At 63.3% G+C, this 230,686-nt stretch carries 186 protein-coding genes, 1 tRNA gene, 4 pseudogenes and 1 riboswitch (2 of these 192 only partly in view); of the genes and pseudogenes, 109 read left to right on the top strand and 82 right to left on the bottom strand.

The window, feature by feature from the left end; translation table 11 throughout:
* The 5 genes from nodI to FJ425_RS08035 all read left to right on the top strand — a co-directional run.
* Nucleotides 1–351 carry the 3' end of a nodulation factor ABC transporter ATP-binding protein NodI gene (gene nodI / locus FJ425_RS08055; protein ID WP_064993563.1) on the top strand. It extends 564 nt beyond the left edge of the window, so the window shows 351 of its 915 coding nt (coding positions 565–915); the start codon falls outside the window, past its left edge; its stop codon occupies nt 349–351.
* 3 nt (nt 352–354) lie between these two features.
* Nucleotides 355–1,143: an ABC transporter permease gene (locus FJ425_RS08050; RefSeq protein WP_064993578.1), complete on the top strand. Its 789-nt coding sequence runs from the start codon at nt 355–357 to the stop codon at nt 1,141–1,143.
* A gap of 116 nt (nt 1,144–1,259) precedes the next feature.
* A complete protein-coding gene (locus FJ425_RS08045; RefSeq protein ID WP_064993564.1) occupies nt 1,260–1,997 on the top strand; it encodes a sulfotransferase in 738 nt (245 codons plus the stop codon).
* Between the two features lie 138 nt (nt 1,998–2,135).
* Nucleotides 2,136–3,311: an efflux RND transporter periplasmic adaptor subunit gene (locus tag FJ425_RS08040; protein WP_086081372.1), complete on the top strand. Its 1,176-nt coding sequence runs from the start codon at nt 2,136–2,138 to the stop codon at nt 3,309–3,311.
* 80 nt (nt 3,312–3,391) lie between these two features.
* Nucleotides 3,392–6,568, top strand: a complete 3,177-nt coding sequence (locus tag FJ425_RS08035; RefSeq protein WP_095790674.1) for an efflux RND transporter permease subunit — start codon at nt 3,392–3,394, stop codon at nt 6,566–6,568.
* A 209-nt stretch (nt 6,569–6,777) separates the two neighbouring features.
* Here FJ425_RS08035 and FJ425_RS08030 read toward each other — a convergent pair whose 3' ends face one another.
* From FJ425_RS08030 to FJ425_RS08005, 5 genes are all read right to left on the bottom strand, one after another.
* A complete protein-coding gene (locus FJ425_RS08030; RefSeq protein ID WP_224655970.1) occupies nt 6,778–7,452 on the bottom strand; it encodes a transposase in 675 nt (224 codons plus the stop codon).
* Nucleotides 7,453–8,273: 821 nt separating this feature from the next.
* Nucleotides 8,274–9,116, bottom strand: a complete 843-nt coding sequence (locus FJ425_RS08020; protein ID WP_064994854.1) for a TIM barrel protein — start codon at nt 9,114–9,116, stop codon at nt 8,274–8,276.
* Between the two features lie 565 nt (nt 9,117–9,681).
* Nucleotides 9,682–10,302: an FMN-binding negative transcriptional regulator gene (locus FJ425_RS08015; RefSeq protein ID WP_064994855.1), complete on the bottom strand. Its 621-nt coding sequence runs from the start codon at nt 10,300–10,302 to the stop codon at nt 9,682–9,684.
* A gap of 478 nt (nt 10,303–10,780) precedes the next feature.
* On the bottom strand, nt 10,781–11,503 hold the full coding sequence (locus tag FJ425_RS08010; RefSeq protein WP_176479568.1) for a B3/4 domain-containing protein: 723 nt from the start codon (nt 11,501–11,503) through the stop codon (nt 10,781–10,783).
* 215 nt (nt 11,504–11,718) lie between these two features.
* Complete coding sequence (locus FJ425_RS08005; RefSeq protein ID WP_064994856.1) at nt 11,719–13,224, bottom strand: PLP-dependent aminotransferase family protein; 1,506 nt, start codon at nt 13,222–13,224, stop codon at nt 11,719–11,721.
* A 68-nt stretch (nt 13,225–13,292) separates the two neighbouring features.
* Between FJ425_RS08005 and FJ425_RS32465 the strand changes: the two genes are divergently transcribed.
* The 3 genes and pseudogenes from FJ425_RS32465 (at nt 13,293) to FJ425_RS32455 (ending at nt 14,427) form a co-directional block, all read left to right on the top strand.
* Nucleotides 13,293–13,451, top strand: coding sequence for a hypothetical protein (locus FJ425_RS32465; protein WP_348642808.1), 159 nt, complete (start codon nt 13,293–13,295; stop codon nt 13,449–13,451).
* 2 nt (nt 13,452–13,453) lie between these two features.
* Nucleotides 13,454–13,720 carry a PLP-dependent transferase gene (locus FJ425_RS32460; protein ID WP_064994857.1) on the top strand — a complete coding sequence of 89 codons (267 nt, stop codon included), beginning with the start codon at nt 13,454–13,456 and terminating at the stop codon, nt 13,718–13,720.
* 5 nt (nt 13,721–13,725) lie between these two features.
* Nucleotides 13,726–14,427: pseudogene (locus FJ425_RS32455) on the top strand (PLP-dependent transferase).
* On the opposite strand, the gene FJ425_RS32450 reads toward FJ425_RS32455, so the two are convergent.
* A complete protein-coding gene (locus FJ425_RS32450) occupies nt 14,399–14,623 on the bottom strand; it encodes a hypothetical protein (RefSeq protein WP_348642809.1) in 225 nt (74 codons plus the stop codon). The pseudogene FJ425_RS32455 and the gene FJ425_RS32450 sit on opposite strands and share 29 nt — an antisense overlap.
* Here FJ425_RS32450 and FJ425_RS07995 point away from each other — a divergent pair.
* Entirely contained in the window at nt 14,613–14,924 is a 312-nt protein-coding gene (locus FJ425_RS07995; RefSeq protein ID WP_140688030.1) for a dihydrodipicolinate synthase family protein, read from the top strand. The two genes, FJ425_RS32450 and FJ425_RS07995, sit on opposite strands and share 11 nt — an antisense overlap.
* 712 nt (nt 14,925–15,636) lie before the next feature.
* Nucleotides 15,637–15,828 carry a hypothetical protein gene (locus FJ425_RS07990; RefSeq protein ID WP_013533545.1) on the top strand — a complete coding sequence of 64 codons (192 nt, stop codon included), beginning with the start codon at nt 15,637–15,639 and terminating at the stop codon, nt 15,826–15,828.
* A 643-nt stretch (nt 15,829–16,471) separates the two neighbouring features.
* On the opposite strand, the gene FJ425_RS07985 is transcribed toward FJ425_RS07990, so the two are convergent.
* Nucleotides 16,472–17,185 (bottom strand): GntR family transcriptional regulator, encoded by a 714-nt coding sequence (locus FJ425_RS07985; RefSeq protein ID WP_064994861.1) that lies wholly within the window; start codon nt 17,183–17,185, stop codon nt 16,472–16,474.
* A gap of 326 nt (nt 17,186–17,511) precedes the next feature.
* Here FJ425_RS07985 and FJ425_RS07975 point away from each other — a divergent pair, with 326 nt between their 5' ends.
* A complete protein-coding gene (locus FJ425_RS07975; protein WP_280952669.1) occupies nt 17,512–17,757 on the top strand; it encodes an ATP-binding protein in 246 nt (81 codons plus the stop codon).
* 869 nt (nt 17,758–18,626) lie between these two features.
* On the opposite strand, the gene FJ425_RS07970 is transcribed toward FJ425_RS07975, so the two are convergent.
* The gene (locus FJ425_RS07970; protein ID WP_224655973.1) at nt 18,627–18,827 is read right to left on the bottom strand and encodes an IS110 family transposase; all 201 of its coding nucleotides are present in this window, start codon (nt 18,825–18,827) and stop codon (nt 18,627–18,629) included.
* 1,022 nt (nt 18,828–19,849) lie between these two features.
* Here FJ425_RS07970 and FJ425_RS07965 point away from each other — a divergent pair.
* The gene (locus FJ425_RS07965) at nt 19,850–20,422 is read left to right on the top strand and encodes a periplasmic heavy metal sensor (protein ID WP_064994874.1); all 573 of its coding nucleotides are present in this window, start codon (nt 19,850–19,852) and stop codon (nt 20,420–20,422) included.
* A 203-nt stretch (nt 20,423–20,625) separates the two neighbouring features.
* A pseudogene (locus FJ425_RS07960) lies at nt 20,626–21,232 on the top strand (carbamoyltransferase C-terminal domain-containing protein); the annotation flags it as partial.
* A gap of 882 nt (nt 21,233–22,114) precedes the next feature.
* On the opposite strand, the gene FJ425_RS07955 reads toward FJ425_RS07960, so the two are convergent.
* Nucleotides 22,115–23,086: a CHAT domain-containing protein gene (locus FJ425_RS07955; protein ID WP_064994875.1), complete on the bottom strand. Its 972-nt coding sequence runs from the start codon at nt 23,084–23,086 to the stop codon at nt 22,115–22,117.
* A gap of 512 nt (nt 23,087–23,598) precedes the next feature.
* On the opposite strand from FJ425_RS07955, the gene FJ425_RS07950 reads away from it, so the two are divergent.
* From FJ425_RS07950 to FJ425_RS07940, 3 genes are read left to right on the top strand one after another with little or no spacing between them, the layout of a single operon-like run.
* Nucleotides 23,599–24,696, top strand: coding sequence for a CHAT domain-containing protein (locus FJ425_RS07950; RefSeq protein WP_064994865.1), 1,098 nt, complete (start codon nt 23,599–23,601; stop codon nt 24,694–24,696).
* 51 nt (nt 24,697–24,747) lie between these two features.
* Entirely contained in the window at nt 24,748–27,171 is a 2,424-nt protein-coding gene (locus FJ425_RS07945) for a caspase family protein (RefSeq protein WP_064994866.1), read from the top strand.
* Nucleotides 27,172–27,180: 9 nt separating this feature from the next.
* Nucleotides 27,181–28,260, top strand: coding sequence for a hypothetical protein (locus tag FJ425_RS07940; protein ID WP_064994867.1), 1,080 nt, complete (start codon nt 27,181–27,183; stop codon nt 28,258–28,260).
* 178 nt (nt 28,261–28,438) lie between these two features.
* On the opposite strand, the gene FJ425_RS07935 is transcribed toward FJ425_RS07940, so the two are convergent.
* From FJ425_RS07935 to FJ425_RS07920, 4 genes are all read right to left on the bottom strand, one after another.
* Complete coding sequence (locus tag FJ425_RS07935) at nt 28,439–31,450, bottom strand: DEAD/DEAH box helicase (RefSeq protein ID WP_064994868.1); 3,012 nt, start codon at nt 31,448–31,450, stop codon at nt 28,439–28,441.
* 2 nt (nt 31,451–31,452) lie between these two features.
* Nucleotides 31,453–31,680, bottom strand: coding sequence for a DUF2158 domain-containing protein (locus FJ425_RS07930; RefSeq protein ID WP_084016088.1), 228 nt, complete (start codon nt 31,678–31,680; stop codon nt 31,453–31,455).
* A 295-nt stretch (nt 31,681–31,975) separates the two neighbouring features.
* Complete coding sequence (locus FJ425_RS31970; protein WP_318013086.1) at nt 31,976–32,197, bottom strand: hypothetical protein; 222 nt, start codon at nt 32,195–32,197, stop codon at nt 31,976–31,978.
* 635 nt (nt 32,198–32,832) lie between these two features.
* Nucleotides 32,833–33,126: a calcium-binding protein gene (locus tag FJ425_RS07920; protein ID WP_224655969.1), complete on the bottom strand. Its 294-nt coding sequence runs from the start codon at nt 33,124–33,126 to the stop codon at nt 32,833–32,835.
* A 415-nt stretch (nt 33,127–33,541) separates the two neighbouring features.
* On the opposite strand from FJ425_RS07920, the gene FJ425_RS07915 reads away from it, so the two are divergent.
* Nucleotides 33,542–33,850, top strand: coding sequence for a hypothetical protein (locus FJ425_RS07915; protein WP_064994870.1), 309 nt, complete (start codon nt 33,542–33,544; stop codon nt 33,848–33,850).
* Between the two features lie 1,037 nt (nt 33,851–34,887).
* Here the strand turns inward: FJ425_RS07915 and FJ425_RS07910 are convergent.
* Complete coding sequence (locus FJ425_RS07910) at nt 34,888–35,133, bottom strand: DUF982 domain-containing protein (RefSeq protein WP_041163934.1); 246 nt, start codon at nt 35,131–35,133, stop codon at nt 34,888–34,890.
* 1,240 nt (nt 35,134–36,373) lie between these two features.
* On the opposite strand from FJ425_RS07910, the gene FJ425_RS07905 reads away from it, so the two are divergent.
* From FJ425_RS07905 to groL, 3 genes are all read left to right on the top strand, one after another.
* On the top strand, nt 36,374–37,096 hold the full coding sequence (locus FJ425_RS07905) for a Crp/Fnr family transcriptional regulator (protein WP_064994871.1): 723 nt from the start codon (nt 36,374–36,376) through the stop codon (nt 37,094–37,096).
* A gap of 1,671 nt (nt 37,097–38,767) precedes the next feature.
* Nucleotides 38,768–39,064: a co-chaperone GroES gene (groES, locus tag FJ425_RS07895; protein WP_064994876.1), complete on the top strand. Its 297-nt coding sequence runs from the start codon at nt 38,768–38,770 to the stop codon at nt 39,062–39,064.
* Between the two features lie 61 nt (nt 39,065–39,125).
* Nucleotides 39,126–40,790 carry a chaperonin GroEL gene (gene groL / locus FJ425_RS07890; protein ID WP_086081374.1) on the top strand — a complete coding sequence of 555 codons (1,665 nt, stop codon included), beginning with the start codon at nt 39,126–39,128 and terminating at the stop codon, nt 40,788–40,790.
* A 583-nt stretch (nt 40,791–41,373) separates the two neighbouring features.
* On the opposite strand, the gene FJ425_RS07880 is transcribed toward groL, so the two are convergent.
* The 7 genes from FJ425_RS07880 to FJ425_RS07845 form a co-directional block, all read right to left on the bottom strand.
* Nucleotides 41,374–46,251 carry a shikimate kinase gene (locus tag FJ425_RS07880; protein WP_140688026.1) on the bottom strand — a complete coding sequence of 1,626 codons (4,878 nt, stop codon included), beginning with the start codon at nt 46,249–46,251 and terminating at the stop codon, nt 41,374–41,376.
* Between the two features lie 278 nt (nt 46,252–46,529).
* Nucleotides 46,530–46,850, bottom strand: a complete 321-nt coding sequence (gene trxA, locus FJ425_RS07875) for a thioredoxin (RefSeq protein ID WP_064995677.1) — start codon at nt 46,848–46,850, stop codon at nt 46,530–46,532.
* Nucleotides 46,851–48,793: 1,943 nt separating this feature from the next.
* The gene (locus tag FJ425_RS07865) at nt 48,794–49,993 is read right to left on the bottom strand and encodes a mandelate racemase/muconate lactonizing enzyme family protein (RefSeq protein ID WP_140636286.1); all 1,200 of its coding nucleotides are present in this window, start codon (nt 49,991–49,993) and stop codon (nt 48,794–48,796) included.
* 9 nt (nt 49,994–50,002) lie between these two features.
* Nucleotides 50,003–50,329: an NIPSNAP family protein gene (locus FJ425_RS07860; protein ID WP_095486584.1), complete on the bottom strand. Its 327-nt coding sequence runs from the start codon at nt 50,327–50,329 to the stop codon at nt 50,003–50,005.
* A 102-nt stretch (nt 50,330–50,431) separates the two neighbouring features.
* Complete coding sequence (locus FJ425_RS07855) at nt 50,432–51,790, bottom strand: mandelate racemase/muconate lactonizing enzyme family protein (RefSeq protein WP_140636288.1); 1,359 nt, start codon at nt 51,788–51,790, stop codon at nt 50,432–50,434.
* Between the two features lie 58 nt (nt 51,791–51,848).
* The gene (locus FJ425_RS07850) at nt 51,849–53,015 is read right to left on the bottom strand and encodes a mandelate racemase/muconate lactonizing enzyme family protein (RefSeq protein WP_140636290.1); all 1,167 of its coding nucleotides are present in this window, start codon (nt 53,013–53,015) and stop codon (nt 51,849–51,851) included.
* A 46-nt stretch (nt 53,016–53,061) separates the two neighbouring features.
* The gene (locus FJ425_RS07845; protein WP_140636360.1) at nt 53,062–53,772 is read right to left on the bottom strand and encodes a GntR family transcriptional regulator; all 711 of its coding nucleotides are present in this window, start codon (nt 53,770–53,772) and stop codon (nt 53,062–53,064) included.
* A gap of 220 nt (nt 53,773–53,992) precedes the next feature.
* Between FJ425_RS07845 and FJ425_RS07840 the strand changes: the two genes are divergently transcribed.
* The 6 genes from FJ425_RS07840 to FJ425_RS07815 all read left to right on the top strand — a co-directional run bounded on the left by FJ425_RS07840 (nt 53,993) and on the right by FJ425_RS07815 (nt 60,463).
* Nucleotides 53,993–55,474 carry a sugar ABC transporter substrate-binding protein gene (locus tag FJ425_RS07840; protein WP_140636292.1) on the top strand — a complete coding sequence of 494 codons (1,482 nt, stop codon included), beginning with the start codon at nt 53,993–53,995 and terminating at the stop codon, nt 55,472–55,474.
* A 77-nt stretch (nt 55,475–55,551) separates the two neighbouring features.
* On the top strand, nt 55,552–56,511 hold the full coding sequence (locus FJ425_RS07835) for a sugar ABC transporter permease (protein ID WP_140636293.1): 960 nt from the start codon (nt 55,552–55,554) through the stop codon (nt 56,509–56,511).
* The gene (locus FJ425_RS07830) at nt 56,508–57,398 is read left to right on the top strand and encodes a carbohydrate ABC transporter permease (protein ID WP_140636295.1); all 891 of its coding nucleotides are present in this window, start codon (nt 56,508–56,510) and stop codon (nt 57,396–57,398) included. The genes FJ425_RS07835 and FJ425_RS07830 overlap by 4 nt, the downstream gene beginning before the upstream one ends.
* A gap of 12 nt (nt 57,399–57,410) precedes the next feature.
* Nucleotides 57,411–58,508, top strand: a complete 1,098-nt coding sequence (locus tag FJ425_RS07825; RefSeq protein WP_140636297.1) for an ABC transporter ATP-binding protein — start codon at nt 57,411–57,413, stop codon at nt 58,506–58,508.
* A gap of 29 nt (nt 58,509–58,537) precedes the next feature.
* Nucleotides 58,538–59,701, top strand: coding sequence for a mandelate racemase/muconate lactonizing enzyme family protein (locus FJ425_RS07820; protein ID WP_140722719.1), 1,164 nt, complete (start codon nt 58,538–58,540; stop codon nt 59,699–59,701).
* Between the two features lie 24 nt (nt 59,702–59,725).
* Nucleotides 59,726–60,463 (top strand): ribonuclease activity regulator RraA, encoded by a 738-nt coding sequence (locus FJ425_RS07815; RefSeq protein WP_140636299.1) that lies wholly within the window; start codon nt 59,726–59,728, stop codon nt 60,461–60,463.
* A gap of 82 nt (nt 60,464–60,545) precedes the next feature.
* Here FJ425_RS07815 and tssH read toward each other — a convergent pair whose 3' ends face one another.
* Nucleotides 60,546–63,368, bottom strand: coding sequence for a type VI secretion system ATPase TssH (tssH, locus tag FJ425_RS07810; RefSeq protein ID WP_140636301.1), 2,823 nt, complete (start codon nt 63,366–63,368; stop codon nt 60,546–60,548).
* A 335-nt stretch (nt 63,369–63,703) separates the two neighbouring features.
* Between tssH and tssA the strand changes: the two genes are divergently transcribed.
* The 18 genes from tssA (at nt 63,704) to FJ425_RS07720 (ending at nt 83,682) form a co-directional block, all read left to right on the top strand.
* A complete protein-coding gene (tssA, locus tag FJ425_RS07805) occupies nt 63,704–64,879 on the top strand; it encodes a type VI secretion system protein TssA (protein ID WP_140542129.1) in 1,176 nt (391 codons plus the stop codon).
* Between the two features lie 6 nt (nt 64,880–64,885).
* Nucleotides 64,886–65,422 carry a type VI secretion system contractile sheath small subunit gene (gene tssB, locus FJ425_RS07800; protein WP_140542130.1) on the top strand — a complete coding sequence of 179 codons (537 nt, stop codon included), beginning with the start codon at nt 64,886–64,888 and terminating at the stop codon, nt 65,420–65,422.
* Nucleotides 65,423–65,425: 3 nt separating this feature from the next.
* Nucleotides 65,426–66,931 carry a type VI secretion system contractile sheath large subunit gene (tssC, locus tag FJ425_RS07795; RefSeq protein ID WP_140636303.1) on the top strand — a complete coding sequence of 502 codons (1,506 nt, stop codon included), beginning with the start codon at nt 65,426–65,428 and terminating at the stop codon, nt 66,929–66,931.
* A 72-nt stretch (nt 66,932–67,003) separates the two neighbouring features.
* Nucleotides 67,004–67,453, top strand: coding sequence for an Hcp family type VI secretion system effector (locus FJ425_RS07790; protein ID WP_164772067.1), 450 nt, complete (start codon nt 67,004–67,006; stop codon nt 67,451–67,453).
* Nucleotides 67,440–68,192, top strand: a complete 753-nt coding sequence (tssE, locus tag FJ425_RS07785; protein ID WP_140636305.1) for a type VI secretion system baseplate subunit TssE — start codon at nt 67,440–67,442, stop codon at nt 68,190–68,192. Before FJ425_RS07790 ends, tssE begins: the two co-directional genes overlap by 14 nt.
* A gap of 1 nt (nt 68,193) precedes the next feature.
* Complete coding sequence (tssF, locus tag FJ425_RS07780; RefSeq protein WP_140636307.1) at nt 68,194–70,068, top strand: type VI secretion system baseplate subunit TssF; 1,875 nt, start codon at nt 68,194–68,196, stop codon at nt 70,066–70,068.
* Nucleotides 70,032–71,096, top strand: coding sequence for a type VI secretion system baseplate subunit TssG (gene tssG / locus FJ425_RS07775; protein ID WP_140636309.1), 1,065 nt, complete (start codon nt 70,032–70,034; stop codon nt 71,094–71,096). Before tssF ends, tssG begins: the two co-directional genes overlap by 37 nt.
* Nucleotides 71,096–72,538, top strand: a complete 1,443-nt coding sequence (gene tagH / locus FJ425_RS07770) for a type VI secretion system-associated FHA domain protein TagH (protein ID WP_140636311.1) — start codon at nt 71,096–71,098, stop codon at nt 72,536–72,538. Before tssG ends, tagH (FJ425_RS07770) begins: the two co-directional genes overlap by 1 nt.
* 4 nt (nt 72,539–72,542) lie before the next feature.
* Nucleotides 72,543–72,995: a type VI secretion system lipoprotein TssJ gene (gene tssJ, locus FJ425_RS07765; RefSeq protein ID WP_140636313.1), complete on the top strand. Its 453-nt coding sequence runs from the start codon at nt 72,543–72,545 to the stop codon at nt 72,993–72,995.
* 36 nt (nt 72,996–73,031) lie between these two features.
* The gene (gene tssK, locus FJ425_RS07760; protein WP_140636315.1) at nt 73,032–74,366 is read left to right on the top strand and encodes a type VI secretion system baseplate subunit TssK; all 1,335 of its coding nucleotides are present in this window, start codon (nt 73,032–73,034) and stop codon (nt 74,364–74,366) included.
* A gap of 4 nt (nt 74,367–74,370) precedes the next feature.
* Complete coding sequence (gene icmH, locus FJ425_RS07755) at nt 74,371–75,696, top strand: type IVB secretion system protein IcmH/DotU (RefSeq protein WP_140636317.1); 1,326 nt, start codon at nt 74,371–74,373, stop codon at nt 75,694–75,696.
* Nucleotide 75,697: 1 nt separating this feature from the next.
* Nucleotides 75,698–79,240: a type VI secretion system membrane subunit TssM gene (gene tssM / locus FJ425_RS07750; RefSeq protein WP_140636319.1), complete on the top strand. Its 3,543-nt coding sequence runs from the start codon at nt 75,698–75,700 to the stop codon at nt 79,238–79,240.
* The gene (gene tagF, locus FJ425_RS07745) at nt 79,222–79,761 is read left to right on the top strand and encodes a type VI secretion system-associated protein TagF (RefSeq protein ID WP_140636321.1); all 540 of its coding nucleotides are present in this window, start codon (nt 79,222–79,224) and stop codon (nt 79,759–79,761) included. The genes tssM (FJ425_RS07750) and tagF overlap by 19 nt, the downstream gene beginning before the upstream one ends.
* Nucleotides 79,758–80,639, top strand: a complete 882-nt coding sequence (locus FJ425_RS07740; protein WP_140636323.1) for a PAAR-like domain-containing protein — start codon at nt 79,758–79,760, stop codon at nt 80,637–80,639. The genes tagF and FJ425_RS07740 overlap by 4 nt, the downstream gene beginning before the upstream one ends.
* A complete protein-coding gene (locus tag FJ425_RS07735; protein ID WP_140636324.1) occupies nt 80,636–81,055 on the top strand; it encodes a hypothetical protein in 420 nt (139 codons plus the stop codon). The genes FJ425_RS07740 and FJ425_RS07735 overlap by 4 nt, the downstream gene beginning before the upstream one ends.
* Before the next feature lie 3 nt (nt 81,056–81,058).
* Entirely contained in the window at nt 81,059–81,556 is a 498-nt protein-coding gene (locus FJ425_RS07730; protein WP_140722716.1) for a hypothetical protein, read from the top strand.
* 3 nt (nt 81,557–81,559) lie between these two features.
* On the top strand, nt 81,560–82,645 hold the full coding sequence (locus FJ425_RS07725) for a DUF2169 domain-containing protein (protein WP_140636328.1): 1,086 nt from the start codon (nt 81,560–81,562) through the stop codon (nt 82,643–82,645).
* Nucleotides 82,633–83,682 (top strand): hypothetical protein, encoded by a 1,050-nt coding sequence (locus FJ425_RS07720; RefSeq protein WP_140636330.1) that lies wholly within the window; start codon nt 82,633–82,635, stop codon nt 83,680–83,682. Before FJ425_RS07725 ends, FJ425_RS07720 begins: the two co-directional genes overlap by 13 nt.
* Here the strand turns inward: FJ425_RS07720 and FJ425_RS07715 are convergent, their stop codons facing one another.
* From FJ425_RS07715 to tssI, 3 genes are read right to left on the bottom strand one after another with little or no spacing between them, the layout of a single operon-like run.
* Entirely contained in the window at nt 83,683–84,837 is a 1,155-nt protein-coding gene (locus FJ425_RS07715; RefSeq protein WP_140636332.1) for a hypothetical protein, read from the bottom strand.
* A 14-nt stretch (nt 84,838–84,851) separates the two neighbouring features.
* On the bottom strand, nt 84,852–85,274 hold the full coding sequence (locus tag FJ425_RS07710) for a DUF6484 domain-containing protein (RefSeq protein ID WP_140636333.1): 423 nt from the start codon (nt 85,272–85,274) through the stop codon (nt 84,852–84,854).
* A gap of 10 nt (nt 85,275–85,284) precedes the next feature.
* Nucleotides 85,285–87,609: a type VI secretion system tip protein VgrG gene (gene tssI, locus FJ425_RS07705; RefSeq protein WP_140636335.1), complete on the bottom strand. Its 2,325-nt coding sequence runs from the start codon at nt 87,607–87,609 to the stop codon at nt 85,285–85,287.
* Between the two features lie 306 nt (nt 87,610–87,915).
* On the opposite strand from tssI, the gene tagH (FJ425_RS07700) reads away from it, so the two are divergent.
* The 7 genes from tagH (FJ425_RS07700) to FJ425_RS07670 all read left to right on the top strand — a co-directional run bounded on the left by tagH (FJ425_RS07700) (nt 87,916) and on the right by FJ425_RS07670 (nt 100,705).
* Complete coding sequence (gene tagH, locus FJ425_RS07700; RefSeq protein ID WP_140636337.1) at nt 87,916–88,995, top strand: type VI secretion system-associated FHA domain protein TagH; 1,080 nt, start codon at nt 87,916–87,918, stop codon at nt 88,993–88,995.
* A 536-nt stretch (nt 88,996–89,531) separates the two neighbouring features.
* On the top strand, nt 89,532–90,827 hold the full coding sequence (gene tssL / locus FJ425_RS07695) for a type VI secretion system protein TssL, long form (protein WP_348639834.1): 1,296 nt from the start codon (nt 89,532–89,534) through the stop codon (nt 90,825–90,827).
* Complete coding sequence (gene tssM, locus FJ425_RS07690) at nt 90,827–94,354, top strand: type VI secretion system membrane subunit TssM (protein WP_181175838.1); 3,528 nt, start codon at nt 90,827–90,829, stop codon at nt 94,352–94,354. Before tssL ends, tssM (FJ425_RS07690) begins: the two co-directional genes overlap by 1 nt.
* Before the next feature lie 117 nt (nt 94,355–94,471).
* On the top strand, nt 94,472–95,251 hold the full coding sequence (locus tag FJ425_RS07685) for a PP2C family serine/threonine-protein phosphatase (RefSeq protein WP_140722710.1): 780 nt from the start codon (nt 94,472–94,474) through the stop codon (nt 95,249–95,251).
* Nucleotides 95,248–97,761, top strand: a complete 2,514-nt coding sequence (locus tag FJ425_RS07680) for a serine/threonine-protein kinase (RefSeq protein WP_140722707.1) — start codon at nt 95,248–95,250, stop codon at nt 97,759–97,761. Before FJ425_RS07685 ends, FJ425_RS07680 begins: the two co-directional genes overlap by 4 nt.
* Nucleotides 97,762–97,772: 11 nt before the next feature.
* Nucleotides 97,773–98,267 carry a DUF1036 domain-containing protein gene (locus FJ425_RS07675; RefSeq protein WP_181175836.1) on the top strand — a complete coding sequence of 165 codons (495 nt, stop codon included), beginning with the start codon at nt 97,773–97,775 and terminating at the stop codon, nt 98,265–98,267.
* Complete coding sequence (locus FJ425_RS07670) at nt 98,264–100,705, top strand: M23 family metallopeptidase (protein ID WP_140722704.1); 2,442 nt, start codon at nt 98,264–98,266, stop codon at nt 100,703–100,705. The genes FJ425_RS07675 and FJ425_RS07670 overlap by 4 nt, the downstream gene beginning before the upstream one ends.
* A gap of 457 nt (nt 100,706–101,162) precedes the next feature.
* Here FJ425_RS07670 and FJ425_RS07665 read toward each other — a convergent pair whose 3' ends face one another.
* Nucleotides 101,163–101,696, bottom strand: coding sequence for an OmpA family protein (locus FJ425_RS07665; protein WP_181165059.1), 534 nt, complete (start codon nt 101,694–101,696; stop codon nt 101,163–101,165).
* 328 nt (nt 101,697–102,024) lie between these two features.
* Between FJ425_RS07665 and FJ425_RS07660 the strand changes: the two genes are divergently transcribed.
* Entirely contained in the window at nt 102,025–102,516 is a 492-nt protein-coding gene (locus FJ425_RS07660; RefSeq protein ID WP_246673623.1) for a hypothetical protein, read from the top strand.
* Between the two features lie 40 nt (nt 102,517–102,556).
* Here FJ425_RS07660 and FJ425_RS07655 read toward each other — a convergent pair whose 3' ends face one another.
* Both FJ425_RS07655 and FJ425_RS07650 read right to left on the bottom strand, forming a co-directional pair.
* Nucleotides 102,557–103,717, bottom strand: coding sequence for a caspase domain-containing protein (locus FJ425_RS07655; RefSeq protein WP_246677901.1), 1,161 nt, complete (start codon nt 103,715–103,717; stop codon nt 102,557–102,559).
* Nucleotides 103,718–103,802: 85 nt separating this feature from the next.
* Nucleotides 103,803–104,894 (bottom strand): OmpA family protein, encoded by a 1,092-nt coding sequence (locus FJ425_RS07650; RefSeq protein ID WP_140722698.1) that lies wholly within the window; start codon nt 104,892–104,894, stop codon nt 103,803–103,805.
* Nucleotides 104,895–105,129: 235 nt separating this feature from the next.
* Between FJ425_RS07650 and FJ425_RS07645 the strand changes: the two genes are divergently transcribed.
* Nucleotides 105,130–105,342: a hypothetical protein gene (locus tag FJ425_RS07645; protein WP_140722695.1), complete on the top strand. Its 213-nt coding sequence runs from the start codon at nt 105,130–105,132 to the stop codon at nt 105,340–105,342.
* Here the strand turns inward: FJ425_RS07645 and FJ425_RS07640 are convergent, their stop codons facing one another.
* The 5 genes from FJ425_RS07640 to FJ425_RS07620 form a co-directional block, all read right to left on the bottom strand.
* Nucleotides 105,343–107,853: a caspase family protein gene (locus tag FJ425_RS07640; protein ID WP_246677902.1), complete on the bottom strand. Its 2,511-nt coding sequence runs from the start codon at nt 107,851–107,853 to the stop codon at nt 105,343–105,345.
* Nucleotides 107,854–108,256: 403 nt separating this feature from the next.
* The gene (locus FJ425_RS07635; RefSeq protein WP_140722688.1) at nt 108,257–109,357 is read right to left on the bottom strand and encodes an alcohol dehydrogenase family protein; all 1,101 of its coding nucleotides are present in this window, start codon (nt 109,355–109,357) and stop codon (nt 108,257–108,259) included.
* 22 nt (nt 109,358–109,379) lie between these two features.
* On the bottom strand, nt 109,380–110,759 hold the full coding sequence (locus FJ425_RS07630) for an aspartate aminotransferase family protein (RefSeq protein ID WP_140629691.1): 1,380 nt from the start codon (nt 110,757–110,759) through the stop codon (nt 109,380–109,382).
* 34 nt (nt 110,760–110,793) lie between these two features.
* On the bottom strand, nt 110,794–112,287 hold the full coding sequence (locus FJ425_RS07625; RefSeq protein WP_140629688.1) for an NAD-dependent succinate-semialdehyde dehydrogenase: 1,494 nt from the start codon (nt 112,285–112,287) through the stop codon (nt 110,794–110,796).
* Nucleotides 112,288–112,704: 417 nt separating this feature from the next.
* Nucleotides 112,705–113,190, bottom strand: coding sequence for an Lrp/AsnC family transcriptional regulator (locus tag FJ425_RS07620; RefSeq protein WP_140629686.1), 486 nt, complete (start codon nt 113,188–113,190; stop codon nt 112,705–112,707).
* Nucleotides 113,191–113,272: 82 nt separating this feature from the next.
* On the opposite strand from FJ425_RS07620, the gene FJ425_RS07615 reads away from it, so the two are divergent.
* The 10 genes from FJ425_RS07615 to doeB all read left to right on the top strand — a co-directional run bounded on the left by FJ425_RS07615 (nt 113,273) and on the right by doeB (nt 123,056).
* Complete coding sequence (locus tag FJ425_RS07615) at nt 113,273–114,658, top strand: PLP-dependent aminotransferase family protein (RefSeq protein ID WP_140722685.1); 1,386 nt, start codon at nt 113,273–113,275, stop codon at nt 114,656–114,658.
* A gap of 136 nt (nt 114,659–114,794) precedes the next feature.
* Entirely contained in the window at nt 114,795–115,580 is a 786-nt protein-coding gene (gene ehuA / locus FJ425_RS07610; protein WP_140547092.1) for an ectoine/hydroxyectoine ABC transporter ATP-binding protein EhuA, read from the top strand.
* 96 nt (nt 115,581–115,676) lie between these two features.
* Nucleotides 115,677–116,528 carry an ectoine/hydroxyectoine ABC transporter substrate-binding protein EhuB gene (ehuB, locus tag FJ425_RS07605; RefSeq protein ID WP_140547093.1) on the top strand — a complete coding sequence of 284 codons (852 nt, stop codon included), beginning with the start codon at nt 115,677–115,679 and terminating at the stop codon, nt 116,526–116,528.
* A gap of 210 nt (nt 116,529–116,738) precedes the next feature.
* Nucleotides 116,739–117,398, top strand: coding sequence for an ectoine/hydroxyectoine ABC transporter permease subunit EhuC (gene ehuC, locus FJ425_RS07600; RefSeq protein ID WP_140629680.1), 660 nt, complete (start codon nt 116,739–116,741; stop codon nt 117,396–117,398).
* Nucleotides 117,398–118,057 (top strand): ectoine/hydroxyectoine ABC transporter permease subunit EhuD, encoded by a 660-nt coding sequence (ehuD, locus tag FJ425_RS07595; protein ID WP_140629677.1) that lies wholly within the window; start codon nt 117,398–117,400, stop codon nt 118,055–118,057. The genes ehuC and ehuD overlap by 1 nt, the downstream gene beginning before the upstream one ends.
* Before the next feature lie 5 nt (nt 118,058–118,062).
* Complete coding sequence (gene eutA, locus FJ425_RS07590) at nt 118,063–118,839, top strand: ectoine utilization protein EutA (protein ID WP_140629789.1); 777 nt, start codon at nt 118,063–118,065, stop codon at nt 118,837–118,839.
* Nucleotides 118,840–118,859: 20 nt separating this feature from the next.
* The gene (gene eutB / locus FJ425_RS07585) at nt 118,860–119,843 is read left to right on the top strand and encodes a hydroxyectoine utilization dehydratase EutB (protein WP_140629786.1); all 984 of its coding nucleotides are present in this window, start codon (nt 118,860–118,862) and stop codon (nt 119,841–119,843) included.
* Nucleotides 119,840–120,832, top strand: coding sequence for a cyclodeaminase (locus FJ425_RS07580; RefSeq protein ID WP_140629674.1), 993 nt, complete (start codon nt 119,840–119,842; stop codon nt 120,830–120,832). The genes eutB and FJ425_RS07580 overlap by 4 nt, the downstream gene beginning before the upstream one ends.
* Nucleotides 120,833–120,868: 36 nt before the next feature.
* Nucleotides 120,869–122,047 carry an ectoine hydrolase DoeA gene (gene doeA / locus FJ425_RS07575; protein WP_140543807.1) on the top strand — a complete coding sequence of 393 codons (1,179 nt, stop codon included), beginning with the start codon at nt 120,869–120,871 and terminating at the stop codon, nt 122,045–122,047.
* 4 nt (nt 122,048–122,051) lie between these two features.
* Entirely contained in the window at nt 122,052–123,056 is a 1,005-nt protein-coding gene (doeB, locus tag FJ425_RS07570; protein WP_140629671.1) for a N(2)-acetyl-L-2,4-diaminobutanoate deacetylase DoeB, read from the top strand.
* A gap of 15 nt (nt 123,057–123,071) precedes the next feature.
* Here the strand turns inward: doeB and FJ425_RS07565 are convergent, their stop codons facing one another.
* The 7 genes from FJ425_RS07565 to cyoA are packed head-to-tail and all read right to left on the bottom strand — an operon-like array spanning nt 123,072 to nt 129,940.
* On the bottom strand, nt 123,072–123,605 hold the full coding sequence (locus tag FJ425_RS07565; protein WP_210239087.1) for a response regulator transcription factor: 534 nt from the start codon (nt 123,603–123,605) through the stop codon (nt 123,072–123,074).
* Complete coding sequence (locus tag FJ425_RS07560; RefSeq protein ID WP_140629666.1) at nt 123,595–124,941, bottom strand: ATP-binding protein; 1,347 nt, start codon at nt 124,939–124,941, stop codon at nt 123,595–123,597. Before FJ425_RS07560 ends, FJ425_RS07565 begins: the two co-directional genes overlap by 11 nt.
* On the bottom strand, nt 124,941–125,684 hold the full coding sequence (locus tag FJ425_RS07555) for an SURF1 family protein (protein WP_140629783.1): 744 nt from the start codon (nt 125,682–125,684) through the stop codon (nt 124,941–124,943). Before FJ425_RS07555 ends, FJ425_RS07560 begins: the two co-directional genes overlap by 1 nt.
* A 59-nt stretch (nt 125,685–125,743) precedes the next feature.
* Nucleotides 125,744–126,118: a cytochrome o ubiquinol oxidase subunit IV gene (gene cyoD, locus FJ425_RS07550; RefSeq protein WP_140543801.1), complete on the bottom strand. Its 375-nt coding sequence runs from the start codon at nt 126,116–126,118 to the stop codon at nt 125,744–125,746.
* The gene (cyoC, locus tag FJ425_RS07545) at nt 126,115–126,741 is read right to left on the bottom strand and encodes a cytochrome o ubiquinol oxidase subunit III (protein ID WP_140629663.1); all 627 of its coding nucleotides are present in this window, start codon (nt 126,739–126,741) and stop codon (nt 126,115–126,117) included. Before cyoC ends, cyoD begins: the two co-directional genes overlap by 4 nt.
* Before the next feature lie 9 nt (nt 126,742–126,750).
* A complete protein-coding gene (cyoB, locus tag FJ425_RS07540; protein ID WP_140722682.1) occupies nt 126,751–128,748 on the bottom strand; it encodes a cytochrome o ubiquinol oxidase subunit I in 1,998 nt (665 codons plus the stop codon).
* Between the two features lie 10 nt (nt 128,749–128,758).
* Nucleotides 128,759–129,940, bottom strand: a complete 1,182-nt coding sequence (cyoA, locus tag FJ425_RS07535) for a ubiquinol oxidase subunit II (protein ID WP_140722680.1) — start codon at nt 129,938–129,940, stop codon at nt 128,759–128,761.
* A gap of 261 nt (nt 129,941–130,201) precedes the next feature.
* Here cyoA and FJ425_RS07530 point away from each other — a divergent pair, with 261 nt between their 5' ends.
* Entirely contained in the window at nt 130,202–131,512 is a 1,311-nt protein-coding gene (locus FJ425_RS07530) for an MFS transporter (RefSeq protein ID WP_140722678.1), read from the top strand.
* A gap of 127 nt (nt 131,513–131,639) precedes the next feature.
* Here FJ425_RS07530 and FJ425_RS07525 read toward each other — a convergent pair whose 3' ends face one another.
* Nucleotides 131,640–132,659 (bottom strand): NAD-dependent epimerase, encoded by a 1,020-nt coding sequence (locus FJ425_RS07525; RefSeq protein ID WP_181175834.1) that lies wholly within the window; start codon nt 132,657–132,659, stop codon nt 131,640–131,642.
* Nucleotides 132,660–132,996: 337 nt separating this feature from the next.
* Here FJ425_RS07525 and FJ425_RS07520 point away from each other — a divergent pair, with 337 nt between their 5' ends.
* Nucleotides 132,997–133,437: a hypothetical protein gene (locus FJ425_RS07520; protein WP_140722675.1), complete on the top strand. Its 441-nt coding sequence runs from the start codon at nt 132,997–132,999 to the stop codon at nt 133,435–133,437.
* 86 nt (nt 133,438–133,523) lie between these two features.
* Here the strand turns inward: FJ425_RS07520 and FJ425_RS07515 are convergent, their stop codons facing one another.
* Both FJ425_RS07515 and FJ425_RS07510 read right to left on the bottom strand, forming a co-directional pair.
* Nucleotides 133,524–134,666, bottom strand: a complete 1,143-nt coding sequence (locus FJ425_RS07515) for an FAD/NAD(P)-binding oxidoreductase (RefSeq protein WP_140722672.1) — start codon at nt 134,664–134,666, stop codon at nt 133,524–133,526.
* Between the two features lie 141 nt (nt 134,667–134,807).
* On the bottom strand, nt 134,808–135,473 hold the full coding sequence (locus FJ425_RS07510; RefSeq protein WP_140722669.1) for a peroxiredoxin: 666 nt from the start codon (nt 135,471–135,473) through the stop codon (nt 134,808–134,810).
* Nucleotides 135,474–135,604: 131 nt separating this feature from the next.
* Between FJ425_RS07510 and FJ425_RS07505 the strand changes: the two genes are divergently transcribed.
* The 3 genes from FJ425_RS07505 to FJ425_RS07495 all read left to right on the top strand — a co-directional run bounded on the left by FJ425_RS07505 (nt 135,605) and on the right by FJ425_RS07495 (nt 138,721).
* Entirely contained in the window at nt 135,605–137,308 is a 1,704-nt protein-coding gene (locus tag FJ425_RS07505; protein WP_140722667.1) for a BTAD domain-containing putative transcriptional regulator, read from the top strand.
* 89 nt (nt 137,309–137,397) lie between these two features.
* A complete protein-coding gene (locus tag FJ425_RS07500; RefSeq protein WP_246677900.1) occupies nt 137,398–137,880 on the top strand; it encodes a hypothetical protein in 483 nt (160 codons plus the stop codon).
* Nucleotides 137,881–137,977: 97 nt separating this feature from the next.
* Nucleotides 137,978–138,721: a pseudouridine synthase gene (locus FJ425_RS07495; RefSeq protein WP_246677899.1), complete on the top strand. Its 744-nt coding sequence runs from the start codon at nt 137,978–137,980 to the stop codon at nt 138,719–138,721.
* Nucleotides 138,722–138,998: 277 nt separating this feature from the next.
* Here the strand turns inward: FJ425_RS07495 and FJ425_RS07490 are convergent, their stop codons facing one another.
* Nucleotides 138,999–139,580: a histidine phosphatase family protein gene (locus FJ425_RS07490; protein ID WP_140722664.1), complete on the bottom strand. Its 582-nt coding sequence runs from the start codon at nt 139,578–139,580 to the stop codon at nt 138,999–139,001.
* A 132-nt stretch (nt 139,581–139,712) separates the two neighbouring features.
* Entirely contained in the window at nt 139,713–141,047 is a 1,335-nt protein-coding gene (locus FJ425_RS07485) for a dicarboxylate/amino acid:cation symporter (protein ID WP_140722661.1), read from the bottom strand.
* Nucleotides 141,048–141,284: 237 nt separating this feature from the next.
* Between FJ425_RS07485 and FJ425_RS07480 the strand changes: the two genes are divergently transcribed.
* The 3 genes from FJ425_RS07480 (at nt 141,285) to FJ425_RS07470 (ending at nt 145,060) form a co-directional block, all read left to right on the top strand.
* Nucleotides 141,285–143,147, top strand: a complete 1,863-nt coding sequence (locus FJ425_RS07480) for a sensor histidine kinase (protein WP_140722658.1) — start codon at nt 141,285–141,287, stop codon at nt 143,145–143,147.
* Nucleotides 143,144–144,499 carry a sigma-54 dependent transcriptional regulator gene (locus FJ425_RS07475; RefSeq protein WP_140722655.1) on the top strand — a complete coding sequence of 452 codons (1,356 nt, stop codon included), beginning with the start codon at nt 143,144–143,146 and terminating at the stop codon, nt 144,497–144,499. The genes FJ425_RS07480 and FJ425_RS07475 overlap by 4 nt, the downstream gene beginning before the upstream one ends.
* 213 nt (nt 144,500–144,712) lie before the next feature.
* Nucleotides 144,713–145,060 (top strand): hypothetical protein, encoded by a 348-nt coding sequence (locus FJ425_RS07470; RefSeq protein WP_224608676.1) that lies wholly within the window; start codon nt 144,713–144,715, stop codon nt 145,058–145,060.
* Between the two features lie 4 nt (nt 145,061–145,064).
* On the opposite strand, the gene ggt is transcribed toward FJ425_RS07470, so the two are convergent.
* The 3 genes from ggt to FJ425_RS07455 all read right to left on the bottom strand — a co-directional run bounded on the left by ggt (nt 145,065) and on the right by FJ425_RS07455 (nt 150,529).
* Nucleotides 145,065–146,801: a gamma-glutamyltransferase gene (ggt, locus tag FJ425_RS07465; RefSeq protein ID WP_140629644.1), complete on the bottom strand. Its 1,737-nt coding sequence runs from the start codon at nt 146,799–146,801 to the stop codon at nt 145,065–145,067.
* A 238-nt stretch (nt 146,802–147,039) separates the two neighbouring features.
* A complete protein-coding gene (gene rhaI, locus FJ425_RS07460) occupies nt 147,040–148,374 on the bottom strand; it encodes an L-rhamnose catabolism isomerase (protein ID WP_140629641.1) in 1,335 nt (444 codons plus the stop codon).
* A gap of 52 nt (nt 148,375–148,426) precedes the next feature.
* On the bottom strand, nt 148,427–150,529 hold the full coding sequence (locus FJ425_RS07455; RefSeq protein ID WP_140629638.1) for a bifunctional rhamnulose-1-phosphate aldolase/short-chain dehydrogenase: 2,103 nt from the start codon (nt 150,527–150,529) through the stop codon (nt 148,427–148,429).
* Between the two features lie 188 nt (nt 150,530–150,717).
* On the opposite strand from FJ425_RS07455, the gene FJ425_RS07450 reads away from it, so the two are divergent.
* The 7 genes from FJ425_RS07450 to FJ425_RS07420 all read left to right on the top strand — a co-directional run bounded on the left by FJ425_RS07450 (nt 150,718) and on the right by FJ425_RS07420 (nt 157,938).
* On the top strand, nt 150,718–151,527 hold the full coding sequence (locus FJ425_RS07450; protein ID WP_128259638.1) for a DeoR/GlpR family DNA-binding transcription regulator: 810 nt from the start codon (nt 150,718–150,720) through the stop codon (nt 151,525–151,527).
* A 55-nt stretch (nt 151,528–151,582) separates the two neighbouring features.
* The gene (gene rhaS / locus FJ425_RS07445) at nt 151,583–152,578 is read left to right on the top strand and encodes a rhamnose ABC transporter substrate-binding protein (protein ID WP_140629635.1); all 996 of its coding nucleotides are present in this window, start codon (nt 151,583–151,585) and stop codon (nt 152,576–152,578) included.
* Between the two features lie 186 nt (nt 152,579–152,764).
* Complete coding sequence (locus tag FJ425_RS07440) at nt 152,765–154,303, top strand: sugar ABC transporter ATP-binding protein (RefSeq protein ID WP_140629632.1); 1,539 nt, start codon at nt 152,765–152,767, stop codon at nt 154,301–154,303.
* A complete protein-coding gene (locus FJ425_RS07435; protein ID WP_140629630.1) occupies nt 154,300–155,277 on the top strand; it encodes an ABC transporter permease in 978 nt (325 codons plus the stop codon). The genes FJ425_RS07440 and FJ425_RS07435 overlap by 4 nt, the downstream gene beginning before the upstream one ends.
* On the top strand, nt 155,274–156,275 hold the full coding sequence (locus tag FJ425_RS07430) for an ABC transporter permease (RefSeq protein ID WP_140629627.1): 1,002 nt from the start codon (nt 155,274–155,276) through the stop codon (nt 156,273–156,275). Before FJ425_RS07435 ends, FJ425_RS07430 begins: the two co-directional genes overlap by 4 nt.
* Nucleotides 156,275–156,589, top strand: coding sequence for an L-rhamnose mutarotase (rhaM, locus tag FJ425_RS07425; protein WP_181164863.1), 315 nt, complete (start codon nt 156,275–156,277; stop codon nt 156,587–156,589). Before FJ425_RS07430 ends, rhaM begins: the two co-directional genes overlap by 1 nt.
* Complete coding sequence (locus tag FJ425_RS07420) at nt 156,586–157,938, top strand: FGGY-family carbohydrate kinase (RefSeq protein WP_140722653.1); 1,353 nt, start codon at nt 156,586–156,588, stop codon at nt 157,936–157,938. The genes rhaM and FJ425_RS07420 overlap by 4 nt, the downstream gene beginning before the upstream one ends.
* A 131-nt stretch (nt 157,939–158,069) precedes the next feature.
* Here the strand turns inward: FJ425_RS07420 and FJ425_RS07415 are convergent, their stop codons facing one another.
* Nucleotides 158,070–159,326 (bottom strand): D-amino acid dehydrogenase, encoded by a 1,257-nt coding sequence (locus tag FJ425_RS07415; protein ID WP_140722650.1) that lies wholly within the window; start codon nt 159,324–159,326, stop codon nt 158,070–158,072.
* A gap of 95 nt (nt 159,327–159,421) precedes the next feature.
* Nucleotides 159,422–160,417: a UDP-glucose 4-epimerase GalE gene (gene galE / locus FJ425_RS07410; protein WP_140722722.1), complete on the bottom strand. Its 996-nt coding sequence runs from the start codon at nt 160,415–160,417 to the stop codon at nt 159,422–159,424.
* Between the two features lie 276 nt (nt 160,418–160,693).
* On the opposite strand from galE, the gene hemA reads away from it, so the two are divergent.
* Nucleotides 160,694–161,971, top strand: a complete 1,278-nt coding sequence (hemA, locus tag FJ425_RS07405) for a 5-aminolevulinate synthase (RefSeq protein WP_140722648.1) — start codon at nt 160,694–160,696, stop codon at nt 161,969–161,971.
* A gap of 11 nt (nt 161,972–161,982) precedes the next feature.
* Here the strand turns inward: hemA and FJ425_RS07400 are convergent, their stop codons facing one another.
* Together FJ425_RS07400 and mscL are read right to left on the bottom strand one after the other, a co-directional pair.
* Complete coding sequence (locus FJ425_RS07400; RefSeq protein WP_140722645.1) at nt 161,983–163,149, bottom strand: pyridoxal phosphate-dependent aminotransferase; 1,167 nt, start codon at nt 163,147–163,149, stop codon at nt 161,983–161,985.
* 111 nt (nt 163,150–163,260) lie between these two features.
* Nucleotides 163,261–163,683 carry a large conductance mechanosensitive channel protein MscL gene (gene mscL, locus FJ425_RS07395; RefSeq protein ID WP_095766185.1) on the bottom strand — a complete coding sequence of 141 codons (423 nt, stop codon included), beginning with the start codon at nt 163,681–163,683 and terminating at the stop codon, nt 163,261–163,263.
* Nucleotides 163,684–163,919: 236 nt separating this feature from the next.
* Here mscL and FJ425_RS07390 point away from each other — a divergent pair, with 236 nt between their 5' ends.
* Nucleotides 163,920–167,402: a PAS-domain containing protein gene (locus FJ425_RS07390; RefSeq protein WP_181175830.1), complete on the top strand. Its 3,483-nt coding sequence runs from the start codon at nt 163,920–163,922 to the stop codon at nt 167,400–167,402.
* Between the two features lie 16 nt (nt 167,403–167,418).
* On the opposite strand, the gene FJ425_RS07385 is transcribed toward FJ425_RS07390, so the two are convergent.
* On the bottom strand, nt 167,419–168,054 hold the full coding sequence (locus tag FJ425_RS07385) for a TetR family transcriptional regulator (protein ID WP_140629610.1): 636 nt from the start codon (nt 168,052–168,054) through the stop codon (nt 167,419–167,421).
* Between the two features lie 83 nt (nt 168,055–168,137).
* On the opposite strand from FJ425_RS07385, the gene FJ425_RS07380 reads away from it, so the two are divergent.
* Together FJ425_RS07380 and FJ425_RS07375 are read left to right on the top strand one after the other, a co-directional pair.
* Nucleotides 168,138–168,794: an O-methyltransferase gene (locus FJ425_RS07380; RefSeq protein WP_140629607.1), complete on the top strand. Its 657-nt coding sequence runs from the start codon at nt 168,138–168,140 to the stop codon at nt 168,792–168,794.
* Between the two features lie 116 nt (nt 168,795–168,910).
* Complete coding sequence (locus FJ425_RS07375; RefSeq protein ID WP_140722639.1) at nt 168,911–170,164, top strand: MFS transporter; 1,254 nt, start codon at nt 168,911–168,913, stop codon at nt 170,162–170,164.
* Nucleotides 170,165–170,204: 40 nt separating this feature from the next.
* Here FJ425_RS07375 and FJ425_RS07370 read toward each other — a convergent pair whose 3' ends face one another.
* Complete coding sequence (locus FJ425_RS07370) at nt 170,205–171,107, bottom strand: LysR substrate-binding domain-containing protein (RefSeq protein ID WP_140722636.1); 903 nt, start codon at nt 171,105–171,107, stop codon at nt 170,205–170,207.
* 142 nt (nt 171,108–171,249) lie between these two features.
* On the opposite strand from FJ425_RS07370, the gene FJ425_RS07365 reads away from it, so the two are divergent.
* On the top strand, nt 171,250–172,761 hold the full coding sequence (locus tag FJ425_RS07365) for an MFS transporter (RefSeq protein ID WP_140722633.1): 1,512 nt from the start codon (nt 171,250–171,252) through the stop codon (nt 172,759–172,761).
* Between the two features lie 12 nt (nt 172,762–172,773).
* On the opposite strand, the gene FJ425_RS07360 is transcribed toward FJ425_RS07365, so the two are convergent.
* A complete protein-coding gene (locus FJ425_RS07360) occupies nt 172,774–173,433 on the bottom strand; it encodes a response regulator transcription factor (RefSeq protein WP_095766186.1) in 660 nt (219 codons plus the stop codon).
* 127 nt (nt 173,434–173,560) lie between these two features.
* Complete coding sequence (locus FJ425_RS07355) at nt 173,561–173,992, bottom strand: hypothetical protein (protein WP_095765880.1); 432 nt, start codon at nt 173,990–173,992, stop codon at nt 173,561–173,563.
* A gap of 112 nt (nt 173,993–174,104) precedes the next feature.
* Between FJ425_RS07355 and FJ425_RS07350 the strand changes: the two genes are divergently transcribed.
* On the top strand, nt 174,105–174,452 hold the full coding sequence (locus FJ425_RS07350; protein ID WP_181164861.1) for a DUF952 domain-containing protein: 348 nt from the start codon (nt 174,105–174,107) through the stop codon (nt 174,450–174,452).
* Nucleotides 174,449–175,540: a quinone-dependent dihydroorotate dehydrogenase gene (locus FJ425_RS07345; protein WP_140629597.1), complete on the top strand. Its 1,092-nt coding sequence runs from the start codon at nt 174,449–174,451 to the stop codon at nt 175,538–175,540. Before FJ425_RS07350 ends, FJ425_RS07345 begins: the two co-directional genes overlap by 4 nt.
* Here the strand turns inward: FJ425_RS07345 and FJ425_RS07340 are convergent.
* On the bottom strand, nt 175,533–176,873 hold the full coding sequence (locus FJ425_RS07340) for an MATE family efflux transporter (RefSeq protein ID WP_181164875.1): 1,341 nt from the start codon (nt 176,871–176,873) through the stop codon (nt 175,533–175,535). The genes FJ425_RS07345 and FJ425_RS07340 overlap by 8 nt on opposite strands.
* Before the next feature lie 118 nt (nt 176,874–176,991).
* On the opposite strand from FJ425_RS07340, the gene FJ425_RS07335 reads away from it, so the two are divergent.
* The gene (locus tag FJ425_RS07335) at nt 176,992–177,894 is read left to right on the top strand and encodes a histone deacetylase (protein ID WP_140629592.1); all 903 of its coding nucleotides are present in this window, start codon (nt 176,992–176,994) and stop codon (nt 177,892–177,894) included.
* A 12-nt stretch (nt 177,895–177,906) separates the two neighbouring features.
* Here the strand turns inward: FJ425_RS07335 and FJ425_RS07330 are convergent, their stop codons facing one another.
* A complete protein-coding gene (locus FJ425_RS07330; protein ID WP_140629588.1) occupies nt 177,907–178,170 on the bottom strand; it encodes a DUF6460 domain-containing protein in 264 nt (87 codons plus the stop codon).
* A gap of 391 nt (nt 178,171–178,561) precedes the next feature.
* On the opposite strand from FJ425_RS07330, the gene FJ425_RS07325 reads away from it, so the two are divergent.
* The 7 genes from FJ425_RS07325 to FJ425_RS07295 all read left to right on the top strand — a co-directional run bounded on the left by FJ425_RS07325 (nt 178,562) and on the right by FJ425_RS07295 (nt 183,860).
* The gene (locus tag FJ425_RS07325; RefSeq protein ID WP_140629585.1) at nt 178,562–179,176 is read left to right on the top strand and encodes an outer membrane protein; all 615 of its coding nucleotides are present in this window, start codon (nt 178,562–178,564) and stop codon (nt 179,174–179,176) included.
* Nucleotides 179,177–179,331: 155 nt separating this feature from the next.
* Nucleotides 179,332–179,721, top strand: a complete 390-nt coding sequence (locus FJ425_RS07320) for a hypothetical protein (RefSeq protein ID WP_140629583.1) — start codon at nt 179,332–179,334, stop codon at nt 179,719–179,721.
* A gap of 101 nt (nt 179,722–179,822) precedes the next feature.
* Nucleotides 179,823–180,497, top strand: coding sequence for a response regulator transcription factor (locus FJ425_RS07315; protein ID WP_140629579.1), 675 nt, complete (start codon nt 179,823–179,825; stop codon nt 180,495–180,497).
* On the top strand, nt 180,494–181,927 hold the full coding sequence (locus FJ425_RS07310; protein ID WP_140629576.1) for a HAMP domain-containing sensor histidine kinase: 1,434 nt from the start codon (nt 180,494–180,496) through the stop codon (nt 181,925–181,927). Before FJ425_RS07315 ends, FJ425_RS07310 begins: the two co-directional genes overlap by 4 nt.
* Nucleotides 181,928–182,005: 78 nt before the next feature.
* A tRNA-Gly gene (locus tag FJ425_RS07305) sits at nt 182,006–182,079 on the top strand.
* Nucleotides 182,080–182,150: 71 nt separating this feature from the next.
* Complete coding sequence (locus tag FJ425_RS07300; protein WP_140629573.1) at nt 182,151–183,035, top strand: hypothetical protein; 885 nt, start codon at nt 182,151–182,153, stop codon at nt 183,033–183,035.
* Between the two features lie 81 nt (nt 183,036–183,116).
* Nucleotides 183,117–183,860, top strand: a complete 744-nt coding sequence (locus FJ425_RS07295; protein ID WP_140629571.1) for a methyltransferase domain-containing protein — start codon at nt 183,117–183,119, stop codon at nt 183,858–183,860.
* A gap of 149 nt (nt 183,861–184,009) precedes the next feature.
* Here the strand turns inward: FJ425_RS07295 and FJ425_RS07290 are convergent, their stop codons facing one another.
* Nucleotides 184,010–184,345 (bottom strand): protamine-2 (modular protein), encoded by a 336-nt coding sequence (locus FJ425_RS07290; RefSeq protein WP_140629568.1) that lies wholly within the window; start codon nt 184,343–184,345, stop codon nt 184,010–184,012.
* A 102-nt stretch (nt 184,346–184,447) separates the two neighbouring features.
* Nucleotides 184,448–185,437, bottom strand: a complete 990-nt coding sequence (locus FJ425_RS07285) for a LysR family transcriptional regulator (RefSeq protein ID WP_140629565.1) — start codon at nt 185,435–185,437, stop codon at nt 184,448–184,450.
* A 294-nt stretch (nt 185,438–185,731) separates the two neighbouring features.
* On the opposite strand from FJ425_RS07285, the gene chvE reads away from it, so the two are divergent.
* The 4 genes from chvE (at nt 185,732) to araD1 (ending at nt 191,008) form a co-directional block, all read left to right on the top strand.
* Nucleotides 185,732–186,802 carry a multiple monosaccharide ABC transporter substrate-binding protein gene (chvE, locus tag FJ425_RS07280; RefSeq protein WP_140629562.1) on the top strand — a complete coding sequence of 357 codons (1,071 nt, stop codon included), beginning with the start codon at nt 185,732–185,734 and terminating at the stop codon, nt 186,800–186,802.
* Nucleotides 186,803–186,988: 186 nt separating this feature from the next.
* On the top strand, nt 186,989–188,521 hold the full coding sequence (gene mmsA, locus FJ425_RS07275; protein ID WP_140629559.1) for a multiple monosaccharide ABC transporter ATP-binding protein: 1,533 nt from the start codon (nt 186,989–186,991) through the stop codon (nt 188,519–188,521).
* Nucleotides 188,518–189,813 carry a multiple monosaccharide ABC transporter permease gene (gene mmsB / locus FJ425_RS07270; RefSeq protein ID WP_140542062.1) on the top strand — a complete coding sequence of 432 codons (1,296 nt, stop codon included), beginning with the start codon at nt 188,518–188,520 and terminating at the stop codon, nt 189,811–189,813. The genes mmsA and mmsB overlap by 4 nt, the downstream gene beginning before the upstream one ends.
* Before the next feature lie 202 nt (nt 189,814–190,015).
* On the top strand, nt 190,016–191,008 hold the full coding sequence (gene araD1, locus FJ425_RS07265; RefSeq protein WP_140542061.1) for an AraD1 family protein: 993 nt from the start codon (nt 190,016–190,018) through the stop codon (nt 191,006–191,008).
* 38 nt (nt 191,009–191,046) lie between these two features.
* Here the strand turns inward: araD1 and FJ425_RS07260 are convergent, their stop codons facing one another.
* Nucleotides 191,047–192,141 carry a 2'-deoxycytidine 5'-triphosphate deaminase gene (locus tag FJ425_RS07260; protein WP_140542060.1) on the bottom strand — a complete coding sequence of 365 codons (1,095 nt, stop codon included), beginning with the start codon at nt 192,139–192,141 and terminating at the stop codon, nt 191,047–191,049.
* Between the two features lie 116 nt (nt 192,142–192,257).
* Nucleotides 192,258–192,335: riboswitch (SAM riboswitch) on the top strand.
* Between the two features lie 56 nt (nt 192,336–192,391).
* On the opposite strand from FJ425_RS07260, the gene FJ425_RS07255 reads away from it, so the two are divergent.
* Nucleotides 192,392–193,591, top strand: a complete 1,200-nt coding sequence (locus tag FJ425_RS07255; protein WP_140722630.1) for an O-succinylhomoserine sulfhydrylase — start codon at nt 192,392–192,394, stop codon at nt 193,589–193,591.
* 74 nt (nt 193,592–193,665) lie between these two features.
* Here FJ425_RS07255 and FJ425_RS07250 read toward each other — a convergent pair whose 3' ends face one another.
* A complete protein-coding gene (locus tag FJ425_RS07250) occupies nt 193,666–194,811 on the bottom strand; it encodes a ceramide glucosyltransferase (protein ID WP_140722627.1) in 1,146 nt (381 codons plus the stop codon).
* Between the two features lie 344 nt (nt 194,812–195,155).
* On the opposite strand from FJ425_RS07250, the gene apaG reads away from it, so the two are divergent.
* On the top strand, nt 195,156–195,548 hold the full coding sequence (apaG, locus tag FJ425_RS07245) for a Co2+/Mg2+ efflux protein ApaG (RefSeq protein WP_095765893.1): 393 nt from the start codon (nt 195,156–195,158) through the stop codon (nt 195,546–195,548).
* 204 nt (nt 195,549–195,752) lie between these two features.
* Here apaG and FJ425_RS07240 read toward each other — a convergent pair whose 3' ends face one another.
* The 3 genes from FJ425_RS07240 to FJ425_RS07230 form a co-directional block, all read right to left on the bottom strand.
* Nucleotides 195,753–196,781 (bottom strand): Hsp33 family molecular chaperone, encoded by a 1,029-nt coding sequence (locus FJ425_RS07240; protein WP_140722624.1) that lies wholly within the window; start codon nt 196,779–196,781, stop codon nt 195,753–195,755.
* A gap of 124 nt (nt 196,782–196,905) precedes the next feature.
* The gene (gene argF / locus FJ425_RS07235; protein ID WP_140629548.1) at nt 196,906–197,817 is read right to left on the bottom strand and encodes an ornithine carbamoyltransferase; all 912 of its coding nucleotides are present in this window, start codon (nt 197,815–197,817) and stop codon (nt 196,906–196,908) included.
* Nucleotides 197,818–197,833: 16 nt separating this feature from the next.
* Nucleotides 197,834–199,033 carry an aspartate aminotransferase family protein gene (locus FJ425_RS07230; protein WP_140722621.1) on the bottom strand — a complete coding sequence of 400 codons (1,200 nt, stop codon included), beginning with the start codon at nt 199,031–199,033 and terminating at the stop codon, nt 197,834–197,836.
* A 357-nt stretch (nt 199,034–199,390) separates the two neighbouring features.
* On the opposite strand from FJ425_RS07230, the gene FJ425_RS07225 reads away from it, so the two are divergent.
* Nucleotides 199,391–199,909, top strand: a complete 519-nt coding sequence (locus FJ425_RS07225; protein ID WP_095765897.1) for a GcrA family cell cycle regulator — start codon at nt 199,391–199,393, stop codon at nt 199,907–199,909.
* A gap of 142 nt (nt 199,910–200,051) precedes the next feature.
* Here FJ425_RS07225 and FJ425_RS07220 read toward each other — a convergent pair whose 3' ends face one another.
* From FJ425_RS07220 to FJ425_RS07210, 3 genes are all read right to left on the bottom strand, one after another.
* A complete protein-coding gene (locus FJ425_RS07220) occupies nt 200,052–201,056 on the bottom strand; it encodes a magnesium and cobalt transport protein CorA (RefSeq protein ID WP_140542054.1) in 1,005 nt (334 codons plus the stop codon).
* 86 nt (nt 201,057–201,142) lie between these two features.
* The gene (gene phoU / locus FJ425_RS07215) at nt 201,143–201,865 is read right to left on the bottom strand and encodes a phosphate signaling complex protein PhoU (protein WP_140542053.1); all 723 of its coding nucleotides are present in this window, start codon (nt 201,863–201,865) and stop codon (nt 201,143–201,145) included.
* Nucleotides 201,866–201,973: 108 nt separating this feature from the next.
* Nucleotides 201,974–203,239: an ATP-binding protein gene (locus tag FJ425_RS07210; RefSeq protein WP_140722618.1), complete on the bottom strand. Its 1,266-nt coding sequence runs from the start codon at nt 203,237–203,239 to the stop codon at nt 201,974–201,976.
* Between the two features lie 202 nt (nt 203,240–203,441).
* Between FJ425_RS07210 and ppk2 the strand changes: the two genes are divergently transcribed.
* Entirely contained in the window at nt 203,442–204,347 is a 906-nt protein-coding gene (gene ppk2, locus FJ425_RS07205; RefSeq protein ID WP_140722615.1) for a polyphosphate kinase 2, read from the top strand.
* Between the two features lie 119 nt (nt 204,348–204,466).
* On the opposite strand, the gene FJ425_RS07200 is transcribed toward ppk2, so the two are convergent.
* The 3 genes from FJ425_RS07200 to FJ425_RS07190 form a co-directional block, all read right to left on the bottom strand.
* A complete protein-coding gene (locus FJ425_RS07200; RefSeq protein ID WP_140722613.1) occupies nt 204,467–205,216 on the bottom strand; it encodes an enoyl-CoA hydratase-related protein in 750 nt (249 codons plus the stop codon).
* 11 nt (nt 205,217–205,227) lie between these two features.
* Complete coding sequence (locus FJ425_RS07195; protein ID WP_140722610.1) at nt 205,228–205,866, bottom strand: acyl-homoserine-lactone synthase; 639 nt, start codon at nt 205,864–205,866, stop codon at nt 205,228–205,230.
* A 98-nt stretch (nt 205,867–205,964) separates the two neighbouring features.
* On the bottom strand, nt 205,965–206,696 hold the full coding sequence (locus FJ425_RS07190) for a LuxR family transcriptional regulator (protein WP_140542048.1): 732 nt from the start codon (nt 206,694–206,696) through the stop codon (nt 205,965–205,967).
* Nucleotides 206,697–206,973: 277 nt separating this feature from the next.
* On the opposite strand from FJ425_RS07190, the gene FJ425_RS07185 reads away from it, so the two are divergent.
* Nucleotides 206,974–207,795, top strand: a complete 822-nt coding sequence (locus FJ425_RS07185; protein WP_246677898.1) for a transporter substrate-binding domain-containing protein — start codon at nt 206,974–206,976, stop codon at nt 207,793–207,795.
* A gap of 78 nt (nt 207,796–207,873) precedes the next feature.
* Here FJ425_RS07185 and FJ425_RS07180 read toward each other — a convergent pair whose 3' ends face one another.
* Nucleotides 207,874–208,287 (bottom strand): tellurite resistance TerB family protein, encoded by a 414-nt coding sequence (locus tag FJ425_RS07180; RefSeq protein WP_140542047.1) that lies wholly within the window; start codon nt 208,285–208,287, stop codon nt 207,874–207,876.
* A gap of 213 nt (nt 208,288–208,500) precedes the next feature.
* On the opposite strand from FJ425_RS07180, the gene FJ425_RS07175 reads away from it, so the two are divergent.
* Nucleotides 208,501–210,150 (top strand): lysine--tRNA ligase, encoded by a 1,650-nt coding sequence (locus FJ425_RS07175; RefSeq protein WP_140722605.1) that lies wholly within the window; start codon nt 208,501–208,503, stop codon nt 210,148–210,150.
* Here FJ425_RS07175 and FJ425_RS07170 read toward each other — a convergent pair.
* Both FJ425_RS07170 and FJ425_RS07165 read right to left on the bottom strand, forming a co-directional pair.
* Nucleotides 210,113–210,979, bottom strand: a complete 867-nt coding sequence (locus FJ425_RS07170) for a thermonuclease family protein (protein ID WP_140722602.1) — start codon at nt 210,977–210,979, stop codon at nt 210,113–210,115. The genes FJ425_RS07175 and FJ425_RS07170 overlap by 38 nt on opposite strands.
* A gap of 9 nt (nt 210,980–210,988) precedes the next feature.
* Complete coding sequence (locus tag FJ425_RS07165; protein ID WP_140542045.1) at nt 210,989–211,630, bottom strand: helix-turn-helix transcriptional regulator; 642 nt, start codon at nt 211,628–211,630, stop codon at nt 210,989–210,991.
* Between the two features lie 298 nt (nt 211,631–211,928).
* Between FJ425_RS07165 and FJ425_RS07160 the strand changes: the two genes are divergently transcribed.
* Nucleotides 211,929–213,578: a hypothetical protein gene (locus FJ425_RS07160; RefSeq protein WP_140722599.1), complete on the top strand. Its 1,650-nt coding sequence runs from the start codon at nt 211,929–211,931 to the stop codon at nt 213,576–213,578.
* Between the two features lie 12 nt (nt 213,579–213,590).
* Here FJ425_RS07160 and FJ425_RS07155 read toward each other — a convergent pair.
* The 6 genes and pseudogenes from FJ425_RS07155 to FJ425_RS07130 all read right to left on the bottom strand — a co-directional run.
* Nucleotides 213,591–213,956, bottom strand: a pseudogene (locus tag FJ425_RS07155) (thioesterase family protein); the annotation flags it as partial.
* A gap of 116 nt (nt 213,957–214,072) precedes the next feature.
* A pseudogene (locus FJ425_RS07150) lies at nt 214,073–214,234 on the bottom strand (thioesterase); the annotation flags it as partial.
* A 9-nt stretch (nt 214,235–214,243) separates the two neighbouring features.
* Nucleotides 214,244–216,463: a 3-hydroxyacyl-CoA dehydrogenase NAD-binding domain-containing protein gene (locus tag FJ425_RS07145; RefSeq protein WP_140722593.1), complete on the bottom strand. Its 2,220-nt coding sequence runs from the start codon at nt 216,461–216,463 to the stop codon at nt 214,244–214,246.
* Between the two features lie 12 nt (nt 216,464–216,475).
* Entirely contained in the window at nt 216,476–217,684 is a 1,209-nt protein-coding gene (locus FJ425_RS07140; RefSeq protein WP_140722590.1) for an acetyl-CoA C-acetyltransferase, read from the bottom strand.
* Between the two features lie 33 nt (nt 217,685–217,717).
* Nucleotides 217,718–218,890, bottom strand: coding sequence for an acyl-CoA dehydrogenase family protein (locus FJ425_RS07135; protein WP_140722587.1), 1,173 nt, complete (start codon nt 218,888–218,890; stop codon nt 217,718–217,720).
* A 52-nt stretch (nt 218,891–218,942) separates the two neighbouring features.
* Nucleotides 218,943–220,739, bottom strand: a complete 1,797-nt coding sequence (locus tag FJ425_RS07130) for an acyl-CoA dehydrogenase (RefSeq protein WP_140722584.1) — start codon at nt 220,737–220,739, stop codon at nt 218,943–218,945.
* A 210-nt stretch (nt 220,740–220,949) separates the two neighbouring features.
* Here FJ425_RS07130 and FJ425_RS07125 point away from each other — a divergent pair, with 210 nt between their 5' ends.
* Nucleotides 220,950–221,501 carry a hypothetical protein gene (locus FJ425_RS07125; RefSeq protein ID WP_140687767.1) on the top strand — a complete coding sequence of 184 codons (552 nt, stop codon included), beginning with the start codon at nt 220,950–220,952 and terminating at the stop codon, nt 221,499–221,501.
* A 69-nt stretch (nt 221,502–221,570) separates the two neighbouring features.
* Here the strand turns inward: FJ425_RS07125 and FJ425_RS07120 are convergent, their stop codons facing one another.
* Nucleotides 221,571–222,032, bottom strand: a complete 462-nt coding sequence (locus FJ425_RS07120; protein WP_140542085.1) for a MerR family DNA-binding transcriptional regulator — start codon at nt 222,030–222,032, stop codon at nt 221,571–221,573.
* 450 nt (nt 222,033–222,482) lie between these two features.
* Here FJ425_RS07120 and FJ425_RS07115 point away from each other — a divergent pair, with 450 nt between their 5' ends.
* The 4 genes from FJ425_RS07115 to FJ425_RS07100 all read left to right on the top strand — a co-directional run bounded on the left by FJ425_RS07115 (nt 222,483) and on the right by FJ425_RS07100 (nt 229,924).
* Nucleotides 222,483–226,562 (top strand): SEL1-like repeat protein, encoded by a 4,080-nt coding sequence (locus FJ425_RS07115; protein ID WP_140722581.1) that lies wholly within the window; start codon nt 222,483–222,485, stop codon nt 226,560–226,562.
* 192 nt (nt 226,563–226,754) lie between these two features.
* Complete coding sequence (locus FJ425_RS07110) at nt 226,755–227,678, top strand: sulfite exporter TauE/SafE family protein (RefSeq protein ID WP_140629510.1); 924 nt, start codon at nt 226,755–226,757, stop codon at nt 227,676–227,678.
* The gene (locus FJ425_RS07105; RefSeq protein ID WP_140542036.1) at nt 227,678–228,466 is read left to right on the top strand and encodes a TIGR02186 family protein; all 789 of its coding nucleotides are present in this window, start codon (nt 227,678–227,680) and stop codon (nt 228,464–228,466) included. Before FJ425_RS07110 ends, FJ425_RS07105 begins: the two co-directional genes overlap by 1 nt.
* A gap of 201 nt (nt 228,467–228,667) precedes the next feature.
* Nucleotides 228,668–229,924, top strand: coding sequence for an Hsp70 family protein (locus FJ425_RS07100; protein ID WP_140629508.1), 1,257 nt, complete (start codon nt 228,668–228,670; stop codon nt 229,922–229,924).
* A 335-nt stretch (nt 229,925–230,259) separates the two neighbouring features.
* Here the strand turns inward: FJ425_RS07100 and FJ425_RS07095 are convergent, their stop codons facing one another.
* Nucleotides 230,260–230,686: the end of a LysR family transcriptional regulator gene (locus tag FJ425_RS07095; RefSeq protein ID WP_140629506.1), read on the bottom strand. Its footprint extends 461 nt past the window's final position; 427 of the gene's 888 nt are visible here — the last part of the coding sequence; its start codon lies off the right edge, out of view; its stop codon occupies nt 230,260–230,262.

The following is a 230,686-nucleotide window of genomic DNA, read 5'->3' as shown; positions in this document are numbered from 1 at the left end:
ATCATTTTGACCACCCACTTCATGGAAGAGGCTGAGCGGCTATGCGATCGGCTGTGTGTACTGGAGCGGGGACGCAAGATTGCCGAGGGCAGCCCTCATGCGTTGATAGACGAACATATTGGATGCAATGTGATCGAGATCTTTGGCGGCAATCCGCAGGAGCTGACTTCGCTAATCAAGCCGTACGTTCAGCGCATTGAGGTAAGCGGCGAGACACTCTTTTGCTATGCGCCCGATCCAGAGCAGGTGCGTGGCCAGCTTCGCGGGCGCGCAGGTCTGCGGATTCTGGAGCGCCCACCAAGTCTGGAGGACGTCTTCTTGCGGCTAACCGGACGCGAGATGGAGAAGTGAATGATGCGTGAAGATCTTGCGGCGGCACTGCCCGCCAACGCGTGGAACTGGATTGCGGTGTGGCGCCGCAACTATCTGGCGTGGAAGAAGGTCGCATTTGCGTCTCTTCTCGGTACTCTCGCCGATCCTTTAATTTACCTTTTCGGGCTCGGTACTGGTCTTGGCCTAATGGTGGGTCAGGTTGAAGGCGCCTCGTATATTGCCTTCTTGGCAGCCGGGATGGTCGCGACAGGCGCGATGACCGCATCGACCTTCGAAACAATATACGCGGTTTTCAGTCGCATGCGCGACCTGGGCACCTGGGAAGCAATCCTGCATACACAACTCACGCTGGGCGACATCGTTCTCGGTGAATTGGCGTGGGCAGCCACCAAGGCCTTTCTCGCAGGCACGGCAATTACCATTGTTGCTGCTACGCTGGGCTATGCGGCGTGGACGTCCGTGCCCTATGTGCTGCCGGTGGTCGCTCTCACCGGCTTTGCCTTTGCCAGCCTCGCAATGGTCGTCATCGCGCTCGCGCCCAGCTACCACTATTTTATATTCTATCAGACGCTCGTCATCACACCCATGCTGTTCCTGTCTGGTGCGGTCTTTCCAGTCGGCCAACTGCCAGGCGCCTTTCAGCGCGTCGCGGCCTTCTCCCCGCTGGCGAACTCTATCGACCTGATCCGTCCGGTAATGCTCGGCCATTTGGCAGACAACGTCGGGCTGCATATCGGCGCACTTTGTATGTACGCCGTATTGCCGTTTTTCCTCTCTGCTGCGCTGTTTCGTCGACGTCTGATGCGTTGATGCTGCTGCGACCGGCACGAGAGGATTGAGTCCAGTTCAAGACATAGCAGCCGAGCTTGTTGTGCCCTGGTCTGCCCTAAACCCTCGCGACCGCTACTAGCTGGAAACACATAGCAATGACTCACCCCACGCCTACGCCTCAGCCTTTTGTGATCCTTGCGATGCCAAGGACTGGCACACACTATCTCGAGGAATTGCTAAACGAGCATCCGACGGTACTAAGCAACGGTGAGCTGCTCAATGAGTATGATGCCAATTGGCCCGGGAAGGATCGCCTGCTACGCACCGATCGTGAGCTCCTCGAACAAGCCTACTTGCGCTATCCCACGCCAGACTACAAGAAAGTGACGCATGTCGGCTGCAAGATCAATGAACCCCAATTTCGCGAACGCCCAGCTTTTTTTGCCGAACTGACTCGTTGGCCAGCCCTCAAAGTCATTCTCGTAACTCGAAATATATTAGAATCGCTACGGTCCTTTGCACAGGCAAGACAAAGCGGGCAATGGCTGAAATTCAGTTCGGACGCCGCTCGGCCACCGCGCGTCCGATTGTCAATCGCTGACTGTGAGGCTTACTTCAAAGCCGCGGACGATTTCCACGCGCGCATTGAGCACTCCTTCACGTCGAGCCAGCTGCTCGTAGTGGAATACGAGAGCCTCCTTCACGAGCCCGCTGCTTGCTTAGGAAAGGTTTGGGATTTCCTGGGCGCGCCGACCATCGAGCTATCTGATCCAGCCAACCTTCAGCGCCAGGAAACGCGAGCGCTAGACCAGACCGTGCAGAATTTTGATGAGTTGCAGCTCCACTTCGCGGATGGACCTTACGCCCGGTTCTTTGAAGCGGGGACTCTCTGACTGGCGCCGTTCTCGGTTCACGGTCGCAGCCTAGCTTCTGTGCCATCTGATCGTGGTCGCTTCCCTGGGTTGGCTTCTCCGGCATCAACGAGGACCGCTTGCCTCATACAGAGGTGAACCCGCGGTGGAAAAATGACGATGCCCAACATCAGGTTTCACAAGCTTGCAGCCATTGTTGTGCTCATTGGTTTCGCGGCGTGGATGGCGACAGGCGAGTTTTCGTCGGTCGGCAGCGTAGCCGCCAACAAAGCCAAGGCAGCCGAAGCCGAACAGGCCAAGGCGCCGGACGCGGCCAAGCCGAAGACGGCTGAAGCCGAGCCGAAGGCACCGCTGCGCACCGTTGCGGTGGTGACGCCGCCACGCAAGACCTATGCACGCGCCATCCGCATTTCCGGGCTGACCGAAGCCGACAAGCGGGCGGTGCTGGCGACGCGCGTCGCCGGTGTCATCGACAAGCTGCCTGTCAAGCAAGGCGATCACGTCAAGACGGGGGATCTGGTGCTGATGCTTGCGGCGGAAGAAAAGATCTCGATGGTCGACAATGCAAAGCAGTTGGTGGTGCAGCGCCAGGCCGAGTTGGACGCAGCCTTGCGGCTGATGAAGACCGGCAATCTGCCGAAGCTGCAGCTCGACACCGCGCGCTCGAACCTGACCTCGGCGCAGTCGCAACTGGAAACGGCACAGGCCGAACTTGACCGCAACGAGGTGAAGGCGCCCTTCGACGGCGTTATCGACCGGGTGCCGGTGGAACTTGGCAGTTCCATCATGCAGGGCGGCGAGGTGGCAACCATCCTCAAGCTCGATCCGGTGATTGCCCGCGGCGAAGTCAGCGAGCGCGATCTCGGCTACCTGAAACTCGGGGACAAGGCCACCATACGGCTGGTCAGCGGCCAGACCGTCGAAGGCACCGTGCGCTACATCAGCCGCGACGCCTCTTCGGCGACCCGCACCTTCCGCGTCGAGGTTGCCGTCCCCAATGCCGACGGCTCCGTGCCGGCCGGCATGACGGCGGAAATCGCACTCAGCGCGCTGCCGACCGATGCGGTGCTGCTGCCGCGCTCGGTGGTGACGCTCGGCGACAAGGGCGACCTCGGCATCCGTGCCGTCGGCAAGGACAACAAGGTTGCGTTCTTCCCCATCGACCTCGTCGACGACACGCCGACCGGCTTGGTGCTTGGCGGCATCCCTGCCGATGCGCGCATCATCGTTGCCGGCCAGGAACTGGTGAAGGAAGGCGATGAGGTCAAGCCGGTCGAAGCCGACCAGGCAACCATCCAGAAACTGCTGGGCGAAGCGACCGCCGGCACGCAGTAGCATGGGGTACGGCGGACAGACCCCGGGCGGGGACACTTGGCTGCGACGCAGCTCGTGAAATTCAAGAACAGGCGTTAGCCATGGATATCGTCAGACTCGCAATCAACAATGCCCGCCTGACCATTTCGGTCCTCGTCTTCCTTCTGCTCGCCGGCTGGGTCGCCTATCAGTCGACGCCGAAGGAAGCCGAGCCCGACGTTCCGATTCCGATGATGTATATCAGCCTGATCTATCAGGGCATTTCGCCGGAGGATTCGGAGCGCCTTCTGCTGCGGCCGATGGAAAGCAAGCTGAAGAGCCTGAAAGGCCTCAAGGAAATGCGCTCGGCCGCCTTCCAGGGCGGCGGCTATGTGCTGGTCGAGTTCCAGCCGCAGACAAATCTGGCGACGGCCTTGCAGGACACGCGCTCCAAGGTCCAGGACGGCAAGGCCGACCTGCCGCAGGCGGCCGAAGAGCCGGTCGTTACCGAAGTCAACATCTCCGAATTCCCCGTCCTCGTCGTCACCCTGTCGGGCGAATTGCCCGAACGCGTGCTAGCCGCCGCGGCGCGCGAGTTGCGCGACCGCATCGAGGAAGTGCCAGGCGTCCTGGAGGGCTCGTTGCAGGGTTCGCGCGACGATCTTGTCGAAGTCGTCATCGATCCGATGAAACTGTCGTCCTACGGGTTGCAACTCGATCAGCTGATCGGCGCTGTCGGTGCCTCCAACAGTCTGGTCGCCGCCGGCAATATCGAAGGCTCGGAAGGCAAATACGCCGTCAAGGTGCCGTCACTGATCGAGACGCCCGAGGACGTGGCGGCCTTGCCCGTGGTCGCCGGCCCCAATGCCGTGGTGCAGGCCAAGGACATCGCGACGATCCGCTCGACCTTCGCCGATGCCACGACGATCACGCGCCTCAATGGCAAGCCGGCCATCGCCATCGAAGTCAAGAAGCGCATCGGCGCCAATCTGATCGACACGCTCGCCAAGGTCAGGGAGGTGTCCGACGCCTACGTCAAGACGATGCCGCAAGGCATGAACGTCACCTACACGCAGGACAAGTCGGTCTTCGTCAACCAGTTGCTCGGCGATCTGCAGAACCACGTCATGATCGCCGTCATCCTGGTGTTCATCGTCATCCTCTACGCGCTGTCGGGTCGTGCCTCGCTGCTGATCGGATTGGCCATCCCCTCATCCTTCCTGATCGGCATCCTGTTGCTGGCGATGATGGGCTACACGATCAACATGATCGTGCTGTTCAGCCTCATCCTGGCTGTCGGCATGCTGGTCGACGATGCCATCATCGTCACCGAGTTCGCCGAGCGACGCATGAGCGAGGGCATGCCGAAGGAGCAAGCGTTCGCGCTTGCCGCCAAGCGCATGGCTGGCCCGGTCATCGCGGCGACGATGACGCGCATTGCCGCCTTCTCACCGCTGTTGTTCTGGCCGGGCATCATCGGCGACTTCATGAAATATATGCCGATCACGCTGATCGTGACGCTCTCGGCCTCGATGCTCTATGCGCTGGTCTTCGCACCGACGCTGGGCGCCATATTCGCCAAGGCGCCCGCCCATCACCCCGACGACAATCGCGACGGCTGGTACATGGCCGTGGTCAAGCAGGCGGTGCATTATCCCATCACCGTGCTTGTCCTCACCGTGGCGCTGTTGTTTGGCGTGGGCTACGCCTATTCGAAATTCGGCGCCGGCGTCGAATTCTTCCCGAATGTCGAGCCTGACTACGGCCTGCTCTATGTCCACGCCCGCGGCAATCTTTCGCTTGCCGAAATGGACGCGGCCACCAAGACGGCGGAAAACCGGCTGCTCGGCTGGCCGGGCGTGAAGTCTGTCTATACCCGTGTCGGCAAGACGCAGGGCGGCGGCCAGGATGTGTCCGAGGACGTCGTCGGCGTCATCCAGTATGAATTCATCGACTGGCGCGAGCGCAAATCGGCCAACGATATCCTGAACGATTTGCGTGGCGTCATGGCCGGCATTCCAGGCGTCGACGTCGAGGTTCGCGTTCCGGAAGCCGGCCCGCAGACGGGCAAGCCGATCCAGATCAGGCTTTCGGCCGTCGACCCCAAGGGGCTCGACGACAAAGCGCGCGCGGTTGCGGCACGCATCGGCAAGGTGCCTGGCGTCATCGACATTTCCGACGGCCTCCCGCCGCCCGGCGTCGACTGGGCGCTCGAGGTCGACCGTGCCAAGGCAGCGCAATATGGCATCAGCCCAACCGCTGTCGGCACAGTGGTGCAACTGGTGACCAACGGGCTGAAGCTTTCGGAATACCGGCCTGCCGGCGCCGACGACGCCGTCGACATCAGGCTGCGTCTGCCGGAAGACCGGCGCACGCTGTCGACGCTCGACGAGCTCAGGGTGCAGACCTCGCAAGGCTCGGTGCCGATCTCGAATTTCGTCGTGCGCAAGCCGGAGCCGACGGTCGGTATCCTCAACCGTATCGACGGCGCGCGCACGGTGGTCGTCCAGGCAAACGTTGCCGCAGGCGCCCAGGTCGCGGCCGTGCAGGCGGAGGTCACCAAGGCCGTCTCCGGGATGGATCTCGGCAGCGGCATACGTTGGAAGCTGGCCGGCTCGAACGAAGACAGCGCCGAGGCCAGCGCCTTCCTTGGCAAGGCCTTCGGGGCGGCGATCTTCCTGATCTTCCTGGTGCTGCTGATGCAGTTCAACAAATTCACCAGCGTCTGGCTGGTGCTGTCCTGCGTGGTCATGGCGACGATCGGCGTGTTCCTCGGACTGCTGATAACAGGCGAGACGTTCGGCATCGTCATGTCGGGCATCGGCGTCATCGCTCTGGCCGGCGTGGTGGTGAACAACAACATCGTGCTGATCGACACCTATGACCGGCTGCGCGAAGAGGGCTGGGACAAGATGGAGGCCGTGCTGCAGACCTGCCGCGAGCGCGCGCGCCCGGTGGTGCTGACGGCGGTATCGGCCATTCTCGGCGTGCTGCCGATCGCCTTTGGCCTTGGGCTGGAAATCTTCCACCACGAGACGACGATCAACGCGCCGTCGACGCAATGGTGGATTTCGCTGTCCTCGGCGATCGTCTTCGGCCTGTCCTTCGCGACGGTGCTGACGCTGGTGGTGACACCCTCGATGCTGATGGTGTTCACCCGCGCCAAGATCAAGCCGGGCGCACGGCGCGGCTTGTTCAGCCGGCTGTACCGGCGCGGCAAGGGTGAGATCTCGTCGGATGCGCAAAAAGCGGATGCCGGTCCGGAACCAGCGATCGCCTTCCCGAAAGCCGCCGAATAGGCACGCTGCATGATTTGAATGGCAAAGGCCGCCCGGAACAACGGGCGGCCTTTTGCTTGTTTGCCCCGCAATACGGTGGGCAGTGCCTGACGCAAATGCTCTTCGACTTGCGTTCAGGTCCTTGGGAAGCGCAGACGCGTAAACTACGACCTCTCGGATAGCGGGCGTCGGACAAGAATTCTGGCGCTCCGATCCGCGATTCAGGATTACTAAAGCCCGAGCTTCCTCTTCAGTTCCGCGTTCTCCTTGCGCAGGCGTTCCGCGAGCAGGCTCTTCAGTCGCTTGTTTTCTTCCTCAAGCGCGACGAGGTCCTTCAGATCGTCACCAACCGGCGCCGGCGGCGTAGCTTTCTTCCATTGATAGTAGGTCTGTTCCGAGATGCCGGCCTGCTTTACGGCGCTCTTGTGGGTGGCGCCGCCACTGATAGACTTTTGTATGAGGGCGAGCATCTCGGCGCGCTCCTTTTCAGAGTAGGTCTTACGTCCGGTCGTCGCTGCTGGTGCTTCCTCCGCCTTAGACGCCGCGCTGGCATTCTTCCGAGCAGCTGGCCTAGGCTCAGCCTTCGCCTTCGGCGACCGTTTGGCCTTCTTCTTTTCAGGCATCTCCACTTTGGCTGCCGGTTGGGTTGTAGTTGTTACTGGTTCAGCGTCCAGGGAATTTGCCATGAGATGCTCCGCTCGCGGTTTGTGCCTGTGTTCAGCATCAAGCGCTACGACGCTTGAGTCAACAAGTCGATGATTTGGCAGATCCATCTCCTCGAGTTCTCTTCTTGTCTCGGCCGTTGCTGCGGTAAGATCGACACCGCTCCAGATGGAACCACTTCGCTTTTGAGAACTGCGCTTCTGTCTTATCTCGACCGTGAATGCCGGGGGCTGCCGCCTCATAGGTAGTTCCTTGTTGAAAACGAATTGCGCTGGAAGTCGCGGCAGGCGACGGGTGAAGGTCCGGCCGATTCTTCTGCAGTCGAGCTATATGCATCCGACCGCCCGAGCAAGACCTGTTGGTGACGTACACCGCGGACCATAACGATTCCTGCGAGTACCTAGAAGCAAGTAGGCACTATGCCATCTCTCGATATCGACCAGGTGGCGGAGTCCGCAGCATGCAAAAACTATCTATCGTGTCTTTGATTGTGCATCGACGGCAGGGGTACGAACTGAAAGGAACTGCTCAAGAGCCGATCCAATCTGTCTGTCAGTTCTGCGGGTCACGTGCCGGGACGGTGTAACTCGACGGGAGAAGCCGCTCGCGAGCGCGCGCTCAACAGCGCGGCAGTGAGCGAGCGGCGTAGGGGGGGGTTGGCGTGAAAGGGATTGAAGCGTCGGGCTCGAGGCCTTTATCGAGCGGGGGTTACATTCGCTTCGGCAGCGTGGAACGACACACGATCGATGTCTTTGAGCTGAACCCCGGACGTTGCGAGGCAGTGCTGAAGAAACCCCAAATCGGCTGGGCGCAAGCTCGCTTGACTTAGATCGGGCTACGCTAATGTTCGCCCCTCAATCAGACATGGTCTAACACAAAAGTTTCGATAGCCCGCCCCCTCAGCACCAGATCCAAGGTTTCGCCTTGCCGACCCATCTACTTGGCAGGGCCGCCCAAGGCGGTCCATGGCCAGTCTTGAAACAATGGCGACCCGCAAAGCACCTGCATGATCAGGGCACAGGAGCGATCTCCAATGACTTCTCCGCTCAATTGCCTCCGCGCCTCAAACCGGAACTCGCCTGAGAAGCCCGCGTCGGATGAGATCGATGCTGGCGGCAAATGCGCCTGCAAAGTCATTTAACGCATGGACCTCCTCCACAAGCTCAAAGGAGAAGGGGCCCGAATAGCCGCCATCGAGTAGCGTCCGGATTTGGCTGCAATTGTCCGAGCCGCCCAGGATGCGATCCGGGCGAATCCAGAAGGTTGGATCGTTTATGCTCGAAATGTGCACGAGACCGGTCAAGTCGCAGAAGAAGGACGTCTCGCTGGCAAGCGTGTGGTGGAATGTATCGTGGACAAGCCGGAAGGCGGACTGGCCATCAACCGAGGCAATGGCGCTAGCCGCTTCTTTTTTCGACCGAAGTGAGGAGGTCTGGAACCCAAGCGGCTCGATATACCCAACGAGACCCCGCGACTGAAGTATTGGCTTTAGCGCCTTTAAGGCGACGCGGAGATTGCCTTGGCGCTCGGCATTGGCGGACCGCGAACCGTCGTTCACCGGCACCAGCATGAGCGCCTGGGCGCCGCAGGCGGCCGCATAATCGGCGAGCTTGCTGGCCTCGGCTTTGCGGGCGGGAGTCCACTCGTCGAATCGCTGCAAGGCGTTGACTGAGATAATCGTGACTCCCGCTTCGGCAGCGGCAGCCCGGATATCCGCCGACGGCTTGCCGCGCACAACAGCCTTGCTGCAAGGATTAGTCCGGACTTGCACGTCGGTCAGACCGAGATCGCGGGCGAGTGCGAGGAACGTCATGACGTCAAGCCCAGGTGTCGCCATATGGTCGAGCGCAAACCGAAGCGGCGCCAGGCGCACGGAGTGGCGTTCTTTCATCAAGGCGGCCGCCATTCGCGGCTCACTGGCCGTTTCTCGATTTTCAAGGCCGAAATGTTCGGCATAGGGAGGCGAGCCGGTCGAAGTCACCCGCTCTCTATTCATAGGATTGTCTATCATTGTGAGCCGACTTTCACGCAACGGGTACCACCGCGCCTCTTGAGACATTCATCTGCTAAGCGAAATGACCGAAGATGGATCCAGCCTACCCAGCCGCTTCTGCAGAGTGAGTACCAGGCCGCAAGGATGCTGAACCGCTCCGGAGCCAAACTGATGTGGCCGGCTGCTCCGCCGTAGCGAGGTGGACGGCCAGTGCAATCATAGGGCCTCCCCGACCTCTCCCTCAGGCTCTGATTCAATCCAGGACGCGCTGCTGTGCGGCCTTTAATGGCTCTGGGCACAAGGCCAACGCGTCGGCGAGCGTATTGAACGCAATCGGGGCGACCGCCGGCGAGACTGCGGGCGACAACATAGAGTCGCCGAGCACCAGGCGTTATCGCCAGCACAAAAGCCGCGGCAAGGCGTGGGGCGAGTTGCGTCAAATTTGTCATGGTGGTCGATACCAACGAAGTTTATGTTGCTAAGGGATGAAGGAGGCGACCTCACGGTCAGATGCCCGCTCGCTCGCTGCGAGGCCCGCAGCCACTCCGGCACGGTCGGCCGCGTTCCGATTCTGGCTCATCTTGCGCTTGCCCTCGATCCTCGTGATCGACATGCGCAGACCCACAATTCCGCGGAGTTGGGCCTGCACGAAATCCGACGGCGCATCCGACACCGCCCAGGGCGAGACGCGCTCACCCTCTTGGTGGTCGGTCAGGCGATTCACGGCCTCCAGCAGCCTCCCGGTGTCCTCGAAGAACTCGACCGGGCCATAGGCGTGGACGGTGACGTAATTCCAGGTAGGCACAACCTTCCCGGTTTCCTGTTTGGTCGCATACCACGCCGGGGTCACGTAAGCTTCCGGCCCCATGAAGATGGCCAGACCGTCGCCCAGCGGGGGAACACGGCACTGTGGATTGGCCTTGGCGAGATGGCCGTAGATCACGCCGTGCTCGCCCTCGCTTTCATCAAGCAAGAGGGGCAGCGGCGAGGCGAAGAGTCCCTCGGCCGTCGCGGTGACGAAGTTCGCCAGAGGAGATGCGCGGACGCTCGCCCGCAGGAAATCCATATCATCATCGCGGAAGGCGGGAGGGGTGTACATCGGGGGAACTCCGTGTGTGCGCTGCAGGTCGGGATACCGGCAATCTGACCCTCAGGAAACAGCCAGTTAATTACAAATGAAGTCGTCCAGTTGGTGAAGTGACCTGGCGAGCCCAGATCATCGGGCCAACTATCTTAGTGGCCCAACAGTCGTAGAGGGCCGTGTGTCCAGCTTGCGTAGCCCAGCAGGACCTGTGTGACGCCGAGCTGGCGCCGTCCTCCCGGGTTGGCAAAATTAATTAGGACACAGCATGTGCCGCCGAGCCGCTGGCGGTGTCGGCGGCAAGCTCGCGACCCGCAGATATGGCTGCGTACCGATCTGCTCGGGAAGTTAGCCTTCGAAGGAGGCGGAGAGCTCCCCCGACGGGTGAGCATACGCCTCTCGATCGACATCTCTGATAGGCTTCCGTGCTGCCGGCCTGCCTATCAGGCCGCGCATGCAGGCCAGCTCAGCCGCGATGACAGGGATGGCACGTTCCTCAACCGACCCGCCTGGCGGAACTGGCGACCGAGGCTTTTGCGGTGGTGATTTCCTGTTCGTAAACCTTACACCCTGGTGCAAGCTCTCTCAGACCGCTCACGAGCATCTTAGCTGCGTCCTCGAGCGCTCCCTCCGGCATCGCTGCTAAGCTTTCCAAAATAAACCACATGCGGCCGCCCACCGTCTCCAACCGGGTGCGCGTGCCCTGCCGCCAGTTCCAGCGGCGACATGTAACTGCCAGATCGTCGCGCCAGATGACCTCCCCCTTGGAAGGCTGTTCGACGACCGCTTCGCCATTCAAAACAGTGTGGAAGCACTCCGTTCCTTCCGCAATTGTCAGCCGTGGTTTACCGACGTATGCATCGAAATTTTCGCCGCCGACGGGTATTGCGAAACGCAGGCTCACTGCATTGTAGAGGTCAACGACAGGATTTATCGATGGGATGCGGCCGTCCCTCTCCACCCGTTTTTTCAATGCGTGCGCCGAGCACGGCGTCCGGTTTGGTTTTGCTCCGAATCGGACGTATGCCTCCGCCCAATTGGCTAAGTGCGCTTCTCCCCAGGCGGGTCCTCCCGCTCGGACGAAATCGCAAGCCTCTCCCAACACGTCTCGAGCCATGACGCCTCGCGCACTGTCCTGTGCATCAACAAGAATGCTGATAGCGCGAAAGTCAGGTGCGATCTCTGCCATTTCCTCGTCGATCAGCGGAAAATCCATCAACGCTTTCTCCTTTAAGCCGGCCGCACGGCGCCTTGCTTCCACTGGATGTAGGAGTCTCGTCGAGAACTCTCTTCGCCAGGTCGCAGGGTCAGAGTACTGCCCTGGACCCTGACTGGGCGACAGGGCCAGTCATGGCAAGTCTTGCTGATCCAGTCTGCGATCGCTGCCGGCGTGACTCTGGGGTCACGAGCCAGGCCTGTGCACCGTCAGGCCGGTTATTGAGGATGTTGCCGAGTGCTCGCAAGGCTTTTTACCCGTTGAACAGCGCCAGTAAGGAGCCGAACGCCATTCTCGATCTGCCGAATGGTCAGGGCGGAATAGCCCATCACCAGTCCAATCCGGTCAGCACGGCCTTCATCTCGAATGTATAGTGATGAAATCGGATGGATGCCCACCCCGACCCGCCGCGCCTCTTCAACCAGGATGTCCTCCAGCGAGCGAGAAAGATCCTTGAACCAGACGACGACATGCAGCCCTGCATCAGCACCCTCGATGACAATACTGTCTGCGAACGCGCGTTGAAGGACGGCAAGCAGCGCCTCTCGACGCTCGCCGTTGAGACGGCGGACGCGTCGCACATGGCTTTCATAACCACCGCTCTCGATAAGTGAGGCCAGGGCCTCCTGTTCGGCAACCGGAGAATGCCTGTCGAGAAGCTGCTTGGCCGTCGCAAAGACATCTTGCAACTCGGCCGGAACCACCAGGTAGCCGATGCGCAGCATCGGCGACAGTGTCTTGGAGATCGTCCCAACATAGATCACGGAACTGCGGTCTTCCAGCTTGTGCAACGGGGGCACCGGACGAATGTCGTACCGGTACTCGCCATCGTAATCGTCCTCGATGATATAGGCGTCGTTGCGCCGAGCCCATTCGAGAAGCTGATAGCGCCGCGAAATCGACAAGACGCCGCCGAGCGGGAACTGGTGCGACGGGGTGACATAGGCCAGCCGCGCCGGAATTTCCTGCAGCAGCTCCGTCTTCATGCCCTCGCTATCGACGGCGACGGCCACTGGAGTGGCTCCTGTGCTGGCAAAGACCAGGCGCGCCATTCTATAGCAGGGATCCTCGATCACGAAGCTGTCAGCAGGATCCAGCAGCAGACGCGCGCAAAGGTCCAGGCACTGTTGTGATCCACTCACGACGAGGATCTGCTCGACCCGGCAGCTAAGCGTTCGGGCGCGCCACAAATATCCCTGCAACGCCTGGCGCAAGCGATGCGAGCCGCGTGGATCGTGATAGGCCAGCCTTCCGGTACTTTGTGACATCGCCGCGTTCATCGCGCGCTTCCACGTCAGTGCAGGGAAATCAGATGGTGCGAGGTCGCCGTAGCGGAAATCGACCTTGAGACGGTTGGGGAGGTAGTCGGACCGTGGCGGACTGGCGCGCAGTCGCTCGCCGTAACTGGAAAGGTGAATCGGGCCAGTCCGTTTCGGCACCGCGCTGGTCGCTTTACTCCCGACTAGCGAAGCTGCAACGCGAGGTCTTGCGCCTTGGATGACCTCAATGAAACCCTCGGCGACCAGCTGGTCATATGCCACCGTCACCGTGGTTCGCGACACACCGAGTTCATTTGCGAGGCCCCGGGACGACGGCAGTTGGCTGCCCGTTTCATAGATGCCGCCCAGGATCTGCTCGCGAAGAGCTTCGCAGATCTGGCGCGCGCCCAGACCTTGAGGGCGAGCTGTCGAAGCGGCAGGAGAAGGCTGGACCATTTCTTTCATCGCCAACTGAACGTTCCATCTGAGTTAGTGTGACGGCATTGTCCCCGAAATCAAGAGGGCTAAAGCCGATGGCCAGCGCCGAAGATCCGCTTGAAAACGAGGCAATATCAATGCCATTCCGGAACGAGGTCGACCTCGCATTTGCCACCCGGGTCATCCATCACGGCTACGATCCGGCCGGCTTTTCCAATTCCGTTCAGACGCCTGTGTTTCTTACATCGACCTAGATTTGAAGGCGTGGCAGCAAACGAAGCCGCCGCAGCCCTTGGCGGAAGACTTCTACGCACGCGAATACAACCCGACGACTGGGGTCCTCGAAAAGCGGCTCGCCAATCTCGAAGGAGCCGATGCTGGGCTGGTACTCGCCTCGGGGATGGCGGCCTTCGGCACGCTGATCCTTTCGCTGCTTTCGCAAGGTGACGAACTCATCGTCCACAACACCGTTTATGCCAATGCACTCGCCATGGTCGAACAGGGCCTGCCGCATTTTGACTAAGGTCGTTGCCCTCGACCTGTCAAATCCCAGTAATCTCAAGGGGGCCATCACCGAAAAGGACTCGGCTCGTTTTCTTCGAGACGCCGATCAACCCGTTGAGCCGTATCCTCGACATCGCTGCCATTGCCAAACACGCCCACTCTCGCGGCGTGAAGGTCGCGGTCGACAGCACCTTCGCCTCGCCCGCCCTCCAGCGTCCGCTGGAACTCGGAGCTGACATCGTGATCCATTCGCTGACCAAGTACATCAACGGACATGGCGATGCGCGGGGCGGTGTCATACTCGGCGATGCGAAGACATTGCACCTGTTGCGCGAAACTGGCCTGCGCTATCCGACCCGGGCAGCGCTCTCGCCCATGTCCGCGTTCCTGATCTTGCGCGGGCTGAAGACACTCACGCTGCGTATGGAGCGTCACAGTGCCTCTGGGCTCGCGGTCGCCCAGGCGCTCGACGCACCGGGCTGTGGCTTGGGTTAGCTATCCGTTTCTCCGCTCTCATCCCGACCATGAGATCGCGCGCAGACAGATGTCGAACGGCTCAGGCATGTTGGCTCTCCAAACGGGGTTCGAGGGCGCGCGCCGTATGATGGACGGTCTCACGTTGATCACCAGGGCAGTCAGCCTTGGCGATGCTGACCGTCTCATTTATCATCCGGCAAGCCTGACCCGCTCGCGCAAGTTAATCTGCAAGGACGCGCATTTGCCTGAAGCAGTCGGCGACGACCTCATGCGCCTGTGGGTAGGACTTGAAGACGCCGTCGCTGCCGTCACTATCGCTTGGCGTAAACCGCGAGCGGGACTCGTCCACCCGTTTCGTCCAGCGCCTCGGAAAAGCCCGACGGCGTTCCTCGCGTGACAGATACATGTAAGTGCCGGTGCTGCCGAGCAGGCCGATGGAATCCACCTTTGCTGCACAGGGCGCCGATTTGATCACCGATCTCAAGCAGGCGAACGTGGGCGCTTTGCGCACCGATGAAGCGGTAAAATATGCAAGTGATGCGAAGGCCCTCGGCGCAGCCGCGGGATTTTCGCCGCTTTGTCCTACAGTCCGCTCACTGAGGACGAGGTTTTCGAGCATTTTTACGACAGTGGCGCGCGAAAGTGGCCTTCCGATCGTGATCTACGACGATCCTGCAAACACGCATTTTCGCTTCACGCCAGCACTCATCCGCGTCTGGGACAGCTGCCTGAGATCCTCGCTATGAAAAACTCAGCGGACCGGGGCGATGCTATCGAAGGCCAACTTGCGTACCAGAAAGAAATATTGCCGAAAGAATTCTCAATCGGCTACAGCGGCGACTGGAACGTCACGGCGGCCCTGATCGCGGGCGCCGATGCATGGTACAGCGTCCTCGGTGGCATCTTGCCGGAGCCCTGCCTGGGGATCGTCAGAGCGGCTCGGCACGGCGACCACACAGAAGTACACGGGTTAGACGCTACGCTGGCCCGGTGTGGGAGCTTTTTAAAACGTTCTCGAGCCTTCGCATTGTCTACGCTATCGCAGAGCTCCTCGAAATCTGTTCCGCCCAGCCCCCACGGCCAATCAAGCCGGTTTCCGCTGCCGCGAAGTACCAGGTCGCCGAAGTCCCGGCCCGTTTAGGATCAGGTGCCCCAATCGTAAGCCCCGCTTTCGAGTGGTGTGCTGACCACCGACGGATTACAGCTCTCGACCCCTACCCAGCGAGCTCACCGTGTGTGCCGAGGGAGCGCAGCACCTCCCGTCCCTCGGGACCACATCCTTGCTCAGCGGCTTGCGAGGCCAGCTCTCACTGCGGCACAGTTCTGGCAAAATGTCATCGTCCGAGCATGCTACTCCTCCTGATTGTGTCAAGTTTAAATCAAATTGTCCTATGTATGTTCACCGTTGCGCGACACTGACCTCGTAGAGGGCTGACGCGGCGGCTACTGAGAGGTTAAATGAAGAGCGATTTTTCCGCGGCCCGGGTGCATTTAGATCGGGCGTACCACTATCTTGGTGGTGATGACCCGATGAGCCAGACGGGGCGTGAAGCCTTGGACGCTATAATTGAGGCGGTCGCCTTCGAAGAATTCAAACAGCCCCGCCAACAGGCGGAGGTGCTACCATTTCCGGATGTGCGTCGCTTCTGAGACGATCGCCCTAGCTATTGACCTGTGGAGCAAATCCTCCCTGCTCCCCAGGCATAACCGGATGGGTAATAGCCATGAAGGCCTGGGGCGCGCATCCACGATGCCGGGCAGGTAGCGAACCCCATGGCCGGGGACCACGCGGTCGATTGGGCCAAGGTCCTGTCCGAAGCGCTGAGGAGAGTTTCCTTTCGGGCGAGACCGTGACGTCTGTCGCCAGACGAGGGGGCGTGCGCCGGCGAGCCTCGGCGTGGCGCGCCGAAGCGGTGCCGTACGCCGTTCGGCGGCCTTGTTTGTTGAGAATGCCGGCGATGACGGCGTCGGGTATGCGGTGCAAGCCCCCGCAGCAGCACCAGCGTGTGCTCGTCCGTACGACGAGGAGCGGGCCAGCGGGCCGACGCACATATCTACTTTGAACGCTCCGGCTGGCCCCCGTCTGGAAAAATTCCCGAAAATTGGCGCGATCGAAGCTTTTGAGCGGTGTTCGCTATAACCTTCACATCAATCACCGCGCCAATCCGTCAGGCGCGAGGCTCGCGCGGGCAAGTCGATGTTGCATTAGTTAATCCTCCGGGGAATCCGCAAAAGCGCCGGCAGCAACAGCAGCAAAAGTGAGCCAGAGCCACATCTCAGTGGAAACCGCCGGTCAGCTCTCGTCGAAATTCGACTGCAATGTCTTCAACCAGCTCTCTTTCGTATCCCCGGCACGAAGATTACCCTCCAGCACAAGCTCGGGGACGGTTTCAATTGTCGCACTGAATTGCCGACCAATATTTGCGATCGCCCCATTTTTGTCTTGCTTGTCAAGAAGCTCTACAAGCTGTCTCATATCAGTTATAATACATGATAGACGCTCCGGCCGTTGCAAATCCAAAAGACGTACATATCTCGTTCGGATGTTGAACTCATGAACGAGATCCAGCATTTTTCCATTGTTTCCACCCTCTGCGATCTTCTCATAAAATACCTCGAGGAACTCCCCAAACAAAATACAGTCGTTAGAGCTGGGGATCGTAGGAAGCGTCGACCACGGCTTGGAATGCTCATCTGGGCCTTCCCTGAAAACACCCTGAAGTATTGCGTTGGCAACACCATACTCATCTGATAATTGCTTTGTATCCAGCTTTCTTGTGTAGTAGCCATTGCGAGGAGATCCGACGATGTACTTTTCGGTTTCGATCTGAATCAATGCCTCGCGTAACGGGGTAACGCTCGTTTTCAGGGTAACGCTGATTAGACGTGGGTCGAGTCGCGTATCGGGGGGCACCTTAAAATCGACGATAAGTTTCTTCAATGCTTTATAGAGTCGATTGGCCTTGGACCGATCCCATCCTGGTGTATCTTCGTGCTGCCTATACATGCCTTCTCCTGGGAGAATGGTTTCTGCTATTCAAAGAAGCTTGGGCTGCAGCCCCACTCCTGGTGTCCCTCGCCCGCCCGATCTGCCCTTACAACCCGGGGGAGCCGGTTAGATGGGGCTGATCCTCGTGCGCGCAAGTGACATTTTTGCCCCACGGGGACATTTGAACCTCGCCGCCACATCAAACGGTGAGCCAAAGCGGCCGCTTTGAAGCTGGCCTCAGCGAGCTTCGCCATGCCATCGGTATCGTTCTTGTTTCGTTAAGTTTCGCTTAAGGCGCACCAGAACCTGGTCGTCGCCGGCCAGACCGGGATCGAAAGTCATGGCTGGCCTGCGCCTTCGACCGTCAGGCGGCACGGCTCGATCATTCCGTGCTCTACCTGCGCGTTTTACGGCTCTCCGAGGGATTTGCGTTCGCCCGCATTGATGGCCGCTGCCGCCGCCTCATCTACAAGCTCACGCGCGTGCGGCTCCTCATCCTCGACGACTTCGGAACGCACTCCCTCATTGAGGAGCAGCACTTCCATCTGTTCGAAATCGTCGAGAAACGCTATCGACGCAAACCACCCTGATCACCGCCTGTTGCCAGATGGCATCATCGCCGAGCTAAATATCAGGGGCCGCCGCCATTCTCGACAGGCTCGCTCACCGCAGCGCTCCAGTGCGAAAGCAAAGCCGCTGCGTCTCCTATGAAGTCAGTGCGTGTCGCAGCCTCACTTTGCCAGAGCGCCGCCTCTATTCACTTCCCATGGTATATTAGTGAACAAATGTCCGCGTACTTAGCATCACGTCGTTCGCTGCCTGCAGTGCCTGCCCCCGTCACCTTCCGCCCTTCCATTGTGGAGAATCTGATCCAAGTGGCCAGCCGAGGTGTTCATGGGGCGCGCGATTGCGGGTAATCCTCTACGCTCCACTCGTCATTATTGCACGTCCGATAGCCAAGGCAATTCTGGGCAGCGCTGACATTTCCGCAAACACGCGCCGCACGATTTCCTCGGCGATCCGCTCCGGGGTCGACGTGGGCTCGTCTTCGGCCGGGACGAACGATGCCATGCCGGCGAGGCATTCGCGCAGCATGCGCCACGACCTTCGCCGCAGCGGGAACTGGCTTCATGTACATGCGCAAATTAGTCCTAAAGAAGATCGAGTGCGCGATCAAAATCATCGTCGACACCAGACGCGGGCACCAAGCGCTAGATTCCTTCCACCGTCATGATTGCTGACAACGGCCTTTGGCGTAGAAATTGGCCCGCCACTCGATCGGCGATCGAGGCACTTGGACTGCGGATATCAGGTGCAAGAGGCGGACTTGACGCCCTGACGGGCCGCATTTTTGCCTGGACGCGCCGGCGCGTCTGGAACGACCCGATCGCGAACGACGTGTGGCAGCGCTTCGATCGGGTCGACCTTGCGCCGGCCGATGCGGTCTGATCCTGTAAGCTCAGGCGCCCTCGACCAGCGCGCGCCGGGCATGGGTGTTGCCGGCCGTTGCGATGCGGCCCGCGCCAGACGGTCTCGCCACTCGATTGCTCGCCGGGACCAGGCCGAAGTAGGCCATGAGCCGGCGTGGATTGAAGAAGCGGGTGAAGTCGCCGACTTCCGCAACCAGCACCACGGCATTGGCTGACGCGATACCGCGTATTGCCTGCAGGCATCACCCACCGAGCGCCGGTTCATTCCGGGATCGGCTGAGTATCTGTTACTGGACCTGCTGCAGGCGCCGTTCCGCATCATGACGGCATCGACGTAGTCCTGAATCCGACCTGCTGAGCGGGATGTTCGAAGGCCAATGTCAAAAGCAATCGGCAGCAAGCCATTCGCCAGGCCGCCCCACGCTCTTGCTTATGCCCGTGACGCAGCAGAAATCGCGAAGACGTTCATGCGCTCGCGTCAATATCTGTCGCACGACGGGGCTACACAGGCGATCAGGTCGCGAATGGCTTCGTGATCGTTATGGGCACCCAGACGGGGGTCAACTCTCCGGCCCGATTGCGGCGGGCGAGCATGGTGGCATCCCGACGGTTTATCTTCACCCGATCGCCGGCCGCCTCGGAATCAGCGATGACGCCACCACGTCGCAGCGATGACTCAGGCTTGTGAGTTGGCGATAACGGCCATAACCGCACGCGCCGGTCTCCTAGCCAAACGCTAGCGGCTTGCCGGAATGCCCAGACGGTTGCAGAGCTTTTTGATGGCATCAGTGTCATTGGGAATCTCGCCGAAATATTCCAGCGATCCGCCGCGTCAGCTCGCTGCCACCGCGATCGAAATCCGCTCCTTGTGAATATCCACATATGGCCCGCCTCTTGTGCATGAGGCACTGCGCCGGCCAGCTGGCTTAACCCTCGGCCGTTGCTTATCGGATGACGGGCCACCCTCAGGCCCAGCAGTCATAAGGGGTACGTGGAGTCGCCGCGGCTCCTGACGCTATCACATCAATCCAGAAGTTGAACAATAAGTCAGACTATCTTATCAATAGGCTCTTATGCCTCTTCAACTGTAGGCGACATGCCCGATTGCATCGTTTCGCGCAAAAATAGTCGGATATATTTAGAAATATACTTATATTCTCTTGCCTTCTAACTGGCACAAACCTATCTGCTGCAAATGCCGGTTCTACTGATCCAGGCATTCCACTCGACCAACATTCAAAGGAATATGTTCATGCCCCAAACTGAACCCTCTGCGTGGCAGAAACTTCGTCAACATTTCTCCCGCACTCCGAAGTCGAAGAACTGGGGCAAGCGCATCGCAATCGGCGGCATTGCGGTCGTCACGCTTGCCAGCGTCGGCGTCTCTGGCGCGCTCAGCCAGGGTTACGGAGGCGTGCAGCGCTTCGACGTCGGCGGCGGCCACGGCGGACCCGACATGCACATGCAGACCGGCCTCCGCCATGGGACGGGCTACTGCGCGCATGACTTAGGGTCCAAGCTCGTTGATCTTGACATCACGCCCGAGCAGGAAGAAGAGTTGGCGGCGATCACCGACCAGGTCCATAACCATATTCGCCTCATCAAGCAGGGCTTAATCCAGGCGCACAATGATCTCGCCGAGCTGCTCAGCGCGTCAACCCTCGATCCCGACGCAGTGGAGGAGGTGCGCGCCGAGATTGTCGAGTGGGCCGGCGAGGCTTTGCGCGCGCTGACGACCGATCTGCTGGATGCCACCGAGGTGTTGACGGCCGAGCAGCTTGAGCAGTTGCTCGACGATTTCGGGGATCTCGAAGATCGCGGATAAGCTCTGTACGAGCACAGGTTCGAACGGAGCGGACAAACGAGCATGGCGGACCAGGTCCTCATCGTCGATGAAGACAGGCGGCTGTCCGCCATGCTCGCGGAATATCTGACGGGTTACGGGTTTCGTGTGCTAACGGCGGACACGGGGGGGGGCATTGCCGACATCGCGCGGCAGTACCCCCCAAGCCGTAATTCTCGATGTCAGACTGGTCAGTCTACAGCGGGCCGAATGTGGGCCGTGGCAAGATTCCCCCCGGTTGGCAATCTGCTGCTTTCAGTCTGAAAGATCTTGCCCGTTTGCTCGCCGACAACAAGCCTGTGGTGTTCCTTGCAGGCCGCGCAGAGCTTGGTCCGCGTGCCTTGGGAGGCAGAAGCATTCTGGCGGCTGCGACTTCGCCGGAAATGAAGGACCATCTCAACAAGATCAAAGTGCGAGAGCACTTCCGGCCGGTAGCGCCAATATGCTTGGAGGATCGTGCACCTGACATGTTTGACCCCGGCACGCCGGATCCTTACATGCTGTTCGACCACCGAACCCGTTCAGAGTGGAAAGAAATAATCCCGGCGGTCGTCCATCTCGACGGAACTGCGCGACTTCAGACGGTTTCAAGAGCTTCCGAACACCCAATTTGCAGAACTTCTCATAGAGTACGAGAAACTCACGGGCATTTCGCTGCTCTGCAACACGAGTGCAAATCTCAATGGACGTGGTTTTTTTCCGGATGCTGCTGCCGCCTGTGAGTGGGGCTGCGTAGACCACGTTTGGTGCGATGGGTTGCTTTTGACCAAGACAAGTCAATTCGAGGGCTGACCGAGCCGCAGCCAAGGTTCCTGCATCGCCGGCGTTGAGCGCGGCTGCGACAATCATCGGGTCGCACATCCATGGAGCTGTTCCTTGGCTGGCGTCGATCACCACATAAGGTCACGTGGGCACACAGGCTAGCGTGCCGTCTCCTTCCTGAGCCGCCGGGGTGACATGCGACCGATCATTTCAACGTCGTAGTTGGCGTCATCGCAAGAGTATCCGGCGGCCTGAATGGTCTAGATCACAGCCTCATCGAGGAACGGTTCGTTGCACGAAATCGCTCGTAGGAAAATGGCGACAGGTCCAGTGTCTGAAACCCGCCGCGGATGCATCAATAACGTTCAATGGAAGAACTGACCGGTCAGGTTCGTTGCCCGCCATACCTCAGGGGTGAGCATCCGACGCCTCCCGATGCGCCGAAGGCCGACGTAAGCCACTTTAGCAACGTTGGACGGATGAACGAGGTTCGATATCCCGAAGCTTGCGCTTCCTCTTGGTTTCCGCAATCCTGACAGGATGCGACTTTCGCGTATTGCTTTGCGCTGGCAACAGTTCGGTTGGGCCAAAAGCCCGCCGCTGCGGTTGACTGAAAGCCGCCATTGACTGTCGCTGCGCCGCGACCGTCCTCGAGATGCGTGAGAACACTAGGCGCGCGATAGACACGCTACACCCTTCATCGCCGCTGAGTTGGAGAGAGCAAAACTGCGCAGAGAACGGCTCCAAACCCGACAGTGACGCGCAAATCCTTTGCTGAAGAGCTAGAAAGCGCCTCGCAACTGAGGATGCGCTCATCAGCATTGCTGCAGAGATGAAAGTGGGCGGTCGGAGGTCATTCAAATCGTGTTGCGCAAGTGGGAGCTCAAGCGGCTTGTAGAAGCGAACACCCGGCTAAGGACACTGCACGATAACAGGCGTTTCGTGCTCCGCGATGCCAAACAGTTTCAATTCGACAATCCCCAATTCGAATGCGACCGGGACGCCCTTTCCGGCACCAAGTGCTCGGTAGAAACCGGTGGCGAACGCGATCGCCGCCTCGTCACTGATTGTCGTGCGCATGCCGATGACGAAGGGGACATGCCGGGCAATCGCAAGAGCCTGGTTTTCAGAAAAGCAAGCGTTGAGCAGGACACACCGGACTTTCTCGCCCGCCGCCGCGAACAGCGCGGCCAACGCGTCGGGGTCGATTTCGTGGCTCGTGCCATCGGATGCTTCCACACAGATTGCACCATCAGCAGTACCGTGGCCGGAGAAGTGCACATAGGCCGGTTCGAGCTCAAGCAGTGCCCGCACCATGTCCTTGGCACGGACTGCTCCGCGTGCTTGGAGGTCAAACCGCTCGCGGTATCCTGCCGTTGCCAGCTCTTCTCGAATGTCCCGCAATTCCCTGTCGAGCCGCAACCGAGTTCTGTCCGAGGGATTGGCCGCTAGAAAGAGTATCCGGAGCTTCGTAGCCGTCTCGACAGCTAGTGCGCTCAGATAGGTCACATAGTCCATTGTACTGTCGGCCCAGAGCGCGATACCATCGAAGAAATCGGCTTCTGCGCGTTCGTAGCGACGCTGCGCTTCCTCCGTCCCGAAATGTTCACGCGAGACAGTTGGGTTGCGCGAATCTCTGATCGCCTGCGCGAACTCACGGCACCCCTTCCACTGCTGGCTGGAATCCCCTCCGGTCACCCGTCTGGCCTTCTCCCGCACAAGGCTTTCAATCAGCTCGACCTCCGCGTCCCTGGGCCATTCTTCGGGCGTGATACCCGTGTCTTCCTTACGGTAGTGTCCAGCGGTACGCTTCGCCCTGGCCTTGAGCGAGCCAATAAGGCTTTTTAGCCCACTTCCGTTCGCGTCGATTTCCGTCTTAGCCACGCTAATCCCCAATGCAGCGCATGCCGAGCAATGTACCCGTCGTGAGGCGCGAGCTTAACCTTAAAGCGAGCTGTGTTCGCCTGAACCGATTCGAGCCGACGTCTCTTGCGATCCGCTGCCGCCACCACCTGCCGATGGGATCGCTGGGATCTTCTCGGCGGAGCTGCGCTTCCTAGCGCCAATGCCGCGGCCCGCTCGAACGCTGTTCGGTCGCCACGAACTTTCAGCAGAATACCCCGTCGCCTTGATCGACCATACGTCGCCTCGTGGGTCGACAATTGGTAGGCAAGTTCATACGGTTTAGCTTCCAGTTCAAGAGCAGTGATGGAGAATTGCATGAACCAGCCAACTCTGCCGCCTTCTGAGCGGAATTACTTGAACTTTGTCCTCAGAAACGCGAGCCAGGGAAGCGAGGAGGCCTAGGTCCGATGTTTCAGGCGCCACGGTTTGATTGCCCCCGGCCAGCCCTTGCTCTTGGCTCGACCGCACCCATTCTGATTTCGGAGTAGACAATGTCGCGCATCGATAGCCTGCGCAGCGAACTCGCTCGGCTTAAGCAATCGGAAGGGCGGCTTCGGAAGGAACTCGCCGGGCACGAGGCAACAGTTGCTTTGGCGCGGAAAGATGCCGGTTCGAAGCGTCAGTCGGCGGCGCGGTCCCGCAATGCGTCGTCGATCAATTCCTATCTCCGCTCGGCTGTGTCACTCGACCACAAGGCCACCGAAACCGGTAAGAAGGCTGCCGCGGTCGCCGAGAAAATCGGTCGCAACGCCAAGGACCAAGCGAGGAAGCAGGCAGCGATCGCTAGCGCGGAAGAAGACCTGCGCAAGGAACGCGAGCGCGCCGACAAGAAGCGCCGACGTGAGGAACTCACTCACGCGCGTCAGGTTCACGGGCTCCTGCAGTCGGCCCCGCATCTCGCGCGTATCCCCGAGCCCAAACCCGAACGGCTCCGAGTCCTCTACGTCACAGCCAATCCCGAAGCGACCGAACGCATCTACCAGCGCGACGACGGGTCAGTCGTCGAGGAGGGCCGCTGGCTCCAGACCGACCGTGAGGTGCGGGACGTTCTCAAGGCACTCAAGAGTGCGCTGCATCGCGATCTCATCGATCTCGAGCATCTTCCGGCAGCGACGTTCGCCGATCTGATCGATGGGACAAACGAACGACGTCCGCATGTTATCCATTTTTCGGGTCATGCCGCCGAGGGCGCCTTGCTATTTGACGACGGGCTTGTCCACAGTACTCAAGCACGACCGATACCGCTGCAGTGGATTGCCGATCTGCTGGCGGCAACGACAACGCCACCGATTCTCGTTGTCCTCAATGCGTGCGACAGTCTCGTCGGCGCCGAAGCGCTGCTCGAAACGGTCCCTGTTATTATCGGAATGCGTGGTGAAGTCGGGGATATTGGCGCCAGGGTATTCGCAGTGCGTTTTTATGCAGCGATCGCTGAGGGACAGCCGGCGGGGATGGCTTTGCAGCAGGCCAGACTTGGCCTCAAGGACGCCTTGCTGCTGGACGACGCCTCCTTGCTCGAGTCGTTGTCACGATCGGGGATAGACCTTGATCAGGTTGTGTTGGTGAAGGGGCAAACGCCAGCCGCCTGAGACTGATAGTTCGTGCCGGCGCGTCCGGACCAAAATGGAACTGGGGGACTGATGAGTAGCGACGACAACGCTGAACGCGACAAGGGTCTCGTCTTTGTGGATACCGCTTTCGACCGACGGCCCGCGACCCATGTGATGATCATTGGCGTCGGCGCGTTTCAGAGCAAGAAGCTGAAGCCGGTTACTTCACCGCCGATCTCGGCACGCGCTATCGCCGACTGGTTTCTCGATCAGAAGGCCGGATTCACCAACCCGGAGCGGCCGCTCGGGAGCCTTGCACTGGCCCTCTCTGAAACGCCCCCTGGGCAGGCTGGCGCCCAATATGCAAGCGTAACCGTGCCACGAGCGACGTTTGCCGAGGTGAAGGCTGCAGTGAAGGACTGGGTCAAGCGGGCCAATACGCACAAGGACAACGTGATGGTGCTGTTCCTTTCAAGCCACGGCGAGAGCTTCGGTCGGAGGACAGCCTTCTTACTTGAAGACTACGACACAGACCCGCTTGAGCAGACCGCCGGAATGACCGAGATCGAGCAGTTCATTACAGCGCTCGAGAACGCTGTGCCGACGTCGCAGCTGTTATTGTTCGATTGCTGCCGTTTGAAGACCTCGTTGGGGCTGCCTGCCGAAGAGGAGTTCGGCACCAAGCTGATCTCGCTTTCACGAGCGCGGGACGACCACGGTGGAACGCGCCACCAATGGGCGCTCTGCTCAACTAGCCTCTATGAGGAGGCCGACGGTCGGCGCGATAAGACAACTGTCTTCACCGACAGTTTGCTCCGAGCGCTCAACGGTGCCGCGGCCGACGTGTCGGGGGCACGCTGGCCGGTTCGACCCGGCATTCTCGTTGACCGGCTCACTCAGTTTCTAAGGCTCTTTGCTCGACCAGACGGGTCGTTGCAGACGCCGGCGGGCCGAGCCGCTGGAAGCTTTGCGATCACCTATCCTGGCGGCCTTGATCGGGTGAAAACCTATGTCAGTCTTTCCGATCGAGCCCGATGGCCACGCTGTCGCACCGTCATCTCAGACCATCGGGAGGTCGTGTCTACGAAAACTGCGGGCGAGGCCGCGCCCTTCTTCGCGGAGTTTGACCTCGAAGAACTGAAGACAGTGACGATTTCAATTGATCGGGACGGCAAGGCTCTTGGGTCAGAGATACTTACCCCTCGCGCTCCCGTGGCATTCGTCGAAATCGGAGCGGTACCGACCGTCGAAACCGCCTCGCCAGTCCCGCGTCGCGGCCCCGGCGCCGAATTGGTTTTTGAGTTTACTGCCGCAGCGGAGGTAGGGGCCGGCTTCGTCGTCGCATTGTCGCGGCGCGACGGCAACAACCCCGGTCCACTGAAACCAGTAGTCGGCGGCACTCGCGAAAAGCTGCGCCTTGACGTCGAGCCGGGTGCCTACAGCGCCGTCATTACGCTTCCCGACGGGACGAGCGTCAGCAGGGAACTCCAAGCCGAGCAAGGCGCGAGTGTCCATAGCCTGATTGTCAGCGGCCCTTCCCTGCATGAATGGCTGGGGTATGCGACCTTAGCCGGCGCGCTTCTTGCCAGCACCTCAATATCCCAGGGGCCAGACGCGGTCAGCGCACCTCGATTTCCACAGCAGCCTCTCAACCCTAGGGGACCGACGGTCACCAGTGTCGCCCGTTCAATGCCGGCCCCCTCGTTCTCCGAACTCGTCGGGGTAATGGCCAAGCCGCGCGACGCAGCCCGCCTAGGTGCGGCAGGCCCGCGAACACCCGCCTTGCGGGAGGCAGCGGGCGATCGGGACTTTCTTCGCTTTGATGTGCCCGAGCACAATCCTCTGGTCTTCGAGGACGCCTACACGCAGCGCAGCGGGCCGCTCTGGGCCGTCCTTGGATTCGGTACCCGCATCGAAGCGGCCTTTCTGCCGCAGTTGGGCCGGCCGAGCGACCCAAACGAATGGTCCGCTCACCTAATCGTCGCCGCCGCTCCAGCAGAAGGGCGAGCCGCGACGTCGGGCATCGTCGAGTCATACCGATGGTCCGGCCTGCTGGCGTTCCTCGCTTCGCGCGACTTCGAGCGTGGCTCCGAGGTTCTCAAGGTCATGCAAGGAGAGGTCCGCGAGGCCGTCCGCAGCAAGATGACCAACCCGCTTGCGGCCGTGGCGGGTGCTCTAATCGCAGTGGGAGCCGGAGCATCGGAGCTTGTGCCACGGCAATGGCTCGAGAACATCACCAACCGGTTTCCGCAAATCCCCGACGGGCCTATTATCCTGGCGCGTCGCCTGATGACCGAGAGGTCGCCCGACTTCGATCGTATCTCCGAATTGCTCGAACAAGGGTTCAGCCGCGGCGTGCCATTTTTCTCGCTCACCTGCGACTGGCTGGCCCGCGGTCTTGAATCGGTTCCTGGGTCGCAGGAGGAGTCTTCAGAGGAGCGAGGGCTGGTCCGGCGGGTCGCGGCTCGCGTCGATCCGCAACAGGCCTTCACAGTGGTCAAGCTTACTCCATGAGGTAGCTCAATGTTCACACTCACCATGAATCCGGCGTCTGAGGGCGATGCGCTTGTCCTCGCCTGGGGCGATGAGGACCATTCGTATCACGCCCTGGTCGATCTCGGCCGCACAAAGGACTACGGCACTGCCCGGCCTGCGCTAAAGGAGATGAGCAACTGCGAACTCTTCGTAATCAGCCACATCGATGCCGATCACATCGAAGGAGCCATGCCTTTGGTGCGCGAGGCGGCGGCGCCGTTCAATCCCAAAGAGGTGTGGTTCAATGCCTACCATCAGCTTGTCGAAGCGCGTGACCGCATTACAGCGGGTCTCGAAACCGAGCCACTCAACGCCGAGCAGGGCGAAAAGCTTTCGTCCGGCATCGATAAGTTCAATTGGAAATGGAACTCCCGCTTCGCCAGCCGCATAGCCTCACGTGGGAGCCCGGAGGCAAGTGGCGAAATTAGCTTCGCCGGGCTCGCGATTCGCCTACTCTCGCCCAACGATGCAGATCTTGCCGCGCTGATCCCGCGTTGGATGGACGAACTTGAAGCCAATGGACTCCGCCCATTCGACCCTGACCACGGAATGGGCGAACCTGGCTCAGGCCGCGAGCCCTTGTCCGGGCTGGACGTCGAGCAACTCGCCTCCAAACGCTTCAAGGAAGACACCGCCGCGCCTAATCGCAGCAGCATCGCCTTCATTGCCGAGTTCGGCGGTCGCCGCGTCCTTTTGGGCGCCGATGCCCATCCGGGCATCATGGAGCGCGCTTTGCGGGAGCTCGGAGCGAGCGAGGCCGAACCCTATCCCCTCGCTTGCTTCAAAGTCTCCCATCACGGCAGCAAGGCCAATACCTCGCCAGAGATTCTTAGGATTCTCGATTGCACGGCATTCGCCTTTTCGACGGATGGCTCGCGCCACAACCACCCCGATCCCGAAACTATCGCAAGAATCCTTGTGAATGACCCGGTGCGTCAAAAGGTTCTCTATTTCAATTATGCGCAAGAGAACACCACGATCTGGAACGACCCCGAGACAATGCGCCGCTTCAATTACCACTGCGTGTTTCCTGCCCAAGGCGAGCAGGGCTTGGTCATTTCTATCTGAGGGGAGTGGTCGCGTTCTCTTCCTCAGGGCAAAATCTGGGCACGGTCATCGGTCTTGTGATGATCATTACATGCCATGTTGCCGCATCGCGATCTGTTGGCCAAATGAGGTTGGAGCGGGCGTGAAAAAGCCATCGCAACCCCTGCCTTCCTATCGACCGCAGCCATACGAAGGCTGTTCAGGACCCAGTGATAGCAAGTTCCTCGTGCAATGCGGCGTACAACATATTCCCTCTCGCGTTCAACAAGGATACGAGTTCGGCTTCGGTTGCATGTTCGACTTGCTCTCGACTTCCATATCCGTTTTTCCACAACTCGAGGATTTCGCCGCGCGCTAAGACGATAGGTAATTCAGTCAAGGAGAAGGCTGCGCCGGGTATTCCAAGGTCAAGGCGTTTAAGCAAAGTACTCACCTCATCGGGATCATCAGCTCGACCAAGAACGATCGCAGCTATTCGGAGCACCGAGTCCAACAGGAAGCGGGTACCGTCAGCAAAACCCCTTATGTCGCCATGACGAATGGGCGAAAACGGATTGGTGGTGTAGCCAGTCTCAATATCCGTGATTGTAACGCCTTCGATCCAGTCCGAAACGATGAGCGCACGTTTGCAGCGACCGTAATATTTCACATCGCTTTCCGCACGATGCCATAGGGCACGCGCCACATGTTGGCCAAAGCGTTGCGAAACTTGTTGCTGCCGTTGCGGCTCACCGCGTCTTGTTTGAGGCGTGTAGTCTTCATCGCGTTCGGGCAGCGCTTCCAATAAAACGAGAACCGTCTCTAGTCCTATCGAATCCGGCGGCAATTGGCGTAGCAGCTCAACAGCCTGCATACTGGATTCCAAGCTGAGGGGTGACTCGCCGCAGGCGCGCCCTAGAGGCGTTAGCCTCAGCCTTCCATCGCGCTCATCAATCAACCCATCGTGCTGCATCCTCGTCATCAAATTGAGGAGCCGGGTTGACATGCTGCCGCGCCAGGCGGGATCTCTCAGCGAGGCAAGAAATCCTCCATAGGTGTTTGCCACCAGATCGACAACTGCATTGCTTGGAATATCCTTTACCTGCGCCAGAAGTCTAACGACCCACGTGCCCGGGCTTCTTTCGTCGAAGGAAGACTGGATGCGTTCGGGACGTCCCTGAACGTAGCGCCGGAAGAGATTCTCTCGCTCCATGCCGGTGTCGGCGAGAACTATGGCTTTGCCTTCTGTCTCGTAGCCCAGGCGACCTGCACGGCCCGCCATGTTCTTATACTGAGCGACAGTGTAAGGCTGCGGCTCCACTCCGCGAAATTCCGTTTCCGCCACGATGACGGTCGAAGCCGGCGTGTTTACGCCGGCAGCTACGGTGCTTGTCGCCACCAAAACCTGAATCCCACCGTTTGGGTCGCGAAAGCCTCTCTCCACGATCATGCGTTCTTCGCGATTAAGATCACCGTTGTGAAAGGCAACGCCGCCGTTGAGCGCGCGGCGAAGGCGTTCGGACATATCCGAACGATCCATTCCCGGCAGCATGTCCGCGATTGTTTGTGCTGGCGGCAAACCCAACTCGGCCGCGAGATATTCCGCGCAACCGGCGGATGGTCCTCTCGCGTTACGAAAGACGATGACCTTTTCGCCCTGACCGGCGAGATGCCGAACCAGCGGTACGAGAACGTCTTGGGAAGATGGCTTATCCCGGCGCTGCCGTATCTCGCAGCGTGCGAACAACTGCGCGACCTCCACCTCACCATTAGGACGCTGCAACTTCCACACGCCGCTCCGATCAATGACACCTTCTGTCAAGGGAACCGGACGCTCGGTCGTAAGGAGAAGTTCACAATCAAGCCAGCGCTCAAAGTTGTTTGTGTCGCCGATTACCGCACTCAGGGTCACCAACTGAGGTGCAATCCCCCGCTCGCGTGCGCTCAAAAGATTGGTGAGGATTAGCTCCACAACCATCCCACGACCCGGCTCTGTGATAAACTGTCCTTCGTCAATCACCACCAGACCGATTTGGTGAAGGATGTGCGGAGAGGAAACTGACAGAGCCAAAAACTTCTCATAAGTGAAGAAGGCTATGTCGTACTTGCCCCTTAGAACGTCGCCAACCTGATCTTGCCAATCGCCGCTGCATCGGGCGATGCGCAGATTCAAAAGGTCGCCATAGAGCGCAGAGAAATCTTCGAATTTTTCATTGACCAGCGCTTTGTAAGGGAGGAGGAAAACCGCCTTCTTTCCCTCGCCGATTGCTTTCAGTGCTGCCATCTCGCCGACAAACGTTTTGCCGGCACTTGTCGGCGCTACGACGAGAAGAGATTTTCCATCGAGCACGCCATGGCTATTCACAGTGGCGATCTGCAATGAATTCAGACCGGCGGGGAAACGATCGCTCCAAGCGTTCAGCGCATTCTGAGGAATTCCGTAGGCCGAAAGCTCCCCAATTGGACCTGAAACAGTGACCGTGCCCCTTTCGGGATAGAGCGCGCGGTAGCATTTACCGCGCATACCTTTCGGCAGGGTTAGCTCTCCTTCGACATGACCGAACATCACCGGAGTCTGTTCGTAACCGAATCGGGCTGCGTTGGCGCGGACCATTTGCACAACGCGGTCCACCATCGCAACCACGCTCACCGGCCCATCACTCTCCAGTATGCAATCCAAAATCGCCTTCGTAAAAAGACCGTGGCGTGTTTGGGGGTCTTCGAGGGCCTCCTCGTTTGGATTGCATGCAGCGAAAAGAATACGGCCCTGTCCACCAACTTCGGCGAGCGGCATCCCCGCTGCGCGCGGAATGTATCCGACATCCAGAACGCGTGCCGGCGCGCCACCGCTAAAGCAGCAATCTAGCAAAAGCAGGACAGCGCGCGCTCGCGAAGTCCGAAACTTCGCGGCAATCTCCGTCATGTCTATTGTCGTTCCCGGAACGTCGTCAGAGCGCGTATCCGTTAAAACTAATCGGTGGTCTTGCGTGCCGTGGCCGGCAAAAAACAGGATGACGACGTCATCTTCTGATGCACCGTCGAGCACATCGTCAAAGATGGCCGAAACCCTCGCATAAGTCGCGTCGTGGTCAGTGATAAGCGTTGGCTGAAACCGGTCAATAGAATCCGACAGCACCGCGCACATAGTCGAAGCATCACCCACAGCGCCGCTCAGTTCCCGCGCAAGCGGATCAAGATGTTTGTTGATTCCGATAAACGCTGCGCGGATCATGGTTAGGCTCTGTGCACCGCAATCGATCCGGTGGCGGGGCGTTCGTATTTTTTCAGCGCCACGGGCGGAAAAGTTTCTCTTTGAACGACTTGCTTGTTTCCGATTTTTTCAAACCACACGCACCACACGCCGTCCTCGTCCGTCATGCTCGTCTTGCCTACTTGCTCAACAGTCATTTGAGGACCCCCGGATTTCAGTTGAACAACATCACCCGCTGCAAATTCAGACATTTTCATCTCCTTGTTCGTGATTTGTCCCATCGTAACATTTTTTTGCGGTAGGCACTCCAGCGACTCGTTTTTGGAGCAATTATCAACAGGTGATGCACCAAGGCTTTACGGATTGAGTGTATTCGGTCGCGAGGGCGAACTTGCATAGACAGCGGTGCCGCCCATCAAACAAGCGGCAATCATATGCGTCAGCGAGTGCAGTCCACAAATAGGTCTGCAACATAGACGTTTCCGCCGTTCCGTCGAGACGCCAACCAAATCAGTCAAACGAACGGAATATGCTTCCGCAAACCGATCAGCGCTTCGATCGCCGCCAGCCCGCTGTCATGGCCTCCGCTTCTGAACAGAACCATCTTTCGCCTTTGGCTTCGGTGATTTTGGTGACGTTGTAGTACTTCTGTCCAGGCACGTGATAGATGCGCCGCCGTTTGCTGATATGTTGCCTTTGATATTGCAGCCGGAGTTGCCGTTGCCAATCGCAAAAGCGGTGCCGGCGGCGCTTGCGCATCGTCGCCATGCTGCGCCCGCCAGTCCCATGGCGGCAGAAGCGTTCCGACCCAAAGACCGGTCTTCGACGCCTTCGCTTTGGTCTGTTGTTTTGCATAGGCGCCATCGCTGTATTTTGGCCAATCGAGCGCTTGGCCGTGCTCGAGCATCCAGGCGGCGACGCTCGACCGTCGGCGCGCCTGCAGTCACCAACAAACCGGCCGTAGCGACCAAGTCCCGAACGTACACTTGACCGGCCTCGAGGCTGCTAGGAAGCCGTCCAGCGCTTCGGCGGAACGGCGCCCGCATGGATATTCGAATCCCTTGGCGTCGTCGCAGTATTGCCGGCTCTCGGGCGCGTCGATGCCATTGAAGCGGACACGCTGCCCATGGATCTCGATCGTGTCGCCATCGATGATGGAGGCGACACCGGCAATCGGCGCTGGAGCCGGCTTGGTCAGATTCAGTAGGTGACCTCGGGCAATGAGCCGCTGTGTTGCATGAAGAACTGCGCCACCAAAGCCGAAGCCGCGGCTACCGTCACGTAGATCACTCGCAAAGGCATGCCAGCCCACCGGCGCGGGCGATATTGCTTGGCTCCGGTGCGTTTCAGCCACTTGTCGGACCGATTGTCGTAGCGAGATCGTTCCACCGTCCTGGCCGCTTTCACTCGCACCCGATGCCGTCGCGATCGCGATCTAGTCCGTTAGGATCACCGTTGGTGATTTTCACCCCATGGGGTGCGACCGGATTGTTTCCCTTGCCGCCTGCGCAGTCCAAATCAGCACCGCCAGATGGCACAGCTGCGGCAGTTGCGGCCACGCCTCGATACCTGTTGACGATTGCTGCGGCGCGTACGCCGTCGCCCTCGATATGGGTGTTGTTGCTGTTGGGATTGAATGGATCGACCGTCTGCAAAAGCATGTTGGCGTGGTACGCATCGCCAGCGGCGAGCGTCACCGAAATCGTAATTGTTCAAATAGTCGGCTGCGCAGCCCGAGATAAGTACCACGGACAACACGCACGAAAATTCGTGCACATGCATGAATGAATTCCCCAACCCAAGAAGGATCATGCGCTATTTGTCTCTTGCTGTCGAATCCAGAAGAGGTTTCGGCCTTCCGTGAAGGCACCATTGTCGTCATTGCCGTGTCGTCTCAGCGATGTTGGCTCTGGGGAGGAATACATGCGTGGCGCGCTCGTCTTTGGTTCCGTTCTTTCATTGATCCTATCATCGGCTCCCGCCTTGGCCTGGTGGGACGGCGGCCCCATGCAGATCGCCGCCGTGGCCTAATCAAAGCTGAGCGCACAGGCGAAGGCCAAGGCCGGTGCCCCGATCAAACTGAACCCCGACTATCAGAGCTGGGTCGCCGGCGTGCCGGACGACAAGAAGGCGCAGTATGCTTTCGTTCATGCGGCGGTTTGGGCTGATGACATCAAAGACCCTGCCCACGGCTACACCAAGGACGACGACACGCCAACGGGGCAGAACATCGGCTATGCCGACAAGAACATGCATCGCTACTGGCACTTCAAGGACATCAGCTTTTCGACCGACGGGACGCAATTCTCCGACGCCGATCCGATCAACGCGGTCTCGCAGATGAAACTCTTCGTCGCCGCGCTGCCGGCGTCAGCCGCTACCGACGACGTGCGCCCTTTTCTTTTGCTTTCAGCGCTTTAAGGGCGGCGTCCGTCAGCAGCCCAATGGTCTCCTGAAAAAGTACCGTCAGTACAATTTCAAGGCTCGGCAGCAGGAAATCCCTTTTTCCAGTGCCTTAAAGGGCAAAAAAGTACCGTCACGAGCCTCTTTGGTTGTGACTGTACTCAGAAAAATCCTGGCTCAGCCAATACGCCATCGGCGAGCCGACTACCGCGCCACCAATGATCACGATATCATAGGCATTGCGCGAAGGGGCTGTGTAAGGAGGGATTGCCACGACTGCTCTCCGTTTTCGAGGTTGAAGACGGCGATCAGACCGTCCGGGGCCCGCGCCAGCAGGCTGACATCAGGATCCATCCGAAGAAGGCGCACGAAGGCGCGTGACGCTCCGTCGGTGGCCACGCGTGTCCAGCGTTCGACTTCCTAGCAGCAGTCTGGCCGTCTACTTATCTGGGGTGGCGGTGGATCACCCTGCCCTGGATCAGTTCGCGACCCGCCTTGCCCGTCTATCGTTCGCCGCTTAAGCAGGGACGGTACTTTCTTCCACAGATAGCCAGTGACATGACAGTGGCTCAGGAAGAGAAATTCAAGGCCGCTCAGCTCCCGTCATTCGCTTCGAGGATGGGGAGCAGGTCGTGCGTCACGCCAAATTGCACGATTTACGGGGTTGCCGCCCAAGAACCGTATCTGTCCTGTGGCGGAAGCTTTGGAACAAGGGAAGTTGGGATCAACACCGAGCGAATGCTTCAAAGCAACTCCGTTGGTGGTATGAAGCAGGCGGTGTCGGGCGCGAGGGTGTCCACCATGCGTCCAGGTGATCCTCAAATGAACCCTCTGCACCGCTCGAGGCGCCCTTCGGGAGTTCCAGGCGGCATTTCTGTTCAATAGCTGAGCCAAGTCTGCGGGCGTTGGAAGCTGTTAAACCTAGATCACCGGAGGCATGCTCCGCGCCACCCTGCTTGGTCGCGCCATGATCACGCAGAGGGACTTCCCATTCTATGCTTCGATCGGGAGGAGGATTGAACCTGAATGGATATCCGGCCGACCTTCGCGCTGGTCTAATCGCCGCGTAGAATCTTCGCCTCGAGCGCGGCCGCAACGAATGCCCGCCTTGCAGTTGGCGGATGAGCCTCACCACGCAACACGTGCAGACAGGCATCCATCGCTGCATTCCGCTTCTTGGTCTGAGAACGAAGATCCCGCATCAAAATAGTTGCCGCGTCATTCACCTCAAGCACGATGCGTTCAGAGCTGTTACGGTTGACCTGAACGACGACTGGTCTCTCAAATCTGCTTAAGCCCATCGCCACGCTCCCCTCCACCCGGCGACGACAGGCCGCACTGTTTTCCTCAACCGAAATCCGCCTGAATCACCGCAGCTAATTTTCGGTCCCAGGCGACCCCCTGCCTGGCCGTAAAGTCTCGAGAATGGTCGGTTCGCGCTGAATAAAATAGAGTGGGATAACCAAGCCGAATGCAGCGACACTATTGAGAAACAGGTATATGGTCATATAGCCCCCCGGCCATTTTCATAAACCATACAGCCATGCAAGTTCGCTAAAAGCAAGCGACCCCGGCGCGCGCACCTGCGTATACACGGCAATGTCATGTCGCCTCGTTCACAGCCGGGCGCGGCATGCTAGCCAGTGCCTACAGCACTCGTGATCTCGGACCGTGCCCATGCGTCGCGGACGCCCGATAACCACGGAAGTGCGGTGCGGCACATTGAGGCCGAGCCTGCACAACAGTCTCGCGGCAGCGCGAATGTAGATTGGCCGGGAGAATTCGCCAAAGTACCTCATGCTCCGTCATCAGCGGAACCTGAGCTCGAACAAAGGCAAGTCCGAACGGCCGCCCATCCTGCAGGATGTGGTGACGGCCAGTCACCACAACATGATCATCGACGAGTTGGGAATCGGCGCTATCCGCGCGACATTGGACCAGACGGCCCCGGGCTGACATCAGTCGATCCTCAAACGTGTCCCCGTACAGAATAAATCCGACAGCCGCCACTAGGGCATTTCGATCGGACACGCTGAGTGTTGCTGACGTCCCGCCGACGCAACTTTCCGAGCAATCGTAGATCCGAGCGATCGGCGAAGGACAACAAAAATCCTCCGCCCCCCACCGCGGCCGACCGGACGCGCTGCGGCATTGGGGAGCGGTTACATCTAGCGGCATCCCCGAGCGCGAGGTGTCGTTCTCAGTGAACAGTTACGATTTGAAAGCGCGCCGGCTCTAAATCAGGAGTTCGTGCGATTCTCACGAAGCTCAAGGGAATCGGCGCGCTAGGACGACAGGTAACGGGAAAGAGCTGGGACCTCAGAATGTCGGTTTCGTACAAAGCTGAGTTTGGTACGTTTCCCACTCTGACATACTTTTCGCGTCTTTTGTAATCACGCGGCGGGGGCTCGCCGTGCATCGATTCGCATTCCGCTGTCATTGTCGTACCAAGGGGCGTATTGTCACGAGATCGTCTGCACGTTTTTACGGGCGCGGACGGCAAGGAGATTGGAATGCTCTTGCCCCAAGTGGGATTGAGCCATGACCAATCCAGTGAATGCTTCCTACAAAAATGAATTGCTGCGACGGCTTAGCGCGGATGACCTCGCGCGTTTGGAGCCGCATTTTGAGCGACGTGCCCTTGATCTGAGAATGCCGTTGGAGACTGCCGGTTCAAGGATAGAGGCCGTTTACTTCCTTGAGGAAGGCATCGGCTCTGTTGTCGCGATGACTCCGGACGGCAAGGATGCCGAAGTTGGCCTCATTGGCTTAGAGGGAATGACTGGTCCCGCGCTGGTGATGGGTGCCGACTATGCCGCGCACGATTGTTACGTGCAATTGGCAGGCAATGCAGTGCGAATCGGAGTTCAGCCATTCAAGGCGGCTCTAGTGGACAGCCCTACGTTGCATCCCTTCCTTTTGCGCTATGTCCACTATCTCCACATTCAGGCTACGTATACGGCCCTAATGAACGCACGAGCGAGCCTTGAAGAGCGTCTGGCGCGATGGCTGTTGATGTGTGACGACCGGATGCACGACAAACGCATTACGATCACTCACGAGTTTTTGTCTGTTATGCTCGGCGTAAGGCGGCCGGGGGTCACCGTTGGGCTCCAAGTGCTCGAGGGCCGTGGCCTCATCCGTTCGCGACGAGGTGAAATCGTCATTCGAGACCGCCAAGGCCTCGTTGCCCAAGCAGCTGGTATCTATGGGCAACCAGAAGGCGAATATGTTCGGCTGATTGGGGAAATCGCCCGACGCTGACCATGGGGTCTGTGGGGTCCGCAAGCTCGGTCCTCGCTAGCAGCTAAGCAGAATCTTGCTTCGCGCGCGGTCAGATGGTGTAGAGATCCCTGGCTTGGACGAGCGGGCGACGGTTTTTGCAAATCCCAAGAATGGCTTGCATACAGGAGAGCAGCCCTCCATCATAGCCGGATTCGCAGTTCCATTTTTTGCCAGCGCACCTTGCGATTGGCAGCACGAATCGGGACGCCGCCCCCTAGGAGGGGGAGAAACCATGCCTTCCGTATCTACTGGACGGGCCAACTTATTGGACGCAGAAACGGGCGCCCGTTTCATTCACGCGCTACTCGATGAACTCTCTGGCGGGAAAGCGCCCACGCCCGACTTCGTCAAACAAAGCGCGGCGACAGTGCTTGCCAACGAAATGAATGTGGCGAGCCGGCCGGCATAGTCGTACTGAATGAGTGCACGGCGATCTATGCAGGAGGCAAGTCCGGCCAGATTTCGGAGCTGTATGTTCGACCCGAGATGCGCTCCAATGATTGCCCCTTGTCTGCTCGAGGTCGCTGTGCGGGAAAGCCGCGCTCGTGGTTGGAAGCGACTTGAGGTTGGAGCACCCGCGCAACCAAAATGGAAACGCACGTCGATTTCTACTCGGACGGGTTCGAGGAAGTCGGCCCTCGGCCCCGCAGGACTATTTAGACAATCTGTCCCCAACCTATGCCAAGCTACACAGGTGTAATGCAGGGTCACTTCGCCAGCAACGGTTATTCTCGCTTCGACGAACTTCAAAGCCGGCATGTGGCAGATCAAGTTCGGCTGCGAGCATCTTCACCCTTGGAGGAGGCGCGCTGCCTCGCGTACGGATGTCACTCGCGACCCACTCCCAGACCTGTTCCTGGCGCCCCTGATTGGTTGGAGTTTAGAGGCGCCCCTGATTGGTTGGAGTTTAGAAAAGTCAGCCACCGTCTGGTCTGACCGACGGAGCCGATCCTACCGGGGCGGCTCTGGTGTGGATCAAACGCGCCATAGTCCATTGTGAGACGGGGGGTGCCGCGGCGGATTGAGCGCACCTGATGAGCTTGGCAGCAACAAAACCACTTGCCGACTACCAGCACTCCGAGTGGGTTTGTTCCCGAATGAACTTCCTCGCGAGGCGCACCCGTGTGCAGGTGCGGTGATGCGGCGACAGCCGTAGCGGGCTGGCCGACAAAATGTAAGTAAGCGGCAGCAACCCCTGCGTCCTGGGTTTGAGCAAACCACAAGCGAGATACGGCCTTCAATCCGAATGCCTCCTGGCACAAGAAGTTCGCAAGTCTCGCTGCCTGATCAGCACTCCCCGCAGCGCGCAGGCGTTGCAACGGATCTTCAAAGAAATTCACAGGCTCTTAGCACTCCAAAGCCGCTGGGAATGGTAGGCGAACATAAATTGTCGAAACGCGCTGCCGAGAATGCCAAATGACGAAGTCAGCAGGAGTGTTCAAAGTGGTCGCCTTGCCTGAGAGCTTTGGATCAAGATTTTGCTCATGCGCCTGCCCTTTCGTCTTGACTATCTCCGGCTTACCCCTTAATCCTCCCGTTGTTAGCACTCGCTCGCGGTGAGTGCTAACAACGGTCCGGCAAAGCCGGGCTTTGCAGTTTGTCCGGCGTGGCCGGACGGTGTTTCTCACCGCTCTCACCGAGGAAGAAAAAATGGCAAAGTCGAAGTTCCGCCCGCTTCATGACCGCGTGGTCGTTCGGCGGGTCGAATCCGAATCCAAGACCGCGGGCGGGATCATCATCCCGGATACGGCAAAGGAAAAGCCGCAGGAAGGCGAGATCATCGCTGTCGGCTCCGGTGCTCGTGACGAAACCGGCAAGCTGGTCCCGCTGGACGTCAAGGCTGGCGACCGCATCCTGTTCGGCAAGTGGTCGGGCACCGAAGTCAAGCTCAATGGCGAAGACCTTCTGATCATGAAGGAATCCGACGTGATGGGCATCATCGGCTGACCGCCGTCGCCTTTCATCACATCCAATCTGAATTTAGGCCGAATTGCCCAGGAGCAAAAAAATGGCTGTGAAGCTCGTCAAATTCTCCCGTGATGCCCGCGAACGCATGCTGCGCGGCGTCAACATCCTCGCCGACGCGGTGAAGGTCACGCTCGGCCCGAAGGGCCGCAACGTCGTCATCGACAAGTCGTTCGGCGCCCCGCGCATCACCAAGGACGGCGTCACCGTCGCCAAGGAAATCGAGCTTGAAGACAAGTTCGAGAACATGGGCGCGCAGATGGTCCGCGAAGTCGCTTCGAAGACCAACGACATCGCCGGCGACGGCACCACGACCGCGACGGTTCTGGCGCAGTCGATCGTCCAGGAAGGCCACAAGGCCGTTGCCGCCGGCATGAACCCGATGGACCTGAAGCGCGGCATCGATCTGGCTGTGACCGAAGTCGTCGCGACGCTGATCAAGAACGCCAAGAAGATCAAGACCTCCGAGGAAGTTGCTCAGGTCGGCACGATCGCCGGTAATGGCGACGAGTCGGTCGGCAAGATGATCGCGGAAGCGATGCAGAAGGTCGGCAACGAAGGCGTCATCACGGTTGAAGAAGCCAAGACCGCCGAGACCGAACTCGAAGTCGTCGAAGGCATGCAGTTCGACCGCGGCTATCTCTCGCCCTACTTCGTCACCAACGCCGACAAGATGGTTGCCGAGCTCGAGGACGTCTACATCCTGCTCCACGAGAAGAAGCTCTCCAACCTGCAGGCCATGCTGCCGGTTCTCGAAGCCGTCGTGCAGACCTCCAAGCCGCTGCTCATCATCTCGGAAGACGTCGAAGGCGAGGCCCTGGCCACGCTGGTCGTCAACAAGCTGCGTGGCGGCCTGAAGATCGCTGCCGTCAAGGCGCCGGGCTTTGGTGATCGCCGCAAGGCCATGCTGGAAGACATCGCCATCCTCACCGGTGGCCAGGTCATCTCGGAAGACCTCGGCATCAAGCTCGAGAACGTCGGCCTCAACATGCTCGGCCGCGCCAAGAAGGTGTCGATCTCCAAGGAGAACACCACCATCGTCGACGGCGCCGGCAAGAAGGCCGAGATCCAGGGCCGCGTTGCCCAGATCAAGCAGCAGATCGAAGAGACCACTTCGGACTACGACAAGGAGAAGCTGCAGGAACGTCTGGCGAAGCTCGCCGGCGGCGTTGCGGTGATCCGCGTCGGCGGTGCGACGGAAGTCGAAGTCAAGGAAAAGAAGGACCGCGTCGATGACGCCCTCAACGCGACCCGCGCGGCCGTCGAAGAAGGCATCGTTGCTGGTGGTGGCGTCGCGCTGCTGCGCGCTTCGCTGAGCATCAACGCTGTCGGCGTCAACTCCGACCAGGCCGCCGGCATCAACATCGTTCGTCGCGCGCTGCAGGCTCCGGCCCGCCAGATCGCGGCCAACGCCGGTGCGGAAGCCTCGATCGTTGCCGGCAAGATCCTTGAGAACAAGGGCGCGACCTTCGGCTACAACGCCCAGACGGGCGAATATGGCGACATGATCGCCATGGGTATCGTCGATCCGGTCAAGGTTGTCCGTACGGCTCTTCAGGACGCGGCCTCGGTCGCCGGCCTGCTGGTCACCACCGAAGCCATGATCGCGGAGGCTCCCAAGAAGGAGTCGGCTGGCGGCGGCATGCCTGGCGGCATGGGCGGCGGCGGCATGGGCGGCATGGGCGGCATGGGCGGCATGGATTTCTAATCCACGCTACCTGCGCAATACGGAAAGGGCGGCAGCGATGCCGCCCTTTTTTTGCACAACTTCGCGGAACCACAGCTACATCGTCGTACTGGCCGCTTGATACCGCCTATTACCTCATGTCCATTTCCAGCACCCATCTCGTCCTTTGACGCTCTTCTTGATGCAGTCAGCAACAGCTGGTACCGGTCACAACTCTTTCGCGTACTCTTTTACTGCAAATTCAAGTGATTGGGGCATAGGGACAGGAAGCCCTGAGCGGTTCTGCAGCCAAGCTGTGCAGAATTTGTCGGTCTGCCTCTGTCTCCACGCCCTCGGCCATGACCTCGATCCCAAGCACAAGCAGCCTGTCATCTCGAGACCTTGCCAGACCGCGAACGAAGCCCTGCTGCCGCATCACTGCTGTGAAGGGCGGGCCATTGGGCGGTCAACGAATCTCCTGTGTCATCTAGGACCAGATCGACTCGGCCAGAGGCTTCTGACGACTTTATGCATGCGATTCCCACTTTTGTTAGCATTCGGCGCGAACCCGCCCCCTGCACCAAACCTGCGAAAGGACCTGATCGTTGTCGCCTAAAGCTTGTTGTCATCGACTTGAGCGTTCTCTGCTTCTCATGGAAGATGCTAAATCCGCTCGTGCGTTATTGCCGGCCAGCAAAGGCTGCGGGTCGGCGGTGAGGGTGTCGAGAGGCGGCAGTTCACCTTGACTCATTGGTGCCGCCGGCGCCTGGATGGTTTCCACGACTGTGCCGGAAGCACCGGAGACATGTGACATCTCGGCAGCGGGCGTCAGGGCGGCTTCTCTCTCCCTGCTGCACAGAAAATCGTGGAGCGCCTCCACGCAAATGCCGGCGTTCTTCTTGTCTTTTCTAAAGGTCGGGACCACCTTGATATCGGCCTGTTGGTAGTCTGGCCCGCGCTTTTCTAACATGTTTTCGAGCTGCTGCTTGATGTCGGGGCCTTGCAGCAGCGGCCGGCCGGTGTCGCCCGTGGAGCGCTGCTGCAGGTGGAGGCGCCTGCCGATCTCATCCAGGTCGGTGTTGAGCCAGATTGACACCGCCTTCTCGCGGATCAGGTCTCGATTGGGCTGCTTGACAAAGCCGCCGCCGCCGGTTGCGATGACCATGGGGCCTTTCTTCAACTGCTCGGCGAGCTCTCTAGTCTCCAGCTCCCTGAAGTAGGGCTCGCCACGGCGCTCGAATATATCCTTAATATCGCCGTGCCCTTTGATGATAAGTTTATCGATGTCGACAAACTCCACCCCCAGCTCCCTGGCAAGGCGGGGGCCGATGCTCGACTTGCCGCTCGCCGGCATGCCGACGAGCACGACCGGCCTCGTACCGAGGGCCGCGACGATCTTGCCGGCATGCGGCGAGAGAATGACCGCACTCTGTTGTCTTGCGACGGTGGGCGACCTGGAGGTCCCTGCCGCCCTCGACCTGCTTTCTCCTGACGAGCCCCAGTGTAATATGTCCCAGGCACCACGGGGAATGGGGACCAGCTCGCATTCGCTCTGCGCGCGCTGCGCGAGCTCGGCCCGGTAACTGGCCGGCGTATGGAACTCGACCTCGAAGCGATAGTTCTGTGCGGTTCTGAACGCCGTGTGAACGCCGCGTAACCCCTGCGTGTCCATCCTGATGAACCAGTTGGTGGTCTCGACCTCGCTGCAGTCACGCTCCTCGAAGGCCAGTGCCGCCTTCCTGAAGGCGCGCGTAAAAGCCTCGTCCGGGATCTCAAAGACATGGCGCACTGCACTGGTGACCAGTTGGGCATCCGGCGCCGCGCTCACGCCCTGGCCGGTCAACTCGTTGGCTGTCCCGATCTGCCCACGCGACCGTTGATCAAGATGCGGCACCTGCACCTCGATGCCGTCCTGCCGCAAAAGCTCGGCAACCGCATGCACAGTTTCGGTAATCGCGCTTTCTTGCGCTTGGGCGAGGGCGGCTTCGAGCCTGGCGCGCTCCAGGGCCTGTTCGCTGTTCGGCGCTATCCTGCTGGCGGGGTCGTCGTAGGCCGGAATTGCTAAGGCGCTGGGCAGTATTCGGTTTTCGACGGCGAGTCTGATCGAGGCCTCCATGACCGACGCCGCCAGCGTGGGGTTGTCCTTCAGATCCGCCAGGCTGCCATCGACGTCGAACCGGCCCTGTTGGAGCTTTGCCGCCTGCGACTTGACATAGGGCGCCGACTTGAAGCCCGGCCTCTGCTCTATGAGCCGCTGCAATTCGGTGGTTTTTTGCATGAACACTCGCGCACCGGTTTCGGACTTGTAGGCGTCCGTGCCGACCTTGATGCCGACGCTCAACAGATTGATCGCGCTTTCATGCAGATCGACCGGGTTGTAGCCGTCGGGCCGCGGATCAATGCGCGCCTGATAGCGGTTGAGCAGGAAGTCGACGCGTTTCCTGGCATCAGCGGTTGCCGGATAGGATTCGCTGAGTTTCGGGAAGAGCGCGGCGGCCTCGGCGCTGACGGCAGGCTTCGCGCCGGTTGAGGCCACGGATCGCGCAAACTTCTGCTTGACGTCCGACTGCTCATGAGCCGGCTCGCTATTGAGCTGCAGGTTCCAGTCCTGGAGCTCGGCCACTAGCAACGCGGCCAGTTCGCAGGCCACCGGATGCCGGGCGGTCTTGCTGTCTTCCCCCGCCCTGGCGATCAGCTCATGGAGGGTCTGGCCATTCGGCCGATCTTCCTGCAACAATGCACGGATGTCGGCCTTGAGCTCTTGATGAATGCCCTCGTAGGTGCCGAAGATGGCACGCTCAGCAAACCAGCGTTGCGCCTCCAGCGGCTGCGCCAGCACGTTGCGCTGCAGGCAGCTGTAGGTCTCCAGCACCAGCCCGGTGGCCGACAGGATCTGCTTGGACCGGCTGAACTGGTAGCCGCCTTTCTCAATGGCCGGCGTGTGCGACTTCGGCGGCTTCATCGAGGCGATGCCGCGCGCCTGCAGCTGCGCGTCGAACTGGCGCACATGCTCGTAAAGGCGAGGCTGGTCGCCGATGATGATGACGGCATCGCCATCAAAATCGCCGTCGAGCATTTTTTGTTGGACGGTCGGAACCGCAACCAAAGAGCCGGGCGCGAACACCTCCGTCGCCTGCAGGATGCCGACGCACTCGAGCGCGGTGTCGGTCTTAACCCGGTCCTTTTCCTCCAGCCAGCGCGAATGGCACTTTACGTCCTCGGCAGACATCACCATCCCGCGGTCGGCGAAGTCCGCCGGCCACATTTCGTCGGGCACAACGATCAAGACGCCTTTGGCAAAGAAGGTCGGATCGTCGGCGGCAAGCCTAGCCCCCGATCTGTGCGCGACGTTGAAGCTGTATTGGAAGGCCACGCACCGATCCAGGAACGCCGCGGTGCGGTCGCCATCGCGCGCCGACCTGACCCGGTCGGCGGCGAACGGGCGCAGGTTGGGCTTGTCATAGGGGGAGCGTCCGACAAGTACGCCAGCGTCACGGGTCAAGGTCTTGCTCTTGCCCGTCGGCACATACAGGCATTCGTCACTGGACGGCACGGCGATAGCGTTCGAACCCTCGATATGCCCGCCCGTGACCGTCCGAAACAGCTCCTCGGTGGTGAGGCTTTGATGGGTTTCGAGCCACGCCAGAGCCTTCTCGCGGGTCTCCTGTGCCACCTCGACGCTGCGCGGATAATGTTGCAGCGCCGTGGGCGGTACCGCCGATTGCCTTTTATCGGCAAAGGCAGGCATCCGCTCGGGAGCGTCGTGGCGAGCCCGGGCAACGGACGGCATGCGCTCGGCCAGCGACGCCCTGATGAAGCCGCAGCCGTCATGCGGCCGCAAGGCGATCTCGCCGTCTCGCCCCTCGAACCGGAAGGGATGCACCGCGCCTGCGGGGCGGTCGGGCAGAAGGGACAGCTTGAAGCACCCTTCCAGCGCATAATCATGCGGGCCAACGTCGGGGATGCCCGGCGGCGCGGCAAATCCGCGGCGCTGGGTATAGTAATAGGCTTCCTTGAACGGCGCCCAGGCCCGCGACAGCTGCTCAAAGGCCGTACCCGGAGCCGTCTCGGCATAGGGGATCGCCAAAAGCTTGCCGCTTGGGGCCTCTGCGGCCGTGAAGGGCAGGTCAGAGGCAAGCTGGTTAAGGCTCCTTTGCGGCGGCTTCAGTTTGCTGCCGCCGAACAGGTCCATGCGGTAGGGCACGCCCTCCACGGCCACCGTGCGTGTCAACATGGCGCCAGTCGGAGTTCCCTTTAGCTGCACCGCCACCACGTTCACCGCGCCCGAGGTCAAGCGATGGAAAATGGAATAGCGCAACTCGGCTTCGCTGGCCAGCGGCTGGCCTTGCATGTCGACCACCGGCAGCCGCATTAGTCCGGCATCGCCTTGCGGCGGTCTCGGCTCTTGGTCCATGGCCTGAAGCACCCGATGAACATCGAAGCTGGCGGCTGCATGCTGGGCCTGGATCATCGATGCGTTCTGCGCCATGAAGGTGTCGAGCGCTTCGAGCGGTTCCTTCGCCTCGATAGAGGCGATCACGTTCCAGCTCTTGTAGGAAAGGTCGGCGTCGATGAGGGTGCGGGCGCTCTTCAGTATCTGCCTAGTCTTGCCATGCAGCTCTTCCTGCCTGGCCCGCAAGGCGAGCTCGTCGCCGTCGACATAGGGCCGCCGGTAGAGCGTCTCCAGCACCGCCCGGGTCTTGAGCACCTGATGGATCGAAAGCGCCGGGCGGCGGCTTGCATTGGCGCCGCTGGTACGCTCGGCCTGGCCTGCTGCGAGATAGGCATCTATCTTGTGTTCCACCACCGGCTGGATGGCGTTGAGCAGGTTCAGCGTCGACTTGCGGTGCCAGCGCAACGCCGGCTTCGGGCTGCGAGCTAGTGGCAGCAGGGAGCTGCAAAGATTGCCCATCGTCTCGAGGTTGTTGTCGAGCTTAAACCCGGGAGCGGCACGTAACACCTCGAGCCTGTCCAGCCCCGGCTGTGCCAGCATACCCAGATCATCCAACAACTGCGCCTTGCCCAACGCCTTGAATATACCCGCGACGGCATGGACATCGGCCTGCTGGAGCCGATCCTCGGCATATTGCAGGTAGTGCGCCAGCTGATGCAGCCGGTCCTTCAGCAAGGCCGGTTCGGCGACCTCGCCGGCGGTCTCTCCCGCCTCGATACCCCGCGACAGGCCATTGGCGATCCTGACTAGTGCGGGCGTGCCGAAAGCACTGAAGCGACGGCCCTTGGAACCGAGCTCGCTGGCGATGGCAACGATCGCCTTGCGTGCTTTTTCTTCTTCCGGCCACTTGCCGAAACCGTTCACCAGATTGGCCAATTCTGAATCAGAGAATCCGTCGAGATTGCCGTCGCGGGCAACCACCGCGCCGGCGATGGCAAGCGTCGCTTCGCGCGTCTCCTGCTGGTCCGACATTGCGTCGGAGACGCGGTGCGGGCCTTCTTCGCTATCAGGACGCCCTGCTTGTCCGACCAACTCTCCGGTACTGCCCATATTCCCTCTCCGATCCAGCAAGACGCATCGCCTAAGCCTGTCAACAACAGGGCGTCATTGGTTGAGTGCGGTCACGCGAACCTGCAACGGCATGCGTGAAAGCTGCGGCATTCACGCAACGGCAACTGCCTCGACAACGCCCCAGTGAAAAGCTTCCTCGCCACTCGTTCGTTCCGGCATAAAGCGGAAGCACAAAGGGCTGAGCCCTGTACAAATGCCAATAAATCACTATGAACCCACGGGGCGGATCTACGGTTTCTTCATTTGAGCGACCTCGATCAGGCAGCGTTCGAAATCCAGTTCAAAAGAGCTGTCTTCGGTTTGGCGCCGACCGAGAAATCGGCCACTTCGCCGCCTTTGAAGATCGCAAGCGTCGGAATGGAGCGCACGCCCAATTGGGCGGCGAGTTCCGGGTTTTCATCGATGTTAAGCTTGGCGATCTTGATCTTGCCTTCCATCTCGACGGAGATTTCCTCGAGGCTCGGAGCAATCATCTTGCAGGGATCGCACCATTCGGCCCAGAAATCGACGACGACGGGTGCTGCGGATTCCAGAACTTCCGACTGGAAGTTATCGATATCGACTTTCACGGTAGCCATGGCTGCTCCTTTGACCGAAGAATTGTTGAATCAAATGTGACGGTTTCCGGCTTAGCCGAACGCTGTTTCCACTTTGACTGAGCCCGAGTTAGATGATGTAAGTTTTGCCAGCGGCAAATGGACCTTCGTTCAACATCGAATGCGCCGATTGGAGCGTGTCCTGCAATGAAGATCCAAAGTTCTGAAGGGTCAACGTCGAAACGGGTTACATTCGTAATGTGGATAGATCGGACATGCTGGACCGGCTCGCAAGCATGGGATCTCCGAAGCGACGATCTACAATTGGAAGCCCGCGGCAAGGCCTGGCAGATAGTCTGCCCCTGTCGCCGGACGGCATCGCGCACGATAACCATGACGTGACAGCGCAACGGACGGTGCGACCAGATGATCTGCGAGGGGAAACGCCACGCCGGCTTGGCTTGCCAATGACTTCAATGCCAACCCACGGCATAGAGGGGTCCGGTAAGCTTGGCGCCATTGTCATTGGCGAAGCCGTCGGCGAGCACCACGATTTCGTCGAGGACCGGCCGCGATAGCCCGCTTTATCGGAGTGGAACGCAGGGCAGTGGCGTTGCGACAAAAAAGCTCGCGGCCTGCGGCCCGCGCCCGTCATCCCGTTCTGCCAAGCGAAATGTCGTCGAGATCCTCTTCGATCACCCCAGCCGCGTATAGCTGATCGAGCAGGTCGGCGATGGCAAGGACGCTCGCTGCATCCGTGACCCCCATAATCAGCTCCGAGGCTGTACAGTTCCCGCTCGCGATTAGATGACAATGGAAATCGGAACCACCCCGTCGAGCACTCGATGCTGAATGTTCCGTGAGCGGAGATGGAAGCAGTGGTCCCCCGCCTCGTGTTGCAGGTCTCCGCGGAAGCGAATTGGCCGGTTGGGAGGCGGGTTTTCGAGCATATTCGTCGACGATGCCATCGAGACCCTCCCGGAACTCGTCGGGCGTGCTGAAGACACGTTGAGACATTATTCGGTACCCGAGAGGCCAGCGTTCGTTACCGGCGTCACCAGTTGTAAACGTCCCTGCCGCATATTTGCCAGAGAGCCAGAAACACAGGCGATAGTCGTGGGACAGCCCTCCGGCACGGCGATTGCGGCATCTTTGCCGGACGCCCTCCTCCGCGCGCGTGCGCGCCCGGTGAAAGCCTTTGCGATCGGCCCGTCCTTGCCCCGCAGGATGAATTCGACCCCATCAGGTCCTCGGGCGAAAACGCCGCGTGTATCTGATTATGATCGTCCGTGCTTAGCACCGAGAAACGATTGGTCACGCGACCGTGGCGTTCAAACAGTTCGAGCATGCGGTTGGCAGTTCGCCCGTGATTTGATGGTAGTCGAACAGAAAACGGTCATACTCCGAGTGTCGATCGGGTCTGTGGCCCAGCAACAGAGTCCAGTGCGGCACGCGACATGGGCCGAATTGCTGCCGATCACATCACCATCGCAATGCGAGTTGGCGATCAGGTTGACCGTCAGGGAAAGTACGGCTCGAGTGAGGCGTTAGGCACTTCGACATCCCAGGTAAGAGCCCTCCATTGCCGAATTTGGTCTAAGTGTCCGCGTCCAGGTGACCAAAACTCACTTTAATGGCTGCGATGAGGGCGAAGCAGTCGTTCAGGAATTTTGTCCGCAGGGGACACTCTGTCCAAGTTGCAAACATCGCATGGCAAATACATGTGACTTGATTGTCGATGGATAGGTGATAAGTCGCTGCGATGCTCGACTGCATCTAGGGTGCGGCGGCGTCGGACCGAAAGGCAATGTTCGGGAACCGAACCAATCCACAGAAATATTTTGTTGGTATTTTTGTTGGTCAGCGCTGCTGCTGCTTCATAACTATGCAATTGAGAAACCAAGTGCTATTTTCTCTGCTTGGATTCCGCCTCTGGCACCATCCCCTCATTCTCCCGATATTCCCCTTCGCCGAAGCCTCTACGCTCAGTCGAAGAAACCCGCATCCTCTTCCCTGAGATATTTCCTGGCCGCCTCGGCATCGATATCGAGTCCCAGTCCCGGCGCTTCCAGCAGGTCCACCATGCTGTCCTTCACGATCTGCGGCGGCAGGCCGATGACGATGTCTTCCCACCAGGGATCGGACGCGCTCGGATATTCGAAGGCAATGTAGTTAGCGGGCAAGGTGGCGCAGACATTGATCAGCGCGCCGAGGCCGAGCAGGCCGTTGGCGGTGCCGTGCGGCGCCATCAGGATGGAATGCATGTAGGCGTGCTCCGCCACCCATTTGAGCTCGGCGATACCGCCTATATCGGCCGGATCCGGGCCGATGACGCGCACCGCCTGCGTCTCGATCAGCTCCTTGAAATTGTGCCGCAGGTAGATCTGCTCGCCGGTATGGATCGGCGTCGAGGTGGAGGTGGTCAGCTCCCGATAGGCCTGCGGATTGACCCACGGCACATAGTCGCCGGTCAGCATGTCCTCGAGCCACATCAAATTGTACTTCTCGACCGCGCGGGCGAACCTGATGGCATCGGGCAGCATCCAGCCCGGGCCGCAGTCGAGCGCCAGGCTGACCTTGTCGCCCAGCGCCTCCTTCATCGCGATCACGCAGTCGAGCATATGGTTGAAGCCGCGCTCGCTGATAACCCCCTGATCCATGGCGCCGTGATAGCCGGCCTTCTTCTGCGTCACGCCGTAGTGAAAGCCCTCGACGCTGTCCTTCATATTGGAGTGGAACGAGATGCCCTGCTTGACCATGAAGAAGTTCTGCGGCTGCTCCATCATCCATTTGACGTCGGCGGCGTAGTTCTCCGGTCGGTCGCCGGTGCGCTTGCGGCGGATCGAGCCGTTATAGACGCGCACCTTGTCGCGCACCTTGCCGCCAAGCAGCTTATAGACCGGCACGCCCGCGGCCTTGCCGGCAATGTCCCACAGCGCATGCTCGATCGCGCTTACCGCCGCCCCGTAGGGCTTGAACGAGCCGCGCTGGCGGATCTTCAGCATCACCCGCTCGACGTCGGTCGGATCCTCGCCGATCAGCGCCTCGCGGAAATGCAGAACAAAGGGCTTGAGGTAGGTCTTGGTGAACTCGACTTCGCCAAGGCCGTAAAGACCTTCGTCGGTCACGATGCGCACGATGGGGTGCTGGCCGATGACGGCGCAGCGCAGGTCGGTGATCTTCATGGCGCAGTCCTATTTCACAGACGAGAAAGCTGTCGGCGTGAGCAGTTGGCTGCTGATATTGGCAATGATCTGCCCGTCGCGCTCAGACTCGTCCCGGGCCCTGTGCCATGCCGGATCGGTGACGAAAGCCGCCCATTTCGCCTCACGCTCGGCCAGCGATTCCCAGGCGAGGAAATAGGTGAGGCGATTGCTGTTTTCGCCGATCGCCGTGGTGAAAAACCCGGCTTGGCGGATGCCATGCCTCTCCCAGATGGCCAGCGTTTGGTCGGAAAAGCGCTTGAGCAAAGCCGGCAGCCTGCCCGGCAGGCAGTCATAGATCCGCAGTTCGTAGATCATGGTTTCGTCCGTTTCCTTCTTCACCTCTCCCTTGCGAGAGGTCGACACGAATGGTCGGTCGTTGGCCCTGTGAACCGGGGGGAATGAGGGCGGGCGGCCTGGCTAACTCCAGGTCCGGTCCCAGCTATATTCATTGTCCCAATGCTCGGTGGATTGCCATATCCCCGTGACACCGGGCTGCAGATGCTGCGCGATCACCTCGTCGACGACGTCGTCGATCCCCAGGCCCGGTCTGTCCGGAACCGTGATGAAGCCGTCCTTCACCAGCGGTTTGGGCAGGCCGGTGACGATATCGTCCCACCAGTCGACATCGGCGGAATGATATTCGAGCGCCAAGAAGTTCTCGGTCGCGGCCGCGACATGTGCAGCGGCCATCGCAGCGATCGGGCTTTCGGCCATGTGGATGGCCATGGCGACGCCGTGGTCCTGCGCCATGTCGCCGATCTTCTTGGTCTCGAGGATGCCGCCGCTGGTGAGCAGGTCCGGATGGACGACGGAGAGACCGCCGCTCGCGAGCAGAGGCTCGAAACCTTCCTTCAGGTAGATGTCCTCGCCGGTGCAGATCGGCACCGAGGTCGCTTGCTGCAGCTGCCGGTATTGCTCGGTGTACTGCCAGGGGATCACGTCCTCCAGCCAGGCAGGGACGTATTTCTCGATGCGGCGCGACAGGCGTATGCCGTCCTGCAATGAGATGTGGCCGACATGGTCGATGGCCAAAGGGATCTCGTAGCCGATGACCTCGCGAACCTCGTGGATGTACCGCTCGAGAAGGTCGATGCCCTTCTCGGTGAAATGCAGACCTGTGAACGGGTGCTGCACGTTCTGCGCGTCATAGGCAAGGTTGCGAGCCTTCCGCTCCTCGAGCGTGCCGCCGCGGCCGCGCGGATTGGCGTGAAACCCTTCGAGCGCGCCGGCGGGCGATGTCACAGCGCCCGGAATATGGGCGATCTGCATCAAGCCGAGATCCATCTTGAGGAAGGTGAAGCCGCGATCCATGCGCGCCTTGAGGCGCTTGCCGGTTTCGGCACCGCTCGGCTTCTCCGCGTCGGTATCGCAATAGACGCGCACCTGATCGCGAAATTTGCCGCCCAGCATCTGGTAGATCGGCACGCCATAGGCCTTGCCGGCGAGATCCCATAGCGCGATCTCGACCGCCGACACGCCGCCGCCTTGCCGCCCGTGGCCGCCGAACTGTTTGATGCGGCGGAACAGGCGGTCGACATCGCAGGGATTCTCGCCGAGCAGCCGGCTCTTCAACATCAGCGCATAAGTGGCGCTGGCGCCATCGCGCACCTCGCCAAGCCCGACGATGCCCTGGTTGGTATAGATCTTGAGCAGCGCCGAAGTGAACGGCGCACCGACGATCTCGGCCACCCGCATATCGGTGATGCGGAGTTCGGACGGCTTGGAATTCGTGTTCACCCAATTGAGGGCCTCGTCGGCTGCACCCGTCTTTGGCATGACTTATCCTCGTTCTCGTCGCTGGTTATGCCCCTCGCCTGGCCCGCGCAGGTCGTTGCTAGCCCAACTCGATCTCGTGGGCCTGCAGGTAGTCGCGATTCATATCGACACCGAGACCCGGCTTCGACGTCAGCCTGAGGTTGCCGTTCGAAACGTCGAGCGGTCTGTCGATGAGGTGATCGTATTTGGAGAGGTCCCACTCCGAGGTTTCGAGCTTGTAGAAGTTGGGAACCGTCATCATCACCTGCGCCCCCGCGACCACGTTGATCGGTCCGGCGGCGTCATGGGGCGAGACCGGCACGTAATAGGCTTCGCACAGGGCGGAAATCTTCTTGAGCTCGGTAATGCCGCCGGTCCAGGTGACGTCCGGCATGATGTAGTCGGCGAGCTTACCCTCGAGCACCGGCACGAAATCCCACTTCGTATGGCCGCGCTCGCCCCACGAGATGGCGGCGCTGACCTTGTCGCGCACCTGTTTGAGAGCATTGAGGCTCTCGGGCGGACAGGGCTCCTCGAACCAATCGATCTGGCCCGCTTCTTCGAGGCTGCGGCAGAGGCGAATGGCGGTTGGAACATCGAAGCGCCCATGCGCATCGATCAGGATGTCGACATCGGGGCCCGCCGTTTCGCGGATCAGGGCCGTCAGTTCGGCGGCCTCGCGCTCGTCCTTGCGGGTCATGCCGCCATCGAGGTAGCCGTCACGGCTTTCGCGGGCCAGACCATCGAAACTGGGGCCTTGATGGGGAAAAGGGTCGAACTTGAGCCCGGTGTGCCCGGACTCGACAATGTCGCGAATTTCGCGGATCACGGTTTCCTTGCTGGTGAATTTGGCCTGGTTGGGATGAGTGTAAAGCGCGACTTCATCGCGTACCGGTCCGCCCAGCAGCTCGTAGATCGGCTTGCCGAGGACTTTGCCGCGGATGTCCCAAAGGGCGATGTCGATGGCGCTGACGCATTCGACGGCGGCGCCGCGGCTGCCCATATAGGTGAAGCTGCGGAAAATCTTGTGCCACAGATGCTCGATGCGCGACGGATCCTCGCCTGCCACGGCTATCCCGATCTGGCGCAGGATCGTGCAGAGAGCGCGGTTGGCGAGCTTTGTCGTCGTGGTGATCTCCCCCCAGCCGCTCACCCCCTCGTCGGTCGTCACTTCGACGAACAGATACTCGCCCCAATAGGACGCGTCGGACTTGATCAGCCATGGCCGAATGCTGGTGATTTTCATCTCAACTACCCTTTTTTGAAGTGGCCAGGATGATGTTGCCGATCGGCTATCCGGCTCGAGCCGCAATGCGCGCGCGCATGTGTTCGAGCACATGTCGGCCGGAACCCTCGACATGGCGGGAGATGAGCTCGGCTGCCTTGTCGGCTTCTCCGGCCTTTACATGCGCGATGAGTTCGCGGTGCTCGCGGATGATCGCGGCGCGTCTGGCAAGCGTGAAATTGAACCGCCGGCTGACCGCCCTCAGCACCTCGCGGTGCTTCCACCAGAGCTCGGCCGCATGGCGGTTATAATGCCGCTGGTACATCACGGTGTGGAAGGCGGTATCGAGTTCGCTGTGCCTGAACGTGTCGGCAAAATTGTTCTCCTCGATCAGGTCCTGGAGACGTTCGAGCTCGGCGATATCCTCGTCGGTGGCCATGTTCACGAACCATCGCGTCAGGGCGGGTTCGATCAGGACGCCGATCTCGTAGATATCCCGGACAAAGTCCTGATCTATGGGTCGCACGCGCGCCCCGCGATTGGGGCTGAAGATGACAAAGCCCTCTCCGCGCAACAATTGCAGGGCCTCGCGCACCGGGTTGGTCGAGGTGCCGTGACGCCGGGCGAGATCGGCGACCACAAGCCGTTCGTTGGCGGCTAGCCGTCCCTCGATGATGTCATCCCTAATCAGTTCATAAAGCGAGGCGCCCTCGCTGGAAGCCCCGATGGGGTCAATTCCCGCAGGTGGCACCGCTTTGAAATCGCTTGTCTCGGCCAAGGCCCATCTCCCCCCAAGTGAATACACCCTGCGCCCTATATCACGCTCTGTTTCGATAAAACAATGTACGATTCTTCGCGTTGACAGATAATCTGTGATCTGAAAACGTACAAAGTCGTCGAAGGGATACATTAGAACCGGCAAATATCCCGCGATCGAACGAGCAACGACCGCTTGCCTCGACGCAGAGCGGCACGGGAGAGAAACCTGGAGGATACCTATGACGAGGATTACGCTCGGCGGTGCCGTCCTGCGCGGCACTGTCTCCACTGCGTTAATGGCATCGTTGATGGCCGCGCCGGCGCTGGGCGCGCCGCCGGTCAACCTGAGCAAGTGGTCGCCGGAATATGTGCGCTCCATTGCGGGCACGCAGGATTTTGACACTGCGGGCGATTGCGCCAAGGTCACCCCGCTCGACTACAAGGGACGACTGACCTTCTGGTATCAGGGCGTGTTCGAGGGCGACCCGGACCTTTTGCGCCAATACTACAAGGATTTCTTCGCAACCTTCCGCAAGACCTATCCGAACATCCAGCTCGAGGAACAAGCCCTCACCTACAACGACCTTCTCGACAAGTTCCGCACGGCGCTGCTCGGCAACGCAGCGCCAATGGCGGTCCGCCTGCAAATCCTGGGCGGCACCGAGTTCGCCTCGAAGGGCTATCTGCAGCCGCTCAAGCCTGAGGATGTGGGGTATTCGACCGAGGACTTCTGGCCCGGCGCCATGAAGGCCGTCACCTGGGACGGCGTGACCTACGGCATTCCGACCAACAACGAGACGATGGCGTTCATCTGGAACGCCGACATCTTCAAGCGCGCGGGCCTCGATCCGAACAAGCCCCCGGCAACCTGGGACGATGTCGTCAAATATTCCAAGCAGATCCACGACAAGCTCGGCATTGCCGGCTACGGCCTGGTGGCGCGCAAGAATGCCGGCAACACGCCTTACCGCTTCATGCCGCAGTTGTGGGCCTATGGCGGCGGCGTCTTCGACGAGGCCACCGCCAACCCCACCTACAAGCAGATCGAGCTCGACAGCCCGCAGAGCAAGGCGGCGCTGCAAGCCTCCTACGACATGTATGTTCGCGACAAATCGGTTCCGGTCTCGGCGCTCACCAACCAGCAGGCCGACAACCAGCCCCTGTTTCTCGCTGGCCAGCTCGGCATGATGATCTCGCATCCGTCCGACTACAACGTCATGCTCGACCTGCAGAAGAAGGCGACGGGCACCGACAAGGACAAGGCACAGACCGTCATCGACAACATGCGCTACGGCCTGATTCCGACCGGCCCCGACGGCAAGCGCGCCGTCGTGTTCGGCGGCTCGAACATCCACATCCTGAAGCCCGAATATGTCGAGGGGGGCAAGGTGGACGAGCCGGCCGCAAAGGCCATCATCTGCATGTGGACGAGCCCGGAATGGTCGCTGAAGATGGCCTATGCCGGATCAAACCCAGGCAACCTCAACGGCTTCAAGACAAAATGGATGAAGGAACGTCTGGACAACATCAAGTTCCTCGACGTCACGACCTCGATGCTGCCATACGGCATCCCGTTCCCGGCGCTGCCGCAGTCGCCCGAAATCATGAACATCATCGTCCCGGACATGCTGCAGAATGCCCTGACCGGAGCGATGACCGTCGACCAGGCGGCGGACGACGCGGCCAAGAAGGTGAAAGACCTGATGGGAGGCGGGCTCTAATGCGGGCCTGACCGACGATCCGATCGGCTGCGCCGCGAGCGCAGCCGATACTTCCCCAAGAACAAGGGCGCGCTACAGTGACGATCGCGACCGGCAAGGCCGAGGCTCGCCGCAGATTGCAACCCGCCGGGTCCGGCTTGCTCCGCAGTGTCTGGGAGCATCGCGCCGACTACGCGTATGTGCTTCCCGCGATCGCCGTGATGCTCATCGTCATCGCCTATCCGATCTACTACACAATCGAGCTGTCCTTCTTTAACACCCCGCCCGGCCTGCAGCTCCGCGACAAGATCTTCGTCGGCGTCAACAACTACACGGCCATCCTCACAAGCGAGGTGTTCTGGAAGGTCACCTGGAATACGCTTATCTGGACAGCGGCCTCCACTTTCCTTTCCTTCGTCCTTGGCTTTTGCGCCGCGCTGGCGCTCCACCGTGACTTTGTCGGCCGCGGTATCCTGCGCGCCATCCTGATCATTCCCTGGGTCATCAGCGCGGTCGCCGCTTCCTATATCTGGAAGTGGATCTACCATTCGGATTTCGGGGTCATCGGCGCGGTTCTGGTTGGCCTCGGATTGGCCGGAGGGCCGCCGAATTTCATCGACAACGTCAGCACGGTGCTGCCCTCCCTGATCGTCGTCAATATCTGGCGCGAGTTTCCGTTTGCCATGATCATGATGATGGCCGGCCTGCAGACGGTTCCCGACCAGTTGCTGCGCGCCGCGACGGTCGACGGGGCCAATGCATGGCAGCGCTTTTGGCACGTCACCTTCCCGCATTTGAGAAACGTCTCGACGGTGACGATCCTGCTGCTCGCGGTAGCCAACTTCAACTCCTTCATCATCCCATGGATCATGACCGGAGGCGGGCCGTCCAACGCGTCGCATATCTGGATCACCCACATTTATGAGCTTGCCTTCGGCCGGCAGCGCTGGGGCGTGGCGTCGGCCTATTCGGTGCTGCTGTTCTTTATCCTGATGACACTCGGCTATTTCTATGTCCGTGCGCTGAGCGGCAACGAGCGGAAGGATGGCAGCGCATGAGCACGATTGCCGAGACGGCCCCTCGAGGCCAGACCCGTCGCCGGATGCGGATCGACGGATGGCGGTGGGGCGGGCGCATATTCCTGGTGTTCATGCTGCTTTACACCGCCTTGCCGATGATCTGGATGCTGCTGACCTCGATCAAGTCCGGCTTCGCCGCGATGCAATTTCCGCCGCAATGGTGGCCGGACCAGCCTACCCTTGCCAGCTACCAGAAGCTGCTCGATCCGCAGAACAGCGTCGGCCAGGATTTCCTGCGCTTCTTCTGGAACAGCCTGTACGTTTCCACTGCCACGACCATCCTTTCGGTGATCGTGGCAGTTCCCGCGGCCTACGCGTTTTCGCGCTTCACCTTCCCCGGCCGGAACTTCCTGTTCTTCGCGGTGCTGCTCCGAAACATGTTCCCGGCGGTGATCTTTCTCGTGCCGCTGTTCATCCTGATGCGTGCGCTCGGGCTGGTGAACACGCATGGTTCGCTCATCCTCACCTATCTGACTTTCGGCCTGCCGCTGGCGATCTGGTTGCTCAAGGGCTTTTACGACAACATCCCGGTGCAGCTCGAGCAGGCGGCGCGCATCGACGGCGCTACACGGTTCCAGGCCTTCATCCTGATCGTGATGCCGCTCTCGACGCCGGGGATCATCGCCACCGCGATCTATTCCTTCATCGGCGCCTGGAACGAGTACATCTACGCCTACACCTTTCTCTCCAAGAACGAACAGTTGACCCTGCCGGTCGGCATCCAGCGCTTCTTCTCGGAAAATACGACGGACTTCCCGGGCCTGATGGCGGCAAGCTTCATGATGAGCGTGCCCGTCGTCGTGCTGTTTCTTGTCCTGCAACGATACTTCGTACGCGCCCTGACGGAAGGCGCGGTCAAGCACTAGGAGTCGCTGCCGATGGCCCACGTGGTCCTCAAAGATCTCGTCAAGACCTATGGCGGCTTCAAAGCTGTCAACGACGTCTCGCTGACGGTCAACGACGGCGAGTTCGTCGCTCTCGTCGGCCCTTCGGGCTGCGGCAAGACAACCACGCTCAATCTCGTCGCGGGTCTGACCTCGGTAACATCGGGCGACATCGTCATCGGGGACCGCGTGGTCAACCACCTAGATCCCAAGGACCGGGACATCGCGATGGTGTTCCAGAACTATGCGCTCTACCCGCAGAAATCGGTCTACAAGAACCTGGCCTTCCCGCTGCAGATGCGCAGGCTGCCCAAGGACGAGATCGACAAGAAGGTCAGGGAAGCGGCGCGCGTGCTCGATATGACGCAGTTGCTCGATCGCAAGCCGCGCGAACTTTCGGGTGGTCAGCAGCAGCGCGTGGCCTTGGGCCGTGCCCTCGTTCGAGATCCCGCGGTGTTCCTGATGGACGAACCTCTCTCCAATCTCGACGCAAAACTGCGCGTTCAGATGCGGTCCGAGATAAAGCGGTTCCATCAGGACCTGAAGGCGACGATCATCTATGTGACGCACGACCAGCTCGAGGCCGTGACTATGGCGGACAGGATGGCGGTGATGAACGGCGGCTATCTGCAGCAATATGATTCGCCGGCGCAGGTTTTCGCCCATCCCGTGAACATGTTCGTCGCGAGCTTCGTGGGCAGCCCGGCGATGAGCCTTATTCCGCTCGAGGCATCGACGGCGAACGGCGGCACGGTGTTGACCAGCGCGGAGGGCTGGAGCCTTGAGCTGTCGCCGCCCAATGCGCGGAAGGTCGCGACAGCAACGACCCGGAAAGTCGTGCTCGGCGCGCGACATTCGACGATCAAGCTGCACAAGAGTGCGGTGCCGGGCAGCATTCCGGCCAAGACCTATACGGTGGAACCGACCGGAGACGTGACTTTCGTTCAGGCGTTCCTGTCCGGCGCCATCGTCAATGTCAGCGTGCCGCCGAGCATTGCCGTCGCGCCCGACGAGCGGATCTGGCTCGAGTTCGACCAGGAGCGGATGCATCTGTTCGACAGCGAAACCGAAATGGCCCTCAGGGCCGATTGACGCGGTGGATGCGTGTGGACGTGGCGCGAATGACGACGAAACTTAAGATCACCGCGATCAAGCCCTACCCAGTGTGGGTGGGAACGCGCAACCAGATGCTTGTCAAGGTCGAGACCGACCAGGGCATCTTCGGCTGGGGCGAGAGCGGACTGAGCGGCCGCGAGAAGGCCGTGGCCGGCGCCGTCGAGCATTATCGCGAGTTCCTCGTCGGCCGCGACGCCATGCAGATCGGCCGGATCTGGCAGGAGCTTTATCGCAGCCAGTATTTCGAGGGTGGGCGGGTTCTGCAGGCGGCGATTTCCGCCATCGACATCGCCCTTCATGATATCAAGGGCAAGGCGCTGGGAGTGCCGGTCTACGAACTGCTCGGCGGCAAGCAGCGGGAACGCATCCCCACCTTCGCCTCGACCGGAGACGAAGCCGCGGGCGATGCTGCCATCGAACGCGCCCATGAGTTGCGCGCGCAGGGATGGCAGGCGATCCGCTTCTTTCCCTCCGGCCAAAACAGCAAGGACATCTTCGAGCCGCGCGAGTCGATAGGCGCCACGGCGAGCATGCTGAACAAGGCGCGCGAGGCGCTGGGCGAGGACGTGGTGCTCGGCATCGACTATCATCATCGGCTGTCGGTGGCGGAGGCCGCGAGCTTCTGCAACAAACTCGGCCGCGGCGTGCTCGATTTCCTCGAGGAGCCGATACGCGACGAGACGCCGGAGGCCTACGAGTCCCTGCGCAGGATGACCGACATCCCCTTTGCCATCGGCGAGGAATTTGCCAGCAAGTGGCAGTTCCTGCCCTATATCGAGCGCGGCATTCATCAGTTCAACCGGCTCGATGTCTGCAATGTCGGCGGGCTCACCGAGGCGATGAAGGTCGCGGGCTGGAGCGAGGCGCATTATGTGGACCTGATGCCGCACAACCCGCTCGGTCCGGTGTGCACCGCCGCGACCGTGCATCTGGCCGCCGCCGTGCCCAACTTCGCCTGGCTCGAGACCAGGGCGCCCGAAAGGAAGCTGGGCTTCGACAATTCCGACTTCTTCCCAGTGCAACCACGGCTCGACGGGACCGATTATCCGGTCGGCGAATTGCCGGGGCTCGGCGTCGAGGTCAACGAGGAGGCGATCAAGGCGCAGAGTTTCCGCTTCTGGGAAGCGCCGCATCTCAGACGCCGCGACGGTTCCGTCACCAACTGGTAGTTCCAACTCATCCGGAGTTCGACAATGACGCATATTCCCGACATCACGCGTCCGCCCAAGGACCTGATCGACGCGCTGAAAGAGATCGGCGCCGCGACGGTTGCCGGCACGCTCGGCCATATGGGCTTCCGCAGTCCGCACATGGTCGGCCCGGTGGCACAGAACCATGGCAAGTCGATCGTCGGGCCGGCGCTGACGCTGCAATTCCTGCCGCAACGGCCGGACCTGTTCGACGAGGGAGAATATACCGATCCCGAGACGCAACTGCACCGGCATGTGCTCTACCATGCGCAGGAAGGCGACGTGGTCGTGGTCGACGCCCGCGGCGACATGAGCTCGGGCGTCTTCGGCGATATGATGTCCACCTATTTCAAGGGCAGAGGCGGCGCGGGCATCGTCATCGATGGATGCATGCGCGATCGGCCCAATGTCGAAAAGCTCGATCTGCCGCTATGGCTGCGCGGCTGGACGCCAAACTATCACGTGCAGACCAGCATCTATCCCAACGCGGTCAATGTTCCGATTGCCTGCGGCGGCGTCACGGTGATCCCCGGCGACATCATCGTCGCCGACGATGACGGCGCGGTCGTGGTTCCCGTCGCAATGGCCGCCAAGGTCATCGAAGAGGCCCAGAAGCATCACGATTGGGAAGAGTTTTCACGGGAGAAGCTGATGCAGGGCGCTCCCTTGCAACGCTACTATCCGCTGCACGACGATGCCCGCGCAGAGTATGAGGAGTGGCGCAGAACAAGACGCCTTTAAGTTGGCAAGCAGGCTCCCAGCCCGGCGGCGCGAGGCATCGACCATCCGGTCACGCAACGGCGGCTTCCCTCGCCATGAAGGCCTATTCGAACGAGTAGGTAAATCCTTCCGCCGACGCGCCGACGATGACTTTCGCCATCTTCTTGCCCTCGAGCGAGCGGTTGAGCACGCCGCGGCTGAGTTCCGGCAGCAGCGTGTTGGTGAGGATGGCGTCGATCATGCGGCCGCCGGACTCGATCTCCGTGCAGCGCGCCTTGACCAGGTCCATGACGCCATCGCCGATCACCAGCTCGGCGTCATTGGTGTCCTTGAGGCGCTTGGCGATCTTGCCGAACTGATGCCGGGCGATCGCCTCGATCATGGAATCCGACAACGGGTAATAGGGTATCGTGACGACGCGGCCGAGGAAGGCGGCCGGGAAGACCTTCAGCAGCGGGGCGCGCAGCGCGGTGTCGAGATCGTCGATGCCGGTGCGCACCGTGCCGTTCTTCGTGCGATCCATGATGACGTCGGATCCGACATTCGAGGTGAGCAGGATCAGCGTGTTCTTGAAGTCGATGCGGCGGCCTTCGCTGTCGTCCATCATGCCCTTGTCGAAGACCTGGAAGAATATCTCGTGCACGTCGGGATGCGCCTTCTCGACCTCGTCGAGCAGGATCACCGAATAGGGTTTCCTGCGCACCGCCTCGGTCAGGATGCCGCCCTTGCCGTAGCCGACATAGCCGGGCGGCGCGCCCTTGAGCGTCGAGACCGTATGCGCTTCCTGGAACTCCGACATGTTGATCGAGATCAGGTTCTGTTCGCCGCCATAGAGCGTCTCGGCAAGCGCCAGCGCGGTCTCGGTCTTGCCGACGCCGGAGGGGCCGCAAAGCAGGAACACGCCGACCGGTTTTTCCGGCGCGCCGAGCCCGGCGCGGCTGGTCTGCACACGCCTGGCGATCATCTCCATGGCGTGATCCTGACCGACCACGCGCTCGGACAGGGTCGCGGCGAGCCTGAGCGCCTTTTCTGTCTGGCTGGACAGCATGCGTCCGGTCGGGATGCCGGTCCAGTCCTGTACCACGGCGGCGACCGCATTGCGGTCGACCGAGGGCAGGATGAGCGGTGTCTCCCCCTGCGCCGCGGCAAGCTCGGCCATCAGTTCGCGCAGCCGCGCCAGGTTGGCAGCGGCTTCGTCCGCCGGCTCGGCGGACACTGCTTCGGCCTTCGCAGCCTTGGCGTTCGTGGCCTCGGCCTTCTTGGTCTCGGCAGCCTTGCCGTCGCCAATCTTGCTCTCGGGAGCCCTTTGCTCTGGCGCCTTCGCCGCGCCCTCCGCGCTCTCTGCCTCCGCAGCGGCCCCTTCGTCCGGCGCCGCATCGAGCGGCACGCCCTCGCCGCGCAATTTTGCGCGCAGGTCGAGTATCTCGGCCACCAAGGCCTTTTCCCGGTCCCAGCGCGCCTGGGCAGCGGCCAAAGCGGTCGCGGTTTCCGCCAGCCCGGCGTCGACACGGGCCTGCCGGTCGGCGACGTCGATGCCGATCGCGGCCTCGCGGCCGATGATGCCGCTCTCGACCTCCAGCGCCTGGCGGCGGCGCAGGATGTCCTCGACCTCGGCCGGCGTCGCATGCTGCGAAACCGCGACGCGCGCGCAGGCGGTATCGAGCAGGCTGACCGCCTTGTCCGGCAATTGCCTAGCCGGGATGTAGCGGTGCGACAGCGAGACCGCCGCCTCGATCGCCTCGTCCAGGATCTGCACCTTGTGGTGCTGCTCCAGCACGCCGGCGACGCCGCGCAGCATCAGCACGGCCACCGCTTCCGACGGCTCGTCGATCTTGACCACCTGGAAACGGCGGGTGAGCGCCGGGTCCTTCTCGATATGCTGCTTGTACTCAGCCCAGGTCGTGGCCGCGATGGTGCGAAGCTCGCCGCGCGCCAATGCCGGTTTCAAGAGATTGGCGGCATCGCCGGTCCCGGCCGCGCCGCCAGCGCCGATCAGCGTATGCGCCTCGTCGATGAACAGGATGATCGGCACCTCTGAGGCCTGGACCTCGTCGATGACCGCCTTCAGCCGCTTCTCGAATTCGCCCTTGACGCTGGCGCCGGCCTGCATCAGCCCGACATCGAGCATGCGCACGCTGACATTCTGCAGTGTCGGCGGCACGTCGCCCTGGGCGATGCGCAGCGCAAAACCCTCGACGACCGCGGTCTTGCCGACGCCGGCCTCGCCAGTCAGGATCGGGTTGTTTTGCCGACGGCGCATCAGGATATCGACGATCTGCCTGATTTCCGGGTCGCGGCCGACGACAGGGTCGATCTTGCCGTCGCGGGCGCGCTGGGTGAGGTCGGTGGCGTATTTCGCCAGCGCCGAATCTCCGCCCGGACCGCGCTTCATCGGTGTCTCGGCAGCGCGCTCGGCGGGCGGTGAGCCGGCCTCGAGCGAGCCTTCGGTGACATCGGCGAAGCGGGAGATGACCCCATCGGCGTCGATCTTGTCGAATTCGGCGCTGATCTTGGAGACCAGGCCCTCCAGCACCGGCGTCTTCAGGCAGGCAAGCAGGATATGGGCGCTGCGCACTTCCTCGACGCCGAACTCCAGCGTCGCAAGATTCCATCCTTCCTGGATGGCGTGGAAGATGTGGTCGGAAAATTCCTCCACCGAGGTGGCGCCGTAGGGCAGCTTGTCGATGGCACGGGTCATGTCGGCCGTCAGCCGGCTGGCATCGAGTCCGGCGTCGGCGACGATCATCTGTACATCCGAGCGCTCCGACAGCACCAGTTGCTGGATGAAATGGACAAGCTCGACATAAGGATTGCCGCGCAGCTTGGCCGTGTCGGCCGCGGCCTTGAAGGCGCGCACCCCGGTGGCGTTCAGCTTGGCGACCAGTTCCTTACGCTTGAAGCTCTGCGATGACCGGCGCTGTTCCATCGAACCTGCTCCCGCAACCTGCCGACCGTACCCTGCCATATAAGCGGCTGCTTGACAAAGCCGCATGCCGGATAAGGTTTTTTGAATCCATCCGGGCGGCACCGCCCGGTTACACAAGCCTTGCAAACTCGTGGCCAACAAACACGATTGCTCTCCAGGCTATGCGAGCCATTTCACATACCGGGTCCGGCAATCGCGCAATGGGTTTGGCCGAAGAAAAAACGGTGGCGTTTAGCTTCCGTTAGTTTTTGCGCAGTTGCTCAATTGTCGTCGCATGAGGCCGGTGATAACGTTACGTCACATAGGGGTCTCAGGGCCGCTGGCTGGGGGTTGGTGTGATTGATCTCGCACTCTGGCTGAATCCTCTGAACGGTGAGAATCCGTCGGGAGAGGACTTGCGCAACGACCCGGCCTTTCATGAGCTGGAGCGCCTGGCCGAGCCTCAGCTCAAAGTTGTCCATGACGGCAACAGCAAGCCCACTTCGCAATCCAGTCCGGTCGACTGGGCGGCGGTGCTCGAAAGGGCCGAAGAGTTGCGCGCCCGCGGCCGGGACCTGCGCCTGCTGGTTATCGTCACGCGGGCCTTGGCCAACGAGGAAGGGCTGGCCGGCCTCGCCCAGGGCCTGACGTTGATCGCCAAGACGTTCGACCAGCATTGGGACACGATGCATCCGGCATTACGGGCGAACGCGCCGCCGCGCGATGCTGCCTTGCGGCGCATCAACGCGCTGCTCGATCTGCAGAACGGCCAGGAAGGCTTGCTGGCGAACCTCAGGCAGATGGCCTTCTTCTCCCCGCGCGCGATCGGACCGATCAGCGGCCGGGACCTCGAACAGGCTGCGCTCGACGAACGCGTCATGCTCCAGGAAGCAGCCTCCGGCCTTGGGACCGCCGAAAAGGCGGCGCTGACGAGCGCCCACAATCAGCTGTTGAACCGCGTGCGGACCGGATGCGCGGCGCAAATCGATCAAGCAGCGGATGTGATGACGTCGCTGCTCGCCGACGCGCGGGCCGCGATCGCCGCCCTCGACGCGGTGGACGCCGCGCTCAATGCCCGCATCGACGGCCATGGCGCCACGGTCCCGGAATTGAAGAAGTTCCTGCAGCGTTTGCTGACGACGCTGGAGCGGAATTCCGGTGCCGGCGCCACGGCGAATGGCGCCGCGAAGGCCGCTCCGCAGGCGGCGGCGGAACCAGCAATGCCCGCCCGCAACGGTCATGGAGCCGAGACGATGGCAAGTGTGGCAAGCCCTGTGGACGCGGGCGCCGGTCTGCCGGACCGGATCAACTCGCGTGACGAGGTCGTCAAATGCCTCGACCTCGTGGTCGCCTTCTACGACCGCACCGAACCATCCAGCCCCATTCCGCATCTGGCGCGGCGCGTGCGCCGGATGGTGCACATGGATTTCGTGGAACTGATGGAAGATCTCGCCCCGTCGGGGCTGAAGGAGTTCCGGCTGCTTGCCGGCGTTCCCGATCCCAAGAAGCCGGCCCAGAAGGATGAAAGGTAGAAAAGCATGCCAGCAGAGAGCAAAGCGAAGGTCATCGAAAGAAACCGCGCGCCGCGCGTGCAGATCGCCTACGACGTCGAAACGTACGGCAGCCCGACGACGATCGAACTGCCGTTCGTCATGGCCGTGATGGCCGACCTTGCGGGCGCTTCGCAGACCAAGGAAGCGTCGAAGTCGGTGCTTGACCGCAACTTCGTCGAAACCGACGCCAATCGCTTCCCGAAATTCATGGAGGCGATGGGGCCGCGCGTGAAGGCGCGGGTGAAGAACACCCTGCCGCAGGCCGAGGGCCAGGAGCGGGATGAAGAACTCATGGTCGATCTCACCTTCTCCAAGATGGGGGATTTCGCGCCGGACAAGATCGCCGAGCAAGTCCCGCAACTGGCCGAGATCCTGAAGATGCGCCGTCAGCTCGAGGAGCTGCTCGGCTTCATGGACGGCCGGGTCGACGCGGAGAAGCGCATCGCGCAGCTTTTGAACAACGAGCCGCTGCTGAGCAAGATCGCCAGCCAGGCGATGGATGACGGCAAGGGCGAGGAGTAAGTCATGGCCGAACAGCAAAAGACCGCAGCCGCCACCGCCGAGGCGGAAGCCATAGATCTTGGCGAATTCAGCGGACTTCTGGAAAAGGACTTCAAGGTCAAGAAGGACGACAGCGAGAAGCTGCAGCAACTGGTGCGCAACCTGGCTTTGGCCGCACAGTCGCGCTCCGAGACCACAACCATCTCTTCCAATGCGATCAAGTCGATCAAGTCGCTGATCGCCGGCATCGACAAGATGCTGACGACGCAGGTCAACGAGATCCTGCATGCGCCGGAAGTGCGCGAGATGGAAGGCACGTGGCGCGGTCTCTGGTACCTGATCAACAACACCGAGACCGATACCAAGCTGAAGATCCGGGTGATGAACATCTCCAAGGAGCAGCTGGCCGACACGCTCGAGGATTATGAAGGCCAGATGTGGGACCAGAGCCCGATCTTCAAGAAAGTCTACACGGACGAGTATTCGATGCTGGGCGGCGAGCCGATCGGCTGCATCATCGGCGCCTACGAGTTCTCGAACCACCCGCGCGACGTCGGCCTGCTGCGCAACATCTCCGGCGTGTGCGCGTCCGCGCACACGCCGTTCATCGCCGCCGCCTCGCCGCGGCTGTTCCGCATGGACAGCTGGCAGGAACTGCCGAACCCGCAAGACCTGCAGATGATCGTGAACAACCCGGCCTATGCCTCATGGCAGTCGCTGCGCGAGAGCGAGGACGCCCGCTATATCGGGCTCACCATGCCGCGCGTGCTGGCACGCCTGCCCTACGGCTCCGAAACCGTTCCGGTGAAAGGCTTCACCTTCGAGGAAGAGGTGGGCGGCGACCACAACAAATATGTCTGGATGAATGCCGCCTTTCCGATGGGCGTCAACATCAACCGCAGCCACAAGCTCTATGGCTGGGGCACGCAGATCCGCGGCGTCGAGAACGGCGGCACGGTGCTCAACCTGCCGGTGCACGCCTTCCCGACAGACGACGGCTCGATCGCAATGAAATGCCCGACCGAGGTCGCCATCGACGACCGGCGCGAGGCGGAACTGGCCAAGCTCGGCCTGATGCCGATCCTGCACCGCAAGAATACCGACCTGGCGGCCTTCATCGGCGCTCATTCGCTGCAGGACGACGAGACGCGCGCCGGGCGCCTGGTCGACCCCGACGCCCAGTCGAACGAACGGCTGAGCGCCAACCTGCCCTACCTCTTCCCGGTGTCGCGCTTCGCGCATTACCTGAAGGCGATCGCGCGCGACAAGATCGGCTCGTTCAAGGAACGCACCGACATGCAGATCTGGTTGACCGAATGGATCAACCGGTACGTGCTGGCCAATCCAGCCTTCGCCGACGACAAGGCGCGCGCCAAGCGCCCGCTCGCTGCGGCCGAGGTCCAGGTCGACAGCGTCGAGGGCCGGCCCGGTTACTACAATGCCCGTTTCTACCTGCGTCCGCACTACCAGCTGGAAGGCATCAATGCCTCGCTCCGGCTGGTGTCGGAATTGCCGTCAGTGAAGGGCTGAAATCGCAAGCAAAGTCATCTTGTTTCGTAGCGGTGGAGAAAGACAATGCCAGAAAGAACCGATGCGCCTTCGATGAAGATCGACGGCTTCCTGAAAGTCCCGGACATCAAGGGCCCTAGCAAGCGCGACGGCCATGAAGACGAAATCGAGATTCATGGCGTCGACTACAAGATGATCGCGCCTTACGACCCCAATTCGCTGTCGCGGCGCGGCCGCGTGTCGATGGGAATGATCAAATTCTTCAAGCATTACGACAAGTCGTCGCCCTACCTGAAAAAGGCGCTGTTCGAGAACAAGGCGCTCGACGAGGTGGTGTTTTCGGCGCGCCGCACCATCGACGGCGAGACCAGCGACTATCTGGTGGTCACGCTCACCGACGCCTCGATCATGGAATACGACATGCGGCAGGCCCGCGACGAGGCGGACCTGATCGAGGAAGAAGTCAGCTTCGCCTACAAGAAGATCAAATTCGTCTACGACAAGGACGACGAGATCGAAATGGACGTCTATGTCGGCAAGTGAGGCCAAGCGGCCTGGCTCGAAAGCGCAGCTCGCGGGCAGCTCGCGGGCAAAACGCGAGGCGGTCCAGCCCTCCCTCTGGGACCGCCTCGTCAACGATCTGCCCGGGCTGACGTCGGAAATCGACGGGCTGCGCCGCCTGCTGGACGAAGAACTCGGCGCCGAGCGCGTCGAGGCTCTTCTTGCCGGCAGCGCGCGCGCCATTGATGCCGATGCCGAGTTGACATCCGAGCAGAAGCGGCGACTGCACAGGCTGGTCTTCCAGACCGAGCACCGCACCGAGATCGAAAGCCGCGGCGTAGTGGTGTCGGCGCGCGTGCTCAGGGAAGCGGTCCGGCGCGACATCGAGGCCCTGTTCAACACCGAGCGTTTCGAGTCCGTCCCGATGCTTTCCGATGCCGAGCATGAACAGCCTTTGGACGAATTGCCGCCGCTCGCCGACTTTCCGGAAGTGCGCCGCAGCGTCGTCAATTACGGCGTGCCGTCCTTTTCGGGCCGTTCGTCGCGGGATTTCGACCGCGATACTTTAGCGCGCGAGATCCGCGCGGTGCTGGCCACCTTCGAGCCGCGTCTCAGGGAAAGCGCGACGACCGTGAATGTCACGCTCGGCGACAAGACCGTCGGTCTCAAGATCGAGATCGACGCGGTGCTGATCATGACGCCGACGCCGGAACGCATGCGGCTGCGCACCACGATCAATCTCGACAACGGCCTGGCGCGAACCGAATTCCGGGAGACCTGAGATGGATCGGGTCTTCGTGGAGTATTACGAAGAGGAACTGACCCATATCCGCGCGCTGGCCGCGGAATTCGCCGACATGCATCCGGCGGTGGCCCGCAATCTTTCCCTCGACACCGTCCCCTGCCCGGACCCCTATGTCGAACGGCTGCTCGACGGCGTGGCCTTCCTGGCGGCACGCACGCGGCTCAAGGTCGACGCGGAGCGTTCGCGCTTCACGCGCGCCGTGCTCGACGTGCTCTATCCCGACCTTGTGACGCCGGCGCCGGCGACGGCGATGGCCGTGCTGAAACCTGGACAGCAGGTGCAGTCGATGATCGCCGGCCATGCCGTGGCGCGCGGCACGCGGCTGGTTTCCGGCCTGCATCCTGGGCTCTCGACGCGCTCGACCTTCACCACCGCGCAAGAGGTCACGTTGTGGCCGATCGCGATCAATTCGGTCAGCTATTTCCAAGACCGCAGCGCGCTGGCCGCCGCCGGCATCGCGCCGGTCGGCGGCGTGCGCGGCGAAGCGGCGTTCCGCATCGCGCTTACCCGGACCGGAAAGGGCAAGCTCGGTGAATTGTCGCTCGACCGCCTCGATCTCTATTTCGCCGGGCGCGCCAAGGCGCCGCTCATCTTCGACGCGATCTTCGGCGCCTGTTCGGCCGTCGGCGCGCGGGCGGAAGGCAAGACCAATCCGCTCACCGCGCTGCACGAGCCAGAAATGGTCGGGATCCACGACGATGAAGCGCTGATGCCGCGCACGCGGCCGACCTTCGAGGGATACCGGCTGCTGCGCGAATATTTCATGATCCCCGAGCGCTTCCACTATGTGCGCGTCGCCGGCCTGCAGCCGGTGGTGCGCAAATGCGACGGGGGAATGGAGATCATCTTCCTGTTCCGACGTCCGGTGCCGGAGCTCGCCGATGTGGCGGTGGCCGATTTCGAGCTGTTCGCAACGCCGATCATCAATCTGTTCGAACGCGAGTGCAACGTCATCGAGATCGATCCGCGCCGGACGCGCCAGGTGCTGCACGCCGACCGCACGCGGGCGCGCGACTTCGAGATATTCCGGGTCACCCGCGTGGAAGATGCCGACGCGGAAGGCAGCGAGGCAATCATTCCTGAATTGTTCAGCCTGGGGCAGAACCGCGGCAGCGGCTGGGTCTATTCGACCGAGCGGCGCCCGCGGCGGCCCACTGAGGATGAGCGGCGCGACGGCCTGACCCGCACCTCCTACACGGGCGACGACGTCTTTATCGCGGTCTCGCGCCCGACGGGAAGCGTGCCCAACCGGGCGCTCAAGCGACTCGACGTGATGGCGCTCTGTACCAACCGCGACCTGCCGATCCTGGACGATACGCCGTCGCTGACGCTGGAGACCGCCGACCCGGTGGAAGCAGTGCGGCTGCTCGGCGCGCTGCGGCCGCCGCAGCCGGCGATCCCGGCGGCGCTGCCGGCCGGTGCCGAAGGCGAATCCCGCGCCGACAATCTCGCCTGGCGGCTGGTGGCGCAGCTCTCGCTCAATTTCCTCAGCCTCGCCAAGGAAGGCCGCGGCGTCGATCCGCTGCATGCCTTGCTCGACCTCTATGCTGATCGCGGCGATCCTAGCCTTGCCCGCAACGTGCATTCGATCACCCGCATCGACTCGCGCCCGGTGATCGAGCGGCTCAAGATCGACGGACCGATGTGTTTCGGTCGCGGCACCGAAGTCACGCTGCATGTCGACCAGTCGGTGCTGGCGGGGCAAAGCACGCTGCTGCTTTCAGCCCTGCTTGCGCGGCTGTTTGCCCGCCACGCCGGGATAAACGGTTTCGTGCGGACGCGTACGCGGCTGCTGCAGAAGCAGGAGGATGTGCCATGGCCGATGACGCCCGGCAATCGCTACCTGATCTAGCGCAGCCGGCCCCAGCCGAAGCCGACGCGCTGTCGGAGAGCTTCGACTTCTTCGAGCTGCTGCGCCGTCTGGAGCAGCGGCGCGGACTGTTCGGTCATTCCGGAACCGCCGACCGCGAGCCGGCAAGGCTCGGCCAGCATGTGCGGCTGAGCTTCTCGGCCAGGGACGTGATCAAATTCCAGGATGCTAGCGAAAAGGTGCCGGCGCGGGTGACCGTCGCCAATCTTGGCCTGCTCGGGCCGGAAGGGCCGATGCCGCTGCATCTGACGCGCTGGGTGCTCGACCGGCTGTCGCAGCGCTGGTTCACCGGCGCCGACGCCGAGCAGACCAGCGACACGACCTTCGTCGATTTTGTCAACATCCTGCAGCATCGCATGATCGCGCTCTACTACCGCGCCTGGGCCGATGCGCATCCGGCGGTGCAGATCGAACGTTCGGTCGGCGGGCGCGTGCGCGCCATGCTCGAAGCCATGGCCGGCATCGGCCTTCCCGGCACGCAGGATCCCGAGCTCGATACGGTGCGGCTGCGCCAGGCCGGGTCGCTGGCCAACCAGGTCGACGGCGCGGAGCGGCTGACGCTTTTTCTGGCCACCGCCTTCAAGGTGCCGGTTGAGATAAAGGAATTCGTCGCCGCCTGGATCACCATTCCGGCGGCGCTGCAGAGCCGCGTCGGCAAGGCCTATGCGGCGCTCGGCGGCGGCGCAACGATCGGCCCGCGCGTCTTCAGCCGACAGAGCCGGATCGAATTGCGCGTCGGCCCGCTGAGCCTCGACGACTTCAAATCGTTCCTGCCCGGAGAACGGCGCCTTGGCCTGTTGAAGAAGGCAGTGCGCGACATGATCGGCGAAGCGCTTGACGTCGATCTGCGCATCGTGCTCGCGCGCGACGCCGTGCCTTCGCCGAAAATGGGAACCATCCAGCTCGGCCGGACCTCCTGGCTTTCGCGCCCTGCCGAAAAGGGCGACGCCGACGATCTCAGGCTGCGCACCATCGTCGGCTGGCGGCCGGACATGGCGGAGGCAGCCTGATGAGCCTGCTGCTGACCCTGGAACAAGGCCCGCGCTCGCAGGCGGTCAGGCAGGCCCGGCTGGACGAGGGCGAACTGGTGATCGGCCGCAGCGCCGATGCCGGTTGGCAGATCGACGATCCGGACATGTTCGTCTCGCGCGCGCATTGCAAGATCAGCGGCGGCCGCGACGGCTATTACGTCACCGACACGTCGAGCAGCGGATTGTTCATCGACGATTCCGACAGCCCGCTCGGCACCGGCAGGTCGACGCGCCTGCAAAGCGGCATGCGGCTGCGCATGGGCGACTATGTGCTCCATGTCGAGGTTCAACCCAGCGCCGGCCACACCTCGATCGGCCAGGCGCCGATCGCCAATGCCGCGCCGGCATGGCCGTCGCCACAATCGCGGACGCCAGCCAGCATCGGCGGCGACGGCTTCTTCTCGGCCAAGGTCGAGGAAAAGCCGCAGCGGCCGCGCCCGGCCGGATTGCCCGATCCGTTCGAGCAGCCTGTGCCGGGGGCTTACGATCGCGCTTCCAATCAGCGCAGCTCGCCCGCCTTCGACGACCCGTTCAGCCTCGATCCGGTGGCGACGCCGGCCTCGAACGACGAGCCTGCCGTCGGCAGGTCGGATCCGTTCGGCTTCGGCAACATGCCGTTGCGCAGCGATATGCCCGAACCCGCGGCGAAACCGTCCGGCTTCGACGATTTCAGCTTCGGGCCAGCCGCGATGCCCGCTTCCGGCAACAGTGCCGATCCAGCTGGCCGCGTCGAAAAGGCCGCCGAGAAGCCGCAGGCCGCCCGCCCATGGGAGACGCCGGTGCGGGCCGAACCCGCTGCGCCGCCGCGTCCCGCTTCCAAACCGTCGCGTCCGACGCAACCGGCGCCCAGCGACATGGCGTTGCGCGCCGCGTTCCTGCGCGGCATCGGCGTCGAGGAGGCCGACTTTCCCGGACGCGACGCGATCGCCGAAATGGAGAAGTTCGGGCGCGAATACAGGCTGATGCTCGACGGCCTGATGCAGCTCCTGCGCAAGCGCGCCGAGGAAAAGGGCAGCGCGCGTGTCGCCCAGACCATGGTCGGCGCCTCCGAGGTCAACCCGCTCAAATTCCTGCCGACGGTCGAGGATGTCATCGTCACCATCATCGCGGAACGCAGCCCCGGCTTTCTCTCCGGCGAGGCGGCGATCGGCGACGCGGTGAAGGACCTCGCGCAGCACCACGTGCGCGCCTGGCGCGGCGTGCAGGCGGCGCTGCGGCGCATGATCGACCGCTTCGATCCGGCCACGATCGAGGAAGAGCTCAAGTCCAATTCCGCGATCGGCAATCTGCTTGCCGGCGGGCGCAATGCCAAGCTGTGGGAGCTTTACCAGAAACGCCATCGCGACATCGCCCAGAGCGCGGAATCGAGCTTCCTGGGCGAGATCGGCGCAGATTTCAGGGATGCATATGAAGAGGAGTAGGGACATGATCGACAGACGTGAATTCATCGTCGCCATCGGCGCGACGGGGCTGCTTGCGGCTTGCCAGAGCGGCCCGCCGAAACCATCCGTCATCTCGCTCAACGTGACCGGTGGCGCCGGCATGAATCCGGGACCTGGCGGCGGCGACAGGCCGGTGACCGTGCTGGTGATGCGGCTTGCCAGCACAGGCAAGTTCAACTCGGCCGATTATTTCGCGCTGCAGGGCGATGCCGGCTCGGCGCTGGGCGCCGACCTCATCGGATCGGACGCGATCTCGGTCGCTCCGGGTAAGACGGCGGCCAAGACCATCACGGTCGAACCGAACGCGACGGCGCTCGGCTTCGTCGCGCTGATCCGCGAACCCGGCGGACGCAACTGGCGCACGACCAAGTCGGTATCGCCTGGGTCGAAATTCACCATCAACGTCAGCCTCGGCAAGGGCGGCATTTCCGCCTGACGGAAAGACAGGCACGGCAGTGCAGAGAGCAGTGGCATGAGCGACGCAAACAGGGTGCTGTGGTCCGAGGGTCTCTTTTTGAGGACCCAGCACTTCCAGCAGCAGGACCGGTTCTTCGAGGGGATGGTGCGCGGCGCCTTGCAGGCCGGCCAGCTCCATACGTTCGGGTTCCAGCAGCTGACGCTCGACCAGTCGCTGCTCGATGCCGGCCAGGTGTCGATCGTGTCCGCCCGGGGCATCTTCCCGGACGGTACGCCCTTCTCCATCCCGGAGCTGATGGACGCGCCGAAGCCGCTGCCGGTCACCGCCGACACCGGCGCCGGGCCGGTGCTGGTGGCGTTGCCACTGGAGCCGCCCGGCGGCGTCGGCTTCGACCCGGCGCATGCCGCGTCGACGGGCGCGCGCTACCACGGCAAGATCGTTGCGGTGCGCGATGCCGTGCAGGGCGGCGCCGATCCGGAGGAGATCGAGATCGCCCGGCCGCAAGCGGTGCTGCTGGCGCCCGGCAAATCGGTCGGCGGCTACACGGCGCTGCCGGTGGCCGACATCAAGGGCATGCGCGCCGATGGCGGCGTCTCGCTCGACCAGGCCTTCTTGCCGCCGACGCTGATCACCGGCGCCGTTCATTGGTATCGGCAATTGCTGCAGGAGGTCGTCACCGGCCTCGACCAGATTGCCGAGGCGCATGGCAAGATGGTGATGGGCGGCGCCGGCCGCAGCGTCGAGGACCTTTTGATGCTGCATCTCGCCAACGCCGCGCGGCCGCGCCTTGCGCATATGCTGACGCAGGATGTCTTCCATCCGGCCGAGCTCTATCTTGAGCTTGCCGGCCTCGCCGGCGAGATGGCCACCTACGGCTCGAGCTCACGGCGGCTCGGAGAGCTGCCGGCCTACGACCACATGGCGCCGGGTCCCGCCTATATGGCGCTGGCCGACGCCTTGCGTTCGCTCATCCTCAGTCTGCGCTACATCGAGCCGAAGTCGCGCGCGCTGCCGGTCATGCGGCACGCGACCAATGTGTGGAAGGTGCGCATCGACAACCCGAAACTGCTGGTCGCCAGCCGCATCGTCATCCGCGTCGGCTCCGAGCTTTCGGAAGACGCGCTGCGCAAGATCTTCGTCAACCAGGCGACGGTCGGATCCGCCGACCAGTTCGAAGGGCTGTGGAAGTCGCGCCTGCCGGGCATTCCGCTGAAGCCGCTGCATTCGCAGCCGCGCGAGATCCCGTATGACGGCGACAGGCTGTGCCTGGAGTTGGATCAGAAGAGCGAGCATTGGGCCTCGCTGCTCGACGCCCCCGGCTTCGTCATCGGCGTTTCCGGTGTCCTGCCGAGCGAGCCGCAGGTCGACTGCTATTCGGTGAACAGGTGAGGCCATGAGCCGGGATGATCCTTTCGGACTGTCGGAGGATCGCGAGCGTACACGCATCCGCCTGACCGGTGCCGCGCCCCGGCCGATGGCGCCGCTGGCGCCCGGCGCGCCGGTCAAGCGGGCGCGCGCCCATCCCAACACACTGATCAACATCTTCGCGCCGCTGCTCGAATTCGCGCCGGAGCTTGAAAGCGCGCTTGCGCCGGAAAACCCTGAAGTGATGCGCACGCGCCTGCTCGACGAGCTGGTGCGGGCGCGCGATGCCGCTGTCGCCGCTGGCTCGTCGCTGGAGCGCGCCGACCAGGCAGCCTGGGCGGTGGCGGCGCTGCTCGACGATCTCGCGCTCAACACGCCGTGGGGCGGAGCCAGCGCCTGGCCGCGCCAGCCGCTGGTGGTCATGCTGCGCGGCGACGTCGATGCCGGCACCCAGTTCTTCACCCGCCTCGACGAGCTGGAGCGGCATCCCAATCGCGACCGCGAGATGCTGGAGCTGCAATACTACTGCCTGGCGCTCGGCTTCCGCGGCAAATACCGCGTGCCCGGCCGCGCCGGCGACCGTTCGCTAAACGCCGTGCGCGTGGCGGCGGCGCGCTTTCTGCGCAATGCCGACGCCGAAGACGCGCCGCTGTCGCCGAACTGGAGAGGCGTGATCGCCTCCGACGAGCCGCAGCGCTTCATCGTTCCGATCTGGGTGATGGCGCTTGCCGCGATCGTCGTTGCCGCGGCCGCCTATATCGGCCTGTCGATGGGCCTGAGCAGCCAGGCGGTCGAGCTTTCCGCGCTGGTGCGCACGCTGCCGCCGGCCTCGCGCGGCGACATCACCCGCGCGGCGCCCAAGCAGGATGCGCCCGCGCCCGAGCCGCAGCCGGTCGATTTTGCGCTGTTGCCGGAATTCAAGGCCGAGGCGCCGGACAACCTCAAGGGGGCGCTCAGCGGCACCGAGAGCGTGTCGCTCGCCAAGCTTGTCATCCAGTCCTCCAATCCCGAGCTCTTCCAGTCCTCCCGACCGACGCTGACGGAAGGATACGAACCGCTGATCGCGGCGATCGCCAAGGTGATCCTGGACAATAAGGAGCTGATCGGAAAAATCACCGTCGTCGGCCATACCGACAATGTGCGCCTGCAAAAGTCCAACCCGCTGGCCAGCAACCAGCGTCTGTCGGAAGCGCGCGCCGAAACCATAGCCAAGCTTCTGGTGCAAGCCGGCGTGCCGCAAGAGAGCATCTCTTCCGAGGGGCGCGCCGAAACCGATCCGGCGGCCGACAACTCGACGCGCGAGGGCCGCGCGCTCAACCGGCGCGTCGAGGTTTTGGTCGAGAAGAGGCTCTGAGATGTTCATCCTGCGCTTCCTCTGGGCCGTCATCACATCGCGTTTTCTCTGGACGCTGATCGGCATCGCGCTGCTTTCGCTGCTGATCTGGGTGTTCGGCCCGATCGTGCAGGTCGGCCCTTACGCGCCATTCGAATCCGACAATGTGCGTATCGCCATCATCGCCGGGCTGATCATCCTGTGGCTGATCTGGCTGATCGTCGCGCAACGCCGCGCGATCCGCGCCAACCGCATGTTCGTGGCCGAGATCGCGGCGCCTGTTCAGGAAAAGCAGCTTACGCCCGGCGAAGAGAGCGTTGCTGCCGTCGGCGCCAAGTTCGGTGAGGTGATGGCGGAGCTGAAGCGCCGCAAGCTCGGCGGCAGAAAGTTCCTGCGCGAGATGCCTTGGTATGTGATCGTCGGTCCGCCGGCCACCGGCAAGACCACGGCATTGCGCCAGTCCGGCCTCAATTTCCCGATCGACCTCACGGACGACCTGCAGGGCGTCGGCGGCACGCGTAATTGCGACTGGTTCTTCTCCGAGAACGCGGTGTTGATCGACACAGCGGGCCGCTACGTCCAGCAGGAAAGCCAGCCGGATGTCGACGCGGCGGAGTGGCTGGGCTTCCTCGACCTCCTGAAGAAGCATCGGGGCCGCCGCGCGCTCAACGGGGTGATCGTGGCACTGTCGATCGACGCGCTGTCGGAGGGCGACGACGCGATCAAGGCGCATGGCAGGAAGATCCGCCGCCGGCTTGCGGAGCTTAACGACCGGCTGGAGATCCGCCTGCCTGTCTACCTGATGCTGACCAAGGCCGATCTGATCAAAGGGTTCGAAGCGTTCTTCGGCGGCTTGTCGACTAATGCGCGCGAGCAGGTGTGGGGAACCACTTTTCCGCTCGACGCCCGCGTCAGTGCCGGCACGATCCAGACGGAACTCGCCAGGCTTGCCGCCGAGCTGGAGCGGCGGCTGGTGCCGCGGCTGGAAGACGAGGACAAGCTCGGCCAGCGCGCCGAGATCTTCCGCTTCCCGGCGCAGCTTGCCAGCCTGTCCGAGCCGATCCAGGTGCTGGTCGAGGCGATGTTCGGCGAGAGCCGCTATGAGGAAGCCGCCTGGCTGCGCGGCCTCTATCTGACCTCGGCGACGCAGGAAGGCGCGCCGATCGACCGGCTGACGGCGGCGCTGTCCTCATCCTTCGGGCTGCCGCCGCGTCGCGCCATGCCGGCGGCGCGCGTCGAGAAGCGCAGCTTCTTCCTCAGGAATCTGCTCACCGAAGTGATCTTCAAGGAAGCCGGCCTCGGCACATTCGATCCGCTGGCGCAGCGCCGCCGCGCCTGGATCTGGCGCGGAGCCGCCGCCGCCTGTGCGCTCGCAGCCCTGCTCGCCGGCGGACTGTTCACCTGGTCCTATCTCGAAAACCGCAATGCGATCGCCGAACAGGCCGGCCAATTCGAGGCGCTGCAGGCGCCGCTCACGGACGTCGCCGCCATGCCGGCCGCGGTCGAGCAGCCGACCATGGACGGCGCGCTGGCGGCGATGGACGCGGTGGTCACGGCCCGCACGGCACCGCCGGATGCCGTCCACAATCTGCTCGGCCCGACCGCCTCGGCCGAGCTGGTGCGCGCGCAGACCGATACCTACGACCATGCGCTGCGAAACGTGCTGGAGCCCCATATGGTCGCGCTGCTCGAGGCCACGATGTGGCGGCAGATCCGCGATCCGGACTTCATGCTCGGCGCGCTGAAGACCTACCGGATGATGACCGGCCTGTCGCAGATGGACACCGATTTCGTCCAGAACTGGTGGGTGAACAGCTTGCCGCAATTCGCGCCGGCCGCGCCCTTCCCGACCGCGGACGCCGAAGAGCACCAGCTTGCCGCGATCCGCCGCATGGCCGTCGACGACAGCTACATCGCGCCGGACAAGGAACTGGTCGCCGAGGCGCTGAAGACGGTGTGCACGATCTCGCTGCCGGAGCGCGCCTACAAGCAGTTGCTTGCCGACCCCGAAGTGGCAGCCGTCAAGGAATGGGTGCCGGCCAATTTCGCCGGACCGAACGGCGCCAAGGTGTTCGCGCGCCGCTCCGACAAGACGCTGCGTGTCGGCGTACCGGGCCCCTACACCTATGCCGGCTTCCACGACGCGATCCTCGACCGGGTCGAGGATGTCGCCGGACAGGCGGCGCTTGATCGCGCGGTATTTGCCGGCGGCTGCTCGGAGAATTCGGAGACGTCGGTTTCGGCGCTGTCGGAAGACATCCTGAAGCTCTATTACGACGACTATATCGCGCAGTGGGATAGTTTCCTGCGCGACATGCGGCTGGCGCCGCTGACCGACCTCAACATCGCCAGCGAGAACCTCAAGGAGTTGTCCAGCGCCGACTCCGCGTTGAAGCGCCTGTTGACGGCGGTGGTGCAGGAGACGGACCTGACCCGCTCCGACGACGCGGCGGCCGGCGACAAGAGCGGCGGCGCTGCCAAGACCGGTTCGAAGCTGCTCAGCAAGCTCGGCAAATTGGGCAAGGTGGTTAAGACGGGCGCGAAATTGCTGCCGCGCGCGGGCTCGGCCGACCAGGTCGACATGACCGGCAGCCTCGTGGCCGAGCATTTCAAGCCGCTCAAGGGCACGATCGCGCAGGTCGACGGCCAGCCGCCGGCGCTCGACGCCGCCATCGTGGCGCTGACGGCGCTGTCCAATGTGTTGCAGACGGTGACCGCCAACCCAAATCCGCAGGATGCCATCAAGAAGCAGGGCGGGCTGGCCGAGCTGACGGGCGCCGTCGCCAGGCAGGCGCAGATCCTGCCTTCGCCGATCAACGACTGGCTGGGCGGCATTGCCGGCGACACAAGCGGCCTGTCGCAGAAGGCCGTCACCAATGAGCTCAACGCCATCTGGCGCGCCGACATCCTGCCCTTCTGCCAGGCCGCGCTCAACAACCGCTATCCGTTCAGCCCGGACAGCGCGGTCGACGTCAATGTGCGCGACTTCCAGCGCCTGTTCGGGCCGACCGGGCTGATCGACGCCTTCACCAACGATCATCTGATCAACTATGTCGACACCGCCAGCCAGCCATGGAAATGGCGCGCCGATTTCGGTCTCGATCCGGCGGCGCTGGCGGCCTTCGAGCAGGCGCGCCACATTCGCGACGATCTCTTCCCCGGCGGCACCGGACCGGTGATGAATTTTACGCTGGAGCCCAAGGACCTGTCGCCCAACGTGGCGCGGGTGACGCTCAACCTCGATGGCCAGAACCTCGTCTACTACAACAATGCAACCAGGCCGCAGCCTATGACGTGGCCCGGCAAGGACGGCACCGGCGTGATCTCGCTGGCCTTCCAGCCGGTCGACGGCTCGCCTGAGGTGATGCTCAACGAGACCGGAAGCTGGGCGTGGCTGAGAATGCTGCGCGGCGGCCGCTTCAACGCGACCAAGCTCACCGACGTCTACAGCCTGCGGCTCGGCACCAAGGGCATGTGGGCCGATTTCGAGCTCAAGGCGGCCAGCGTCGAGAACCCCTACACGCTCGAAATGTTCAAGAAGTTCACATGTCCGCCGCAGATCTGATGCTCGGCTTTTTCGGTAAGATTCCGGCGACGGGAGATTTCGTCACATGGAATCTGCCGCGGACCTTCATCGACCGCTGGGACCGGTGGATGTCGATGGAATTGCGTGCGCGGCCGGACGAGGGGGAGCTCGACCCGCGGGCGTGGCGGTTCGTGGTTCCTGCCGGGATTTTCAGCGACCAGCCCTGCGCCGGCGTGTGGCGCATGAGTGAGGATCGTGTCGGACGCAGATACCCGTTCGTGGTCGTCGCCATGGGCGCCATGGCGGAACCTTCCGATCCATGGTTCAGCGGAGCGACGGAAATCCTGGCAACGTGCATCGAGCGGGGGCAAACCAGCGCAATTGCTGCCGAGGAGTTGAGCGGGCTGCCGCCGCCAGCGCCGGGAGGGGTAAATGCCATCCTGTTTTGGCGCGACGACTGGGAAGTCCACGAACTTCATTTCGCCGACATCCATGATCTAGCCGCCAATGGCCTGCCCGCCATGCGATTTCCCCGGCATGAAGAAAGGGATGTCGTGTGAGTTGCAAGACATTCGCCGAAGGCAACGGCTTTTTCCACAAAGGCAGTGGCGGCACCGGCACGGCTCCTATTGACGTATGCCTCAGCCCGCCTCCGCCTCCGACAGGCCCTGTGCCGGTGCCATATGTCAATACGTGCTCTGCTTCCGACCTATCCAACGGCAGCAAGTCGGTGCTTTTTGACGGCGGCAATCCGACAGCGATGGAAAATGTGTCGGAAGTTTCAACCAGCAGCGGCGACGAGGGCGGCACGCAAGGTGGCGGTGTCGTCACGCACAAGACAAAGGGGACCGCGTCGTTCCTGCTTTGGTCTTTCGTCGTGAAAGTGGAAGGCAAGGGCGCCTGTTGCCACAGCCACCCGATGTTCCAGAATGGCATGTCGACGCCGAAGAACATTGTTTGCGCACGCTCCAAAGTGATCCGAGACACTTTGGCCGCGCACGGCTTCGATGAGAAATATGAGTGCACAGACTGCGAAAAGAGCAAATTCAAGCGACGAGATCCCACGGCCGATCAACAGACGAGAGCCGACGAGATCGGAAATCGCGGGGGCAACCAGGGAGGATGCTGGTCCTGCAAGCGTAAACGCAACCAAGGCACCTTCGGAAATGGCACCAAGTGGAATCGGGGTAAATGCTGGACGCCTGACCATCAGCCGCCTCAGGACTATGTCTGGCTGAAACTCGGCGGATGTAAAGGCGCTTGCGATCCGCCGCCCGCCGACGAAGCTGCCCGGCAGAAATTCAACAACTGGGCGGACGACCCGAACTGCATCAGAGCTCAATGCGCCAAATGCTCGGCTTCACAAGGCGGCTCTTGCGGCGGCGCGAACGGTGAGGCAGCCATGAATAAGCTGATGGCTGCGATAGGAGCGGTATGAGCCTCTATACGGATATCTACTCCAGGTACGAACGCGAAGTTCTGGATCTGTTGCCCCAGTTGGAGAGCTGGTGGTCCGAAATCGCCAATGTCAGGCGCGGGAGGACAGGGCGTGACGACCGCTGGCCTCTCGGGCTCTCGGGTCATCCGCGATTCATCGCGATCTACCGTCGATATATGCTGGAGATATTGCGCATCAATGACGAGCATCAGAAGCGGATGCAAGAACCGCCTCTTTCCAGGCAGGATCTATGGGACAAAGGACACACTGACGATGGAGAACGGGTGGCGAAGCCGCAATCGATTCTTATCGAAGATCTGATCCAGGCAAATCCCGCGCTTGGCGATCACTTTCGCTACTTCATGTTTATCCCGATCGGAGCGGACGATTTCGGCGAACTCTATGGCGAGGACTAACCCATGGCTCTTCCGGCGAAATACATGGTTCACAACATCGATTCGGGTTTTCAGCGGCTTATCGAGGCCCCAAAGGACATTGCGCAGCATTCCCATTTTTCCGCCAAGGGGATCGGCCTCAAGGAGGCGCATCCCGGTTATGGCGCCCTGTTCAAGCAGTACCGAGAGAGATTGCGCGATGCAGTTGAGGAAGCGGGCGAATGGTGGAGCGATGTCGTGGATGGCCTGGTCGAGAAAGAGTCAGGCGACTTCAAGAAAGGATTGGTGGTGGCGTATTCCGGGTGGCCGGCAGGCCCATCGTCCAACGATCGCGTGGTCGAAGCGGTCCGGGAATACTGGCTGGAGGTCTGTCAGATCGGTGAGACGCTGAAGAAGGCCGACAGGGTTGCGCCCGAGGTTTTCCTTCTGGGCTGGCTGCCGGAGAAATCGATCGAAAGGACCGTCCTGACCGGGATGCCTTACTGGCCGATCGGACTCGACGCCAAAGGAATGTGGTGCTGAACCATGTCTGACATCTGGGTCGAGAACAGGACGCCATTTCTGGCGGACACGCATGTCGAACCCAACGCGGACGGCCAGGAAGTCGTTGTCGTTATCATCTCCGCGACATTCCAAGGCGAAAACCCCAGCGCTGTCCTCGCTCCAGCTTCGGAGCAACTGCCGATTGCTTTCTCGGACGTCCCCTTCGGCAATCCAGCGGCTTCCTCGACGCGCTATGAAGCAGACATCGCGATCGTAAAACCGACCGCCGAGGTTATCATCAACGGCGCGGCTCACGCGCCTGACGGCAAGGCGATCAGGGAGATGCAGGTCGGTTTCCGGATAGGAACTTTGCGTAAGGTGTTGAATGTAGTCGGCGACCGCGTCCAGGAAGCTGGCGGATACAGCTCGCCCAATCCCTTTGTTAAGATGCCGATCGTGTATGAACGCGCCTATGGCGGGACCACTACCGATGGCAATGTCGAGGTACGCAATCCAGTGGGCATCGGATATCGGAATGCCAGATCGGCCGACCCTGCCGTGCGGTCCGAGGCGCCGAATGTGACCTATCCGAGCGAGCCTTTCCGCGCCGCTACGGATCGCCCCGCGCCCGCGGCGTTTGGGGCTTTAGGGCGGGGCTGGCAACCGCGGCTGAAGTACGCCGGCACGTTTGATGCAAATTGGGTGGCGACGCAGTGGCCTCTTCCACCCAAGGATTACGATCCACGCTACAATTTGTGCACGCCGTCCGACCAGCAACTTCCTGTCCTCAGGGGCGGCGAGGCCGTCACGGTGATCGGCATGACACCGTCGGGACGTTGGGATTTTAGGTTGCCGGCACTCACGATGCCTGTACGATTTATCTATGAGGACCGATCCGAAGATGAGTCGCTTCGCATCGACACAGCGATGATCGAGCCGGACAAACTGCAGGTCACCCTCAAGGCGCGCATAGCGCGCGTAACGCGCCGCAATGCTCCCGCACTGCGCGAAGTGATCGTCGGACACGTGACGCCTGGTTTCCTGATCGCTCGACGAAAAGGCAAAAGATACTTCGATTCGCGTGGGGGCAATGGGACGATCACCAGTAGGCCACCATGGCAAAGCTAACCGCCCCACTCTACATCTGCGGTGCCGGCGCCGTCACAGCGGCTGGTCTGAATTCCAGCCAAACCATCGCCGCAATTCGCGCCTCTCTGTCGGCGTATGACGAGTATGTTGTCGGCGAGCCGTTTGGCGCGGTCCAAACCGTTTCCCGTATTACCGCACACCACCAACTGAGGCGCACGTATGGCGAGTGGCTGGTCAATATGGCGGCGCGAGCCCTGGAAGAAACGCTGGGCAGCGGAGATGTGGATGCCAGATCGACCTGCATACTTCTGGCGCCGCCCGAGGGATTTCGCGAGCATCCGGCATTTGCGGATATCGCACAGCGCGACTTCCTCGACGCGGTGATCGGAGCGACCGGACACGAATTTCACCCCTCGTCGCGCGCCATCGACGGTGGCGCGGCGGCAGGATTGGGGCTGCTATCGCGAGTGTCGCAAGTCTTGGCCCAAGGTGATGTGAAGCAGGTTCTGCTCGGCGGGGTCGACAGCCTCGTGAACGACAAGGATATCGCGCGGCTCGAGGCGGCCGGACGGTTGCGCAGCAATGCCAATTCGGACGGCATGATACCTGGCGAGGCGGCAGCTTTCGTCCGGATTGCCGGTCTGGCGAACAGGCTGCCGAGAGCACCGTTGGCCCAGATTCACGGTGTTGGGATGTCGAGCGAGAGTGACTCGGTGCTGTCCGAGCGCTTCAGTCAGGGCCATGCGATGCTCGCGGCGTTGCGGGAGGCTCTCGATGGGGCACGGCCTACTGAGCCCGACATCGTTTTCGTCGTCAGGAACAGCAATGGCGAGCGCTATGACGGCTGGGAGCAGATGATCGCGCAGCCGCGCTTCTATCGCACACGTCGTGAAATGCTCCCCACTGCCTACCCCGCTATGACTGTCGGCGACGTCGGCTCGGCAAGTGGCGCGCTGGCATTGATGGTCGCAGCGGATAGCCTGGACAAAGGTTACGCGCCAGGGCCGGTGGCGATGGTCGAGGTGGCATCGGAGGGGGGATTTCGCGCCGCTGCGTTGGTCAGCCGCGTCGGATAACTACATCCAGGCCGGATGCTGCCGAGTCCTTCGCCAATCGACCAGCGGCGCTGACAAATTGGCAAATGCAGTGCGGTAGGCGTCGAGCTTAAGACGCCGCATCGACATGAAGCGTTTGGACTTTCCCTTATTCTCGTTCCACCATGCTTCAACCTTGTCGGCGATCGGCAGTGGAAAATCCTCGACCTTCTTGAACTCCTTGCCCAACGATGGGGGGTCCAGGGTAAAGACGCCTGTATCGTTGAAATCCGTCTCAATAAGATCACGCAAGGCAAGACCGGCGGTATAGGCCAGCGATGGATCACGCATCTTTTCGACTAGCCATTGCATAATCGACACTTCACCTAGAATCCCCATCGCCCCGAGCGCCGCAAGGCGCATCGACGGTTGGTCAAGTCGCTCTTGCAACCATCTTTTTGCTTCCAGTTTGGGCGTGACCAAAAGTCGGATGTCTATCGCCTCTCTACCTATGAAACCATCTGCCCGGGCTAGTTTGTCCAGGGTCGCGTAAGCATACTGCGCCTCGCCGAGAAGGCAGAGCGCGCGCGCTGCCGCCAGCCTCTCGCCCGGATCGTTCGCCTTGAGCGCGGCGGACACGTCGCCTATCAAGTCACGCCGTCGCATGATCCCGGCCAACCGGATGGCTCGCGTCCGGACGCCGATGTCGGGACTCAGAACAAAGCCTTGCAGGCGATCGCCAGCGTCGACCCTGTGGTGGGTCAGAGCGATCAGCCCCAGCGTTTGCAGCAGCGGGTCCTGCTCATCCAGCCATTGCGGTACAAAAGCGCGGAGCTTGCCGCGCGTCGTGCACGCGATTGCACCAGACATGCCGGCAATGCCGCTACCTATGGCCCGGACACCGTCAAGGGCGGTATCCAACAGCTTCCTACTGCCCCAGTGCAGGGATAGTACGCCGATGGCGAAAAGTTCTGCAGGTGCAGCATAGTCGGAGAAGCGGGCCAAGGCCAAATTCCATGCAGCTTCGCCGGATGCGATCATGCCCTCGATGTTGGCGTGAAGGCGCTGGTCGATGCGACCGATATCGACCTCGCCCAGAATTTGACCGTCGATTTCGTGCCGACGCCTCGACCACAGGAAAGAGACATCTTCGACATGCTGGGCCACGATGGCAGCAATCGTTGCAAAGCGCTGCATTGTCACAATACGGCTCAGTTCAGATGCACTGCCGCGCCGCGGACGCGATTGACCCCGCTGGCGTGGCTATTGAGTTGACTGCCGCGTATGGAGATACGCCCGTCCTTTTCCAAGATAATCGAGGCCAATCCGCAGCGCAGTTCGATGCGATCCGTTGCGTTGATCGTGACCGTTTCTCCGTCGCGTATCACCGCAGCGCCACTGCGATTGCGTGCAGAATCCACGATACGCCCGACGACAAGCGGCTTCGAAGGGTCACCACCTTCGAAAAGCAACGCAACTTCCGAGCCGAGGGCGGCGGTATCGAGACCCGTCAGGCTTCGCGCAGCGATGGCGGTCTCCCGGGGATTGCCAACGAAGACCACGAGCGGCGCGCCATCCTCGAACCCGATGAGCAGGCCTATGACGACGCCATCTATTCGACCCAACACATCCATTTCTCGATCCTCAATTATTGTGGACGGTGCTGCCCTTGATGTTCACATCGCTGTCTGCGTTGACGTTGATCTTGCCGCTGCCCTTGATGGATATATCCTTGCCTTCGATAGCGATATTGCCGTTCTTCTTCATCGTGATCGTGGCCGAGCCGCATTTGAGCGTGATCGAATCGCCGGCGTCGATCACCAAGTTCTTGCCAACTTTTATCGAACTGTCTTCGCCGACGCTGATCGAGCTGCCCTTTGCGATCCCCAGCGAGTGAGCACCCCCGACTGACGTGGAGTCATCGGCCCCTACGCTGGCGCTGCGCGCCGCGCCAACGCTGAATTTCTGAGCGCTCCCGATCGTCACGCTTTGATCCGCGCCAATGTTGACCGTCTGCCCGGCTCCAACGTTCCAGCTGTCGCTGGCCCCGATATCATGGCTTTGGCTGATGCCGACACTGACAGCGCGGGTCGCCCCGATGGTATTTATCTGTGTCGCGCCAACGGTTCTGGTTTCCGCCGCCCCCACCGTGTCCACGCGCGCGACAGCCACCGTCACCGTCTGGTTGAGCCCCACCGTCTGCGAATGGTTGGCGTCGATGTTCTCCGTCGAGTTGGCGACGACATGGATCGTCTCGTTTGCCATCACTGTCAGCGAGCGATTCTTGCCCACTGTCTCGGTGTCGTTCGAGCCGATGTTCGTCGTCTGGTCGACGCCGATCTTGACGGTCTTGTTGTTGCCGACGTCTTCATCGAGGTTGTGGCCGACGGAGTGCTTGGCGTCGTGGTCAATACGGTCGGACTGGTCGTGCTGGACCGTCTTGTTGCGGTCGTGCTTGATCAGCAGATGGTGGTCCTTCTGGGCCTGGAAATTGACCAGCTCGGAGCCGGCCTTGTCCTCGAACATCAGCTCGTTGTAGCCGCCGCCGCCTTTCGAGGAATTCGACTTCCAGCCGGACTGTGTGGCGTTGCCCGGTAGCCCATAGGGCGGCATCTGTGAGGCGTTGTAGACGCGGCCGGTGATGATCGGCAGGTCCGGATCGCCTTCGATGAAATCGACGATGACCTCCTGGCCGATGCGTGGGATCTGGATGAAGCCCCAGTTGCTGCCGGCCCATGTCTGCGAGACGCGCACGAAGCAGGATGAGTTCTGGTCCTTCTTGCCGAGCCGGTCCCAGTGGAACTGCACTTTCACCCGCGCATATTTGTCGGTGAAGATCTCCTCGCCCGAAGGACCGACGACGGTCGCCGTCTGCGGGCCGCGCATGATCGGCCGCGGCGTGATGCGCGCCGGGCGATAGGGCAGTTTGGTGGGTGCCACGCCGAGCACCACCTTGAAATTCTCGCTGTGGGCCTCGTTCTGGGTCCGGTAGCCCGGGTCGAACAGCCGGTATTCGGCGCTGACCACCAGATAGTCCTGGTTCTGGTCGTCGCGCGGAAAGCTTTCGAGCGTGAACTTGCAGCCGGAAAAAAGGCCGCGCACGGTGCCCACCGCCGTGCTGTGCTGGTGCACGGCCTGGAGTTCCTCGCGGCGGATCCCTGCGATCTTGTCGCCCCGCCCGACATCGAGATGCGCGCCGGGCTGGCGGTAGTTCTCGCCCGAGGCTTCCTTATGGGCGAAAGGCTGGGCGGATTTCGCCATCAGATCGGCGCCGGGCTTCTCGAAATCATAATCCGTATGGGCATAGGCGCCAGGGCGCACCGCGCTGCCAGGTATCCATTCGGTGATGTATTCGACATCGCGCCGTGAGGCCTGGCCCTCGAAATTGTAAAGCACCTTCTCGTAACCGGGCGCCGACTTCAGCTTGCTCATCGCGTCGCAGAGGATGAGCGTATGCTTGCCCTCGTCATGCTCGAAGAAATAGAAGATGCCCTCGTGCTCGAGCAGCCGCTGAACGAAATCGAGATCGCTCTCGTCGTACTGGACGCAATATTCGCGCTGAGGATAGGACCCCTGCAGCCGCTTCTCGAATTTGGCGATGCCGTATTTCGAGAATATCTTCTCGACGATCTCCACCGCCGTCATGTTCTGGAAGATACGACAATCGGTGGTGTTGCCGAGGAACCAGAGCCATGGCCTGACGGTCGCCTCGTAGAAGGCCAGCCGGTCCTCGATGCGGGTCAGCTTGAAATCCGACACGAGGCCGCTGAACCAGCGCTTCGGATCGGATTCGCCCTCGACCGAAACGACGCCGCCCAGCATCTTCAACGGATCGACGTCGCGGTTTTTCGAGACGAAGCCGACCCTATAGGCAAAACAGCGACTGATCTCATCGCGGCCGATGAGATGGGTGAAGGTCAGGTCGGCGCCAGCCGGCGTCTGCACAACCGTGGCGCGTTCGTTCGGCATGGTCGTGCCCCTCCTGGACGCGGCCGCCAGTATGATGGATTGAAGCCCCCGCTATGTTAACCGCATCACGTTCGGGAACTTTTCACGCCCACCGCACCGGACCGCTTTCAGCCTAGCATATGTTTGGCGGCCGCCAAATAACAGCCGTGGCTAAACTGCCCCATGCGCCGGTGTGAAACGCTCCTCTCCCGCCGCGCTCGCAAGCTGCTAGAATGCCAGAGCAATTCCAGGAAAGCTACGTTGGCGTTTCCGCCCGGATTGCGCGGAAAATAAGCATTTGTTGACCAAGTTGGGCGACGCTTCCGGATGTTCATCTCGCTCCAGATCAGCAATGTCGACAGGCTGCCGGCCGGCACCACCGCCAGCTACGCCGCCCGCGACCGCAGCTTCGAGATCGGCCGCGAGAATTGCGACTGGACGCTGTCGGACCCGGACAAGTTCATTTCGGGCCGGCACTGCGAGGTCCGCTACCAGGCGGGCTCGTTCTGGCTCTACGATGTCTCGCGCAACGGCACTTTCGTCAACGGGTCCAGCCAGCGCATGAGCGGGCCGCATCGGCTGGCGCAGGGCGACCGGCTGCTGATCGGCCGCTATGTCGTCGGCGTTTCGATCGAAGACGAACGGGCCCCGACCGGACATCCGCAGACCGGGACGACATCGACGCAGCGCGAGCTGCCGCCCTCGCCCGGCGGCCCGTCGGTTCCCGGCCATGAGCCGTTCTTCAGTCCGGCGGAACAGCACCCGACCGGGGCGGCGCCCGTCTCCAGATCCTCGGCCCCGCAGCCCGGTCCGGCGGCCCCGGCCAATCGGCCGGCGGAAGCGGACGCGATGCTGCGGGAGATCGCCAGGGCGGCGGGCATCGCGCCTGACTTGCTGCAGTCGCGCGACCCGCACGATGTCGCGGCCGAGATCGGCGCGGTGCTGAGGAGCACTGTCGAGCAGCTATCGCTGCTGCTCAAGGCGCGCGCGGCGGCAAAAGTTCTCGCCAAGAGCTCGCACCGGACAATGATCGGCGCCGAGGACAACAACCCACTGAAATTCGTGCCGGGCACCGACGACATATTGGAGATCATGTTCGCCAAGCGCAGGGCCGGTTATCTCGATGCCAGGCGCAGCGTCGAGGATGCGTTCCGCGACCTGAAGGCGCATGAGATCGCGACCTATGCCGCCATGCAGGCCGCGCTGTCCAGGCTGCTCGACGACTTGTCGCCGGAGGCGATCGCCAAGAAAATCCCGCCGGCATCCTTCTCGTCCAGGAAGAGCCAGGCTTGGGATGCGCTTGTCGCGACCTGGCGGGCGATGGAAGACAAGCACGAGAACGGCATGCTGGATGTCTTCCTCGCCTATTTCGCCGAAGCCTACGCCAAGGCCGACAAGCAGAAATAGCCGCACGGCACAGACCCCGCCAACCGTATGTGACGGGTCTCATAGAAGATGCCGCCCCTTCGAGCATCTTGCTCTGCGATTTCAATCGGCGGGCCGTTTCAATTGGGTATCCGGGCGACTAGAATGCCCAGGGACGCTTGCCCGGCGGGCAAAGCGGCGTGGCTTGGGGCGTGTGCAGCAATGTCATGTTTCGGCGAGATGAGCCTTTCCGTGCGGCCCGCCGCTGAGGTTCAGCCTGAAACGCGTTTCCCCGGGCAAAGGTGTGCCTGTTGCGCCGCGACGATAGGTCGTCGCCGATGAGCTCCAAGGACGATCCTTCCAGGCCGGCGGACAAGACCGTCATCCGCGCGCCGCGGCCAAAGCAAAAGCCGCTTGCGGCTCCCGAGAGATCCGGTCCGGAAGGCGCACGTCCTGCTCCAACGCCTGCTCGCGAAGCGACAGTGTTCGACCCCGGCGGCGGCCGACAGATGCCAACCGGCTGGTCATCCGAAACCGTGCTGTTTCAGGGCCCAACCCCGGGAGCAGAGGTCAACGCGATGCCGGAGCTGCCTCAGGATGCCCTGCTCGCCGCCGCCGAGGGCGTGCAATACGCCGCGACAAATCCGATCCTTGCCGCGGCGGCGGCGCTGCTGATGCTCTTCGGCCAATTGCGGCTGATGCCGGTCGAACGGCAAGCCGCGCCCTTGGCGGAGCGTATCGCCGACGCGATCGAGACCTTCGACCACGCGATCGCCAAAGCCGGCGTAGCCGAGGAAGACGCACGCATCGCCAAATTCGCCCTTTGCGAAACCGCCGACGACCTCGTCGGCAATCTACCTTGGCCGGGCAAGGACAGCTGGCTCCAGCACAGCCTGGCGGCGCGGTTCTTCCACACCCAACCGGCGGGCACGGGCTTCTACGAAGCGTTGAACAAGATTCTGGCGAGGCCGGAAGCACATTACGACCTGCTCGAACTGATGCATGCCTGCCTGTCGCTGGGCTTCGAAGGCCAGTATCGGGGATTGACAGGCGAACGAAACATGCTCGAACGCGTCCGGCGCGACGTCTACGACACGCTGCGCTATTTCAAGCCGCGCGCCGATGATGACATCTCGCCACGCTGGCAAGGCATGGCGGCTGCGTTGCCGAAGCCGAGGGCGCGGCTGCCGCTCTGGGCGGTCGCCGCCGCCGCGGCGACGCTGGTGACGGCGGCCTTCTTCGGACTGCGGGTGCTGATCACCGACGAAGGCGACGCGACCGCCGGCGAATTGCTGGCGCTCAACCCGTCGACGCTCGTCACCATCGAGCACGCCAGCGTGGCGGCGCCCGCTGAACCGGCGCAAGCCAGCCTGCCTCCGCCCGCGGTCCCAGATACCACCCAGATCGACCGCATCAGCGCCGCACTTGCCAAGGAGATCTCCGGCGGCGGACTGCGCGTCGGCGAGAAGGGCGAATTCATCGTCGTCGAGATCAACAACCAGCTTTTGTTTGCGTCCGGCCAGGCGGAGCTGAAGCCGCAGTTCCAGCCTGTCGCGGCCGACATCGCCACGGCGCTCGACGCTGAACCGGGCCCCATCAACATCATCGGCCACACCGACGATGTGAAGCCGAAGAAATCGAGCACGTTCAAATCGAATTTCGATCTTTCCGTTGCCCGGGCGAAGGCCGTTCAGGCGATGATGGCCAAGCGATTGAAGGACCCGTCGCGGCTGAGCGCCGACGGCAAGGGGGAGGACGAACCGATCGCCGACAATGGCACGGCGGAAGGCCGCGCCAAGAACCGCCGCGTCGACGTGATGATCCCGAAACAGGAGACCTTGCAGACGAGCGCGGCGGCGGAGAACGGCGACTGATGCGCTGGATGCTGCGGATCTTCAGCTTGGCCGCGCTTGCCGGTTTCTCGGCGGCGGTCTGGTATGCCGGGCCGCTGATCCGCTTCGCCGATACACGCCCGCTTGGACCGGTGTGGCTCAGGGCCACGATCATCGGCGTCACCATCGTGGTGCTTGCGCTGTTCTACGGCATCCGCTTCTGGCAGCGGCGCAAGGCGCAAAAGGCGCTCGAAACGGCGATCGTGCGCGGCGACGAACGCCACGACGATTCGCAGGTGCTCGAAGCGCGCATGAGCGAAGCGATCGCGACGCTGAAGCGGACGAGCGGCAAGCGCAATTTCCTGTATGACATTCCCTGGTACATCATCATCGGCCCGCCAGGCGCCGGCAAGACGACGGCGCTGGTCAATTCCGGGCTGAAGTTTCCGCTTGCCGGCTCGGGTGGCGCGCAGCCGCTGGCTGGCGTCGGCGGCACGCGATCCTGCGACTGGTGGTTCACCGACGAGGCGGTGCTGATCGACACGGCCGGCCGCTATACGACGCAGGAATCGGACCGCGAGCGCGACAAGGCAAGCTGGCTCGCCTTTCTAGGACTGCTCAAGAAGCACCGCACCAGGCAACCGATCAACGGCGTGATCCTCGCCATCAGCCTTGCCGACCTGATCGGCTTCGACGACCGGCAGCTCGACGCGCATGTCAGCGAGATCAGGAGCCGCCTGCGCGAATTGCACGAGACGCTGAAGGTCCAGTTCCCGGTCTATCTGCTGTTCACCAAGGCCGATCTCATCGCCGGTTTCATGGATTATTTCGGCGATTTCGACGAAGCGCGCAGGCGCAAGGTGTGGGGCGCGACATTCCAGACCGCCGACCGCACCAAAAACATGGCCGGCGAGGCGCCCGCAGCCTTCGACGAACTGGCGAAGCGGCTCGCCGAAGAAGTCGCCGACCGCCTGCAGGAAGAGCCCGACCCGCTGGCGCGGATCGCGCTGTTCGGCTTCCCCGCCCAGTTCGGCACGCTGAAGAACCGGATAACGCAGTTTGTCGGCAGCCTGTTCGATACCTCGCGCAGCCAGGTCAATGTCAGCCTGCGCGGGCTCTATTTCTCGTCGGGCACCCAGGAAGGCACACCCTTCGACCAGGTGCTGGGCGCGATCGGGCGCAGTTTCGGTAGTGCCGCGCAGGCGCATCTTTCCGGCGCCGGCAAGAGCTTCTTCCTGCACGATCTGCTGGCCAATGTGATCTTTCCGGAATCGGGCTGGGTGTCGTTCGATCGGGCGGCCGAACGCCGCATCAGGCTCGCCAGGTTCGGCGGCCTGGCCGCGATCGCGCTGGCGGCAGTGGCGGTGCTCGGCGTGCTTGGTCTCAGCTTCTTCGCCAACAAGGCGCTGATCGCTTCCACACGCCAAGCCATGGCGCATTATCGCGACAGCGCCGATAGCCTGCTCAAGAGCACGGCGGTGAGCGACGTCGACCTCGAAAACGTCATCGGTCCGCTCGACCAGCTGCGCAACCTGCCCGCCGGTTTCGAAAATAGCGACCAGGGAAAGCCTGTCGAGGAGACGTTCGGGCTTAGCCAGCGCGAGCGGCTGCTGTCGGCCTCGAAGACCGCTTACCGGCAAGCGCTGGAGCGGACCTTCCGCTCGCGGCTGCTGGTTCAGGCCGAGCGGACGATCCAGGCCAGGATGGCCGATCCGGTCGCGCTCTACGAGCCGCTCAAGATTTACCTGATGCTGGGCGGCAAGGCGCCGAAGGTCGACGACGAATTGATCGTCTCCTGGATGAAGCAGGATTGGGAGGAGAACCGCTACCCCGGCGAGAACAACCGCGAGGGCCGCACGCAGCTCGAAAAGCATCTGCGCGCCATGCTTGCGCTTGACGACGCCTACGATCCGACTTTCGCGCTCAACCAGCCGCTGGTCGAGGCCGCGCAGCGCTCACTCGGACGCATGAGCCTCGCCGACCGCGCCTCGGCGCAGATCAAGTCGGCGGTCTACGCGGCACGGCTGCAGGATTTCTCCATCGCCGCGAAAGCCGGTCCGGAAGCGCAGCTGCTGTTCGAGCGCACGGACGGCAGCCAGCTCGCCGATCTTCACGTCCCCGGCCTTTACACGCGTGCCGGCTTCAATCGCTTCTTCCTGCCGCAGCTGGCGCGCATCGCGCAGATGCTCGTCGACGACCAATGGGTGCTCGGCGGCGGCGGGGAACAGGGCGGCATCGACCAGGACCTGCCCAAGCTCGGTCCCGAACTCACCGATCGCTACGGCAAGGAATTCGCCGCCGCCTGGAACGGCGTGCTCGACCAGCTGAAGCTCAAGGCGATGCTGAAGGACAAGCCGCAATATCTGGCGCTCTCCGCCCTCGCCGCGCCGGACTCGCCCCTCGACCAGCTCTTCACCGCGATCGCCGATGAAACCGCACTGACGAAGGACAGCGGCGCCGACGGCGATATCGGCACGGCGCAGCAGGATCCCGCCAGCATGGCCAAGGGACTGGCCCGCATCGGCCTGCAGATCGCCGGCGGCAAGTCGCAGAGCCGCGCCGGCGCGAGCTCGGCCGTCGTGCAGAATGCCGGCGCGAGCGTCGAGGCGCAGTTCCGTTCGTTCCAGGCGCTGGTCGGCGGGGCCGCCGGGCGCCGGCCGCTCGATGCGCTGACGCAGAATTTCCGCGACATCTTCCAGAGCCTGAAGCTCGCGGCCGATGTCCCCGCGCAGATCGAACGCGTCAACGCCAATTTGCAACTGCAGATCTCGACATTGCGCGCCAATGTCTCGCGCCTGCCCAAGCCGCTGGCGCGCATGGTCAACGCGGCGGCGGACGAGCTCGAAGGCAACGTCGCCGAGGCCTCCGTCGCCAACCTCAACCAGAGCCTCGACCAGACGGTGACGCGCGTCTGCGAGGAGGCGGTCAACGGCCGCTATCCCTTCACACGCGACGGCAGCGACGAGATTTCGATGGCGGATTTCACCAAGCTGTTCGCGCCGGGCGGCCTGATGGACCGGTTCTTCGCGCAGAACCTCGCGCCGCTGATCGACATGACCGGCCAGGAATGGACCTGGAAGCAGGACGCCCGTTCAAGCAAGGACCTGGCGAAATCGACCTTGAAGGTGTTCCAGTCGGCCGCGGAAATCCGCAGCGCGTTCTTCCCTTCCGGCGGCTCGGTGCCCTCGGTCTCGATCACCATAACGCCCACCTCACTGAACAGCGAAGTCGACAGCGCTTTGCTCGATGTCGACGGGCAGACGGTCCAGAGCGCGCAGGCCGGCAACGCGCCGAGCATCGTGACATGGCCAAGCGGCGCCGCTTCCGGATCGGCGAGCCTCAGCCTCGTGCCGGAAATGCCCGGCCGCGCGTCCGCGCTCAAATTCGAAGGACCATGGGCATTGAAGCGGCTTTTCGACAAAGCAACCATCACCGGCGACGGCGCCAACACCGAAGCGCGCTTCGTGATCGGCGGACGCGATGTCGCCTACACCATCCAGGCCGGCTCGGGCGCCAATCCGTTGCTGCTGCCGGCCTTGTCCGGCTTCAGCTGTCCGAAGGCGTTCTGAGATGGTCGGTCCCAGCCTTCATTTCGGTACTCTAATACATACGCTTGTGGCAGAGTGGCCTGGGCACGCGGCCCATGGCTGGTCACAGAGGACGCCTGCTGAGCGCTTGGTGGCAAATTGAGCACTGTCGCCCTCCCCATCGACAGCTTCGGCGTGAGCCACAAGGGCTGCGTGCGCGACCACAACGAGGATAATTACCTCATCGAGCCGCTGACCGGGCTGTGGGTGGTGGCCGACGGCATGGGCGGGCATGAGGCCGGCGAAGTCGCCTCGGCCAGCATCGTCGACCATCTGGCGACGATCGGAATTGCCAGCTCGGCGCCGGATCTTCGTGCCCGCTTCGAGGACCGGCTCAGCCGCGCCAATGCCGAGATCCGCAACATATCGCGCTCGCGCGGCATCACCATCGGCTCCACTTTCGCGGCCTTGCTTGCCATGGATGGGCGCTTCGCCTGCCTTTGGGCCGGCGACAGCCGCATCTATCTCGTCCGCAACGGCTCGATCTTCCAAGTTTCCAAGGATCACACCGAGGTGCAGGAATTGCTGGACCGCGGCATGATCAGCGCGGAGGAAGCGCGCGTCTGGCCGCGCCGCAACGTGATCACGCATGCGATCGGCGTCAGCGACGAGCTCGAGATCGATTTCCAGCAGGGCGAGTTGATGGCGGGCGACGTGTTCGTTCTGGGCACCGACGGATTGACCGCGCATGTCAGCGATGCCGAGATCGGGGCCGCGGTCAGATCCGCCACGCCGCGGACGGCATGCGAGAACCTCTTGGAAACCGTGCTGGCGCGCGGCGGAACCGACAATGTGACCATCGTGCTCGTGAAGATCGGCGACGGGCAGAGCGGCGCGCACCATTCGGATCGGTCCGCAGCGGAGGGCCTGGCCAGATGAGCGACGACGACAAGACACGGCTGTCGACGAACGTCACCTATACGGGTGTCGGCACGCAGCTCAGCGGCATCTACGAGCTCGACGAGAGGATCGCCTCCGGCGGCATGGGCGAAGTCTATCGCGGCCACAACATCCAGACCGGCGACCATGTGGCGATCAAGATCGTGCTGCCCGAATTCGCCCGCGACCAGACGATCCTGTCGCTGTTCCGCAAGGAAGCATCGATCCTCAACCATCTGTCGCATGACGCGGTGGTGCGCTACCACGTCTTCACCATCGACCCGGGGATCGGCCGCCCCTATCTTGCGATGGAGTTCGTGGACGGCCAGTCGCTGTTCGACATCATGCGGCGCGGGCCGATGCCGGGCGAAGATGTGCGACGGCTTTGCCATCGCCTGGCCTCGGGGCTCGCCGCAGTGCATAAGGCTGGCGCGGTGCACCGCGACCTCTCGCCGGACAACATCATTCTGCCGGGCGGGCAGGTGGAGCGCGCCAAGATTATCGATTTCGGCATCGCCCGTTCGGCCACCGTCGGCGGAGAAACGCTGATCGGCGGAAAGTTCGCCGGCAAATACAATTACGTCTCGCCCGAACAGCTCGGCCTCTATGGCGGCGAGGTCAGCGAGCAATCCGACATCTACAGCCTCGGCCTGGTGCTGGCCGCGGCGCTGCTCGGAAAGCCGCTCGACATGAGCGGGTCGCAATACGAGGTCATCGAAAAGCGCCGGACGGTGCCGAACCTGTCGGATATCGATCCCGATTTCCGCGAGCTGATCGAAGCCATGCTGCAGCCGGATCCGTGCGACCGGCCGGCCAGCATGGCCGAGATCGCCAGGGCGACGCGCGGCGAAGATCTCGAGGCGACACTGCCGCCGCCGGTGTCGTTTGGCGCGCGCGAACGCTCCGGCCTGCCGCGCGCCGGCTGGACGGCGCTGCCGGATTCCAAACCGCAGCCGCCTTCCGGCGAGCCGCGCTTCGTCGAGCATGTGCGTCCGGCGCATCTGTCGGAGCCGCGGCCTCAGCCGGCGGCCGCTCCGCCCAGGGCGCCTGCGACTGCACCGGCGACGCCGCGAAGGGCGTCGCGGATACCCGTCATTGCCGGCGGCGTTGCGGCGCTGGCTGTGCTGGTTGGGGGCGGCCTTTATGTCAGTGGCGTGCTGGCGCCGCCGCCGGTGGCGGAAAAATCCAGACCGCTGACGCCGAAGCCGGTCGCGGAAGCAGTCAAACCAGTTGCAGAAGCCCAGCAGCCGGAAGAACCGAAACCTCAGGCGCCGACGCCGTCCGCAACTCAGTCGCAGGCGCCGAAAGCTGACAGCGCCGCCACCATCGAGCCGACGAAGCCGACCATCCAACCCGATGCGGGGGCCAAGGCGCCTGCCACCCAGCCGGAGAGCGAGGCCGACAACCAGGCGCGCGTCCCCCAGATCGAGACCAACCCCACGCAACCGTCAGCGGAGCAATCGCCGACGCCTGCACCGGTTCCCGCACCGAAGGCCGCGGAAAGCCAGAAGCCGGCGCAGCCTGCAAGCGAGCCGGCGGTCAAGACGCAGGAACCGAGCCAGTCGGCTGAAAACAAACCGGTGCAGGAGGCAAGCCCACCGGCAGCCAAGCACAGCGTCAAAGACCTGGTCGACATGCTTTCCAAGCTGCCGAAATCGAAAGCATCCCCGCCTCCCGGTTCGGAAAGCCCGGCACCGGCGCAACCTGTCAGTCCGCCGGCCAAGCTGGGGGCACAGACCCCGAAAGCCAACCCGCCGCAAACGCCGACCGCGCCAGCACAGCAACAGCAGCCGCCGGCGGCCAAGCAGCCGGACAACACCGACGTCGCCATCAATGTGCCCAAACCGGCGGTTCCGTCACCGGAACAGGACACGCAAGCGTGGACGGAGCGCCGCTCCTGGGTGCGCGATTTCAGCGGCGGCAGCTGTTTCTACGCGAACGTCACCTCGGGACCCGGCGCTTCCCCGGCGATCGAGGGATTCGGAACCGCGGTCCAGCCTTTCGAACAATTGCTCAACGACTTCCAGGCGAGGTTCCATATCGAGCCGGACATCAGCGTGCGACTGATCACGCTCTCCCAGTGCGGCGTGCCCACCTTCCTTCGCTTCCTCGACCGGAGCTCGGCTGCAAAGCCACAGCTTGTCCTCGACCGGACATCGGTCCCCGACGGATCGCCGGTCAGCGGCGCGCTGTATACGGGCGGCGGGCTTATCTCGAACATCATGCTGATCGACCACAAGGGCATCGCCTTCAATCTCGACGACCGCATGGTGCCGCAGACTGACAAGGTGACCTTCAACATCCCAATCGGTCTCGCTGCCGCCGACAAAGCAGCCGCCAAAGCGGTGCCGCAGATCATGCTGGTGATCACCGGGCCCAAGGACATCCAGGCCGCCATGTTCTCCAGGCCGACGCCGGCCTCGGAGCTTTTGCCCAGGATACTCGAGGAGATCGAGGCCGATGGATCGCAGTTCTCCGCCACGGCCACCTATTTCCGGCTTGGCGGATAGCATGAACGCCGATGGATCTTCGCACCCTGCGTACCTCGAGCCGGCCCTCGCCACGCAAGCAGCGTAGCCGGCTCCGATTCCCGTTGCCGAGCCGCATGACGCTTGCGGCGCTGCTCGGCGCGGCGCTGTTCTCGATGCTTTCGCCCGGCAAGGCGCATGCCGAATTCACCGTCTGCAACCAGACGCTGGACGTCGTCAATCTCGCGGTCGGACAGAAAGTCGACAATGCCGACCAGACCGACGGCTGGTGGACGATCGGCGCCAACCAGTGCGTCAACGTCATCCGCGAGGAGCTGGCCAACCGCTACATCTACCTCTACGCGACGGACGTCTTCGGCCACGCGATCCTCAACGGATCGACCGAGATGTGCATCGACCGGCGGCGCTTCTCGATCCGCGGCATCGAGGAGTGCTGGCAGCGCGGCCATATCGCGGCGCGCTTCGTCGAAGTCGATACGCAGGAGCAGGTGCGCTGGACCTATTTCCTGACCGGAAACAGCCCGTGACGCACGCGATCGACACGAGCTTCAAACAGAAGAAGCTGGCGCGCTTGGCCGAGCGGCGGCGCAAGCTCTGGCGCGGAGTCCTTGCAGGGGCCGCAACGCTCGCCGTCGTCGCTTTGGCCACCGGCTTCTACATGACCAGGGACTATTGGTCGTTCGGCGACGAGGACGAAGAGCTGCATCCCGTCGAGGGCATGGAAGACGTGCCCCCCGATGCCTCGGTCTATGTGCCGGCGATCATCGATCTCGCCGGCGATCCGATGTGGATCACGCTGGCGCCCGATGCCGACAGCGCGACGAAGGGCAAGACCGTCGCGCGCCCTGCCGAGCTCGACAGTTCCGGGGCTTCGCCGCAGATCGAGACGCTGTCCGATGTGATGCTGAGCGCCAGCGAGAAGTTCATGACGACGATCCCGTCGACGCAGGAGGATTTCGCCTTCTTCCAGGCGCAGCGGCAGGCCGCTCCCAAGCCTTCGGCAACGGCGCCCGACGATGCGCAACCGGCACCGCCCGCTCCGGCCGCGGCGCCAGACGATCAACAGGGCGATCCGCAAGGCGACCTCGAGAACGACCTCCAGGCGGCGCCGGACGAGAGCGACGCCGGCCCGGCGCCCAAGGCCGACGCCGACGACCCCGAGGCCGGCTGGGGCGAGACCATCGACCAGGGCGAAGCCGCGCTCCCGGCTTTCAAGAAGACCGCGATCGAGAACAACACGACCGTTGCGACCGTCACCAGCGAGTATCAGCGCTTCGAGACGACCGAGGACACGTTCGTGAAGATCCTCAACGACCGCAGCCTGGACAGCGTGACGCTCGACGCGCATTTCTCCGCCGACGATGCGAAGCTTGCGGGCGAGGCGCTGAAGACGCTGTTCAACCGCGACGGGCTGGAGCCCGGCTTTGTGGTGGCCATGCGCGGGTTCCGACCGAACCGCGAGACGACCACCATGTCGCTGATGCAAGTCTCCGTCTACGCGAGGAACGTCTATGTCGGCACGCTGACGCGCAATGCGGCCGGCGCCTTCGTGTCGGGCGTCGACCCCTGGGTCCGCGAGGACCTCTTCAACTATTCCGGCGCCTCCGACCAGGGCGGGCCCAAGCGGCAGTACCGCCTGCTCGACGCGATCTATTCGACGGCAGCACGCAACAAGGTGCCGACCAGCGTCATCGGCGAGGCGATCATGTATCTGTCAAGGGGGCAGGACCTCGACGCCTTCGCCAGCGAGGACCAGCGCCTGGTGCTGATCTATTCGCAGACGCCGCGCGGCCAAGGCGACATCTCCGGGCGGGTGCTCTATGTCGGCGTCCAGGGCACGGACAAGAGCCTTGACTGTTTCGTCTTCCAGCAGAGCGACGGCCAGTATGCCTGCGTGACGGGCGACGACCAGGTCCGCTCGCTGACCGTCACCAACGGCATGGTCACACCGGTCGCCGGAGTGATGACCTCGACCTTCGGCCCGCGCAAGCATCCGATCCTCGGTACGGTTCGAATCCACAAGGGCGTCGACTGGGCGGCGCCGGTCGGCACGCCGGTGATGGCCGCCTTCGACGGCGCGATCTCCTTCCAGGGCGATGGCGGCAGCTACGGCAATCTGGTGAAGATCACACATGCCAACGGTCGCGAGACGCGTTATGCGCATATGCAGAAATTCGCCATCGCCAGCGGGGTCGGCACCAAGGTGAAGGCCGGCGACGTCATCGGCTATATCGGTACCACAGGGCTTTCGACCGGCCCGCATCTGCATTTCGAGCTCTACCAGAACGGCGAGGCCATCGATCCGCTGGGCACGGTCACTTCGGTCGCCACCGCCGTTTCCGTCAGCTCCGGCGGCTCAGGCGATTCCGCCGTCGAGACGCTGACCGACCGGATCGTGCATGTCGAAAGCGGCGGCAGCGCCCGTGCCAAAAACCCGCTTTCGTCGGCGACCGGCGCCGGCCAGTTCATCTCCAAGACCTGGATCCGGATGATGAACACCTATCGTCCCGATCTTGCCCGCTCGCTTTCGACCGCCGACCTTTTGGCGCTCCGCTACGACGCGACGCTGTCGCGCGAGATGGTGCGCAACCTGGCGCGCGAAGGCGAAGCCTATCTGCGCGCCCGCGGCCACCAGATCACCGCCGGTCGCCTCTATCTTTGCCATTTCCTCGGCATGGAAGGGGCGCATCAGGTGCTGGCGGCGCCGGGCTCGTCGCAATTGACTGCGGTTCTGGGATCAGCCGTCATCCAGGCCAACCCGTTCCTTACCGGCAAGACCGCCAGTTATGTTGTGGACTGGGCCGAGCGGAAAATGGGGCAGAAAGCGCCGCGCGTGGTGACCGACCAAAGCCAGCCGGCGACGACCACGACCGAAATCCGGCAGACGTCTCCGGAATTCGAAAAATACAAGCAGGCGATCACTGTGCTGATAAGTTCGATCCAGAACACGCTGGAGCCCGGCTAGCTAGTGGCCCGGCACAGGGACTTTGACCGGTCGGCTCTGTTTGCGTTGGCAGGCGGCATGCGTTGGAGATTGGCCGAAACGCCCATCGCGATCGTCATTCCAGGGCGGAGCAGGAGCGAAGCTCCGTCGCGAAGACCCTGGAATCCATGCCGTTACCTTCGCCAAGGCGTGCAACGGAGCAGAATTCTGCACCGTGGCGGCGCCTCAACGTCACGGAATGGATTCTATGGTCTGCGCCGCGTCGCTTCGCTCCTTGCTCCGCCATAGAATGACGACGTTGGGGCGGCTTCAACCACTCCCCGGCGTTTGCGCTGATTTCACGGAAATGACCAAGGCGCTGATCTTCGGCACCGGCATCGCGGTAGGCGGTGCGCTCAAGAACTGACAGAGGACAAAGCCCGGCCGGTCGGCGGGCCGGCAGTCTCGCCATGAGCCGTCCGGAGACAGGGCCGGCCGCCTATTGCGTCCTGATCCGCATTTCCACCCGGCGGTTGACCGGATCGTAGGGATTGGCGACGCGCGGATGCGACTTGCCCAATCCGATCGGCGCGAGGCGGGTCGGTTGAACGCCGTTCGCCGTCAGGAAGGCCGCCACCGATTGCGCCCTTCGCTGTGACAGGTCCTGGTTGTAGCGATCCGTTCCGGTCGCGTCGGTGTGGCCTTCGACGACGAAGCTGAACGTGCTCAACCTATTGTCCTTCAGCGCCTTGGCGAACTCGTCCAGCTCCGTGCGCGCGGTCTGGTCGAGCTGGGCCGAATCCAGGGCGAAATTGATCATCATGTCGAGGCTGCCCTTTTGGGGCGCCTCGTTCTTGTCGGCCTTGCTCTTGCACTCTTCCTCGGTGCCGACGCAGATACCGCGCGACGCGCCGAGATTGCTCTGGCCGGCGAAGAACTTCACGATGTCTTCCGATTTCTGTAGCGGATCGGCATAAACGTGCGTTGAAAAAAGCACGGTCGCCAATGCCAAGGCTGAGCTGCCCCACCGCATGACCGTCACTCCTGTTTGAGCGGGTTTCGCTGGCGCACCATATCAAATCTTGAAGCGATTGTCTGTGAACAAGCGCACGTTGCCGATGGCCGCCACCTGCTAAAAGCTGGAGCATGATGCCGAAAAATATGAAGCGGTTTCGGGCGACATCATGCTCTAGTTCTTTGATTTAGAGACGGGTTCATCCGGCTCTAAGGCTTGACCGGCTCTCGGCTAAAGGCTTGAGTGGTTGTCAGCTGGCTCTCGGGGTTTGGCAGCCATGGCCAACGAACTCGGATACAGAACCGCAAGGGATCTCTTTCTTGCCTGTCCCGCGATCGCCCGGGACATGAAATCGCCGGCCGCCAATCAATCCCCGCTTGAGTTCTGCCGCGCCCTGCTCGCTGGGCGCGTGCCGGAGGAGGCCGTCACGTTCTGTGCCTATCTCCTGCCGGAACGCGCCGCGGTCTGGTGGGGGCATGAATGCCTCAGCCATCTCTCAGAACTCCTTGCCGATAGGGACCTCGAATTGCTGGCGCTCGTCAATGACTGGGTCGGCGAGCCGGGCAATCCCCGCCATCGAACGGCGCTCGGCGATGCGGTCGATCCGTCGCCGACGACGCCGGCTGCTTGGATCGCTCTGTCCGCGGCTTGGCGCGACCCGGCCTTCGATATGCTGTCGACTGGATTTCCCGCCGCCCACGCCGTCAACGCCGGGATCCTGGCGGGGCTGGCGCGCGTCTCGACCGCGGACCGCTTTGGCGTGCTTTCGGCCTTCGTCGATATGGGCATCCAGATGGTGGAGATGGAGGCGCAGCGGCAATCGGTCGACGCCTATTAGGGCCCACCGCCATACAGGGCTGCGAAGTCCCAATTCACGATCATTTGCAGCCGCCTTGCGCCCACCTGGCCAAAGCGACCTTGAAGCGGGTGCCGAGCGGATGCTGCAGGCGCAGCACGGAGACGTCGTTGGCGGCGAAATTCTTCGCCTGCTCGCAAAGGCGGGTCTCGTTCCACTCGTGGCAGCCGTTGCAGTGCTTGCCTTGCCAGACCGACTTGTCGAGGCCTTCGACCGGACTGAAAAGCGGTTGTCCCTTGATCAGTTGGGCTATGCTCTTGCCGTCGATCGCCGGGTCGCCGAACTTGACCGGGCGATCGAAAAAGATCGGCCCGTCCGTCGCCAGCTTCGGGATCCTTTCACGCAACGCATTGAGCGCAAGCTGGTCGTCGGTCTGGCCGGACGCCGCGCCGGTGTTGCGCGTCCCGGAGCCCGCTTCGGCCTGCGGCGTACCCGCCTCGCCGACGATCAGCGGCGCGTTGAGATCGATCCTGTGCAGGACGACGTCGGTGGTCAGCGAGACGTTGATCCAGGGGCGCTGCTTGCCGGCGGTGGCCTTGAAGACATCGCTGGTCACCCTGTTCATCGCTTCGGTGATGGAGACGTTGGCTTCGCCCACGTGCTGGAGCAGCGCCGTGGTGAACGGCGAGTGGTCGCCCGAACCGTCATAGGCGAGCTGGTTCGGACTTGCGGCGAAGGCGACCAGCGTGCCGGCGCCGCCATTCTCGATCGGGATTTCGGCGAGGCCGCTGCTTGCGCCCTTGATGCCGGCGGTCTTCGCCAGCACGTCGGCAAGCGGATTGTCGCGGCAAGCGTCCAGGAAAACCAGTCTTATGCTGGTCTCGCGCGACATCTGGCGCAGGACGAAATCGACCGAGACGGCCTCGAAATCGAGCGAGGTCTCGTCCTCGAGCGCGGCGTCGACCGGAAGCAGATAATTCTTGCCGGAGACCTGCAGGCCATGGCCGGCATAGAAGAAAAGCGCGATGTCGGCGCCCCGCACCTGCTTGGCAAACTGCGCCACCGTAGTCTGCGTCTGCTGCTTGGTGAGGTCGAAGCCGGAGACCACCTCGAAGTCGAGGTCCTTGAGCCGATCGGCCATGGCCTGTGCATCCCGCGCCGGATTGGCGAGCGGCGCCGCGTGCTGATATTGCGAATTGCCGAGCACGAGCGCGACGCGCCGCTCGGCATTGGCGGCGGCCATCGTCAGAATCAGGGCAAGCGCCACAAGTCCCACAGCGCGAAGCAGGCCACCGCAAAAGGCAATCGGACCGGGACCCACCGCCACCTCAGTTGGCGAGCTTGCTGGCGGAGAATTCGATCCGCCGGTTGAGCGCCTTGTTCTTGGGCGTGTCGTTGGCGGCGACCGGCTTGTCCTCGCCATAGCCGGCCGAGCTTATCTGGTTGCGCGGCACGCCGTCGGCGACGAGCGCATCGGCGACCGCCTGGGCGCGCCGCTCGGAGAGCGCCTTGTTCGCCTCGGCCGATCCGTCGGAATCGGTGTAGCCGGACACTTCGACCTTGAGGGCCGGGCATTTGCCGACGACGCCCTCGACCTCCGCCAGCAGCGGGCGGCTCTTGGCGTCGAGCCTCGCGCTCGCCTGGCGGAAATAGATGGCGCCGGTGCGCGAGAGCACGGCAAACCGGTTGAGGCACTCCTCGTCGCTGAAATTGGCCTTCGCGGCATCGGTGGCGACGGGACCGACCTCGGCGGTCGAGGCCGCAACGGTCTGCACGGCGGCCGGCTTGGCGCCGTCCGCGGTGAAGACGAAATCGAAGGACACCGACGCCGTGGGCACGATGTTGGTCACGTTTGCCGCCTGCTGCAATTTGTCGATGTTGGGCAAGAGCCCGAAATCCTCGACATGAACTGCGACGGGCGCTTCCGAAGCGACGGAAACCTGGGTGTCGCTGATCATGGTGACGACGACGCTTGCCTCGAGATCCTTGTCGACGCCATGCAGGCTGAGGCGGAACGGCAATGTCGTCTTCACGCGGCGCTTGGCCGGCAGATCGGCGAACGCCGCCGGGTCCACCTTCGCAGTCACTTCGGCCGTCGGATAGGTGAATGTCTCGAAAAACAGGAAGCGCATGCGAACGTTGCGCAGATCGACGCCCGTATCGACGGAATTGAGGTCGAAGCTGATCCTGGCGTCGCCGGCGGAACTCAGCGTGCCGGTGATGTTCCTGATCTTGTTGGTCTCGACGATCGTGTTCTTCTTGACCGACTGGTAGGTGAGCACCGAAGCGGACGGATCGAGCGTCCAGTTCGGCGCGGCGCTCGCAGCCTGCGATCCGAAGACCAGCAGCGCGGCAACGACCAAGCCAAAAGCCGCGGCCTTGGCTCGCATTTTTCGCCAGAATGCGACGACTTCGAACATGGAACGCCCCCGCCAGGACAACCCGATCTCGATACCGGCATGTGACCGGAGCATAGAGCAATTGGGCGGGCTTGGCGAGCAGTTACAGCGAAGTGAAAACGGGATCAACTATTTGCCGAGATTGGCGGTCTCCATGGACTCTCGTCACCAACTGTGGCCGCCTCCACCTGAGCTACCTCCGCCCAAAGGCGCAATGACAGGCGTCGTTTCGTTCTGAACGGGGTTGGTCAGTTTCTTGACGGTCACCTTCTTTCGTTTGATAAACGTCTGCTTGACCACCTTCGGCGCGGTCGTCGTCCGAACGACGGTGGTCCGGTGTTTCGCTGTCGGTGCCGGCTCGACCCTAGGGCTCACGGTGGTGCAGCCAGTGGTCGCCAAGACACCGGATAGCATCGTTGCGATGATTGCCTGTTTCAATGCCCTACCCACCACCTTTTCTCCTTTTTGATCAGAACAAGTCCCGACGCGGGTTGGCTTGCTCCCAGACAGCTCTGGCCGTCTTGATCAATTGGTCGTCGACCGACCCGCTCGTGGGGATTTTCGATTTGAGTTCCGAGCGCAACTGCTTGAGGGCAGCCGTCTTTGGTTTTGCGCCAAACTGCGCCAGTGTTGTTTTCGCATTCGGCAGCTCGTCACGAAGATCAAGTCCGACCGCGTATGCGAGATACCGGACAGCCACAGCCTGATCGGCCTTGTTGCCCTTCTGCATCTCAAGAGCTGCTCGGTCATACGCACCGGAATAGTCACCACGGGCGGCCGCCAATTCGAACAGCCTTTGCGCTTCGTCGAGGTTCTGCACCACGCCGACACCGTCGCGGTACATGCGACCAAGACTGGCGGGTGCATAGGGCTGGCCCAGATCTATCGCTCTCTGAAAAAGCGATTGCGCCTGCTTCGGGTCCTTCTCGACGCCGCGACCAGTAAGATAGTTGCGGCCGAGAAGGTTCATCGAATACATGTCCTGCCGCTCTACCCCCGCTTTGAGAAAGGCAACCGCGCGAGCATAGTCCTCAGGCACACCATTGCGGCCCTCTGTGAAGATCGAAGCGAGCTCGTTCATGGCGTAGGTATGCCCCATTGCCGCCCCCTTGAGCAGCAAGTCCAATCCCTTGCTCGGATCGCGCTGGACTCCGAAACCGTTGAACAGAGCGCGGCCCCAAGCGGTCATCCCGTAAGGATCTCCCTTGCTGGAGGCAGCAGAATAGAAGGTGTTTGCTTTCGTGGGATCGACAGCCGTTCCTATTCCCGACGCGACCAGATAGCCGAGCTCGAACACCGCACGGACATGTCCCTGGTCGGCAGCTTTCTGGATTGACTTCCTCGCTTCCTCGACCTTGCCGGCGGCGAGCAGCGCACGCCCGAGTTCGTAGTGGAAGCGGGCGACATTGGGATACGCCTTCACAGCCGCCTGGCAGGCCTCCACCGCCCCGGCGCCGATCTCGTTCGGCAACAGACCAGGGACGACGCCCTGCAGGTCCAAGGGTTCGCCTGCCTGCGTGTCGCAGGGATCGACGCTCGGCGACAGCTTCATCGTCGCCGGCTTGGATGAGGTGTTGTCAGCGCTGATCTCGAAGCCGACGATCAACGGTTTTGCGGCGCCTATCTGGGGTTCGTAGCGCAATTGGTCGACCTCGCCGGCCATCAGGCTCGATTGAGGCGATAGGGTCCGGTCCGGCAGGGACAGCGTCCCGGTTGCCGGATAGCTCGCAAGCTTCACGCTTACGGCCGGATCCTTGGTCGGGAAATCCAGCTTCAGCGGCACGGGGCCGACGCCGACGGGAATCTTGACGTCGCGGTTCTCGATCGCTTCGGCGGCGCCGGCGATGTGGATGCCGCGCTCAAGCACCTGTTGCTTCTGCTCGGACTCCAGCGAGGCGACAAGCTGCTTGCCTGCGGCGCCATCGCCGTTCTTGACCCGGAACACCAGTATGCCCTGCGATCCACCGCCCCACTCGTCATGTGTGGCATAGGCCAGCATGTCGACCTGGTCCTCGGCGTCGGCCCCCTTCGGCACATCCATCGCAAGTCGCGGCAGATCCTTGCCCTCTATCGGCTCGCCCGTCGCGACCGGCTTGCCGTCCAGGATCAGACGCCCCAGCGCCGGTGACCTCTCGATGCTGATGGTGACCGCGCCGCCATCGACATCGACCGGCACCGGCAGGTCGAGCGCGACCGGACCGACGCCCGACGGCACGGTCTTCTCCAGCACCGGCGGCAAAGCCGGCCGGCTGGCGCGCCGCATCAGCACCACCTCGTCGATCAGCGAGGAATTCTCCCAGGGAACCTGCGCGCCCTTGGTGGCCTCGACCACATCGCGGCGCACGGCCGCCATCACCGAGCGTATCTCCTGGTTCGGCGCCAGCGCGCGGCGCGAGAAGGCGGATGAAAACGGGCTGAGATCGCCGGACCCGTCATAGGCGACGGCGCCGGGTTCCGTAGCGAAGGCGATCAGCGTGTTCAGCGAGCTTTTCACCTGCGCCAGGCCGGTGCCGCCGGCCGCGATCAACTGGTCGCGCAGCCAGTAATCCTTGCGGGGGAACGGGTTGTTGCGGCAAGCGTCGAGAATGATCACCTGGATCTTCGATTTGGCGCGCAACTGTTGCAGGACGTCGTCGAGCTTGACCGCCTGGACCTCGATGTCGGCCGCATCCTTGAGCGACGCATCGACCGGGATCAGGAAATTCTCGCCGCCGATCTGAAAGCCGTGACCCGAATAGTAGACGACTGCCAGATCGGCGCCGTCCGCCGCCGCGAGATAATTGCGGAACTGCTTCTCGAACTGGAGCTTGGTGAGATCCTTGGCGACGAACACATCGAAGCCGGCCAGCCGGAACGTGCTCGACACGTCGTCGGCATCCTTGTCCGGATTTTTCAGCGCAGGAATTTCGCGATATTCAGAATTACCGATGACAAGCGCAACCCTTCGATCGGCGTGCGCCTGCACCGTCGCGAGGCCCACGAGGATCAAGGCTGCTATCAGCGCGCAGCATCGCAGCATGGTAAAATCCCTAACTGCTATCACCCATCGGCCACAAGAACGCAGCTTGCGGCATGGCGGTCTGTTAAAGACTTCACAATCTGCCAAGACGGCAAGGAACGCGCCTGCGATGGCAAGGCAGATCGCGCATTCAATCAACTGCTAAAATAACGCAGAGACCTCGGCGCCGCAATGACCTGGGTAAGCGCGTCGCCGTCTGTCGATGCAGGATCGCCATCGGCGAGCCACGCCTCCGCAGCGCTGCGTGTCTGTGACGCCACAGCGTTTCATGGGAACGGCGAAAACGTCCTATCTCTTTGCTTTTACGCAATTCTGGACGGAAGGCTACGGCGAACCGCCGAGCCCGAGCCGGCCTCTTTCCTGGTCAGGCGCCGATCCACATCGCGTCCGGCACCACCACCAGCTTGCCGACGAAGTCCTTGGCCATGAAGTTGGTCTGGGCGCGGTGGAAATCCGACAGTTTGTAGACGCCGCCGACCAGCGGCTTGATCTTCTTTTCCTCGATGTAGCGCACGATGCGGCGGAAATCCGCCCGCGTGCCTTGGCTCGAGCCGTGGAGTTGGAGCTGCTTCAGATACATGGTGCGGAGGTCGAGCTGCACCACCGGCCCGGCAATGGCGCCGGCCGTGGTGTAGCGGCCTTCGGGCCGCAGGATACGCAAAAGGTCGTTGAAGATGGCGCCGCCGACGAGGTCGGCGACCACATCGACGGGCTCGCCGTCCGTCGCTTCGTTGACGGCGGTGAGCAGGTCGGCCACGCCGCGCGTGATCACCTTCTCGGCGCCGATGTCGAGCACGGCCTGTTCCTTGCCCTTGCCGACGACGGCGTAGGGGATGGCGCCGCGCGCCCTTGCCAGTTGCACGACGCCGGAGCCGACACCGCCGGAGGCGCCGGTGACCAGCACACGCTCGCCGGCTTTCAAGCCCGCCCGCTCCAGCATCTGCTCGCCGGTGAGATAGGCGCAGCAGAAGGTGGCTAGCTCGACATCGCTCAGATCGGTATCGACGACATGCGCGTTCTCGGCCGGCAGCGCCTGGTATTCGGCATAACCGCCGTCACGGCCGTGGCCCATATAGTCGATGTCGGCCAGCGAATCATCGTCGCGGTTATAGATCGAGAAGTCGACCATGACGCGCTCGCCGATGCGGTTCGCAGGCACGCCGTCGCCGACGGCGACGATCATGCCAACCGTGTCGGTGCCCTGGATGCGCGGGAAGGTGAGCGTGTTGCCTTGCCGACGCCAGGTCGATACTGCAGCCGCATCTTCTTCAGTGCCATAAGCGCCCTGGCGCACCCAGACATCGGTGTTGTTCATGCCGCAGGCGCTGACCTTGACCAGCACCTCGCCGGCGGCAGGTGCCGGCACCTTCACATCGGTGCGGTAGACGAGCTTCTCAAGCCCGCCATGGCCCGTAAGCTGCACGGCCGCCATTGTGGCGGGAAGAGTTCTTGTCATGGCATTCATGTCGCTTCTCGGATGTCACTTCTCAGATGCTGGCCAATACGCTGTTCACCGCGTTGGCGGTCTTGGCGACGATGATGTCGGCTTCCTCGCGCGTCAGGCAGAGCGGCGGCGCGAAACCGAGGATGTCGCCCTGCGGCATGGCGCGGCCGATGACGCCGCTTGCCGCTAGCGCGGTGGCGATCTGCGGCCCGACCTTCAGAGCCGGATCGAAGAAGACGCGGTCGTCGCGGTCCTTGACGAACTCGATTGCGGCCAGCATGCCGTCGCCGCGCACCTCGCCGACATTCCGGTGGCCGCCGACGGCCTTGGCAAGCTCAGCGCGGAAGTAAGCACCGGTCTCGCCGGCGTTCCGGACCAGGTCCATCTCGTCGATCAGCTCGAGATTGGCGACACCGGCGGCAACGCAGATCGGGTGCGCCGAATAGGTCCAGCCATGGCCAAGCGAGCCCAGCTTGTCCGAGCCCTTGACCAGCACCTGCCAGACCTTGTCGGCGACGATGACGCCGGAAAGCGGCGCATAGGCCGAGGTCAGGCCCTTGGCGATGGTGATCAGGTCCGGCTTGATACCATAATGGTCGGAGCCGAACATGGTGCCGAGACGACCAAAGCCGGTCACCACCTCGTCGGCGACGAGCAGCACGTCGTATTTGTTGAGCACGGCCTGAATCTTTGCCCAATATCCGGCCGGCGGCGGAACGATGCCGCCGGTGCCGAGGATCGGTTCGCCGATGAAGGCTGCGACCGTGTCAGGGCCCTCGGCCAGGATCATCTCCTCAAGCTTGTCGGCGCAATATTGCGAGAACTGCTCCTCGCTCATCGAGCGGTCGGCGCGGCGGAAATAATACGGCGCTTCGGTATGCATGATCGGCGCGCGCGGCAGGTCGAAGGCATTGTGGAACAGCTCGAGCCCGGTCAGCGAGCCGGTCATGACGCCCGAGCCGTGATAGCCGCGCCAGCGCGAGATGATCTTCTTCTTCTCGGGCCGGCCGAGAACGTTGTTGTAATACCAGATCAGCTTGATGTTGGTCTCGTTGGCATCGGAGCCGGAGAGGCCGAAATAGACTCGGCTCATGCCCTTCGGCGCGCGGTCGATGATCATCTTGGCAAGCGTGATCGAGGCTTCGGTGCCGTGGCCAACATAGGCGTGGTAGTAGGCGAGGTTCTTCGCCTGCTCGGCGATGGCATCGGCGATCTTCTGGCGGCCGTAACCGACATTGACGCAATAGAGGCCGGCGAAGGCATCGATGCTCTTCTTGCCGGTGTTGTCCCAGATGGTGACGCCTTCGCCGCCGGCCATGATGCGGGCCGGCGATTCACCGCGCGCGTGCGTGCCCATATGCGTCGAGGGATGGAAGAAGTGGTCGCGATCCCAGGCGGAGAGTTCGTTGGACTGTTCGAGCATTTTTGACTCCTGACGAGAATGAGGCCTACGCAGCTTAGGCTACGTCGAGGCAGAGGTATTTCAGATCGGTGAAGGCTTCGAGGCCGTGGCGCGAGCCCTCGCGGCCGATGCCGGATTGCTTGACGCCGCCGAAGGGGATCGGCGCGCCGGTGATCTTGACCCGGTTGATCGCGACCATGCCGTACTCCAGGGCGCGGCCCATGCGCGCCTGCCGCGCGCCGTTTTCGGTGACGACATAGGCAACGAGGCCGTATTCGGTGGCGTTGGCGCGGGCGACGACTTCCGCCTCGTCGTCGAACGGCGTCACAGCCGCGATAGGGCCGAAGGTTTCTTCGCGCATGATCAGAGCGGCGTCCGGCACATCGGCGAGCAGCGTCGGCTGGTAAAACAGCGGGCCGGCCGCGTGACGCTTGCCGCCGGTCAGGCAGCGCGCGCCGTGGGTGAGCGCATCGGCGACTTGCTCCTCGACCTTCTTCACCGCGCGCTCATGCATCAGCGGCCCGATATCGGCGTCAGCGGATAGGCCGTTGCCGGTGCGGAGTTGCTCGATGCGACGGGCGAAAGCGGCGCAGAAGCGATCATAGATCGGCCGCTGCACATAGATGCGGTTGGCGGCGAGGCAATCCTGGCCGGAGGTGGCGAATTTGGCATCGAGCGCGATCTTGACGGCCTTGTCGATATCGGCGTCGTCGAAGACGATCAGCGGCGCGTGGCCGCCGAGCTCCATCACCAGCCGTTTCATCGTCGGCGCGCTCTGCGCGGCGATCAGCCGGCCGACTTCGGTCGAGCCGGTGAAGCTCATGGCGCGGACCCGCGCATCGGCGCACATCGCGCCAACGATGGTGCGCGCATTACCGGTGACGACGTTGAAGACGCCTGCCGGCAGCCCGGCACGCTCGCCGAGCTCGGCCAGCGCCAAAGCCGACAGCGGCGTTTCCGAGGACGGGTGCGCCACGATGGTGCAGCCGGCGGCGAGCGCCGCAGCGGCTTTGCGGGTGAGCATGGCCGACGGAAAATTCCAGGGCGTCACTACGCCGACGACACCGAGCGGCTCGCGGCGCACCGACATCTCGGCATTCGGCAGATGGCTGGTGACGCTTTCGGCGTTGAGGCGTTTCGCTTCCTCGGCATACCACTCGACAAAGGACGCGGCGTAGTCGATCTCGCCAAGCGATTCCTTCAGCGGCTTGCCCTGCTCGAGCGTCATCAACAGCGCCAGATCATCCTTGGCGGCGATGATCAAATCGAACCATTTTCGCAGAATTTTCGAGCGCTCCTGCGGCAGCGCCGAGCGCCAAGCGGGAAATGCGCGTGACGCGGCATTGATCGCCTTTGTCGTCTGGTCGGCATCGAGCGCGGCGACAAAGGCGACGGTAGCGCCGGTGGCCGGATCGGTAACCTCAAAACTTGCCGCCGCTTCGCTCGCCGTCCAGTGGCCGTCGACATAGGCGAGCGCGCGCAGCAGCCGGCGATCGGCGAGGCGGTCGAGCGCGTCATGGTGGTTCGTACGGGCAAAATGCGCGGACATCAGTCGGGTCTCCCGGTGCCGAGGCGATATGGAGAGACTAGTCGCACGATCGAGACAAAGAGGCTGTTTCGGCAGGTTGACAGAGAGAGATTGTCTCTATTGGCGTGCGGAAGCAGACGATCTCTCTGGCTGGCCAGCCGCCGGATGCCACCAAACGGTGAAATTGGCCGAGCCTCCACAACTTCGTCATCCACGGGCGGAGCGGAAGCGAAGCGGACGCGTAGACCCGAGGATCCATTCCGTGACCTTGATCGAAGGGCACAGCGGAGCAGAATTCTGCACCGTTGCAACGCCTCAAAGTCACGGAATGGATCCTCGGGTCTGCGCCGCGTCGCTTCGCTCCTTGCTCCGCCCGTGGATGACGAAGTAGCGGACATTTCGGCTAATCTCCACGCTGATCGTGGGACCGACTCACCCTTATTCCGGCAGCAGATCGGCCACCGGCAGCACGGTCTCGTCCTTGACCGTCTTGGTGACGATGTAGGTGAAGTAGCGGTCGATGCCGATCTCGCGCTCAAGCAAGCCGTCGACCAGCCGCTGATAGGCGTCGATGTCGCGCGCCATCACTTTCAGCACGTAGTCGACGCCGCCGCCCACCGACCAGCAGGCAACGATCTCCGGGATATCGCGCACCACCCGCTCGAAGCGGTCGAAGTCCGCCTGGCGGTGGTTGGCCAGGGTCACCTCCATCAGCACGGTCGCCACCGGCGCGATGACACGGATGGCGATCGCGGCGTGATAGCCGGAGACGATGCCGGCCTTCTCCAGCTTGCGCAGCCGCATCCAGCACGGCGTCGGCGACAGGCCGACCTTCTCGGCCAGCGCGAGCTTGGTGATGCGTCCGTCGCGCTGGATGGCGTCGAGAATCCTGAGGTCGATCGGGTCGAGTTTCGCTGCCGCCATGCGGGTCCGCCTTTTGTTGCGGACACCATGACGATGCATTATTTCGATTGTCAATTGCACTGATTTCGATCTCTAATAAGTCATGACATCATGGCAGCCAGATCCTGCTCTCATCCGCCGACCGGCCTATCTCTCGCTGGCCGACCAGTTCGCGCGCGCCATCCATGACGGGCGGCTGGCCAACGGCACGCGGCTGCCGACGCACCGCCGGCTGGCGGACGATCTGAAGCTTTCGGTGCAGACCGTCAGCCGCGCCTATGAGGAGTTGATCCGCCGGGGACTGATTTCCGGCGAGGTCGGCCGCGGCAGCTTCGTGCAGACGCAGCGCCGCGAGCCCGAGCCGCCCTATATCCCGGAACGGCTGGGCGAGGTCATCGACCTCTCGATCCTGAAGCCGGTCTGCGAGCCGATGCATCTGGAGAAACTGAAGCAGGCGCTGGGCTGGCTGGCCGAGAACCTGCCGTCGAGCTCGGCGCTATCGTTCCGGCCGAACATGGTTTTCCCGCGCCACCGCGCGGTCGCGGTCGAATGGCTGAAACTTTGCGGCCTTGAAGCCTCGCCGCAGAACATCAGCCTGACCAACGGCGCGACCGCCGGCATGACGGTGGCGCTGATGAGCGTCGCGCCGCCCGGCTCGACAGTCGCTACCGAAGCGATCGGCCACCACACGCTGATCCCGCTTGCGCGCTATCTCGGCTTCAACCTCGAAGGCCTGCCGATCGACGGCAACGGGCTGGTCCCCGAAGCGCTCGACGCGGCCTGCCGCCTCTCGGACATCCGCGCTGTGTTCGTTCAGCCGTCTGTGATCAACCCGACGGCGACGCTTATGGACGCCACAAGGCGCGAGCAGATCGCGGCGGTTGCCCGCAAGCATGACGTCGCCATCATCGAGAACGACGTACTCGGGCCGCTGGTTGAAGGCCGGCCGCCGGCGGTTGCCGCCTTTGCGCCGGAGCGGACACTCTACGTCACCTCCTTCACCAAAATCGTCGTGCCAGGCCTGCGCATCGGCTATCTCGCGGTACCGGACCGCTATGTCGCGGCCGTCGCCAACCGCCATCTCGTCTCGAACTGGATGGCGACGCCGATGGTGGCGGAAATCGCCACCCGCTGGGTGACCGACGGCACCGCGATGGAACTGGTCAACTGGCAGCGCGGCGCGCTGAGGCGCCGGCAGGAGATTGCTGCGGAAGTGCTGGCCGGCGTCGACTATCGCTGTCACCGCGACGGGCTGCATCTGTGGCTCGAGCTGCCGGGCGACCGGGCCGAGGAGAGCTTTGTCGCGCAGGCGCGCCTGCGCGGAGTGGCGATCGCGCCGGGCACCTCGTTCCGCATCGTCGACACGCCGTGGCATCCGGCCGTGCGCATCTCGCTCGGATCGACCACCGAGGGGGAACTGCGCGCCGGCCTGAGCGTTGTCGCCAAGCTGTTGCTCGGCGATCCGGAGCATCTCCTGCTCGCCATCTGATGCACAAGTGGAGCCAGATTGCCCTGAAATTGTGCGGCGCCGAAAAATATTGTCATGATATTATTTTCTCAATTGACATGATTTGGCGCGTTTCGCATCGTTAAGGGCATAGGCTTCTCCAGAACGGGGACATGGATTGCCCGCGCCCATCATCAAGGTTGATGCGATTTCGAAGAGCTTCGGCGCCTTCAAGGTGCTGGACGGCCTATCGATGCAGGTCATGCCCGGCGAGAAGCTGGCGCTGATCGGCCCGTCCGGCTCAGGCAAGACGACGATCCTGCGCATCCTGATGACGCTGGAGAAGATCGACGGCGGCCATATCCAGGTCGACGGCGAGCAGCTCTACCACATGGAGCGCAACGGCCAGTTGCTGCCGGCCGACGAGCGGCACCTGGCCAGGATGCGCCAGAAGATCGGCATGGTCTTCCAGCTGTTCAATCTCTTCCCGCACAAATGCGTCATGGACAATGTGACCCTGGCGCCGATGCTGACCAAGGGCATCGCGCGCGCCGCCGCCGAGAAGCGGGCGATGGAACTGCTCGACATGGTCGGACTAGCGGACAAGGCGAAGGCGATGCCGGCGCAGCTCTCCGGCGGCCAGAAGCAGCGCGTGGCGATCGCCAGGGCATTGGCGCTGTCGCCCAAGATCATGCTGTTCGACGAGGTCACCTCGGCGCTCGATCCGGAGCTCGTCGAGGAAGTGCTCAACGTCATGCGCAAGCTCGCCGCCGAGACCGACATGACGATGCTTCTGGTCACCCATGAGATGGGCTTCGCCCACGACTTCGCCGATCGCGTGCTGTTCTTCGACCGCGGCAGGATCGTCGAGGAAGGCAAGCCCGATGAGATTTTCCGCCATCCCAAACAGGAAAGAACGCAGAGCTTCCTGAAGAAGATCATCGCGGCCGGACATCGCGTCTGACCGCAATGCAAACGGGCGGCGCAAGCCGTCCAAGGGCGGCCAAAGGCCGTCCCGAACCAAGGCAAACCAAGAAGACAAAACAAGGAGTTGGGAACAATGAAGAAACTTGGCATTCTGGCTGGCGTCGCCGGCCTCGCGATCACCGCGATGCTGCTCGCCCCCGGCGCGCGGTCGGCGGATGACGCCAAGCTGGAGCAGCTCAAGCAGCAGGGCTTCGCCCGCGTCGCCATCGCCAACGAGCCGCCCTATACGGCGGTCGCCGCCGACGGCAAGGTGTCGGGCGCGGCTCCCGACGTGGCGCGCGAGATCTTCAAGCGTCTCGGCGTCAACGACATCGTCGCTTCCATCTCCGAATACGGCGCGATGATCCCCGGCCTGCAGGCCGGCCGCTTCGACGTCGTCACCGCCGGCCTGTTCATGAAGCCGGAGCGCTGCGCGGCGGTCGCCTATTCCGAGCCGGTGCTTTGCGATGCCGAAGCGATGCTGGTGAAGAAGGGCAATCCGAAGGGCTTCAAGAGCTACGAGGACATCGCCAAGGACAGCTCCGCCACAGTCGGCGCGCCGGGCGGCGGCACCGAGGAGAAGCTGGCGCTCAATGCCGGCGTGCCGCGCGATCGCGTCGTCGTCGTGCCGGATGGCCAGAGCGGCCTAAAGATGGTGCAGGACGGCCGTATCGACGCTTATTCGCTGCCTGTGCTCTCGATCAACGACCTGATGAAGAAGGCCAACGACCCGAACCTCGAAGTGATCGCGCCGGTGCAGGGCGCGCCGGTCTATTGCGATGGCGCGGCCTTCAAGAAAGGCGACGAGGCACTGCGCGACGCCTATGACGTCGAGCTCGCCAAAATGAAAAAGTCCGGCGAGTTCGCCAAGATCATCGAACCCTACGGCTTCTCGGCCAAGGCGGCGATGTCGACGACGCGCGAGAAGCTCTGCGCGGCGAAGTAGGACGCGGCCTTTGCCTTCTCCCCGTTAACGGGGAGAAGGCATCACGAAGTGACGGATGAGGGGCGGCGCCAGCATTTCAAGGTTGGCGCTGCCCCTCATCTGCCTGCCCATCCTACGCAGCAGCTGCGCTGCAGCTACGGAGGGTAAACCGGCATCTCCCTGTCGATGGTAGGCGCCAAGCACATCAAATGTTGGGAAACTTCTAGTTTTATGACCCAGTGGTCCGGCTATCTCGGCCTGATATTGCAGGGAGCGCTTGTCACCATCGAGCTGACGCTGATGGGGTCGGTGCTTGCGCTGATCATGGCCTTCCTGGCCGGAATGGGACGCGTGTCGCGCTTCTTCATCATCCGCGCATTGGCGACGACCTACATCGAATTCTTCCGCGGCACCTCGATTTTCGTGCAACTGTTCTGGGCCTATTTCGTGCTGCCTTTTGCCGGCCTGTCGCTGACGCCGCTGCAGGCCGGCGTGCTGGCGCTGGGCTTGAATGTCGGCGCCTACGCGGCGGAAGTCGTGCGCGGCGCCATACTGTCGGTCGGCCGCGAGCAATACGAGGCCTGCACGGCGCTCAATCTCGGCCGCTGGCAAGGCATGCGCTATGTGATCCTGCCGCAGGCGCTGCTGGTCATGCTGCCTACCTTCGGCAACAACGCGATCGAGCTGCTCAAGGCAACCTCGGTCGTGTCGCTGATCTCGCTTGCCGACCTGACCTTCCAGGCGCAGGTGGTGCGCTCGCAGACCGGCAGCACGTTGATGCCCTTCCTCTCCGTTCTCGTCATCTATTTCGCGCTGGCGCTGATCATCTCGTGGGGCATTCGCACGCTGGAGCGCCGCATGGCGCGCGGCCTAGACGGAGTGCGCGTCTGATGGATTGGGATTGGAACTTCGTCTGGGAGATCATGCCGACCCTGATCCAGGGGGTGAAGATCACGATCCTGGCGACGGTGCTCGGCTCGGTCCTGGCGGCGATCGTGGGGCTTGGGATCGCGCTGGCGCGGCGCTCGGAGAACCGCATCGTCGCGCGCAGCGTCGGCTGGTTCGCCGAGTTCATCCGCGGCACGCCGCTCCTGGTGCAGCTCTATTTCATCTTCTACGTGCTGCCCGACATCGGCATCCTGCTGCCGCCGCTGGTAGCGGGCGTCATCGGGCTCGGCCTGCATTACGGCACCTACACGGCCGAGGTTTACCGCGCCGGCATCGACAATGTGCCGCGCGGCCAGTGGGAAGCTGCCAAGGCTTGCAATCTGGGTGGGCGCCACACCTGGACGCATATCATCCTGCCGCAGGCGATTCCGCCGATGATCCCGGCCCTGGCCAACTATTTCATCGCCATGTTCAAGGAGACGCCGCTGCTGTCGGCGATCACCGTGCTGGAACTGATGAACCAGGCCAAGAGCGTCGCCAACACCTATTACCGCTACATCGAACCGATGACGTTGGTCGGCGCCTTCTTCCTTGTCATCAGCCTCTGCTCCGTTGTGCTGTTGCGCTGGCTGGAGCATCGCTACGGCAGGATCGAAAGATGAAAGTCATGAACCCATTGCCCGACATCCGCCTCGAAACGGCGCGTCCTGCGCTGGACTCGCGTCCGCTGGAAAAGCGCGTCGGCCTGATCGCGCTTGCGACCGACCACACCAGCGAAGTGGATTTCCGCCGCATGGTGGCGAGCGAGCGGATCGGCGTCTATGTCGCGCGCATTCCCTACGCCAATCCGACGACGCCGGATAATCTGCGCAAGATGCAGCCGTCGCTTTCGGCGGGCGCGGCGCTCATCCTGCCGGACGAGCCGCTCGATGCGATATGCTACTCGTGCACCTCTGCGTCGGTGGTGATCGGCGACGCCGAGATCGAGCAGGCGATCCATGCAGCCAAGCCCGGCGTGCCCGTCGTCACCCCGCCGATGGCCGGCGTGCGCGGCCTGAACGCGTTCGGGGTGAAGCGTATCAGCATCCTGACTCCTTACACCGTCGAGACCAGCCGGCCGATGGCCGCCTATTTCGCCGCGCACGGCTTCGATATCCAAAGCTTCACCTGCCTCGGTTTCGAGGACGACCGCGAGATGGCGCGCATCACGCCGGCGTCCCTGGTCGAGCTGGCGCGCAACGTCACCCATCCGCAGGCCGATGCGCTGTTCGTCTCATGCACCGCGTTGCGCGCCGCACTGGCGGTTCCCGGCATGGAGGAGGCGATCGGACGTCCGGTCGTCACCAGCAACCAGGCCAGCGCCTGGAACTGCCTGCGGCTGTGCGGCGACGAAACGCCCCGGCCCGAATTCGGCCGGCTGTGGACGAAGCCGCTGGCCCAGTGAACGAAATGTCCGTGATCGAAATGATTGTTGAGCTTCAGCATATTCGCGCGGCGCGCGAGCGCATTGCAGGCAAGGTCGAGCGGACACCTATTGTGCTGTCGCAAAGCCTCTCGGACCGCGCGGGCCGTCCTGTTCATCTCAAGCTGGAGCATCACCAGACCACCGGCGCGTTCAAGCTGCGCGGCGCTTCCAATGCGATCGCAGCATTGAGCGCGGAAGAAAAATCGCGCGGCGTCGTCGCCGCCTCGACCGGCAATCACGGCCGCGCGCTGGCGCATGCGGCGAAGCTCGAAGGCATCCGCGCGGTGATCTGCATGTCTAGGCTGGTGCCGGAAAACAAGCTCGACGCCATCCGCCGCCTCGGCGCGGATATCCGCATCGTCGGCAACAGCCAGGACGACGCCCAGCAGGAAGTCGACAGGCTGGTGGCGGAAGAAGGGCTGGTCATGCTGCCGCCCTTCGACCATCCCGACATTGTCGCCGGGCAAGGCACGCTCGGATTGGAGATCATGGAGCAGGTGCCGGATGCCGCGGCCGTGCTGGTGCCGCTCTCCGGCGGCGGGCTGGCGGCCGGTGTTGCGGCCGCCGTCAAAGGCGTGAGCCCGCGCACCAAAGTCATCGGCATCTCGATGGCGCGCGGCGCTGCGATGAAGGCCAGCCTCGACGCCGGCCGGCCGGTGCAGGTCGAGGAACTGCCGACGCTGGCGGATTCGCTCGGCGGCGGCATCGGGCTCGACAACCGGCTGACCTTTGCCATGTGCCGGGGACTGCTCGACGACGTCGTGCTGCTTTCGGAGGAGGAGATCGCGGCCGGCATCCGCCATGCGTATGAAGAGGAGCGTGAGATCGTCGAAGGCGCTGGCGCCGTCGGCATAGGCGCGCTGCTTGCCGGCAAGGTCGAAGTGAACGGCCCCACTGTTCTCATCCTCTCCGGCAAGAACATCGACATGGACCTGCACCGCCGCATCGTCTGCGGCGAGACAATCGCGGAGCGCGCAGCATGAGCCGCATAACCATTCTCACCGAAAGTGATCTGCGCAAGATCGTGACGCTAGATCTGGACGCCGTTGCCTGCGTCGAGAACGCTTTTCGCGCTTTGGCCACGCTGCCGGTGGCGATGCCCCCGATTCTGCGGCTCGACATTCCCGAGCATCGGGGCGAGGTCGACGTCAAGTCCGCCTATGTGCCGGGCATTGACGGTTTCGCCGTCAAGATAAGCTCCGGTTTCTTCGACAATCCGACGCTCGGCCTGCCGAGCGGCGGCGGCATGATGGTGTTGCTTTCGGCCAAAACCGGCGTGGTCGAGGCGCTGCTGCTCGACAATGGCTATCTGACCGATATCCGCACGGCCGCCGCCGGCGCAGTCGCGGCCAGGCATTTGTCGCGCCAAGACTCAAGCGTAGCCGCGATCTTCGGCGCCGGCCTGCAGGCTGGGCTGCAGCTCGAAGCTCTGCGTTTGGTCCGGCCGATCGCAGAGGCACGCATCTGGGCGCGCGACGCCGCCAAGGCTGAAGCCACCGCCGCGCGCCTGCGCGAGAAGCTCGGCATCATCGTGCGCGCGGAGCCGGATGCGGCGAACGCGGCAGCGGGCGCCGACATCATCGTCACCACCACGCCGTCGACCGAACCGCTGATCAAGGCCGGTTTCGTCTCCGCCAGCCAGCACATCACCGCCATGGGCTCGGACGCCGAGCACAAGAACGAGATCGCGCCGGCGATCCTGCGCATGGCCGATCTCTATGTCGCCGACAGCGCCAAGCAGACGCGGCGCCTGGGCGAGCTCCATCACGCCATCGAGGCGGCGGTCTTCGCCGCCGACGCCGAGGTCACGGAGCTCGGCCAGATCATCGCCGGCAGCAAGCCGGGACGGCGCTCGGCCAGCGACATCACCATCGCCGACCTCACCGGCACCGGCGTGCAGGACACCGCAATCGCCACTTTGGCTCGCGACCGTGCACGCGCCGCCAATGCCGGGCTCGATTTCGAAAGTTGATGCTGGCCGCCAGGCCCAACAAACGAGGACAACAAAATGCAGCCAAATTTGAAATTCTCGCGCGGCGAATATGCGGAGCGCCTCGCCAAGACACGAAAAGCCATGGAGGCTAAAGGCGTCGATCTGCTGATCGTCAGCGATCCCTCGAACATGGCCTGGCTGACAGGCTATGACGGTTGGTCATTCTATGTGCATCAGGCCGTCATCGTGCCGCCTTCCGGCGAGCCGGTCTGGTACGGCCGTGGCCAGGACGCCAACGGCGCCAAGCGCACCGCCTATCTCGCGCATGACGACATCATCGGCTACGCCGACAATTATGTGCAGTCGACCGAGCGGCATCCGATGGATTACCTCGCCAGCGTGCTGGCCGAGCGCGGCTGGGACAAGCTCAGCATCGGCGTCGAGATGGACAATTACTGGTTTTCGGCCGCAGCCTTCGCGGCGCTGCAGAAGCACCTGCCCAATGCCCGCTTTGCCGATGCCACAGCGCTGGTGAACTGGCAGCGCGCCGTGAAAAGCCCGACCGAGATCGAGTATATGCGCAACGCCGCTCGCATCGTCGAGGCCATGCACCAGCGTATCGTCGACAAGATCGAAGTCGGCATGCGCAAATGCGATTTGGTCGCCGAGATCTACGATGCCGGCACGCGCGGCGTCGCCGGCATCGGCGGCGACTATCCGGCGATCGTGCCGCTCTTGCCGTCGGGAGCGGACGCCTCGGCGCCGCATCTCACCTGGGACGACAAGCCGATGAAGGTGAACGAAGGCACGTTCTTCGAGATCGCCGGCTGCTACAATCGCTACCATTGTCCGCTGTCGCGCACCGTATTCCTCGGCAAGCCGACGCAGGCATTCCTCGATGCCGAGAAGGCCACACTTGAGGGCATGGAAGCAGGTCTGGCCGCCGCCAAGCCGGGCAATGCCTGCGAGGACATCGCCAATGCCTTCTTCGCCGTCTTGAAAAAGTACGGCATCGTCAAGGACAACCGCACCGGCTACTCGATCGGTCTTTCGTATCCGCCGGACTGGGGCGAGCGCACCATGAGCCTGCGCCCCGGCGACCGCACCGAGCTCAAGCCCGGCATGACCTTCCATTTCATGACCGGACTGTGGCTGGAGACGATGGGGTTGGAGATCACCGAGTCGATCCTGATCACCGACGCCGGCGTCGAGTGCCTGGCCAACGTGCCGCGCAAGCTGTTCGTGAAGGACTGAGCCGATGTCCGCTTTGCGTCCCTCGCCGATCGCGCCGACCGTCGACTTCGAGCGCGACGGCGTCCAGCACGGCTTCCTGCGCCTACCCTACAGCCGCGACGATTCCGCCTGGGGATCGGTGATGATCCCGGTCTGTGTCGTGCGCAACGGCAAGGGCTCCACGGCGCTGCTCACCGGCGGCAATCACGGCGACGAATATGAGGGGCCGCTGGCGCTCTTCGAACTCGCCCGCACGCTCGATCCGAAAAATGTCTCCGGCACGGTCATCATCGTGCCGGCGATGAACTATCCGGCGTTCCGGGCCGGCACGCGCACCTCGCCGATCGACAAGGGCAACATGAACCGTTCCTTCCCCGGCAGGCCGGACGGCACGGTGACCGAGAAGATCGCCGACTATTTCCAGCGCGAGCTGCTGCCGCGCGCGGACATCGTCTTCGACTTCCATTCCGGCGGAAAGACGCTGGACTTCGTGCCGTTCTGCGCGGCGCATACGTTGCCGGACAAGGCGCAGGAGAAAAAGGCCTTCGCCGCCGTCGAGGCTTTCTCGGCGCCGTTCTCGATGCGCATGACCGAGATCGACGCGGTCGGCATGTATGACACGGCCGCCGAGGAGATGGGCAAGGTCTTCGTCACCACCGAACTCGGCGGCGGCGGAACCTCGCGCGCCGAGACGGTGCGGATCGCCCGGCGCGGCATCCTCAACGTGCTCCGCCACGCCGGCATCGTCGATGGTACGGTCGAGAAGGGCAGAACTCAGTGGCTGGACATGCCGTCGGGTGATTGCTTCGCCTTCGCCGAGGATGACGGCATGATCGAGACGATGGTCGACCTCGGCGAGCCTGTGGAGAGCGGCCAGGTTGTCGCGCGCATCCATCCGGTCGGGCGCACCGGGCAGGCGCCGCAGGAGATCAGGGCAAGGATGTCGGGGCTGCTCGCCGCGCGTCACTTCCCGGGCCTGGTCAAGGCGGGCGACTGCGTCTCGGTGCTGGCCGTGGCCGTTCGCGAATAATCTTGGTGCGGCGCCCTACTGCACCACGCGCTTCTCGAGCTTGCGGGCAAGCGTGCGCCGGTGCAGGCCGAGCCGGCGCGCGGTTTCGGAGATGTTGAAGCCGGTCTCGACCAGCGTTTCGTGGATACGCTCCCATTCGAGGTTCTTGATCGAGGTGGGGCGGCTGGTGAGCGGCACCGAAACGTCGCCCTCGGCGCGGCCGAAGGCGGCTTCGATGTCATCGGTGTTGGCGGGCTTGGCCAGATAATAGCTGGCGCCGAGCTTGATCGCCTCGACCGCCGTGGCGATGCTGGCAAATCCCGTCAGCACGACGATGCGCATCGATGGATTGCGGGCGCTGAGAAGCTTGACGCATTCGAGACCCGATCCCGATCCGAGCTTGAGATCGACGACGGCGTAGGCCGGGACGGCCGTTTCCAGCGCGACCAGCAGCGCCTCGCGGTCGTGGCAGATCACGACGTCGTAGTCGCGCTTTTCAAACGAGCGTTTGAGCGTGCGCGCGAAGGTCGCGTCGTCCTCGACGACGAACAAGGATCGATCAGATTTCACGATCGTCTCCATAGGTCAGCGCCGCCAGCGGCAGCGAAAGGGTAACACGGGCGCCCTCGGCCATGTTGCGCGCCGAAACGTCGCCGCCAAGCTTGCGCACCACGTTGAACACCAGGAAGAGGCCCAGGCCGCCGCCTGGTCGCCCCTTGCTCGACATATAGGGCTGGCCGAGCGCGTCCAGGATATCCTTGTCGAAACCCGGTCCGCGATCCTCGACGGAGAGCACCAGCTTCTCATCCTGCCGCCCGGCGGTGACGCCGACCCAATCGTGCGATGCTTCCTGCGCATTGTCGAGCACATTGAAGATCACCTGCTTCAGCGCCGTGTCGGACACGATCTGCTCGTCCGGCTCGAAGCCGTTGCTGTAGTCGAGCTTGAGAGGCTGACGGCTGACGCGCCATTCCTCGACGAGATCGTCGAGGAAGCTGCGGATCGTGGTGCGGATCGTGCCCTCGCCCCGCGCCTGGCCGGAGGACATGAGAATGCCCGTGACGATGCCTTTGCAGCGTTCGATCTGCGCCTGCATCTCGGCCACGTCGTCGGAAAGCTCGCGGTTGCGCTTGACGCCGCGCATCTGGCGCCAGTCGGACAGGATGACCGATATTGTCGAGAGCGGTGTGCCCAGTTCATGCGCGGCACCCGAGGCCAGCAGGCCCATGCGCACGATGTGATCTTCCTCGGCCGAACGCTGGCGCAGGTCGGCGAGATAGGCATCGCGTTCGCGCAGGTTGCGGTTGATTCGCGTCATGAAGATCACGATCAGGCCCGCCGCGAGCACGAAGCAGATGAACATGCCGCGCAGATGCAGCGCCTGGAGGTCGCTGCCGCCGTGATGCGGAATGGCGATCGGCTGGAAAACGAAGATGAGGAAGACGAAGCAGGCAGAGGCCGTCACCACCAGGAGCCAGGTCGACCATGGCGCCAGCAGCGCGGCGCCGAGCGTGATCTGCAGCAGGTAAAGCGACACGAACGGATTCGAGACGCCGCCGCTCAGGTAGAGCTGCGTCGTCAGCGCCGCCATGTCGAAAATCAGCGCGACGAGGAGCTGCGCGTTGGAGATCCGGCGGTTGCCGCGCAGGGCGAGCAGGCTGAAGATGTTGAGGCCGACGAGGAAAAGCACCACGCCCGCCATCTCGGCGAGCGGCAGCGGGATGGCGAACCAGTGTTGCGTGGCCAGGATGGTCAGCACCTGCCCCGCCACCGCCAGCCAGCGCAGCTGGATGAGCAGGAGCAGGTTCTTCCTGTTCGTGACGTCGGCATCCGAGGCTGCGCCTCCCTGCCGCGTTGGAGGAAGCGTCAGGAACGGCTTGTCGTGATGGGGCCACGCGATATTCATCACGCTACATCCCAGTTCCGGCGGCCGGCGAGGACCTGGCTGGCAAGCGCCATCGCCAGCATCCCTGCCAGGGCAAACCAAGTCAAAGCATAGACGAGATGGCTGTTGCGGAAGGTGACGACGGTCAACCCGCCGCGCGGCCAGCCAGCAGCGCCGGATGCCTCGGCATCGATGAAATAGGGCGCGACATCCGCCAGGCCGCGCGCCTTGGCGATTGCCGCGACGTCGCGCGAATACCAACGATCGGCAACCGGATCGTTGCTGCGCAAGAAACCGCCGCCGGGCTCGCTGATGCGCAGCAGCCCGTCAACCGTCGCCGGCGCGGCGAGCGCGGCCTTCTCCCGCTCGAACTCCACCTTGCGCTCCTGCGGGATGAAGCCGCGGTTGATGAGGACCGTGAAACCGCGGTCGTCGCGCATCGGCGTCAGCACCCAATAGCCGCCGCCAAGCTCGGTCACCGCCTGCACCAGCGTGTTGGCGCCGCCCTGCCAGCGCCCGGCCAGCCGCACATGGCGATATTCGTGATCCGGCGCGCTGAACCCGCTCCAGTCCTGCGGACCGGGCGCATCGACGACGGGAGCGTGGATGCGGTGGTCGACGCGGGCGATCAGATCGAGCTTCCAGACCCGTCTTTCCAGCTGCCAGACGCCGAGCCCGAGAAACACCAGAATGCCGAGAAGCCCAAGCGCCACAGCCAAGAATCGCGACGCGGAGCCCTTCGAGCCCGCATGAGAGCCGGTCATGTCCTTTGCCTCGGCTTTGGCCCTCCCCGCGCGCCACACGCCCACGCCCGAAATGGGGCTCATGGCATCTCCCGCATCTCGTGGAGCCCGGGCATCATGTTGGCGTTGAGGTGGTACATCACCCAGAGCGAGCCGCTCAGCACGATGACGACGAGAATCACTGTGAAGATGAGCGCCAGCATCGACCATCCGCCTTCCGACGCAGGGGTCATATGCAGGAAGAAGACCATGTGCACCACGATCTGCACCACCGCGAAGGCCATGATGATGATGGCCGCGGCCTGCTTGTTGTCCATGGCGCCGGTCATGACCATCCAGAACGGGATGGCAGTGAGGATCACCGACAGGACGAAGCCGATCAGGTAGCCCCTCAGCGACCCGTGCGCGGCGCCGCCATGGGTGTGGTCGCGATCGGCATGATCATGAGCGCTCATCTGAGCATCCCCATCAGGTAGACGAAGGTGAAGACGCCGATCCAGACGACGTCGAGGAAGTGCCAGAACATCGAAAGGCACATCAGCCGGCGGCGGTTAGCCTCGATGAGGCCGTGTCTCGCGACCTGCACCATCAGTGTCACCATCCAGACGATGCCGAAGGTCACGTGCAGGCCATGCGTGCCGACCAGGGTGAAGAAGGACGACAGGAAGGCGCTGCGCTGCGGCGTCGCGCCTTCATGGATCATGTGCGCGAATTCGTAGAGCTCGATGGAGAGGAACGCCAGGCCGAACAGGATGGTCACCACGAGCCAGGCTTGCGTCGCGCCGACGCGGCCCTTGTCCATGGTCAGCATGGCAAAGCCATAGGTGATCGAGGACAAGAGCAGCATGGTGGTGTTGACCGCCACCAGGCCAAGATCGAACAGATCCTTCGGCGCCGGACCCGCCGCGTAATTGCCGCCGAGCACGCCATAGGCCGCGAACAGCATGGCGAAGATCAGGCAGTCGCTCATCAGATAGAGCCAGAAGCCGAGCATGGTGCTGCCGCCTTCGGCGTGCGCGTGCTCTTCTTCCAGGTGGAAGACCGGTTCCGAGCCGGCCGTGATCGCGCTCGATGCCATGCTCAATTCCTAGCCCTGGGCGGCGAGGAGCGTCGTTCTCGCCTCTTCCGTTTGCGCGACCTCGGCAGCCGGAATGTCGAAGTCGCGGTGGTAGTTGAAGGTGTGGCCGATCGCGGTTGCGATGAGGCAGACGAAGCTCAGTGCCGCCAGCCACCACATGTACCAGATCAGGCCGAAGCCGAGCGCGACGCTGAACACCGCCAGGACGACGCCGGTGCCGGTGTTGCGAGGCATGTGGATCGGTTTGAATCCGGACAGCGGGCGCCGGTAGCCGGCCTTCTTCATGTCGAACCAGGCGTCGTTGTCGCGAATGACCGGCGTGAAGGCGAAGTTGTAGGCCGGCGGCGGCGAGGAGGTCGACCATTCGAGGGTGCGGCCGTCCCAGGGATCGCCGGTGTGATCGGCCAGCGCTTCGCGCTTGCGGATGGAGACGAATATCTGGACCAGGAAGGCGGCGATGCCGCAGGCGATCAGCACGGCGCCGAAAGCGGCGATCACGAACCAGATCTGCAGCGAGGGATCGTCGAAGACGCGCATGCGACGCGTCACGCCCATCAGGCCGAGAATATAGAGCGGCATGAAGGCGAGCCAGAAGCCGAGCACCCAGCACCAGAACGAGACCTTGCCCCAGAACGGATCGAGCCTGAAGCCGAAGGCCTTGGGCCACCAGTAGGCGATGCCGGCGAACAGGCCGAAGAGCACGCCGCCGATGATGACGTTATGGAAATGCGCGATCAGAAACAGGCTGTTGTGCAGCACGAAGTCGGCGGGCGGCACGGCAAGCAGCACGCCGGTCATGCCGCCGACGACGAAGGTGAGCATGAAGGCCACCGTCCACATCATCGGCAATTCGAAGCGAATGCGGCCGCGATACATGGTGAACAGCCAGTTGAATATCTTCGCCCCGGTCGGGATCGAGATGATCATCGTGGTGATTCCGAAGAAGGAATTGACGCTGGCGCCGGAGCCCATGGTGAAGAAGTGGTGCAGCCAGACGAGATAGGACAGGATGGTGATGACTATCGTGGCGTAGACCATCGAGGTGTAGCCGAACAAGCGCTTGCCGGAAAAGGTCGAGGTGACCTCGGAGAAGACGCCGAACAGCGGCAGGATGAGGATGTAGACCTCGGGGTGGCCCCATATCCAGATGAGGTTCACATACATCATCGGGTTGCCGCCGAAGTCGTTGGTGAAAAAGTTGGTGCCGACATAGCGGTCGAGCGCTAGCAACGTCAGCACCGCCGTCAGCACCGGGAAGGACGCCACGATCAGCACGTTGGTGCAGAGCGAGGTCCAGGTGAAGACCGGCATGCGCATCATGGTCATGCCGGGGGCGCGCATCTTGATGATGGTGCAGATCAGGTTGATGCCCGACAATGTCGTGCCGACGCCGGCAACCTGCAGCGCCCAGATGTAGTAATCGACGCCGACGTCGGGACTATAATTGATGCCGGAGAGCGGCGGATAGGCCAGCCAGCCGGTGCGGGCGAACTCGCCGACGAACAGCGAGGCCATGACCAGGATGGCGCCGCCGACCGTCATCCAGAAGCTGAAATTGTTGAGGAAAGGGAAGGAGACGTCGCGCGCGCCGATCTGCAGCGGCACGACGAAGTTCATCAGCCCGGTGACGAAAGGCATCGCCACGAAGAAGATCATGATCACGCCATGGGCGGTGAAGATCTGGTCGTAGTGGTGAGCGTTGAGATAACCCTCGGAACCGTTGAAGGCGATGGCCTGCTGCAGGCGCATCATGATGGCGTCTGAGAAGCCGCGCAGCAACATGACGAGGCCGAGCGCCATGTACATGATGCCGATCTTCTTGTGGTCGACGCTGGTGAACCACTCGCGCCACAGATAGCCCCAAAGCTTGAAATAGGTGACCGCGCCGAGCACCGCGAGGCCGCCCAACGCCACGACGATGAAGGTGACGACGACGATCGGCTCGTGCAGCGGCAGCGACTCCAGAGTGAGGCGGCCGAAGATGAACTTGGTCAGCGTCTCAGGCATCCGTCATCCCTCACAATTCGAAGCGCAGCAGGCCGAGCGACGGCGTCTCGGCGTCGGCGCGGCGGCTGCCTTCCCCTGGACTGAGCAGCCCTGCCCCGCGCAGCGGGGAAAGATCGCGCACCGGCCAATATTTCGCGCCGGCATCGCGGGCCGCGCGCGAAGCGGCGGCTGCCTCCTCCGCCGTGCAGATGCTGGCGACATAGGACGGATCGTTGCCGAACACCGCGCCGCGCCGGGCAAGCTTGTCGTATTGCAGCGGCAAGGTGTTGCGCACGCCGGCCAGCCCAAGGCCGCCCTTGGCGTCAATCGACATCATCTCGTTCATGCACATCTTGCCGCGCTCGACGCACAGATTGAGGATCGCGCCATAGAGGTCGGGATCGACGGAGGCATAGTGGCGGACCGGCTCGTTCTCGCTCGGACGCTCGAGATCGAGATAGGTCTCGCGGCTAAGCGTAGCCTGCGCACCTTTGGTCTGCGTAACCCACTCGCCGAAGGCCTGATCGGAGAGCCCGTGGAACGCAAAGCGCATGCCGGAGAAGCCGGCGCCGCTGTAGTTGGCCGAGAAGCCGGAATAGGTGCCTGGACGGTTGATGACCGCGTGCAGCTTCGTCTCCATGGCGGGCATGGCGTAAATCTGCCCGGCAAGGGCCGGAATGTAGAAGGAGTTCATCACCGTCGAGGAGGTGATGCGGAAGTCGATCGGCTGGTTGACCGGCGCCGCCAGCTCGTTGACGGAAGCAATGCCGTAATCCGGATAGATGAAGAGCCATTTCCAATCCAGCGCGACGACGTCGACCCTGAGCGGCTTGTGGTTCTGGGTGACCGGCTGTCCTGGTTCGATCCGGTCGATGCGCCGGTAGGGATCGAGCAGATGGGAGCCGAGCCAAGTGAGCGCGCCGAGGCAGATGATGACGAGCAGGGGTGCCGCCCAGATCACCAGCTCCAGCTTGGTCGAATGGTCCCAGTCCGGCGTGTAGATCGCCGTGGTGCTGGATTGCCGGTAGCGCCAGGCGAACAGCACGGTCAGCGCCATGACCGGCAGGATGATGAGCAGCATCAAAAGGGTCGAGACGACGAGCAGGTCGCGCTGCTGCACTGCCACGTCGCCCGCGGGCGCCAGCACGACAAGATCGCAGCCGCTCAGCAGCACGGCGAGCGGAAAAAGAAGCAAGGCTCCGGATCGTCTCATCAAACGCTGCCCTCGATGGCCCTGCAGCAGGATCTGTGCAGGTTGCGATGCGATATGGACCAACGGCTACTGCCGCGGGCACGGCGACGACATTGGACAATTTGTCCAATGCCCAGCCGGTATGGCTTTCGCGAAAGTGTGCACGCATAATGGGATGACGACAACATCGCATCTGGATGACGACAGCGTCGCATCTGGATAACGACAACATCGCATCGGGACGACGACAATCGCGTTCCGAACTTGAGCTCGACGGAAACGATGGCTGAAACTTCGACTTCCGACACGGACAGCAGGCTGATCGGCTCGCATCACGGCCAGGTCAGCGCGGGCGATATCGCGGTCGGCGTGATCATCGGCAGGACGTCGGAATTCTTCGATTTCTTCGTCTATGCGATCGCTTCCGTGATCGTGTTCCCCAAGCTTGTGTTCCCAACGCACGACCCGCTGGTCGGAACGCTCTACTCCTTCGCCATCTTCGCGCTGGCCTTCATCGCGCGCCCGTTCGGCACGGTGCTGTTCATGGCGATCGACCGCGCCTATGGCCGCGGCGCCAAGCTGACGATCGCGCTGTTCCTGCTCGGCACCTCGACGGTCGCCATGGCGTTCCTGCCCTCCTATGAGGATGTCGGCGCGGTCGCCGCCTGGCTGCTGGCGCTCACCCGCTTCCTGCAGGGCCTGGCGCTCGGCGGGACATGGGACGGACTGCCCTCCCTCCTGGCGCTGAATGCGCCGCAGAACCGGCGCGGCATCTATGCGATGATCCCGCAGCTCGGCGCGCCGATCGGACTCATCGTGGCAAGCTCGCTATTTGCCTTCTTCGTCGCCAACCTCTCGGCCGACGACTTCTTCGCCTGGGGCTGGCGCTATCCCTTCTTCGTCGCCTTCGCCATCAACGTCGTGGCGCTGTTTGCCAGGCTGCGCATCGTGGTCACCCCCGAATTCTCGAAACTCTACGAGAGCGGCGACCTGCAGCCGACGCGCATCAGGGAGATGGTTCGGACGGAAGGACGCAACGTCGTCGTCGGCGCCTTCGCGCCGCTGGCGAGCTTCGCCCTGTTCCATATGGTGACGGTGTTCCCGCTGTCCTGGGTGTTCCTGTTCACCAATGAAGGTCCGGAACGTTTCCTGGTCATCGAAGCGGTGAGCGCGCTGTTCGGCATTGCAGCGATCGTTGCATCGGGTCCGCTGGCCGACCGTGTCGGACGCCGCGCCCTGCTCGGCGGCGGCGCCGTCGCCATCGCAGCCTTCAGCGGCTTTGCCCCACAACTTCTCAACGGCGGCACCTTTGGCGAGACGGTATTCATGGTGCTCGGCTTCATCCTGCTGGGCTTGAGCTTCGGGCAATCCTCGGGCGTCGTCGCATCGAGCTTCTCGCGCCAGCACCGCTATACCGGCTCGGCGGTGACATCGGACCTGGCCTGGATGTTCGGCGCCGGCTTCGCGCCGCTCGCGGCGCTGCTCCTGGCCGGCAATTTCGGCCTCATCGCCGCCGGCGCCTACCTGCTTTCGGGCGCCGCCTGCACGCTGGTCGCGCTTTGGATCGACAGGCAGGCACGCCGGGCCGACTGAACGAGCGGCGAGCTCGGTTGGTCGCCGCTCCATCCCTTTGTTTTTGACGCAATTCCAGACGGAAGGTTACGGCGAAGGCGCCGAACTCAACCGCTCACACTTTTCCTGGAATTGCTCTGACCTGCAATCAGACCTGGTAGAAATCCCGATACCATTCGACGAAGCGCGGGACGCCGATCTCGATCGGGATCCTGGGCTTGAAGCCGATCACCGCCTCGAGCGAGGCGACGTCGGCATAAGTCGCAGGCACATCGCCCGGCTGCAGCGGCATCAGGTTGCGGATTGCCTTGCGCCCGAGAGCGTCTTCCAGAACGTCGATCAGCCGGCTGAGCTCGACAGGCGAGCTGTCGCCGATGTTATGGATCCTGAACGGCGCGGTGCTCGTCGCGGGGTCCGGCGCAGCGCTTGTCCAATCGCGATTGGGCGTCGCTGGATGCTGCATGACGCGGGCCACTCCCTCGATGATGTCGTCGATGTAGGTGAAATCCCGTTGCATGTTGCCATGGTTGAAGACATCGATCGGCTGGCCTGCGAGGATGGCCTTGGTGAAGATGAACAAGGCCATGTCGGGCCGTCCCCACGGACCGTAGACGGTGAAGAAGCGCAGGCCCGTCGTCGGCAGCCCGAACAGATGGCTGTAGGTGTGGGCCATCAGCTCGTTTGCCTTCTTGCTGGCGGCATAGAGGCTGAGGGGATGGTCGGCGGAATCATGCACCGAGAACGGCATGCGCGTGCTGCCGCCATAGATCGAGCTTGACGATGCATAGACGAGATGGCCGACCGAGGCCTGCCGGCACCCTTCCAGGATGTTGAGGAAGCCGTTTAGATTGCTTTGCGCATAGACATGCGGATTGACCAGCGAGTAGCGGACGCCCGCCTGCGCGGCGAGGTTGACGACGATCTGCGGCGCGACCGACGCAAAGACCCCCGAGATGCCATCGCGGTCGGCGAGATCGACATGCTCGAAATGAAAGTTTGAGAACGCCTTCAGCCGCTCGAGCCGCGCCTGCTTCAAGGTGACGTCGTAATACTCGTTCATGGAATCGAGGCCGACGACCTGCCGGCCTTCGGCAAGCAGCCTCTGGCAAAGGTGAAAACCTATGAAGCCGGCTGCGCCGGTGACCAGGATCGGCCTGCTCGACGTCAATGCATACCCCTAACGCTGCAGTCAGACCTTGCAGGCCATCGAGAACTTGCGCCTTTTACGGCAGGGCTGCAATGAATTCAACGACACGCTTTCTCTCGCCGTCGTCGCCAGCGTGAGGCCAGCGGCAAGATCGGCCGCCAGATGTCTGTATTGCCGCCGCCGCCGGGATCCGACAGCGGAAAAGCGATCTCAAGCCAACGCTGATATGCGAGCGTGATCAGCGGTCGGGCACTTCCGTGCGGAACAAGATTGCGCGTACACCCCGGATCGGGAATTTGATTTTCTTGGTGATCCCTGTTCCTTGGGGCAAACTGCTGGCGGGCTGTCAGGAGGAGAAATGAGAGCACGCGCGGCGACGGTCGGAGACCTGGAAGATGTTTTCCGCGGCCTGTCCACGCGAATGTCGGACGAATATGTGGCGGCCGGCAAGGACAGCAAAAGCGCCTATGACAATCTGATGATGAACCTGAAGGAAGGCCGGGCGCATGCGCTCGTGCAGGACGACAGGACGGTGGCGATCATCGCCTGGCATGAGCACGCGGGCGCCGCCGACACGCTCTTTGCCGCGCGGGAGGACTTCTTCAACGCCACGACTGTCCGCTTCTGCAAGCGCCACATCCGCCATGTCCAGGCGCTGGCCGGCAACCTTCCCGTCCATTCGCGCAGTTGGCTGAACAGGCCCGACGTCGCGAAATGGTTCCGCGTGATCGGTTATGTCGACCGAGGGCGCGAGAACGGCGCCACCTTGTTCGAACTGCCGTCGGCAGCAAACGGCTGAGGGCAGCTGACAGACCGCCTCCGGATTTGCCGGTGCGCCGCAGTCTGGCGGCGGCGTCCTCGCCCATCACTGCGGTTGTCACAGGCTTACGAGCCGAACCAGCGCGACCGTCGACTTGAGCCGAACTTTTCCTTGTCGGCACGCAACGCCACCGACGGCTCATAGTAGTTGCCTGTCGGCGCGGGGCCAGAAAAGAAATCGACCTCGACCTTGCCGATGCGGCCGCCACCGAATTCGATGTAACAGGTGCCGAAGCCGTCATAGAGCGTGCCGTTTCCGCTGCCACGCAGCTTGGCGACGAGTGCTGAGGCAACGGCGCGCGCGGCACCTTCGGCGAAGACGCCGGCCTTGGGCGTCCCGGTGTTGGCGCCGTCACCGACCGCGTAGACATTCCGGTATTTCGTCTCGAGCGTGCGCGGGTTGACCGGGATCCAGCCGTTCTCCGACATGCCGCTTTCCAGCACGACCGGCGGCACGCGATGTTTGGGGACGCCGAGGAAAAGGTCGAACGGCATTTCGGTGCCGTCGTCGAGCACCGCCACGTTTCGGCTATTGTCGACCGAGGCGACGCGACGGCTGGGAATGAACTTGATGCCGCGCTCGGCGAAAGCCGCAAGCAGCGCCTTCGAGGTATCGGGCGACGGCGGCACCGGGCTGCCGAGCGGGAGCACCAGCGATATCTCACAGGCCTCGCGCACGCCTTGCCGTACCAGATAGTCATGCAGCATCAACACGCATTCGCTCGGGGCCGGCGGGCATTTGTAGGGCGCGCCGCAGACGCCGACCATCGCCCTGCCTTTCTTGAAGCCCGGCAACACGTCGCGCAGCCGATCCGCGCCGGCAACCGAATAGAACTCGTTGGTGCCCGACAGCCCAGGCGTAGCGTCGAAATCATATTCAGCGCCAAGCGCGACAATCAGGTAATCGGCATCGTAGACACCGTCGTCGGTGGTGACACGGCGCCTTTCTGGATCGATCGCAGTGATGGTGCGCCTCAGCAATTTCACGCCGGGCTTGGCGTAACGGTTGTAGGGCAAGCGGACCGCCCCCGCCGCCTTCAGGCCGAACATAACGTCGAGTTTCGAAAAGCCGAACACGAAGGCGTCGCTCTTGTCGATGAGCGTGACATCGATGCCGTCGCCCATTGCCTCGGACAGCAGCGTCGTCAGTTCCAGGCCGCCAAAGCCCGCTCCCAGGACGACGATGCGCGGTTTGTTTGCAGTGCTCATCTCGGTTCCCCTCGTCTTGGCGCTATGCAGAAGCGCCGGATTTGAATTTGCTCACTGTCTTTCGGTTGTGGGGCGGCGGGGATGTGTCTCTCACGTCCTCGCCGCCGATGCCCGTCGCCTCAGATCTCGATGCCTGACCTGTCAGGTCAGCACAGGCTGCGGCACGATGCGGATATAGGGTTTCGGTTCCTTCCAGCCCTGCGGATAGAGCTGCTTTGCTTCATCGTTCGACACCGAACCGGCGATGATGACGTCGTCGCCGGGCTTCCAGTTCACCGGAGTCGCCAGGCGATGCTTGGCCGTCAGTTGCAGGGAGTCGACGACGCGCAGCACCTCGTCGAAGTTGCGGCCCGTCGTCATCGGGTAGGATATGACGAGCTTGATCTTCTTGTCGGGGCCGATGACGTAGACATTGCGAACCGTCTGATTGTCGGCGGCGGTGCGGCCGTCGGCGCTGCTGCCCGCCGACGCCGGAAGCATGTCGTAGAGCTGCGAGACGGCGAGCGTCGGGTCGCCGATCATCGGGAAGTTCGGCGCCATGCCTTGCGTCTCGGCGATGTCCTTCGCCCAGCCGGCATGCTTCTCGACCGGGTCGACGGACAGGCCGATGACCTTGACGCCGCGCTTGTCGAATTCGGGCTTGAGGCGCGCCATGTAACCGAGCTCGGTGGTGCAGACCGGCGTGTAGTCCTTAGGATGCGAGAACAGGATGCCCCAGTCCTTGCCCAGCCACTCGTGGAAGGAGATCGGACCTTGCGTGGTGTCGGCGGTGAAGTCGGGGGCGATGTCTGCGATACGGAGTGACATGGTCATTTCCTTTCGGTTGGATTTTGATTGCGAAGGCATATTAGGAAATCTATGTTCCGCCAGCGTTCCCCGACCACCGCCGGCTGGTGATGGCTTTGGCGCCGGCTCTCCTTCTTCCGGATGGTGCTTTGATGCGCGTTTCGATCCATCTGCTCGGCCGCTTCGCCGTCAGTGTCGACGGCCGGGCGATACCAGGGGCCGACTGGCGACGCGAACGCGCCGCCGCGCTGGTCAAGCTGCTCGCGCTGAGGCCCGCGCATCGCATGCACCGCGAGCAGGTGATGGAGACTTTCTGGCCCGACGCCGACCTGGAAGCGGCCGGCGGCAGCCTCCGCAAAGCCGTCCATTTCGCGCGCCGCGCGCTTGGCGCCCATGAACTAATCGAGATCGGCAACGACATCATCGCGCTCGCACCCGATGCGGAGCTCGACATCGATATCGAAAACTTCGAGGCGGCCGCAAAAGCGGCGCTCCGGGGCGGCGACAAAAGCGCTTTCGAACATGCGGCCGACCTCTACGGCGGCAGGCTCTTGCCCGACGACCTTTTCGTCGAATGGCTCGACACCCCCCGCGCGCAGATACAGCAACGCTACAGCGACCTGTTGCGCGCCGGCGGCTTGTGGCAGCGGCTCATCGCGCTCGACCCGGCCGACGAGCAGGCGCAATGCGCACTGATGCAGGCGGCGCTCGATGCCGGCAACCGCGTCGAGGCGATCCGCCAGTTCAACCAGCTTCGCGACAACCTGCATGCCGAGCTCGGCGTCGGGCCGAGCGCCGCGACCATCGCGCTCTACGAGGAGGCGCTGACGCTATCAGGCACGGAGACAGTCAGCCCCTCGGAGCGCATCCGCACCTCGCTTGCCTGGGGCCTGGTGCACCTGCAGAGCGGCGAGTTCGACAAGGCGAGCGAGATCGCGCGGCAGACACGCGATCTGGCGCTCGGCGCCGATTTGCCGCGCGAGGTCGGCGAGGCGAGCGCGCTGCTGGGACTTGCCTCGATGATGCAGGCGCGATGGCCGCAGCTGTTCCGGTCCGAATTCATCGAATGGGTCCGCGCCAAGCCGACCTTCGTGCAACATGTCTTCGATGGACATCTGTGCCTGTCCGAGTTCTGTCTGTGCAGCGCCAAAGGCCATGCCGAAGTCGCCGGGCTGGCCGAGGAACTGCTCGCGGTGGCCGAGGAGGCGGAATCGAGCGCCGGACGCGGTCTCGCCTGCCTGCTCCTCGGCGAGGCGGCGTTGTTTTCGGGCGAGCTCGACAAAGCCGAGCAATTCCTTACTGAAGCCGAGCGGCTGCTCCTCGAGTCGGACGCGGTTGCCGGCCGTGTGCTGGCGATCGAGCGACTGGCCGAGATCGCCCTGGAGCGCGGCCAGAAATGGCGAGCCAGTCGCCTGATCCAGCGCGGCCTCACCGATGCCGAACGTTCCTGGCTTTCGCCGCATCTCATCATGCGCATGCAGGCGCTGGCGGTGCGGGCGGCATCGACGCCGAAAATGGTCGCCGAGGAGATCCTCGCGGGCGACAGGCTGTTGACGCCGGGCGCCTGCCAGCCATGCTCGATGGCGTTGCGCACCGCCTCGGTGATCGCGCTTGCCGAGGCGGGCGAATTGGAACAGGTCGACCGCCGCCTGAACGACGCCGAACGCATCGCCGGCATGTGGCAAGGCGGCCCTTGGGCAGCAGCGCTTTGGGAGGCGCGGGGCGTGCAGCGGCGGGCACAGGACAAGGAAGTGCGCGCGCTCGCCGCCTTCGAGGAGGCGGCCGGCCGCTACGAAGAGCTTGGTCGGCCCCGCGACCAGGCCCGATGCCTGGCGCGGATGGGAGGCCACGGCTGATCTTGCGCCGGAGGCCAATCGGCGAGATGGTAAGGCAGGCAGCCGGGGGCGCTGGCACGCCGGGATATGCATGGCTGCTGGAAATCGAGATGTCACGCGCTTGCCTGGCCCTTGTTGCCCTGGTTGCCCTGGCGGGGCCGACAGAGGCGGGCGGGCAGGCGTCTCACCTGCTCGACGGCGTCGAGCTTGCAACGACCTACTCGGGCGAATCCGACCTCGTGACCGCCTATACGACCGGAATGGCGCGCTATCGCCTGCTGCTCGCCGGAGTTATCGGCACCGCCAACCTCGCCGCCCCGCTCGAGCCTCTTCAGCTGCGGCCTGAATTCCAGCAGCGGACATGGCGTTCCTCGGATGGCAGCCTGCTGCAGGGCTTTGCCGGCAAGGGAGGCTTCCGGCTGACCACAGGCAACTGCGTAACCCGCATCTGCATAGCCAGCGAGTGCAGCGAGACCGGCTGGCCGCTCTATGCCTGCAGCGACGGGCGCAAGCACAAGATGTCGGTCAACAGCTTCGTGACGGCAACATTCGACGGCGTCACCTACCGGCGGCTGAGCGCGCCGCAGGAGTGAAATTGGACGACCCGAAATAGGTGACGGAGCCGCTTGCGCCCATCTCGCCAGGCGTGGCATCGGTTGCGGCGTTTTGAGACGTTCGAAGACAAAGATAGTGGCACGCCAACCCGACAGACGATCCATCGTCGCCAAAGTCAACCTCGCCCGAGCGCTGTCCAAGCTTGGCTTCTGCTCGCGCACGCAGGCCGAGCGTCTCGTCGTCGACGGCCGCGTGCAGGTCAACGGCAAGACGGTGCGCGATGCCTTGCTGCGCATCGATCCCGATGGCGACCGCATCACCGTCGACGGCGAGCGCGTCATTGCCGAGCGCACGGTCTATCTGATGGTCAACAAGCCGCGCGGGCTGGTCACCACCCGCGACGACCCGGAGGGCCGCGGCACCGTCTATGACTGCCTGGGAGGGCTTGACCTGCCGTTCGTGTCGCCCGTCGGCCGGCTAGACAAGGCGAGCGAAGGGCTGCTTTTGATGAGCAACGACACGCGCTGGGCAAACGGCCTGCTCGACCCCGCCTCGCATGTCGCCAAGACCTATCACGTGCAGATCGCGGCCGCGCCCGACGAGGAAATGCTGGAGCGCGTTCGTCAGGGCGCCGTCGTCGACGGCGAGTTGCTCAGGGCAAGCTCGATCGCGCTGTTGCGCAGCGGCGGGCGGACAGCCTGGCTGGAGATCGTGCTCGACGAGGGACGCAACCGGCAGATCCGCAGGCTGCTCGCCGCCTTCGACATCGAGGTGCTGAGGCTGGTCAGGGTGGCGATCGGGCGGCTGCAGCTTGGCGAGCTTGCCAAGGGCAAGGCGCGGCATTTGACGGCCGAGGAGCTGGCGATGCTTTCAGCGTAGGCGTCGACCCCCAATGGCTGCGCCCGAACTTCGTCATCCACGGGCGGAGCGGGAGCGAAGCGGACGCGTAGACCCGAGGATCCATTCCGTGACCTCGCCCGAAGGGCAAAAGCGGCGCAAGACGGAGGTCGATTTGGACCGGCGCAACGCTTGTAGGTAACGGCATGGATTCTAGGGTCTGCGCCGCGTCGCTTCGCTCCTTGCTCCGCCCTTGAATGACGAGGCTGAGGGGTTTCGCCTAATCTCCAGAGACGCCTGAGCTGCTATCGAGCTGCGGCTACTTCTGGTTCCACCGCCGGATGACCGGCTCGGTCAGATCATGCTCGTAGCCCAGGATGCTAAGGCTGGCGGTATCGAGCACAAAGTGCTCGCCGCCTGCCGGCGGCAGGCCGACCCAGCGTGATGCGAAGACACGCAGGAAATGCGAGCTGGAGAAGATGAGCACATTGCCGGCAATCGCGCGCAGCCCGGCAATGATGGCATCGGCGCGTGCGCCGACATCGGCCGCCGTCTCGCCGCCCGGACAGCCGTCGCGGAACAATTGCCAGCCGGGTCGCTTGGACAGGATCTCTTTGGTCGTCGCGCCTTCATAAGCGCCGTAGTCCCATTCCTGCAGGTCGGATTTCTTCACCGCGCGCTCGCCGAAGCCGGCGAGCCGGCAGGTGTCGAAAGCGCGCTGCGAGGGGCTTGACCAGACCGCCTGGAACGTCAGGTCCTTGAGCCGATCGAAGATGCCGCGCGCGGCCTCTTCGCCTTTGGCGGTCAAGGGGATGTCGGTGCGGCCGGTGTGCCTGCCCGATGCGCTCCACTCCGTCTCGCCATGGCGAACGACGTAGATCTCGGGAAACGCACTGCTCATCGACCGGCCCTGAATGCAACGGGAATGCACCGGCAGGAGTGCGGCGCCGCGCCACCCTATGCGGCAGCCGACAAAAAGAACAGGCCGCGGCGCTTGCCGCGGCCTGCTCGGCATCGGGAGGATGCTGGTCGGCTAGGCGGGCTGCAGGCCGCCCGAGAGCGCAAGGTCTGCCTCTTCCGGCAACTGGCCGGCCATGGCGGCGGCGAATTGCTTCTGGTCGAGCTCGCCTTCCCAGCGGGCCACGACGATGGTCGCGACCGCGTTGCCGACAAAGTTGGTGAGCGCGCGGCATTCCGACATGAAGCGGTCGACGCCGAGGATCAGCGCAATGCCGGCGACCGGCACCGAGGGCACGACCGAGAGCGTCGCGGCCAAAGTGATGAAGCCGGCGCCGGTGATGCCGGCGGCGCCCTTAGAGCTCAGCATGGCGACCAGCAGAAGCAGTATCTGGTCGCCGAAGGTGAGCGGCGTATCGGTCGCCTGGGCGATGAACAGCGCTGCCAGCGTCATGTAGATGTTGGTGCCGTCGAGGTTGAAGGAATAGCCGGTCGGGATGACCAGGCCGACCACCGAGCGGTTGCAGCCGGCGCGCTCCATCTTGGCCATCAGGCCGGGCAGCGCCGCCTCGGAGGACGAGGTGCCGAGCACCAGGAGCAATTCCTCCTTGATGTAGCGGATCAGCGCCAGGATGGAGAAGCCGTTATACCATGCCACAGCGCCGAGCACGACGAGCACGAAGAGCAGCGACGTCAGATAGAAAGTGCCGATCAGCAAGGCGAGGTTGGCGATCGCGCCGATGCCGTATTTGCCGACGGTGAAAGCCATGGCGCCGAAAGCGCCGATCGGGGCGGCCTTCATCAGTATGGCGACGAGGCGGAAGACCGGCGCGGTCAGCGCCTGCAGGAAATCGACGACCGGACGGCCACGTTCGCCAACCATCGCCAGCGCGATGCCGAACAGCACCGAGAAGAACAGCACCTGCAGGATATCGCCTTGGGCGAAGGCGCCGGTGATGGTGTCCGGAATGATGTTCATCAGGAAGCCGACGATCGTCGTGTCATGCGCCTTCTCGGTGAAGGTCGCCACCTTCGATGGGTCGAGGGTCGCGGGGTTGATGTGCATGCCGGCGCCGGGCTGGATGACGTTCGACACGACGAGGCCGACGATGAGCGCCAGCGTCGAGAAAACGAGGAAATAGATCATCGCCTTGCCGGCGACGCGGCCGACCTTGTGCAGGTCGGAAACGCCCGCGATGCCGGTCGCCACGGTGAGGAAGATCACCGGCGCGATGACCATCTTGACCAGCTTGATGAAGGCGTCGCCAAGCGGCTTCAGCGAGGCGCCCAGGTCGGGATAGAAATGGCCAAGCAGGATGCCGGCGGCGATCGCCACCAGGACCTGGACATAGAGATGGCGGTAGAAGGGAACCTTGCCGCGCGGTTCGGCGGCAGCGATTGCTGTCTGCATGATATCCTCCGTTCGGCCCCCGATCGAAACGCTCGACCTCCCAGGGGGCTGTTGACCTCCACAGCCTCGCGGCTGCTGCGGAAGCATCTGCAACGCGCGTGCCAGATGGTGCCGGGTGTCTCTCTTTGTTGATTTTGTTTGATTTTTCGATTTTGCGACAAGTGCTTTGGAGAAGGCTAGTGCGGCTATCCGCATAGATCGATTTGCGGTTTGTGCGAAATCATGCACAGATGCGGCATGCTGCAACGCCCTGCCGCTGTCCTTATTGCCACGCCCGAACTGCTTGCCGGGCGGGCGCGTCGCGCCTGGCTGCTGTTCGCGGCGGTGGCGCTGCTGATCGTGCTCGCGGCGCTTTACGGCGCCGGCCTCTACGGCCGTTCGACCGAGATCGAGGCTTTAGCCACGCAAGGGCGCACCGACGCCAACCTCAAGGTCGCGCTGTTGCGCGCTGTGTTGGAAAATCCGCGCGCGCTACCGCTGCTTTTGTCGGAGGACCAGCAGGTGCATGACGCGCTGACGCAACGCAGCCCTGCCGCGATCGACGTGCTCAACCGCAAGCTCGAAGGGCTGGTGTCCGGCACCAAGGCCTCGGTGCTCTATGTCACCGGCACGGACGGCTTGGCGATCGCTTCCAGCAATTGGCGCGAGCCGGTGAGCTTCGTCGGCAACGACTACGGCTTTCGCGCCTACTTCTCGGGCGCGATGCAGTCCGGCACGGCCGAATATTTCGCGCTCGGCAATGTCAGCAAGCGTCCGGGTCTTTACATCTCGCGCCGTGTCGACGGCGCTTCGGGGCCGCTCGGCGTCGTCGTGGTCAAGATGGAGTTCGACCAGCTCGAGGCCGACTGGCACGAGGCCAACCGCCCGGCCTATGTCAGCGACGAGCATGGCGTGGTGCTGATCACCAGTGTGCCCTCCTGGCGCTTCCTGACGACAGAGCCGCTCAGCCGGCCGATGCTCGCCGGTATCCGCACCAGCCAGCAATTCGGCGATGCGCCGCTGGTGCCGTTGCCGGTCACCAAACCACAACCGCTCAGCTCCGACGTCGCGCTGGTCCATGCCATCACGCCCGGGGGCAGCGACGCCGAGTATCTGCGGCTGTCGACCGCGGTGCCGTCGACGCCGTGGCGGCTCGACTATCTCGTTCCGGCCGAAGCGCCGATCGCGGCGGCGCAGCGCGAGATGCGGCTGCTGACACTGGGCGTCCTTGTCCCGCTCCTCGCATTAGCCGCCTATCTGTTGTGGCGCAGGCAGTCCGCGCAGATGCGGATCGCCGCCGAGCAGGCCGCGCGGGCCGAGCTCGAGCGCCGCGTCGTCGAGCGCACGCAGGATCTCAGCCTGGCACGCGACCGGCTGCAGGCCGAGATCGCCGACCATCGCAGCACCGAGGCCAAGCTGCAGGTCATGCAGCAGGAGCTGGTGCAGGCCAACCGGCTTGCCACGCTTGGCCAGGTCGCGGCCGGCGTCGCGCATGAGATCAATCAGCCGGTGGCGACGATCCGCGCCTATGCCGACAATGCGCGCGTCTTCCTGGAGCGCAAGCAGAGCGCGTCGGCCGAAGAGAACCTTGGCGCCATCGCCGCGCTGACCGAGCGCATCGGCTCGATCACCGAAGAGCTGAAAGCCTTTGCCCGCAAGGGCCGCACCGCCGCCGAGCCGGTTGAGCTGCGCAGCGTGATCGAAGGCGCCGTGGTGTTGCTCAGGAGCCGCTTCGCCGGCCGGCTGGACGCGCTGGCGATCACGCTGCCGCCGCCGGCGCTGAAGGTGATGGGCAACCGGCTGCGGTTGGAGCAGGTGCTGATCAACCTGTTCCAGAACGCGCTGGAGGCGCTCGATGGCCATGATGGCGCGCGGGTCGAAGTCTTCGCCACCGAAACCACCGAAGACGTGGCGCTGGTCGTTTCCGACAACGGGCCGGGCATCCCGCCCGCGATCCTGAAATCCCTGTTCACGCCCTTCAACACCTCCAAGGAAAAAGGCCTCGGGCTCGGCCTCGTCATCTCCAAGGACATCGTCGCCGACTATGGCGGGCGCATCGAGGTTTCGAGCAGCGGCCAGGGAACACGCTTCACCATCCATCTGTCGAAGGCCGGCGCATGACGAAGCATGAACCGGCACCAGTAATCCTGATCGATGACGACAGCGATCTTCTCAAGGCGACTAAGCAGACGCTGGAGCTAGCCGGCTTTGCGGTATCGGCCTACGCGGTGGCGAGCGAAGCGCTGGCAGCGCTCGATAAGAATTTCGCCGGCGTGGTGGTGTCGGATATCCGCATGCCGGAGATCGACGGGCTGCAGCTTTTCGACCGCGTGCTGCGGCTCGACCCCGACATCCCCGTTATCCTGGTCACCGGCCACGGCGACATCGCCATGGCGGTCAAGGCGATCAAGGACGGCGCCTACGACTTCATCACCAAGCCTTTCGCCGCCGACAGGCTGGCGCAGAGCGTTGCGCGCGCCGCGGAGAAACGCCGGCTGGTGATGGAAAACCGCGCCCTGCGCGAGGCGGCCGAGCAGGCGCAGGAGGGATTGCCGCTGATCGGCCAGACGCCGGCGATCGAGCGGCTGCGCCGGACGCTGCGGCAGATCGCCGACACCGATGTCGACGTTCTGGTGACCGGCGAGACCGGCTCCGGCAAGGAGGTGGTGGCGAGCCTGCTGCACCGCTGGAGCCGCCGCGCCAAGGGCAATTTCGTGGCGCTCAACTGCGGCGCGCTGCCGGAGACGGTCATCGAAAGCGAATTGTTCGGCCACGAGGCCGGCGCCTTCACCGGCGCGCAGAAGAAGCGCGTCGGCCGTATCGAGCATTCAAGCGGCGGCACGTTGTTTCTCGACGAGATCGAAAGCATGCCGGCCTCGACACAGGTGCAGATGCTGCGCGTCTTGGAAATGCGCGAGGTGACGCCGCTCGGTACCAATGAGGTACGGCCGGTCGACCTGAGGGTGGTCGCGGCAGCCAAGGTCGATCTCGGCGATGCCAGCCAGCGCGGCGCTTTCCGTGAGGATCTCTATTACCGGCTCAACGTGGTGACGCTGTCGATCCCGCCGCTGCGCGAGCGGCGGGACGACGTGCCGTTGTTGTTCGGATACTTCGCCGAGCGGGCGGCGGCCCGATTCAGGCGCGCCGTGCCGGCAATCTCCGCCGCGGTCCGGCGTCATCTCAGCGACCATGACTGGCCGGGCAATGTGCGCGAGCTCGCCCATTTCGCCGAACGTTTCGTGCTCGGGCTCGAGGACGTTGCCGGATCGCCTTCCCCCACGGCAACGGAGAGCGGCACCTCCGTGCCCTTGCCTGAGCGGCTCGATCGCTACGAGGCCGAGATCATCCGCGAGACACTTGGCCGCAATGACGGCGACGTCCGGCGCACCATCGAGGCGCTCGGCATCCCGCGCAAGACCTTCTACGACAAGCTGCAAAGGCACGGCATCGTGCGCAGTGATTTTTCCAGGTAGATCAGGGCCAGAGATGGAGCTGATATCGTCGGAAAACCGCTTCGCACCTTTCGGCATTATGCTGTGGGAACCGCAACGCCGCTGCGCCGTTGAAACCGACCGGGAAATCGTGGCACGCCGGCATCAGCCGAGCAGCGAATGCATTGCCGTGGCGGTTTTGCCGGGTTGCGCTCGGCAGGCGTTGATGGTTTGTTGCCGCCCAGCGGAGAACGAATGATGCGCGAATCCCTCGGTCAAGACGAATATGGCTCGACCAGCCCCTTCGACCCTGACGACCTGCCCAATCTCAATGCGATGGGGCCGGCGATGGGCGGCGGCAATGATTTCGAGAAATACGCGGTCGCCGTCATCATCGTCTTCGGCGCGCTGATCATCGGCGGCCTGATGGCCGCCTCCATGTCCTTTGGCCACCGCAACGGCTTCCTGTTCGCGCTTGGAGGGGCCACGGCGGCCTGGATTTCCGGCAATGCGTTGCTGCTCGACCGGCCGCGCATCTATGCGCTTTTCGTCGCCATCGCCGCCGTGATGCTGATCGCCTCGACCATCACGCTGGTGACCTGATCAATTAATATCCCAGCGCCTCACCGGCGGCAGCGCGGCTGTCGATGGCGCCGTTGTAGCGCGCGCCGCCGCCTTTCTCGATCTGTGCCAGGCTCTTGCCACCGACCAGGATGCCGGCGGCCTGCCCCCAGATCTGGTCGCTGAGGTCGAGATGGTAGCCCATGCCGGCAAGCAGCTTCTCCGTGTCCGGCGACAGCCCGAATGGTTCGACATAGACCGTGTCCGGCAGCCATTGATGATGGATACGCGGAGCGTCGATCGCCTGCTGGATGTCCATGCCGTGGTCGATGACGTTGACGATCACCTCCAGCGTGATGGTGATGATGCGCGAGCCGCCCGGGCTGCCGATGACCATGAACGGCTTGCCGTCCTTCGTGACGATCGTCGGGCTCATCGAGGATAAGGGCGTCTTCTTCGGCTGGATGGCGTTCGCTTCGCCCTGGACCAGGCCGTAGAGGTTGGGCACGCCCGGCTTCTGGGTGAAATCGTCCATCTCGTTGTTGAGCAGGATGCCGGTGCCGTCGGCGACGACCCCGGCGCCGAAGGAGCCGTTCAGCGTGTAGGTGACCGCAACCGCATTGCCGTCCTTGTCGATGATCGAATAATGCGTGGTTTCCTTCGACTCGCCGAAGCCTTTCGGCATCAGTTCCTTCGACACGCCGGCACGGAACGGATCGATCTTGTCGCGGATGTCTTTCGCATAGGCCTTGTCGAGCAGCCTCGAGACCGGATTGTCGACGAAATCCGGATCGCCGAGCGCCGAGTTGCGGTCGACATAGGCGTGGCGCATGGCTTCCACCATGACGTGAACCGTCTCGGCCGAGCCGGCGCCGAGATAGGAGAGCGGATAGCCCTCCAGCACATTAAGGATCTCGCAGATGATGACGCCGCCCGAGCTCGGCGGCGGCGAGGAAATGATCTCGTAGCCGCGATAGGAACAGGTCACCGGCTTCAGCTCACGCACGGCATATTGCTCGAAATCGGGCTTGGCGAGGATGCCGCCTTTCGCGCCGCTCGCCTTGACGATTTCATCGGCGATGGCGCCGTTGTAGAAAGCGTCCGGGCCTTTGTCCGAGATCGCCGAAAGGGAGGCGGCAAGGTCCGGCTGAACGAGCTTCTCGCCTATGCCGTAAGGCTTGCCGTCCTTTTTCAGGAAGATCGCGGCCGCCGCCGGGTCCTTCGCCAGCCGCTCGGCGCCGCCGGCGAATGACGCGGCGTCGCCCTGGTTAAGCACGAAGCCGTCTTTGGCGTATGCAATCGCCGGCGCCATCAATTCCTGCCGCGGCAGCGTGCCGAATTTCTCACGCGCCATCTCGAAGCCCGCGACCGAGCCAGGCACGCCGACCGCGAGATAGCCGTCGAGGCTGGCGCCTTTGATCGGCTTGCCGTCCTTGTCGAGATACATGGTTTTGGTCGCCGCGAGCGGCGCGCGCTCCCGGAAATCGAGAAAGGTCGTGCGGCCGTCCTTCATGCGCACGGTCATGAAGCCGCCGCCGCCGATATTGCCGGCATTGGGATAGACCACGGCGAGCGCATAGCCGACGGCGACCGCGGCATCGACCGCGTTGCCGCCTTTCTTCAGCACGTCGACACCGACTTCGGTTGCAAGATGCTGGGCAGTCACCACCATGCCGTGCTCGCCCTTGGCGGGAGTTGGCGAAGCGGCGAAGACGATGGTCGGCGTGAAGGCAAAGGTGAGCGAAAGGCTGACGGCGATCAGCGTCCGGCGGGTCAAGGGCATGGCGGTGCTCCAGGCGTTGGGGGACGCCTAGGAAAAACCGCCACAGCGAATTAGTCCAATAACAATTGAAGCAGCGCGCGTGGCCCCTCACCCGGATTGCCGAGTCGAATTGCAAGGGCAATTCGGGCAATCCGACCTCTCCCCAAGGGGAGAGGAGCGTGCGGCGGCGCTGATCTCTTCTCCCCTCGGGGAGAAGGTGGCCGCGAAGCGGCCGGATGAGGGGGAGTGGCGCTGCCTGTCAGACGATCCCGCCGCCGCCACCGGCGACTGCAGGCCGCTCCGCCGCGACCTTGGCACGGTAGCCGGCCTCGCGATAAGCGGCGACCGGATCGACGGCGCCGCCGGCCCTCAGCCGCGCCATGGCGAGGATCGGCTCGACATCGGTGCGGTAGGCCGCCTTTAGCGTCTGCGTCGCCATCAAAGCATCATTGGCCTCCTGAAAGCCTTCCAGCGCTTTGCGATCGACCAGCAGCGCCTGCGCATAGGCGCGCTGCACCTCGACCGCCGACAGCATCAGGCTCTCGATCGGGTCGGTGACGTTGTGGCTCTGGTCGAGCATATGCGCGGGATTGAACCCCTCGGCGCCCGAGAGTTCGGCATCGACCAGTTCGTTGAAGACCAGGAACAGCCGGTAGGGGTCGATCGAGCCGGCATCGAGATCGTCGTCGCCATATTTGGAATCGTTGAAGTGGAAGCCGCCGAGCTTGCCGAACTGGATCAGCCGCGACACGATCATCTCGATGTTGACGTTGGGCGCGTGATGGCCGAGATCGACCAGGCAGAAGGCCTTGTCGCCGAGCTCCTTGGCAATGATGTAGTTGGTGCCCCAGTCCTGCACGACCGTCGAATAGAAGGCCGGCTCATACATCTTGTGCTCGGTGAACAGCCGCCAGTCGTCCGGCAGGCGGGCATAGATTTCGCGCATGGCGTCGAGATAGCGCTCGAAGGCCTTCGCGAAATTGACCTGGCCGGGGAAGTTGGAGCCATCGCCGATCCACACCGTCAGCGCCTTCGAACCCAGCGTCTTGCCGATCTCGATGCATTCGAGATTGTGCTCGACCGCCTGGCGGCGCGTGCCGGCATCGGCATGCGACAGCGAGCCGAATTTGTAGGAGAGCTTCTGGTCCTTGGCGTCGGAGAAGGTGTTGGAGTTCATAGCATCGAAGCCGAGGCCGAAGCGCGAGGCCGCCTGCTTCAACCGGTTCGGATCGGCCTTGTCCCACGGAATGTGCAGCGAGACGGTCGGCGTTGCCTGCGTCAGCTGGGCAATGACGGCGCAGTCCTCGATCTTGTCGAAGATGTCGCACGGCTCGCCGGCGCCTGGAAAACGGGCAAAGCGCGTGCCGCCGGTGCCGACGCCCCAGGACGGGATCGCGACGCCGAATTTCTCGACCTTGTCGCGGATGGCGTCGATGGCGATGCCGCGCCGGTCGAGGCGCTCGCCGAGCGAAGCGTAGTCGCGCTCGAGGTCGGCTTGGCGCGCGGCGTTGCTTTTTTCGACGACGTCAGTCGAGATGATCGTTTCGGACACTGCACTTTCTCCCAGTATTCGTCGGCTGGCGTCGCCCCTCATCCGCCCTTCGGGCACCTTCTCCCCGTAGAACGGGGAGAAGGGAAGTGCGCGCCTAACGCGTAAAGCTCTGCGCGTTGCCGGCGTCGACGTTGACGATGTTCCCCGTGGACTTGGCCGACATGTCCGAGGCGAAGAAGTAGATCGCTTCGGCGATGTCCTCCGGGAAGACCGAGCGCTTCAGCATCGAGCGCGAGCGGTAATGCTCCTCGAGGTCGTCGGTCGACATCTTGTAGGCGGCGGCGCGCTGTTCCTTCCATTCGCCGGTCCAGATTTTTGAGCCGCGCAGCACGGCGTCCGGATTGACGACGTTGACCCTGATCTGCGCCTCCGCGCCTTCCAGCGCGAGGCAGCGGGCCAGATGGATCTCGGCCGCCTTGGCCGTGCAGTAGGCGGACGCGTTCGGCGAGGCGGCGAGGCCGTTCTTGGAGGCGACGAAGACGACATTGCCGCCGATCTTCTGGGCGCGGAACAACCGGAAGGCCTCGCGCGAAACGAGGAAATAGCCGGTGGACAGGATGTCCATGTTCTTGTTCCACAAGGCCAGCGTCGTTTCCTCGATCGGCGCCGAGGAGGCCAGACCTGCGTTGGACACCAGGATGTCGATGCCGCCGAATTCGACCGCAGTCTCGGCAAAGCCGGAAAGCACCTGATCTTCCGACGTCACATCGATCCGCACCAGACGGACGAAGTCCTTGCCGTAGGCTTTCGAAAGCTCGTCATTGGCGCTGGCCAACGCGGCCTCGTCGATGTCGGCCAGCATCACGCAGGCGCCTTCGCGCAGCAGCCGGGTGGCGGTGGCGCGCCCGATGCCGCCGGCGCCGCCGGTGACCAGCGCGATCTGACCGGCGAGTGCTTTCGGCTTCGGCAGTCGCTGCAGCTTGGCCTCCTCGAGCTGCCAATATTCGATGTCGAAGGCTTCCTGGGCGGGCAGGCCGACATAGGACGAGACGGTCGAGGCGCCGCGCATGACATTGATGGCGTTGACATAGAACTCGCCGGAAATGCGCGCGGTCGCCTTGTCGCCGGCGAAGGTGAACATGCCGACGCCCGGCATCAGATAGACCACGGCATTGGGATCGCGGATGGCGGGCGAGTCGGCATGCTTGCAGCTGTCATAGTAAGCCTGGTAGCCGACGCGGTATTCGGCGATGTCGTCGGCCAGCCGCGCGATGACGGCATCGACATCCGGCTTTGCCGGATCGAACTCGATCACCAGCGGCCGGATCTTGGTGCGCAGGAAGTGATCGGGGCATGAGGTGCCGAGCGCCGCCAGCGGCCGCAAGTCCTTCGAATTGACGAATTCGAGCACGGCGGGCTGGTCGTCGAAATGGCCGAGTTTGTGGCTCTTTTCGGAGATGAGGCCGCGGATCCGCGGCATCAGCTTGGCCGCGATGGCGCGGCGCGCGGAAGCGTCGAGCGATTGGACCGCCTCGCCGCCGAAGATCGCCTTGCCCTGCGATTTGCGCTCGAACCAGTCGATCGCTTGGTTAATCACCGAGATCGTCGTCTCGTAGCACTCCTTGGGCGTGTCGCCCCAGGTGAACAGGCCATGGCTTTCCAGCACGACACCCTTGGCATCCGGATTTTCCAGGCAGAATTTCTCCAGCCACAGGCCAAGTTCGAAGCCCGGTCGCTTCCACGGCAGCCAGCCGATGGCGTCGCCGAATATCTCCTTGGTGATCGCCTTGGAATCCTTGGCGGCGGCGACCGCGATGATGGCGTCGGGATGCATGTGGTCGACGCAAGCCTTCGGCACGAAGGCATGCAGCGGCGTGTCGATCGAGGCCGCGCGCGGATTGAGGTCGAAGGTGCAGTGGGGCAGATAGGCCACCATCTCGTCCTCATGCGCGGGCCCGCGATACAGGCCTTTCAGTGCGCGTAGCTTTTGCATGTAGAGGGTGGCGAAACCGTCAAGCTTGATCGAGGCGCTGTCGCCGCCCGAGCCCTTGACCCACAGCACCTCGACCTCCTCACCGGTGAGCGGGTCCTTCTGCCAGACCTTGGACGAGGTGTTGCCGCCGCCATAGTTGGTGACGCGCTTGTCGGATCCCAGCGTGTTCGAGCGGTAGACCAGGAGCTCAGGACCGCTCATCCCTTCGGCCTTTGCATCGTCCCAAAGATTGGCGAGGCGCGAGCCGGAGCGCTTGTCGAGCATAGGTATCCTCCCTTGGAGCGCGATGCCGCGCCCCTCGTTTCTCGACCGGGAATGTCTACGCAAGCGTCGCGCTTGTCAATCACAAACGATCAATATCGATCATATTGCGCTGCACAATGAAAATATATGATCGGAAATGATTGACACTGCGCGTTTTCTAAGGCCTGATGCTTGGGCAGGGAGGAACCATGCACGAGAAAGAGCGCCACAGGATCATTCTGTCCGCCGTCCAGGAAAAGCCTGTGGTGACGGTACAGGAAATGGTCGAGCTGACGGACTCTTCCGAAGCGACGATCCGGCGCGACATCGCGGCGCTGCATGTCCAGAAGCGCCTGCGCCGGGTGCGCGGCGGCGCCGAGGCGATCTCGCCGCCGCAGTTCATCGGCCTTGCCGGCCGGCCCTTCTCCGTCAACGAAACACTGAACGCCGCGCAGAAGCGGGCGATCGCCCGCGAAGCGGTGAACCTTTGCACGGACGGCGAGCCGATCATCATCAATGGCGGCACCACCACCTTCCAGATGGTGCATTTCCTGACCGGACGCCGCATGCCGATCTTCACCAACTCCTTCCCGATCGCCGAGCATCTGCTCAAGCACTCGAAGAACACGGTGATGCTGTCGGGCGGCACTATCTACCGCGAGCAGAACATCATCCTGTCGCCCTTCGACAATGACGTGACGCGCAACTTCTATGCGCGGCGCATGTTCATGGGCGCGCAGGGGCTGGGGCCACTCGGGCTGATGGAAGGCGATCCGCTGCTGATCCAGGCGGAGCAGAAGCTGATCGACCAGGCCGACGAACTGGTGGTGCTGGTCGATTCCTCGAAATTCCGCATGCGCTCGAGCCTGATCCTGTGCGGGCTGTCGCGCATCGCAACCGTGATCACCGACGACGGCATCGAGGACCGCGAGGCCAAGATGCTGGAAACAGCGGGCGTGGCGCTAATCGTCGCCCGCAGACAGTCAAGCGACAAGGAGGAATCTTCACTGCAGGCCTGAGGGAAACTCACGCTCGCAGCGGCGATGGAATGCAACGCTCAAGGGAGGATATTCGATGAGCTTTTTGAAGAAACTGCTGGTTACGGCGGCCTTTTCCGCCGCCATGTTCGTGAATGCCGCCTACGCCGAGAACGTCAAGATCGCGCTGGTGGTGAAGTCGCTCGGCAACGGCTTCTTCGACGCCGCCAACAAGGGCGCCGAGGAAGCGGCCAAGGAACTGGGCGATGTCGATGTCATCTATATCGGCCCGACCAAGGCTACCGCCGAAGCCCAGATCGAGGTGATCAATTCGCTGATCGCGCAGAAGGTCAATGCGATCGCCGTTTCAGCCAATGACGCCGACGCGCTGGTGCCGGTGCTGAAGAAGGCGATGGATCGCGGCATCACCGTGATCTCGTGGGACTCCGGCGTCGCCAAGGAAGGCCGCCAGCTCCACCTCAACCCTTCCGACACCGGCCTGATCGGCGAGACCATCATCAAGCTCGCCGCCGACTACCTGCCGGAAGGCGGCGACGTTGCGATCCTGTCGGCCTCCTCGACGGCGACCAACCAGAACGCCTGGATCGAAGCGGCCAAGAAGGTGCTGCCGGAGAAGTTCCCTAAGATCAAGCTGGTCGCCACCGTCTATGGCGATGACGACTCAGCCAAGAGCACGGATGAAGCCAAGGGCCTCTTGAAGTCCTACCCGAACCTCAAGGCGATCATCGCGCCGACCACGGTGGGTGTCGTCGCCGCCGCACAGGTCGTCACCGACGAGAACCTGATCGGCAAGGTCAACGTCACAGGCCTCGCGCTGCCGTCGGAGTTCAAGAAGTTCATCGACAACGGCGCTTCGCAGGCTGTCGCTCTCTGGAACCCGATCGACCTCGGCTATTCGGCGATCTACCTCGCCCATGACCTGGCGGTGAAGAAGGAAGAAGCCAAGCCCGGCGCAACGCTATCGATCGGCCGCGTCGGCAAGGTGACGCTCGACGACACCAACTCGGCCGCGATGGCTCCGCCTTTCCAGTTCGACAAGAGCAACATCGAGAAGTTCTCCAAGATCTATTGATCCTGGAACCAACGGCGCTGCCCCCTCATCCGGCCGCTTCGCGGCCACCTTCTCCCCGGTGGGGAGAAGAGCCTGGAGCCAAGCTCGGAAATCTCCTCTCCCCTCGGGGAGAGGTCGACCGAGCGAAGCGGAGGTCGGGTGAGGGGGAGTCGACACGGAAAATAAATAACTGGGCTCGATACGATTATGGACACGACGGCCCATGACGGCACGGTAAAGGAGCGGCCCCCAGCCTCGGCGCCCCGCCTGACGCTCTCAGGCATCTCGAAGAGTTTCCCGGGCGTGCGCGCGCTGCACAATGTCAGCCTGTCGCTCTATCCGGGACAGGTGACGGCGCTGATCGGCGAGAACGGCGCCGGCAAGTCGACGCTGGTCAAGATCATGACCGGCATCTACCAGCCCGATTCAGGCGAGATCGGCATCGACGGCCTGGCCACGACGCTGCCCAGCGCGCATGCCGCCTTCGGCCACGGCATCACCGCCATCCACCAGGAGACAGTGCTGTTCGACGATCTTTCGGTCGCCGAAAACATTTTTCTCGGCCATGCGCCGCGCACCCGCTTCGGCACCATCGATTGGCGCACCATGCGCAAGAACGCCCGCGAGGTGCTGGAGACGATGCGCGCCGGCCACATCGATGCCGACACGCGGCTGAAGGACCTCGGCATCGCCAACAAGCATCTGGTGGCGGTTGCCCGCGCCATGTCGATCGACGCGCGCATCGTCATCATGGACGAGCCGACAGCGGCACTTTCGATGAAGGAGATCGAGGAGCTTTTCCTGCTGATCGAATTCCTGAAGAGCGAAGGCAAGGCGGTGCTCTTCATCAGCCACAAGTTCGACGAGATCTACCGCATCGCCGACCGCTACACGGTCTTTCGCGACGGCGAGATGGTGGGCGAAGGCCTGCTGAAAGACACCGGCCAGAACGAGATCGTGCGCATGATGGTCGGCCGCAACGTCGACCACATCTTCCCGCAGCGCGAGCCGAAGATCGGCGCGCCGGTGCTGTCCATCTCCGGCCTGTCGCACCCGACCGAGTTCGACGACATCGGCTTCGAATTGCGCAAGGGCGAGATTCTCGGCTTCTACGGGCTGGTCGGCGCCGGGCGCAGCGAGGTGATGCAGGCGATCGCCGGCATCACCCGCACCAGCCGAGGCACCATCTCACTCGACGGCAAGACGATCGCGCCGAAATCGGCGGCGGACTCGATCGAGGCCGGCATCGTCTATGTGCCGGAAGAGCGCGGCAAGCAGGGCGTGGTGATCGGCCTGCCGATCTTCCAGAATGTTTCTCTCCCTTCGCTTGCGCGCACCTCGAAATCCGGCGTGCTGAGGCTGGCGGAAGAGTTCTCGCTCGCCCGCTCCTACACCGAGCGGCTTGACCTGCGCGCCTCATCGCTCAGCCAGGACGTCGGCACACTTTCCGGCGGCAACCAGCAGAAAGTGGTCATCGCCAAATGGCTGGCCACAGCGCCCAAGGTGATCATTCTCGACGAGCCGACCAAGGGCATCGATATCGGCTCCAAGGCCGCCGTGCACGGCTTCATGGCCGAATTGGTCGCGCAAGGCCTTTCGGTGATCATGGTCTCCTCGGAACTGCCCGAAATCCTCGGCATGTCCGACCGCGTCGTGGTCATGCGCGAGGGCCGCATCGCGGCGACCTACGACAACAAAGGGCTGGACGCCGAGACGCTGGTTCGGACGGCAGCGGGGATCGCATGAAGAGCTTTCTCAAATATCGCGAGATCTGGCTGCTTGCCGGCATCGTCGTGCTGATCGGCCTGATCTCGACGCGCTTCCCCGGCTTCGCCGACCCCGCCAATCTGCGCCAGGTGTTCAATGACACGTCGATCCTGATGATCCTGGCGCTGGGCCAGATGGTGGTGATCCTGACGCGCTCGATCGACCTGTCGATGGCGTCCAACCTCTGCTTCACCGGCATGGTGGTGGCGATGCTCAATGCCGCGCATCCGGCGATCCCGATCCCGGTGCTGATCGTGATCGCTCTTGCCATCGGACTGGCGCTTGGCGCGATCAACGGCTTCCTGGTGTGGCGGCTGAACATTCCGTCGATCGTGGTGACGCTGGGCACGCTGACGATCTATCGAGGCGCCACCTTCGTCGTCTCGGGCGGCGCCTGGGTCAATGCCGACCAGATGAGCCCGGACTTCATCAATTTCCAGCGCGCCGCTTTCCTCGGCCTGCCAGTTCTGTCCTGGATAGCGATCATCGTGATCGCGCTGTTCTTCATGGTCATGACGCGCACGCAGATCGGCCGCTCGGTCCACGCCATCGGCGTCAATCCGACCGCCTCGGTCTATGCCGGCATCGATGTCGGCCGCACCAAATTCATCGTCTTTTGCATTTCCGGCATGATCGGCGGGCTCGCAGGCTATCTGTGGATCTCGCGCTACGTCATCGCCTCGGTCGAGGTCGCCAACGGCTATGAGCTCAACATCATCGCCGCCTGCGTGATCGGCGGCATCTCGATCGCCGGCGGCATCGGCTCGGTCGGCGGCGCGGTGCTGGGCGCGCTGTTCCTCGGCATCATCTCCAACGCGCTGCCGGTCATCAACATCTCGCCCTTCTGGCAGATGGCGATATCGGGCAGCGCCATCATCCTGGCTGTCGTGCTCAACGCGCGCGGAGAGCGCCGGCAAGGCCGCATCATCCTGAGAAAGGCGGAAGCGGCATGACCGACACCCCTGCCCCGCGCCGTATCCCCGACCGGTTGGACAAGCCGCTGTCGTCGGCGATCTTCTCCTGGGAGGCGCTGCTCGTCATCATCGCGATCCTTATCTTCGCGGTGAACAGCTTCGCCTCGCCCTATTTTCTCGATCCATGGTCGCTGTCGGACCTGACCTTCAACTTCACCGAAAAGGGCCTGATCGCTTTAGCCATGGCGCTGCTGATCATCTCGGGCGAGATCGACCTGTCGGTCGCAGCGATCGTGGCTTTAGCCTCGACGATGATGGGCATGGCGGTGCAGGCCGGCGCGGGAACACCGGTGCTGGTGGCAATCGGCGTCGTCGTGGGACTGGGCTGCGGCGCCTTCAACGGACTGCTGGTCACCCGGCTTGGCCTGCCTTCCATCGTCGTCACCATCGGCACGATGAGCCTGTTTCGCGGCATCGCCTTCATCATCCTCGGCGACCAGGCCTACAAGGGCTATCCGGAGAGCTTCGCCTTCTTCGGCCAGGGCTATGTCTGGTGGGTCTTCTCGTTCGAGCTGGCGCTGTTCCTCGTCGCGGCTTTGATCTACTGGTTCGTGCTGCACCGCACGAGCTTCGGCCGCCGTGTCTTCGCCATCGGCAACAACCCTGTCGCCTGCCAGTTCTCCGGCGTGCGCGTTGCCCGGATCAAGTTCATCCTGTTCTGCCTGACCGGGCTGATGTCGGGCATCGCCTCGGTGCTGATCACCTCGCGGCTCGGCTCGACGCGGCCGTCGATCGCGCAGGGCTATGAGCTTGAAGCCATCACCATGGTCGTGCTTGGAGGTGTGTCGATCCTCGGCGGCGCCGGCAGCATACTTGGCGTCGTGCTCGCCGCCTTCATCATGGGGCTGGTGACGTTCGGCCTCGGACTGCTCAACGTGCCCGGCATCGTCATGTCGATCTTCATCGGCCTGCTGCTGATCATCGTCATTGCGCTGCCGATCGTCTGGCGGCGGCTGCGCGAGGGGCGCTTCGCCTGATGGAGAAATACGCCTTCAAGATGAAACTCAATCCCGGCATGAAGGCCGAGTACAAGCGCCGGCATGACGAGATCTGGCCCGAGCTGGTCGCGCTGCTGAGAGAGGCCGGCGTCTCCGACTATTCGATCCATCTCGACGAGGGGACCAACATCCTGTTCGGCGTGCTGTGGCGCCGCGACGACCACGGCATGGCCGATCTTCCGAAGCACCCGGTGATGCAGCGCTGGTGGGCGCATATGGCCGACGTCATGGAGACCAAACCCGACAACGAGCCGGTGGCGGCGCCGCTGGAAACCGTGTTCCATATGGCATGATCGTCGCCGTCATCGATATCGGCAAGACCAACGCCAAGGTGGCGCTGGTCGATCTCGCGACGCTGAGCGAGATCGCGTTGCGCCGCTTCGCCAACGCGCCAGTGCGGCAGGCGCCCTACCCGCATCACGATGTCGAGGCGCTGTGGACGTTCATCCTGAACAGCCTCGCCGATCTCAACTGCGAACGGCGGATCGATGCGATCTCGATCACCACGCATGGCGCGACCGGCGCGCTGGTCGACCGCTCAGGCGAACTGGTGCTGCCTGTGCTCGATTACGAATTCGACGGTCCCGACCAGCTTGCGGCCGACTATGACGCCGTGCGCCCGCCTTTCGGCGAAACCGGCACGCCGCGGTTGCCCATCGGCCTCAATCTCGGCGCGCAGTTCTTCTGGCAGCAGAAACGCTTCCCGGCCGACTTCGCTATGGCCGCCGCGATGCTGATGTATCCGCAATATTGGGCGCTGCGGCTGACCGGCATCGCCGCCAATGAGGTGAGCTCGCTCGGCTGCCACACCGATCTCTGGAATCCCTGGACGTCCGATTACTCGTCGCTGGTCGACAGGATGGACTGGCGCCGGCTGATGGCGCCGGTGCGACCGGCAAAGGATCGGCTTGGCCCGATCCTTCCGGAGTTGGCGCGGCGGACAGGGCTCGACCCGCAGACGCCCGTGTTCTGCGGACTGCACGATTCCAACGCCTCGCTGCTGCCGCACCTTTTGTCCGACACACCGCCCTTCTCCGTCGTCTCGACCGGCACATGGGTGGTGTCCATGGCGGTCGGCGGCAGGAAGGTGGAGCTCGATCCCGCGCGCGACACGCTGGTCAATATCAACGCGCTCGGCGATCCGGTGCCGTCGGCGCGCTTCATGGGCGGACGCGAGTTCTCGCTGCTGACCGAGGGCCAAAACCAAGAGTGGAGCGAAGACGATGTTGCCGCCGTTCTGGCGCGGCGGGTGTTGCTGCTGCCTTCCACCCAACAGGGCTCCGGGCCATTCCCGCATCGCGGCGCACAGTGGGTGAATGCTGGCGACCTAACCTCCGGCCAGCGCTTCGCCGCCATCTCGTTTTATCTGGCGCTGACGACCGCGACCTGCCTGGAATTGATCGGCGGCGAGGGACCGACGACTGTCGAGGGACCCTTCGCGCAGAACCCGCTTTTCATCCGCATGCTGGCGGCAGCGACAGGCAGGCCGGTCGCTGCCTCGGAGACTTCGACCGGCACCAGCATCGGCGCCGCGCTGTTGGCGTCGGATGGCGCCACCGTCATGGGCAAGGGTGAGCGCACAGAACCACCGACCGATCAGTCTTGGGGCGAATATGCTCGGGCTTGGCGCCGCTCTGCTTGACGGATCAGAGCCGCCCCTCGGCGTTTCAAAATGGACGCCGGCATCGCGGCCAGCTCTCTTCTCTCCGTTCAACGGGGAGAAGGTGCCGGCAGGCCGATGAGGGGCAGCGCCGACCTCGGCAATTAGACCTCTCAGCGCGCTGTACCGTACAGCAATCCTTTGGGATCGATCTGCGGCTTTCTGCCGGCGACGACGTCGGCCAGGAACTGTCCCGAGCCGCAGGCCATGGTCCAGCCGACATGGCCGTGGCCGGTGTCGAGATAGAGATTGCGATATTTCGCCCGGCCGATGACCGGCACCGAATTCGGCATCATCGGCCGCAGGCCGGCCCAGAGCACGGCCTTCTTCTCGTCGAAGGCGCCGGGAAAAAGATCCTTGCCGGTTTCAAGGATGGTCCTGAAATCACCCGGCTTGAAGCTACGGTCGAAGCCGGTGAATTCGGCCGTCGAGGACATGCGCAGGCGATTGCCGAGCCTCGAATAGCCGATCAGCCGGTCCTCGTCGGCGCCGCCCATGGTCGGCCCCTTGCTCTCGTCCTCCAAGGGGATCGTCGCTGTATAGCCCTTCACCGGATAGACCGGCAGGTCGATACCGTAGCGGCGGCCGAGCAGGCCGCTTTCCGGCCCCATGGAGATGACGATGGCATCGCCGTTGACCGGTCCTGCCGAGGTCATCACCGCGCGCACCCGATCTCCCTCGATGTCGAGGCCCTCGACCGTCGTGCCGAACAGGAATTTGACGCCGAGCTTTTCGGCGGCATAGGCGGCGAGCCGGTCGGTGAACTGTTTGGAATCGCCGGTCTGGTCGATTGGCGAATAGATGCCGCCGGCAATCTTGTCCTTCACGCCGGCAAGGCCAGGTTCCAGCTCAACCAGACGCTCGCGGCCGACGATCTCGATCGGCAGGCCGTGCTCGCCGAGATAGCGGTAATTGTCGGTGCCGGTGTCGAGGCTCTTTTGCGAGCGGAAGAAGTAGAGAATGCCCTTCTTGCGCTCGTCGTAATGGATGCCGGTTTCCTCCGACAGTTGATTGATGCAGTCGCGGGAATGGAGCGCGAGCCTCAGCTTGATGTCGGTGTTGGCGCGCAGCCGCGTCACCGTGCATTCGCGCAGGAAGCGCAGGCTCCAGGCATAGAAATAGGGATCGAGGCGCAATCTCACCTTGATGCCGAGATCGTGGTTCCAGAGCGCGCGCAGGAAGGTCTTCAGCGCTGCGGGCGAAGCCCAGGCGGTGGCGTCGCCCGGCGAGACCAGGCCGGCATTCGACTGGCTGGTGCCGCGTGCCGCCGCTTCGTGGCGCTCGATCACCGTCACCTCATGACCGTCTTTTGCCAGATAATAGGCGGCCGCCGTGCCAACCACGCCGGCGCCGAGAACCAAGACCTTCATGCCATCCCTCATTGCGGCGGCGCGCGCCTGTGCGCGCCGCTGAATGGGTCTCAATACCGTGTACGGACGCGCCGGGCGAGCCCTTGGCCCAACAGTCAGCTTCTGATGGAGTTCTTGGTCGTCAGGATCCGTTCCCAGGCCAGCGCGTCGTTGACGATCAGGTCGAGATCGTCGCGCTGCGGCGTCCAGCCGAGTTCCTTGCGGGCAAGCTCGGAATTGGCGACCACGGCTGCGGCGTCGCCCGGCCGGCGGTCGCCCATGCGCACGTCGAAGTCATGGCCGAAGGCGCGGCGCACGCTGTCGATCACCTCGAGCACCGAATAGCCGTGGCTGTAGCCGCAATTGGCGACGAGACTGCCGCCGCCATCGCGCAGCCGCTGCAGCGCCAGCCGGTGCGCGGCGGCGAGATCGCTGACATGGATGTAGTCGCGCATGCAGGTGCCGTCCGGCGTCGCATAATCGGTGCCGAAGATCTGCATGAAGGGCCGCTTGCCGAGCGCGGTCTCGCAGGCGACCTTGATCAGATGCGTGGCGCCGGGCGTCGACTGTCCCGTGCGGCCCTTCGGATCGGCGCCGGCGACATTGAAATAGCGCAGCGCCGTATAGCGGATGTCGTGTGCCAACGCTGCATCGCGCAGCATCCATTCGCTCATCAGCTTGGAAAGGCCGTAAGGCGATTCCGGCGCAAGGCGGGCATCCTCGCGCACCGGCTCCAGCCCGGCGCCGCCATAGACGGCGGCGGTGGAGGAGAAAATGAAATGCGGCACGCCCTCGCGCACGGCCGTTTCGATCAGCGTGCGGGTCTTGCAGGTGTTGTTTTCGTAATAGCCAAGTGGGTCGGCGACCGATTCCGGCACCACGATCGAGCCGGCGAAGTGGATGATGGCGTCGACCTTGTTGTCGCGAATGATCCGGCCGACCAGATCACGATCGGCGACATCGCCGACGGTAAGCTTTGCTTCCGGGGCGACCGCCCATTCGAAGCCGGTGGAGAGCCGGTCGAGCACCACGACACTCTCGCCGGCGTCCAACAACTCCCAGACCATGTGGCTGCCGATATAACCGGCACCGCCTGTCACCAAAACCGTCATCATCTACCTCGCTGATCAAGATTTATCGGAAACTGTCTCAACAGCCACCGCGCTGGAAAACCCGCCGCAAGCCCACTAGCCTCCCTATGTTAAGTCCGTAACAGTTCGTCGCGCCCGAGGCATCGTACTGAAACCAAGCTGCTTCAAACAGCCAGGAATAGGCCACGATCCGGCATCGTTAGGAACAGGGCACGGGCGTGGCATTTTGACCGGTTGGGCGCTGTGGACGCGGCATGGGGCAGTGATTATGATCCGGCCCAAAATTGGGAAGTCGACATGAACTATCAGCGGTTCTTCGAGGATGCGATCGACCAGCTCCACGCCGAGCGTCGCTACCGCGTTTTCGCCGACCTGGAACGCATTGTGGGCAAGTTTCCGCGCGCCATCTGGCGTTCCAACGGCCGCGCCCAGGAAATCACCGTATGGTGCTCCAACGACTATCTCGGCATGGGCCAGAACGAGCACGTGATTGCCGCCTTCCAGAACGCGGCCGGCAAGATGGGCTCGGGCGCCGGCGGCACCCGCAACATTTCCGGCACCTCCAACCCGCTGGTCGAGCTCGAGCAGGAACTCGCCGACCTGCATGACAAGGAGGCGGCGCTGGTCTTCACCTCCGGCTTCGTCTCCAACGAGGCCTCGATCTCGACCATCGCCAGGCTTCTGCCCAACTGCCTGATCATCTCGGACGAGCTCAACCATGCCTCGATGATCGAGGGCGTGCGCCGCTCGGGCGCGGAAAAGAAGATTTTTCGCCACAACGACGTGGCGCATCTGGAGAGCCTGCTGCAGGCCGCGGGGCGCGAACGCGCCAAGCTGATCGTCTTCGAAAGCGTCTATTCAATGGACGGCGACATCGCGCCGATCAGAGAGATCGTGGAGCTCGCCGAGCGCTACAATGCCATGACCTATATCGACGAGGTCCATGCTGTCGGCATGTACGGGCCGCGCGGCGGCGGCATCACCGAGCGCGAAGGCCTGGCCGACCGCATCGACATCATCGAGGGCACGCTGGCCAAGGCGTTCGGCACGCTTGGCGGCTACATCGCCGGCACCAGCGCCGTCATCGACGCGGTGCGCTCCTATGCGCCGGGCTTCATCTTCACCACCGCGCTGCCGCCGGCGATCGCCGCGGCCGCCACCACTTCGATCCGGCATCTCAAGCGTTCGCAGGCAGAACGCGACGCGCAGCAGCGCCAGGCGGCGCGCACCAAGCAGGTGCTTGCCGCGGCCGGGCTGCCGGTGATGGAAACGGCCACCCATATCGTGCCGGTGCTGGTCGGCGATCCCGAGCTTTGCAAGATGGCGAGCGACCGGCTGCTTGGCGTGCACGGCATCTACATCCAGCCGATCAACTATCCGACGGTGCCGCGCGGCACCGAGCGGCTGCGCATCACGCCGACGCCGTTCCATTCGGACGCGCTGATCGCCCACTTGCAGGATGCGCTGGTCGAGACCTGGGATGCGCTGGGCATTCCCTATGCCAGCTCCGGCAGGCCCGCCGTCGCCAAAAGCGACCGGATCATTCCGCTGCTGGTGCCGAAGTCAGGCGGCTGAAGCCGCCTTTCTCACAGGGCTTTCATCCACCTCTCCAGGCGATGCGCCGCTTCCTCGAGCTGATCGAGGCGGCGGTGGAAGCATAGTCTGAGAAAAGCCTCGCCGCCGGGGCCGAAGGCGGTGCCAGGCGCCAGGCCGACATTGGCATTGTCGACGATGTCGAAGGCGGCGGCTCGGGAATCGGTGATCCCGTCGACCCTGAAGAACAGATAGAACGCGCCCTGCGGCACGGTGAAACGCGCCTTGCCGGTCGCGCCGAGTATGCCACAAACGAGGTCGCGAGCGGCGCGTGCACGCTCCACTTGTCCGGCGATGAAGCCGTCGCCCTCGTCGAGGGCAGCGACCGCGCCGCGCTGCATGAACTGGGCGACGCCCGAGGTCGAGTACTGAATCAGGTTTTCGAACACCTGCTGCAGGGCGGGATGGGTCTTGATCCAGCCGACACGCCAGCCGGTCATCGCCCAGTTCTTGGAGAAACTGTTGACGAACAGGATACGGTCGTCGGGCGTGGCGACGTCGAGGAAGGACGGCGCGCGGCCATGGCCGTAGTGGAACAGCGAATAGATCTCGTCGGCAATGATCCACAGGCCCTTTTGGCGGGCGAGATCGAGGATCGTCTGGAGGGTCTGCCTGTCGGCGGTCCAGCCGGTCGGGTTGGACGGCGTGTTGATGAACAGAAGCTTCGTGCGCGGCGTGATCGCGGAGGCGATCTTGTCGACATCGCAGGACCAGCCATTGCCGGACTGGTCGAGGGTGACCGGCACCGGCACGGCGCCCGCCACGCCGGCGGCCGCGGCGAAATTCGGCCAGGCCGGCGAGAGATAGATCACTTCATCGCCGCTGCCGGCGATAGCATCGATGGCCAGTTGGATGGCGTGCATGCCGGATCCGGTGACGATGAACTCCTCCTCGGCGAAGGTCTTGCCAAAATGCCTGGCGTAGTAGCGGGCGAGCGCCTGCCTGAGCTCGGGAATGCCTTTCTGCCAGGTGTAGAACGTCTCGCCATCGGCCAGCCCCTTGGCGGCGGCATCGCTGATGAAGGAAGGCGTGGGCAGATCGCCCTCGCCGGCCCAGAGCGGGATCAGGCCTTCGCGCAGGCGGCCATGATTGACGACAGCGACGATGCCGCTTTCGGGCGCCGCACGGGCTTCGGCGCGCAAGGTCTCGATCAGGGTCATGCAAGAATCCGTCCGGTTTTTCGCGACTGCTAGCCTCTTTTACGACAGCCGCAAACAGAAAACCCCGGCCGCAAGCGGCCGGGGTCTTGGTCCAGGGCGCTGTTTGAGGAGTTACCTTTTCGCCAGCAGGTCGCGGATTTCGGTCAGCAACTGTACGTCGGCGGGCGGCGGTGCCGCGGCAGCAGCCGGCTTCTCGCGCTCCAGCCGTCTGCGCAGATTGTTCACCGCCTTGACCATCAGGAAGATGATGAAGGCAAGAATCAGGAAGTTCAACACGACCGTGATGAAGCTGCCATAGGCGAAGACGGCGCCTTCTTTCTTGGCATCGGCCAGCGTGGCCGAATGGACGTTCGATGACAACCCGAAGAAGTAGTTGTTGAAGTCCAGCCCGCCGAAAATCGCGCCGATGATCGGCATGATGATGTCGTTGACGAGCGAGTCGACGATCTTGCCGAAGGCGGCGCCGATGATGACGCCGACGGCCAAGTCCATCACATTGCCCTTGGAAATGAATTCCTGGAATTCTTTCAGCATTCGGCCCTCCTTGCCATGACCGGCCGTGCTGCCGCCCCGGCTCTCCGGCACCGATCCGAAGCCACAATAACAAAAACCCCCGGTTGAAAAACCGGAAAAAGGGTGAAGACACCGGTTTGTGCTTACCTGCCTCGCCAGCCGCATATGCGCCAAAAGCCGCGATGGACTTGGGCTCCAAGCTGTGGTTGCGTCTTAACGACCGGATGAGGAAACCGGCCAGGGAGGAAGTGCGGACCGTGCAAGGCTGGTTCGTCGTCATCATCGCGATCGCCTATGTGACGCTGCTTTTCGCCATCGCCAGCGTCGGCGACCGGCGCTCGGTGGCAGCCGGGCTCGGTCGGGCGCGACCCTTCATCTACGCGCTCAGCCTCGCCATCTACTGCACTTCCTGGACTTTCTTCGGCTCGGTCGGCCTGTCCTCCGAGCGCGGCCTCGAATTCCTCGGCATCTATACCGGTCCGGTGCTGGTCTTTGTGTTCGGCTTCCCGCTGCTCAACCGCATGATCCGGCTGGCCAAAAGCGAGAAGATCACCTCGATAGCGGACTTCCTCGGCGCCCGCTACGGCAAGAGCTTCACCGTCGCGGCGATCGCGACGTTGATCGCAACCATCGGCGCGGTGCCCTATATCGCGCTGCAGCTCAAGGCGATCTCGGGTTCCGTCAGCCTGATGGTCGAGCACTATACGGGCTCGCCGCCCTCTTTCGATCCGTTCGTCAGCGATATCTCGCTGGTGGTGGCGATGTTGCTGGCGCTGTTCGCGGTGCTGTTCGGCACACGCCATGCCGACGCCACGGAACATCAGGACGGGTTGGTTCTGGCTGTCGCGGTCGAGACCGTGGTCAAGCTCGCCGCCTTTCTTGCCATCGGCCTGATGGTGATGTTCCTAATCTTCGGCGGGCCCGGCGACATGTTCGCCAGGCTTGCCGGAAACAGCCAGGTGCGCCAGGCGATGAGCTACAGCACCTCGCTGGCCACCTGGCTGGTGCTGACCGGCTTGAGCGGATTTGCCGTGCTGATGCTGCCGCGGCAGTTTTACGTCACCATCGTCGAGAACCGCAGCGAGGCGGAGCTGCGCACCGCGACCTGGGTGTTCCCGCTCTATCTCGTGGCCATCAACCTCTTCGTGCTGCCGATCGCCTTTGCCGGCCTGTCGCTGGTCGGCGACAAGACCAGCAGCGACCTCTATGTCTTGTCGCTGCCGCTGTTCAGCGGCCATGATGTGCTGGCCATGGCCGCCTTCGTCGGCGGCCTGTCGGCGGCGACCGCGATGGTGATCGTCGAGAGCGTCGCGCTGTCGATCATGATCTCCAACGATCTCGTCATCCCGCTGTTCGTGCGCCGCGTGCTCAAGACGAGTTCTTCGGAGAACGAGGACTGGTCGACGCTGATCCTCAATGTGCGCCGCGCCTCGATCTTCATCATGCTGTTCATCGCCTTCCTCTATTATCGCGAGAGCACCAATAGCGCGCGGCTGTCATCGATCGGCCTGATGTCGTTTGCCGCGATTGCCCAATTCGCGCCGGCGCTGGTCGGCGGGCTGATCTGGCGCCGCGCCAACGGGCGGGGCGCAGCCCTCGGCATGGTCGCCGGCATCGCCGTCTGGGGTTACACGCTGCTCCTCCCTTCACTCGGCCCCGAATCCGATATCGTCGTCCACGGCCTGTTCGGTTTCGAGGCGCTGCGGCCGCAGGCACTGTTCGGCACCGTCGGCGAGCCGCTGAACCATGGCGTGCTGTGGAGCCTCTCGGTCAATGCGCTGTTTTTCGTTCTCGGCTCCCTCTCCCGAGCGTCCGTGCCGCTGGAGCGCATCCAGGCGGCGATCTTCGTGCCGCGCGAGGCCGGCCCGATGCCTAGCCTGCGCCGCTTCCGCACCGCCGTCACCGTCAACGACCTGAAGGATACGATTTCGCGCTATCTCGGCGTCGAGCGCACGGAGCGCTCGTTCCAATCCTTCGAGAGGGACGCGAAAGTCTCCCTGCACGGCACCGAACAGGCCAGCATGGATGTCATCCGTTTCTCTGAGCAATTGCTAGCGAGCGCCGTCGGCTCTTCCTCGGCGCGGCTGATCCTGTCGCTGCTTTTCCGCCGCAACGATCGCGATTCCAAGGATGCCTTCAAGCTGCTCGATGACGCCACCGAGGCGCTGCAGCACAATCGCGACCTTTTGCAGATCGCGCTCGACCAGATGGAGCAAGGTATCACCGTCTTCGATCGCGACTTCCGGCTGATCTGCTGGAACCGGCAATACCGATTGCTGTTCGACCTGCCGGACGAGATGGGCCAGGTCGGCGTCTCGCTCGACCGGATCCTTCGCCATCTCGCCGAGCGCGGCGACATCCCGGCCGACCAGCGCGTGACGATGCTCAACCGGCTGACCAGTTTCGCCGGTCCATGGCAGATGGAGCTGAAGACCAGCGGCCGCATCCTGGAGCTGCGCTCCAACCCGATGCCCGACGGCGGCATCGTCGCCACCTATGCCGACATTTCCGGCCGCGTCGAGCAGGACCTGGCGCTGAAGCGGGCCAATGAATCGCTGGAGCAACGGGTCAAGACCCGCACCATCGAACTCACCCGCGTCAACGAGGAGCTGGCGCAGGCGCAGATGCTTGCCGAGGAAGCCAACCTCGGCAAGACGCGCTTCCTCGCCGCCGCCGGCCATGACATCCTGCAGCCGCTCAACGCCGCCCGCCTCTATTGCTCGTCGTTGATCGAGAAGGCGGGCAAGGGACCGGCCGGGAAGGCCGCCGTCAACATCGAATCCTCGCTGGAATCGGTCGAGACCATCCTCGGCGCGGTGCTCGATATCTCGCGGCTCGATGCCGGCGCGATGAAGCCGGACAACACCGCTTTCAACCTGGGCGGACTGCTCGGTCAGATCGGCAACGATTTTCGCCCGCTTGCCGCTGAAAAGAAGCTCGAACTCACGATTATCCCATCCTCGCTCGGCGTCATGACCGACCGGAACCTGTTGCGCCGGTTGATCCAGAATCTCGTTTCCAACGCCATCAAATACACGCGCCAGGGCCGCATTCTGGTTGGGGTGCGGCGACGCGGCGAGCTGGCGGAGATCCAGGTGATCGACACCGGCATCGGCATTGCCGGCGACAAGCTCAGCACCGTCTTCCACGAGTTCACGCGCCTGGACGAGGGCGCGCGCGAGGCCGAGGGGCTCGGCCTTGGCCTTTCGATCGTCGACCGCATCGCCAGGGTGCTGCGGCTCGAGATCCGCATCTACTCCAACCCCGGCAAGGGCACGCGCTTTTCCGTGATCTTGCCGGTCGCGGCGGTCGCCGCGCCGCCGCGCGAGGCTGGCAAGGCGCCAGCCCGCTCCGCCTCGACGCTTGCCGGGCTCAATGTGCTGTGCATCGACAATGACGCGCGCATCCTCGACGGCATGCGGCTGCTGCTCGAAGGCTGGGGATGCCGCGTCGAGACGGCTTCGGGATCAGGCGATCTCCTGAAGCCCGGCGCGCCGAAGCCGGACCTCGTGCTGGCAGACTATCATCTCGACGGCGGCACCGGGCTCGATGCGGTCGCCACGCTGCGCGCCGCCTACGGGCAGGACCTGCCCTGCGTGCTGGTCACCGCCGACCGTTCCAGCGAGGTGCGCGCGGCTGCCGGCCGGCTCGACATTCCGGTCGTCAACAAGCCGCTGAAGCCGGCCGTGCTGCGCTCGATGATGGCGCGCGTCAGGCCACTGGCGCCGGCCGCCGAATAGAGACAAAGCACTGCTATCAGCCGCGATGCCCGAGGCTTCGGAGATAGGCGCAGAACATGTCGGCGAGCGCATCGGAATAGGCTTCGATCTCATCGGCCGTTCGCTCCCTTTCCGAGAAATCCGCTCCCGCGGCGCTCAGCGTCTTGATGATCAACTTGCCGGCCAGGGCGCGGCCGGTATCCGGCGCGTCAGGAAGCGTCTCGCGCATGAAGGTCTCGACGGTCCGGCTCGCCGCCGCCCTCGCCTCCTCAGCCTCCGGCGCATCCCGATAGAGCGGCGCGGCGTCGTTCAGCGCGCCCCGCACCGCCGCCTCCTCGCATTCGGAGCGGATGAAGGCATGAACCAGCGTCCTTATCCGTTCGATGGGCGATAATTCGGCGTTTTCGAGAATGCCACACAAAAGCTCTGTCGTCTGGCGCCACTCGTCGCTCTGCAGCCTGAACAGCAGCGCCGCCTTGTTCGGGAAATATTGGTAGAGCGAGCCGACGCTGACGCCCGCCCTTTCGGCGACGCGCGTGGTGGTGAAACGCTGGGCGCCTTCAACAGCCAAAACCTGAGTAGCCGCCTGCAGAATCGCCGCGACCAGTTCCGTGGCGCGCGCCTGTTTTGGCTGTTTTCGGGTGGAAATTGAAGGGCTTGGGCGTTGGATCATGGTCGCGCGCCGAAATGCGAATTGGAAACCTGAAGGATTATTCGTATTTTTGAAGCGACACAAGAACCCCGCCGGAGACAGCCATGACCACCTTGACCGCAACCCCTTTGGCACCGCTCCTCGCCCGCCTGTTCAAGGAAGCCGACGCGGCGACCAGCCCGGCGATCGCACGGTACTCGCGCGAGGAACGGACGCGCCTGCTTCACAGCAAGACCGAGTATCGCCAGTTCTACGGCAGCATGAAGGACCTTTGGCTCGCGGTCTCGCCGGAGACGGGCACGCTGCTCTACATGCTGGCGCGCAGCACCGGCGCGCGCATCATCGTCGAATTCGGCACCTCGTTCGGTATCTCGACGCTCTACCTTGCCGCGGCGCTGCGCGACAATGGCGGCGGCCGGCTGATCACGACGGAATTCGAGCCGTCGAAGGTAACCCGGGCCAAGGCCAATCTGACGGAAGGCGGCCTCATCGATCTGGTCGAGATCCGCGAGGGCGACGCGCTGGAAACGCTCGCCACCGACCTGCCCGACCGGATAGACCTCCTGCTGCTCGACGGCGCCAAGGCGCTCTATCCGGAGATATTGAGCCTGGTCGAGAGCCGGCTCAGGCCGGGCGCGCTGGTCATCGCCGACAATGCCGACTTCTCGCCCGACTATCTGGAGCGGGTGCGCGGGCCGGCCGGCGGCTATATGTCGACGCCGTTCGGCGACGACGTGGAGCTGTCGATGCGGCTCAGCTAAGGCCTGCTCGAAACTACCTCATGCTGCTTCTGAGGCAGCCGTAGGCGTTTACGTCAACCAACGCGCAATCCCGGCCTTCTGGCTCCGGCCTTCGGCCTTTGACGCGTAGGTGACTCATGACCCTCCTCCCATCGTTCTGGCGCGGGCTGCCGCGCCCGGCCTTGCTCGGCCTTTTCCTGTTCTTCTGTGCCGGTTTCGCCGACGGCGCGCTGGTGCCTTTCTTTCCGCTTTGGGCGAGCCGCGAGGCGAATATCCCGATCGGCGCGATCGGCCTTTTGTTTGCCTGCTATGCCGGCGGCGAATTGATCGCCGCGCCGCTGATCGGCGGCATCGCCGACCGGATCGGCCGGCGGCCGGTGCTGGTCCTGTCGTCGCTCGGCGTCGGCTGCGGCTTCGTCGCGCTGTTCTTCGCCCATGGCGTCGCCGCCACCGCGGCCGTGCTGCTTTTGACAGGCATATGCGAGTCGGTGCTTCACCCGACCATCCTCACGGCAATCGCCGATGTGACGGGGCCTTCGGCGCATCCGCGCTGGTTCGGCATGGCCCGAGTCAGCTCAAGCGCTGGACAGATCCTCGGCCCGGCCTGCGGCGCGCTGCTGGCGCTCGTTTCGCTCGGCAGCGTGTTCCTGGCTGGCGGCGGTATGCTGCTTTTCGGCGGCATCGTCATGCTTGCCGCATTCGCCGAGACGCGCGGCCATGCCGCAGCCGACCATGGGGAAACGGAGGAAGAGGAAGGCCTGTCGGCGCTGCTGCCGGCCTTCCGCGACGGCCGCCTGGCAAAGCTGCTTGCCTGGGTCATGCTGTTCGAGATTTCCGGCAACTGGATCGAAGCGGTCATCCCGCTCTATGCGCAGGATGCCGGCACGCTCACCCCGTCCGGTGTCGGCGCGCTGTTTGCCTATGCGGCCGCTCTGACGGTCGGTTTGCAGATGCTGGTCAGCCGCTTTGCCGAGACGCGATCGGCACTTTGGCTGGCAGCCGGCGCCGGCATCTCGACCATCGCCGCCTTTGCCCTGCTGGCGACCTCGCCGGCGATACTTTCGCTGGTCGTCGCAGTCAGCTTCTGCTCGGTGGGACAGATGCTGGTCGGGCCGCTCGTGCCGACCGCCGTCAACGCGCTCGCACCATCGTCGCGACGCGCTTCCTATATGGCCGCCTCGTCTGTGGCGGTCGACCTCAAGGACTCGCTCGGACCGTCGGTCGGCACGGCGCTCTATGCGCTCGCGCCGCGCCTGCCCTGGATCGCCGGCATTCCACTGGTGGCGATCGCCTCGCTGGGCCTCGGCGCCGCGATCGGGCGGGCGCGAAACTCCGCGGACACCGCCGACGACGATGCGATGCCCGGCTCGGCCGTCGAAAACTATCGCTGAGCCTTCAGCGCTGCGGCCAAGACCGCATCGGCCGCCAGCTTCAGATGGAGCTGTCGGCCATTTGCGAATTGCGGAACCGAGGCCTCGCGCCATTGGCCGCTGGACGGTGCTCGCGAAATGCCATGGCAAGGGTGCGCAGCGCCTCGCGCGATTGCGGATCGGAGAGCGTGGAAAGCAGCAGGATTTGGGTCGCCGGCAGCGGCGGCAAGCCGAATTTGCGGCTGACCTCGATCGTGCCCGGCGGGGCGAGCCGACAGGAGAAAACCGCCGTGGCAAGGCCGGCCGAAACGGCTTCCGCAACCGCAAAGGACCCGCAGCCCAGGAAAACCTGCGTCCACGGGATGCCGACCGCGTCGAGCGCACCGGTGACGATGTCGCGGATGCTGCAGGACGGCGAGGAGGCGGCAAGCCGCAGCGGCTCGCCGGCGCGGTAGACGAAATCCGGTGTCGCGTACCAGCCGAATTGCTCCGGCGCCAGCACCTCGCCGTCGCGGCGGTCATCCTCGCGACGCACGATCGCAGCGTCGAGCTCGCCGCGATCGAAGGCGGCGAGCAGGTCGCGCGTATCGTCGAGCCGCACCTCGATGGTCAAAGCCGGATCATGGGCATTGAGCCGCGCCAGCAGGGTCGGCACTTCGGCGCCGCCGACATGGGTGGCGATCCCCAGCCGGAAATGACGGCGGACGGCGGTGAGGCTGGCGACGGCGCGGTCATGCGCGGCAAGCAGCTCGCGCGCGGGCTCCAGGAACACAGTGCCGCGCGTCGACAGCCGCACCAGCCTCGGCGTTCGCTCAATCAATTTTTCGCCGATCCGATCCTCCAGCCGCTTCAGCTTGACGCTGATCGCGCCTTGCGTGCTGCCGAGAGCCTCGGCGGCGCGCGTGAAGCTGCGCAAGTCGGCGACGGCGACGAAGGCTTTCACCGCATCTACGTCCAGCGTCATGTCAGCTATCCCATTTTGTTGTCACTGAAATATCCAACCATGTAATTTTAAAATGATCAAGCCTGCGCTAACTTGGGTTGACCGCGCAGCGGCGAACGGCCATCCGGTTGCGCCCTGCCCAAGAAACTCAAGAGGTCTGACCATGGCACCTGTCCTCACCCGCCGGGGCATCGTCGTTCTGTTTGCCGCATGTCTTGCCTGCCTGATGTTCGGGCTGGAAATATCGAGCGTCCCAACCGTTCTGCCGACGCTGGAACAGGTGCTCGACGCGGACTTCAAGCAACTGCAATGGGTGATGAACGCCTATACCATCGCCGTCACCACGGTGCTGATGGCGGTCGGCACCTTGGCCGATCGCTATGGACGCAAGCGCGTCTTCCTGGTCTCGATCGCCGCCTTCGGTCTCACCTCGCTGATCTGCGGTCTGGCCGGCAATGTCTCGACTTTGATCGTCGCGCGCTTCCTGCAGGGGTTGAGCGGCGGCGCGATGCTGATCTGCCAGCTCGCTGTGCTGTCGCATGAATTCCAGGAAGGCCGAGAGCGCGCCGTGGCCTGGGGCTGGTGGGGCGTCATCTTCGGCATCGGCCTCGGCTTCGGCCCGATCGTCGGTGGCGGCATCGTCGCCGTGTCGAGCTGGCAGTGGGTGTTCCTCATCCACGTGGCGGTCGCGATCGTCGCATTCGCGCTTGCGCTCACCGGCGTCCATGAATCGAAGGACCCGCAAGCAGGCAGGTTGGATCTCGCCGGCATCCTGACCTTGTCGCCTGCCGTCTTCTGCCTCGTCTTCTATATCACGCAAGGACCGGAGCTTGGCTTCGCCAGCCTGGCCGCCCTGGCGATCCTTGGCCTGTCGATCGCAAGCTTCGTGGCGTTCTTTATCGCCGAAAGGATCAGCAAGCGGCCGATGTTCGACTTTTCGGTCTTTCGTATCCGCCCGTTTTCCGGCGCGATCGTCGGCTCGGCGGCAATGAACATCAGCTACTGGCCGTTCATGATCTATCTGCCGATCTGGTTCCATGCCGGATTGGGCCTCGACAGCGTCGCCACCGGCCTTGCCTTGCTCGCCTACACGCTGCCGACGCTGGTGATGCCGCCTTTGGCAGAGCGGCTGTCGCTGCGCTACCGGCCCGGCGTCATCATTCCGGCAGGGCTCGCGATCATCGGCATTGGCTTCCTCCTGATGAGGTGGGGCAGCGCCGCGGCTCACGCCAACTGGCTGACCATGCTGCCCGGCTGCCTGATCGCGGGCATTGGCCTCGGCATCACCAACACGCCGGTGACCAACACCACCACCGGCTCGGTTTCGCGTGATCGCGTCGGGATGGCATCCGGCATAGACATGAGCGCGCGCATGATCTCGCTTGCCGTGAACATCGCCGTGATGGGTTTTATCCTGGCGAGCGGCGCGCTCGCGCATCTCATGGCAGCGCTGCCCGATCTCGATAACGCAAGGCTCTATTTATTCGCCGAGGCGATCGCGGCCGGCAATCCAGTGCCGGGATTGCCGGACAAGGTCGCGCATGACGCGCTGGCGCACGGCTTTGGCTGGGTGATGCTCTATGGCGGTATCGGCGTCTGGGTCATGGCGGCAATCGGCTTTGCCATCTTCAAGGCACGACCGGCGCGGCAGGAGGCGGTTCAGCGCCCGGACTGAACCGGATGCTGGTCAGCCGACCGGCTGCAGCGGGTCGCCGCCGATCTTCGACAGCTGGATGACCGCCTGGGTGCGGCTGTCGACGCCGAGCTTCTGCAGGATGGCCGAGACATGCGCCTTGATGGTGGCCTCGGAGACGCCGAGCTCATAGGCGATCTGCTTGTTGAGCAGGCCCTCCGCCAGCATGCCGAGCACCCGCGTCTGCTGCGGCGTCAGCGCCTGCAGGCGCTTGATCAGGTCGGAGATTTCAGGGTCGCGCTCGACGCCCAGCTCAATGCCGGCCGGCGCGGCAATGTCGCCGGCAAGCACCGCCTGCACGGCGCCGCGGATCTCGTCCATGCTGGCTGATTTGGAAATGAAGCCGGAAGCGCCGAGATCGAGCGCGCGGCGGATGGTGACGGGATCGTCATGCGCCGATACCACCACCAGCGGCACCGCCGGATGGATGCCGCGCAGCGAGATCAGGCCGGAGAGGCCGCTGGCGCCCGGCATCGACAGGTCGAGCAGCACCATATCGATATCTTCGTTGGCAAGCACCAGCGCTTTGGCGCTTTCGAAATCGCCGGCCTCGTGGATGGCGGCAACATCGCCGATGCCGGCAAGCGCCTCCTTCAGCGCGCCGCGAAAAAGCGGATGGTCGTCGGCAATGACGAAAGTGTGGCCCGACGGCAAATATTCCTCCCCCGATCCCATCATCATTGTGTGCTTCTTGCGGGGACCGGAATGATTATGCGGCGACGCGGCGCGTTTTCAAGCGACAAAGGCCGCGCGTGGGGTTTTCCCCAGGGCGGCTCTGCAATCAGGTCTTCTGCTGGTTCAGCTTGCCGTCGCCGTCTTCCTTGTCCAGGTCCTTGACGATGTCCTTGAAGGTCCGGAAGAAGCGCTCCATGTAGCCCATTGTCTTGTTGAAATCCTCTTCGCTGGGCAGTTGCGATTCCAGCCGGGCGGACAACGAATTCTCGAGCTTGGCGACACGCGCGTCGAGCGCCTTGACCGAATTGTCCAGCCGGTCGATCTCGTCCTGGTAGGCGGCCCGCTCGTCGGCGGCCATCTTGCAGACGAGCTGGCCCGAGCGCTCCTCGCAGACAGACATGGCGCCGGTCCTTGTGTCCATGCGGACATAGCCGTTGGCCGATTTCTCCAAACGGTAGTGGTCGGTTTCCTCGGAATAGGCGGATGCGGCAACCAGCGAGCAAAGCGCCGCGGGGATCACGATGTGCTGCAGACGCATGTTGTTCCTCCATGAGCCAGTGAAGGCGGGCTATCACAGGTTTGCGCCGGAAATGGGGAAGAGTCGAGCTTCGAGCCTTCCCCGCACCTTCGGTTCGGACTATAGCGCGACAATGTCTCAGATTATCTACAAGATCGCGCCCGAGGCGCTGTGGCGCGAAGCCGAGAAGAACGGGCGCTTCACCGGTGCGCCGATCGACATCGCCGACGGCTTCATCCATCTCTCCACCGCCGGCCAGGTTCGCGAGACGGCGGCCAAGCATTTCGCCGGGCAGACGGACCTGCTGCTGATCGCGATCGACGCGGCAAGGCTGGGTGATGCGCTGAAATACGAGGTCTCGCGCGGTGGCGCCCTGTTCCCGCATCTCTATGCCGAGCTCGACCTCGATGCGGTTCTCTGGGTAAAGCCGTTGCCGCTCGGCGCGGGCGGCCACAAGTTCCCGGCGCTGGAGGGCGAATGAGCGTGCTCGACCGGATCGGCCAGAAGCTGCTTTTCTCCTTCGATCCGGAAACCGCGCATGGCCTGTCGATCGCGGCGCTGCGCTGCGGGCTGCCGGTCGGCGCGACGGCGCCGCGGCGCCCGACGCATGACGCACGGCTGAAGGTTAGCCTTTGCGGCCTCGACTTCCCCAACCCGCTCGGCATGGCCGCCGGCTACGACAAGAACGCCGAAGTGCCGGACGCGCTGCTTGGGCTTGGCTTCGGCTTTGCCGAGGTCGGCACCATCACGCCGCTGCCGCAAGCCGGCAATCCGAAGCCGCGCATCTTCCGGCTGACCGCGGACGAGGCGGTGATCAACCGGCTGGGCTTCAACAATGAAGGCCACGCGGCCGCCGAAAAGCGTCTTGCCGCGCGCAAGGGCCGGCCGGGCATCGTCGGCGTCAACATCGGCGCCAACAAGGACAGCACCGATCGCATCGCCGACTATGAGCGCGGCGTCGCCCGCTTCGCGCCCCATGCGAGTTATCTGACGGTCAACATCTCCTCGCCCAACACGCCGGGCCTGCGCAACATGCAAGCGCGCGAGCAGCTCGGCGAGCTGTTGTCACGTGTGATGGAAGCGCGTGCCGCCGCCCCCGCGCAGCCGCCGATTTTCCTCAAGATCGCGCCGGACCTCGTCGAGGCGGAACTGGAAGACATCGCCGCCGAAGTCGTCGAGAAGAAGATCGACGGCGTCATCGTCTCCAACACGACGCTGGCGCGGCCAGGATTGCGAAGCGGCGGCGTGGCGAATGAAACCGGCGGTCTTTCAGGGAAACCGCTGTTCGAGCGTTCGACCGCGGTTCTGGCCCGGATGCGCAAATTGCTCGGGCCCAACATGGCCCTTATCGGCGTGGGCGGCGTCGACTCCACCGAAACGGCGCTGGAGAAGATCCGCGCCGGCGCGGATCTCGTCCAGCTCTACACCGGCATGATCTATGCCGGGCCGGCACTGCCGGGGCGCATCATTGCCGGCATGGCGCGGTTCGTGGAACGCGAGCGGCTTGGCTCGATCAGCGACCTGCGCGACTCGGCTTGCGAGCGCTGGGGTTCAAAACCGATCAGCTGAACGCCGTTCGCATTCTCAGCCGCAGGACCGTCAGCAAGCTCAGCCCCCTCACCAGCAGGAAAACATGCAGCGATGCCCACAGGCCGCTGTTGCCGAAGGCCGGCGCCAGAGTGATGAGCGCAGCGCTGAAGGCGAGGAACGACAACAGCATCATGTTGCGCATGTCGCGCGACCAGGTGGCGCCGATGAAGACGCCGTCCATCTGGAAGGCCAGCACGCCGCTCAGCGCCGTGAAGGCCGCCCAGGGAAGATAGGTGTCGGCGACCGCGCGAACATCCATCGAGGTCGTCACCAGCGCCACCAGACTGGCGCCGGCGGTCAGCAGGATGAGCGTGGCGATACCGGCGAGGCCAAAGCCCCAGATCAGCGTCAGCCGTACCGCCTGCCGGAATGGGGCAGGCGCATGCGCGCCGATGGCGCGGCCGGCGAGCTGCTCGGCGGCGGTGGCGAAACCGTCGAGGAAATAGCCGGCGATGAGGAAGAAGTTCATCAGCACGGCGTTGGCGGCGAGCGTCACCGTGCCGAACTGTGCGCCCTGCCTGGTGAACAGCGCGAAGGCGGCAAGCAGCGAGAAGGAGCGGATCATGATGTCGCGGTTGAGCGACAGCATGCGCCGGTAGGCCGGCAGGTCGAGGATGCGGCGGCGCGACGGCCGTTCCAGCTTGCGAAAGCGGGCGAGCACGATGGCAAGGCCGAGCAGCATGGCCAGGAACTCGCCGGTGACCGTCGCCCAGGCGACGCCGGCAACGCCCCAGCCGAGCTCGAGGCCGAGCAGGAAGCAGAGCGCGATGTTGATGCCGTTGAGCACCGCCTGCAGCATCAGCCCGAGACCGCCTTCGCCTCGCCCCAGCACGTAGCCCAGTATGGCGTAGTTGATCAGCGAGAAGGGCGCTGCCAGCAGCCTGATGCGGATATACACCGACATCGCTTCGCTGACACGCGGCTCGGCGCCCATGAACCATTGGCCGGCGACGGCAAAGAGCGGCGCAAGGGCGGCAAGGATGACGCCCGCGACGACCGCGATCAGCACGGCGCGCCACAGCACCGCCTGCTCCTCCAGCGCATCGCCGCGCCCGAAGGCCTGGGCGACGAGGCCGGTGGTGCCCGAACGCAGGAAGTTGAAGGTGGTGAAGACGACGTCGAACACCAGCGAGCCCGCCGCGAGGCCGCCGAGCAGGGCAGCATCGCCGAACTGGCCGACCACCGCGGTATCGACGATGCCGAGCAGCGGCGTCGTCAGATAGGCAAGCGTCATCGGCACCGCGATCGCCAGCACTGAGCGGTTGGTGACGACGAAAGACCTGGCGTTGGCTTGAGTCGCGTCCAAGGGAATTGCTGCCTGTCCGATTGCGGCTTGATCGAGGACCCGATGTGCCCCAGTTTGCCGGCATCACGCAACCATATCCGCCGGACTGCCAACCGAATTGCAAACCTGGCGCAGCCCCCAATTCATGCCGCTGCAGATCGTCCATCACCCCGACTATGACGCAGGCTTCGCCGTCAACCATCGCTTTCCGATGAGCAAATATCCGCTGCTGATGGAGGCCTTGCGCTTACGCGGTCTAGCCGTGCCCGGCGCGCTTTCGCTGCCGGAACCGCCACCGGCTGCACTGCTGAAGCTGGCGCACGCCGCCGACTATGTCGACCAGGCGATCGCCTGCCAGGTGCCGGCGAAAATAGAGCGCGAGATCGGCTTTCCGATCGGCCCGCGCGTGTCATTGCGGGCGCAGCTCGCCACCGCGGGTACGGTGCTGGCCGCCAGGCTGGCGCTGAAATACGGCATTGCCTGCAACGCCGCCGGCGGCAGCCATCATGCCAGGCGCGCGCACGGCGCCGGCTTCTGCACCTTCAACGATGTCGCCGTCGCCTCGCTGGCGCTGCTGGCGGAAGGCGTCGTCGAAAACGTCCTGGTCGTCGATCTCGACGTGCATCAGGGCGACGGCACGGCCGACATTCTCAAGGATGAGCCTCGCGCCTTCACCTTTTCCATGCATGGCGAGCGCAACTACCCGGCGCGCAAGATCGCGTCCGACCTCGACGTGGCCTTGCCGGACGGCACCGGCGACGGCGCCTATCTCGAACGACTCGCCGCCATCCTGCCGGTCCTATCCGGGCAGAGGCATTGGGACATCGTCTTCTACAATGCGGGCGTGGATGTCCATGCGCAGGACAGGCTCGGCCGGCTGGCGCTCACCGACGACGGTCTCGGCGCCCGCGAGGACATGGTTATCGGCCATTTCCGCAGACAGGGCGCGCCGCTGTGCGGCGTCATCGGCGGCGGCTACTCGACCGACGTGCCGGCGCTGGCCGCGCGCCACGCCATCCTGTTCGAGGTGGCGTCGCGATATGCGTGAGGCCGCGCTGGGCTACTTCCTGTAGCTGGCGATCCTGAGCAGCACGAACACCGGCACGACGATCGCGGCGCCGAGCAGGATATAGCCCAGGAAGCGGTCGATGGCGTGGAAGCCGAGATTCCACAAATCGACGAAGAACTGGCGGATGCCGTAGAAGACGTCCATCGGCGACCAGCCGAAGGCATGCATGACGAGGCCGACGAGGAAGGAGACCACGAGCAGCTTCAGGAACACCCTGAGCGGCGTGTCGCCAAGAAAGCGCGTCAGTGCGGACAAGGCCATTCTCCGGTTCGAGTCGCCCGATTCGGCGGCGTGGCCCAGAAATACGCATTCGCTTGTCCGCCATCAAGCGGCCCGGCTGCCGACCTGCACCGCCTCGAAACCCTAATTTTGCGTAAACAGAAACGCTGCAAATTGCTGAAAACAAATAGAAAAATCTTCATTTTGCCGGTCCGCGCAATGTGCCTGCAATTTTCGCCTGACAGATAGGGCCGGTCTTTCGAGCAATGTGTCGCAACGGAAGTTCGGACCGCAAGGCGCCTGCCTTGCGGCACGGCTTTATTTTGCCCGCGAGAGACAAGCGAACCGGAGCGGCCATCCCAGGAGCCGGCTTCACAGGTCAATCCGCGCATGGTGTTGCCCTGCGCATATGCGTTTGGAGTGGAACGTGTCTTATCGAACCAAAATCGCCCTTACCGCGGCTTTTGCCGCCTGTCTCAGCGCGACGGCAATGGCCGCCGACCTCTCGCCCGCCTACAACGATCCGCCCGCCTTTCAATGGAGCGGCGCCTATGTCGGTGTCCATGGCGGAACGGCCTTCACCAAGATGCCAAATCCGTTCGCCGGCCGGAATGGCTGGAGCGGCGGCGTGCAGGCCGGCTATAACATCCAGTCGGGCCCGGCCGTGTTCGGCGCCGAGCTCGAAGGTTCCTATCTCGGCGGCGCCGAACACAATGTCCAAGGCGGCAAGATCAAGGAGAAATGGCGCGCCGCCGCGAAGGCCAAGGCCGGTCTCGCCTTCGACCAGACGCTGGTTTTCGGCACCGCCGGTGTCGCCATGACCACATTCGACAAGGCAGGCGGCGTGCGCGACACCGACAGCCGCAAGCTCGGCTATCTGGTGGGTGCAGGCGTCGAGCAAGCCTTTGCCGGCGGCCTCTCCGCCAAGGTCGAATATGACTATATCCGCACGCCCGATGTGGAAACGAGATCAGCGATCGGTAAAGCGAAGACAAGTATAGGCAGCCAGGAACTGAAGGCCGGCATCAACTACCGCTTCTAGCGCCTGGAATGCCGGAGAGCAGTTTTCCGTGGCGGCCCGGCCCCGCCGATCTCCACCGCGGGAAACTGCCTTTCTCCGCCTTGATGCGCGTCCGCGTAATGTCGATGCAATTTTCACGGCCTAGCTGGCAAAGGCCTATCCCAGGGAATCGGACCATGTTCATATCAACCAGGGGCCGCAAGCTGGCCCTGAAAAGCTTGTTTGCGGCGGCGCTTGTCTGCCTGTCCGCCTGCGCTTCCGACGTCATGAAGAACTATGTCGGACAGCCTCTCGAATCCGTCGTCCTCGACTACGGCCCGCCGACCGCGGTCATCGAACTCGGCCAGGGCGAGCGCGCCTATCAGTGGCGCAAGATCTCCACCAATGCGGTCTCCGGCTCATCGAGCGGCGAGGTGCGCCGCACCAAGCACGGCAGCGAATATGAGGTGACCGAAACGCCCGGCTATGTCGAGCGCCAGGAGTGTTTCTACACATTCTACGCCCGTTCGTCCGGCGGTCGCTGGTTCATCACCAATTTCCGCAAGCCGAAGTTGGAATGCGAATGAGACCATCACAAGCGGCGGACTGGCTCTTGCCGCGTAGCGGCCGAAGCTTTACCGGGCCGACCAGGACGGCTGCACGCTGCTCCAGCGGCGGAGATTGAAGAATGCGTATCCTGCTGATCGAGGACGAGCCGGAAATGGCGTCGGTGCTGAAGACCGCGCTGGAGCGGCAGGATTTCGTCGTCGACCGGACCGCGACGCTGGCGGATGCCGAGATCATGGCGAAGATCGGGACGCACGACGCGATCGTGCTCGACCGCCGCCTGCCCGATGGCGAGGGCCTCGACTTCATCCCGCGCCTGCGCGCCATGAATGTCGACACGCCGGTGATCGCGCTGACCGCCATGGCCGGCATCGACGACCGCGTCGCCGGGCTGAATGCCGGCGCCGACGACTATATGGTGAAGCCCTTCGCCACCGAGGAACTGGTGGCGCGGCTGCGTGCGCTGCACCGGCGGCAATTCACCTTGCGCGCCGAGCGTATCGAGGTCGGCCGCCTCGCTTACGACTTCCGCGATCGCGAGGCGCTGGTGGACGACAAGGCGCTCGAATTGCCCCGGCGCGAACGCCTGGTGCTGGAAACGCTGATCAGGCGACCGGGCCGGGCGATCATGCGCCGGGCTTTGGAGGAGGCGGTCTACGCGCTGGATGACGAGATCGGTTCAAATGCCCTCGACGCGCATATCTCCAGGCTGCGCCGCAAGCTGGAAGACGTCACCGCTGGCGTGGAGATCCGCGCCATCCGCAATATCGGCTATCTGCTCAGGGCCTTGCCGTGAGGCAGCGGCGGCCACGTTCGCTGCAATGGGTGCTGGTGCGGCGGCTGATCCTGCTGCAGGCAGCTATGCTGGCCATCTTCATCGCGCTCTGCGCCGCGGCGCTCTGGATCGCCAACCCGACGCCGCTGGTCGACAATGAGGCCGCCGTCGCGGCGCTGAAGGGTGCCGTCGACCGCGACGCGAACGGCCGGCTGGTGGTGCGCGAGACGGCAGAACTCGAGCAATTCCGCGAGAGCTTTCCGCATGTCTGGTATGTTATCCGCGACAAGACCGGGCAGAGCATCCGCTCCGGCGCCGTGCCGGATATCTATGCCGGCACACCCGGCCTTCTGCTGGACTCGGTCGAGCGTGCCACCCTCAACCTCAATCGCGATGATCTGCGGCCCGAAGCCTATGTCGAGAACATTACGACCAAGGCGGGGCCGGTGCAGATCATCACCGCGACGCGCTCGTCGCGGGAACAGACCGACGGGCTGGAAGTGAACATCTCGGCGAACGTGGACGTCGCGCGCAATCCCGACGGCAGCCGCAACTGGCAGCGCGCTTTGCCGGCGCTGTCGCTGATCGTCCTGATCCTGGTCCTGCCGATCATCCTGGTCATGGGGCTGACCACGCTGGTGACGACGCCCGCCGTGGTGCGCAGATCCTTCGCCGGCCTGGTCGACACGGCAGATCAGGCCGCCCGCATCGACATCAACACACGCGGCATGCAGTTGTCTGTGCAGCGCGTGCCGCAGGAGATCGCGCCGCTGGTCCAGGCCTTCAACCAGACGCTGGCGCGCCTGGCCCATGGCTACGACCAGCACAACCGCTTCCTGACCGATGCCGCGCATGAATTGCGCACGCCGATCGCCATCCTGCGTACGCGAGCCGAGCTCCTGACCAAGGAACCGCAGAGCGAACGCCTGCTGCAGGATATCGAGAGACTGTCGCACCTGGCCCAGCAATTGCTCGACCATCAGATGCTGGAGCGCCCGGGCGACGAGCGTCGGATTGTCAACCTGACCGAGCTCGGCCGCCGGGTCGCCGCCGACCTTGCGCCGCTGGCGATAGAGGCCGGCTACGACCTTGCCTTCGAGCCGCCGGCCGGCGAGATCCATGTCGAGGTGAACGGCTCGCAGATCGAGCGCGCCCTGGCGAATCTGGTGCGCAACGCCATCGACCATGGCGGCGGCTCCGGCATCATCACTGTCGCGATCGACGAAAGCGGCGGCATCGAGGTGCGCGACGAAGGTCCGGGCATTCCCGCGGCAGAGCGGGAGAATGTGTTCCAGCCCTTCTACCGCCTGCAGCCGCAGTCGCGCGGTGCCGGCCTCGGGCTCAACCTCGCCCGCCAGATCGCCGAGCTGCATGGCGGCACGGTCAGGATCCTGGACGGTTCAGGGCGGGGTGCGCGGGTGCGTGTCGAACTGCCGGCATCAAGGTGTTGATCGCCCGTCGCGCAGAGGCATCAGGACTGCTTTGCCGATTGCTTGCAGCCCGGGCCTCATGTTAACGAGGTCGCCGACGCGGGTATGATGTAATGGTAGCTTGTCAGCTTCCCAAGCTGAACGCGCGGGTTCGATTCCCGCTACCCGCTCCAGCTTGCGGCGATAATTCTGAGCCGCTTGGGAGCAGCTTGCGGTTGTTGCGCGGAAGTATAAAAAGCGAAGCATGCCGCGCGCCCTGTCGAAATATAATGTCCGCGAATGGTTCAGATGTCGACCGTTGGTCGACCGCAAGAATCATGCCCGCTACCAAATTCGAGAGCGCATGGCGCTGGCCAGGCACGCGGGCCCAGTGCCGCTTCCTCGCATCCATGGCCGAAACGTCCTGATTACGATCAGCTTCAACGACCACCAGGTGATCGAGTGGCAGACCAAGTTGATCGCGCGAAATGTGCCCGAGGCACTCCAGGTTGTTGCCGACAACTCAACCAACCCGGCCGCAAGGGACGCCATTCGCGACATCTGTGCAGCGGCCGGTGTTGCTTTTGTGGCAGCGCCGGCCAACCCCTGGACAAGTCGAGAGCAGGACGGGGGCAAATCGCACGGCTATGCCCTGAATTGGGCCTGGAGGAACATCGTTCTCGCGAACCGGCCTTCCATGGTCGGTTTTCTGGATCACGACATTTTCCCCACGGCAATGACAAACCCTTTCCGCATGCTGGATCGAGCCGCCGTCGCGGGATTGGTTCGAAAAACGCCAGATGAGCGCTGGTACCTGTGGCCAGGCTTTGCTTTTTTCAACTTAGGTCGATTGCCGACAGATCGGCTCAACTTCGGCAGGGATTGGCTCGACGGGTTCGATACCGGGGGGCTGAATTGGCACTGTCTGTACCGGGCACTCAGCAATGAAGATCTGTGTGCCGCCGACTATGAACGGATCGCGGTCGCTGCCAGCGTAGCGATGGACGAGGCGCTTTTCGAGCGAATTGACAGCTGGCTTCATGAAAGCCGCTTCACGACCGACATTGACATGGCGCCAGCGCGCCGTCAGCAGTTGCTTGAGCTCAAGCGACGCAGCATCCTGGATACCTTGATGGCACTCCCCGCATAATTCGGCTGCTCCAGGTGGTCAGGGGAACTGTACTGGTCGATCAGGTCACGTTATCGACCAATCAACGCGGGTCAGATTTCAATGCACGAGACGTCATTCGTAAAAGCCGAGATATTTTTGCAAACCTATGGAGACGAGTTCGCTCAAACTGGCGTGCGCGTGCTGGAAATCGGCTCAAAATCCTACGATGCCCAAAATACTTATCGGCCGCTATTCCCCCATCCCAGGTTTGCTTACACTGGCCTCGATATCGAGCCGGGCAACAACGTGGACATCGTTCCGGCGAACACCTTCGTCTGGTCCGAAATCGCAGATTGCTCTTTCGATCTTTGCCTGTCGGCATCTACCTTTGAGCACAACCCGTTCTTTTGGGTCACATTCGCAGAAATCGCGCGCGTGACGAAGCCAGGCGGTCTGGCGCTCATCATCGCGCCGGGGGCAGGCCACGTGCACCGATACCCGTATGACTGCTGGCGGTTCTATCCGGATTCGTGGGGCGCTCTTTGCTCCATGACCGGCATGGAACTAGTGGAAAGCTACTTTGAGACCGACAAGATTGCAGCCGCAAACCCTGAAAACTTTTGGCGTGACAGCGCCGTAGTGGCTCGCAAGCCAAAGCTTTCGGGGGTAGATCTGCACGCGTTTCATTCCCGCCTCCAGAAGATCGCGTCACTTTTCGTTGAGGAGAGGCCACCGTCGCAGATTGCTCCCGAGCGGCATGGCAAATGGGTGGAGGCCTATGAGCACTTCATGCAGCGGAAATACCCCATGACGCTCAGCCGAATGATCAACAAGGCTATCAGACGACCGAGCAAGATTTACTAACGCGTCTGTTTGTACCTCCTGCTGATCGGGCAAAGCCGAGACCCGTCGCAAAGCGGAGCCGGCAGCATCTGAGGCCTTGGGCTAACTCCCAGCGTGGGGTCTTGCGCTGCGGCGCAAGACCCATCCGGAGGAGCGTTGGATTGGCGACGCTAGAGCCGGAAGCCGATCCAGACGCGGCGGCGCCAGCAGCGGACATGGCGCCGGCCATGGCGCCAGTAGCGCCGGCAGACCCTTCTCCAAACGTGGCGCCGGCGGCGGCGGTAGTACCGATCACGGTAATACCGACGGCGGTAGTACTGGGCTGGCTGCAGCAGATCGGCCTGGTCATCCTCCTCGTAGATGGCCGGATCCGGCTTGTCCAATTCATCCAGAATTCCGTTGCCTTTGGGGATGCCGGCAACGGCCTTGCTGGGTCCGACCAGGCTTGCAAGCGCTGCCGCCCCCGCAATGCCAAGCATTCCGGTGAGAAACAACCGACGTTCCATAAAAACCTCCCGAGCTGTTGGGCACGGCAGCCCTTCCTCACCCGTAACGGGCTTCAGGGAGCGGCCGATCGGTTTGAACGTGCAAGTAGCATTCTCGTTCCATTAGCCCACCTCGCGCAAAATGAAGTCGTGCAGCATCTTGGCGGCGGGCGAGAGCGCGCGGTTCCTGACCGTGATCAGGCTGTAAGGCCGGACCTCGATGTCGAACTCGGTCTGCACGACATCGATGGCGCCGGCCAGCCCATCGCCGCCCTGGATGAACTTGGCGACCTGGATCGAGACCGGCGCGATGGCGTCGGACTGCGCTACCATCACCAAGGTGAGCAGCAGCGAAGAGGTGTTGAGGATGCGGTCGGGCAGCGGAATGTCGCGGTTCAAGAAGTTGCTTTCCATCGCCTGGCGCAGCGGCGAGCCGCCGGACTGGAACACCCAGTCATAGGCCGCGGTGTCTTCCAGCCGCACCGTCCTGCCGCTCGCCAGCGGGTGGCCGCGGCGCACGATGAGGCAGGCCTTCTCGACCCCGATGACACGCGATTCGAAGAGCCGCGGATTGAGATCGTCCGGGATGCGGGCGATGATGAAGTCGTGGCGCGAGGCGATCAGCTCGCGGGCGAGCACGTTCGAGGTCTCGACCTGCATGGTGATCTCGATGCGCGGATAGATGCGGCGGATCTCGCGGATCGCCGGCACGGCCAGCTCGATCGCGGGCGCCGTCACGGCGCCGAGGAATACGGAGCCGCCCTTGCCGGACTTGAGCTCGGAAATCTCACGATCGACCTCCCGCATCTCCAGCAGGATGGAGCGGGCGCGCCGGGCGAGCGCCTGGCCGTAAGGGGTCAGCGTCACGCCGCGCGGCAGCCGCTCGCACAACTTCACGTCGAGCACCGCTTCCATCTCGGCGATCATGCGCGAGGCGGCCGGCTGGGAGATGTTCATGACCTGGGCGGCGGCGCTCACCCGCCCGTGATCGTCCAAGGCGGCAATCATGCGCATGTGGCGGAGACTGAGGCCGCTGCGCAGCAACGTCTCGCCATCTCCCGGCAATTTCTCGTAACCACCTGAAATCGCATCGGGATCGCGCAACGCCGCCATGGTTTTCGGTCTCCTGTGCGGGTTTCTATTCGATCGCTTAAGCCATACCAGTCTCGATATAGCAACAAGCAAAGATCGCATTTGACAGTTATGTCAAAGCGACCCACCCTCCGCGCGTTCCGATGCGCAGGGGTCGGCGACGAGCGAAATCGTATCGATTGAAACTGCGCCGCGGGGCCGATTGGGAGGATACCGGAGATCGATAAAGCCGACAGTGGCGCGCCAGCGCACCTGTTCGACTGCGCGGCCCGCGAAGCCCCGAGGTGTCGCGTCCATCAACCAGGGAGAGTAATCGTGAAGATCATCAAGACGCTGGCCGCCATCGCGGCCCTTGGCATTGCCGCCACGACCTATTCGGCGCACGCCGCCGACAAGGGTCTCGTCGGCGTGCTGATGCCGACTAAGACCTCGCAGCGCTGGATCAACGACGGCGACGCCGTCAAGTCCCAGCTCGAAGCGCTCGGCTACACCGTCGACCTGCAATATGCGCAGGACGACATCCCGAACCAGCTCAGCCAGCTGGAAAACGAAATCACCAAAGGCCCGAAGGCGCTGATCATCGCTTCGATCGACGGCACCACCATGGCCGACGCGCTGCAGAAGGCCAATGATGCCGGCGTCGTCACCATCGCATATGACCGCCTGATCAAGAAGACCCCGAATGTCGACTACTACACCACCTTCGACAATTTCGGCGTCGGCGTGATCCAGGCGAACTCGCTGGTCAAGGGCCTCAAGGAGCGCTTCCCGAACACCAAGCCGTGGAACGTGGAGCTGTTCGGCGGCTCGCCGGACGACAACAACGCCTTCTTCTTCTACAACGGCGCTATGTCCGTCCTGCAGCCGCTGATCGACGACGGCTCGATCAAGATCAAGTCCGGCCAGATGGGCATGGACAAGGTCGGCACCTTGCGCTGGCTCGCCGCCACCGCCCAGGCGCGCATGGACAACCTGCTCTCGGCCAACTACTCGGACGGCAGCCGCGTCGACGGCGTTCTGTCTCCCTATGACGGCCTGTCGCGCGGCATCACCGCCTCGCTGCGCGCCGTCGGCTACGGCACGGAAGCCCAGCCTTGGCCGATCGTGACCGGCCAGGACGCCGAGACCGCCTCGGTCAAGCTGATCATCTCGGGCGAGCAGTACTCGACCGTGTTCAAGGACACCCGCGAGCTGGCCAAGGCCACCGTGCAGCTGGTCGACAAGGTGCTCTCCGGCGGCAAGCCGGACGGCCTCGACACCAAGACCTACAACAACGACGTCAAGGTCGTTCCCTCGATCCTGTTGACGCCGCATGAGGTCGACAAGTCGAACTACAAGGAACTGGTTGTCGACTCCGGCTACATCAAGGCTGAAGACCTGAAGTAATCCGGTCTCAAAGGAAGGGGTCCTGCGTCACGCAGGGCCCCTTTTTGTTCGCAAGCGACCCCGGTATTGTTTTTGCCGGCTACCGCAGCGCCATATGCCGCCACGGCATGAGCGAAACTGCGGCATGTTGATTTCGCGCAAGACGCTTTCCGCGAGTGGAAGGCCTGCGCCAGGGAGCAGATCCTGATGGCCTCGACGATTTTGGAGATGCGCGACATCACCAAGACGTTCCCCGGCGTGAAGGCGTTGTCGAACGTCAATCTCAGCGTCGAGGAAGGTGAGATCCACGCCGTCGTCGGCGAGAACGGCGCCGGCAAGTCGACACTGATGAAGGTGCTGTCGGGCGTCTATCCGTCCGGCACCTATGAGGGCCAGATCATCTTCCGCGGCCAGGAATGCAATTTCAAAGGCATTCACGACAGCGAGCATATCGGTATCGTCATCATCCACCAGGAGCTTGCCCTGGTGCCGATGCTGTCGATCGCGGAAAACATCTTCTTGGGCAACGAGCACGCCACCTACGGCGTCATCGACTGGGACGCCAACGAGACGCGTACCGGCGCCCTGCTGAAGAAGGTCGGGCTCAAGGAAGACCCCAAGACGCTCATCACCAATATCGGCGTCGGCAAGCAGCAGCTGGTCGAGATCGCCAAGGCGCTGAGCAAGGAAGTAAAGCTCCTGATCCTCGACGAGCCGACGGCCTCGCTCAGCGAGAAGGACAGCCAGGCGCTGCTCGACCTTCTGCTCGAGTTCAAGCGCCAGGGCATGACCTCGATCCTGATCTCGCACAAGCTCAACGAGGTGAACCGCGTCGCCGACAAGGTGACGGTGATCCGCGACGGACGCACCATCGAGACCTTGCCGAGGAAGGACATCTCGGAAGACCGCATCATCACCTCGATGGTCGGCCGCTCGCTCGACGACCGCTACCCGCCGCGCGAGCCGAAGATCGGCGACGTCATCTTCGAGGTGAAGGACTGGTCGGTCTACCACCCGATCCATGCCGACCGGCAGGTGATCAAGAACATCAACCTCAATGTGCGCAGGGGCGAAGTTGTCGGCATCGCCGGTCTGATGGGCGCCGGCCGGACCGAATTCGCGATGAGCCTTTTCGGGCGCTCCTACGGCCGGCACATCACCGGAGAGGTGTCGCTGCGTGGCAAGCCTATCGACCTCTCATCAGTGAGCAAGGCGGTGGCAAGCGGCATCGCCTATGTCACCGAGGACCGCAAGACCTACGGCCTCAATCTGATCGACCACATCAAGCACAACGTGACCTTGGCCAACCTGTCCGGCGTTTCCAGCCGCGGCGTCATCGACGACATGCGCGAGATGAGCGTCGCCAACGACTACCGCAAGAAGACCAACATCCGCGCCTCCAGCGTCTACCAGCTGACCGGCAACCTCTCGGGCGGCAACCAGCAGAAGGTCGTGCTGTCGAAATGGCTGTTCGCCGATCCGGAGGTTTTGATCCTCGACGAGCCGACCCGCGGCATTGACGTCGGCGCGAAGTACGAAATCTATACGATCATCGCGCGCCTTGCCGCCGAGGGCAAAGCGATCATCGTCATCTCGTCGGAAATGCCCGAGCTGCTCGGTATCTCCGACCGTATCTATGTGATGAACGAAGGGCGTATAGTCGGCGAAATGGCTGCAAGCGACGCAAGCCAGGAAAAAATCATGCGCGCCATCGTTCGCGGAGAAGGAAAAACATCATGAGCACAGAAAGCGCTCCCGCGCCGCAAAGCGGCCTCGCCGAGGACGTCAAGCAGCAGGGCCCGCGCGTCGCCGTCTCGGCGCTGACGACGAACCTGCGCGAATACGGCCTGATCATCGCGCTGATCGTCATCATGCTGTTCTTCCAGTACACGACGTCGGGAACGCTGTTCAAACCGGTGAATCTCAGCAACCTGGTGCAGCAGAACTCGTTCATCATCGTGATGGCGCTCGGCATGCTCCTGGTGATCGTCTCCGGCTATATCGACCTCAGCGTCGGCTCGGTCGCCGGCTTCATCGGCGCGCTGGCGGCGATGATGATGGTGATCTGGCCGCTCGGGATATTCTCGAATCCGCTGGTGGTCTCGATCGTCTGCCTGTTCGTCGGCGCCCTGATCGGCGCGGCGCAAGGCTACTGGATCGCCTATCACAAGATACCGAGCTTCATCGTGACATTGGCGGGCATGCTGATCTTCCGCGGCATCTGCCAGGCGCTGCTCGGGGGCGGCTCCTCGGTCGGCCCGTTGCCCGACAGCTTCAAGGCGCTGAGCTCCGGCTTCATCCCGGATGTGATCGGCCCGCTGACGCTGGTCCCGCCGACGGTCAATGCCGCCGGCAAGACGATCGTCGGCAGCGGACTGACGCTGCATATGACGACGGTCGTGCTCGGCCTCGTCGCGGTGCTCGCCTACGCCTATTTCGGCTTCAGGACGCGGCGCAAGCGCGAGCGGCATGGCTATGAGGCGGAGCCCTTCCCGCTGTTCGTCGTCAAGACGCTGGTTGGCGGCGCGCTGGCGCTGTTCCTGGTCTTCCAGTTCGCCAGCTACAGGGGCCTGCCGGTCGTGCTGCTGGTGATGGGCGTGCTGATCTCACTGTTCGTCTTCGTCACCAAGCGCATGACCATCGGCCGCCGCATCTACGCCATGGGCGGCAACGCCAAGGCCGCACAGCTTTCGGGCATCAACACCGAAAGGCTGACCCTGATGGTCTTCATCAATATGGGCGTGCTGTCGGCACTGGGCGGCCTGATCATCGCGGCGCGCCTCGGCCAGGCCGTGCCGGCGGCGGGTCTCGGCAGCGAGCTCGACGTCATTGCGGCCGTCTTCATCGGCGGCGCCTCGGCAATGGGCGGCGTCGGACAGGTGATCGGCGCCGTCGTCGGCGGCTTCATCATGGGCGTGATGAACAACGGCATGTCGATCATGGGCGTCAATGTCGACTGGCAGCAGGTGGTGAAAGGCCTGGTGCTGCTCGGCGCCGTCATCTTCGACGTCTACAACAAGAACAAGGCCTGAAGACCTGAAGCGGACTTAAGAAGGCATACGGGTTTCAGATCGCGAAGCTGCCGGCAACCCGTCGGCACCAAGAAGTCCAGGCAAGGACCGGGCTCGCGAGCGCAATCCGGACGAAGAATTTCAACCGTGGCGCGGATTTCTCCGCGCCGCGCCGGTCAAGGTTTGCCCGCGGGCAGCCAGGCAGATGAGAGAGGGTTCAAACATGCTGATCTCCCAGATTCTCGACGACGCCGAGACGATCCGCGTCGTCGCCCGCAATGGCGGCGGCAAGACCAGGGTCATCAACGGCGCGCGCAGCGTCTATTCGCTGGCGATGGAGGCCGCGCGGACGGGCACGGGCCTCGAAGCATTGATCGAGCGCAAGGGCTATGGCGAGACGGTCGATCTCGACGCCGCCTACAAGAGGGGCAGGCTGGTCTCGCCGATCAACCATCCGGATCCCGCGCATCTGCATCTCACCGGCACGGGGCTGACGCATCTCGGTTCCGCGGCGACGCGCGATTCCATGCACAAGAAGCTCAGTGACGGCGAAGAACAGCTCACCGATTCTATGAAGATGTTCCGCATGGGGCTCGAAGGCGGCAAGCCCGCCAAGGGACAGGTCGGCGTGCAGCCGGAATGGTTCTACAAGGGCAACGGCACGATGGCGGTGGCCCCCGGCGCTCCCCTGATGTCGCCTGCCTTCGCGCAGGACGGCGGCGAGGAGCCGGAGATCGCGGGCATCTATGTCATCGGCGATGACGGCGCGCCGTTCCGCGTCGGCTTCACGCTGTCGAACGAGTTTTCCGATCACGTGACCGAGCGGGTGAACTATCTGTTCCTCGCCCATTCCAAGCTGCGCAACGCCTCGTTTGGCCCCGAAATCCTGATCGGCGACCTGCCGGCCGACATCCGCGGCGCATCGCGCATCTGGCGCGACGGCAAGCTGCTCTGGGAAAAGCCGTTCCTGTCGGGCGAAGCGAACATGTCGCACACCATCGCCAATCTCGAGCACCACCATTTCAAATATTCGGCCTTCCGCCAGCCGGGCGATGTGCATGTGCATATGTTCGGCACCGCGACATTGTCCTTCGCCGATGGTATCAGGACCGAGGCTGGCGATACTTTCGAAATCGAGGCGCAGGATTTCGGCCTGCCGCTGCGCAATCCGCTGGAGATCGAAAAGCCGGTCAAGGTGGCGGTGAAGGCGCTGTGAGGTAGGGTGATCTCCCCACGAGGGGGAGATCAGCAGCTTCAGCGCGCTGCGCGAAAATGCTTGGAGAGCTTCAGGCCCTGCGCCTGATAGTTCGAGCCGAGTTCGGTGCCGTAAAGCGCCTGCGGGCGCTTCAGCATATGCTCGTAGACGAGACGGCCGACGATCTGGCCGTGGTCGAGGATAAAAGGCACCTCGTGGCTGCGCACTTCGAGCACGGCGCGGCTGCCGCTGCCGCCGGCGGCGGAGTGGCCGAAGCCCGGATCGAAGAAGCCGGCATAATGGACGCGGAACTCGCCGACCAGCGGATCGAAGGGTGTCATCTCGGCGGCATAGAGCGGCGGCACATGCACAGCTTCTCGGCTGACCAGGATATAGAATTCGTCCGGATCGAGCACCAGTTCGCCGGCGCCGCTCTTGTAGATCGGCTCCCAGAAATCGACGACATCCTGCGCGGCACGCTTGTCGACGTCGACCAGGCCGGTGTGGTGCTTGCCGCGGTAGCCGACGAGGCCGTCCTTGTCGCCGTCAAGATCGATGGAGAGCGCGATGCCGCCGCCTGAAATATTGGGCGGCTCGGTGGCGACCAGCATCTCGGCGCGGTGAAGGTCGCGCAGCTCGCTTTCCGAGAGCACCGCGTTGCCGGTGCGGAAGCGGATCTGCGACAGCCGCGAGCCGGCGCGCACGACGATCGGGAAGGTGCGCGGGCTGACTTCGAGATAGAGCGGCCCGCGATAGCCGGCGGCGATCTTGTCGAACTCGTGGCCACGATCGGTCATGACGCGTGTGAAGATGTCGAGGCGGCCGGTCGAGCTCTTCGGATTGGCCGAGGCGGATACGTTCGCCGGCAGCGCCAGGCTCTCGAGCAGCGGCACGATATAGACGCAGCCGGTTTCCAGCACCGCGCCCTCGGCAAGGCTGATCTCGTGCAGCTTCAGCCGCTCGAGCTTGTCGACGACCCGATGATCCGGACCCGGCAGGAACGAGGCACGCACGCGAAACGCTTTGTCGCCGAGCCTGAGATCGAGGCTGGCCGGCTGGATCTGGTCGGCGTCCAGCGCGCGCGGCGACTTCAGCGCCTTCGCCTCGAACAGCGCTGCGATGTCCTGATCCGGAAGAATGCCTGTTTGCCGCAAAGGCTGGCTCCGTTCACAAGGCCGGGCTAGGATCTAAGCAGGCTCTTGCCGCCCGGCTGGTACAAACCTCTTAATGAAGCCGGCAATTGACGCAAGCGCGGCGCGGGTCTAAAGGGTCGTTATCCCGTGGTGATTTGGCCGGTCGGCTTGCAGCCACGTTAAACAAGTCGCTAAAGGACCGTCGAGCCGCAAGGCTATATGGACCGGTTGCGACTTCGCGGCCGGTTTTTTTGTGTCTGAAAGCAGGGCTATGAGCACCAAGAAGCGCAACTGGAAACCTCAGACGGCACTCGTGCATGGCGGAACGTTGCGTTCCGGCTTCGGCGAGACATCGGAGGCGATGTATCTCACCCAAGGCTATGTCTACGAGACGGCGCAAGCGGCGGAAGCCCGCTTCAAGGGCGAAGAGCCGGGCTTCATCTATTCGCGCTACGCCAACCCGACCGTCGACATGTTCGAAAAGCGCATGTGCGCGCTGGAAGGCGCCGAGGATGCCCGCGCCACCGCTTCCGGCATGGCCGCGGTAACCGCCGCGCTGCTCTGCAGCGCCAAGGCCGGAGATCATATCGTCGCGGCGCGCGCCCTGTTCGGTTCCTGTCGCTGGGTGGTCGAGACGCTGGCGCCGCGCTACGGCATCGAGGCGACGCTGGTCGACGGCACCGACATCGCCAATTGGGAAAAGGCGATAAGGCCGAACACCAAGCTGTTCTTCCTGGAAAGCCCGACCAACCCGACGCTGGAGGTGGTCGATATCGCCGCGGTCGCCAAGCTCGCCAATTCGATCGGCGCCAGGCTGATCGTCGACAATGTCTTCGCCACGCCGCTGCAGCAGAAGCCCTTGCTGCTCGGCGCCCATATCGTCGTCTATTCGGCGACCAAGCACATAGACGGCCAGGGCCGCTGCCTCGGCGGCGTCATCCTGTCGGACAAGAAGTGGATCGACGAGAACCTGCACGACTATTTCCGCCACACCGGTCCCAGCCTGTCGCCCTTCAACGCCTGGACGCTGCTCAAAGGCCTGGAGACGCTGCCGCTGCGCGTGCGCCAGCAGACCGAGAGCGCCGGCAAGATCGCCGACTTCCTTGCCGGCCGACCGGAGATCGCCCGTGTCATCTATCCGGGTCGCGCCGATCATCCGCAAGCGGATATCGTCAAGAAGCAGATGTCGGGAGGCTCGACGCTGATCTGCCTCGACGTCAAGGGCGGCAAGCAGGCGGCCTTTGCCTTCCAGAACGCGCTCGACATCGTGCTGATCTCGAACAATCTCGGTGACGCCAAGAGCCTGATCACCCATCCGGCGACGACGACACACAAGAACCTGAGCGACGAGGCCCGCGCCGAACTCGGCATCGGGCCAGGCACGCTGAGGCTCTCCGTTGGCCTGGAGGACACCGACGATCTGCTGGAAGACGTCGAACAGGCGCTGAAGGCAGCAAAAATAGAAGGCTGAGAACGCCGCGGCCGGAGCCTTCCAGAGCCGCAATTCCGGACGGAAAACCGTTTCACACTTTTCCTGGAATTGCTCTAGGCGAGCTCCTCCAGCTCGGTCATCGCCTTGGTGCGGATGGTCATGGCGTTGCCGCGCCATTCGACGGCGCCGCCGAACCAGGCGCGCGCCCAGATGGCCGGCAGCAGGGCATCGCGCACGATCATCGCGGTGACGCTGCGCGGCGACAGGTACCAGCCCTTCGCAAAGGCCAGCAGCCATTCCGGCAGGTAGGCGATCGCCAGCACGCCCAAGGCCGTCGTAGGCAGACTGACGCCGGCGCTTGCCGCGGCGGTCAGCGCCAGCAGCAGCGGCATCGCGGCACCCGTCAGGATCTCCGGCGCGAAGAACAGCGGGAACGTGACGCGGCGCAGCCGCGCCCAGCGCGCCTGGCGCGACCAGATCTCGGCGAAGCTGCGCAGTCCAAGCGGCTGCTCGAATGGCGAGGCGACGAGGTTGACCTTGAGCCCCAAGCCGTTGACCAGCTTGGTGGCCGCGGCGTCCTCGGCGATCTCGGCGGCCAAGGCCTGGATGCCGCCATTGGCGTCGAGCATCGGCTTGTTCCACAGCATGCTCTTGCCCTGGGCGAAGCCAAGGCCAAGCGCCTCCCCGGCATACTGCCAGCGCGCCTGCAGCGTGTTGAGGAAGGCGCATTCGACCTCGGCCCAAAACCCGTCCGGCCGCGAGCCGATAGGCGTCGAGCAGACGAGGCCGGTATCCGGCCGCCATGCCGCCATCAGGTGCTGGACATAGTCTCTCGGCATCAGCACGTTGGAATCGGCGAGGATCACCCAATCGTGCCGCGCCGCCTGCCAACCCTTGACGCAGTTGTTGAGCTTGGGATTGGCGCTGACGCGATCGTCGCCGATCAGCAGCCGCGCAGGAATTTTGGGGTGGCGCGCGATCGCAGCGTCGATCAGCTTGACCACCGGGTCTTCGGCATGCGCGACGCAGAAGATCAGCTCGTAGCGCGGCCAATCGAGCGAGAAGGCGCGCTGCAAGGTCTCCGGCGTGAACGGCTCGACGCCACGCGACGGCACGATGAAGGAGACCGGTGGCCGCGCGCTGGGGGGCGGCGCGATGACATGCCGCCGCTTCAGCCGCGACGAGGCGAGCAGGATGCTGGCGAGATTGAAGGAAAGAAGCGCTGACGAAGCCAGGCCGGCTGCGATAGTCAGTTCCATCGAGATCTGGTCACTCCCGATAGAGAGTTTCACCGTTTCACGCAAACGGCGACCCACTCCATCTCCTTGTTTTCACGCGATTCCGGACGGAAGGCTACGGCGAAGGCGCCGAGCCTAACCGCTCGCGCTTTTCCTGGAATTGCTTTAGGCCGCACGCGACCGTTTCAACTGTTACAGAGCGTCCGAGTCGCCCGGCGCGGTTTGTGCACACCAACATTGTCATGTGTCACCTAAATGACATTGTTTTTCGGCACCTGCACTTTCAAGGCTGGCAGGATGGTCGGCGCTGCGTTTATCAAGAGCGGAGCGTGACATATGTTCCGCGGCGGCAACCGGAGTGGCCCATGTATCGCGCAGTGACGCGCAACATCGAAGTGCTGGTCAGGCCCTTCTATCTGGAGGACCGCTCCGATCCGTCCGAGAACCGCTATGTCTGGGGCTATCAGGTGACGATCGACAACCGCTCCGATGAGTTCGTGCAGCTTGTGTCGCGCTACTGGCACATCACCGACGGCCAGGGCCGGGTCGAGGAGGTGCGCGGCGCCGGCGTCGTCGGCGACCAGCCGGAACTCAATCCCGGCGACAGCTACCAGTACACCTCGGGCTGCCCGCTCTCGACGCCATCAGGCATCATGGTCGGCCACTACACGATGCGCAACGGCCGCGGCGAGACGTTTGATATCGCCATTCCGGCTTTCTCGCTCGATATGCCGGGGACAAGGCGCACGGTGAATTAGGCGTCGGCGACAGCCTCTTTCTCCCCGTTTTACGGGGAGAAATGCCCGGCAGGGCAATGAGGGGCAGCGCCGGGCTTCTAAGATTTTCGTTGAGGCTGACGACAGCGGCTCTCACGGCGGACGCTATCACGGCCAACGTTGGCGCCGCCCCTCATCCGCCCTTTGGGCACCTTCTCCCCGTGGAACGGGGAGAAGGAAGAGCGCTTACTTCGCGAATTCATCCGGGTCGAAGTCGTATTGGGTCGAGCAGAACTCGCAGGCGACATGGATGCCGCCCTCTTCGGTCGATTCCTTGATCTCCTCAGCCGAAAAGCCTTCGAGAATGCCGCGGATCTTGTCGCGCGAGCAGGAGCACTGGTCGGCGACAGGGACGCCGCGGAAAACGCGCACGCCGTGTTCGTGGAACAGCCGGTAGAGCAATCGCTCGGCGCCCACCGTCGGGTCGATCAACTCGGTCGGCTCGATCGTGCCGAGCAGCGCCAGCAACTCCTGCCAGGAATTGTCGGCCGGCTGGTCCGCGACGTCACGCGGATCGCCGTCGCCGCCGGAAATATCGGGAACGCGCATGCGCTCCGGCGATTGCGGCAGGAATTGCGCCAGGATGCCGCCGGCGCGCCACTGCTCGCGCGCGCCGGCCGGGCCGCGCGTGACCAGCTTGGCGACCGACATCTTGATATCGGTCGGGATCTGCTCCGACTGCCGGAAATAGGTGCGCGCGGCGTCCTCGAGCGAGGTGCCGTCGAGCTGGACGATGCCTTGGTAGCGCTGCGTATGCGGGCCCTGGTCGATCGTCAAGGCCAAGACGCCGTCGCCGAGCAGCGTCTGCTGCGAGGTCTCGCCGGCGGCGGTCAGCGCCTGCAGCCGGTCGGCATCGAAGCGCGCATAGGCGCGCAGCGCATGCGGCGTGGTGAAATCGGCCACCAGCATGTCGACCGGACCGTCGGTGCGGGTCTGCAGGATGAACTTGCCTTCGAACTTCAACGAGGTGCCGAGCAGCACGGTGAGCACGCAGGCTTCCGCCAGCAGGCGGGCGACGGGCTCAGGGTAATCGTGGCGGCTCAGAATAGCGTCGAGCATCGGCCCGAGCTGCACGGTGCGGCCGCGCACATCGAGCGGCGCGACCTCATAAGGCACGACATGATCGTCGCCGGCGAAGCCGAATTCACCGAGTTGGGGTTTATGCTCAGCCAAGGTCTGGGTTTCCAACATGACAATACTCCGGGGCGCAGCCATGCCGCCCGGTGAGCCGCATGCGTCGAAGCGCGTTCAATTTACGTGATGGCCCGCAAATAGGCATCACATGTCCCCAGATCAAGTTGAGCCCGATCGGGCCGGAAGCGGTCAGGTCCAGCCCTTCTCACGCGCCCAGACACCAGGCCAGCACAGCCTTCTGGGCGTGCAGCCGGTTCTCGGCCTCGTCGAAGACCACCGAATGCGGCCCGTCGATCACCTCATCGGTGACCTCCTCGCCGCGATGCGCCGGCAGGCAGTGCATGAACAATGCATCGGGCTTGGCCTTTGCCATCAGCGCCGCATTGACCTGATAGGGCAGGAAGACGTTGTGGCCGCGGGCGCGATGCTCCTGGCCCATGGAGACCCAGCTGTCGGTGACGACGCAGTCGGCCTTGTCGACGGCTTCCTCGGCGGACCTGGAAAACCGAACCTTGCCGCCATTGGCCTTCGACCAGTCGACATATTTCTCGAAAGGCTCGCTGCCTTCCGGCACCGCGACATTGAGGTTGAAGCTAAAGCGCGCCGAGGCCTCCAGGAGCGAATGCAGCACATTGTTGCCGTCGCCGGTCCAGGCGAAAGTCTTGCCGGACACCGGACCGCGATGCTCCTCAAAGGTCATGATGTCGGCCATGAGCTGGCAGGGATGCGTGTCGTCGGTCAGCCCGTTGATGACCGGAACGGTGGCGTTCTCGGTGAGCTCCAGCAGCCGGTCGTGCGAGGTGGTGCGGATCATGATGGCGTCGACATAGCGCGACAGCACTTTCGCCGTGTCGGCGATCGTCTCCGAACGGCCGAGCTGCATCTCGGTGCCGGTCAGCATGATGGTCTCGCCGCCGAGCTGGCGCATGCCGACATCGAAGGACACGCGCGTGCGCGTCGACGGCTTATCGAAGATCATGGCCAGCACCTTGCCATCGAGCGGTTTTGAACGCTCACCCGCCTTGAGCCTGGTCTTTCGCGCCACCGCGTCGTCAAGCATGATGCGCAGGTCGCCCGCGGAAACGGCGGACAGATCGGTGAAGTGGCGAACACTCATCGGCAGGTTCCAGAAATTATTTGGCGGCTTCGGCGGCAATCGCGTCGGTCAGGCGCTTGGCGCCGCCGCGAATGCGCTCCAGCGCCTCGCCGATCTCCTCGTCGGTGACGGTGAGCGGCGGCAGGAGGCGGATGACGTTATCGCCCGCCGGCACGGCAAGCAGGTGCTGGTCGCGCAGCGCCATGTTCACCTTGGCGTTGGGCATGGCGCATTTCAGGCCGAGCATAAGGCCGGTTCCCCTGATGCCCTCGATGACGTCGGGGAATTCATCGGCCACCGCCGCAAGGCCCTGCTTCAGAAGCAGCGCCTTGCGCTGCACGTCCTCAAGGAAGCCGTCGGCCAGCACCACGTCGAGCACGGCGTTGCCGACGGCCATCGCGAGCGGATTGCCGCCGAAGGTGGTGCCGTGCACGCCGGCCGTCATGCCGGTCGCCGCCTCGTCGGTGGCAAGGCAGGCGCCCATCGGGAAGCCGCCGCCGATGCCCTTGGCGATCGCCATCAGATCGGGCGTGACGCCTGACCATTCATGCGCGAACAGCTTGCCGGTGCGACCGATGCCGCACTGGACCTCGTCGAAGATCAAAAGCAGGCCGTGCTTGTCGCAGAGTTGCCGCAACCGCTTCAGCGATTGCGTCGGCACCGGGCGTATGCCGCCCTCGCCTTGAACCGGCTCGATCAGGATCGCCGCGGTCTCCGGCGTGATCGCCTTTTCAGCGGCGTCGATGTCGTCGAAAGCCACCTGGTCGAATCCCTCGACCTTCGGGCCGAAGCCTTCGAGATATTTGTACTGGCCGCCGGCGGCGATCGTCGCCAGCGTGCGGCCGTGAAAGGCACCCTCGAAGGTGATGATGCGGAAACGCTCGGGACGGCCCTTGACGAATTGATAGCGCCTGGCCGTCTTGATGGCGCATTCCAGCGCCTCGGCACCGGAATTGGTGAAGAACACCTTGTCTGCAAAGGTCGCCTCAGTCAGCCGCTCGCCCAGCCGGCGCTGTTCCGGGATCTCATAGAGGTTGGAGACGTGCCACAGCTTGGCAGCCTGCTCGGTGAGCGCCGCGACCAGATGCGGATGGCCGTGGCCCAGCGAATTCACCGCAATGCCGCCCGCGAAGTCGAGATATCGCTCGCCCTTGTCGGTGACCAGCCAGGTCCCCTCCCCGCGGTCGAAAGCCAGGGGTGCGCGAGCAAAGGTCTCGTAAAGCGCCGAACCGCTCATTATATGCGTCTCCGGAACCGGAAATCAAAAAAGCCGCCAATGCGGCGGCCTTTGCGGCTTATCATGGTTTTCGGCCATGAAGTCAACGAAAACGTCACGCAGAAGCGCGTGGCAAGCCCCTGACGCCACGCCGGCTCATAAGTAGGCCGGCAAGTTGGGGAAAACCGAAAAAACCGAATCATGTTGCCCTGGGGACTCTTGTCACCGAGTCAGCGCATAAGGTATTTGTAGTCGAGAAATAACTAGATTTCGTGCGGCGGACCTAATCACCCGGTATATGTGGTGTTGTTTGCCCGGCGAGAGCCGGGGGCGGGAAAGGATTCTGACTGCCGCACGCCTCAGCAGGAGCGCGGTCTCATGAACTGGACTGACGAGCGAGTCGAACTTCTCAGGAAATTGTGGTCGGAGGGTCTGAGCGCCAGCCAGATCGCCGCACAGCTCGGCGGGGTGAGCCGCAACGCCGTCATCGGCAAGGTGCATCGCCTGAAGCTGTCGGGCCGCGGCCGCGCAACGGCCGCTCCGGCGCGCCAGAAGAAGGCGACGCAAGGCGCCTCGATGCAGAAATCGGTGACCCGCGCCGCAAGTGCCACGCGTCACGTGACCACCACCATCGGCGCCACCGCGCTGCAGGTGCAGTTCGACGCCGAGCCCGTCGCCCGCCACTATATCCGACCGGTCGAGAACGTGGTCGTGCCGATCTCGCGGCATCTGCAGCTCGTCGAGCTGACCGAACGCACCTGCAAATGGCCGAACGGCGATCCGCTGTCGGAAGACTTCAACTTCTGCGGCAACGACGCCGCCGAAACGGGACCCTATTGCAAGTATCATTCCCGGGTGGCGTTCCAGCCGGCCGGGGAGCGGCGCAGGGCGCGCTGAGCGAATAGCGAATAGCGAATAGCGAATAGCGAATAGCGAATAGCGAATAGAACTGGATTGAGTTTCGCGAAAAGGGCAACTTATTTCCCCTACTCGCTACTCCCTATTCGCTACTCGCTCCCTACTCCCCTACTCCCTCCCTTCACAGCCATCCATTCTTCTTGAACCGCCAGTACAGGAACGCGCAGATGAGCGCGATCGCCACCAAGACGGCCGGATATCCGTATTCCATCTTCAGTTCCGGCATGTCGGAGAAGTTCATGCCGTAGATGCCGGCGAAGGCCGTGGGCACCGCCAGGATGGCGGCCCATGAGGCGAGCTTCTTGGATATTGCGGTTTCCTGGCTCTGCCCGACCAGCAGACTGGCTTCGAAGGCGAAGGCCAGAACCTCGCGCAGGGAGTCGATCTTTTCCTGCACGGTGCGGATGTGGTCGGTCACGTCGCGAAACAGCGGATGCATGGCGGCATGTATCTGTGGCAGGTCGGCGCTGGTCAGCCGACGGCAGACCTCGACCAGCGGCAGCGCCGCATTGCGCAGCCGCAGCAGATCGCGGCGCAGCATGTAAAGCCGCTCGATATCGGAACCGGTCATCGGCTTCAGAAGCACCTTGTCCTCAATCGCCTCGACCTCGTCCTCGATCTGCTCCAGCACCGGCATGTAGTTGTCGACGATGAAATCGAGAATGGCGTAGAGGACGAAATCCTCGCCTTTGGCGAGCGAATGCGGGCAGCTCTCCCAGTGCTGGCGCACGGCGGCGTAAGAGGTCGACGGGCCGTGCCGGACGCTGACGATGTAGCCGGCGCCGACGAACAGATGCGTCTCGCCGAAAGTGACACGGCCATCGATCAATTGCGCGGTGCGGGCAACGATGAAGAGGGCGTCGCCATATTGCTCGATCTTGGGGCGCGCATGCGGATGCTCGGCATCCTCGATCGCCAAATCATGCAGGTGGAATTGCGCCTGCACCCGGAGCAACAGGTTGCGATCGGGCTCGAGCAGGCCGATCCAGACGACATGGCCGGGTTTTGCCGCCCATTCGCCGGCCTGTTCGATGGCGATGTCGGCGATGCGCTTGCCGCCCGAATAGACGCTGGATGCAATGATGCCCGACGTTGGGGCCGGGGTCAGGTTTCGAACTTGTTCCATCGCAAACCTCCCGAGACGCGACTGACAAAATCGCTGTCCCTGGAGGAGCTTATCCTAAATCAGGAAGCCATTCGAGAGGCGGCGGTTCACTTAGCCGGCACCGTGCCGGAAAGCACGACCTTGTCGGTCCTGTCGCCCTTCGGCCGGTCGGTCGGCATCTGGTCGCCTGTGACGATGTAATAGATCGTCTCGGCGATATTGGTCGCGTGGTCGCCGATGCGCTCGATGTTCTTGGCGCAGAACAGAAGATGCGTGCAGGGTGTGATGTTGCGCGGATCTTCCATCATGTAGGTCAAGAGCTCGCGGAACAGCGAGGTGTACATGGCGTCGATCTGGTCGTCCCGGTCGCGCACGAGGCCAATCCTCTCGACCGAGCGCGAGGCGTAGACGTCGAGCACTTCCTTGAGCTGCGTCAGCGCCAGATTGGCAAGCGCCTCGATACCGCGGAAAAGGCTATTCGGCTGGCGGCCGTCCACCGAGGCCACGCGCTTGGCGACGTTCTTGCCCAAGTCGCCAACACGCTCAATATCGGCCGAGATACGGATCGCGCCGACGATCTCGCGAAGATCCGTCGCCATCGGCTGGCGCCTGGCGATTATGATGATGGCCTTGTCGTCGACCTCGCGCTGTCCTTCGTCAAGGACGAGATCGTCCTGGATGACCTTCTGCGCGAGGCCATGGTCGACATTTACCAGGGCCGCGACCGCCTGTTCGACCATGCGCTCGGCATGGCCGCCCATCGCGGCGATGCGCTTCGACAGGAACTTCAGCTCTTCATCATAGGCACTGGCGATATGAACGGACTGCATGGATATGCCTTCCCGGTTTGTGCCGGCTGGTGCGTTCCCTCAATCCGTCGCTGATACGTGAACCGCATGACAGAAAGAAGAAAATCCCGGTTGGTAACCGATATACGATCAGCGAGCCGGCAAATGAACCGTGAACGCCGCGCCCTTGCCGACTTCCGACTTGATCGACAATCTTGCGTTGTGACGGGTCAATATATGCTTGACGATCGAAAGGCCAAGCCCGGTGCCTTTCTGGGCGCGGCTGTTTTCGACATCGACGCGGTAGAAGCGCTCGGTGATGCGCGGGATGTGTTCTTCGGCAATGCCCGGACCATAATCCCTTATCGTGACGTCGAAGCCCGGCTGCTGGCCATCCTCGCCGCCGGCGATCGATACGGTGACACGCCCGCCTGACTGGCCGTATTTGCAGGCGTTCTCCAGGAGATTCTCGAAAACTTGGAATAGTTCGTCGCGATCGCCGGGAACGACAAGCGGCGCGTTGGCGAACTCCCGCTCGATGACGACGCCGTTCTCACCGGCCAGCGGCCCGAGAGAATCGATGACGCTGTCGATCGTCTGGCGAAGATCGACCTCGGTGCCGGGACCCAGATAGGGCTTCATCTCCAACCGCGACAGCGAGAGCAGATCGTCGATCAGGCGGGCCATGCGGCCGGTCTGGTTCTGCATGATCTGCAGGAACTGGTCGCGCGCCGCCGGATCGTTGCGGGCCGGCCCGCGCAGCGTCTCGATGAAGCCGGCGATCGATGCGAGCGGCGTGCGCAACTCATGGCTGGCATTGGCAATGAAATCGGCCCGCATGCGGTCGATGCGGCGCGTCTCGCTTTGATCCTTAAACACCAGCACGTAAAGGCCGGTGGCATGGCCGACCGTGGACGCGCTGACCCGATATGTGCGTTCCACCGGCAGCTTTTCGGTGTAGTCGACCGCATCGGAAGCGACTTCTCCGGCAAGGATGCCGTCGAGCAGCGCCTGCATCTCCGGGGCGCGGAACTTGAGCGACAGCGACATACCGGGCGCCAGTCCGCCGAAGGCGGCGAAGGCGGCGGCATTGGCGTGAACGATGGTGGCGGAATGGTCGAAGATGATCAGCGGGTCGGCGACCGCGGCGGCCAGATATTCGCCGGAGAGCCTCTGCAGCCCGCTGGCCTCGATCGCTGCCCCCGCATCGGCCGGCTCACGTTCGGCATCTGCGGGCAGCATCGCCGCGGCCGCCAGCACGGCCAGGGCCAGCACGAGCACATAGGCGGATGCGCCGGCGAAAAAATAAACGGCAAGGATCGCGAGAACGCCCGCGCCAAGCAGCCAGCGGTTGCGCGCCAGCCGCCCCGTCAAGGCTCGCCCCTTGTTGTCTTGTCCCGCGCCCGTCTCTGCCATAGGCCCGCGCCACCCCGCATCCCGTTCGACCGGTCAGCCGGCTCGCTGGACCGGCCTGACGCATGGGACCCTGGAAATCAGGATCGATTTTCGCGAAGGTTCATGCGCAAGATCAAAATGCTGCAGCGTCTTTGCGTCCGAGTGCGCGCTGCGCTGCACAGGCTCCATAGCATGAGTCCGCAAACTGGAAAGGTTCGTCCGGATGAAAAATGCCAAGGAAACGGCTGAAGCGGTGCCCGCCACGGCACCGATCAAGATCAAGATCGGCGGCAAGGAGCGAGCGTTCGACATCGACAATCCGGTGCTGCCTGACTGGATCGAGGACAACAAGCTTACCGCCGGCGGTTATCCTTACGACAAGAAGATGAAAAGCGAGGACTACGAAAAGGAGCTCGAAGGGCTGCAGATCGAACTGGTCAAGGCGCAGGCCTGGCTGCAGGCCACCGGCAAGCGGGTGATGGCGCTTTTCGAGGGCAGAGACGCGGCCGGCAAGGGGGGCACGATCTTCGTGCTGCGGCAATATATGAACCCGCGCACGGCCCGCAACGTCGCGCTGCCCAAGCCGACGCCGACCGAGGCGGGGCAATGGTATTACCAGCGCTATGCCGACCATTTCCCGACTTCGGGCGAGTTCGTCACCTTCGACCGCTCCTGGTACAACCGCGCCGGCGTCGAGCCGGTCATGGGGTTCTGCACGCCGGAGCAGCACGAGAAATTCCTGGACGAGACGCCGCATTTCGAGCGGATGATCTGCAACGAAGGCATCCATTTCTTCAAATTCTGGCTGAATATCGGCCGCGAAACGCAGCTCGAACGGTTCCATGACCGCCGCTGGTCGCCGCTGAAGAACTGGAAGTTCTCGCCGATCGACATTGCCGGCGTCAGCAAATGGGACGACTACACCAGGGCGCGCGACCAGATGATCGAGCGCACGCATAAGGAGTTCTCGCCCTGGATCGTCGTGCGGGCCAATGACAAGCGACGCGCCCGGCTCGCGGTGATCCAGCGTATCCTGCTTTCCCTGCCCTATGACGGAAGGGACCTCGACGCCGTCGGCAAACCCGACAAGAAGATCATCGGCGAGGGGCCGGAATTCGTGAAAGACTAGTTGTTGTTCTTCGTCTGGAACCGCTGGCCTGCCCTACCCGCGTGGTAACGCGGTTCCGGACGAGTTACAGCGCCGCGCGCCTTTCGGCTTGCGCGGCGCTGGGGTTTCATGCCGGGCGCTCAGGCGGCCAGGCGAGCAATCCGCTGCAGCCGCTTCAGCGTGGTGTCATCCTGAAGCGCCTGCTGGAACAGCGTGATCTCGTGGTCGATGCGGTCGCACAACACATCCGTATCTCCCTTGAGCAGGCTGCGCGTCTGCAGCAATGCCGCAACAGGCTTCTTGGCCAGCTGTTTGGCCCTTGCCAGCGTTACTTCCTCGGCGCTGCCTTGCGTCACGATCTCGCCGACCAGGCCCAGTGCCTTGGCGTCCTCGACGCCCAACGTATCGCCCAGGCAGAAGAAGCGGAACGCACCGGCATAGCCGAGCTTCTGGGGCGCCAAAATGCTGGTCGCCGCGTCCGGCACCAGGCCGAAATCGACGAACGGCACCCTGAAGGTGCTGCCCCTGGAAGCGATCACCATGTCGCAATGGAACAGGATGGTGCAGCCGACGCCGACAGCATCGCCGTCGACGCAGGCAAGGACCGGCTTGGGGAAGGTCGCCAACATGCGGAACATGTCGGTGACGGCGGCGATCAACTCTCGGTGCTTGGTGGCGTCGAGGAACTCCGAGAAGTCGCCGCCAAGGCAGAAGCAGCCGGCAAGGCCGCGCAGCATGACGACGCGGACCTCGTCGTTGACCGCCGCATCGCGCAAGGTCCTGGCAAGGCTCGCATAGGCGTGTCTGTCGAGCACTGGCCGGCCGTCATGCGAGGACACGGTGACGACCAGCGTATGGCCGCGCAGTTCCGGTTCGGGATGGAAACTCATGACCGCCTCCATCACGAAGCCTGCTTGAGGCCGAGCAGACCGGGATAACCCCGGTTCAGCACCGGCAGGTGGTGGTTGCGGCGGGCCCGCACGACATCGAGCGTATGCTCGGTGAAGGTGAGCAGCGTCGCCACGACCTGCTGGTTGCCATAGGTGCGCTGGTAACCGAGCGGCGTCGCCAGGAAGTGCAGTTGCAGGGCGCGCAGCACCCACATCGGCTCGAACTCGATGATGACCTGGTTGACGTTGCGCTTCAGGCCCCATTCTACGAAGCCGGCGATCAGCTCGGTGCCGACGGTCGAGACGCCGCGTTTGCCATCGCGAAAACCCGGAGCCACCGCGTAGCGGGTCAGTTCCCAGACATTCGGCCCCGAGGGGGACGGTCCTTCGCAGAGATCCGACAGAACGTCCGTCAGAAGATGCGGCCGTGTGGTCGGCAGCATGCGCTGGTAACCAGCCAGTTCGCCGTTGCGGATGACGAGGTGGTGTTCGGCCTCGTCATGATCGAACTGGTCGATCTCGAGCTGGTCCGGACGGGCGAGATCGGTCCAACCCATCTCCTCGACGAAGATCTTGTAGCGCAAGCGATGGACCGCCTCCCAAAGGTCGGGGCGTTCCATGAGTTCCTGAGTGGTAAGGGCAAAAAGCATTAGCCGTCTCCTGGGCTTAAGAGGAAGATACGGCCGTGATGTCCCTTAAAATATTACGCGAATGCGCAGGCAAGAATTTCCAGGTCGGCACGGCCGACCTAGCTAATATAGCCGCGCCTAATCGCCTCCGCGACTGCCTGCACCCGGTTGGCTGCGCCGAGTTTGCTCTTGGCGTTAAGAAGGTGTTTCTCGGAAGTGTGTTCCGAGATGCCGAGGATTTGCGAGATCTCCCATTCGGACTTGCCGACGGCGGCCCATTGCAGGCACTCCCGCTCACGCGCCGTCAATTCTATGTGATCGATGACGTTGTCGGCCTTGGTGTGCAGTTGCATGGCGCGGCCTATCGCATAGGTCGACGCGAGCGATACCATTCCGAATTCCGCATCCGACAATTCAACGGATTCGCCGCCCAGCGAGACCATGACGATCTGGCCGTCGAGCGTGACCAGCGGAAACGCCAGGCCGTCGCGCAGCTTGAACTCGCGGGCGTCGCCCATGACTTCGTCGCTGTTCTTGTCGATCAGGGCGGTCTTGGAAGCGTCCCGCCATTGGAACGGCGCCTGAAGCTGCTTCATGTGGCTGACGACCGGGTCGTGGTCGACATAGTTACGCGCCACATAGCGCTCAAGCCAATCGCCGGGCCAATCGCAAAGCATCACGTGCTGTTTCTGGCGGCCGCGCGGCGTGCCCGGCTGCGGCACGGTTCCCGCCATCAAGGCGGTTAGGCCGAAGCTCGAGGTGATGCCGAGCAGCCTCTCGCAGACCGCGGCCGCGGTGCCAGCATGCTGCAACTGGTCTATGTATTCCAGAGTTCTGTCGAACAGGCCCATCGCAACATCTACCCCATGTTGCTTCTGCTTTTTCATTACCGACGGTAGATGCCCGAACCCCCCTTCGCCATCAACCCCCGCGTCGCAATCTCCTCAGCAAAACCGGCAGCTTCCCCCTTCCGGCACGCAAGGTCACTTGCAAACGTGCTAAAGCATACGCTTAATTTGGCTGCTTGAAATCAAAAACCGTTGTGCCTGCCCCCCTTTTCATACGAAAAGCCAAGAGAGCTGTCTGGGCGGAGCCTTATCGATGTTGCGGTGGATATTTCTGGCCCTGATGTCCGCACTGACCGGCGCGCTGCCCCTTGCCGGACCGACTCAGGCGGCCGAGCCGCAGGTGCCGGTATTGTGGGACGCCAAGGAGCGGCTGCCGAAACCCGATCTCTCCGCGCTGCCGCGGCTCAGATTCCTCACCACCACTGATTTTCCGCCCTTCAACTTCCTCGACGGCGCCGGCCGCCTGTCGGGTTTCCACATCGATCTGGCGCGGGCGATCTGCGTGGAACTGGGCGTCGCCGAAAAATGCCAGGTCCAGGCTTTGCCGTGGAACGAACTGGACGATGCTCTGCAGAAAGGCGAAGGCGAGGCGATCATCGCCGGCATCGCCGCGACGCCGGACAGCCGCGAGAAATACGCCTTCTCGCGCTCCTACATGCAATTCCCGGCGCGCTTCATCATGCCCAAGGCGAAGGCCTTCGCCGAGCCGATCCTCGACAAGCTGCGCAGCAAGCGGGTCGGCGTCGTCGCCGGCTCGGCGCATGAGAAAATGCTGCGCGGCTATTTCAACACCGTGCAGGTGGTGACCTTCGACACACCGGAAGACCTCTATGCCGACCTCAAGGCCGGCAAGGTCGACGCCGCTTTCGGCGATGGCATGCGCTTTGCTTTCTGGCTGGGCGGCTCGGACGCAGCCGGCTGCTGCCGCTTCGCCGGCGGTCCGTATCTGGCGCCGGAATATCTGGGCTCGGGCATGGCGATCGCCACCCGCAAGAACGACACTGCGCTTGCCGCCGCCTTCGACTACGCGCTGCAGGAAATCTCGATCAAAGGCACCTTCGCCGAGTTCTACCTGCGCTATTTCCCGGTGAGTTTTTTCTAGCCGGTTATCCAGCAATTCCGAACAGAAGGCTGCGGCGAAGTCGCCGAGCCTAACCGCTCAGACTTTTCCTGGATTGCTTCACGTCAGCGTGCGCAAGCGCGCCTTCGCCGCGCGGGCGATCGCGGCGACGGTCAGCGTGTCGAGGTCGAGCTTGAGGCGGATGAGCTGCAGGACGCGCACTTCCTCCATGCGCATTTCGAGATCGACGGCGGCAACCTCGAAAGCAGCCGCATAAGCGGTGTCGCGCAGCCGCTCCGGCAGCGCCTCGGCGACGCGCGCCAGCACGCCTTCCAGCCCGTCCTTCTCATGCAGCGCCTTCTGACACGCCTGTGCCACTGCAACCAGCCTGTCCTGGTTGAAGTCGACGAACACCGGCCAGGAGCGGACGACGTCGCCGATCCGTGCCAGCTCGACATCCGTCATATCGCGATCGGAGGCCGATGTGATGACCATCAGGTGGATCAGGGCTTCGTGCGGCGTCAATGAAGGCATTCAAAACTCCTAAAGGCGCGCATGTCATCTCTCCAAAACCGTGACACACTTTTGGGTGACATGCACTGCATGAATGGGCCTCGAACGTAAGAGCGCTATCGTGGCGTCGCAAGGAAAACCGCCGCAAATCGTTGACGCTCCAGCCTGTCACGCCTAGAGACCGGTCGACAAATCCTTATCCACCGCGAAGACGGCCATGACTGGAACTTTGACATGACGGGATCAAACATCATCGATCTCACTCCCGAGATGCTTGCCGCAGCGGCCGAGAGCAAGGCCTGGCCGTTCGAGGAAGCGAAGAAAGTCATCGCCCGCTACAAGGGCAAGGACTTTCCCGAGACCGTCCTGTTCGAGACCGGCTATGGCCCGTCCGGCTTGCCGCATATCGGCACCTTCGGCGAGGTGGCGCGCACGACCATGGTGCGGCATGCCTTCCGCGTGCTGACGCAAGACAAGATCAAGACCAAGCTTCTGTGCTTCTCCGACGACATGGACGGTATGCGCAAGATCCCGGAGAGCATGCCGGACCGCGCCGCGCTTGAGCCCTATCTGCATATGCCGCTTACCTCGGTGCCCAATCCGTTCGGCGGCGACTATGCGAGCTTCGCCGACCACAACAATGCGATGCTGTGCCGGTTCCTCGACACGTTCGGCTTCGACTACGAATTCGCCAGCGCAACGCAGTACTACAAGGCCGGCCGTTTCGACGAGGTGCTGCGGCGCGCCGCCGAACGCTATGACGAGATCATGGGCGTGATGCTGCCGACGCTCGGGCCGGAGCGCCAGGCGACCTACAGCCCGTTCCTGCCAATCTCGCCGAAGAGCGGCCGCGTGCTCTACGTGCCGATGATAAATGTCGACGCCAAGGCCGGCACCGTCACCTTCGACGACGAAGGCACCGAGACGACCCTGCCTGTCACCAGCGGCCATGTGAAGCTGCAGTGGAAGCCGGATTTCGGCATGCGCTGGGCGGCGCTCGGCGTCGATTTCGAGATGTTCGGCAAGGACCACCAGACCAATGCGGTGATCTATGACCGCATCTGCAACATCCTCGGCGGGCGCGCGCCGGAGCATTTCGTCTACGAGCTGTTCCTCGACGAGGAAGGCCAGAAGATCTCGAAGTCGAAGGGCAACGGCCTGACCATCGACGAATGGCTGACCTACGCACCGACGGAGAGCCTCGGCCTCTACATGTACCAGCGGCCGCGGCAGGCGAAGAAGCTCTATTTCGACGTCATCCCGAAGGCTGTCGACGAGTACTACGCTTTTCTTGGCGCCTATCCGCGCCAGGACTGGAAGGAGCGGCTCGGCAATCCGGTCTGGCACATGCATGACGGCAACCCGCCGGCCATCGACCTGCCGGTGCCCTTCGCGCTGCTGCTCAACCTGGTCAGCGCCTCCAACGCGCATGACAAGGCGGTGCTGTGGGGCTTCATCTCGCGGCATGCACCGGGCGTGACGCCGAAGACGCATCCGGAGCTCGACCGGCTGACCGGCTACGCGATCCGCTATTTCGACGACTTCGTGAAGCCTACCAAGGTCTACCGCGCCGCCGACGAGGTGGAGCGCGAGGCGCTGGCCAAGCTTTCCGACGCGCTCGGTGCGCTGCCGCAGGGCGCCGACGGCGAGGCGATCCAGAATGCCGCGCTCAATGTCGCGCGCAAGATCGAGCGCTACCAGGATCATTCCAAGCAGAGCCCGGAAGGCGGACCCGGCGTGTCGGTCGCTTTCTTCCAGATGATCTACCAGGTGCTGATCGGCCAGGAGCGCGGACCGCGCTTCGGTTCCTTCGCGGCGCTTTACGGTATCGCCGAGACGCGCGCGCTCATTGAGCGGGCGCTAGCTGGTCAACTGGCGGCGTAACGGCGCCGCCATCGGCCGGCAGGATCGAATCCGGCGCCACCGGCGCCGGCCCTGACGCGGCCGGCAGCGCCGGCAGACCGTCAAGCTTTGGCACCGGGCCGAAAATACCCTTCTTTGCGGCGCGGGCCTTGTTCCCGGCCTCGACATAGGGACCGCCTTGCGCCGCGCGCGCCCAGCCATTCTCGACCAGCCACTGGCCTATGTCCTGATTGCCGATATGGCATTCGGCGGTAATGATGTCGCGACCGCCGTCCGGCGGCACCGTGCAGGCGACCGCGCGGCCACGCAGGAAGGCGCGGAAGGCTGTTCTGGCGCGCGTGCCGCAGGCCCAGCTCTTGCCCGCGTCGCTACAGGTTTCGTCGGCCTTGACGACGTCCACGCCGGACACGGCGACCGCGTAGCCCTTCGACTCGATGAGCCCGGCGGCGGTGGCGACCGGCTGGAACAATTTTGTGCCGTTCCAATCGCCTGGCATCTTCGTTTTGGGCGGCTTGGGTGGCCCGGCCAGCGCCAGATCGCTGAGCGGCGCACGCGGTTCCACCCGTTCGAGTTCGCTATCCGAGAGAGCGGGCGGCGCCACGACGTCGGGATCGATAGCCCTCGAATGAGCGGCGGGCTTCGGTGGCTGCGGAGCGGCCGGCGCGGGAATGGCCGCAGTGGCGGGCTCGTCCGGCTGCGACTCAGAGCTCGGATCTGCAAGCGCATCCGGATCGATCCGGTCCACCGTGATCGTGCTCTCACTGCCTTTGATTGCGCGCCCGCCGGTTACGACGAGCGCCGCCATCACGGGAATTGCCAGAACCGCCAGGGCTGTCTGAAGAAGCCGCATAAGCCTGGCCTACTGGCTCGCCCAGACGATGCGCGCCACCCATTCGATGTCGCGCGTCGGGATGTCGCGGTCCGGGTGAGCGGGGTTGAGCGAAACCAGCACGATCGATTTCACCGTTTGCCGATCGAGCACCTTGGCCATCACCTCGCCGGCGGTGGTCTTGACGACGACACGGTCGCCCTTGCGCGTCGGCGCGCCCGGTTCGACGATCAGCACATCGCCATTGCGGTAGAGCGGCAACATGGAATCGCCCTGCACCTGCAGCGCATAGGACGTCTCGGTCGCCCGCGCCGGCAGCTCGACCAGATCCCAGCCCTGTCCCGCCGGATAGCCGGCATCGTCGAAGAAGCCTCCCGCGCCGGCCTGGGCAAAACCAAGCAACGGGACGGCGCTGCGCTGTTGGGCTATGGAGACGCCGCCGCGCCCTTCGACCAGTCCGGTGAATTCCTCGAGCGACGCGCCGGTGGCCTCGATGATCTTGGCCAGCGATTCCGTCGAGGGCCAGCGCGGCCTGCCGTCGGACGACAGGCGCTTCGACTTGTTGAAGGCCGTCGAATCGAGACCCGCGCGCCGGGCTAGACCGGAAGCCGAGAGCGAATAGCGCTCGGCGAGAGCGTCGATGGCGGCCCATACGCGGTCGTGTGAGAGCACGCGCGCTCTCCTTCAAACAGGAAAAAATGCCTCAAGCCTGTCTAGCGCGCGACCACACCATTGTCCACCGGTAGCGGTGGACCGGGATGGAAAGTGATACGCTGTCGCGCAAACGGGCAAGGTGGATATCGGGCGTCCGATTGACCCCGGCGGCCGGATCAATTTATGGTCGACCTGCGGTGCAAGCCGCCTCCGGGTCCGCGGGAAGGGTTGAACCCACTTGCTTCAATGAGCTGACAGCCAAACCTTTGTGCAGCCGGATTTGCGGACCTTCGGCGAAGAACGCACGGAGGTTTTCATGAACCAACTCCCCAACCGTCCCAATCTCGACCTGTTGAAGAAACAGGCCAAGGACCTGCTCGCGGCCTACCGTCGCGGTGAGCCGGACGCGCTCGCCCGCTTTCGCGAAAGCTTGCCTTTGGCGCTGGGCAAGGATGATCCGGCAATCGCCGCGCTCGGCCTTCGCCTGCATGACGCCCAGTCGTGCCTGGCGCGCGAATATGGCTTCCCATCCTGGCGCGACCTCGGCAGCTTCGTCGCCGCGCAGCGTGCCTATGGCGCCGACAGCGCCTCCTCGTTCCGTAATTGGGCTGGACTGGTCTATGCCGGGGACATCAGCGGCAGCACCGACCGCGCGAGCCCGGCGGCCGCAGCACACATGGTCGAGGAACATCCCGGCCTCACACGGGGCGACGCATATCTGGCCTGCGCGGTTGGCGACGAAGCAGTCCTGCGGGAGGCGATGAAGCGGGACGCCGGCTGGGTCAACCGCCCTGGCGGCCCGCTGAACCTGCCGCCGCTGGTGGCCGTGACCCATTCGAGCCTGGTGCGGATGCCACGCTTTCGCGACGCGCTTCACGCCGCCGCGAGATTGTTCATCGCGGCCGGCGCCGATCCTAATCAGGCGACCGGCAGCCGTTGGCCGCCGGCCTCGCTGGAGAAGCCTTCGGATAAATATAAGCTCTCGGCGCTGTACGGCGCGGCCGGCCAGAACCACGATCCGGAGATGACGAAGCTGTTGCTCGACGCGGGCGCCAATCCGAATGACGGGGAGTCGCTCTACCACTCGCTCGAGAACCCCGCCTGCACGCGGCTTCTGCTTGAGGCCGGCGCCCGCGTCACGGGTTCGAACGCGCTTTACCGCGTTCTGGACCTCGATAGCCTGGAGGCGTTGAACCTGCTGCTTGCCGCGCCGGATGCCAACCCCAACGAGCCGGCCGGCAGCCAGCCGACCTCCGATTGGGGCAGGCCGCTTCTGTGGGCGATCCGGCGCCGCCGTTCGCCGGCGCATATCGAAGCGCTGCTCGCGGCCGGCGCCGACCCGTCGGCGCGGACACCCGAAGGCCTAAGCGCCTATCAGCTTGCGCTGCGCTTCGGCTTGCCGGATGTCGCCGCGCTGCTGCGGCAATCAGGTGACGAAGGTCCACTTCTGGACGACGAGCAATTCATCGCCGCCTGCGCGACCGGTGACGAGACGGCGGCGCGGACAATCAAGGCCCGGCGGCCCGACCTGCCGGATTTGCTGTCCGACCAGCAATTGCGGCTCTTGCCCGAACTCGCCGCACAGGGCTGCCGCGACGCGGTGAAGGCGATGGTCAGGCTCGGCTGGCCGATCGCCCGGCGCGGCGGCGACTGGGACGCCTCGGCGCTGAACCATGCCGTCTTTCGCGGCGATGCCGACCTTACCCGCTTCCTGCTCGAACACGGCGCGGAATGGAAAGAACGGCATGGCTTCGGCGGCGATGTGCGTGGGACGCTCGGCTGGGCGTCGGTCAACGAGCCTGAACCCGGCGGCGACTGGGTTGGTTGCGCAGAGGCGCTTGTGGCGCACGGAATGCCGGCCGGGCGGCCGGATCCGCAAGGCAGGCGGACCGTCGTCGCGTTCGACGAAGAGTTGATGGTCTTTTCGGACGAGGTGGCCGATTTTCTGCTCGGCAGGGCGGTCTGAGCCGAAGCGCGATCAGGCCGCCTTACCCTGTTCGCGCAAATTCCGGTGCGACACCATGAAGGCCCGCTCGGCTTCGGTCGACGGGCGTGGACTGGCGACGTGGCCGAGCGCCGCGACGACCGCGTCGATGTCGAGGAAGCGGCGGCCGCCGCGGTCATAGACGCCGCCGGCGGTCAGGATCATCGCCGCGGTCTCGCCGCCATCCAGGACGAAACGATGCCTGCCGATGACGGACGTGCCTTCCCAGGTCTCGATTGACGAGACCACCTCGAAGCGGCGCCACAGCCTGATCTCGCGCACATAGGCGACCTGCAGTCCGCCGATCATCGGCGCCCAGCCATTCCTGCGCGCCAGCGCGATCAACCCGATGCGTAGGAAATGTCGATGCGCCTACAGCGCCGCGCGTCCTATTGGACGCGCAAAGAACGCTGTAGCACTTCGGAGTGGCGCATGATCCTTTCCGAAAATCGATTCCGATTTTCGGGGTCATGCGCAAGATCGGCCAGCATCATGTAGCGGGCGTTGTTCAGATGCAGATTGAAGTCGATGTCGGTCGGCAGGCAGCGAAAAGCCAGCCGGCTTTCCTCGCCGACCCGATAAGGGCCACGGCTCGACGCCGTGGCCATGGTGCGGGCCATTCGCCCCCAGACAAACATGCTGGTTCGTCAGGCCGCCTCTCTGACCTCACCCTTCTGATAGGGGTCGAAGCGCTGGTAGAAGGTCTCGCCCTTCTCGGCCATGTCGAGCAGGAGTTTTGGCGCCTTGAACTCGGCGCCATATTTCTTCTGCAGCCCCTTGGCGATCTTGACGAAACGCTTGGCGCCGATGCCGTCGATGTAGGACAGCGCGCCACCGGTGAAGGGCGCGAAGCCGAAGGCGAGGATCGAGCCGACGTCCGCCTCGCGTGGATCGGTGACGATGCCCTCTTCCATCACCCGGGCCGCTTCCAGCGCGATGGTGACCAAGAGGCGCTGCTTCAGCTCCTCATAGTCGACCTTTTCGGGCTTCAGCTGCGGATAGAGATCCTTCAGGCCAGGCCACAGCTTCTTCTTCGCGGGCTTTGCCGGATAGTCGTAGAAACCCTTGCCGTTCTTACGGCCGAAGCGGCCATGCGCATCGACCATGGTGTTGATCAGCGCCATCTGCCCGGGATCGACGGCCTTCTCGCCCAGATCCCTGATGGTCTGCTTCATGATCTTCTGGGCAAGGTCGACGGCCGTCTCGTCAGTCAAAGCGAGCGGGCCGACCGGCATGCCGGCAGCCTTGGCGGCGTTCTCGATCATCGGCGCCGGGATGCCTTCGATCAGCATCTTATAGGCTTCCGACATGTAGCGCAGCACGCAGCGGTTCACGTAGAAGCCGCGCGTGTCGTTGACGACGATCGGCGTCTTCTTGATGGCGCGCACGAAGTCGAAGGCGACGGCCAAGGCCTTGTCGCCCGTCTTCTTGCCGAGGATGATCTCGACCAGCATCATCTTGTCGACCGGCGAGAAGAAGTGGATGCCGATGAAGTTCTTCGGCCGCGCCGAATTCTTCGCCAGCGCAGTTATCGGTATGGTGGAGGTGTTGGAAGCGAAGACGGCCGATGACTTCAGCGCGGCTTCGGCCTTCTCCGTGGCTTCCTTCTTGACGCTCGAATCCTCGAAGACCGCTTCCACGACGAGATCGCAGCCGGCAAGGTCGGCATAGTCCGCCGTCGGCGTGATCAGCGACAGGAGCTTGTCCTTGTCTTCGGGTTTGGCGCGGCCCTTCTTGACCTGATCGGCCATCAGGCTGTCGGAATGCGCCTTGCCCTTCTCGGCCGACGGCAGATCGCGGTCGAGCAGCACAACCGGAATGCCGGCTCGTGCGGTGACATAGGCGATGCCGGCGCCCATGAAGCCGGCGCCGAGGATGCCGATCTTCTTGAACTTGGTCTCCGGCACGCCGGCCGGGCGGCGCGCGCCCTTGTTCAGTTCCTGCAGCGACAGGAACAGCGAGCGGATCATCGCCGCCGCTTCCTTCGACTGCATGATCTCGGTGAAATAGCGCTGCTCGATCCTGAGCGCCGTGTCGAACGGCACCAGCAGGCCTTCATAGACGCATTTCAGGATCGCGGCCGCGGCAGGATAATTGCCGTAGGTTTCGCGACGCAGGATGGCGATCGCCGGTGGCCAGAGATTGGCGCCGGCCGCCGAATAGATCGGACCGCCCGGCAGCTTGAAACCCTTCTCGTCCCAGGGCGCGACAGGCTTCAGGCCGTTCCGGATCATCGCTTTGGCGGTCTCGACCAGTTTCGAAGGCTCGGCCATCTCGTGGATCAGGCCCATCGCCTTCGCCTTTTGCGGCGTCAGGTTCTGCCCGGTGGTCAGCATCTGCAGCGCCTGCTGCTGGTCGGTCAGCCGCGGCACGCGCTGGGTGCCGCCGGCACCCGGGAAGATGCCGATCTTCACCTCGGGCAGGGCCATCTTCACCTTGTCGGAATCGGCGGCGACGCGGCCGTGGCAGGCGAGCGACATCTCGAAAGCGCCGCCCATGCAGGTGCCGTTGATCGCCGACACAAACGGCTTGCCGCAAGTCTCGATCTTGCGGAACAGGCCGGTCATGTAGCCGGCATTGTCGAACAGCGCCTTGGTCGCCTTCTCGAGGTCATTCTCCTTGTCGACGGCAAAGGTCGCCAGCATCTTCTGCAGCATGGCGATGTCGGCGCCGCCGGAGAAGCTGTCCTTGCCCGAGGTGATGACCGCGCCCTTGAGGGCGGCATCGCCGGCCACATGATCGACGATGGCGTTCAGCTCGCGCATCACTTCCTCGGTGAAGACGTTCATCGAGCGGTCCGGCATGTCCCAGGTGATCAGCGCAATGCCGTCGGCGTCCACGTCGAGGGTGAAGTTGGTGTAGCTCATAGTCTCTCTCCCTCAGACGCGTTCGATGATGGTTGCGGTGCCCATGCCGGCGCCGATGCAGAGCGTGACCAGCGCGGTGTTCAGGTCGCGGCGCTCCAGTTCGTCCAGCACCGTGCCCAGGATCATGGCGCCGGTGGCGCCGAGCGGATGGCCCATGGCGATCGCCCCGCCATTGACGTTGATCTGGTCGTGCGGAATGTCGAAGGCCTGCATGTAGCGCAGCACGACCGAGGCGAAGGCCTCGTTGAGCTCGAACAGGTCGATGTCCGACTGCTTCATCTTGGCGCGCTTCAGGAGCTTCTCGGTGACATCGACCGGACCGGTCAGCATCAGCACCGGTTCCGAGCCGATATTGGCGAAGGCGCGGATGCGCGCGCGTGGCTTCAGTCCCATCGCCTTGCCGGCCTTCTTGGAACCGAGCAGCACGGCGGCGGCGCCGTCGACGATGCCCGAGGAATTGCCGGCATGGTGGACGTGGTTGACCTCCTCTACCTCGGGATGCTTCTGCACGGCGACCGCGTCGAAGCCGCCCATCTCGCCGGGCATGACGAAGGACGGATTGAGCGAGGCCAGCGACTGCATGTCGGTCGTGGGCCGCATGTGCTCGTCATGGTCGAGGATGGTGAGACCGTTCTGGTCCTTGATCGGGATCACCGAATTCTTGAAACAGCCCTCGCCCCAGGCCTTGGCGGCGCGCTTCTGGCTCTCGACGGCGTAGGCATCGACGTCGTCGCGGGAAAAACCGTATTTGGTGGCGATCAGGTCGGCCGAGATGCCCTGCGGCACGAACCAGCCGGGCAGGCCGACGGAGGGGTCCATGAACCAGGCGCCGCCCGACATGCCCATGCCGACGCGCGACATGGATTCGACGCCGCCGGCAATGACGATCTCATCCGCCCCTTGCGCGATCTTGGCGGCGCCGAAATTGATGGCGTCGAGACCAGAGGCGCAGAAGCGCGATATCTGCATGCCGGGCGCCGAGGTCGCGTAGCCGGCCTCGAAGGCGGCGGCGCGCGGAATGACGGAGCCCGCCTCGCCGACCGGATCGACACAGCCGAAGATGATGTCGTCGACATTGCCGGTGTCGAGTCCGTTGCGGTCGCGCAGCGCCTCGAGCGTCCTGGCGGCAAGCCTGACCGCCGGCACCTCGTGCAGCGAGCCATCCTTCTTGCCCTTGCCGCGCGGCGTGCGCACGGCGTCATAGACGTAAGCCTCAGTCATTTTCGTGCTCCTTGGCTTTGCCGGCCGCCGCGCTCAGAGAGAGCGCCCGATCAGCAATTTCATGATTTCGTTGGTGCCGCCGTAGATGCGCTGGACGCGGGCGTCGCGGTACATGCGGGCGATCGGATATTCATTCATGTAGCCATAGCCGCCGTGCAGTTGAAGGCATTCGTCGACGACTTTGCCCTGCAGATCGCTGAGCCAGTATTTGGCCATCGAGGCGGTCACCGGGTCGAGACCGCCATCGATATGGCGGGCGACGCAGTCATTGTAGAAGACGCGGCCGATCGTGGCCTCGGTCTTCAATTCGGCCAGCTTGAACTGGGTGTTCTGGAAATCGATGACCGCCTTGCCGAAGGCCCTGCGTTCCTTGACGTAGTCGATGGTCAGCGCCAGCGCCCGCTCGATCATGGCGATCGCCCCGGTGCCGATCTGCAGCCGCTCTTGCGGCAATTGCTGCATCAGCTGGACGAAGCCCTTGCCTTCCTCGTGGCCCAGCAGGTTTGAGGTCGGCACGCGCACGTCGTTGAAGAACAGCTCGGACGTGTCGTTCGACTTCAGCCCGATCTTGTCGAGGTTGCGGCCGCGCTCGAAGCCCTCGACCTCCTCGGTCTCGACGACGATCAACGAGGTGCCCTTGGCGCCCTTGTCCGGATCTGTCTTGGTGACGACGATGATCAGATTGGCGAGCTGGCCATTGGTGATGAAGGTTTTCGAGCCGCTGATCTTGTAATGGTTGCCGTCCCTCTCGGCGCGGGACTTGACGCCCTGCAGGTCGGAGCCGGCGCCGGGCTCCGTCATCGCGATGGCGCCGATCAGCTCGCCGGTCGCGAGCTTGGGCAACCATTTCTGTTTCTGCTCTTCGGAACCGTAATGCAGGATGTAGGGTGCTACGATCGAATTGTGCAGGCCGATGCCGAAGCCGTCGACGCCGACATGGCCGATCGCCTCGATGATGGCGCTCTCATGCGCGAAGGTGCCGCCCGAGCCGCCGTATTGCTCCGGCATGGAAGCGCAGAGCAAGCCGGCCGCTCCCGCCTTCAGCCAGCTCTCGCGGTCGAACATCTCGTTCTTCTCGAACTCGTCGTAACGCGGCGCGATCTCTTCGGCCATGAAGCGGCATGCCATGTCGTAGAGCATGCCGACCTCGTCCGCCGCCCAGGCGGGCTTGGGAAGACCAAGAATTTCGGCTGGATTTGTCGCCACGATTTCCTCCGCGTTCCGGCACTTGTGGGCCGGCGGTGCCGGTCCGCCAAACCTAGAACGCTTCCGCCGGCAGCGCCATCAGCGTGTCCGCGCCACTCGATATGCGGGCGAGACGCGCCGCCGTTTCCGGCATGACGCGCTCCATGAAGAAGCGCGCGGTCGTGAGCTTGGCGTCATAGAACGCGCCAGCGCCGTTGGCGCCGTCCGCGAGCTTCGCCTCAGCGGACTTCGCCATCTGCGCCCACATGTAGCCCAGCGCCACCAGGCCGAAGAGATGCATGTAGTCGCTCGAGGCCGCACCGGCATTGTCGGGCTTGGCCATGGCGTTCTGCACCAGCCACATGGTGGCCGCCTGCAGGTCGTTGAGGCCCTTCTTCAGCGCCTTGGTGAAGGGCGCCATCTTCTCGTCGGCGCGGTTTTCCTCGCAAAACTCGCCGACTTCCTTGAAGAAGGCCTGCACGGCGCGACCGCCATTCTGCGCCAGCTTGCGACCGACGAGGTCGAGCGCCTGGATGCCGTTGGCGCCTTCATAGATCATGGCGATGCGGGCGTCGCGCACGAATTGGCTCATGCCGTGTTCTTCGATGTAGCCGTGGCCGCCGAACACCTGCTGCGCCATGACCGCGTGGTCGAAACCCTTGTCGGTGAGCACGCCCTTGACCACCGGGGTCATCAGGCCGGTGTAGTCGTCGGCCGCCTGGCGGTCCTTGTCGTCGCCGGAGCGATGCGCGACGTCGGACTTGATCGCCGTCCACAGCGCCAGCGCGCGGCCAGCCTCGTTGAAGGCCTTCATGGTCATCAGCGAGCGGCGGATGTCGGGATGGACGATGATCGGGTCAGCCTTCTTGTCCGGCGCCTTGACGCCCGACAGCGAGCGGCCCTGCAGGCGGTCCTTGGCGTAGGAGACGGCGTTCTGGTAGGCGATCTCGGAGACCGAAAGCCCCTGCAGGCCGACGCCGAGGCGGGCCTCGTTCATCATCGTGAACATGGCCTTCAAGCCGCCGTTCAATTCGCCGAGCAGCGTGCCCTCCGCCTCGTCATAATTCATGACGCAGGTCGAGTTGCCGTGGATGCCCATCTTCTCCTCGATCGAGCCGCAGGAGACGGTGTTCCTCTCACCGGGATTGCCCGAGGCATCGAGCTTGAACTTCGGCACGATGAACAGCGAGATGCCCTTGACGCCATCCGGCGCGCCCTCGGCGCGGGCAAGCACTAGGTGGACGATGTTGTTCGCCATGTCGTGCTCGCCGGCTGAGATGAAGATCTTCTGGCCGGAGATTCTGTAGCTGCCGTCGCCATTGGGAGCGGCCTTGGTGCGCAGCAGGCCAAGGTCGGTGCCGCAATGCGGCTCGGTCAGGTTCATGGTGCCGGTCCAGGTGCCTTCGATCAGCCTGGGCAGCCATGTCGCCTTCTGCTCGTCGGTGCCGTGGGTGACGATGGCCGCGATCGCGCCTTGCGTCAGGCCGGGATACATCATCAGCGCCATGTTGGCGGAAACCATATATTCGGAAACAGCCTGGTGCACCGTGTAGGGCAGGCCTTGGCCGCCGAACTCGACGGGTGCCGCAAGCCCCATCCAGCCGCCTTCTCGATACTGGTCGTAGGCCTCCTTGAAGCCCTTCGGCGTCGTTACCGAGCCGTCGTCATGGCGCACGCAGCCTTCCATGTCGCCGACGCGGTTCAGCGGATGCATGACGTTTTCGGCCAGCTTGGCGCCCTCGGCAAGGATCGCCTCGAGCACGTCCGGCGTCGCATCCGAGAAGCCCGGAAGATTGGAATAGCGCTGATAGCCCAGCACATCGTTGAGCACGAACAGCGTGTCCTGGATCGGCGCCCTGTAGATCGTCATGCCTTCCTCCGCCCATGGTCCTGGCCGACCGGCAAGTCCCATCCGCATCCTGGATGGGAGGCCGGGCCAATATCGATGTCCCGATAACAAATATTGACGTTTGCGTAAACGTCAACTTGGTCGCGGCCGCAAAAAATTTTGGTGAGCGCAGGGAGAAATTTTCGTCAAACTCTCCTTGCCCGCATTTCCATGGCAGGGCAGTTTCCCATAATGAACCCAGCCGCATTCATCATCACCATCCAGACTCATTATCTGGACCAGTTCCGGTCATTCGTGAAGGAACAGCAGCAAAGTTGCTCCCGCGGAACGGCGGAGGTCAAGTTCCAGCTCGCCGATCAGGACGAGCTGTTTCGGCAGCTCTGCTGCATCGACTTCATCAAGAACGACGGACAGATCGAACCCGTCGAGCTTCAGCCCGACATTGTGAGGTTCGAGCCGTTTTCAGGCCGGATTGGGAGTGCGGAGCTGTTGGTGGAGCAGCTCCAGTGGAACGATGTCGTGATCCGTCACACGCTCGCGTCTCCCCCGCACGATGAGCTGGATACATGGTTCCAGCATTGGTTCGATCCGGACGATGATCGTCACCGGGACGATGCGGAGCTTGGAAACATCATCCATTCGCTCTGGGTTCGGCCGAGGGAACTGACCGTGGATTTTGGGACAGCCTCGCCGGACGCATTCTGGAGCCTGCTTGCAATTCTTGAACGCGCCGGCACGACCGGCTTGCGCATCAAAGCGTCAACGGTGCAGCAGCTGTCCTGAGCAAGCCCAAGAAAAAAGCCGCGTGGCAACAGCCACGCGGCTTTTTTGGGAGATTGAATGCTCGCGCGATCAGCCGGCGGCGCTGGCCTGCGGCGCGGTGCGCTCAGTCAGCATGTGGCGCACCTGTGTCATCGAGGCGCTGAGCTCGTTGATCGCGTCGTCGATCAGCGCGCGCTGCTTCTGCAGGCGGGCGAGTTGCTTCTCCGACTTGTCGAGGGCCAGCCGCAACTGCCTGGTGTTGGTACCGGTCGGATCGTAGAGATCCATCATCTGCTTGACGTCGCGCAGCGAGAACCCGACCTTGCGGCCGAGCAGGATCAGCTTCAGGCGAGCCTTGTCGCGGCGCGTATAGAGACGGGTCGAGCCGTCGCGATGCGGATTGAGCAGGCCCTTGTCTTCATAAAAACGCAGCGTGCGCAGCGTCACACCGTATTTCTTGGCCATCTCGCCGATGCGGACGAATTCCTCGCCGGCTTCGACCGGGATGTCATTGGTATTGGCCGCGGCTTCGCCGGGCGAAACAAGTTTCATGGTCACTGGCTTTCCCCTGGTGGCGTCGCGGTCGCGGACCAAGCGTCGCCTGAGTGGAAGCGGGGGCGTGCTTCCAATCGTGGTTGCAACAAGTCAATCGCAAGAGGCACGGCTTCGCACCTTTTACGTTTACGTCAATTCTATATCGTCAGCCGCAGGGTGACGCAAGGGCGTTGTCGAAACGGAGCTTTATGCCGCACCCGCCAGGCGGCTCACGATTATGCGCGGCTTCTTAAGCTTGGTTAACGCCTTGTTTACCACGTTGGGCGAAATGTGCGCATGTCGGTCACCCGTGTTTATCCTGTAGAGAATTTTTCACGGTTTTCGAAGCGTGGGTGAAAACCCGGGAAGCCCGTCTTCCTCCGCAGCAAAACCGCTCGGCTCGCTTCGTTCCCGGCAGGCTAATGGGAGACCGGCCTCCGGCCGGCCATTCTGAACACGGGCGCATCGATGAACAGCAAGCGGTCCTATCTCGATACACTCAACGCCGGCAGGCAACGCCGGCCGCACGCCTCGCTCGAAGAACTGAACCGCTCGCTCGAAACGCTGGAGCAGCGGCTGGACCGCACGCGCGCCGACATGCCCGATCGCCCCGACCTGCGGCGGCCGCCGGTCGAGCCACGTTATCCAAGCACGCAGCCTTACGGCCAGCCGCGCTGGTACGAAGACACCTATGCCGCGCAAAGACCCCTGGACCGGCCGCCGCAAAACCCGGCGGCGCAGAATCCTGGCTCACAGAATCAGCGGCTGCAACCGCGTGCGCCACAAAATCCGGCGCCCGCCGCGCCCGCCTTCGACCAGGGCTATCAGGCGATCGCGCGTGACATCGACCGGGTGCGCGGCCAGGAAGACAGCGTCGCCATGGTCGGCAAGATCGCCGTCGAATTGCGCGGGCTGCGCGAGGAATTGCGCCACCAGATGACCGCCGGCCTGCAGCGCGAATTCGAGGCGTTTCGCCAGGACATCGACCGCGCTATGCAGCGCGGCGCCAACGGCCTGCCGGATAAGAGCAGCGCCGAGCTCGGCCTCGAATTCGAGCGGCTTTCGGGCGCCATCCAGACACTGGCCGAAAAGAGCGACGACCGCAGCGTCAACCTGCTGCGGCTGGAACTGGAACAGGTGAAGGGCGCGCTGGACACGCTGGCACGCGAGGAAAGCGTGCAGAAGGTCGACCGTCGCTGGGACGATTTCGACCGCCGCTGGAGCGCCTTCGAAGACCGCGTCGACGCCGATCAGCGCAAGCGAGCGGAAGGCCCGAGTCTTTCGGTGCTGACCGACCGGCTCGAACAGATCAGCAGCGCCGTCAACAACCTGCCGGAATCGCTTTCGCTGCGCTCGCTGGAGGAAAAGGTGCGCACGCTTGCCGGAGCGGTCGACCGTTTCGCCGGCCAGCAGACCATGCGCGGCGGCGAGACGCTGGCCATGATCGACGAGCGGCTGGACGAGATTTCCCGCGCCATCGTCGCCTCGACGGTAGCCGCGCAGGCCAATGCCTTCGACCCCGAGACCTTCGGCCGGATCGAGAAGCGCATCGCCTCCCTGGCAGTGCAGATCGAAGAGGTCGCTCAGTCGCGGCCCGGCGCGGAAGTCATCGATCACCTCAATCTTCTCAGCAGCCGTGTGGACCAGTTGGCCGGCAGGGCGGACGTGCCCGAGCAGGCCATGGAGCGGCTCGGCAAGCAGATCGCCTTGATCACCGACAAGATGGACCGCGCGCAGGCCATGCCCGACGCCGATCATATCTTCCAAGGCCTGGAACAGCGCTTCGAGGCGCTGTCGATGCTAATCGAGCGCCGCCAGGGCGATGCGATGGAACAGGGCAATATCCTGTTTCGCGATCTCGAGCGTCGGCTGGACGAGGTCGCCGACAGGCTCGATCAGCGCATGCGCCAGGACGAGAGCGCCGGCATCATGGAGGTGATCGACGCCCGCTTCACCGCTTTGGCCAAGCGCATCGAGACACGCACGCCGGATCCCGCCAACGACATGGCGATCCGCGGGCTGGAGAGCCGGCTCGAGGATATTTCCAGCCGGCTGGAATCGTCCGCGCAGCAGGTCGCGGGCATCGATCCGGCGCTGATCCGCAGCCTGGAGGCGCAGGTCGCCGGCCTGTCGGCGCATCTTTCCAAGCCCGGCACGCCGCTGCCCGAATTCGAGGACATCAGCCCGCGCCTCAACGAGATCGAGAAGTCGCTGGCGGGCACGCGCGATTCCATCCTGACCGTGGCGCGCGAGGCGGCCGAGAGCGCCGTCAGATCGCTTGCCGACTCGACGTCCAGCACGGCTCAGAGCAACGCGACCGCCGTTGCCGGCCTCGCCCAGGACCTGAAGACGCTCGAAGCGCTCACCCGCCGCTCCGACGAGCGCAACTCGCGCACATTCGAGGCGATCCACGATACGCTGCTCAAGATCGTCGACAGGCTCGGCTCGCTCGAATCGGACGAGACCAGCGAAGCGGTCAGCGAACTGGTCGATCCGCAGCCGGCCGGCAAGCGCGGCGGCCGCGGCGGCAAGATCGCGGTGCAGGACGCGCCTTCGATGGACATCGACCAGCCGCTGCCGCTCACGGGAGACATGGCCGGTCTCGAAGGCCGCGCGGCGGCGATCATGCGCGATGAGTCAGACGCGCCGCGCACGCCGGCCGAGGCCGCGGCCGCAGCGGCCATGGCGGCGCTCGGACCGGATGCGATTGGCGACAAGAGCGAGACGGCGGGCCGCAAGAGATCGATGTTCGGTGGCCTGGCGCGCGCCTTCAAAGGCAAGAAGGATGCGGATACAATGCCGCTGGCGGGTTCGGCGCAAGTTGCCGACGTGCCAAGCGTCGACATCGACGAGCCGCTCGACCCCAAGGCCGCCAACCGGCCGTTGGAGCCCGGTTCCGGCGCGCCGGACCTCAACGCCATCATGAAACGCGTGCGCGACGAGCGCGGCGGCCAGCCGGTCAAGCGCAACGAGGGCGATGCCGCGAAGTCCGATTTCATCGCCGCGGCCCGCCGCGCGGCCCAGGCCGCCGCCGCGGAAGCCGACACGCTGAAGCGGCAATCGACCATGACCGGCCCGGTGAAGGCGCTGAGGATAGGCGACCTGCTCAAGGCGCGGCGCAAGCCGATCCTGATGGCGGCGGCCGCGATCATGATGGCGCTTGCCGGCCTGCAGCTGGGCAAGGCCTTTTTGTCAGATCCCGTCGAAACCGCCAACAACCAGCCTGCGCCGATCGTCTCCACGCAGGCGGTCGACACGGCTTCGCTCAATGCCATCGCCAGCCCGCAAGCCGACACGCAAAAAGCCGGCGCGGAAACCGCACAGGACGAAAGCGGCCCGGCCCGGCCCGTCAGGCAGGCCGAGCCCGTCAAGGACGCGGCACCGGCCGCTTCCATCCCTTCAAGTCCCGAAAATGCCGCAGCCATGCCCGCCGGACCGGCGCCCGCGCCAGTGGCGCTTGCTGCGCCTGCCGAGCCGGTGCCGGCTCCCATGGCTTCGACAACGCCGCCCGAACCCGCCGCCGCAGCCGCAACCACCGAGACGGACACGGATGGCGACATGCAGCCGATGGCCAAGAATCCCATGACGGCCAGTCCGGCAGCCGAGGGCGCCGCCGCCAGCACTCCGACGGCAATCTCCGCCGACACGACAGGCGCCGTGCCGACGGCCGGGAACCAGGCCGCCGCTGCCAAATTCGATATTCCTTCCGAAATCGGTCCAGTGGCGCTGCGCGACGCGGCCGCCGGCGGCGACGCCAAGGCGCTGTTCGAGATCGGCTCGCGCTATGCGGAATCGCGCGGCGTGAAGGAAGACATGAAGGCGGCCGCCAAATGGTATGAGCAGTCGGCCGAGCTCGGCTTCGCGCCGGCCGAATACCGCATCGGCAATTTTTACGAAAAAGGCATCGGCGTCGCGCGCGACATCAAGAAGGCCAAGACCTATTACCAGCTCGCCGCCGAACAGGGCAACGCCAGCGCCATGCACAATCTGGCGGTGCTGTTCGCCATGGCGGCGGACGGCGTGACCGACAATGAATCGGCGACGCACTGGTTCCAGGAAGCCGCCGACCTCGGCGTCAAGGACAGCCAGTTCAACCTCGGTATCCTGGCCGCCAAGGGCGTCGGCATGAAGCAGAACCTGGAAGAATCCTACAAGTGGTTCGCGCTCGTCGCCAAGACCGGCGACAAGGACGCCGCCGCCAAGCGCGACGAGATCGCCAATGCGCTCAGGCCCGAACAGCTCGAGCGGGCGCGCGCCGCCACGGAATTGTGGAAGGCCAAGCCGCTCAACGCGGCCGCCAACTCGGCCGACGTTCCGGAGTCCTGGCAGGACAGCGCGCCGCAGACGACCGCCGGGATCGATATGAAGAAGGCGGTGAAGAACATTCAGCTGATCCTCAACAAGAACGGCTACGATGCCGGCGGTGCCGACGGCGTGATGGGCGGCAAGACCAAAAACGCCATCATGGCCTTCCAGACCGACAACAAGATGAAGCCGACGGGCGAGATTGACGCGCCGCTCGTCAAGGCGCTCTTGGCGCACAAATAAGGGCGGACGCGTCGCATATGCGACGCCCTGCCACACATTTGCCTGTTAACTGATTGAGATGGTTTTTGTTTCGGCGCGGCGGCGGGGGTTGATCCCGCCGCCGCGCAGGCGCAAGAAAAAATTGGCTTTTCGGTGCTTTACTGTCCGGGGACGGCACTATACGCCGACAGACAAACTGATCGAGACAGACGGGTGGGCATCTATCTCCCGATCGCGGAAATTTCCGTCAACGTCTTCGTGCTGCTCGCGATGGGCGCCGCGGTGGGTTTCCTGTCGGGCATGTTCGGGGTCGGCGGCGGCTTCCTGATCACGCCGCTTCTGATCTTCTACAACATCCCGCCGGCAATCGCCGTCGCCACCGGCGCGAACCAGGTCATCGCCTCCTCTTTCTCCGGCGCGCTTTCGCATTTCAAGCGCGGCACGCTCGACTTCAAGCTGGGCGGCGTGCTTTTGGCCGGCGGCATCGTCGGCTCGACGGCCGGTATCTTCGTCTTTGCGCTGTTGCGCCGGCTCGGCCAGCTGGACCTGTTCATCTCGCTGCTCTACGTCGTGCTGCTCGGCACGGTCGGCGGGCTGATGCTGGTCGAAAGCGTCAACGCGCTGCGCGCCAGCCGCAGCGGCGCCGCACCCGTGCTCAAGAAATCCGGGCAGCACAACTGGATCCACCGGCTGCCGTTCAAGATGCGCTTCCGCGCCTCGAAGCTGTTCGTCAGCGTCATCCCGGTGCTCGGGCTCGGCGCCGGGATCGGCTTCCTGTCGTCGATCATGGGCGTCGGCGGCGGCTTCATCATGGTGCCGGCGCTGATCTACCTGCTCAAGGTGCCGACCAATGTCGTCATCGGCACCTCGTTGTTCCAGATCATCTTCACCTCGGCCTATACGACGCTGGTGCATGCCACGACCAACCAGACGGTCGACGTGATCCTGGCCTTCCTGCTGATGGCCGGAGGCGTCGCCGGCGCGCAATACGGCGCCAAGGCCGGCCAGCGGTTGCGCGGCGAGCAGCTGCGCGCGCTTTTGGCGATGCTGGTGCTGGCCGTCGCCATACGCCTTGCCGTCGATCTCTTCGTGACGCCGCCCAATCTCTATTCGCTTACCGCCGCGGGCCTTAACTGATGGCGGCACGACGAGCATTTGCAGCCGTCTCGTTGTCGATGCTCTTTGCCCTTTCCCCGGCGACGGCGCAGACGCCGCCCGCCGAAAGCATCCAGATCGGCCTGTCGACCGACGCCATTTCCATCACGGCGGGCTTCTCCGGCGCCGACCTCACAATCTTCGGATCGCTGGAAAATCCCGACCCCCTGGTCGCACGCCAAGGACGCTACGACGTGATCGTCGTGCTCGAAGGGCCGCCGAGGCCGGTCGTGGTCCGGCGCAAGGACCGCGTGCTCGGCGTCTGGATCAATCTGGACTCCGAGACATTCGAGAACGTGCCGGTCTCTTATTCCGTCGCGACGACGCGGCCGCTGCAGGACATCGCCGAGCCCGCCAAATACAAGCAGCTCTCGCTTGGCGCGCAGAACCTCTATATGAAACCCGCCGACGAGACCGACAGCCCGGCAACCATCGAGGAATTCACGGCGGCACTTCGCGACCGCAAGGCGGCGACCGGCCTCTACAGCGAGAATGTCGGCGGCGTGCAGTTCCTGTCGCAGAACCTGTTTCGCGCCACCGTGCGGCTGGCACCCAATGTTCCGGTCGGCACGCACAAGGCACGCGCCTTCCTGTTCAAGAGCGGCATGTTCGTCAAGGAAAGCTCGGCCCAGCTCGAAATCCGCAAATCCGGCTTCGAGCAATCGGTCTTCCGCGTCGCGCATGACTATTCCTTCCTCTATGGCGTGTTCGCCATATCGCTCGCCATGCTGACCGGCTGGCTGGGCCGGCTCATCTTCCGCAAGGATTGATGCCCGCGAGAACAATGGGAAGACCCCATTTTCCCGTGAAACAGGGTTTCCCTTTTGCTGGTTTTGCGATACATCGCCGCCTCCCAGCCCTAGGGACAGCACACACATCTCGATTTTCGGCAGAGCGGTTTGGCTTTCCAGACAACGGCGCGTCTCGCGTCGTTGACAACCCCTGCCCCAAGGCAACGACAGGAGGCTGCGATGCGATCGGCATTCGGCGGCATCGATTTCGGCACGTCCAATTCCACCGTTGGCGTGATCCGCGACGGCCGGGCGCGACTGGTGGCGCTGGAAGGCGAGCAACCCACCCTGCCGAGCGCCGTGTTCTTCAACTTCGAGGACGGCTACACCTATTTCGGTCGCCGTGCGATCAGCGACTATACCGACAGCATCGAAGGGCGTCTGATGCGCTCGCTGAAGAGCGTTCTCGGCAGCTCGCTCGCCAACGAAAAGACGCGCATCAAGGCGCGCCAGATCGGCTTCATCGACATCGTCGGCCTGTTCATCGATCATCTCAAGAAACGGCTGGAACAAGATGCCGGCGGTCCGGTCGACAACGTCGTGCTGGGCCGGCCCGTGCAGTTCGTCGACGACGACGCGGCCGCCGATGCGAAGGCACAGGGCGAATTGGAAAAGGCAGCGCGCGCGCAAGGCTTCAAGCACATCGCCTTTCAGTTCGAGCCGATCGCGGCGGCGCTCGATTACGAGCAGAAGGTTTCCCGCGAGGAGCTGGCGCTGATCGTCGACATGGGCGGCGGCACCTCCGATTTCTCGATCGTACGAGTCTCGCCGGAGCGCGCCCGCTCGACCGACCGCAAGGCCGACATATTAGCCAACCGGGGTATCCATATCGGCGGCACCGATTTCGACCGGCTGCTCAGCATCACCCATGTCATGCCCGAGCTCGGCTATCTGACGCGGACCAAGGACCACAAGCGCAACCTGCCCGCGGCCTACTTTATCGACCTTGCGACCTGGCAACGCATCAACCTCGTCTACACGGCCAAGGCCATGAACGACCTGCGACAGATCCGCTACGAAGCCGAGCGAGCCGACCTCGTCGACCGCTTCATCCATGTCGTCGAGCATCGCTACGGCCATGCAATGGCGGGCCTTGTCGAAACGGCGAAGATCGCGCTGACCGACCACTCTTCGGCGGAGGTGAGCGTGTCGCTGCCCGGCGCGCGCTTCGCGGCCGAGATCACGCGCGCCGGCCTCGAGGAGACGATCGGCGGCGACATCGAACGAGTGGCGGCGACGGTCCAACAGACGATCGCCGACGCTGGTGTTGCCGCCTCGGCCATCACCGCCGTGTTCCTCACCGGCGGTTCGACCGCCATCCCGCTGGCGAAACGGCAGATCCTGGCGCTGGTGCCGCAGGCCGCCGTCATCGAAGGCGACATGTTCGGCTCGGTGGGCCTTGGGCTGGCGCTCGACGCGCAGCGGAAATATGCGTGAGCGTTTTGCCGCACGGTAGCTGTGGGGGTTGTCCATCGGGTGGCGACGGCATGCAGGGAGGTTGGCCGAAACGCCCGTGACGTCGTCATCCACGGGCGGAGCAAGGAGCGAAGCGACGCGGCGCAGACCCGAGGATCCTGTGATATCCGAGCGCTGCTACGGTGCAGAATTCTGCTCCGCTGCATTCCACGTCGAAGGTCACGGAATGGATCCTCGGGTCTACGCTCCGCTTCGCGTCGCTCCGCCCGTGGATGACGACGTTCGGAGGCCTCGGACAATCGCGAACGTTCGCGATGATCAGCATCCCAAGAATATAGTCCGGGTGCCGCTTGGGCTCAGCCGGCCTTTCCACCAAGATGCGCCTTCAGCGCCATCTGCGCGAGGCTCGCCTGGCGGTCGCGGTGGGTGATCATGGCGAAGTCGCGCTTCGGCAATTCGACCGGCACGGCCCTGAGGCTGCCCTCTGCCAGGGAGCGCGCGACCACCAGTTCCGAAATGATCGTCGCCCCCGCGCCAGCCTCGACGGCCTGGCGCACCGCCTCGTTGCTGGGCAGGACAAGGAATATCTGCAGCTCCGCCGGCGGGACCCCCTGGCTGAGCGCGAAATCCTCCAGCGCCTCGCGGGTGCCAGACCCGCCTTCCCGGATGATCCAGCGCAATGCCCTGATGTCGAGGTTTCCCGCCCGCGTCGTCGGAATTTCAGGATGCCCGCGCGCCACCACCAGCATCGGGCGATCCTCGTCGACCGTGGCGCGGCGCAGG

The sequence above is a fragment of the Mesorhizobium sp. B2-7-2 genome (assembly GCF_006440775.1).
Classification (GTDB): Bacteria; Pseudomonadota; Alphaproteobacteria; order Rhizobiales; family Rhizobiaceae; genus Mesorhizobium.
This window is presented reverse-complemented; position numbering and strand designations above follow the sequence as displayed.

What these genes read in the sequence shown, in the direction of transcription:
- FJ425_RS08050 (WP_064993578.1), top strand. Translation starts at nt 355, where the DNA reads ATGCGTGAAGATCTTGCGGCGGCACTGCCCGCCAACGCGTGGAACTGG.
- FJ425_RS08045 (WP_064993564.1), top strand. Translation starts at nt 1,260, where the DNA reads ATGACTCACCCCACGCCTACGCCTCAGCCTTTTGTGATCCTTGCGATG.
- FJ425_RS08040 (WP_086081372.1), top strand. Translation starts at nt 2,136, where the DNA reads ATGCCCAACATCAGGTTTCACAAGCTTGCAGCCATTGTTGTGCTCATT.
- FJ425_RS08035 (WP_095790674.1), top strand. Translation starts at nt 3,392, where the DNA reads ATGGATATCGTCAGACTCGCAATCAACAATGCCCGCCTGACCATTTCG.
- FJ425_RS08030 (WP_224655970.1), bottom strand. Translation starts at nt 7,452, where the DNA reads ATGAGGCGGCAGCCCCCGGCATTCACGGTCGAGATAAGACAGAAGCGC.
- FJ425_RS08020 (WP_064994854.1), bottom strand. Translation starts at nt 9,116, where the DNA reads ATGGCGGCCGCCTTGATGAAAGAACGCCACTCCGTGCGCCTGGCGCCG.
- FJ425_RS08015 (WP_064994855.1), bottom strand. Translation starts at nt 10,302, where the DNA reads ATGTACACCCCTCCCGCCTTCCGCGATGATGATATGGATTTCCTGCGG.
- FJ425_RS08005 (WP_064994856.1), bottom strand. Translation starts at nt 13,224, where the DNA reads ATGAAAGAAATGGTCCAGCCTTCTCCTGCCGCTTCGACAGCTCGCCCT.
- FJ425_RS32465 (WP_348642808.1), top strand. Translation starts at nt 13,293, where the DNA reads ATGGCCAGCGCCGAAGATCCGCTTGAAAACGAGGCAATATCAATGCCA.
- FJ425_RS07995 (WP_140688030.1), top strand. Translation starts at nt 14,613, where the DNA reads ATGGAATCCACCTTTGCTGCACAGGGCGCCGATTTGATCACCGATCTC.
- FJ425_RS07990 (WP_013533545.1), top strand. Translation starts at nt 15,637, where the DNA reads ATGAAGAGCGATTTTTCCGCGGCCCGGGTGCATTTAGATCGGGCGTAC.
- FJ425_RS07985 (WP_064994861.1), bottom strand. Translation starts at nt 17,185, where the DNA reads ATGTATAGGCAGCACGAAGATACACCAGGATGGGATCGGTCCAAGGCC.
- FJ425_RS07965 (WP_064994874.1), top strand. Translation starts at nt 19,850, where the DNA reads ATGCCCCAAACTGAACCCTCTGCGTGGCAGAAACTTCGTCAACATTTC.
- FJ425_RS07950 (WP_064994865.1), top strand. Translation starts at nt 23,599, where the DNA reads ATGTCGCGCATCGATAGCCTGCGCAGCGAACTCGCTCGGCTTAAGCAA.
- FJ425_RS07945 (WP_064994866.1), top strand. Translation starts at nt 24,748, where the DNA reads ATGAGTAGCGACGACAACGCTGAACGCGACAAGGGTCTCGTCTTTGTG.
- FJ425_RS07940 (WP_064994867.1), top strand. Translation starts at nt 27,181, where the DNA reads ATGTTCACACTCACCATGAATCCGGCGTCTGAGGGCGATGCGCTTGTC.
- FJ425_RS07935 (WP_064994868.1), bottom strand. Translation starts at nt 31,450, where the DNA reads ATGATCCGCGCAGCGTTTATCGGAATCAACAAACATCTTGATCCGCTT.
- FJ425_RS07930 (WP_084016088.1), bottom strand. Translation starts at nt 31,680, where the DNA reads ATGTCTGAATTTGCAGCGGGTGATGTTGTTCAACTGAAATCCGGGGGT.
- FJ425_RS31970 (WP_318013086.1), bottom strand. Translation starts at nt 32,197, where the DNA reads ATGGCGACGATGCGCAAGCGCCGCCGGCACCGCTTTTGCGATTGGCAA.
- FJ425_RS07910 (WP_041163934.1), bottom strand. Translation starts at nt 35,133, where the DNA reads ATGGGCTTAAGCAGATTTGAGAGACCAGTCGTCGTTCAGGTCAACCGT.
- FJ425_RS07905 (WP_064994871.1), top strand. Translation starts at nt 36,374, where the DNA reads ATGACCAATCCAGTGAATGCTTCCTACAAAAATGAATTGCTGCGACGG.
- groES (WP_064994876.1), top strand. Translation starts at nt 38,768, where the DNA reads ATGGCAAAGTCGAAGTTCCGCCCGCTTCATGACCGCGTGGTCGTTCGG.
- groL (WP_086081374.1), top strand. Translation starts at nt 39,126, where the DNA reads ATGGCTGTGAAGCTCGTCAAATTCTCCCGTGATGCCCGCGAACGCATG.
- FJ425_RS07880 (WP_140688026.1), bottom strand. Translation starts at nt 46,251, where the DNA reads ATGGGCAGTACCGGAGAGTTGGTCGGACAAGCAGGGCGTCCTGATAGC.
- trxA (WP_064995677.1), bottom strand. Translation starts at nt 46,850, where the DNA reads ATGGCTACCGTGAAAGTCGATATCGATAACTTCCAGTCGGAAGTTCTG.
- FJ425_RS07865 (WP_140636286.1), bottom strand. Translation starts at nt 49,993, where the DNA reads ATGAAGATCACCGACCTGCGCTGCGCCGTCATCGGCCAGCACCCCATC.
- FJ425_RS07860 (WP_095486584.1), bottom strand. Translation starts at nt 50,329, where the DNA reads ATGATCTACGAACTGCGGATCTATGACTGCCTGCCGGGCAGGCTGCCG.
- FJ425_RS07855 (WP_140636288.1), bottom strand. Translation starts at nt 51,790, where the DNA reads ATGCCAAAGACGGGTGCAGCCGACGAGGCCCTCAATTGGGTGAACACG.
- FJ425_RS07850 (WP_140636290.1), bottom strand. Translation starts at nt 53,015, where the DNA reads ATGAAAATCACCAGCATTCGGCCATGGCTGATCAAGTCCGACGCGTCC.
- FJ425_RS07840 (WP_140636292.1), top strand. Translation starts at nt 53,993, where the DNA reads ATGACGAGGATTACGCTCGGCGGTGCCGTCCTGCGCGGCACTGTCTCC.
- FJ425_RS07830 (WP_140636295.1), top strand. Translation starts at nt 56,508, where the DNA reads ATGAGCACGATTGCCGAGACGGCCCCTCGAGGCCAGACCCGTCGCCGG.
- FJ425_RS07825 (WP_140636297.1), top strand. Translation starts at nt 57,411, where the DNA reads ATGGCCCACGTGGTCCTCAAAGATCTCGTCAAGACCTATGGCGGCTTC.
- FJ425_RS07820 (WP_140722719.1), top strand. Translation starts at nt 58,538, where the DNA reads ATGACGACGAAACTTAAGATCACCGCGATCAAGCCCTACCCAGTGTGG.
- FJ425_RS07815 (WP_140636299.1), top strand. Translation starts at nt 59,726, where the DNA reads ATGACGCATATTCCCGACATCACGCGTCCGCCCAAGGACCTGATCGAC.
- tssH (WP_140636301.1), bottom strand. Translation starts at nt 63,368, where the DNA reads ATGGAACAGCGCCGGTCATCGCAGAGCTTCAAGCGTAAGGAACTGGTC.
- tssB (WP_140542130.1), top strand. Translation starts at nt 64,886, where the DNA reads ATGCCAGCAGAGAGCAAAGCGAAGGTCATCGAAAGAAACCGCGCGCCG.
- tssC (WP_140636303.1), top strand. Translation starts at nt 65,426, where the DNA reads ATGGCCGAACAGCAAAAGACCGCAGCCGCCACCGCCGAGGCGGAAGCC.
- FJ425_RS07790 (WP_164772067.1), top strand. Translation starts at nt 67,004, where the DNA reads ATGAAGATCGACGGCTTCCTGAAAGTCCCGGACATCAAGGGCCCTAGC.
- tssE (WP_140636305.1), top strand. Translation starts at nt 67,440, where the DNA reads ATGTCGGCAAGTGAGGCCAAGCGGCCTGGCTCGAAAGCGCAGCTCGCG.
- tssF (WP_140636307.1), top strand. Translation starts at nt 68,194, where the DNA reads ATGGATCGGGTCTTCGTGGAGTATTACGAAGAGGAACTGACCCATATC.
- tssG (WP_140636309.1), top strand. Translation starts at nt 70,032, where the DNA reads ATGGCCGATGACGCCCGGCAATCGCTACCTGATCTAGCGCAGCCGGCC.
- tagH (WP_140636311.1), top strand. Translation starts at nt 71,096, where the DNA reads ATGAGCCTGCTGCTGACCCTGGAACAAGGCCCGCGCTCGCAGGCGGTC.
- tssJ (WP_140636313.1), top strand. Translation starts at nt 72,543, where the DNA reads ATGATCGACAGACGTGAATTCATCGTCGCCATCGGCGCGACGGGGCTG.
- tssK (WP_140636315.1), top strand. Translation starts at nt 73,032, where the DNA reads ATGAGCGACGCAAACAGGGTGCTGTGGTCCGAGGGTCTCTTTTTGAGG.
- icmH (WP_140636317.1), top strand. Translation starts at nt 74,371, where the DNA reads ATGAGCCGGGATGATCCTTTCGGACTGTCGGAGGATCGCGAGCGTACA.
- tssM (WP_140636319.1), top strand. Translation starts at nt 75,698, where the DNA reads ATGTTCATCCTGCGCTTCCTCTGGGCCGTCATCACATCGCGTTTTCTC.
- tagF (WP_140636321.1), top strand. Translation starts at nt 79,222, where the DNA reads ATGTCCGCCGCAGATCTGATGCTCGGCTTTTTCGGTAAGATTCCGGCG.
- FJ425_RS07735 (WP_140636324.1), top strand. Translation starts at nt 80,636, where the DNA reads ATGAGCCTCTATACGGATATCTACTCCAGGTACGAACGCGAAGTTCTG.
- FJ425_RS07730 (WP_140722716.1), top strand. Translation starts at nt 81,059, where the DNA reads ATGGCTCTTCCGGCGAAATACATGGTTCACAACATCGATTCGGGTTTT.
- FJ425_RS07725 (WP_140636328.1), top strand. Translation starts at nt 81,560, where the DNA reads ATGTCTGACATCTGGGTCGAGAACAGGACGCCATTTCTGGCGGACACG.
- FJ425_RS07720 (WP_140636330.1), top strand. Translation starts at nt 82,633, where the DNA reads ATGGCAAAGCTAACCGCCCCACTCTACATCTGCGGTGCCGGCGCCGTC.
- FJ425_RS07715 (WP_140636332.1), bottom strand. Translation starts at nt 84,837, where the DNA reads ATGCAGCGCTTTGCAACGATTGCTGCCATCGTGGCCCAGCATGTCGAA.
- FJ425_RS07710 (WP_140636333.1), bottom strand. Translation starts at nt 85,274, where the DNA reads ATGGATGTGTTGGGTCGAATAGATGGCGTCGTCATAGGCCTGCTCATC.
- tssI (WP_140636335.1), bottom strand. Translation starts at nt 87,609, where the DNA reads ATGCCGAACGAACGCGCCACGGTTGTGCAGACGCCGGCTGGCGCCGAC.
- tagH (WP_140636337.1), top strand. Translation starts at nt 87,916, where the DNA reads ATGTTCATCTCGCTCCAGATCAGCAATGTCGACAGGCTGCCGGCCGGC.
- tssL (WP_348639834.1), top strand. Translation starts at nt 89,532, where the DNA reads ATGCCGGAGCTGCCTCAGGATGCCCTGCTCGCCGCCGCCGAGGGCGTG.
- tssM (WP_181175838.1), top strand. Translation starts at nt 90,827, where the DNA reads ATGCGCTGGATGCTGCGGATCTTCAGCTTGGCCGCGCTTGCCGGTTTC.
- FJ425_RS07680 (WP_140722707.1), top strand. Translation starts at nt 95,248, where the DNA reads ATGAGCGACGACGACAAGACACGGCTGTCGACGAACGTCACCTATACG.
- FJ425_RS07675 (WP_181175836.1), top strand. Translation starts at nt 97,773, where the DNA reads ATGGATCTTCGCACCCTGCGTACCTCGAGCCGGCCCTCGCCACGCAAG.
- FJ425_RS07665 (WP_181165059.1), bottom strand. Translation starts at nt 101,696, where the DNA reads ATGCGGTGGGGCAGCTCAGCCTTGGCATTGGCGACCGTGCTTTTTTCA.
- FJ425_RS07660 (WP_246673623.1), top strand. Translation starts at nt 102,025, where the DNA reads ATGAAATCGCCGGCCGCCAATCAATCCCCGCTTGAGTTCTGCCGCGCC.
- FJ425_RS07655 (WP_246677901.1), bottom strand. Translation starts at nt 103,717, where the DNA reads ATGGCCGCCGCCAATGCCGAGCGGCGCGTCGCGCTCGTGCTCGGCAAT.
- FJ425_RS07650 (WP_140722698.1), bottom strand. Translation starts at nt 104,894, where the DNA reads ATGTTCGAAGTCGTCGCATTCTGGCGAAAAATGCGAGCCAAGGCCGCG.
- FJ425_RS07635 (WP_140722688.1), bottom strand. Translation starts at nt 109,357, where the DNA reads ATGAATGCCATGACAAGAACTCTTCCCGCCACAATGGCGGCCGTGCAG.
- FJ425_RS07630 (WP_140629691.1), bottom strand. Translation starts at nt 110,759, where the DNA reads ATGCTCGAACAGTCCAACGAACTCTCCGCCTGGGATCGCGACCACTTC.
- FJ425_RS07625 (WP_140629688.1), bottom strand. Translation starts at nt 112,287, where the DNA reads ATGTCCGCGCATTTTGCCCGTACGAACCACCATGACGCGCTCGACCGC.
- FJ425_RS07620 (WP_140629686.1), bottom strand. Translation starts at nt 113,190, where the DNA reads ATGGCGGCAGCGAAACTCGACCCGATCGACCTCAGGATTCTCGACGCC.
- FJ425_RS07615 (WP_140722685.1), top strand. Translation starts at nt 113,273, where the DNA reads ATGACATCATGGCAGCCAGATCCTGCTCTCATCCGCCGACCGGCCTAT.
- ehuB (WP_140547093.1), top strand. Translation starts at nt 115,677, where the DNA reads ATGAAGAAACTTGGCATTCTGGCTGGCGTCGCCGGCCTCGCGATCACC.
- ehuC (WP_140629680.1), top strand. Translation starts at nt 116,739, where the DNA reads ATGACCCAGTGGTCCGGCTATCTCGGCCTGATATTGCAGGGAGCGCTT.
- ehuD (WP_140629677.1), top strand. Translation starts at nt 117,398, where the DNA reads ATGGATTGGGATTGGAACTTCGTCTGGGAGATCATGCCGACCCTGATC.
- eutA (WP_140629789.1), top strand. Translation starts at nt 118,063, where the DNA reads ATGAACCCATTGCCCGACATCCGCCTCGAAACGGCGCGTCCTGCGCTG.
- eutB (WP_140629786.1), top strand. Translation starts at nt 118,860, where the DNA reads ATGATTGTTGAGCTTCAGCATATTCGCGCGGCGCGCGAGCGCATTGCA.
- FJ425_RS07580 (WP_140629674.1), top strand. Translation starts at nt 119,840, where the DNA reads ATGAGCCGCATAACCATTCTCACCGAAAGTGATCTGCGCAAGATCGTG.
- doeA (WP_140543807.1), top strand. Translation starts at nt 120,869, where the DNA reads ATGCAGCCAAATTTGAAATTCTCGCGCGGCGAATATGCGGAGCGCCTC.
- doeB (WP_140629671.1), top strand. Translation starts at nt 122,052, where the DNA reads ATGTCCGCTTTGCGTCCCTCGCCGATCGCGCCGACCGTCGACTTCGAG.
- FJ425_RS07560 (WP_140629666.1), bottom strand. Translation starts at nt 124,941, where the DNA reads ATGAATATCGCGTGGCCCCATCACGACAAGCCGTTCCTGACGCTTCCT.
- FJ425_RS07555 (WP_140629783.1), bottom strand. Translation starts at nt 125,684, where the DNA reads ATGACCGGCTCTCATGCGGGCTCGAAGGGCTCCGCGTCGCGATTCTTG.
- cyoD (WP_140543801.1), bottom strand. Translation starts at nt 126,118, where the DNA reads ATGAGCGCTCATGATCATGCCGATCGCGACCACACCCATGGCGGCGCC.
- cyoC (WP_140629663.1), bottom strand. Translation starts at nt 126,741, where the DNA reads ATGGCATCGAGCGCGATCACGGCCGGCTCGGAACCGGTCTTCCACCTG.
- cyoB (WP_140722682.1), bottom strand. Translation starts at nt 128,748, where the DNA reads ATGCCTGAGACGCTGACCAAGTTCATCTTCGGCCGCCTCACTCTGGAG.
- cyoA (WP_140722680.1), bottom strand. Translation starts at nt 129,940, where the DNA reads ATGAGACGATCCGGAGCCTTGCTTCTTTTTCCGCTCGCCGTGCTGCTG.
- FJ425_RS07530 (WP_140722678.1), top strand. Translation starts at nt 130,202, where the DNA reads ATGGCTGAAACTTCGACTTCCGACACGGACAGCAGGCTGATCGGCTCG.
- FJ425_RS07520 (WP_140722675.1), top strand. Translation starts at nt 132,997, where the DNA reads ATGAGAGCACGCGCGGCGACGGTCGGAGACCTGGAAGATGTTTTCCGC.
- FJ425_RS07515 (WP_140722672.1), bottom strand. Translation starts at nt 134,666, where the DNA reads ATGAGCACTGCAAACAAACCGCGCATCGTCGTCCTGGGAGCGGGCTTT.
- FJ425_RS07510 (WP_140722669.1), bottom strand. Translation starts at nt 135,473, where the DNA reads ATGTCACTCCGTATCGCAGACATCGCCCCCGACTTCACCGCCGACACC.
- FJ425_RS07505 (WP_140722667.1), top strand. Translation starts at nt 135,605, where the DNA reads ATGCGCGTTTCGATCCATCTGCTCGGCCGCTTCGCCGTCAGTGTCGAC.
- FJ425_RS07500 (WP_246677900.1), top strand. Translation starts at nt 137,398, where the DNA reads ATGTCACGCGCTTGCCTGGCCCTTGTTGCCCTGGTTGCCCTGGCGGGG.
- FJ425_RS07490 (WP_140722664.1), bottom strand. Translation starts at nt 139,580, where the DNA reads ATGAGCAGTGCGTTTCCCGAGATCTACGTCGTTCGCCATGGCGAGACG.
- FJ425_RS07485 (WP_140722661.1), bottom strand. Translation starts at nt 141,047, where the DNA reads ATGCAGACAGCAATCGCTGCCGCCGAACCGCGCGGCAAGGTTCCCTTC.
- FJ425_RS07480 (WP_140722658.1), top strand. Translation starts at nt 141,285, where the DNA reads ATGCTGCAACGCCCTGCCGCTGTCCTTATTGCCACGCCCGAACTGCTT.
- FJ425_RS07475 (WP_140722655.1), top strand. Translation starts at nt 143,144, where the DNA reads ATGACGAAGCATGAACCGGCACCAGTAATCCTGATCGATGACGACAGC.
- FJ425_RS07470 (WP_224608676.1), top strand. Translation starts at nt 144,713, where the DNA reads ATGATGCGCGAATCCCTCGGTCAAGACGAATATGGCTCGACCAGCCCC.
- ggt (WP_140629644.1), bottom strand. Translation starts at nt 146,801, where the DNA reads ATGCCCTTGACCCGCCGGACGCTGATCGCCGTCAGCCTTTCGCTCACC.
- rhaI (WP_140629641.1), bottom strand. Translation starts at nt 148,374, where the DNA reads ATGAGGGGCGACGCCAGCCGACGAATACTGGGAGAAAGTGCAGTGTCC.
- FJ425_RS07455 (WP_140629638.1), bottom strand. Translation starts at nt 150,529, where the DNA reads ATGCTCGACAAGCGCTCCGGCTCGCGCCTCGCCAATCTTTGGGACGAT.
- FJ425_RS07450 (WP_128259638.1), top strand. Translation starts at nt 150,718, where the DNA reads ATGCACGAGAAAGAGCGCCACAGGATCATTCTGTCCGCCGTCCAGGAA.
- rhaS (WP_140629635.1), top strand. Translation starts at nt 151,583, where the DNA reads ATGAGCTTTTTGAAGAAACTGCTGGTTACGGCGGCCTTTTCCGCCGCC.
- FJ425_RS07440 (WP_140629632.1), top strand. Translation starts at nt 152,765, where the DNA reads ATGGACACGACGGCCCATGACGGCACGGTAAAGGAGCGGCCCCCAGCC.
- FJ425_RS07435 (WP_140629630.1), top strand. Translation starts at nt 154,300, where the DNA reads ATGAAGAGCTTTCTCAAATATCGCGAGATCTGGCTGCTTGCCGGCATC.
- FJ425_RS07430 (WP_140629627.1), top strand. Translation starts at nt 155,274, where the DNA reads ATGACCGACACCCCTGCCCCGCGCCGTATCCCCGACCGGTTGGACAAG.
- rhaM (WP_181164863.1), top strand. Translation starts at nt 156,275, where the DNA reads ATGGAGAAATACGCCTTCAAGATGAAACTCAATCCCGGCATGAAGGCC.
- FJ425_RS07420 (WP_140722653.1), top strand. Translation starts at nt 156,586, where the DNA reads ATGATCGTCGCCGTCATCGATATCGGCAAGACCAACGCCAAGGTGGCG.
- FJ425_RS07415 (WP_140722650.1), bottom strand. Translation starts at nt 159,326, where the DNA reads ATGAAGGTCTTGGTTCTCGGCGCCGGCGTGGTTGGCACGGCGGCCGCC.
- galE (WP_140722722.1), bottom strand. Translation starts at nt 160,417, where the DNA reads ATGACGGTTTTGGTGACAGGCGGTGCCGGTTATATCGGCAGCCACATG.
- hemA (WP_140722648.1), top strand. Translation starts at nt 160,694, where the DNA reads ATGAACTATCAGCGGTTCTTCGAGGATGCGATCGACCAGCTCCACGCC.
- FJ425_RS07400 (WP_140722645.1), bottom strand. Translation starts at nt 163,149, where the DNA reads ATGACCCTGATCGAGACCTTGCGCGCCGAAGCCCGTGCGGCGCCCGAA.
- mscL (WP_095766185.1), bottom strand. Translation starts at nt 163,683, where the DNA reads ATGCTGAAAGAATTCCAGGAATTCATTTCCAAGGGCAATGTGATGGAC.
- FJ425_RS07385 (WP_140629610.1), bottom strand. Translation starts at nt 168,054, where the DNA reads ATGATCCAACGCCCAAGCCCTTCAATTTCCACCCGAAAACAGCCAAAA.
- FJ425_RS07380 (WP_140629607.1), top strand. Translation starts at nt 168,138, where the DNA reads ATGACCACCTTGACCGCAACCCCTTTGGCACCGCTCCTCGCCCGCCTG.
- FJ425_RS07375 (WP_140722639.1), top strand. Translation starts at nt 168,911, where the DNA reads ATGACCCTCCTCCCATCGTTCTGGCGCGGGCTGCCGCGCCCGGCCTTG.
- FJ425_RS07370 (WP_140722636.1), bottom strand. Translation starts at nt 171,107, where the DNA reads ATGACGCTGGACGTAGATGCGGTGAAAGCCTTCGTCGCCGTCGCCGAC.
- FJ425_RS07365 (WP_140722633.1), top strand. Translation starts at nt 171,250, where the DNA reads ATGGCACCTGTCCTCACCCGCCGGGGCATCGTCGTTCTGTTTGCCGCA.
- FJ425_RS07355 (WP_095765880.1), bottom strand. Translation starts at nt 173,992, where the DNA reads ATGCGTCTGCAGCACATCGTGATCCCCGCGGCGCTTTGCTCGCTGGTT.
- FJ425_RS07350 (WP_181164861.1), top strand. Translation starts at nt 174,105, where the DNA reads ATGTCTCAGATTATCTACAAGATCGCGCCCGAGGCGCTGTGGCGCGAA.
- FJ425_RS07345 (WP_140629597.1), top strand. Translation starts at nt 174,449, where the DNA reads ATGAGCGTGCTCGACCGGATCGGCCAGAAGCTGCTTTTCTCCTTCGAT.
- FJ425_RS07335 (WP_140629592.1), top strand. Translation starts at nt 176,992, where the DNA reads ATGCCGCTGCAGATCGTCCATCACCCCGACTATGACGCAGGCTTCGCC.
- FJ425_RS07320 (WP_140629583.1), top strand. Translation starts at nt 179,332, where the DNA reads ATGTTCATATCAACCAGGGGCCGCAAGCTGGCCCTGAAAAGCTTGTTT.
- FJ425_RS07315 (WP_140629579.1), top strand. Translation starts at nt 179,823, where the DNA reads ATGCGTATCCTGCTGATCGAGGACGAGCCGGAAATGGCGTCGGTGCTG.
- FJ425_RS07300 (WP_140629573.1), top strand. Translation starts at nt 182,151, where the DNA reads ATGCCGCGCGCCCTGTCGAAATATAATGTCCGCGAATGGTTCAGATGT.
- FJ425_RS07295 (WP_140629571.1), top strand. Translation starts at nt 183,117, where the DNA reads ATGCACGAGACGTCATTCGTAAAAGCCGAGATATTTTTGCAAACCTAT.
- FJ425_RS07290 (WP_140629568.1), bottom strand. Translation starts at nt 184,345, where the DNA reads ATGGAACGTCGGTTGTTTCTCACCGGAATGCTTGGCATTGCGGGGGCG.
- FJ425_RS07285 (WP_140629565.1), bottom strand. Translation starts at nt 185,437, where the DNA reads ATGGCGGCGTTGCGCGATCCCGATGCGATTTCAGGTGGTTACGAGAAA.
- mmsA (WP_140629559.1), top strand. Translation starts at nt 186,989, where the DNA reads ATGGCCTCGACGATTTTGGAGATGCGCGACATCACCAAGACGTTCCCC.
- mmsB (WP_140542062.1), top strand. Translation starts at nt 188,518, where the DNA reads ATGAGCACAGAAAGCGCTCCCGCGCCGCAAAGCGGCCTCGCCGAGGAC.
- araD1 (WP_140542061.1), top strand. Translation starts at nt 190,016, where the DNA reads ATGCTGATCTCCCAGATTCTCGACGACGCCGAGACGATCCGCGTCGTC.
- FJ425_RS07255 (WP_140722630.1), top strand. Translation starts at nt 192,392, where the DNA reads ATGAGCACCAAGAAGCGCAACTGGAAACCTCAGACGGCACTCGTGCAT.
- FJ425_RS07250 (WP_140722627.1), bottom strand. Translation starts at nt 194,811, where the DNA reads ATGGAACTGACTATCGCAGCCGGCCTGGCTTCGTCAGCGCTTCTTTCC.
- apaG (WP_095765893.1), top strand. Translation starts at nt 195,156, where the DNA reads ATGTATCGCGCAGTGACGCGCAACATCGAAGTGCTGGTCAGGCCCTTC.
- FJ425_RS07240 (WP_140722624.1), bottom strand. Translation starts at nt 196,781, where the DNA reads ATGGCTGCGCCCCGGAGTATTGTCATGTTGGAAACCCAGACCTTGGCT.
- argF (WP_140629548.1), bottom strand. Translation starts at nt 197,817, where the DNA reads ATGAGTGTTCGCCACTTCACCGATCTGTCCGCCGTTTCCGCGGGCGAC.
- FJ425_RS07230 (WP_140722621.1), bottom strand. Translation starts at nt 199,033, where the DNA reads ATGAGCGGTTCGGCGCTTTACGAGACCTTTGCTCGCGCACCCCTGGCT.
- FJ425_RS07225 (WP_095765897.1), top strand. Translation starts at nt 199,391, where the DNA reads ATGAACTGGACTGACGAGCGAGTCGAACTTCTCAGGAAATTGTGGTCG.
- FJ425_RS07220 (WP_140542054.1), bottom strand. Translation starts at nt 201,056, where the DNA reads ATGGAACAAGTTCGAAACCTGACCCCGGCCCCAACGTCGGGCATCATT.
- phoU (WP_140542053.1), bottom strand. Translation starts at nt 201,865, where the DNA reads ATGCAGTCCGTTCATATCGCCAGTGCCTATGATGAAGAGCTGAAGTTC.
- FJ425_RS07210 (WP_140722618.1), bottom strand. Translation starts at nt 203,239, where the DNA reads ATGGCAGAGACGGGCGCGGGACAAGACAACAAGGGGCGAGCCTTGACG.
- ppk2 (WP_140722615.1), top strand. Translation starts at nt 203,442, where the DNA reads ATGAAAAATGCCAAGGAAACGGCTGAAGCGGTGCCCGCCACGGCACCG.
- FJ425_RS07200 (WP_140722613.1), bottom strand. Translation starts at nt 205,216, where the DNA reads ATGAGTTTCCATCCCGAACCGGAACTGCGCGGCCATACGCTGGTCGTC.
- FJ425_RS07195 (WP_140722610.1), bottom strand. Translation starts at nt 205,866, where the DNA reads ATGCTTTTTGCCCTTACCACTCAGGAACTCATGGAACGCCCCGACCTT.
- FJ425_RS07190 (WP_140542048.1), bottom strand. Translation starts at nt 206,696, where the DNA reads ATGGGCCTGTTCGACAGAACTCTGGAATACATAGACCAGTTGCAGCAT.
- FJ425_RS07185 (WP_246677898.1), top strand. Translation starts at nt 206,974, where the DNA reads ATGTCCGCACTGACCGGCGCGCTGCCCCTTGCCGGACCGACTCAGGCG.
- FJ425_RS07180 (WP_140542047.1), bottom strand. Translation starts at nt 208,287, where the DNA reads ATGCCTTCATTGACGCCGCACGAAGCCCTGATCCACCTGATGGTCATC.
- FJ425_RS07175 (WP_140722605.1), top strand. Translation starts at nt 208,501, where the DNA reads ATGACGGGATCAAACATCATCGATCTCACTCCCGAGATGCTTGCCGCA.
- FJ425_RS07170 (WP_140722602.1), bottom strand. Translation starts at nt 210,979, where the DNA reads ATGCGGCTTCTTCAGACAGCCCTGGCGGTTCTGGCAATTCCCGTGATG.
- FJ425_RS07160 (WP_140722599.1), top strand. Translation starts at nt 211,929, where the DNA reads ATGAACCAACTCCCCAACCGTCCCAATCTCGACCTGTTGAAGAAACAG.
- FJ425_RS07145 (WP_140722593.1), bottom strand. Translation starts at nt 216,463, where the DNA reads ATGAGCTACACCAACTTCACCCTCGACGTGGACGCCGACGGCATTGCG.
- FJ425_RS07140 (WP_140722590.1), bottom strand. Translation starts at nt 217,684, where the DNA reads ATGACTGAGGCTTACGTCTATGACGCCGTGCGCACGCCGCGCGGCAAG.
- FJ425_RS07130 (WP_140722584.1), bottom strand. Translation starts at nt 220,739, where the DNA reads ATGACGATCTACAGGGCGCCGATCCAGGACACGCTGTTCGTGCTCAAC.
- FJ425_RS07125 (WP_140687767.1), top strand. Translation starts at nt 220,950, where the DNA reads ATGAACCCAGCCGCATTCATCATCACCATCCAGACTCATTATCTGGAC.
- FJ425_RS07120 (WP_140542085.1), bottom strand. Translation starts at nt 222,032, where the DNA reads ATGAAACTTGTTTCGCCCGGCGAAGCCGCGGCCAATACCAATGACATC.
- FJ425_RS07115 (WP_140722581.1), top strand. Translation starts at nt 222,483, where the DNA reads ATGAACAGCAAGCGGTCCTATCTCGATACACTCAACGCCGGCAGGCAA.
- FJ425_RS07105 (WP_140542036.1), top strand. Translation starts at nt 227,678, where the DNA reads ATGGCGGCACGACGAGCATTTGCAGCCGTCTCGTTGTCGATGCTCTTT.
- FJ425_RS07100 (WP_140629508.1), top strand. Translation starts at nt 228,668, where the DNA reads ATGCGATCGGCATTCGGCGGCATCGATTTCGGCACGTCCAATTCCACC.